202 protein-coding genes and 2 pseudogenes (1 of these 204 running past the window's edge) are annotated in these 225,538 nt (G+C 74.2%); 108 read left to right on the top strand and 96 right to left on the bottom strand.

All coding sequences use genetic code 11. The features are described from left to right. From ACIQGV_RS15140 to lanKC, 3 genes are all read right to left on the bottom strand, one after another. A protein-coding gene (locus ACIQGV_RS15140; protein ID WP_402494690.1) for an ABC transporter ATP-binding protein crosses the window boundary here: on the bottom strand, positions 1-222 show its 5' portion. The gene continues 1,455 nt to the left of window position 1, outside the view; only the first 222 of its 1,677 coding nucleotides appear in the window; its start codon is at positions 220-222; the stop codon falls past the left edge of the window. A gap of 91 nt (positions 223-313) precedes the next feature. Beyond that, on the bottom strand, positions 314-427 hold the full coding sequence (locus ACIQGV_RS15135) for a SapB/AmfS family lanthipeptide (RefSeq protein WP_402494689.1): 114 nt from the start codon (positions 425-427) through the stop codon (positions 314-316). A 77-nt stretch (positions 428-504) separates the two neighbouring features. Next, on the bottom strand, positions 505-3,078 hold the full coding sequence (gene lanKC / locus ACIQGV_RS15130) for a class III lanthionine synthetase LanKC (RefSeq protein WP_402494687.1): 2,574 nt from the start codon (positions 3,076-3,078) through the stop codon (positions 505-507). 217 nt (positions 3,079-3,295) lie between these two features. Here lanKC and ACIQGV_RS15125 point away from each other — a divergent pair, with 217 nt between their 5' ends. From ACIQGV_RS15125 to ACIQGV_RS15090, 8 genes are all read left to right on the top strand, one after another. Further along, entirely contained in the window at positions 3,296-5,782 is a 2,487-nt protein-coding gene (locus ACIQGV_RS15125; RefSeq protein ID WP_402494685.1) for a SpoIIE family protein phosphatase, read from the top strand. A 225-nt stretch (positions 5,783-6,007) separates the two neighbouring features. Continuing rightward, positions 6,008-6,382, top strand: coding sequence for a hypothetical protein (locus tag ACIQGV_RS15120; protein ID WP_402494683.1), 375 nt, complete (start codon positions 6,008-6,010; stop codon positions 6,380-6,382). Positions 6,383-6,665: 283 nt separating this feature from the next. Next, positions 6,666-10,484, top strand: a complete 3,819-nt coding sequence (locus ACIQGV_RS15115; RefSeq protein WP_402494682.1) for a helix-turn-helix domain-containing protein — start codon at positions 6,666-6,668, stop codon at positions 10,482-10,484. Between the two features lie 164 nt (positions 10,485-10,648). Beyond that, positions 10,649-11,536 carry an NlpC/P60 family protein gene (locus ACIQGV_RS15110; RefSeq protein ID WP_402494681.1) on the top strand — a complete coding sequence of 296 codons (888 nt, stop codon included), beginning with the start codon at positions 10,649-10,651 and terminating at the stop codon, positions 11,534-11,536. A 92-nt stretch (positions 11,537-11,628) separates the two neighbouring features. Further along, complete coding sequence (locus tag ACIQGV_RS15105; RefSeq protein WP_402494679.1) at positions 11,629-12,696, top strand: glucose-1-phosphate thymidylyltransferase; 1,068 nt, start codon at positions 11,629-11,631, stop codon at positions 12,694-12,696. Between the two features lie 42 nt (positions 12,697-12,738). Beyond that, positions 12,739-13,704 (top strand): dTDP-glucose 4,6-dehydratase, encoded by a 966-nt coding sequence (gene rfbB, locus ACIQGV_RS15100; protein ID WP_402494678.1) that lies wholly within the window; start codon positions 12,739-12,741, stop codon positions 13,702-13,704. Then, positions 13,701-14,576, top strand: coding sequence for a dTDP-4-dehydrorhamnose reductase (gene rfbD / locus ACIQGV_RS15095; protein WP_402494676.1), 876 nt, complete (start codon positions 13,701-13,703; stop codon positions 14,574-14,576). Before rfbB ends, rfbD begins: the two co-directional genes overlap by 4 nt. Further along, positions 14,573-15,379: a class I SAM-dependent methyltransferase gene (locus tag ACIQGV_RS15090; RefSeq protein WP_402494675.1), complete on the top strand. Its 807-nt coding sequence runs from the start codon at positions 14,573-14,575 to the stop codon at positions 15,377-15,379. The genes rfbD and ACIQGV_RS15090 overlap by 4 nt, the downstream gene beginning before the upstream one ends. A gap of 18 nt (positions 15,380-15,397) precedes the next feature. Here the strand turns inward: ACIQGV_RS15090 and rfbC are convergent, their stop codons facing one another. Then, entirely contained in the window at positions 15,398-16,012 is a 615-nt protein-coding gene (rfbC, locus tag ACIQGV_RS15085) for a dTDP-4-dehydrorhamnose 3,5-epimerase (RefSeq protein WP_402494674.1), read from the bottom strand. An 8-nt stretch (positions 16,013-16,020) separates the two neighbouring features. Then, entirely contained in the window at positions 16,021-17,958 is a 1,938-nt protein-coding gene (locus tag ACIQGV_RS15080; RefSeq protein ID WP_402494673.1) for a glycosyltransferase, read from the bottom strand. A 121-nt stretch (positions 17,959-18,079) separates the two neighbouring features. Here ACIQGV_RS15080 and ACIQGV_RS15075 point away from each other — a divergent pair, with 121 nt between their 5' ends. Next, positions 18,080-18,580, top strand: coding sequence for a metallophosphoesterase family protein (locus ACIQGV_RS15075; protein ID WP_402494671.1), 501 nt, complete (start codon positions 18,080-18,082; stop codon positions 18,578-18,580). A gap of 289 nt (positions 18,581-18,869) precedes the next feature. Here the strand turns inward: ACIQGV_RS15075 and ACIQGV_RS15070 are convergent, their stop codons facing one another. Together ACIQGV_RS15070 and ACIQGV_RS15065 are read right to left on the bottom strand one after the other, a co-directional pair. Beyond that, a complete protein-coding gene (locus tag ACIQGV_RS15070) occupies positions 18,870-19,973 on the bottom strand; it encodes an XdhC family protein (protein WP_402494670.1) in 1,104 nt (367 codons plus the stop codon). Between the two features lie 236 nt (positions 19,974-20,209). Further along, positions 20,210-21,457: a YncE family protein gene (locus ACIQGV_RS15065; protein WP_402494668.1), complete on the bottom strand. Its 1,248-nt coding sequence runs from the start codon at positions 21,455-21,457 to the stop codon at positions 20,210-20,212. Between the two features lie 145 nt (positions 21,458-21,602). On the opposite strand from ACIQGV_RS15065, the gene ACIQGV_RS15060 reads away from it, so the two are divergent. Beyond that, positions 21,603-22,238: a TetR/AcrR family transcriptional regulator gene (locus ACIQGV_RS15060; protein WP_402494666.1), complete on the top strand. Its 636-nt coding sequence runs from the start codon at positions 21,603-21,605 to the stop codon at positions 22,236-22,238. A gap of 2 nt (positions 22,239-22,240) precedes the next feature. On the opposite strand, the gene ACIQGV_RS15055 is transcribed toward ACIQGV_RS15060, so the two are convergent. From ACIQGV_RS15055 to ACIQGV_RS15045, 3 genes are all read right to left on the bottom strand, one after another. Then, a complete protein-coding gene (locus ACIQGV_RS15055; protein ID WP_402494664.1) occupies positions 22,241-23,557 on the bottom strand; it encodes a glycosyltransferase in 1,317 nt (438 codons plus the stop codon). Between the two features lie 118 nt (positions 23,558-23,675). Beyond that, entirely contained in the window at positions 23,676-23,930 is a 255-nt protein-coding gene (locus ACIQGV_RS15050; RefSeq protein WP_402494662.1) for a hypothetical protein, read from the bottom strand. Between the two features lie 8 nt (positions 23,931-23,938). Next, positions 23,939-24,304, bottom strand: a complete 366-nt coding sequence (locus ACIQGV_RS15045) for a nuclear transport factor 2 family protein (protein ID WP_402494661.1) — start codon at positions 24,302-24,304, stop codon at positions 23,939-23,941. Positions 24,305-24,464: 160 nt separating this feature from the next. Between ACIQGV_RS15045 and ACIQGV_RS15040 the strand changes: the two genes are divergently transcribed. The 6 genes from ACIQGV_RS15040 to ACIQGV_RS15015 all read left to right on the top strand — a co-directional run bounded on the left by ACIQGV_RS15040 (position 24,465) and on the right by ACIQGV_RS15015 (position 28,835). Then, positions 24,465-24,761 carry a hypothetical protein gene (locus ACIQGV_RS15040; RefSeq protein WP_402494659.1) on the top strand — a complete coding sequence of 99 codons (297 nt, stop codon included), beginning with the start codon at positions 24,465-24,467 and terminating at the stop codon, positions 24,759-24,761. Between the two features lie 146 nt (positions 24,762-24,907). Continuing rightward, positions 24,908-25,996, top strand: a complete 1,089-nt coding sequence (locus ACIQGV_RS15035; RefSeq protein ID WP_402494657.1) for an S-(hydroxymethyl)mycothiol dehydrogenase — start codon at positions 24,908-24,910, stop codon at positions 25,994-25,996. Beyond that, positions 25,996-26,625, top strand: coding sequence for an MBL fold metallo-hydrolase (locus ACIQGV_RS15030; protein ID WP_402494656.1), 630 nt, complete (start codon positions 25,996-25,998; stop codon positions 26,623-26,625). The genes ACIQGV_RS15035 and ACIQGV_RS15030 overlap by 1 nt, the downstream gene beginning before the upstream one ends. Before the next feature lie 99 nt (positions 26,626-26,724). After that, positions 26,725-27,639, top strand: a complete 915-nt coding sequence (locus tag ACIQGV_RS15025) for an SDR family oxidoreductase (RefSeq protein ID WP_402494654.1) — start codon at positions 26,725-26,727, stop codon at positions 27,637-27,639. A gap of 226 nt (positions 27,640-27,865) precedes the next feature. Beyond that, a complete protein-coding gene (locus tag ACIQGV_RS15020) occupies positions 27,866-28,561 on the top strand; it encodes a L,D-transpeptidase (RefSeq protein ID WP_402494652.1) in 696 nt (231 codons plus the stop codon). A gap of 85 nt (positions 28,562-28,646) precedes the next feature. After that, positions 28,647-28,835, top strand: coding sequence for a hypothetical protein (locus tag ACIQGV_RS15015; RefSeq protein WP_402494650.1), 189 nt, complete (start codon positions 28,647-28,649; stop codon positions 28,833-28,835). Positions 28,836-28,866: 31 nt separating this feature from the next. Here the strand turns inward: ACIQGV_RS15015 and ACIQGV_RS15010 are convergent, their stop codons facing one another. Next, complete coding sequence (locus ACIQGV_RS15010) at positions 28,867-30,234, bottom strand: S1 family peptidase (protein ID WP_402494648.1); 1,368 nt, start codon at positions 30,232-30,234, stop codon at positions 28,867-28,869. A gap of 103 nt (positions 30,235-30,337) precedes the next feature. Continuing rightward, positions 30,338-31,168 carry an SAM-dependent methyltransferase gene (locus ACIQGV_RS15005; protein WP_402494646.1) on the bottom strand — a complete coding sequence of 277 codons (831 nt, stop codon included), beginning with the start codon at positions 31,166-31,168 and terminating at the stop codon, positions 30,338-30,340. 182 nt (positions 31,169-31,350) lie between these two features. Here ACIQGV_RS15005 and ACIQGV_RS15000 point away from each other — a divergent pair, with 182 nt between their 5' ends. After that, positions 31,351-31,740: a PPOX class F420-dependent oxidoreductase gene (locus ACIQGV_RS15000; RefSeq protein ID WP_402494644.1), complete on the top strand. Its 390-nt coding sequence runs from the start codon at positions 31,351-31,353 to the stop codon at positions 31,738-31,740. 57 nt (positions 31,741-31,797) lie between these two features. Here the strand turns inward: ACIQGV_RS15000 and ACIQGV_RS14995 are convergent, their stop codons facing one another. Next, on the bottom strand, positions 31,798-32,229 hold the full coding sequence (locus tag ACIQGV_RS14995; protein WP_402494991.1) for a Zn-ribbon domain-containing OB-fold protein: 432 nt from the start codon (positions 32,227-32,229) through the stop codon (positions 31,798-31,800). Positions 32,230-32,432: 203 nt separating this feature from the next. Then, positions 32,433-33,182 carry a TetR family transcriptional regulator gene (locus tag ACIQGV_RS14990; RefSeq protein ID WP_402494642.1) on the bottom strand — a complete coding sequence of 250 codons (750 nt, stop codon included), beginning with the start codon at positions 33,180-33,182 and terminating at the stop codon, positions 32,433-32,435. A 180-nt stretch (positions 33,183-33,362) separates the two neighbouring features. Between ACIQGV_RS14990 and ACIQGV_RS14985 the strand changes: the two genes are divergently transcribed. Continuing rightward, positions 33,363-34,190, top strand: coding sequence for a hypothetical protein (locus ACIQGV_RS14985; protein ID WP_402494640.1), 828 nt, complete (start codon positions 33,363-33,365; stop codon positions 34,188-34,190). Here ACIQGV_RS14985 and ACIQGV_RS14980 read toward each other — a convergent pair. After that, complete coding sequence (locus ACIQGV_RS14980) at positions 34,187-34,861, bottom strand: ANTAR domain-containing protein (protein ID WP_402494638.1); 675 nt, start codon at positions 34,859-34,861, stop codon at positions 34,187-34,189. The genes ACIQGV_RS14985 and ACIQGV_RS14980 overlap by 4 nt on opposite strands. 152 nt (positions 34,862-35,013) lie before the next feature. Here ACIQGV_RS14980 and ACIQGV_RS14975 point away from each other — a divergent pair, with 152 nt between their 5' ends. Further along, positions 35,014-35,364 (top strand): helix-turn-helix transcriptional regulator, encoded by a 351-nt coding sequence (locus tag ACIQGV_RS14975; protein WP_402494637.1) that lies wholly within the window; start codon positions 35,014-35,016, stop codon positions 35,362-35,364. 8 nt (positions 35,365-35,372) lie between these two features. On the opposite strand, the gene ACIQGV_RS14970 is transcribed toward ACIQGV_RS14975, so the two are convergent. The 4 genes from ACIQGV_RS14970 to ACIQGV_RS14955 form a co-directional block, all read right to left on the bottom strand. Beyond that, positions 35,373-35,753 (bottom strand): hypothetical protein, encoded by a 381-nt coding sequence (locus ACIQGV_RS14970; protein ID WP_402494635.1) that lies wholly within the window; start codon positions 35,751-35,753, stop codon positions 35,373-35,375. A gap of 276 nt (positions 35,754-36,029) precedes the next feature. Further along, positions 36,030-36,947: a MurR/RpiR family transcriptional regulator gene (locus ACIQGV_RS14965; protein WP_402494633.1), complete on the bottom strand. Its 918-nt coding sequence runs from the start codon at positions 36,945-36,947 to the stop codon at positions 36,030-36,032. Between the two features lie 86 nt (positions 36,948-37,033). Then, positions 37,034-38,635, bottom strand: a complete 1,602-nt coding sequence (locus ACIQGV_RS14960) for a glycosyltransferase family 39 protein (RefSeq protein WP_402494631.1) — start codon at positions 38,633-38,635, stop codon at positions 37,034-37,036. A gap of 96 nt (positions 38,636-38,731) precedes the next feature. Then, positions 38,732-39,385: a nucleoside/nucleotide kinase family protein gene (locus tag ACIQGV_RS14955; protein WP_402494630.1), complete on the bottom strand. Its 654-nt coding sequence runs from the start codon at positions 39,383-39,385 to the stop codon at positions 38,732-38,734. Positions 39,386-39,500: 115 nt separating this feature from the next. Here ACIQGV_RS14955 and ACIQGV_RS14950 point away from each other — a divergent pair, with 115 nt between their 5' ends. From ACIQGV_RS14950 to ACIQGV_RS14935, 4 genes are all read left to right on the top strand, one after another. Then, a complete protein-coding gene (locus tag ACIQGV_RS14950) occupies positions 39,501-40,241 on the top strand; it encodes an HAD family hydrolase (protein ID WP_402494629.1) in 741 nt (246 codons plus the stop codon). Continuing rightward, positions 40,238-42,580 (top strand): glycoside hydrolase family 65 protein, encoded by a 2,343-nt coding sequence (locus ACIQGV_RS14945; protein WP_402494628.1) that lies wholly within the window; start codon positions 40,238-40,240, stop codon positions 42,578-42,580. Before ACIQGV_RS14950 ends, ACIQGV_RS14945 begins: the two co-directional genes overlap by 4 nt. A 199-nt stretch (positions 42,581-42,779) precedes the next feature. Next, positions 42,780-44,240, top strand: a complete 1,461-nt coding sequence (locus tag ACIQGV_RS14940; protein ID WP_402494626.1) for a hypothetical protein — start codon at positions 42,780-42,782, stop codon at positions 44,238-44,240. A 69-nt stretch (positions 44,241-44,309) separates the two neighbouring features. Beyond that, positions 44,310-45,257, top strand: coding sequence for a lysylphosphatidylglycerol synthase domain-containing protein (locus ACIQGV_RS14935; RefSeq protein ID WP_402494624.1), 948 nt, complete (start codon positions 44,310-44,312; stop codon positions 45,255-45,257). 70 nt (positions 45,258-45,327) lie between these two features. Here the strand turns inward: ACIQGV_RS14935 and sthA are convergent, their stop codons facing one another. The 4 genes from sthA to ACIQGV_RS14915 form a co-directional block, all read right to left on the bottom strand. Continuing rightward, positions 45,328-46,731, bottom strand: a complete 1,404-nt coding sequence (sthA, locus tag ACIQGV_RS14930) for a Si-specific NAD(P)(+) transhydrogenase (RefSeq protein ID WP_402494622.1) — start codon at positions 46,729-46,731, stop codon at positions 45,328-45,330. Between the two features lie 138 nt (positions 46,732-46,869). Continuing rightward, entirely contained in the window at positions 46,870-47,088 is a 219-nt protein-coding gene (locus tag ACIQGV_RS14925; RefSeq protein ID WP_402494620.1) for a hypothetical protein, read from the bottom strand. 425 nt (positions 47,089-47,513) lie between these two features. Next, on the bottom strand, positions 47,514-48,047 hold the full coding sequence (gene cpt, locus ACIQGV_RS14920) for a chloramphenicol phosphotransferase CPT (RefSeq protein WP_402494618.1): 534 nt from the start codon (positions 48,045-48,047) through the stop codon (positions 47,514-47,516). Positions 48,048-48,744: 697 nt separating this feature from the next. Further along, the gene (locus ACIQGV_RS14915; RefSeq protein ID WP_402494616.1) at positions 48,745-49,635 is read right to left on the bottom strand and encodes a Gfo/Idh/MocA family protein; all 891 of its coding nucleotides are present in this window, start codon (positions 49,633-49,635) and stop codon (positions 48,745-48,747) included. 221 nt (positions 49,636-49,856) lie between these two features. Between ACIQGV_RS14915 and ACIQGV_RS14910 the strand changes: the two genes are divergently transcribed. From ACIQGV_RS14910 to ACIQGV_RS14875, 8 genes are all read left to right on the top strand, one after another. Further along, positions 49,857-50,780 (top strand): dienelactone hydrolase family protein, encoded by a 924-nt coding sequence (locus ACIQGV_RS14910; protein WP_402494614.1) that lies wholly within the window; start codon positions 49,857-49,859, stop codon positions 50,778-50,780. A gap of 168 nt (positions 50,781-50,948) precedes the next feature. Beyond that, on the top strand, positions 50,949-54,050 hold the full coding sequence (locus ACIQGV_RS14905; RefSeq protein WP_402494613.1) for a LuxR C-terminal-related transcriptional regulator: 3,102 nt from the start codon (positions 50,949-50,951) through the stop codon (positions 54,048-54,050). Between the two features lie 102 nt (positions 54,051-54,152). Beyond that, positions 54,153-55,394 (top strand): PucR family transcriptional regulator, encoded by a 1,242-nt coding sequence (locus ACIQGV_RS14900; RefSeq protein ID WP_402494611.1) that lies wholly within the window; start codon positions 54,153-54,155, stop codon positions 55,392-55,394. Between the two features lie 509 nt (positions 55,395-55,903). Further along, entirely contained in the window at positions 55,904-56,740 is an 837-nt protein-coding gene (locus ACIQGV_RS14895) for an ABC transporter ATP-binding protein (protein WP_402494610.1), read from the top strand. Next, the gene (locus ACIQGV_RS14890; protein WP_402494608.1) at positions 56,737-57,537 is read left to right on the top strand and encodes an ABC transporter ATP-binding protein; all 801 of its coding nucleotides are present in this window, start codon (positions 56,737-56,739) and stop codon (positions 57,535-57,537) included. Before ACIQGV_RS14895 ends, ACIQGV_RS14890 begins: the two co-directional genes overlap by 4 nt. After that, positions 57,534-58,430, top strand: a complete 897-nt coding sequence (locus tag ACIQGV_RS14885; RefSeq protein ID WP_402494606.1) for a branched-chain amino acid ABC transporter permease — start codon at positions 57,534-57,536, stop codon at positions 58,428-58,430. The genes ACIQGV_RS14890 and ACIQGV_RS14885 overlap by 4 nt, the downstream gene beginning before the upstream one ends. Beyond that, positions 58,423-59,553 (top strand): branched-chain amino acid ABC transporter permease, encoded by a 1,131-nt coding sequence (locus ACIQGV_RS14880; protein ID WP_402494604.1) that lies wholly within the window; start codon positions 58,423-58,425, stop codon positions 59,551-59,553. Before ACIQGV_RS14885 ends, ACIQGV_RS14880 begins: the two co-directional genes overlap by 8 nt. Next, positions 59,550-60,827: an ABC transporter substrate-binding protein gene (locus ACIQGV_RS14875; RefSeq protein ID WP_402494602.1), complete on the top strand. Its 1,278-nt coding sequence runs from the start codon at positions 59,550-59,552 to the stop codon at positions 60,825-60,827. The genes ACIQGV_RS14880 and ACIQGV_RS14875 overlap by 4 nt, the downstream gene beginning before the upstream one ends. A 538-nt stretch (positions 60,828-61,365) precedes the next feature. On the opposite strand, the gene tgmB is transcribed toward ACIQGV_RS14875, so the two are convergent. The 5 genes from tgmB to ACIQGV_RS14850 all read right to left on the bottom strand — a co-directional run bounded on the left by tgmB (position 61,366) and on the right by ACIQGV_RS14850 (position 66,416). After that, positions 61,366-62,355, bottom strand: a complete 990-nt coding sequence (gene tgmB / locus ACIQGV_RS14870) for an ATP-grasp ribosomal peptide maturase (RefSeq protein ID WP_402494600.1) — start codon at positions 62,353-62,355, stop codon at positions 61,366-61,368. A gap of 13 nt (positions 62,356-62,368) precedes the next feature. Next, positions 62,369-62,560 (bottom strand): putative ATP-grasp-modified RiPP, encoded by a 192-nt coding sequence (gene tgmA, locus ACIQGV_RS14865; protein WP_402494599.1) that lies wholly within the window; start codon positions 62,558-62,560, stop codon positions 62,369-62,371. 272 nt (positions 62,561-62,832) lie between these two features. Further along, a complete protein-coding gene (locus tag ACIQGV_RS14860; protein ID WP_402494597.1) occupies positions 62,833-63,117 on the bottom strand; it encodes a DUF1232 domain-containing protein in 285 nt (94 codons plus the stop codon). A gap of 170 nt (positions 63,118-63,287) precedes the next feature. Beyond that, positions 63,288-64,412 (bottom strand): hypothetical protein, encoded by a 1,125-nt coding sequence (locus ACIQGV_RS14855; protein WP_402494595.1) that lies wholly within the window; start codon positions 64,410-64,412, stop codon positions 63,288-63,290. Between the two features lie 639 nt (positions 64,413-65,051). Continuing rightward, positions 65,052-66,416, bottom strand: a complete 1,365-nt coding sequence (locus ACIQGV_RS14850) for an FAD-dependent oxidoreductase (RefSeq protein WP_402494594.1) — start codon at positions 66,414-66,416, stop codon at positions 65,052-65,054. A gap of 837 nt (positions 66,417-67,253) precedes the next feature. Between ACIQGV_RS14850 and ACIQGV_RS14845 the strand changes: the two genes are divergently transcribed. Then, positions 67,254-67,847 carry a hypothetical protein gene (locus ACIQGV_RS14845; RefSeq protein WP_402494592.1) on the top strand — a complete coding sequence of 198 codons (594 nt, stop codon included), beginning with the start codon at positions 67,254-67,256 and terminating at the stop codon, positions 67,845-67,847. Between the two features lie 45 nt (positions 67,848-67,892). Continuing rightward, a complete protein-coding gene (locus tag ACIQGV_RS14840; RefSeq protein WP_402494590.1) occupies positions 67,893-68,654 on the top strand; it encodes a hypothetical protein in 762 nt (253 codons plus the stop codon). 35 nt (positions 68,655-68,689) lie between these two features. Here ACIQGV_RS14840 and ACIQGV_RS14835 read toward each other — a convergent pair whose 3' ends face one another. Both ACIQGV_RS14835 and ACIQGV_RS14830 read right to left on the bottom strand, forming a co-directional pair. Next, positions 68,690-69,469, bottom strand: a complete 780-nt coding sequence (locus tag ACIQGV_RS14835; protein ID WP_402494588.1) for an SDR family NAD(P)-dependent oxidoreductase — start codon at positions 69,467-69,469, stop codon at positions 68,690-68,692. Between the two features lie 52 nt (positions 69,470-69,521). Continuing rightward, a complete protein-coding gene (locus tag ACIQGV_RS14830) occupies positions 69,522-71,081 on the bottom strand; it encodes an APC family permease (protein WP_402494587.1) in 1,560 nt (519 codons plus the stop codon). A gap of 485 nt (positions 71,082-71,566) precedes the next feature. Here ACIQGV_RS14830 and ACIQGV_RS14825 point away from each other — a divergent pair, with 485 nt between their 5' ends. Together ACIQGV_RS14825 and ACIQGV_RS14820 are read left to right on the top strand one after the other, a co-directional pair. Further along, positions 71,567-72,304 carry a D-Ala-D-Ala carboxypeptidase family metallohydrolase gene (locus tag ACIQGV_RS14825; protein ID WP_402494585.1) on the top strand — a complete coding sequence of 246 codons (738 nt, stop codon included), beginning with the start codon at positions 71,567-71,569 and terminating at the stop codon, positions 72,302-72,304. Between the two features lie 96 nt (positions 72,305-72,400). Then, positions 72,401-73,135: a lipoprotein gene (locus ACIQGV_RS14820; protein WP_402494583.1), complete on the top strand. Its 735-nt coding sequence runs from the start codon at positions 72,401-72,403 to the stop codon at positions 73,133-73,135. A gap of 31 nt (positions 73,136-73,166) precedes the next feature. On the opposite strand, the gene ACIQGV_RS14815 is transcribed toward ACIQGV_RS14820, so the two are convergent. Next, a complete protein-coding gene (locus ACIQGV_RS14815; protein WP_402494581.1) occupies positions 73,167-74,093 on the bottom strand; it encodes a GNAT family N-acetyltransferase in 927 nt (308 codons plus the stop codon). 138 nt (positions 74,094-74,231) lie between these two features. On the opposite strand from ACIQGV_RS14815, the gene ACIQGV_RS14810 reads away from it, so the two are divergent. Next, positions 74,232-75,071, top strand: a complete 840-nt coding sequence (locus ACIQGV_RS14810) for an alpha/beta fold hydrolase (RefSeq protein WP_402494579.1) — start codon at positions 74,232-74,234, stop codon at positions 75,069-75,071. A gap of 18 nt (positions 75,072-75,089) precedes the next feature. Here ACIQGV_RS14810 and ACIQGV_RS14805 read toward each other — a convergent pair whose 3' ends face one another. From ACIQGV_RS14805 to ACIQGV_RS14795, 3 genes are all read right to left on the bottom strand, one after another. Then, the gene (locus ACIQGV_RS14805; protein ID WP_402494577.1) at positions 75,090-75,365 is read right to left on the bottom strand and encodes a hypothetical protein; all 276 of its coding nucleotides are present in this window, start codon (positions 75,363-75,365) and stop codon (positions 75,090-75,092) included. 298 nt (positions 75,366-75,663) lie between these two features. Continuing rightward, positions 75,664-76,227: a hemerythrin domain-containing protein gene (locus ACIQGV_RS14800; RefSeq protein WP_402494575.1), complete on the bottom strand. Its 564-nt coding sequence runs from the start codon at positions 76,225-76,227 to the stop codon at positions 75,664-75,666. Between the two features lie 168 nt (positions 76,228-76,395). Beyond that, on the bottom strand, positions 76,396-76,848 hold the full coding sequence (locus ACIQGV_RS14795) for a YbhB/YbcL family Raf kinase inhibitor-like protein (protein ID WP_402494573.1): 453 nt from the start codon (positions 76,846-76,848) through the stop codon (positions 76,396-76,398). A 202-nt stretch (positions 76,849-77,050) separates the two neighbouring features. Here ACIQGV_RS14795 and ACIQGV_RS14790 point away from each other — a divergent pair, with 202 nt between their 5' ends. Further along, on the top strand, positions 77,051-77,566 hold the full coding sequence (locus ACIQGV_RS14790) for a hypothetical protein (RefSeq protein WP_402494571.1): 516 nt from the start codon (positions 77,051-77,053) through the stop codon (positions 77,564-77,566). Positions 77,567-77,642: 76 nt separating this feature from the next. Next, complete coding sequence (locus ACIQGV_RS14785) at positions 77,643-78,212, top strand: PadR family transcriptional regulator (protein WP_402494569.1); 570 nt, start codon at positions 77,643-77,645, stop codon at positions 78,210-78,212. A gap of 7 nt (positions 78,213-78,219) precedes the next feature. Here ACIQGV_RS14785 and ACIQGV_RS14780 read toward each other — a convergent pair. Then, positions 78,220-78,609: pseudogene (locus tag ACIQGV_RS14780) on the bottom strand (SRPBCC domain-containing protein); the annotation flags it as partial. A 139-nt stretch (positions 78,610-78,748) separates the two neighbouring features. Here ACIQGV_RS14780 and ACIQGV_RS14775 point away from each other — a divergent pair. From ACIQGV_RS14775 to ACIQGV_RS14765, 3 genes are all read left to right on the top strand, one after another. After that, a complete protein-coding gene (locus ACIQGV_RS14775; RefSeq protein WP_402494567.1) occupies positions 78,749-80,431 on the top strand; it encodes a hypothetical protein in 1,683 nt (560 codons plus the stop codon). A 211-nt stretch (positions 80,432-80,642) separates the two neighbouring features. Beyond that, complete coding sequence (locus ACIQGV_RS14770; RefSeq protein WP_402494565.1) at positions 80,643-82,001, top strand: diacylglycerol/lipid kinase family protein; 1,359 nt, start codon at positions 80,643-80,645, stop codon at positions 81,999-82,001. Continuing rightward, on the top strand, positions 81,998-82,576 hold the full coding sequence (locus ACIQGV_RS14765) for a phosphatase PAP2 family protein (protein WP_402494563.1): 579 nt from the start codon (positions 81,998-82,000) through the stop codon (positions 82,574-82,576). Before ACIQGV_RS14770 ends, ACIQGV_RS14765 begins: the two co-directional genes overlap by 4 nt. A 17-nt stretch (positions 82,577-82,593) precedes the next feature. Here the strand turns inward: ACIQGV_RS14765 and ACIQGV_RS14760 are convergent, their stop codons facing one another. Continuing rightward, positions 82,594-83,211 carry a hypothetical protein gene (locus ACIQGV_RS14760; protein ID WP_402494561.1) on the bottom strand — a complete coding sequence of 206 codons (618 nt, stop codon included), beginning with the start codon at positions 83,209-83,211 and terminating at the stop codon, positions 82,594-82,596. A gap of 1,320 nt (positions 83,212-84,531) precedes the next feature. Here ACIQGV_RS14760 and ACIQGV_RS14755 point away from each other — a divergent pair. The 3 genes from ACIQGV_RS14755 (at position 84,532) to proC (ending at position 87,977) form a co-directional block, all read left to right on the top strand. Next, entirely contained in the window at positions 84,532-85,977 is a 1,446-nt protein-coding gene (locus tag ACIQGV_RS14755) for a glyceraldehyde-3-phosphate dehydrogenase (protein ID WP_402494559.1), read from the top strand. 85 nt (positions 85,978-86,062) lie between these two features. Beyond that, positions 86,063-86,953 (top strand): NAD(P)-dependent oxidoreductase, encoded by an 891-nt coding sequence (locus ACIQGV_RS14750; protein WP_402494557.1) that lies wholly within the window; start codon positions 86,063-86,065, stop codon positions 86,951-86,953. 220 nt (positions 86,954-87,173) lie between these two features. Next, on the top strand, positions 87,174-87,977 hold the full coding sequence (proC, locus tag ACIQGV_RS14745; protein ID WP_402494555.1) for a pyrroline-5-carboxylate reductase: 804 nt from the start codon (positions 87,174-87,176) through the stop codon (positions 87,975-87,977). A 60-nt stretch (positions 87,978-88,037) separates the two neighbouring features. Here proC and ACIQGV_RS14740 read toward each other — a convergent pair whose 3' ends face one another. Continuing rightward, on the bottom strand, positions 88,038-88,505 hold the full coding sequence (locus tag ACIQGV_RS14740; protein WP_402494553.1) for a winged helix-turn-helix transcriptional regulator: 468 nt from the start codon (positions 88,503-88,505) through the stop codon (positions 88,038-88,040). A gap of 97 nt (positions 88,506-88,602) precedes the next feature. Between ACIQGV_RS14740 and ACIQGV_RS14735 the strand changes: the two genes are divergently transcribed. Continuing rightward, positions 88,603-89,103, top strand: a complete 501-nt coding sequence (locus tag ACIQGV_RS14735; protein ID WP_402494551.1) for a PaaI family thioesterase — start codon at positions 88,603-88,605, stop codon at positions 89,101-89,103. Between the two features lie 47 nt (positions 89,104-89,150). Here the strand turns inward: ACIQGV_RS14735 and ACIQGV_RS14730 are convergent, their stop codons facing one another. Next, positions 89,151-89,762 (bottom strand): TetR/AcrR family transcriptional regulator, encoded by a 612-nt coding sequence (locus ACIQGV_RS14730; RefSeq protein ID WP_402494549.1) that lies wholly within the window; start codon positions 89,760-89,762, stop codon positions 89,151-89,153. 181 nt (positions 89,763-89,943) lie between these two features. Here ACIQGV_RS14730 and ACIQGV_RS14725 point away from each other — a divergent pair, with 181 nt between their 5' ends. Together ACIQGV_RS14725 and ACIQGV_RS14720 are read left to right on the top strand one after the other, a co-directional pair. Further along, a complete protein-coding gene (locus ACIQGV_RS14725) occupies positions 89,944-91,614 on the top strand; it encodes a cellulase family glycosylhydrolase (RefSeq protein WP_402494547.1) in 1,671 nt (556 codons plus the stop codon). A gap of 415 nt (positions 91,615-92,029) precedes the next feature. Next, positions 92,030-92,551 carry a GNAT family N-acetyltransferase gene (locus tag ACIQGV_RS14720; RefSeq protein WP_402494545.1) on the top strand — a complete coding sequence of 174 codons (522 nt, stop codon included), beginning with the start codon at positions 92,030-92,032 and terminating at the stop codon, positions 92,549-92,551. A gap of 37 nt (positions 92,552-92,588) precedes the next feature. Here ACIQGV_RS14720 and ACIQGV_RS14715 read toward each other — a convergent pair whose 3' ends face one another. The 5 genes from ACIQGV_RS14715 to ACIQGV_RS14695 form a co-directional block, all read right to left on the bottom strand. Beyond that, on the bottom strand, positions 92,589-94,490 hold the full coding sequence (locus ACIQGV_RS14715; protein WP_402494988.1) for a glycoside hydrolase family 5 protein: 1,902 nt from the start codon (positions 94,488-94,490) through the stop codon (positions 92,589-92,591). Between the two features lie 490 nt (positions 94,491-94,980). Next, the gene (locus ACIQGV_RS14710) at positions 94,981-96,261 is read right to left on the bottom strand and encodes a VWA-like domain-containing protein (RefSeq protein WP_402494543.1); all 1,281 of its coding nucleotides are present in this window, start codon (positions 96,259-96,261) and stop codon (positions 94,981-94,983) included. Beyond that, complete coding sequence (locus ACIQGV_RS14705; protein WP_402494541.1) at positions 96,258-97,547, bottom strand: AAA family ATPase; 1,290 nt, start codon at positions 97,545-97,547, stop codon at positions 96,258-96,260. The genes ACIQGV_RS14710 and ACIQGV_RS14705 overlap by 4 nt, the downstream gene beginning before the upstream one ends. A gap of 91 nt (positions 97,548-97,638) precedes the next feature. Continuing rightward, positions 97,639-99,039, bottom strand: a complete 1,401-nt coding sequence (locus ACIQGV_RS14700) for a hypothetical protein (protein WP_402494539.1) — start codon at positions 99,037-99,039, stop codon at positions 97,639-97,641. Between the two features lie 466 nt (positions 99,040-99,505). After that, positions 99,506-99,853: a DUF1330 domain-containing protein gene (locus tag ACIQGV_RS14695; RefSeq protein ID WP_402494537.1), complete on the bottom strand. Its 348-nt coding sequence runs from the start codon at positions 99,851-99,853 to the stop codon at positions 99,506-99,508. 166 nt (positions 99,854-100,019) lie between these two features. Between ACIQGV_RS14695 and ACIQGV_RS14690 the strand changes: the two genes are divergently transcribed. The 3 genes from ACIQGV_RS14690 to ACIQGV_RS14680 all read left to right on the top strand — a co-directional run bounded on the left by ACIQGV_RS14690 (position 100,020) and on the right by ACIQGV_RS14680 (position 102,421). After that, positions 100,020-100,919, top strand: a complete 900-nt coding sequence (locus tag ACIQGV_RS14690) for an aminoglycoside phosphotransferase family protein (protein WP_402494535.1) — start codon at positions 100,020-100,022, stop codon at positions 100,917-100,919. A gap of 118 nt (positions 100,920-101,037) precedes the next feature. Further along, the gene (locus tag ACIQGV_RS14685) at positions 101,038-101,964 is read left to right on the top strand and encodes a phosphotransferase family protein (RefSeq protein ID WP_402494533.1); all 927 of its coding nucleotides are present in this window, start codon (positions 101,038-101,040) and stop codon (positions 101,962-101,964) included. A gap of 49 nt (positions 101,965-102,013) precedes the next feature. Beyond that, on the top strand, positions 102,014-102,421 hold the full coding sequence (locus tag ACIQGV_RS14680) for a DUF4440 domain-containing protein (protein ID WP_402494531.1): 408 nt from the start codon (positions 102,014-102,016) through the stop codon (positions 102,419-102,421). 48 nt (positions 102,422-102,469) lie between these two features. Here the strand turns inward: ACIQGV_RS14680 and ACIQGV_RS14675 are convergent, their stop codons facing one another. Then, on the bottom strand, positions 102,470-103,084 hold the full coding sequence (locus ACIQGV_RS14675) for a hypothetical protein (protein WP_402494529.1): 615 nt from the start codon (positions 103,082-103,084) through the stop codon (positions 102,470-102,472). A 268-nt stretch (positions 103,085-103,352) separates the two neighbouring features. Between ACIQGV_RS14675 and ACIQGV_RS14670 the strand changes: the two genes are divergently transcribed. The 4 genes from ACIQGV_RS14670 (at position 103,353) to ACIQGV_RS14655 (ending at position 108,789) form a co-directional block, all read left to right on the top strand. Next, the gene (locus ACIQGV_RS14670) at positions 103,353-105,404 is read left to right on the top strand and encodes a discoidin domain-containing protein (RefSeq protein WP_402494527.1); all 2,052 of its coding nucleotides are present in this window, start codon (positions 103,353-103,355) and stop codon (positions 105,402-105,404) included. Between the two features lie 57 nt (positions 105,405-105,461). Next, entirely contained in the window at positions 105,462-105,749 is a 288-nt protein-coding gene (locus ACIQGV_RS14665; protein ID WP_402494525.1) for a hypothetical protein, read from the top strand. Positions 105,750-105,865: 116 nt separating this feature from the next. Next, positions 105,866-107,176 (top strand): hypothetical protein, encoded by a 1,311-nt coding sequence (locus ACIQGV_RS14660; RefSeq protein ID WP_402494523.1) that lies wholly within the window; start codon positions 105,866-105,868, stop codon positions 107,174-107,176. 332 nt (positions 107,177-107,508) lie between these two features. Next, the gene (locus tag ACIQGV_RS14655; RefSeq protein WP_402494521.1) at positions 107,509-108,789 is read left to right on the top strand and encodes an MFS transporter; all 1,281 of its coding nucleotides are present in this window, start codon (positions 107,509-107,511) and stop codon (positions 108,787-108,789) included. Between the two features lie 332 nt (positions 108,790-109,121). On the opposite strand, the gene ACIQGV_RS14650 is transcribed toward ACIQGV_RS14655, so the two are convergent. Then, complete coding sequence (locus tag ACIQGV_RS14650; protein WP_402494519.1) at positions 109,122-112,496, bottom strand: pyruvate carboxylase; 3,375 nt, start codon at positions 112,494-112,496, stop codon at positions 109,122-109,124. A 207-nt stretch (positions 112,497-112,703) separates the two neighbouring features. On the opposite strand from ACIQGV_RS14650, the gene ACIQGV_RS14645 reads away from it, so the two are divergent. The 3 genes and pseudogenes from ACIQGV_RS14645 to ACIQGV_RS14635 form a co-directional block, all read left to right on the top strand. Further along, on the top strand, positions 112,704-114,392 hold the full coding sequence (locus ACIQGV_RS14645; protein ID WP_402494517.1) for a serine/threonine-protein kinase: 1,689 nt from the start codon (positions 112,704-112,706) through the stop codon (positions 114,390-114,392). Beyond that, the gene (locus ACIQGV_RS14640; RefSeq protein ID WP_402494515.1) at positions 114,389-115,117 is read left to right on the top strand and encodes a hypothetical protein; all 729 of its coding nucleotides are present in this window, start codon (positions 114,389-114,391) and stop codon (positions 115,115-115,117) included. The genes ACIQGV_RS14645 and ACIQGV_RS14640 overlap by 4 nt, the downstream gene beginning before the upstream one ends. Before the next feature lie 8 nt (positions 115,118-115,125). Beyond that, a pseudogene (locus tag ACIQGV_RS14635) lies at positions 115,126-115,599 on the top strand (aldo/keto reductase); the annotation flags it as partial. Between the two features lie 35 nt (positions 115,600-115,634). Here ACIQGV_RS14635 and ACIQGV_RS14630 read toward each other — a convergent pair. Further along, positions 115,635-115,955 carry a DUF6191 domain-containing protein gene (locus ACIQGV_RS14630; RefSeq protein ID WP_402494513.1) on the bottom strand — a complete coding sequence of 107 codons (321 nt, stop codon included), beginning with the start codon at positions 115,953-115,955 and terminating at the stop codon, positions 115,635-115,637. Between the two features lie 17 nt (positions 115,956-115,972). After that, positions 115,973-116,257, bottom strand: coding sequence for a hypothetical protein (locus ACIQGV_RS14625; protein ID WP_402494511.1), 285 nt, complete (start codon positions 116,255-116,257; stop codon positions 115,973-115,975). A gap of 86 nt (positions 116,258-116,343) precedes the next feature. On the opposite strand from ACIQGV_RS14625, the gene argG reads away from it, so the two are divergent. Next, positions 116,344-117,789, top strand: coding sequence for an argininosuccinate synthase (argG, locus tag ACIQGV_RS14620; protein ID WP_402494509.1), 1,446 nt, complete (start codon positions 116,344-116,346; stop codon positions 117,787-117,789). An 88-nt stretch (positions 117,790-117,877) separates the two neighbouring features. Here argG and ACIQGV_RS14615 read toward each other — a convergent pair whose 3' ends face one another. The 6 genes from ACIQGV_RS14615 to ACIQGV_RS14590 all read right to left on the bottom strand — a co-directional run bounded on the left by ACIQGV_RS14615 (position 117,878) and on the right by ACIQGV_RS14590 (position 124,813). Beyond that, positions 117,878-119,212: a carbohydrate-binding protein gene (locus ACIQGV_RS14615; protein WP_402494507.1), complete on the bottom strand. Its 1,335-nt coding sequence runs from the start codon at positions 119,210-119,212 to the stop codon at positions 117,878-117,880. A gap of 70 nt (positions 119,213-119,282) precedes the next feature. Further along, entirely contained in the window at positions 119,283-120,269 is a 987-nt protein-coding gene (locus ACIQGV_RS14610; protein WP_402494505.1) for a LysR family transcriptional regulator, read from the bottom strand. A gap of 66 nt (positions 120,270-120,335) precedes the next feature. Then, the gene (locus ACIQGV_RS14605; RefSeq protein ID WP_402494503.1) at positions 120,336-123,005 is read right to left on the bottom strand and encodes an ATP-binding protein; all 2,670 of its coding nucleotides are present in this window, start codon (positions 123,003-123,005) and stop codon (positions 120,336-120,338) included. 10 nt (positions 123,006-123,015) lie between these two features. After that, positions 123,016-123,429: a hypothetical protein gene (locus tag ACIQGV_RS14600; RefSeq protein ID WP_402494501.1), complete on the bottom strand. Its 414-nt coding sequence runs from the start codon at positions 123,427-123,429 to the stop codon at positions 123,016-123,018. A gap of 68 nt (positions 123,430-123,497) precedes the next feature. Further along, positions 123,498-124,034: a GNAT family N-acetyltransferase gene (locus ACIQGV_RS14595; protein WP_402494499.1), complete on the bottom strand. Its 537-nt coding sequence runs from the start codon at positions 124,032-124,034 to the stop codon at positions 123,498-123,500. Then, complete coding sequence (locus ACIQGV_RS14590; protein ID WP_402494497.1) at positions 124,031-124,813, bottom strand: class I SAM-dependent methyltransferase; 783 nt, start codon at positions 124,811-124,813, stop codon at positions 124,031-124,033. Before ACIQGV_RS14590 ends, ACIQGV_RS14595 begins: the two co-directional genes overlap by 4 nt. A 154-nt stretch (positions 124,814-124,967) precedes the next feature. Between ACIQGV_RS14590 and ACIQGV_RS14585 the strand changes: the two genes are divergently transcribed. Then, positions 124,968-126,260 (top strand): flavin-containing monooxygenase, encoded by a 1,293-nt coding sequence (locus ACIQGV_RS14585; RefSeq protein WP_402494495.1) that lies wholly within the window; start codon positions 124,968-124,970, stop codon positions 126,258-126,260. A 66-nt stretch (positions 126,261-126,326) separates the two neighbouring features. Here ACIQGV_RS14585 and ACIQGV_RS14580 read toward each other — a convergent pair whose 3' ends face one another. From ACIQGV_RS14580 to ACIQGV_RS14545, 8 genes are all read right to left on the bottom strand, one after another. Then, a complete protein-coding gene (locus ACIQGV_RS14580) occupies positions 126,327-127,445 on the bottom strand; it encodes a tryptophan dimethylallyltransferase family protein (protein ID WP_402494493.1) in 1,119 nt (372 codons plus the stop codon). 369 nt (positions 127,446-127,814) lie between these two features. Beyond that, entirely contained in the window at positions 127,815-128,408 is a 594-nt protein-coding gene (locus ACIQGV_RS14575; protein WP_402494491.1) for a GTP-binding protein, read from the bottom strand. Continuing rightward, complete coding sequence (locus ACIQGV_RS14570) at positions 128,383-128,760, bottom strand: DUF742 domain-containing protein (protein WP_402494489.1); 378 nt, start codon at positions 128,758-128,760, stop codon at positions 128,383-128,385. The genes ACIQGV_RS14575 and ACIQGV_RS14570 overlap by 26 nt, the downstream gene beginning before the upstream one ends. After that, positions 128,757-129,158: a roadblock/LC7 domain-containing protein gene (locus ACIQGV_RS14565; protein WP_402494487.1), complete on the bottom strand. Its 402-nt coding sequence runs from the start codon at positions 129,156-129,158 to the stop codon at positions 128,757-128,759. The genes ACIQGV_RS14570 and ACIQGV_RS14565 overlap by 4 nt, the downstream gene beginning before the upstream one ends. Next, the gene (locus ACIQGV_RS14560; RefSeq protein WP_402494485.1) at positions 129,155-130,327 is read right to left on the bottom strand and encodes a sensor histidine kinase; all 1,173 of its coding nucleotides are present in this window, start codon (positions 130,325-130,327) and stop codon (positions 129,155-129,157) included. The genes ACIQGV_RS14565 and ACIQGV_RS14560 overlap by 4 nt, the downstream gene beginning before the upstream one ends. A 299-nt stretch (positions 130,328-130,626) precedes the next feature. Then, positions 130,627-131,625: a type I glyceraldehyde-3-phosphate dehydrogenase gene (gene gap / locus ACIQGV_RS14555; RefSeq protein ID WP_402494483.1), complete on the bottom strand. Its 999-nt coding sequence runs from the start codon at positions 131,623-131,625 to the stop codon at positions 130,627-130,629. A 165-nt stretch (positions 131,626-131,790) separates the two neighbouring features. Then, a complete protein-coding gene (locus ACIQGV_RS14550; protein ID WP_402494481.1) occupies positions 131,791-132,750 on the bottom strand; it encodes a GlxA family transcriptional regulator in 960 nt (319 codons plus the stop codon). 118 nt (positions 132,751-132,868) lie between these two features. Next, entirely contained in the window at positions 132,869-134,215 is a 1,347-nt protein-coding gene (locus ACIQGV_RS14545; RefSeq protein WP_402494479.1) for a 6-phospho-beta-glucosidase, read from the bottom strand. Between the two features lie 775 nt (positions 134,216-134,990). On the opposite strand from ACIQGV_RS14545, the gene ACIQGV_RS14540 reads away from it, so the two are divergent. Then, positions 134,991-137,369: an ATP-binding cassette domain-containing protein gene (locus tag ACIQGV_RS14540; RefSeq protein WP_402494477.1), complete on the top strand. Its 2,379-nt coding sequence runs from the start codon at positions 134,991-134,993 to the stop codon at positions 137,367-137,369. Between the two features lie 36 nt (positions 137,370-137,405). On the opposite strand, the gene ACIQGV_RS14535 is transcribed toward ACIQGV_RS14540, so the two are convergent. Beyond that, complete coding sequence (locus ACIQGV_RS14535) at positions 137,406-137,987, bottom strand: TetR/AcrR family transcriptional regulator (RefSeq protein ID WP_402494475.1); 582 nt, start codon at positions 137,985-137,987, stop codon at positions 137,406-137,408. A 5-nt stretch (positions 137,988-137,992) separates the two neighbouring features. Further along, entirely contained in the window at positions 137,993-138,574 is a 582-nt protein-coding gene (locus ACIQGV_RS14530) for a sugar O-acetyltransferase (RefSeq protein ID WP_402494473.1), read from the bottom strand. A gap of 249 nt (positions 138,575-138,823) precedes the next feature. On the opposite strand from ACIQGV_RS14530, the gene ACIQGV_RS14525 reads away from it, so the two are divergent. After that, positions 138,824-139,015 carry a hypothetical protein gene (locus ACIQGV_RS14525; protein ID WP_402494471.1) on the top strand — a complete coding sequence of 64 codons (192 nt, stop codon included), beginning with the start codon at positions 138,824-138,826 and terminating at the stop codon, positions 139,013-139,015. A 158-nt stretch (positions 139,016-139,173) separates the two neighbouring features. Here the strand turns inward: ACIQGV_RS14525 and ACIQGV_RS14520 are convergent, their stop codons facing one another. Beyond that, positions 139,174-139,653, bottom strand: coding sequence for an SRPBCC family protein (locus tag ACIQGV_RS14520; protein ID WP_402494469.1), 480 nt, complete (start codon positions 139,651-139,653; stop codon positions 139,174-139,176). A 246-nt stretch (positions 139,654-139,899) separates the two neighbouring features. Between ACIQGV_RS14520 and ACIQGV_RS14515 the strand changes: the two genes are divergently transcribed. The 3 genes from ACIQGV_RS14515 to ACIQGV_RS14505 all read left to right on the top strand — a co-directional run bounded on the left by ACIQGV_RS14515 (position 139,900) and on the right by ACIQGV_RS14505 (position 143,389). After that, on the top strand, positions 139,900-140,580 hold the full coding sequence (locus ACIQGV_RS14515; protein ID WP_402494467.1) for a methyltransferase domain-containing protein: 681 nt from the start codon (positions 139,900-139,902) through the stop codon (positions 140,578-140,580). A 257-nt stretch (positions 140,581-140,837) separates the two neighbouring features. Beyond that, on the top strand, positions 140,838-142,586 hold the full coding sequence (locus tag ACIQGV_RS14510) for a SpoIIE family protein phosphatase (protein WP_402494465.1): 1,749 nt from the start codon (positions 140,838-140,840) through the stop codon (positions 142,584-142,586). A 419-nt stretch (positions 142,587-143,005) separates the two neighbouring features. Then, positions 143,006-143,389, top strand: a complete 384-nt coding sequence (locus tag ACIQGV_RS14505; protein WP_402494463.1) for a DoxX family protein — start codon at positions 143,006-143,008, stop codon at positions 143,387-143,389. Between the two features lie 144 nt (positions 143,390-143,533). Here ACIQGV_RS14505 and ACIQGV_RS14500 read toward each other — a convergent pair whose 3' ends face one another. Then, positions 143,534-144,043, bottom strand: coding sequence for a DUF6174 domain-containing protein (locus tag ACIQGV_RS14500; RefSeq protein ID WP_402494461.1), 510 nt, complete (start codon positions 144,041-144,043; stop codon positions 143,534-143,536). Positions 144,044-144,120: 77 nt separating this feature from the next. After that, on the bottom strand, positions 144,121-146,280 hold the full coding sequence (helR, locus tag ACIQGV_RS14495; protein ID WP_402494459.1) for an RNA polymerase recycling motor ATPase HelR: 2,160 nt from the start codon (positions 146,278-146,280) through the stop codon (positions 144,121-144,123). A 364-nt stretch (positions 146,281-146,644) separates the two neighbouring features. Between helR and ACIQGV_RS14490 the strand changes: the two genes are divergently transcribed. Further along, complete coding sequence (locus tag ACIQGV_RS14490) at positions 146,645-148,768, top strand: SpoIIE family protein phosphatase (protein WP_402494457.1); 2,124 nt, start codon at positions 146,645-146,647, stop codon at positions 148,766-148,768. Positions 148,769-148,801: 33 nt separating this feature from the next. On the opposite strand, the gene ACIQGV_RS14485 is transcribed toward ACIQGV_RS14490, so the two are convergent. Then, positions 148,802-149,398: a TetR/AcrR family transcriptional regulator gene (locus ACIQGV_RS14485; protein ID WP_402494455.1), complete on the bottom strand. Its 597-nt coding sequence runs from the start codon at positions 149,396-149,398 to the stop codon at positions 148,802-148,804. 53 nt (positions 149,399-149,451) lie between these two features. Between ACIQGV_RS14485 and ACIQGV_RS14480 the strand changes: the two genes are divergently transcribed. Further along, entirely contained in the window at positions 149,452-150,444 is a 993-nt protein-coding gene (locus ACIQGV_RS14480) for a GNAT family N-acetyltransferase (protein WP_402494453.1), read from the top strand. A gap of 95 nt (positions 150,445-150,539) precedes the next feature. Here the strand turns inward: ACIQGV_RS14480 and ACIQGV_RS14475 are convergent, their stop codons facing one another. The 3 genes from ACIQGV_RS14475 to ACIQGV_RS14465 form a co-directional block, all read right to left on the bottom strand. After that, a complete protein-coding gene (locus tag ACIQGV_RS14475; protein ID WP_402494451.1) occupies positions 150,540-150,992 on the bottom strand; it encodes an iron chaperone in 453 nt (150 codons plus the stop codon). 157 nt (positions 150,993-151,149) lie between these two features. Further along, the gene (locus ACIQGV_RS14470) at positions 151,150-152,952 is read right to left on the bottom strand and encodes a hypothetical protein (RefSeq protein WP_402494450.1); all 1,803 of its coding nucleotides are present in this window, start codon (positions 152,950-152,952) and stop codon (positions 151,150-151,152) included. Between the two features lie 419 nt (positions 152,953-153,371). Beyond that, entirely contained in the window at positions 153,372-154,169 is a 798-nt protein-coding gene (locus tag ACIQGV_RS14465) for a VOC family protein (RefSeq protein ID WP_402494448.1), read from the bottom strand. Positions 154,170-154,320: 151 nt separating this feature from the next. Here ACIQGV_RS14465 and ACIQGV_RS14460 point away from each other — a divergent pair, with 151 nt between their 5' ends. The 3 genes from ACIQGV_RS14460 to ACIQGV_RS14450 all read left to right on the top strand — a co-directional run bounded on the left by ACIQGV_RS14460 (position 154,321) and on the right by ACIQGV_RS14450 (position 156,817). After that, a complete protein-coding gene (locus tag ACIQGV_RS14460) occupies positions 154,321-155,124 on the top strand; it encodes an inositol monophosphatase family protein (protein ID WP_402494446.1) in 804 nt (267 codons plus the stop codon). Positions 155,125-155,459: 335 nt separating this feature from the next. After that, positions 155,460-155,945 carry a DUF6083 domain-containing protein gene (locus tag ACIQGV_RS14455; protein ID WP_402494444.1) on the top strand — a complete coding sequence of 162 codons (486 nt, stop codon included), beginning with the start codon at positions 155,460-155,462 and terminating at the stop codon, positions 155,943-155,945. Between the two features lie 128 nt (positions 155,946-156,073). Beyond that, complete coding sequence (locus tag ACIQGV_RS14450) at positions 156,074-156,817, top strand: PP2C family protein-serine/threonine phosphatase (protein WP_402494442.1); 744 nt, start codon at positions 156,074-156,076, stop codon at positions 156,815-156,817. A 49-nt stretch (positions 156,818-156,866) separates the two neighbouring features. Here the strand turns inward: ACIQGV_RS14450 and ACIQGV_RS14445 are convergent, their stop codons facing one another. Then, positions 156,867-158,555: a hypothetical protein gene (locus ACIQGV_RS14445; RefSeq protein WP_402494440.1), complete on the bottom strand. Its 1,689-nt coding sequence runs from the start codon at positions 158,553-158,555 to the stop codon at positions 156,867-156,869. Positions 158,556-158,929: 374 nt separating this feature from the next. Continuing rightward, positions 158,930-159,646, bottom strand: a complete 717-nt coding sequence (locus ACIQGV_RS14440) for a peptidoglycan-binding protein (protein ID WP_402494438.1) — start codon at positions 159,644-159,646, stop codon at positions 158,930-158,932. A gap of 391 nt (positions 159,647-160,037) precedes the next feature. On the opposite strand from ACIQGV_RS14440, the gene ACIQGV_RS14435 reads away from it, so the two are divergent. Further along, positions 160,038-160,847, top strand: a complete 810-nt coding sequence (locus ACIQGV_RS14435; RefSeq protein WP_402494985.1) for a BTAD domain-containing putative transcriptional regulator — start codon at positions 160,038-160,040, stop codon at positions 160,845-160,847. A gap of 259 nt (positions 160,848-161,106) precedes the next feature. Here ACIQGV_RS14435 and ACIQGV_RS14430 read toward each other — a convergent pair whose 3' ends face one another. Continuing rightward, positions 161,107-162,318 (bottom strand): DUF2235 domain-containing protein, encoded by a 1,212-nt coding sequence (locus ACIQGV_RS14430; RefSeq protein WP_402494436.1) that lies wholly within the window; start codon positions 162,316-162,318, stop codon positions 161,107-161,109. A 315-nt stretch (positions 162,319-162,633) separates the two neighbouring features. On the opposite strand from ACIQGV_RS14430, the gene ACIQGV_RS14425 reads away from it, so the two are divergent. Beyond that, the gene (locus ACIQGV_RS14425; protein ID WP_402494434.1) at positions 162,634-163,065 is read left to right on the top strand and encodes an ATP-binding protein; all 432 of its coding nucleotides are present in this window, start codon (positions 162,634-162,636) and stop codon (positions 163,063-163,065) included. A 20-nt stretch (positions 163,066-163,085) separates the two neighbouring features. Here ACIQGV_RS14425 and ACIQGV_RS14420 read toward each other — a convergent pair whose 3' ends face one another. Together ACIQGV_RS14420 and ACIQGV_RS14415 are read right to left on the bottom strand one after the other, a co-directional pair. Then, complete coding sequence (locus ACIQGV_RS14420) at positions 163,086-163,526, bottom strand: ATP-binding protein (RefSeq protein ID WP_402494432.1); 441 nt, start codon at positions 163,524-163,526, stop codon at positions 163,086-163,088. Positions 163,527-163,675: 149 nt separating this feature from the next. Next, the gene (locus ACIQGV_RS14415) at positions 163,676-164,530 is read right to left on the bottom strand and encodes a SigB/SigF/SigG family RNA polymerase sigma factor (RefSeq protein ID WP_402494430.1); all 855 of its coding nucleotides are present in this window, start codon (positions 164,528-164,530) and stop codon (positions 163,676-163,678) included. 308 nt (positions 164,531-164,838) lie between these two features. Between ACIQGV_RS14415 and ACIQGV_RS14410 the strand changes: the two genes are divergently transcribed. From ACIQGV_RS14410 to ACIQGV_RS14380, 7 genes are all read left to right on the top strand, one after another. After that, entirely contained in the window at positions 164,839-165,309 is a 471-nt protein-coding gene (locus ACIQGV_RS14410) for a hypothetical protein (RefSeq protein WP_402494428.1), read from the top strand. A 153-nt stretch (positions 165,310-165,462) separates the two neighbouring features. Continuing rightward, on the top strand, positions 165,463-165,825 hold the full coding sequence (locus ACIQGV_RS14405; RefSeq protein WP_402494426.1) for an STAS domain-containing protein: 363 nt from the start codon (positions 165,463-165,465) through the stop codon (positions 165,823-165,825). A 177-nt stretch (positions 165,826-166,002) separates the two neighbouring features. After that, entirely contained in the window at positions 166,003-166,902 is a 900-nt protein-coding gene (locus tag ACIQGV_RS14400; RefSeq protein ID WP_402494424.1) for an STAS domain-containing protein, read from the top strand. Next, positions 166,899-167,321 (top strand): STAS domain-containing protein, encoded by a 423-nt coding sequence (locus ACIQGV_RS14395; protein ID WP_402494422.1) that lies wholly within the window; start codon positions 166,899-166,901, stop codon positions 167,319-167,321. The genes ACIQGV_RS14400 and ACIQGV_RS14395 overlap by 4 nt, the downstream gene beginning before the upstream one ends. After that, a complete protein-coding gene (locus tag ACIQGV_RS14390; protein ID WP_402494420.1) occupies positions 167,318-167,761 on the top strand; it encodes an anti-sigma regulatory factor in 444 nt (147 codons plus the stop codon). Before ACIQGV_RS14395 ends, ACIQGV_RS14390 begins: the two co-directional genes overlap by 4 nt. Next, positions 167,761-168,840, top strand: coding sequence for a SpoIIE family protein phosphatase (locus tag ACIQGV_RS14385; RefSeq protein WP_402494418.1), 1,080 nt, complete (start codon positions 167,761-167,763; stop codon positions 168,838-168,840). Before ACIQGV_RS14390 ends, ACIQGV_RS14385 begins: the two co-directional genes overlap by 1 nt. Then, a complete protein-coding gene (locus tag ACIQGV_RS14380; protein ID WP_402494416.1) occupies positions 168,840-170,582 on the top strand; it encodes a PP2C family protein-serine/threonine phosphatase in 1,743 nt (580 codons plus the stop codon). Before ACIQGV_RS14385 ends, ACIQGV_RS14380 begins: the two co-directional genes overlap by 1 nt. A gap of 42 nt (positions 170,583-170,624) precedes the next feature. Here the strand turns inward: ACIQGV_RS14380 and ACIQGV_RS14375 are convergent, their stop codons facing one another. Then, entirely contained in the window at positions 170,625-171,095 is a 471-nt protein-coding gene (locus ACIQGV_RS14375) for a MarR family winged helix-turn-helix transcriptional regulator (protein WP_402494414.1), read from the bottom strand. A gap of 215 nt (positions 171,096-171,310) precedes the next feature. Between ACIQGV_RS14375 and ACIQGV_RS14370 the strand changes: the two genes are divergently transcribed. After that, on the top strand, positions 171,311-171,673 hold the full coding sequence (locus ACIQGV_RS14370; RefSeq protein WP_402494412.1) for a MerR family transcriptional regulator: 363 nt from the start codon (positions 171,311-171,313) through the stop codon (positions 171,671-171,673). Between the two features lie 83 nt (positions 171,674-171,756). Further along, positions 171,757-172,515, top strand: coding sequence for a hypothetical protein (locus ACIQGV_RS14365; RefSeq protein WP_402494410.1), 759 nt, complete (start codon positions 171,757-171,759; stop codon positions 172,513-172,515). Between the two features lie 124 nt (positions 172,516-172,639). On the opposite strand, the gene ACIQGV_RS14360 is transcribed toward ACIQGV_RS14365, so the two are convergent. The 4 genes from ACIQGV_RS14360 to ACIQGV_RS14345 form a co-directional block, all read right to left on the bottom strand. Further along, positions 172,640-172,996 (bottom strand): DUF3618 domain-containing protein, encoded by a 357-nt coding sequence (locus ACIQGV_RS14360; RefSeq protein ID WP_402494408.1) that lies wholly within the window; start codon positions 172,994-172,996, stop codon positions 172,640-172,642. Further along, entirely contained in the window at positions 172,993-173,430 is a 438-nt protein-coding gene (locus ACIQGV_RS14355) for a phage holin family protein (protein ID WP_402494406.1), read from the bottom strand. Before ACIQGV_RS14355 ends, ACIQGV_RS14360 begins: the two co-directional genes overlap by 4 nt. A gap of 115 nt (positions 173,431-173,545) precedes the next feature. Then, the gene (locus tag ACIQGV_RS14350) at positions 173,546-174,427 is read right to left on the bottom strand and encodes a diacylglycerol/lipid kinase family protein (protein WP_402494404.1); all 882 of its coding nucleotides are present in this window, start codon (positions 174,425-174,427) and stop codon (positions 173,546-173,548) included. Positions 174,428-174,455: 28 nt separating this feature from the next. Next, positions 174,456-176,051 carry an FAD-binding oxidoreductase gene (locus tag ACIQGV_RS14345; RefSeq protein ID WP_402494402.1) on the bottom strand — a complete coding sequence of 532 codons (1,596 nt, stop codon included), beginning with the start codon at positions 176,049-176,051 and terminating at the stop codon, positions 174,456-174,458. Positions 176,052-176,147: 96 nt separating this feature from the next. On the opposite strand from ACIQGV_RS14345, the gene ACIQGV_RS14340 reads away from it, so the two are divergent. From ACIQGV_RS14340 to ACIQGV_RS14330, 3 genes are all read left to right on the top strand, one after another. Beyond that, entirely contained in the window at positions 176,148-176,747 is a 600-nt protein-coding gene (locus ACIQGV_RS14340; RefSeq protein ID WP_402494400.1) for a TetR/AcrR family transcriptional regulator, read from the top strand. Continuing rightward, positions 176,744-178,309 carry a glycerol-3-phosphate dehydrogenase/oxidase gene (locus ACIQGV_RS14335; protein WP_402494398.1) on the top strand — a complete coding sequence of 522 codons (1,566 nt, stop codon included), beginning with the start codon at positions 176,744-176,746 and terminating at the stop codon, positions 178,307-178,309. The genes ACIQGV_RS14340 and ACIQGV_RS14335 overlap by 4 nt, the downstream gene beginning before the upstream one ends. Positions 178,310-178,452: 143 nt before the next feature. After that, the gene (locus ACIQGV_RS14330) at positions 178,453-178,848 is read left to right on the top strand and encodes a VOC family protein (RefSeq protein ID WP_402494396.1); all 396 of its coding nucleotides are present in this window, start codon (positions 178,453-178,455) and stop codon (positions 178,846-178,848) included. Between the two features lie 322 nt (positions 178,849-179,170). Here the strand turns inward: ACIQGV_RS14330 and ACIQGV_RS14325 are convergent, their stop codons facing one another. Then, complete coding sequence (locus tag ACIQGV_RS14325) at positions 179,171-181,357, bottom strand: discoidin domain-containing protein (RefSeq protein WP_402494394.1); 2,187 nt, start codon at positions 181,355-181,357, stop codon at positions 179,171-179,173. 184 nt (positions 181,358-181,541) lie between these two features. On the opposite strand from ACIQGV_RS14325, the gene ACIQGV_RS14320 reads away from it, so the two are divergent. Next, positions 181,542-182,561 carry a LacI family DNA-binding transcriptional regulator gene (locus ACIQGV_RS14320; protein ID WP_402494392.1) on the top strand — a complete coding sequence of 340 codons (1,020 nt, stop codon included), beginning with the start codon at positions 181,542-181,544 and terminating at the stop codon, positions 182,559-182,561. Between the two features lie 390 nt (positions 182,562-182,951). Here the strand turns inward: ACIQGV_RS14320 and ACIQGV_RS14315 are convergent, their stop codons facing one another. Then, positions 182,952-183,878, bottom strand: coding sequence for a hypothetical protein (locus ACIQGV_RS14315; RefSeq protein ID WP_402494390.1), 927 nt, complete (start codon positions 183,876-183,878; stop codon positions 182,952-182,954). A gap of 10 nt (positions 183,879-183,888) precedes the next feature. Beyond that, the gene (locus ACIQGV_RS14310; RefSeq protein WP_402494388.1) at positions 183,889-184,284 is read right to left on the bottom strand and encodes a hypothetical protein; all 396 of its coding nucleotides are present in this window, start codon (positions 184,282-184,284) and stop codon (positions 183,889-183,891) included. Between the two features lie 81 nt (positions 184,285-184,365). On the opposite strand from ACIQGV_RS14310, the gene ACIQGV_RS14305 reads away from it, so the two are divergent. Together ACIQGV_RS14305 and ACIQGV_RS14300 are read left to right on the top strand one after the other, a co-directional pair. After that, on the top strand, positions 184,366-188,130 hold the full coding sequence (locus ACIQGV_RS14305; protein ID WP_402494386.1) for a CHAT domain-containing protein: 3,765 nt from the start codon (positions 184,366-184,368) through the stop codon (positions 188,128-188,130). Positions 188,131-188,584: 454 nt separating this feature from the next. After that, on the top strand, positions 188,585-189,100 hold the full coding sequence (locus tag ACIQGV_RS14300) for a hypothetical protein (protein ID WP_402494384.1): 516 nt from the start codon (positions 188,585-188,587) through the stop codon (positions 189,098-189,100). A 51-nt stretch (positions 189,101-189,151) separates the two neighbouring features. On the opposite strand, the gene ACIQGV_RS14295 is transcribed toward ACIQGV_RS14300, so the two are convergent. Next, complete coding sequence (locus tag ACIQGV_RS14295; RefSeq protein ID WP_402494382.1) at positions 189,152-190,048, bottom strand: squalene/phytoene synthase family protein; 897 nt, start codon at positions 190,046-190,048, stop codon at positions 189,152-189,154. 130 nt (positions 190,049-190,178) lie between these two features. Next, on the bottom strand, positions 190,179-190,814 hold the full coding sequence (locus tag ACIQGV_RS14290) for a TetR/AcrR family transcriptional regulator (protein WP_402494380.1): 636 nt from the start codon (positions 190,812-190,814) through the stop codon (positions 190,179-190,181). A 69-nt stretch (positions 190,815-190,883) separates the two neighbouring features. Here ACIQGV_RS14290 and ACIQGV_RS14285 point away from each other — a divergent pair, with 69 nt between their 5' ends. Further along, complete coding sequence (locus ACIQGV_RS14285) at positions 190,884-192,488, top strand: FAD-binding oxidoreductase (RefSeq protein ID WP_402494378.1); 1,605 nt, start codon at positions 190,884-190,886, stop codon at positions 192,486-192,488. Between the two features lie 267 nt (positions 192,489-192,755). Then, positions 192,756-194,984: a DUF1996 domain-containing protein gene (locus ACIQGV_RS14280; RefSeq protein ID WP_402494984.1), complete on the top strand. Its 2,229-nt coding sequence runs from the start codon at positions 192,756-192,758 to the stop codon at positions 194,982-194,984. Positions 194,985-195,076: 92 nt separating this feature from the next. Here the strand turns inward: ACIQGV_RS14280 and ACIQGV_RS14275 are convergent, their stop codons facing one another. From ACIQGV_RS14275 to ACIQGV_RS14260, 4 genes are read right to left on the bottom strand one after another with little or no spacing between them, the layout of a single operon-like run. After that, positions 195,077-195,676 carry a 2'-5' RNA ligase family protein gene (locus tag ACIQGV_RS14275; protein WP_402494376.1) on the bottom strand — a complete coding sequence of 200 codons (600 nt, stop codon included), beginning with the start codon at positions 195,674-195,676 and terminating at the stop codon, positions 195,077-195,079. A 24-nt stretch (positions 195,677-195,700) separates the two neighbouring features. Then, a complete protein-coding gene (locus ACIQGV_RS14270; protein ID WP_402494374.1) occupies positions 195,701-196,501 on the bottom strand; it encodes a metallophosphoesterase in 801 nt (266 codons plus the stop codon). Further along, the gene (locus ACIQGV_RS14265; RefSeq protein WP_402494372.1) at positions 196,498-196,743 is read right to left on the bottom strand and encodes a hypothetical protein; all 246 of its coding nucleotides are present in this window, start codon (positions 196,741-196,743) and stop codon (positions 196,498-196,500) included. Before ACIQGV_RS14265 ends, ACIQGV_RS14270 begins: the two co-directional genes overlap by 4 nt. Next, positions 196,740-197,423, bottom strand: a complete 684-nt coding sequence (locus ACIQGV_RS14260; RefSeq protein ID WP_402494370.1) for a hypothetical protein — start codon at positions 197,421-197,423, stop codon at positions 196,740-196,742. Before ACIQGV_RS14260 ends, ACIQGV_RS14265 begins: the two co-directional genes overlap by 4 nt. A 196-nt stretch (positions 197,424-197,619) precedes the next feature. Between ACIQGV_RS14260 and ACIQGV_RS14255 the strand changes: the two genes are divergently transcribed. From ACIQGV_RS14255 to ACIQGV_RS14230, 6 genes are all read left to right on the top strand, one after another. Continuing rightward, positions 197,620-198,954, top strand: a complete 1,335-nt coding sequence (locus tag ACIQGV_RS14255) for an acyltransferase (RefSeq protein ID WP_402494368.1) — start codon at positions 197,620-197,622, stop codon at positions 198,952-198,954. A 734-nt stretch (positions 198,955-199,688) separates the two neighbouring features. Beyond that, entirely contained in the window at positions 199,689-200,549 is an 861-nt protein-coding gene (locus ACIQGV_RS14250) for an ABC transporter ATP-binding protein (protein ID WP_402494366.1), read from the top strand. After that, positions 200,546-201,532 carry an iron-siderophore ABC transporter substrate-binding protein gene (locus ACIQGV_RS14245; protein ID WP_402494364.1) on the top strand — a complete coding sequence of 329 codons (987 nt, stop codon included), beginning with the start codon at positions 200,546-200,548 and terminating at the stop codon, positions 201,530-201,532. Before ACIQGV_RS14250 ends, ACIQGV_RS14245 begins: the two co-directional genes overlap by 4 nt. Positions 201,533-201,536: 4 nt before the next feature. After that, positions 201,537-203,603 carry an iron ABC transporter permease gene (locus ACIQGV_RS14240; RefSeq protein ID WP_402494362.1) on the top strand — a complete coding sequence of 689 codons (2,067 nt, stop codon included), beginning with the start codon at positions 201,537-201,539 and terminating at the stop codon, positions 203,601-203,603. A 71-nt stretch (positions 203,604-203,674) separates the two neighbouring features. Beyond that, positions 203,675-204,931 carry an SLC13 family permease gene (locus ACIQGV_RS14235; RefSeq protein ID WP_402494360.1) on the top strand — a complete coding sequence of 419 codons (1,257 nt, stop codon included), beginning with the start codon at positions 203,675-203,677 and terminating at the stop codon, positions 204,929-204,931. A gap of 72 nt (positions 204,932-205,003) precedes the next feature. After that, positions 205,004-206,125 carry a sulfite oxidase gene (locus tag ACIQGV_RS14230; protein ID WP_402494358.1) on the top strand — a complete coding sequence of 374 codons (1,122 nt, stop codon included), beginning with the start codon at positions 205,004-205,006 and terminating at the stop codon, positions 206,123-206,125. 185 nt (positions 206,126-206,310) lie between these two features. Here ACIQGV_RS14230 and ACIQGV_RS14225 read toward each other — a convergent pair whose 3' ends face one another. Continuing rightward, positions 206,311-206,964, bottom strand: a complete 654-nt coding sequence (locus ACIQGV_RS14225) for a beta-glucanase (protein ID WP_402494356.1) — start codon at positions 206,962-206,964, stop codon at positions 206,311-206,313. Between the two features lie 191 nt (positions 206,965-207,155). Between ACIQGV_RS14225 and ACIQGV_RS14220 the strand changes: the two genes are divergently transcribed. Both ACIQGV_RS14220 and ACIQGV_RS14215 read left to right on the top strand, forming a co-directional pair. Beyond that, positions 207,156-207,419, top strand: coding sequence for a GlsB/YeaQ/YmgE family stress response membrane protein (locus ACIQGV_RS14220; RefSeq protein WP_402494354.1), 264 nt, complete (start codon positions 207,156-207,158; stop codon positions 207,417-207,419). A 110-nt stretch (positions 207,420-207,529) separates the two neighbouring features. Next, positions 207,530-207,745, top strand: coding sequence for a hypothetical protein (locus ACIQGV_RS14215; RefSeq protein WP_402494352.1), 216 nt, complete (start codon positions 207,530-207,532; stop codon positions 207,743-207,745). Positions 207,746-208,302: 557 nt separating this feature from the next. On the opposite strand, the gene ACIQGV_RS14210 is transcribed toward ACIQGV_RS14215, so the two are convergent. Then, positions 208,303-208,542, bottom strand: coding sequence for a chaplin (locus ACIQGV_RS14210; protein ID WP_402494350.1), 240 nt, complete (start codon positions 208,540-208,542; stop codon positions 208,303-208,305). A gap of 262 nt (positions 208,543-208,804) precedes the next feature. Between ACIQGV_RS14210 and ACIQGV_RS14205 the strand changes: the two genes are divergently transcribed. Both ACIQGV_RS14205 and ACIQGV_RS14200 read left to right on the top strand, forming a co-directional pair. After that, positions 208,805-209,383, top strand: coding sequence for a tellurite resistance TerB family protein (locus ACIQGV_RS14205; protein WP_402494348.1), 579 nt, complete (start codon positions 208,805-208,807; stop codon positions 209,381-209,383). 130 nt (positions 209,384-209,513) lie between these two features. Then, positions 209,514-210,890, top strand: a complete 1,377-nt coding sequence (locus ACIQGV_RS14200) for an FAD-binding oxidoreductase (RefSeq protein ID WP_402494346.1) — start codon at positions 209,514-209,516, stop codon at positions 210,888-210,890. 110 nt (positions 210,891-211,000) lie between these two features. Here ACIQGV_RS14200 and ACIQGV_RS14195 read toward each other — a convergent pair whose 3' ends face one another. Beyond that, complete coding sequence (locus ACIQGV_RS14195; protein ID WP_402494344.1) at positions 211,001-211,834, bottom strand: class I SAM-dependent methyltransferase; 834 nt, start codon at positions 211,832-211,834, stop codon at positions 211,001-211,003. Between the two features lie 203 nt (positions 211,835-212,037). On the opposite strand from ACIQGV_RS14195, the gene ACIQGV_RS14190 reads away from it, so the two are divergent. After that, positions 212,038-212,868: a DUF1206 domain-containing protein gene (locus tag ACIQGV_RS14190; RefSeq protein WP_402494342.1), complete on the top strand. Its 831-nt coding sequence runs from the start codon at positions 212,038-212,040 to the stop codon at positions 212,866-212,868. Positions 212,869-212,903: 35 nt separating this feature from the next. On the opposite strand, the gene ACIQGV_RS14185 is transcribed toward ACIQGV_RS14190, so the two are convergent. Next, the gene (locus ACIQGV_RS14185) at positions 212,904-214,094 is read right to left on the bottom strand and encodes a serine/threonine-protein kinase (protein ID WP_402494340.1); all 1,191 of its coding nucleotides are present in this window, start codon (positions 214,092-214,094) and stop codon (positions 212,904-212,906) included. Positions 214,095-214,323: 229 nt separating this feature from the next. On the opposite strand from ACIQGV_RS14185, the gene ACIQGV_RS14180 reads away from it, so the two are divergent. Continuing rightward, positions 214,324-215,172: a dienelactone hydrolase family protein gene (locus ACIQGV_RS14180; protein ID WP_402494338.1), complete on the top strand. Its 849-nt coding sequence runs from the start codon at positions 214,324-214,326 to the stop codon at positions 215,170-215,172. 60 nt (positions 215,173-215,232) lie between these two features. Here the strand turns inward: ACIQGV_RS14180 and ACIQGV_RS14175 are convergent, their stop codons facing one another. Next, on the bottom strand, positions 215,233-216,456 hold the full coding sequence (locus tag ACIQGV_RS14175) for a saccharopine dehydrogenase family protein (RefSeq protein WP_402494336.1): 1,224 nt from the start codon (positions 216,454-216,456) through the stop codon (positions 215,233-215,235). A gap of 144 nt (positions 216,457-216,600) precedes the next feature. On the opposite strand from ACIQGV_RS14175, the gene ACIQGV_RS14170 reads away from it, so the two are divergent. Next, on the top strand, positions 216,601-217,317 hold the full coding sequence (locus ACIQGV_RS14170; RefSeq protein ID WP_402494334.1) for a TetR/AcrR family transcriptional regulator: 717 nt from the start codon (positions 216,601-216,603) through the stop codon (positions 217,315-217,317). Here ACIQGV_RS14170 and ACIQGV_RS14165 read toward each other — a convergent pair. Beyond that, on the bottom strand, positions 217,314-218,327 hold the full coding sequence (locus ACIQGV_RS14165) for a LacI family DNA-binding transcriptional regulator (protein ID WP_402494332.1): 1,014 nt from the start codon (positions 218,325-218,327) through the stop codon (positions 217,314-217,316). The genes ACIQGV_RS14170 and ACIQGV_RS14165 overlap by 4 nt on opposite strands. Positions 218,328-218,746: 419 nt before the next feature. Here ACIQGV_RS14165 and ACIQGV_RS14160 point away from each other — a divergent pair, with 419 nt between their 5' ends. Together ACIQGV_RS14160 and ACIQGV_RS14155 are read left to right on the top strand one after the other, a co-directional pair. Continuing rightward, positions 218,747-219,679 (top strand): DUF1996 domain-containing protein, encoded by a 933-nt coding sequence (locus tag ACIQGV_RS14160; protein WP_402494330.1) that lies wholly within the window; start codon positions 218,747-218,749, stop codon positions 219,677-219,679. 106 nt (positions 219,680-219,785) lie between these two features. Beyond that, a complete protein-coding gene (locus ACIQGV_RS14155; protein WP_402494328.1) occupies positions 219,786-220,418 on the top strand; it encodes a DUF305 domain-containing protein in 633 nt (210 codons plus the stop codon). Between the two features lie 42 nt (positions 220,419-220,460). Here ACIQGV_RS14155 and ACIQGV_RS14150 read toward each other — a convergent pair whose 3' ends face one another. Then, positions 220,461-221,180 carry a VOC family protein gene (locus tag ACIQGV_RS14150; protein WP_402494326.1) on the bottom strand — a complete coding sequence of 240 codons (720 nt, stop codon included), beginning with the start codon at positions 221,178-221,180 and terminating at the stop codon, positions 220,461-220,463. Positions 221,181-221,604: 424 nt separating this feature from the next. On the opposite strand from ACIQGV_RS14150, the gene ACIQGV_RS14145 reads away from it, so the two are divergent. The 5 genes from ACIQGV_RS14145 (at position 221,605) to ACIQGV_RS14125 (ending at position 225,429) form a co-directional block, all read left to right on the top strand. After that, positions 221,605-222,345 (top strand): hypothetical protein, encoded by a 741-nt coding sequence (locus ACIQGV_RS14145; RefSeq protein WP_402494324.1) that lies wholly within the window; start codon positions 221,605-221,607, stop codon positions 222,343-222,345. Between the two features lie 218 nt (positions 222,346-222,563). Beyond that, positions 222,564-223,376 (top strand): PP2C family protein-serine/threonine phosphatase, encoded by an 813-nt coding sequence (locus tag ACIQGV_RS14140; protein WP_402494322.1) that lies wholly within the window; start codon positions 222,564-222,566, stop codon positions 223,374-223,376. Positions 223,377-223,449: 73 nt separating this feature from the next. Continuing rightward, entirely contained in the window at positions 223,450-224,484 is a 1,035-nt protein-coding gene (locus ACIQGV_RS14135) for an MASE1 domain-containing protein (RefSeq protein ID WP_402494320.1), read from the top strand. Between the two features lie 133 nt (positions 224,485-224,617). Further along, complete coding sequence (locus tag ACIQGV_RS14130) at positions 224,618-225,085, top strand: DoxX family protein (RefSeq protein ID WP_402494318.1); 468 nt, start codon at positions 224,618-224,620, stop codon at positions 225,083-225,085. Next, entirely contained in the window at positions 225,082-225,429 is a 348-nt protein-coding gene (locus tag ACIQGV_RS14125; RefSeq protein WP_402494316.1) for an FG-GAP repeat protein, read from the top strand. Before ACIQGV_RS14130 ends, ACIQGV_RS14125 begins: the two co-directional genes overlap by 4 nt. The last annotated feature ends 109 nt before the right edge of the window (positions 225,430-225,538 follow it).

Genomic DNA, 225,538 nt, shown 5'->3' with positions numbered 1-225,538 from the left:
GCCGGTGAGCACGCCCCGGGCCGCGTCCAGCACGGCGAGCAGCAGCACCAGCGCCGCGCAGACCAGCACCCAGCGGGTCGCGGGAGCCCGGGCGAGGACGGCGTCCAGCGCCCGGCCGAGCGCCGCGGGCAGCAGCAGCCCGGTGCCGGTCGCGGCGAGGCTCACCAGGCACAGGACGACCACCCGGGTCCCGGGCGCCGTGGGCGTCTTCAGGGAGCTCATGGAACGCCTCGCCTTCGTGCGGCAGGCACAGGGCCCCGGCGGCCCCTCCCGCGAGGGAGGAGGCCGGCCGGGGCCGTGCGTGCGGTGTCGGTCAGAGACAGAGCAGGACGCTCGCCGCGCTGACGCAGGACAGCAGGCTGACCGTGCTCGTCTCGGAGGTGGTGTGTCCCTCGAACTCCATCGTCTGCAGGTCCAGAAGTGCCATGTCGGTCCTTCCCTTCATGTGGTGTCCCGTGGGGACGGGGTGGTGGTGTCACGGCTCCGTCGTCGCGGAGCCGCGTCTCAGGGGGTTCGCCGCAGGGGCGGCAGGAACGGCAGGTGGGCGTCGGGCAGCCCGCCGAGGGCCGCGCCGAGCGCGAGCAGGCACCCTGCCGTTCCGGTGGCCAGGTCCATGGACAGGCGCATCATCTGGTGCCCGGGGAAGGCCAGCTGGCCCTGGTAGGACATCGCCGACCAGCCGAGCCCCGAGACCTGCCCGGCGAGCATCTCCCCGGTCGCCTCGGGGGCGTCGGTGCGGGCGAGGTGCAGGATCATGCCGGCACGCCCCTGGAACAGGCCGGGCTGGGCGTAGAAGCGGCAGGTGGCCGCCGTGACGATCCCGGCGCGGGCCGGGCCCAGCTCCTCGGCGGCGTCCGGCGCATGGGCGAGATAGTCGTCCAGGACGAGCCCGACGCCCGCGCTGCCGTCGCCGACGTAGGGCATGGTGCGCCAGCCCTCGTCCACCTCCAGGGCGCCGTTCTCGCGCACGGTGCAGCACTCCAGGTCACGGCGCAGTGCGACTCCGGCGGCGGCCGGCAGCGCCGGGTCTCCGGTGCGCTCGTGCTGCCGCAGCAGGAACAGCGCCGGTCCGCTCGCCCCGCGCAGCAGCCCGGCCCGCGGGCGGGGTGTGTCCGGCCGGGGCTCCGCGAGCCGCCGCAGGAGGATCCCGGCCGCCTCGGCGGCGCGGTCGCGCAGCTCGCTCTCCCCGGTCGTCTCCGCCAGCCGGCCCAGCACCAGGCCGAGCCCGGCGAGACCGCCGTGCAGGTCGGAGGAGAGGTTCTGCCAGCGCTCCCGCAGAATGCCCTCGGCCAGGTCCAGCGCCCGCTGCCGGTGGCCCAGCAGGTCGAGGACCAGGGCGACCCCGGCCAGCCCGTCGTACAGGCCGAGCGGTGTGCCGGCGGGCGGCGGCGCGGTGTGCTCCAGGAGCCAGCGCTCGCCCTCCTCGTACCGTTCGGCGCCGACGCTCTCCAGTGCGTACAGCACTCCGGCCGCGCCGTGCGCGAGGCCGAGACCGCCGCCGTCGGAGAACTGGGCGATGTCGCCCGGGAAGAGCCGGTCGGAGCGCTCGGGGGTGGCCGAGGCGAGCAGCGCCTTGACCATCGAGTCCCGGCTGTGCGGCCAGTCGGCGGGGTCGACCAGCGGCACGGGTGCCCGTCCCGCGGCGTCCCGGGTGATCTCCGCGACGGCCTCGTCCAGGAACTCCGGCGGTGTCCCGGGGAACTGGTCGGCGATCATCCGCGCGAGATGGGCCGCCTTGCCCCGGTCGATCACGAACAGCGTGGTGACCGGCAGGAACAGCGCCAGCCGCAGACACGCCAGCGCGTAGCGGTCGACGTCGGCGCCCCGGCGGTCCGGCGGTGCGAAGAACCCCGGGTGGGCGACGACCTGCCGGCCGTGCTCGGCCACCGGGGCGGCCGCCTCGAAGTCGACGAGACACACCGACCGCTCGTCCGGAGCGACCAGGATGTTGAACACATGAAGGTCGTTGAAGACGATCCCGCGGGCGTGCACCTTCTCCACCGCGTCCTCCACCAGCGCGTGGATCCGCAGCGCCCACCGGGTGTAGGCGGCGACCGCCTCCGGGTCCGGGTCGGCGGTGAGCAGCGGATGCCGCTCGGCGAAGAAGGAGTTCAGCGGGCGCCCCTCCACGAAGTCCATGACCAGGAAGCGGTGCTCGCCGAGCGCGAAGAAGTCCCGCACCTCGGGCGCCGCGCCCGTCCCCGCCACCTGCTCCAGGGCCTGCCGCTCGCGCTCCAGCCGGGTGACGGCGTCCGCGCCGTCGGAGGCCAGCCCCGCGTGCGGCCGGGCCTCCTTCAGCACCACCCGCCGCCCGTCGCGGGTGTCGGTGCCCGTGTACACCCCGCCGCCGTTGGAGAAGTGCAGCGCCTTGTCGATGCGGTACGGCAGATCGCCCACGGTCGTGGTGTTGCGGGCCTCCAGATGCGGCCGCAGGAACTCCGGCAGCGTCACCCATTCGGGCACCCGGAACGACGGGGTGCGCACATCGGGCACCAGCCGGCCCGACCCGTCACGCACCGCCGGCACCAGCGCACCGCGCTCGTCCACGGTGAAGCTGCGCGCGAAGGCGCCGTAGCGGACGTACAGCGGGCCCTCGCCCCAGCGCAGGTCCGTGAGGATGTACGGACCTTCGGAGCCCTCCAGCAGCGCGCCCAGTTCCCGCAGCACGGTGTGCAGCTGCTCCTCGTCGGCCGGGTAGAGCGTGACGAACTTGCCGCTGCCGTCGCGGGGCGCGTACTTGGCGTTGCGCAGATGCAGCAGATGCGGGCCGGGCACGAACTTGAACGGGATCCGCCGGGGCACGCAGTAGTCCCACACGACCGCCGCCGTCCGCTCGGCGTTCCCCCGGGTGGCCGAAGCGTGGATCTTCCATCCCTGCGAGGGCCCCTCGGCGGGGCCGCCCGCGGGGGCCTGGGGGGTGATTGTCAGCCAGTCACCGATCCGCGCCGCCTCCCAGCCCTCCGGCACCGGACGGCGTGCCGCCTCGAACAGCGGTGCGGGCCCGTCCGCCGACAGCCGGTCGGGTGTGTCGTAGAAGTGGCTGTCCGCCAGTGCGTACACCTCGTACCGCTTGTCCATGAGCCCCCCTCGGTCGCCGCACTCAGACCTTCGCAGCCGGCGCCCGGCCCGGGACAGTCGCAGCTGTCACGAGACCGCCGTGAGGAACGCACGCGTAAAGAGACGTTCGGATCTTTTCGAGCGCCCCCGCGTTCCTTTCGGGCCTCCCCTCCGCGACGACCTCACCGAACGCGCACAGGGGCTGCGCGGCCGCCTGATCCGCGCTGTAATTACCGACGTGGTCAGTGCGGGCGCCGAGGGACGGGGAGTCAGGGTTCCGCGTGCCGAGATCGCGCTGAAAGCTCTCACCGCCGACCCGGACACGGCGGAACGGCTGCGCCGTGTCCTGGAACAGGTCCTCGTCTTCACCGGCGCCACCTTCGCCGGTGTCTACACCCGGGCGGACGAGCACGACCTGCTCCGTCTCGTGGAGGCGGCCGGCGTCCCGCGCACCCTGTACGGCCTGCGCGACGGCTACCCCCTCACCGGCCGGTCCGCGGCGGCCGACGCCCATCGCACCCGGCAGCCGGTGTGGCGCGGGCCCGAGGACCTCGCCGAGGACCCCGATGCACGCCGCACCCCCGCGGGCGGCTTCTGGCTGGCCGCGCTGCCCGCCGACCGTGACCGTGACGGCAGCTGCCTGGTGGCCGTCACCGAACGCCCCGGCGGCTTCGACACCGAGGACCGCGTCTGCCTGGAGCTGATCGCCGACGCCGTCTCCTGCCCCGTCCCGCCCGACCGCGTCGAGGGCGGCGAGCCGGGCCCCGGCGGGTTCGTCCTCGCCATGGACACCGGACACGTCGAGGTCGGCGACGACATCCTGGACCTGTTCGGCCTGGGCCCCGACGACTTCGACGGCAAGGTCGAGACCCTGCTGGGCTACACCGTCCCCGAGGACCTGCCCGCGCTGATGAGCGTCACCGAGGCCGACCACATGTCCATCGGCGAGCGCGAGCTGGAGTTCCGGGTCCTCCAGCCCACCGGACCGCCCCGCTGGCTGCGGCTGCGCGGCCGGCTCCAGCCCGGCGGCGAGGGACGTCCGGCCCGGCTCGTCGGCACCGTCGCCGACGCCTCCACCCTGCGCTCCGACGTCACCGACGTCGCCCGGGTGCAGCGGCTGGCCGCCGCCCTCGCCACGGCGGGCACCGTCCGGGACGTCAGCCAGGCCGTGGTCACCGCGCTGCGCGTGCCGCTGCGGGCCGACCGCATCGCCCTGGCCGAACTGGAGGGCGACCGGCTCGTCGTCACCGTCCTCGACCCGCCCGACCCCGAGTCCTGGCCCGAGCTGTGGCGGCTGGAGTGGCGCACCGAGTGGCCGGACGCGCCGGTGCGCGCCATGCCCAGCCTCGCCGCCGCCCTCGACGAGGGCCGCGCCCGCATCTGGCCCGCCGACGCCGACCTGGAACCCGCCCTCTCCGAGGTCGGCCCCGGCGGCCTCGCGGTGCTGCCGCTGCCCGCGGGCAACCGCATGGCCGGTGCCTGTCTGATCGGCTGGGACACCCCGCACGAATTCGGCCCCGACGAGCGCGCGCTGCTCACCGCCTCCGCCGGCCTCACCGGACAGGCCCTCATGAGGGCCCGCGCCTTCGACGCCGAGCACGAGCTCGTCGGCATGCTCCAGCGCCAGCTGCTGCCGCGCCGCCTGCCCAGACTGCCCGGCGCCGAGGCCGTCGCCCGCTATCTGCCCACCACCGCGGGCCTGGAGGTCGGTGGCGACTGGTACGACGTCATCCCGCTGCCGGACAACCATGTCGCCCTCGTCATCGGCGACGTCCAGGGCCACAGCGCGGCCGCCGCCACCCTGATGGGCCAGATGCGCACCGCCCTGCGCGCCTACGCCGCCGAGGGCCACCCGCCCGACGTCGTCGTCGCCCACGCCAACCGGCTCCTCGTCGACCTGGAGACCGACCTCTTCGTCACCTGCTGCTACGTCGACATCGACATGGAGGAAGGTTCCGCCTGGTACGTGCGCGCGGGACACCTGCCCCCGGTCCTGCGTCACCCTGACGGCCGAACGGAGATCGCCGAGGTGGAGGGCGGCCTGCCGCTCGGCGTGGAACGCCAGGCCGACTTCCCCATGAGCCCCCTGCGCCTCCAGCCCGGCACCGTGCTCGCCCTCACCACGGACGGCCTGGTGGAGTCCGTGGGGTCCGACATCGACACCGGCATGGCCCGCTTCGCCGCCGACCTCGCCGCGGGCGACCCCGCCCACCTCGGTCTCGTCGCCGACGCCCTGCTCGGCAGCGCCCAGCGCAGCGACGACGTCGCCCTGCTCCTGATGCGCTACGACGGCATGGCCGTACGCCCGCTGCGGGAGAGCTGGACCGTCTGGCGCGTCCCCGAGGCCGTCCGGCACGCCCGCCGCTTCACCCGGCGCACCCTGCGCGCCTGGGGCGGTGCCGACCAGGTCGACGCCGTCCTGCTGATCGTCTCCGAGCTGGTCACCAACGCCATGGTGCACACCGACGGCAGGGTCCGCCTCGACCTCACCCTGGTGGGCGACCGGCTGCGCATCGCCGTCGCCGACTCCTCGCCGCGTACGCCCGTCAAGCCGACCAGCATCGGCTGGGAGGCCACCGGCGGACGCGGGCTGCTCCTGGTCGAGGCGATGTCGGCGGTGTGGGGCACGCTGCCGGTCAGCGGCGGCAAGCAGGTCTGGAGCGAGATCGTCCTCGACCAGCTGACCCGCTCCTCCGGGGGGACTCCCGCTGAGGGAGACCGCTGACCCGTCCCCGTCGGCCGGGACCGCGGGCCCAGGTCGCCCGCCCGGCCCGCGGACCCGCCCGGGTGTTTCCTCCTGCGTGACGAAAGCCCAGGTCGACCCGGGTTTCCCGGGCCTGGCACGGAAGGGCGACGGGCAACCCGTCGACCCCGCCCCGCCGGCGGGACAGGCTGTTGCCGACCGACAAGCACGGCCTGCGACGACGCAGGAGACCCGCAAGGGGGAAACATGCGCAAGAAGATCCGCGGCGCCGCCGCACTCGCCACCGCCACGGCCGCCGTCCTCACCCTCGGCGGCGCCGCCGAGGCCCGGCCCGCCGACTGGGACCGCTGCCCCGACGGCGCGGTCTGCATCTACCCCGAGGGCAAGGACCCGGAGGCCGACCCCGCCGTCAACCCCACCGACGTCTACTGGAGCTACGGCGCCCACAACCTCCGCAACCAGACCGGCATGCACTGGGTCTACAACAACCAGACCGGCGGAGCCAGTGCCAATCTGTGCACCCAGTACAACGGCGGCGGCTGCGGCGACCCCATCGCCGCCGGCGTCGCGGTCTACGCCGACCTCACGCCGATCAACTCGGTGCGGCTGAACCGTCCCTGACCTCGTCCCACGAAGGGAGCGGGGCGTCCGGAACCGTTCGCGCGGCGGTTCCGGACGCCCCGCCGCGCTGCGCCCTCCGCCGCGCTGCGCCCTCCGCCGCGCTGCGCCCTCCGCCGCTCCGCGCCCTCCGCCGCTCCGCCGGTCCGTCTTCCGCCGGTCCGTCTTCCGGGCGGCCTGCTTTTCGCCGGTCCGGGTGAACGGTGTGCCGGACCGCCGGATCCCCGCAGTAGCCTGGTCGTCCGCCGTCTCACGACGTGGACGCACCATGCCATGGGGGGACGTTTTGGGGGACCAGCAGCAGGACCCGGCGGGCCCGGAGCACGGCGCACCCGTGTCCTCCGCGCAGACCGCCGCCTCCTTCCCCGCACAGCTCCGACGACTGCGACAGCAGCGCGGCCTGTCGCTCGCCGACCTCGCCCGCCGCACCCACTACAGCAAGGGCTACCTCAGCAAGATCGAGACCGGCGCCAAACGCGCCACCGCCGACGTCGCCCGGCGCTGCGACCGGATCCTGCACGCGGACGGGGAACTGCTGCGCCTCGTGGAACAGCCCCCTCGGGGCGACGATCCCGGCGAGCCCGTCCGCCCCTACCGCGGGCTGTCCGCGTTCACCCCGCGCGACACCACCTGGTTCTTCGGCCGCGAGCGGGCCACGGCCGCGCTCGTCGAACGGGCCTTCCAGCGCGCCGGCAAGGGGCCGGTGCTGCTCGTCGCCCCCTCCGGGGCGGGCAAGTCCTCCCTGCTCAACGCCGGGTTCGTGCCCGCACTCGGACGCCCCGGGGCCTTCCCCATGCCGGGCGCCGACCGATGGCCGGTCGTCACCCTCACCCCTACGGCCCACCCGGTCGAGGAACTGCTGGAGCGCACCGCGAAGACCCTCGGCGGCGACCTCGCCCTCGGAGCCGAGGAGGTGACCCGGCATCCCGGCCGGCTGCTCGCCGCCGTCCGCGCCACGACGCTCCCCGCGCCCCGCACCGGGCACCGGCCGCCGCCCGTGCGGCCGGTCCTGATCGTCGACCAGTTCGAGGAACTGTTCACCCTCTGCGCCGACCGGGGCGAACGGCGCTCCTTCGTCCGGCTGCTCACCGCCCTCGCCGCACCCCCCGACGACGGCGCCCTGGTGATCCTCGGCATGCGCGCCGACTTCTCCGGACACTGCCTCGAACTGCCCGAACTCGCCGAGGTGTTCACCGACGGCCTGTTCGTGCCGCCCCCGATGACCCCCGACGAGCTGCGCGAGTGCATCACCCGGCCGGCCGAACTGGCCGGCGTCGCCCTCGAACCCGGCCTCGTCCCCCTGCTGCTGCGCGACGCGGGCCTGTCCGCCCACCCCGGGGACGGCCGCCTCCCCGCCGCCCTGCCCCTGCTCTCGCACGCCCTGCTGGCCACCTGGGAGCAGCGTGAGGGCGCCGCCCTCACCGTCGCCGCGTACGAGCGCACCGGCGGCATCCAGGGCGCGGTCGCCCGCACCGCCGAGAGCGTCTTCGCCCGGCTCCACCCGGCCGAGCAGCGCACGGTACGGCGGCTGCTGTCCCGGCTCGTGCACGTCTCCGACGAGACCGGGCCCACCCGGCGCCGGGCCCGGCGCACCGACCTGACGGCCCGTCCGGCGGACCCGGACGACGCCGCGGACGCCCTGGACGCGTTCGTGCGGGCCCGTCTGATCACCGTCGGCCGGGACACCGTGGAGATCGCCCACGAGGCGCTGCTGCACGCCTGGCCCCGGCTGCGCGACTGGATCCACGCCGACCGCGCCGGGCTCCTGCTCCGCCAGCAGCTCGCCCGCGCGGCCGCCGACTGGGAGCGCGAGGGCCGCGACCCGTCGGCCCTGTACCGCGGCAGCCGGCTGGAGGCGGCCCGCGCCCGGGCCGACGACACCGGCGCACTCAGTCCGTCGGAGGAGGCGTTCCTCGCCGCGGCGATCGCCGAGGAGGAGGCGCGCGCCCGGCTGGCACGGCGCCAGACCGGACTGCGGCAGGCCCTGCTGGCCACCCTCGTGGTGCTGCTCGGTCTCGCCCTGACCGCGGGAGTCATCGCCCGGCAGCAGCGCTCGGCCGCCCTCGGCCATGAGCGCACCGCCCGCTCCCAGGCCCTCGCCGTACGCTCCACGTCCCTGGCCGGCGGCCGCCCCGAGGCGTCGATGCTGCTGGCCGAGGAGGCATACCGCACCGAGACCACCGCCGAGGCGCGCGGCGCCCTGCTCAGCACCCAGGCCCAGCCGTTCTCCGCCCGCCTCACCGGCCACCGCGGCCCCGTCAACACGGTCGCCCTCACCCCCGACGGCCGCCTCCTCGCCTCGGGCGGCTCCGACGGCACGGTCCGGCTGCACCGGACCGCCGACCGCGTCCCCGTCGCCACCCTGCGCCTGCCGGGCCGGGTCCGCGCGGTCGCCTTCGCCCCGGACGGCAGGACACTCGCGGCGACGTCCACGGCGGGTCCGGTACGGCTCTACGGGACGGCGGCGGACGGGACCGCCGGAGGTGCGCGTCCCTCCCGGCCGCTGCCCGGGGCCACCGCCGGCGCCCGGGCCCTCTCCTTCGACCCCCGGGGAGGCCGGCTCGCGGTGGCCGCCGACGACGGCACGGTCCAGGTGTGGCGGCTCGGGCGCACCCCCCGCCGCGAGGCCGTGCTCGAAGGGCACGCCGGGACCGTCGACGCGCTCGCCCACACCCCCGACGGACGGCGGCTGCTCTCCGTCGGCGCCGACGGCACCGTACGCCTGTGGGACCCGGACCGGGCCCGGCCGCTCGCCGTGCTGCGCGGGCACACCGGCGAGGTCCTCGGCCTCGCCGTGGCCCCCGACGGGCGGACGGCCGCCTCGGGCGGCACCGACCGCACCGTCCGGCTGTGGGACCTCGCCGGCCGGCGGACCACCGCGACGCTGACCGGGCACGGCGACGACGTCAACGCCGTCGCCTACACACCCGACGGCACCACCGTGGTCAGCGCGGGCGGTGACGGCACGACCCGGCTGTGGGACGTGCGCGCGGCCCGCCCGGTCGCCACTCTGGCCGGGCACACCGACTACGTGCTGTCCGTCGCCGTCGACCCGGCCGGCCGCCGGCTGGCCACCGCCGGGTTCGACCAGTCCGTGGTGCTGTGGGACCTGCGCGGCCGCGCCCTGACGGCCCGCCCGTTCACCGAGCTCTCCGGCGTGGACCACAGCCCCGACGGACGGCTCGTGGCCGCCGCGGGCACCGACCGCACCGTCCGGCTGTGGGACGTGGCGTCCCGGCGCCCGGTGGCGGCCCTGCGCGGCCACCGCCGGAGCGTGTTCGCGGTGGCCTTCGCCCCCGACGGCCGCACTCTCGCCTCGGCCGGGTCCGAGGGGACCGTCCGGCTGTGGGACGTGGCGTCCCGGCGCCCGGTGGCGGCCCTGCGCGGCCACCGCCGGAGCGTGTTCGCGGTGGCCTTCGCCCCCGACGGCCGCACCCTCGCCTCGGCCTCCGCGGACCGCACCGTCCGCCTCTGGGACCTCACAGGACACCGCCCGCCCGTCGTGCTCCACGGGCACACCGACTTCGTCAACGACGTCGCCTTCGCCCCCGACGGCCGCACTCTCGCCAGCGCGTCGGACGACCTGACCGTCCGGCTGTGGGACCTGCCCGCGCACCGGCACCGCGCCACCCTCACCGGCCACACCGGCGCCGTGCGCGGCATCGCCTTCGCCCCCGACGGGCACACGCTCGCCGGTGCCGGCAACGACGGCACCGTCCGCCTGTGGGACCTGCGGCGGCACCGTCCCGTCACCGTGCTCACCGGTCACGCGGGCTCGGTCCGCGGCATCGCCTTCTCGCCCGACGGCCGCAGCCTCGCCGGCAGCGGCGGCGACGGCACGGTGCGGCTGTGGGACGTGGCGTCCCGGCGGCCCCGGGCCACGCTGACCGGACACACGGGCGCGGTGTGGGGCGTCGGCTTCGCGCCGGACGGCCGGACGGTGGCCAGCGCCGGGAACGACGGCACCGTACGGCTGTGGGACCTCGACCCGGCGGACCGGCTCGACGCGATCTGCCGGCTGCGCCGCGGGCTCGGCGCCGCCGCCCGCGGACCGCTGCTCTCCGGCGTCCCGGCCGTGTCCGGCCCTGCGTGCCACGGAGCCTGACGCCCCGTCGGCCACCCTCGCGGGTGAGGGTTTCCCGGGCGTTTCCCGTTGCCCCTTCCGAGTGGTCCGCGCGTCGGCGGGGACCACCCCGGTCCCCGCCCGGCAGGCTGACAGCCGACCGCTCCGCCCGCCCGGGCCTGTCCGACGGAAACGGGGAACTCCGCATGATCCGCCGCAGCCTGATCCGCCGTACACCGATCCACCGCACACCGATCCGCCGCACCCTGATCGCAGGTGTGCTCGGCGCGCTGCTCGCCGTCCTGCCCGGGACGTCGCCGGCGCCCGCCCTCGCCGCCGCCGACGACTGCCGGCCGCTGGCCCCGGGCGCCTCCCCGGCCGCCGAACGGGCGATCGCCGCGGCCTGCGAGGAGGTCGCCGCGGGCACCTGGTACGCGTGGGGCGGCGGCCACGGCCCGGCTCCCGGACCCACCTACGGAAAGGTCGACCCCGAGGACCCGGCCAGTGAGCACGACCCCGAACGGCTCGGCTTCGACTGCTCCGGTCTGGTGCGCCACGCCTACGCCCGCGCCACCGGCGAGGACATCCTCGACGGTGTCGCGAGCACCCAGTACTACACGCACCGCACCGCCGAACGCTTCACCGCCGGCGAGGGCCTCGCCCCGCTGCTCCCCGGCGACCTGCTCGCCTGGGGCACCTCCGACCACCTCCGGCACATCGCGATCTACCTGGGCGCGGGCCGGATGGTGGAGGCCCGCCGGTCCGGCACCCGGCTGACGGTCAGTGACGTCCGGCTGACCGGCTCCTACTTCGGGGCGGTCCGGGTACAGACCGGCCCGGTCCCCGGCCCCGTGGTCTCCACCTGGGGAAACGGCGTGTGGACCAAGGCCGCACCCGCCCTCTCCGCCGCCCGCGTGTACGCCTTCCCCGGCCCGACCCCCGTCCGTGTCCGCTGCCAGAAACACGCCGAGCGCGTCACCGCCGAGGGCTACACCAACGACGTGTGGTCCTATCTCCCCGACTACCGTGCGTGGGTCACCAACATCTACCTCAAGGGCCCCGCACGGCTCGACGGGGTCCCCGCGTGCCCCTGACCCGGAAGGCGAACAAAAGGGTAGAGGTGGGAGTACACAAGAAGTAGCGCAGGCGACCACCCGCCCCCTTGATCCCCGCTAAGGTGAAGCAGATGAAGGCACTCGTGCTGTCCGGAGGCGCCGGGACACGGTTGCGGCCGATCACCCACACATCGGCCAAACAACTCGTTCCGGTAGCGAACAAACCCGTGCTGTTCTACGGCCTGGAGTCCATCGCCGCCGCGGGGATCACCGACGTCGGACTCGTCGTCGGCGACACCGCCGAGGAGATCCAGGAGGCGGTGGGCGACGGATCCAAGTTCGGCCTGGAGATCACCTACATCCCCCAGGAACGCCCGCTCGGCCTCGCCCACGCGGTACTGATCTCCCGCGACTTCCTCGGCGACGACGACTTCGTGATGTACCTCGGCGACAACTTCATCGTCGGCGGCATCACCGGCCTCGTCGAGGAGTTCCGCGGCAGCCGCCCCGACGCCCAGATCCTGCTCACCCGTGTCGCCGACCCGCGTGCCTTCGGCGTCGCCGAACTCGGCCCGGACGGCCAGGTCGTCGGCCTGGAGGAGAAGCCGGAACGCCCCAAGAGCGACCTCGCCCTGGTCGGCGTGTACCTGTTCACCCCGGCCGTCCACGACGCCGTGCGCGCCATCGGCCCCTCCTGGCGCGGCGAGCTGGAGATCACCCACGCCCTCCAGCACCTGCTCGACTCCGGGGCCCAGGTCCACTCCACCGTGATCCACGGCTACTGGAAGGACACCGGCAACGTCGTCGACATGCTGGAGGTCAACCGCACCGTCCTGGAGAGCCTCGAACGGCGCATCGACGGCGAGGTCGACGAAGCCTCCGAGACCATCGGCCGGGTCGTGATCGAGGAGGGCGCGCGGGTGCTCGGCTCCCGCATCGTCGGCCCCGTCGTGATCGCCTCCGGCACGGTCGTCACCGACTCCTACGTCGGCCCGTTCACCTCCGTCGCCGAGAACTGCCGCATCACGGACAGCGAACTGGAGTTCTCGATCGTGTTGCGCGACTCCTCCATCGACGGGGTGGGCCGCATCGAGAACTCCCTCATCGGCCGCCATGTCGAGGTCACCCCGGCACCCAGCGTGCCCAGTGCCCACCGCCTCGTCCTCGGCGACCACAGCAAGGTCCAGATCCATACCTGAGCACACCGCACATCCCGCTCCGAGCAAGGTGCAGATCCCTCCATGAACCTCCTCGTCACCGGCGCCGCCGGGTTCATCGGCTCCACCTACGTCCGCATGCTGCTCGCGGACGACGGGCCGGACGCCCCGTACATCACGGTGCTGGACAAGCTCACCTACGCCGGCACGCTCGACAACCTGCCGGCCGGCCATCCCCGGCTGCGGTTCGTGCAGGGCGACATCTGCGACGCCCCGCTCGTCGACAAACTCGTCGCCGAGAGCGACCAGATCGTGCACTTCGCGGCCGAGTCCCATGTCGACCGCTCCATCGAGGGCGCCGCCGACTTCGTCCGCACCAACGTGCTCGGCACCCAGACCCTGCTGGACGCGGCCCTGCGCCACGGCGCCGGCCCGTTCGTGCACATCTCCACCGACGAGGTCTACGGCTCCATCGAGTCCGGCTCCTGGCCCGAGAGCCACCCCCTGAGCCCCAATTCCCCGTACTCCGCCTCCAAGGCGTCCTCCGACCTGCTCGCCCTGGCCTACCACCGCACCCACGGCCTCGACGTACGCGTCACCCGGTGCTCCAACAACTACGGCCCGCACCAGTTCCCCGAGAAGGTCATCCCGCTGTTCGTCACCAACCTCCTCGACGGCAGGACGGTCCCGCTCTACGGCGAGGGACTCAACGTCCGCGACTGGCTGCACGTCGACGACCACTGCCACGGAGTGGAACTCGTGCGCGCCAAGGGCCGCCCCGGCGAGGTCTACAACATCGGCGGCGGCACCGAACTCACCAACAAGCAGCTCACCGGCCTGCTCCTGGAGGCATGCGGGGCCGGCTGGGAGATGGTCGAGCGGGTACCCGACCGCAAGGGCCACGACCTGCGCTACTCCGTCGACTGCACCAAGGCCCGCACGGAACTCGGCTACGAGCCCCGCCACGACTTCACCGACGGTCTGGCGGCGACGGTCGACTGGTACCGCGCCCACCGCGCCTGGTGGGAGCCGTTGAAGGAGCGCCGATGAAATGGCTGGTCACCGGCGCGGGAGGGATGCTCGGCCGGGACACCGTCGCCGCCCTCACCCGGCGCGGCGAGGACGTGACGGGCCTGGACCACGCCGCCCTGGACATCACCCGGCAGGAGCCGGTGGACGAGGCGTTCGCCGCCCACCGCCCCGACCTCGTGGTCAACTGCGCCGCCTACACCGCCGTCGACGACGCCGAGAGCGACGAGGAGCGGGCCCTGCTCGTCAACGCGGAGGGCCCCCGCCACATCGCCCGCGCCTGTGCCGCGACCGGCGCCCGGCTGCTGCACGTCTCCACCGACTACGTCTTCTCCGGCCGGGCCCGCACCGCCCCCTACCCGGAGGACCACCCCCCGGCCCCGCGCACCGCGTACGGCCGCACCAAACTCGCCGGCGAACAGGCCGTCCTCGCCGTGCTCCCCGAGACGTCCGCCGTCGTGCGCACCGCCTGGCTCTACGGCGTCCACGGCCGCAGCTTCGTCCGGACGATGCTCGACCTGGAGGCCCGCCGCGACACCGTCGACGTCGTCGACGACCAGCGCGGCCAGCCCACCTGGAGCGCCGACGTCGCCGAGCACCTCGCCGTCCTCGGCCCCCTGATCGGCCCCGGGCTGCACGGCGTCTTCCACGCCACCAGCTCGGGCGAGGCGACCTGGTACGAACTGGCCCGCGCGGTCTTCGACGGCGTCGGCGCCGACCCGGACCGGGTGCGCCCCACCAGCAGCGCGGCCTACCCCCGGCCCGCGCCGCGCCCCGCGTACAGCGTGCTCGCGCACCACCGGTGGCAGGAGGCCGGACTGCCCCGGCCGCGCGACTGGCGCGACGCCCTGCACGAGGCACTGCCCCTGATCCGCAAGGAGTCCTCTTCGTGAAACGCCATGAGTTCCTGCGCGACCTGCACAAGGTCACCGCCAACCGCAACTACCTGGAGATCGGCGTCAACGACGGCCGCAGCCTGCGGCTGTCGCGCGTGCCCAGCATCGCGATCGACCCCGCCTTCAAGGTCGTCACGGAGATCAAGTGTGACGTCCATCTGGTGAAGGCCACCAGCGACGACTTCTTCGCCCGCGACAACCCCCTCGCACACCTCAAGGGCGGCCGTCACCCACTGCGCAACCTCGCCCGCGGCCGCAGCCCGCTCGGCCACTGGAAGCGCACCACGCTCGACCTGTCGTTCATCGACGGCATGCACCTGTTCGAGTACGCCCTGCGCGACTTCATCAACATCGAGAAGCACTCCGACTGGGCGAGCGTCATCGTCTTCGACGACATGCTGCCCCGCAACATCGACGAGGCCGCCCGCGACCGCCACACCGGAGCCTGGACCGGGGACGTCTACAAGCTCGTCGAGATCCTCAACCGGCACCGGCCCGACCTGGTGACCGTCCTGGTCGACACCGAGCCGACCGGACAGCTGGTGGTCTTCGGCGCGGACCCGTCGAACACCGTCCTCAAGGACAAGTACGACGAGATCATCGCCGAGTTCGAGGTGCCCGACCCGCAGAAGGTGCCCGAGGCGATCCTGGAGCGGGTGCAGGCGGTGCGCCCCGAGACGCTGCTGTCCGCCGGGTTCTGGCGCCCGCTGGTGCGCGCCCGCAACATCGGGGCGGGACGTTCACGGGGCTGGCCGGCGCTGCGCCGCGCGCTGGAGGAGTACCACGCCGGCGGCCGCTGAGGCAGGGCCCGGTGGCCGTCAGCCCTCCAGCGGACGGCCACCGGCGCGCAGCCGCGCGTAGTGGGCCCGGCAGGTCTCGTAGTCGGGAAGGAGCGAGGCCCGTCGTGCCTCGGCCAGGGACGGCGCCTCGGCGTCCTTGGGCGACAGCAGCGGTTCGATGCCCCGCGGCCACTCGATGGCCAGATCGGGGTCGAGGGGATGCACCCCGTGCTCGCGCTCCGGGGCGTATCCGGTGGAGCACAGATAGACGACCGTCGCGTCGTCGCTGAGCGCCATAAAGGCGTGCCCGAGGCCCTCGGAGAGGAACACCGCGTGCCGGGTGTCGTCGTCCAGCCGGACGGCCTCCCAGCGGCCGAACGAGGGCGAGCCGACGCGCAGGTCGACGATCACGTCGAGGACCGCCCCGCTCACACACGTGATGTATTTGGCCTGGCCGGGCGGCGTGTCCGCGAAATGGACCCCGCGCAGCACCCCGCGCCGGGACACCGAGCAGTTGGCCTGCGCCAGCGTCAGTTCATGGCCGGTGGCCTCATGGAACTCGCTGCCGCGGTACCACTCGTGGAAGCTGCCCCGGTCGTCCGGGAACACCTTCGGCTCCAGCACCCAGGCGCCCTCGATGTCCAGCGCTCGCACGCGTCCTCCTACTTCCCGGTCCGTGGGGCCGCGCCCCCGAGCATCCGCCGGACCTTGCCGAGCACCCGCGGCACCACGCCCCGGCGCGCCGCGCGCACGATCTCGACGCGCCCGTCCCGGGCCCGCAGTTCGAGCGGCAGCGCGTATCTGCGCGGCGTCCGTGCCCCCGGCGCGAGGACCAGGGCCGCGCGCCAGATGCCGCCGGTCAGGCGCTTCGCGGGCAGGGCGGCCGTCAGCACCGAGCCGTCGCCGGAGGGGGCCGGGGCCAGAGTGCCGGTCACCTCCACGGGCGTGTCCGAGGCGGGGGAGGTCAGCCGCAGGGACACCTCGGTGTCCGCCGGCACGTACAGCGGCAGCGGCACGGTCAGCCGGTCGCCGGTGACACCGGCCCGGTCCCGGGGGATCCGGGCGAGCCCGAGCCGCTTGTCCGCCTTGCCGACGTCGAGGGAGAGATTGCGGTGCGGATCCGTCCAGTAGGGCAGCACCACCTGGCCGGCCACGACCCCGGCGGGCGGCAGGGCGCGTTCGCCGCGGGGCGCCGGGCCGACCCGGACCTCCTTGGTCCAGCCGCCGAGCTTCACCCGGGCGACGGCGTCCCACAGTCCGGCCTTCAGCGGGGTGTCGCCGGCCGCCCTGGCCGGGTCCACGCGGGCCGTCGCCCGCAGCACCAGCCGCACCCGGTCCTCACCGGCCGGGACGGCCTCGCGGGCGACCTCGACGGGCTGGAAGTGCGGGGCGGCGTTGGAACGCTCCTTGAACACCAGGTCCAGCGTGCCCCTGCCGAGCCGGGCGGCCGTGTCCGCGCCCAGCCAGTCGATCGCCTCCCGCACGTCCTCGGGCGGCTCGGCCCCCGGGGCGTCGGCGCCGGCCGGGAACGTCATGGGCTCGCCGTGCAGGGTGAACTCGGCGGCGAGGACGACCTCCAGGGAGCCGTCCTGCCACCGGACGCGCTCGGGGAGGGCCCTGACCTTGAGGGCCGCCTCCCACTCGGCGAAGGCGAGCGCGTCGGCGTAGCGGTCCTGCTCGGCCAGCTTCGCGACGAACCTCTGGGCGGGCGTGAGCCCGGCCGCCACCCCGGGGCCGAACCGCTCGACGACGACCTCGTGGATCTGCTGGAAGAGGTCCTTGCGGAACTCCTCCGACGCGTTCAGCAGCCGTGTGCCGCGCAGCCGTTCGACCATCTCGTTGCGCAGCCAGCGGCGGTACAGCCGGTCGCGCGCCGGGCCCGGCTCGGTGTACCGCTCGACGATGTCGAGGGCCTCGCGCAGGTTGCCGAAGTACCCGGCCGGGTCGAAGGGCTGGAAGCCCGCGTTGGAGGCGTCCTCACGGCGGACGTGGTAGTAGCAGACGTAGTCGCTGAGCACCGAGACGTTGTCCGCGCGCAGATACGCCTCGGTGACGAAGACGTGGTCCTCCAGACGCCGCCGGCCCTCGGGGAAGCGCAGGCCGATGCGGTCCAGGAACGCCCGGCGGAACATCTTGTGCGGGGTGAGGCTGTCGATGAGCGGGGCGTTTCCGACCGTGGCGCGCGGATGGTTGCGCCGGAACAGCTCCACCGGCACCCCACGGTTCTTGCCGGCCATCTTGCCGACGATCACGTCGGCCTCGTGGGCGACGCCGTAGTCGTACATCCGCTCCAGCGCCTCGTCGCCGAGATAGTCGTCGTTGTCGACGAACATGACGAACTCGCCCTTGGACGCCTCGATGCCGACGTTGCGGGGCTTGCCCGACCAGCCGGAGTTCTCCTGGTGGACGACCTGCACATGGGGGTGCTCGGCGGCGACGGCGTCCAGACGGGCGGGGGTGTCGTCGGTGGAGCCGTCGTCGACGAAGATCACTTCGTATGCGTCGTCGGGCAGCGACTGGCGCAGCAGGGACTCGACGCAGTCGTCGATGTAGCGGCCCGGGTTGTACACCGGAACGATGACGCTGACCTTCACCGGCATGGCCTCCTGGCCCCCTGGGGTCGTCTGCCGTTCGTGCTGAGGATTGTCGTGCGTTGCCCGATCTTATCCCGCGAGCCGTGTCCGCGATCGCCGTCGGGGGCCGCGCACTTAGCCTGTCGGCATGCGTCTGCTGCTGATGTCGGACACCCATGTGCCCCGCCGTGCGCGCGAGTTGCCCGCCGAACTGCTGGACAGGGTGGCGCAGGCCGACGCGGTGCTGCATGCGGGGGACTGGGTGGACACGGACACCCTGGACCTGCTGGAGGCCCGCAGCCGCAGGCTGATCGGGGTGTACGGCAACAACGACGGCCCCGCACTGCGGGCCAGGCTGCCCGAGGTCGCGTACGCCGAGCTGGGGGGCCTGCGGTTCGGCGTGGTGCACGACACGGGCGCGGCGCGGGGGCGGGAGGAGCGGTGCGCGGCGCGTTTCCCCGGGCTGGACGTGCTGGTCTTCGGGCACAGCCACATCCCCTGGGACAGCACCGCCGGCCCGGGCCTGCGCCTGCTCAACCCGGGTTCGCCGACCGACCGCCGCACCCAGCCGTACCGCACCTGCATGACCGCGACGGCCGACGGCGGCGGGCTCACGGACGTGGTGCTGCACCGGCTGCCGGGGCGCTGAAGGGGCCGGAGGAGCCGGCCGGGGCCGCCGTCCGGAATCAGCGGACGGGATTCACCCGAACCGGGGACGCGGGAACGCGGGGACACGGAGACCGGAGACCAGGGACCGGGGACGTGTAGGGCGGGCCGCTCCGGCCTTCCGGCGACGGCCCGCGCGCTGCGAGTCTGGGCTGTCTGTCACAGACCTCCTTCCCGACGGTGTACGTCGGGGACCCAATTGTCCCGCTTTGGGTCGCGTACCCTCCTTCTCTGGGGCCCACACGTCATGAGTCGAAGATTTTTTCTCGGGCTCATCGTCCGGCAGGGTGGATCGCCCCGTCCGTGCAGGTCAGCGGGGTCCCGCTGCCTCCCCAGCGCAGGGCCACGATCTCCGCGGCCACGGAGACCGCCACCTCCTCCGGGGTCCGGGCCCCCAGATCCAGCCCGACCGGCGAGCGCAGCCGCGCCAGCTCCCGCTCGCCGAGCCCGGCCTCCACCAGCCGCGCCCGCCGCTCGTCGTGGGTACGGCGGCTGCCCATCGCGCCGATGTACGCGGCCGGCCGCCGCAGCGCCTCCCGGAGCAGCGGCACGTCGAACTTGGGGTCATGGGTGAGGACGCAGATCACCGTGCGCTCGTCCGTGCCGGTGCCGCGCAGATAGCGGTGCGGCCAGTCCACGACGACCTCCGTCCCGGGCGGGAAGCGGCGGGGTGTGGCGAAGACGGGCCGGGCGTCGCAGACGGTGACCCGGTAGCCGAGGAAGTCACCGATGCGGGCGACCGCGGCCGCGTAGTCGATCGCGCCGAACACCAGCATCCGCGGCGGCGGCGCGAAGGAGTGCAGGAACACCGAGACGGCGTCCTCGCGCCGCTCCCCGTGCGGCCCGTAGTGCCGTACGCCGGTCGCGCCGAGGGCGAGCCCGCCGCGCGCGTCGGCGGTGACGGCGGCGTCCAGACCGGGCGTCCCCAGGGTGCCCCGCACCTCCTGCCGCCACACGGCGAGCGTGGCCCCGCGCGGCGCCGGGCCGTCCGTCACCGAGGCCACCGTCACCGGCCGGCCCTCCGCCACGGACGCGGCGACCGCGCCGAAGGACGGGTCCCGCCCGGGCGTCACCGCGCGGACCAGCACGGTGATCTCGCCGCCGCAGGTCAGGCCCACCGCGAAGGCGTCCTCGTCGCTGTAGCCGAAGACCTCCAGACGGGCCTCGCCGCTCGCCACGGCCTCCTGGGCCAGGCCGAGGACCGCGCCCTCCACACAGCCCCCGGACACGCTGCCCACGACCTCGTCGTCCGGGCCGACGGCCATGGCGGCGCCGGGGCCGCGCGGCGCGCTGCGGCTGACCGCCACCACCGTGGCCAGGCCGAACGGGATCCGCGCCTGCCACCAGCCGTCCAGCACCGGGAGAATCTCACGCACCGCGGGCTCCTTCACGCGTCGCCGCCGCCCGCCGGGCCTCTGCCGCACCGCTCACGGTCCGGCGTCCGGCCGAGGAGCGGCCCTGCGCACCCGTCATGCCCGCCCGGCGAGGAGGGCCTCCCTCCCCGCAGGACATGACGCCTCGCGCACACGTTCCATCCTGGCATCCTCGCCCGTGCCGACGCGGGCGAGGACGCCAGGACCGGGCGGACGGCTCCTGCGCCCGGCCGGGGTGCTCAACCGGCCGACGGGCCCGTCCAGCCGGCGGGCACACGGGCGAGCCGGACGCGCTGCGGATGATCGCCGACCGGGACCGAGACCGTCCTGCGGCCGGTCGCGAAGTCGATCGCGGTGACCTGGTCGGCGCCGCTCTCGGAGACCACGCAGGACCTGCCGTCGCCGCTGACCGTGGCCCAGTAGGGCTTCGAGGCGGGCACCAGCGGGCCCTCCTGGAAGGTGGCGCGGTCCACGACGGTGGCGTAGTCGTCCATGGTGCCGGCCACGCACAGCCTGGTCCCGTCCGGGCTCATCGAGATGCCGTGGTGGCGCGAGTCGTTGACCCAGGTCGTGCGGTCCTCGCTGGTCGCCGGGTTCTTCGGCAGGACCTTCGTGCGGGTGATCCGGTCGCTCGCCACGTCGTACTCGAAGAAGCCGTTGAAGAACGACACCTGGAAGTACAGCTTGGACTCGTCGGGGCTGAACGCCGCCGGCCGGACGGCGTCCGAGTACGCGCCGAGTCCGGCCGCGTCCAGCCGCTGCCGCATGTCGATCACCTTGATCTGCCGGAAGGTCTGCGCGTCGACGACGGTGATCTTCCGGTCGCCCTTCGTCCAGTCCAGCCAGGGCGCGTCCAGGGCGGTGTTCACGTCGCCGATCGACATGTTCCAGATCTGTCTGCCGTCCCGGCTGAAGACGTTCTCGTGCGGTTTGTCGCCGGTGCCGAAGGAGCCGAGCTGCCGGCCGGTGGCGATGTCCAGCACATGCACGGTGTTGGAGGTCGACGCGGAGACGGCGACCCGGGTGCCGTCGGGGGAGACCGCCATGTGGTCGGCCCGGTGGCCGGACACCGCGAAACGCCAGTTGACGGCTCCGGTGGCCAGGTCGAGGGAGACGACGTCGGCGAAGCTGGGCCGGGAGACCACCATCGAGCGGCCGTCCGGGGTGGCGTACATGTCGTCGACGAACTGGTCGTGGCCCTCGCCGACGCCGTCGCGGATGGCCATGAAGTAGATCCACTTGATCGGATCGGCGTTGATCTCGGCCATGCGCCGGTCCTTGTCCGGGACGACGTTCACCCGGCCGATCCTCGCGAAGTCGCCGGAGGACTCGATGACGTCGGCGGTGCCGTCCCAGTTGTTGCCGACGAACAGCACCTCGCGCAATGCGGCGGGGGAGCCGGCGGACGCGGTGGCCGCCGGGAGGGTGGCGGTCAGGGCGAGGACGGCGGCGACGGTGCACAGGTGCCGGGAGCGGAAGGCAGACACGGCTGCACTCTCCTCGGGGTGGGGGGCAGTCTGAATACAGCGCCGTTCAGAGTTGCTCACCGGAAAGTAGGGAAGGGGTGCCCTTCTCCACAAGACTGCGGACACGACAAAATCGACCTCCGGCGGACGGGCGACGGGAGGCACGGTGGCGGGCAGGCTCAAGGGGCCGACCGGCCGTTACGGCGGCAGGTCCGCCGAGGAACGCCAGGCCGAGCGGCGCGGGCGCTTCCTCGACGCGGCGCTCCGGCTCTTCGGCGGCACCCCGGGCTACCGCGGAACGACCGTCGCCGCCCTCAGTGAGGCCGCCGGGCTGTCGACCCGGCAGTTCTACGAGGAGTTCCGCACGCTCGAGGACGTCCTGGCCGAGCTGCACCTCCAGGTCAACGGCTGGGCGGAGGAGGCCGTGCTGGCGGCGGCCGCCGAGGCGCCGGAAGGTCCCCTGGCCGAGCGGGCCTCCGTGATCTTCCGGGCGTACGCGGGGAACGTCACCGCCGACCCGCGGCGCATCCGCATCACCTTCGTCGAGATCATCGGCGTCAGCGCGCGGCTGGAGGAGCAGCGTCTCGCGCGGCGCTCCCGCTGGGTCGACCTCATCTGCCACGAGGCCGCCGCCGCGGTCGCCCGGGGCGAGGCCGAACCCCGTGACCACCGGCTCGCCGCGACGGCGTTCATCGGCAGCGTCAACGGCCTGCTCCACGACTGGAGCGCGGGACGGGTGGACGCCACGCTCGACGAGGTGGTGGACGAACTCGTCCGTCAGCTCCTGGCCATTCTGCGCTGAGGTCAGCCGCCGAGCCGGTCCACCGCGGCCAGCACCGGGGCGACTCCGTCCTCCGCACGGATCCGGGCGCCGAGCGCCTGGGCACGGGCCCGGTGGGAAGGACGGCCGACCGCCCGGACGAGAGCCGCGCCGAGGGCGTCCTCCGTCACCCGGCGCAGGGGCAGCGCGCAGGGCGCCACGCCCAGCGCGACCAGGCGGGCCGCCCAGAACGCCTCGTCGAACTGGACGGGCAGCGGTACGGCCGGCACCCCGGCGCGCAGCCCCGCCGCGGTCGTGCCGGCGCCCGCGTGGTGGACCACGGCGGCCATGTGCGGGAACAGCGCCGAGTGGGCGGTCTCGCCGATCGTCAGCATGTCGTCCCCGTCGTGTCCGTCGTCCCTGCCGCCTCCGCCGCCTCCGCTCCTGTCGTCCTTGTCGTCCCTGTCGGTCCCGTCGGTCCCGTCGGTCCCGTCGGCCGTGAGGCCGCCCCAGCCGCGCTGGATCACCCCGCGCAGCCCGGCCCTGCGCAGCGCCCGCACGACCAGGCCGCTCAAGCCCCGCGCGTCCGGCACGGTCGCGCTGCCCAGCCCGACGAACACCGGCGGCGGCCCGGCGGCGAGGAAGTCGCGCACCGCCACGGGAAGCCGGGCCCCGGTGTCGTAGGGCCACCAGTACCCGCTGATGTCGAGGCCGGGACGCCAGTCGTGCGGCCGGGGCACCACCAGGGGGCTGAACCCGTGCTGCACCGGCCAGCCCCGCCGTTCCCGGTCGCGGCGTGCCGGCCCGGTCCGCGAGGCGGGCAGACCCAGCCGGGCCCGCAGCGCGGGGACGGCCGTCGCGAAGACCCGCTCCACCGCGAGGTTCACGCCGTGCCCGGCCAGCCGGTTGCCGGCTCCGCCCAGGGAGCGGTCGCCGAGCAGGGGCGGTCCGAACTCCCGGGTGGGCGCCATCGGCTGGAGGTAGACGCCGAGGCTCGGCAGTGCCAGCCCCTCGGCCATGGCCAGTCCCAGCGGGGCCACGGCCCCGGACAGCAGCAGCATGTCGCTGGTCCGGGCGGCCGCCAGCAGGTCCTCGGTCATCCGCCCGACCAGCGCCCGCGCCATGGACACCACCCGCAGCAGTTTCCCCGCGTCCGTCGCGCTGCGGTGCAGCCCGCGCCCGCGTGAGGACTCCAGTTCGGCCCGCGGGTCGACCGGCAGCGGGTGGAAGCGCATCCCCGACCCCGCCACGAGCGGCTCGAACCGCGCGTGGGTCACCAGGGTGACCTCGTGGCCGGCGCGCAGCAGACCGTGTCCCAGCCCGGTGTAGGGGGCCACGTCACCCCGGGATCCCGCTGTCATGATGGCGACCCGCACACGGGTCAGTATGCCCACCGCACGGGACCTCGTACGGGCTACGGCTCCGCCCCGGGCGGGCGGGCCGACGCGTCCACCGTCCGCCCCGGCGGCGTGGCGACGGTCATCCGGGGCGGGACCGGCCCCCGTGCCGGGCTCCGCGCGACAGGATCCGGGCTCCGCGCACCGGGACCCGGGTCCGGCGTGTCAGCCGGGGACGGGCCTCGCGCAGGAGGGAGCGCAGCGCGGCCACCGCGATCTGCTGTCGCACCACCGCCGTCGGGCCCGCCCGCCGGACCCGTCCCGCGCGGACCGGCATCAGTCCGGCCCGCGCCGAGAAGCTCCAGCTCATCCGGGTGCTGATCCGTACGAGCGGCATACGCCTCCCTACTCGTCCCATGCCTGGATCATCGTCTGCTCGACGATCTTGCCGTCCCGCAGTCTGATCATCGACTCGGAGGACACCTTGACCCCGTCCGCGTAGACACAGGTCTCGCTGTACGCGGCACGGTCGTCCTGGACGATGCAGTCCTCCATCTTGTGCGACATGTCACGGCTGTACACGTCCCTGAGCATGTCGCCTATCGCGTCGCGGCCGTGCATGACCATCGGGTTGCTGGGCTGGGTGTTGTGGTCGATCACGCGCAGCTCGGCGTCGTCGGCGTAGAGCTGCAGAAGGTCCTTCTCGGTCTTCGACTCCAGCCCCCGGCGCAGCGTGTCGGCGCTGAAGGCGGGGCTCGTGGTGGTGCCCATGATGACCTCCTCCGAGGCAGGCCGCCCCGCGGGGCGGCGGGGTCGTGCGGGCCTCACTACGAGCGTCCTCCGCCCCACAGGGGTCGGCAAGCGCTCCGCCTTGCGGGTGAGGGGAGCCCTGCGGCCGTGTCCACCGGGGCCCGCCGGCGTTGCTGAGGGCATGATCTCTCCTCGTCGTATCCTCGCCGCCGCATGTCTCGCCGCCGGGGTCACCGCCGTCGCCGCGCCCGCGGCGGGCGCGGCCGAGACGGGCGCCCGGGCCGACACGCTGAGCCCGATCGCCCTGCTGGACTCGCTCGCCGTCAGCGACATGCCGGCGCCGCACAAGGACGCCCTGCCGCGGCCGTCGGCCCAGCTGGCACAGCTCAACCGGGTCCCCGGCGACCTCGGTCAGCTGCACCAGGTCACCGACCTGGTCGCACCGGTCACCGGTCTGCTCCCCGGCATCCAGTACTGACCCCGCCTCCGGCTGTCCCGCCCGGCCGTGTCCGTGCCCCGGACGCGGCCGGGCGCGTCGTGCGCGCGGGCTGATGACGTAGATCGAATGCGCGTAGGGTCGGCGCAGAGGCACAACGCCGGCCGACGGAAAGGGACCCAAGAGCCATGGCGCAGGAAGTACGCGGCGTGATCGCACCCGGCAAGGACGAGCCGGTGCGGGTGGAGACGATCGTCGTGCCCGATCCCGGGCCGGGCGAGGCCGTGGTGCGGATCCAGGCGTGCGGGGTGTGTCACACCGACCTGCACTACAAACAGGGCGGCATCAGCGACGACTTCCCCTTCCTGCTCGGCCATGAGGCCGCGGGCGTGGTCGAGTCGGTGGGCGACGGGGTGACCGACGTGGCGCCGGGGGACTTCGTGGTCCTCAACTGGCGTGCGGTGTGCGGGCGTTGCCGGGCCTGTCTGCGCGGCCGTCCCTGGTACTGCTTCGACACCCACAACGCCCGGCAGCGGATGACCCTGGCCTCCACCGGCCAGGAGCTCTCCCCGGCCCTCGGCATCGGCGCGTTCGCCGAGAAGACGCTGGTGGCCGCGGGCCAGTGCACCAAGGTCGACCCGGACGTCTCCCCGGCCGTCGCGGGACTGCTCGGCTGCGGGGTGATGGCCGGCATCGGCGCCGCGATCAACACCGGTGACGTGGGCCGGGGCGACTCGGTCGCGGTGATCGGCTGCGGCGGCGTCGGCGACGCGGCGATCGCCGGCTCGCTCCTGGCCGGCGCGGCGAGGATCATCGCCGTGGACATCGACGAGCGCAAGCTGGAGAAGGCCCGCGCGATGGGCGCCACCCACACCGTGAACTCGCGGGAGACCGACCCGGTCGAGGCGATCCGCGAGCTGACCGGCGGCTTCGGCGCCGACGTGGTCATCGAGGCGGTCGGCCGCCCCGAGACGTACCGGCAGGCTTTCTACGCCCGTGATCTCGCCGGCACCGTCGTCCTGGTCGGCGTGCCCACCCCGGAGATGAAGCTCGAACTGCCCCTGCTGGACGTGTTCGGCCGCGGCGGCGCCCTGAAGTCCTCCTGGTACGGCGACTGTCTGCCCTCCCGCGACTTCCCGATGCTCATCGACCTGCACCGCCAGGGCCGCCTGGACCTGGGCGCGTTCGTGTCGGAGACGATCCGGCTGGACGAGGTGGAGAAGGCGTTCGAGCGGATGCACCAGGGCGACGTCCTGCGCTCGGTGGTGATGCTGTGATGGCTCCCCGCATCGAACGCCTGGTGACCTCGGGCCAGTTCGCCCTCGACGGCGGCTCCTGGGACGTGGAGAACAACGTCTGGCTGGTCGGCGACGACCACGAGGTCGTCGTGATCGACGCGGCGCACGACGCCGCGGCCATCGCCGGGGCGGTCGGCGACCGGCGCCTGACGGCGATCGTGTGCACCCACGCCCACAACGACCACATCGACGCGGCCCCCGCCCTCGCCGACCTCACCGGTGCCGTGATCTGGCTGCACCACGACGACCTGCCGCTGTGGAAGCAGACCCACCCGGACCGCGAGCCCGACGCCTGGCTGCTCGACGGCCAGGTCATCGAGGCCGCGGGCGCCGACCTCAGGGTGCTGCACACTCCCGGGCACGCGCCGGGCGCGGTCTGCCTGTACGACCCCGGGATGGGCGTGCTCTTCTCCGGCGACACCCTCTTCCAGGGCGGTCCCGGCGCCACGGGCCGGTCCTGGTCGCACTTCCCGACGATCATCGACTCCATCACCGGCCGGCTGCTCACCCTGCCGCCCGAGACGAAGGTGCTCACCGGCCACGGCGACACCACCACCATCGGCGCCGAGGCCCCGCACCTGCAGGAGTGGATCGACCGAGGCCACTGAGCCGGCCGGGTGATCCGGCCGTGAAAGGCGACAGGGGATGTCCGGATGGACGGGCAGGCTCGTGGGCGACGTGACAGACGCGAGCACGAGGGGCCGGACATGGACAAGCCGTTGCAGGGCAGGGTGGCGCTGGTCGCCGGGGCGACCCGCGGCGCGGGCCGCGGGATCGCCGTGGAACTGGGCGCGGCGGGCGCCACGGTGTACGTCACGGGACGCACCACGCGCGAGCGCCGCTCCGAGTACGACCGCCCGGAGACCATCGAGGACACCGCCGACCTGGTCTCCGCGGCGGGCGGCGAGGGCATCGCCGTGCCCGCCGACCATCTCGACCCCGCCCAGGTCCGGGCCCTCGTCGAGCGGATCGACGCCGAGCGGGGCCGCCTGGACGTGCTGGTGAACGACATCTGGGGCGGCGAGAACCTCTTCGAGTGGGAGTCGCCCGTCTGGGAGCACGACCTCGACAAGGGGCTGCGGCTCCTGCGGCTCGCCGTCGAGACCCACGCGATCACCAGTCACCACGCCCTGCCCCTGCTGCTGCGCCGGCCCGGCGGCCTGGTCGTGGAGATGACCGACGGGACGGCCGAGTACAACGGGGCGAACTACCGCAACTCGTTCTTCTACGACCTGGCCAAGACGTCCGTCCTGCGGATGGCCTTCGCCCTCGGCCATGAGCTGGGCCCGCGCGGGGCGACCGCGGTCGCGCTCACACCGGGCTGGATGCGCTCGGAGATCATGCTGGACGCCTTCGGTGTGACCGAGGACACCTGGCGCGACGCCCTGGAGAAGCAGCCGCACTTCGCCGTCTCCGAGACCCCGCGCTATGTCGGCCGGGCCGTCGCTGCCCTGGCCGCCGACCCGGAGGTGGCCCGCTTCAACGGCAGTTCCCTCTCCAGCGGCGGCCTCGCCCAGGTCTACGGCTTCACCGACCTCGACGGCAGCCGCCCCGACGCCTGGCGCTATCTGGTGGAGGTCGCCGACCCGGGCAGGCCCGCCGACGTCACCGGCTACCGCTGATCCGGGTCCGACGGCAGCGACCGGCGGGCCGGATGCCCGGCCGGCAGCGGTTCCGGCCCTGTTCAGACCCCGATCCCGAAGGGGGGAGGAGCCGGGGCCGGAGTGTAATGTCACCGTTTCGTCGCGAGGCCGCCGGGCATGCAACCCCTTCGGCCCGGTGCGGGTCTAGCAGGCAGAGTGGCACGGCAGTCGTGCACGGAACAGAACAACGGGAGGGCATGCCGCCATGGGGGACATACGCAGACGAGGAGCCGCCGTCGTGGGCACGGGCGCGCTCATGGTGCCGCTGGCGCTCGGCCTCGGTGCGGCGCCCGCGCAGGCCGCGAGCTGCACCACGCAGACCGGCCCCTACCAGAAGCAGGTCGAGAAGTTCCTCGGTCTGCCCGTCAACGGGGTGCAGTCGTCGGCCGACTGCCAGAAGATCAAGGCGTTCCAGGACAAGCACGGCATCAAGCCGAACGCCGGCTACGCCGGGCCCGTCACCTGGGGTGTGATGGACCTCATGCGCAAGCAGAAGGCCGTGGGGACCAATCCCAACCGGGACGGGAAGTGCCCCACCAACAAGGGCCGGATCGCCTGTGTGAACCTCACGCTCCAGCTCAGCTGGATCCAGGACGGAAGCCGTCTGGTGTACGGCCCCGTGCCGGTGCGCACCGGGCGCAACGGGTACGAGACGCGGACCGGCCTGAAGAAGATCTACTGGCGTGACATCGACCACGTGTCGAACATCTACAACGTGCCCATGCCCTACAGCCAGTTCTTCGACGGCGGCCAGGCGTTCCACTCGGTCAACCTCAGCATGTGGAACCCCCCGGGCTCCCACGGCTGCGTCAACATGACCACCGCCACCGCCAAGAAGTACTGGTCGCTGCTGAAGAACGGCGACGACGTCTTCGTCTACGGGCGCAAGCCGGGCACCTGACGGGGCTGTCGGACGTGATCAGAGCCACGTCCGAAATGCCCTTTTTATCAGGCATTACTCACGTGGCCTTCACGTGTGGGCCCGTATGCTTCACAGCATGTCCACCACTGTTGAAACCGTTTCCGAGAGATCGGCCGCGGAGGTCAACGAGGAGATCCGGGCGCTGTGGCGCCGGTCGGGCGGGACACTGACCGTCGAGCAGCGCGCGGAGTATCAGCGGCTCGTGATGGAGTGGGCCGCCGTGGCGGCCCCCCGACCGGCGCGGGCGGCCTGAGCGCCTCGTCCACCCTCGGCCTTCCAGGGGCTCAGCCCCAACTCGCCGAATAACGGCTGCGGTATGCCTTGCGGTCCTGCTCCGCGCGGATGAACCGCGTGGCTGCCAGGGCCACAAGGCTGCCGGCCACGATCAGCAGACCCGGTCCCGCGTTCCGGGGATCCGCCAGCCGCGACAGCATCGTCGATGCCTGGACCCCGCTGACCGGAGCCGACGAACCCGGCGAGGCCGCACCGGGCGCCACCGCGCCCTGCGGCACCGACGGCTCCGCGGTCGCCGTACCCGCGGCGCCCGCCGCACCCGCCGACGCCACCAGCCGCACGCCCAGCGCCTCCAGAGCCTTCGTCACCGGCTGGAAGAACGTCGTACCGCCCACGGCACAGTCCCCGCTGCCGCCCGAGGTGATGCCGAGCGCGATCCCCTCGGAGAACAACGGCCCCCCGCTGTCGCCGGGTTCGGCGCACACATCCGTCTCGACGAGGCCGCTCACGCTGCCCTCGGGGTAGTTGACCGTCACATCGACCGCGCGGACCACCCCGTCGTGCAGACCGCTCGTGCTGCCGCTGCGGAACACCCGCTGCCCGACCGACGGATCGCCCGCGCCCGTGATCCGCACACCGCGCCCGCCGCCGAGATCCACCACGTCGGCACCGTCGCCCGCCCGGCCGTTCGTGTAGCTCACCAGCGAGTAGTCGTCTCCCGGGAAGCTCCCGTTCACGGTCCGGCCGAGTTCCTCGCCGCCCCTGGAGTCGGCGAACCACACCGAGCCCGTCGGACCGCAGTGTCCCGCCGTCAGGATGAAGTCCGAGCGTCCGTCGGTGACGTTGAACCCCGCCGAGCAGCGTCCCGAGGTCGACAGGATCGGCTGCGCCCCGTTCAGCCGGGTCGTGAACGTGCCCTGGGTGCGCTCCATGCGCACCGGCGCGCCCAGACCGTCCGCCAGCTCGGTCAGCCGTGCCCAGTCCGCGGCGGAGACGGTGGTGTCGGCCCGCAGCACGACCTCGTTGGCGCGGTAGTCCACCGCCCACGCCGTGCCCGCCACCCGCGGCGCCGCACGCAGGACCGTGGTCGCCGACCGCAGCTCGCCCAGACTGTGCTCGACCACCTTCGGCGTGGCCCCCGCACGGCGCACCTCGGCGGCCGCTCCGTCGTCGGTGACCGCGACCACCGGACGGCCGTCCGCGCCGACCCAGCTGCCTCCGGTGCGCGAGGCGCCGAGCCGGGCCACCAGGTCCGCGCCCGCCGGAGCGGCCGCCCGTGTCGGGGTGCCCTGCGCGCCGGGGGGTCCGGGCGGCTCGCTCGCCACCGCCCGGCCGACCATGGTGCCTCCCAGCAGCAGGCCGCCGACCGCCGCCAGCCGTGTCACTCGCCGGACGATCCGTCGTCGTGCGTGCCCCATGTGCATGGCTCCCGAACCCCTCGTGGACGCGGCGGCGACACCGCGGAGCGCTCTGCTGCCGAACGCCCAACTGTCATACGCGCCGCGCCCCGTGGGCGTTCAGTCACGCCTTGCGGGCCACCCCGCCGAACATGGCGACCTCCTCGGGCTCCGTCCCGTCGCCGTGCTCGGGGCGCCAGCGCGAGCAGGACACCACGCCCGGCTCCAGCAGCTCCAGGCCGTCGAAGAAGCGGGTCACGGCCTCGGGCGTGCGCTGGGTGAGCTTGGGGGTGCCGTGCTCGTTCCAGAACTTCACGGCCTCGTCCACGTCCGGCATCGACGGGCTGGTGACGGTGTGCGAGAGCACCAGGTGACTGCCCGCGGGCAGGGCGTCCGTCAGCCGGCGCACCAGACCGTAGGGGTCCTCGTCGTCGCCGATGAAGATCACCACGCCGAGCAGGATCAGCCCCACGGGCCGGGTCAGGTCCAGCGTCTTCGCGGCGTGCCGGAGGATCGCGTCGGCATTGCGCAGATCCTCGTCGAGGTAGTCGGTGCGGCCCTCGTCGGTGCTGGTGAGCAGGGCGCGGGCGTGGGCCAGCACCAGCGGGTCGTTGTCCACGTACACGATCCGCGCGTCCGGGGCGAGCCGCTGGGCCACCTCGTGGGTGTTGTCCGCGGTGGGCAGCCCCGTGCCGATGTCGAGGAACTGGCGTATGCCCTCCTCGGCCACCAGATGCCGCACCGCCCGGCCCAGGAACAGCCGGTCGGCGCGGGCGTACTCGCCTATGCCCGGGTGGAGCCGGCGGATCTGGTCGCCCGCGGCGCGGTCGACCTCGTAGTTGTCCTTGCCGCCGAGCCAGTAGTTCCAGATCCGCGCGGTGTGCGGCTGGGCGGTGTTGATGCGGGCGCGCAGCGCCTCGGAGGTCGGTTCTGCGGCCGGCGGGTTCTCGGTCACGGGATCAGCTCCTGGGTTGCCGGGCGTACGGGATGGCAACGAGCAATCTAGACCGCCCAGTTGATCTCCGCTCGGCCTCCGCCGCACAGGACGGGATTTCCGTGTCCGGCCGTCGTCCGCCGCCGCCCGCCGGTGCCGCCCCGCCCGCCCGGCTGCCGCGCGGGGCGCCTAGAATCGGGGCCATGGACGCAACCGCCCTGGACCGGCTCGCCGCGGGCAAGTATGTGCTGATCACCAGCTACCGCAAGAACGGTACGCCGGTCGCCACGCCCGTCTGGGTCGTCCGGGACGGCGACGCGCTCGGGGTGTGGACGGCCGCCGACTCCTACAAGGTGAAGCGGATCCGCAACCGCGCGGACGTGCTGGTCGGCCCCTGCGACGTGCGCGGCAACCCCACCGGAGAGCAGGTGCCCGGCACGGCGGAGATCTGCGACGAGGCCGTGAGCGCCCGCTACCGCACGCTCGTCGCCCGCAAGTACGGCGTCCTCGGCCGTCTCACCCTCCTCGGCAGCCGGCTGCGGCGCGGCACGAAGGGCACGGTCGGGATCAAGGTGACACCCGCCGCCGTCTGACACCCGCCGCCGTCCGGCGCGGGGCGGACCGGACCGGGCCGGGGCGGTGACCTCGGATCAGGTCCAGGCGCGGTACGGCTCGTCGATCAGCTGGAAGACCGGCTCGCCGCGCACCGGGTCCTTGGCCGTGGACAGCCGTACCCGGTCACCGCTGTGGATGCCGATGGGCGGGCCCATCACCCGGCCCCGGATCACGAAGCCCTCCGCCATCTCGATCAGCGACACATTGCGCGCGGCGGGGGTGTTGCGGTGCACCACCGTGGAGTGGCGGACCGTGCCCACGCCCTCGCTGCGCTCGGTGCGCAGGTCGCTGCCCTGGCACACCGGACACAGCAGCCGGTGGTACATCGCGGTGCCGCACCAGGTGCAGCGCTGGAAGTGGACGGTCTCGGGGGCGGTGTCCCCGGCGCGGCCCGCGGGCCGGTGCTCCAGAACGCCCGCCGCGGTGCCGGCCACCTGCTGAACGGCGCTTGTTGAGGGGTGGTACACGCTGGTCAACTCCCTGCGCTCGGCCGGAAATCCCGCGCGCGGCGGATCGCGCACGTGGGTGCGCGGTCGGATCGGGTGCCACCGTGCACGGCGACAGCGTATGGCACTGAGTGTCATCGGTAAAGCACTGCGTACCCCGAAATTTCCGCCGGCCCGTCCGGCCGCGGTCCCGCAGGCTCCGGGCCGCCCGGTCCCGCCGCCGCTCAGTCCCGGGCCGGCGCCGTCTCGATCTCCTGCACGACCCGCCACAGCGGTGTGCCGCGCCGTGTGACGACGACCATCACGTCCTCGGCCCGGTCCTGTGCCGTCGCCCAGCCGGACGGCCTCGCGGCGGGCTCCGTGCCGAACGTCGACCGCACGGAGCCGAGGGCGTGGTCCACCGCGGCCTCCGGATCGATCCCGGCGCCCGAACGCAGCCAGGAGCGCAGCGCGTTGTTGTGGGCCGCGACCACGGCGGCCGCGATCACATCGGCGTGCAGTGTCCCGTCGCGCCGGTCGCGCAGCCGGCGGCGCAGATAGTCGGCGAGGGCCCGCTCGTAGCGCCACACCACCGACAGCTCGTAGGCGCGCAGCCCGGGCACCTGCTTGGTGAGCCGGTAGCGCTGCACCGAGAAGTCCGGGTTCTCGGCGTACATCAGCAGCACCAGCCGGGCCGCGTCGCACACCCGGCGGACCGGTTCCTCGGCGCCGTCGCCGGAGGAGAGGAACGCCGTCATGTCCGCCAGGCAGCGCTCGTGGTCGGGGAAGACCACGTCCTCCTTGGAGGGGAAGTAGCGGAAGAAGGACCGCCGTCCGACCCCGGCGAGGGCCACGATGTCGTCCACCGTGGTCTGCTCGTACCCCCGTTCCAGGAAGAGCCGGAAGGCCGCCGCGACCAGGGCGTCCCGCATGGGCGGCTTGGCGGCCGCGCCGGACTTCTCGCCGCGACGGGGCGCCGCGCTGCTGGAGCTCATGGACGGGAACGTAGCACCCGGACGAGGCGGATGGCACTCAGTGCGCTTGAAGAGGGAACTGAGTGCACTCGTATGCTCCTGGATCGGCCCTCACCTGCGCGAAGGCCGACGCGGACGCCCGAGTACCCTGACCGGGCCCGGCGCGACGGCCCCGGGCGCTGCACCGTCGAGGAGATCCGCATGCCCGAGGCCCGGCACCGTCTGCTGTACGTCACCGACCTGGCCTACCCGGCGCGCGGGCGGCGTTACTGCGACGAGGACATCCGGCTCACCGCCCGGCTGCGGGAGGACTTCGACCTGGCGCTGTGCCATCCGCGCGACGCGGCCGCCCTGATGGGCTCCTTCGACGCCGTCGTCGTCCGCAACAGCGGCCCCGTCCTCGGCCACCGGGCGGCCTACGACGACTTCCGTGCGCGCGCCCTGCGCGACGGCACACGGGTCTACAACCCGCTCACCGGCCGTGCCGACATGGCGGGCAAGCAGTATCTGCTGGACCTCACCGAGGCCGGCCGGGCGGTCATCCCCACGGTCGACGGCACGGCCGGACCGGACCGGCTGCCGCCGGCGGACCGGTACGTGGTCAAGCCCCGGCTCGGCGCCGACTCCATAGGGCTGCGGATCGTCTCCGCCGGAGAACTGGCGGACCTGTCCGACGGCGGTGTTCTGGTCCAGCCGCACATCGACTTCGCCTACGAGGTGTCGTTCTACTTCGTCGACCACGACTTCCAGTACGCCCTGTACGCTCCCGACCCGGCCCGGCGCTGGGACCTCCAGCCGTACGAGCCCACCGCCGAGGACCTGGAGTTCGCGCGCGGCTTCATCGCCTGGAACGGGCTGGAGCACGGCATCCAGCGGGTGGACGCCTGCCGGGCGCCCGGCGGTGAGCTGCTGCTGGTGGAACTGGAGGACCTCAACCCGTACCTCTCGCTGGACGCCCTGCCGTCCGAGCGCCAGGACGCGTTCGTGGCCGCGATGTCGGCGTCCCTGCACCGCTTCCTGGCGGTCTAGCCGTTCCCGTCGAGGCGCCGCGCGCCGTGCGAGAGGCGGGCCACCGCCGTGGCGACCTCCCGCTGGACGGGCTCGGAGGGCGGGCCGCCGTTGACGGCCTCCACCAGTTCCCCGGCCAGCCGGTGCAGCTTGGTGTTGGTGTGCTGCGAGACCTGCACCAGGACGTCCCACGCCTGGTCGGGGCTCAGCCCGAAGGAGGCCATCAGGACGCCTCGGGCCAGGTCGATGGTGGGCCGGGTGCGCATGGCCCGGCGGAGCTGGGCCACCTCGGTGCCCGGCCCGGGCCCGCCGCCCCGTTCGGTGTCCGCCGTGAACAGCGGCCCCGTCCCGGTCAGTTCCAGCAGCCGCTCGACCACCGGTCCGGTCGCCCGCACGGTGACGCTCTTGCCGTCGGCCAGGGCCTGTCTGCGTACCCGCAGCAGGGCGTTGAGCCCCGAGCAGTCGCAGAAGCCCACGCCGCTCAGATCCAGGTCCAGGCCCGAGACCGAGTCGTCCAGAGCCCGGAACAGGCCGTCCTGCAGTGCGCCGCCGGCGTCGAGGCACAGCTCTCCGCGCACCATGACGGTCAGACGGTCGCCTTCGGTCCGGGTCCTCACCGTCAGCCGTCCGGGCAGGTGTCCGGTCCGGCCCGTGTCGTTCGCCGAGGACGCCGAGTACGCGGATTCCTGCATCTCCGCCTCTCCCTCGAACTCGCGCTCCGACTGCGGACCACTGTCCGCCCCAAGCCCTTCCAGGCTGGCCCGGACCCGATCGCACGTCAAGAGATGCACGAAATTCATTTCGCGCTTTTGTATGCGGGAATGTCTGGTCGTATGCTGAGGTCATGGTTGGACTGCCCGAGCCGCATACAGGATGGACGTTCCTCACCAACCACGCCCGCGTGCTGGCCGCCATCGCCGACGATCACACCGCCCGTATCCGGGACATCGCGGCCCACTGCAGACTCACCGAACGTGCGGTGCAGAAGATCATCGCGGACCTGGAGCACGCGGGCTATCTGTCGCACACCCGCGCGGGCCGGACCAACACCTACCGCATCGAGCCCGGCACGGCCCTGAGGCATCCCGCGGAGGCCGGACTGACGGTGGCGGCGCTGCTGTCGCTGCTCGCCCACGACGAGGCCACGCGCGCCGGACGGCCCGCCGGGCCGGGCATGGCCCCGGCCGATCTCTGAGAAGGGCGTCAGCGCCCGGCCGTGCGGTCGGCCAGCGCCTCGCTGACCGCCCGTACGCTGCGCGCGATGTGCTGGAGCTGCATGACCTCGGCGGCGTACATCTTGATGGTGTGCTCGATGACCGACTCCGGCATGCCGAGCCGCGGCAGGTCCGCACGGGCGGTCTGCAGTGCGGTGCGGGCGACCCGGATCTCCTGCTGCACCTGTATCTGTGCGTGCCGGGCCAGCAGGACGGGGTGCCGCATCAGCGCCGGATAGCTGGCGTAGCGCGCCGGCACCAGTTCGCGCAGCCACCTCGAGGCCGAGCGCTCCCAGTCGTAGCTGCCGGGCGCCTTGACCTGGCAGGGCCAGTCCGGGCTCGTGCGCATCGTCGTCAAAGCCATGTTCATCGCTTCCGGGTCGTGCGGCGTCGTGGGGAATCGACGGGGTCGTGGGCGGTCCCGGCCTAGGGGATGACCGGGGCCGCCCACGGGGGCTCGCGCAGTGCGAGGCCCGACCGGACACCGCGGTGCCGACGCGGGTAGGAGACGGCGGTCCGGGTGTCCGGTGCAGTATTTATATATACCGCCGGGTATGCAATACGCATGAAAAAATTCATGCCGGGTTTGCGGTGAAGAGGCGCCGAAGGAGCGGTTCGCGGGTCCCGAATGCCCGAAAGGGCGTCCTCAGTCCTTGAGGAAGAATTGATGTTGCTCGGAGACCTGCTCGTACTCCTCCAGGCGTGCGTGCGTGCGCTCGGCGTCCGCGTCCGTCATGGCCTGGAGCAGCGCCGCCGCCATCACCCCCGGAGCGGCGTAGGAGTCGAACACCAGCCGTGAGCCGGTCCCGGTGGCGAAGGTGACGTCGGCCTCGTCGGCCAGCGGCCCCAGCGCCAGATCGGTGACCAGCGCCACCCGCAGGCCCGCCCCGCGCGCGACCCGCACCGCCGACAGGGTCTCCTGGGCGTGCCGGGGCATGGAGAACGCCAGCACCCAGGTGCCGCCCGCCTCGCGGGACTGCAGCAGGGCGTCGTAGGCGACGCTGCCGCCGAGGGTGACCAGCCGTACGTCGGGATGGATCCGGCGGGCGGCGTAGGCGAAGTACTCGGCGAGCGAGGCGGAGATGCGCAGGCCCAGGACCGTCAGCGGGGTCGACTCCGACAGCATGCGGCCGGTGTCGATCACCTGGGCGGGGTCGGCGAAGTCGCGGCGCAGGTTCTCCAGGTTCTCTATCTCCGCGTCGACCGCCGACTGCAGTTCGTTGCCGCTCTCCTCCGCGACCGCCGGGCCGCCGATGGTGCCGAGCGCGATCGCCTGGAGCTTCTCGCGCAGCGCCGGGTAGCCGCTGAAACCCACCGCCGCGGCGAACCGGGTGACCGACGGCTGGCTCACCCCCACCCGCTCCGCGAGGTCGGTGATCGACAGGAAGGCGGCCTCGGTGAGATGGTCGATCAGGTACTGGGCGATCCGGCGCTGACCGGGCGACAGCCGTGGCCTGTCGAACAGTGTCCTGAGCTGTGAGGCAGGGGCGGCCTCGGCCTCCGAGACCGCCTTCCCCGAGGTGATCGCGGACGCCTGTGCACGTGCCTGCTGCGGCGATGGCACCGGTGTGCCTCCTTTGTTGCCCACGGACGTTCAACATAGCTCACCGGCCGTGCTGACCAGGGCTCCTCGAACCCCGCGGGCAGAGGTCAACGCCTGTAGATCGTGATGGAGTGCCCCACGTCCTCCACCGGCCTGCTGTCCGCGAGCAGCTCGGCCAGCGGACCCCTCGCCTTGGCGGCGGCGGAGTCGGAGACCGCCAGCAGCCCGTGGACGCGGCTCTCGGGCACCCGGCGCGGATCGGCCGCCTCGATGCCGTAGTGGGCGGGCACCCCGCTGCCCTTGTACACCAGCCACACCCGCTGCCCCGGATAGCGCTCGCGCAGCCGCTCCGCCAGCCGCCCCAGGTCCTGCCCCCAGTCGACGTTGGAGTCGTGCAGCCGGAACCGGGTGTTCGCCGGGCCGCCGAACGCCTCGTTGGAGTACGGCAGATAGAACGGATACGTCCGCACCGAACTCACCGCCACGAGCAGCACCAGCCCCGCCACCGAGGCCGGCGCCCACCGCCGGCCGGCCGCGAGCACCCCGGCCGCCGCCACCGCGAGGAACATCGGCAGGAACACCACGTACCGCGTCCCGAAGTCCCGGTGGCCCTGCATCGCCGCCAGCAGCAGCACGGCGGCGGGCAGCAGCACGTACGGCGCGGCCGGCCGCAGCCGCGGCACGGCCGCCACGGCCACCGCGCCGGCCGCCCACAGCGCGAGCATGCCCAGCGGGGTCTTCACCAGCAGCGCCGCCGGCAGGTAGTACCACCGCGAGCCGTCGTACAGATGGCCGAAGAGGAAGCCCTGCCAGGGCCGGTTCTCCAGCGCGAACTGGAGCCGCATCCCGTCCCGGAACGGCTCCGGCAGCGGCAGCAGCCCCACCAGCACCCCGCGCAGCCCCCGCAGGTCGGGCATCTGCTGCGGCGCCCACCTGAGCCGGGGATCCACCACCAGATACGCCGCCCAGACGACGGCCAGCGCGGTCAGCACCACAACTCCCGCACCCGCGAACGCCTTTGCCCGGGCTCCCGGACGCGCGTGCCGCACCGACACCACCGCCAGCGCCATGAGCACCGGAACCGCCGCCAGCGCGCTCATCCGCGTGGCCACCGCCGCGCCCAGCGCCGCCCCCGCGAGCGGCAGGTACACCTCCGGGCGGCGACGCGCCCGCCACGCCAGCCACGCCGCCGTCAGCAGGAACCCGGCGGCGGGCACGTCCAGCGTGGCCAGCGAGCCGTGCGCGACGACGTCGGGGGAGAAGGCGTACAGCGCGAGCGCCGCCAACCCGCCTGCCACGCCCGCGAGTTCACGGGCGAAGGCGAAGACCACCAGCCCGAACAGCAGCGTCAGCGCGATCACCGGGAGCCGGGCGAACAGCATCACCCGCCAGGGGTCGTTGCCCGACTCGTACAGCAGCCGCCGGCCCAGCAGACCCTGGTCCGCGGGCAGCGGCGGCTCCAGACGCGGCTGCGCCGGACCCACGCCCGCGCCGATCAGCAGTTTGCCCAGCGGCGGGTGTTCGGGGTTGTAGCGCAGGGTGTGCTCACGCCACTGGACGACGGCCGTGCCCACGTACACCGGCTCGTCGATGGTCGGGGTCTGCCGCAGCGCCGTGGTCACCATGGCGAACGTCATCTGCGCCAACAGCAGCACCACGAGGAGGGCCGCCCCCCACCGTCCGTGTCCCCGGAGCCCTGACCACCGCATTTCCCCACCTTCGCACCGTCCGCCGCAACGGGACCGGAACCGTCGTACGCGTCGTCGCCGAAGGTGAGGTACGCGCCGCGACGCCCGCGCGTTCAGCTACGGCACCGGCATCGCCGTCCCCGGCACGACCAGGTCCGCCCGGTGCCGGGTCGCCGCGATCAGGTCGGCGTTGCGCTGGTCGGTGCCGAGCACCCAGGCGACCGCCTCCTCGTGGGTCTTGCCGAACTCCTCGTGCCGCGCGACCAGTCTGCCGATCCGCTCGGTCTCCGCCGCCGCGCAGAACCACACCTCGTCCAGCTCGGCGCGCACCCGCGCCCACGCGCCCGTCTCCAGCAGCAGATAGTTCCCCTCCGTCACCACCAGCCGCGCCGACGGCGGCACGGGCACCGCGCCCGCCAGCGGCTGCTCCAGCACCCGCTCGAACCCCGGCGCGTACACCGGGTCCGGACCGTCCGCCTCCGCCCGCAGTCTGCGCAGCAGCGCGGCGTACCCGGCCGCGTCGAACGTGTCCGGGGCGCCCTTGCGGCCGCGCCGGCCCAGCCGGTCCAGCTCCACGTCCGCCAGATGGAAGCCGTCCATCGGCACATGCGCCGCCCAGGGATCGCCGTCCCCGTTCAGCGCCCGCACCAGATGCTCGGCCAGCGTCGTCTTGCCCGCCCCCGGGGCACCCGCGATCCCCAGCAGGGCACGGCGGCCGCCCGCCGCCAGGGCGCGGGCACGGACGAGCAGATCGTCGAAGGTCACAGCCACAGAAGGGAGTGTGTCACCCGTCCGCGCACACGATCCCGCCGTGAAGTCTTGAAGTACACCCGCTGTGACGCGCGTCCCTCACTTGACGCCGCTCTCGCGGGGAACCATGGGCACCATGACGGATCTCGGTCTCCCCGAAGGAATCCAGGCATGCCTGTTCGACCTCGACGGGGTCGTCACCAAGACGGCCGCCGTGCACGCGGCCGCCTGGAAGGAGATGTTCGACGCGTATCTGCGTGAGCGAGAGGGCCCGGACTTCCGGCCGTTCGACGCCGTCGCCGAGTACGACGAGCACGTCGACGGCCGCCCCCGCGCGGACGGCGTACGGACCTTCCTGGCGGCGCGCGGCATCGAACTCCCCGAAGGCGGACCCGACGATCCACCGGACGCGGTCACCGTCCACGGCCTGGGCAACCGCAAGAACGTGCTGCTGCTGGAGAAGATCCGCACCGGCGGCGTCGAGGCGTACGACGGCACCCTGCGCTACATCGAGGCGGCACGCGCCGACGGGATGCGCACCGCGATCGTGTCCTCCAGCGCCAACTGCCAGGACGTGCTGCGCGCCGTCGGCGCCGAGCACCTTTTCGACGTCCGGGTCGACGGGGTCGTGGCCGCCGAGCGCGGACTGCCCGGCAAACCCCGCCCCGACACCTTCCTCGCCGCCGCGCACGACCTCGGCCTGGAGGCGAAGCAGGCGGCCGTGTTCGAGGACGCGCAGGCCGGCATGGACGCCGGCCGCTCCGGCGGCTTCGGCTACGTCGTCGGCATCGACCGCGTCGGCCAGACCGACGCCCTGTACGAGCACGGCGCGGACATCGTCGTGCAGGACCTCGCCGAACTGGGAGACAAGGCGTGATAACCAACCGCTCGTACACCGTCGAGCCCTGGACCGTCCGCGAGACGTCGCTCGGCCTCGACGTCCTCGCGCAGAGCGAGTCCGTGTTCGCCCTGTCCAACGGTCACGTCGGCTGGCGCGGCAACCTCGACGAGGGCGAGCCGCACGGGCTGCCGGGCTCCTACCTCAACGGCGTCCACGAGGTGCACCCGCTGCCCTACGCCGAGGCGGGCTACGGATATCCCGAGTCCGGGCAGACCGTCATCAACGTCACCAACGGCAAGGTGCTGCGGCTCCTCGTCGACGACGAGCCCTTCGATCTGCGCTACGGACGGCTCGTCTCCCACGAGCGCACCCTGGACCTGCGCCGCGGCGTCCTCACCCGGGTCTGCGAGTGGACCTCGCCGGCCGGCTCCACGATCCGGGTCCGCTCCACCCGGCTGGTCTCCCTCACCCAGCGGGCGATCGCCGCCGTCGCCTACGAGGTCGAGCCCGTCGACGCGCGGGCCCGGGTGGTGATCCAGTCCGAGCTGGTCGCCAACGAGTCCCTGCCCGCCGCGGGCGGCGACCCCCGGGCCGCCGTCACCCTGAAGTCGCCGCTGCAGCCGGAGGAGGACTTCGCCTCCGGCTCCCGGCTGCGGCTGGTGCACCGCACCCGCAACAGCGGCCTGAGGGTCGCCGTCGCCGCCGACCACGTCGTCACCGGCCCCGAGGGCATCACCAGCGGCAGCGAGAGCAACGAGGACGTGGCCCGGCTGACCGTCACCTCCGTGCTGGAGCCCGGACAGACCCTGCGCGTGGAGAAGTTCGTCGCCCACGGCTGGTCCGGCGCCCGCTCCCGCCCCGCCATGAGCGACCAGGTCGACGCGGCGCTCGCGGCCGCCCGGCACAGCGGCTGGGACGGCCTGCTCCAGGACCAGCAGGACTTCCTGGACGACTTCTGGGCCCGCGCCGACGTCGAGGTCGACGGCGACGAGGAGATCCAGCAGGCCGTGCGCTTCGCGCTCTTCCACGTCCTCCAGGCCGGCGCCCGCGCCGAGCAGCGCGCCATCCCCGCCAAGGGCCTCACCGGCTCCGGCTACGACGGCCACGCCTTCTGGGACACCGAGACGTTCGTCCTGCCGCTGCTCACCTACACCTCGCCCGACGCCGTCGCCGAGGCCCTGCGCTGGCGGCAGAACACCCTGCCCGCCGCCCGCGAGCGCGCCGCCCAGCTCGGACTGCGCGGCGCCGCGTTCCCCTGGCGGACCATCGAGGGCTCGGAGGGCTCGGCGTACTGGCCCGCCGGCACCGCCGCCTTCCACGTCAACGCCGACATCGCCGACGCCGTGCTGCGCTACGTCAACGCCACCGGCGACACCGACTTCGAACGCGAGACCGGCGTCGAACTGCTGGTGGAGACCGCCCGGCTGTGGCGCTCACTGGGCCACCACGACCCGCACGGCACCTTCCACATCGACGGCGTCACCGGCCCCGACGAGTACAGCGCCGTCGTCGACGACAACACGTACACCAACCTCATGGCCCGCGCGAACCTGCTCGCCGCCGCCGCGGTCGTCGAACGCCACCCGAAGCAGGCCGCGCTGCTCGGCGTGGACGACGAGGAGAGCGCCTCCTGGCGCGACGCCGCCGAGTCGGTGCACATCCCCTACAACCGCGAACTGCGCGTCCACGAGCAGCACGCCGGCTTCACCCGCCACCAGCGCTGGGACTTCGAGGGCACCACCCCCGACCAGTACCCGCTGCTGCTGAACTTCCCCTACTTCGACCTCTACCGCAAACAGGTCGTCAAGCAGGCCGACCTCGTCCTGGCGATGTACACCTGCCCCGACCGGTTCGACGACGAGCACATCGCCCGCAACTTCGCCTACTACGAGGCGCTGACCGTCCGCGACTCGTCCCTGTCGGCGTGCTGCCAGGCCGTGATCGCCGCCCAGGCCGGCCATCTGAAGCTCGCCTACGACTACACCGCCGAAGCGGCGCTGATGGATCTCCAGGACCTGGAGCACAACACCCGCGACGGGCTGCACATCGCCTCCCTCGCCGGCACCTGGATGGCGCTGGTCGCCGGATTCGGCGGCATGCGCGGGGACGCCGACGGGCTGCGCTTCGCCCCCCGGCTGCCGGAGAGGTTCAGCCGCCTCGCCTTCTCCCTCCAGCTCCTCGGCCGCCGGCTGCGCGTGGAGATCGGCCAGGACAAGGCGACGTACACCCTGCTCGAAGGGCAGCCCCTGCGCATCCGCCACCACGGCGAGGTCCTCACCGTCGGCACCGACGGACCCACCGTGCGCGCGGTGCCCGCCCCGGCCGTGCACCCGGCACCGGAGCAGCCCGCACACCGCCGCCCGAACGACCGCTGACCCGCCCGCCGGACCCGCCCCACGGCCCCGCGCACCCGCCCTCACGGGTCCGCGGGGCCCCGGCATGTCCGGATTCCGTCGGGCACTTGGCCGTACAGCGATCTGCACACCGGTCGGCACTGGGTTACTTTTTGCTTGTTTTCCCTGACATCCGTCCGTACGAGGCAAGCCGCGCGAGCCGTGGGGGAGAGGCAGGCCGATGGCCGACAGCGCGAGCGCCACCCGCGCCACAGCCCTGCGTCTCGCCCGGCCGAGCGCCGCCGCCCTGGTCGCCTGCGCGTTCACCCTGGTCCAGCTCGTCCTTCTGCCGCCGCCGACCGGTCTCGGCTGGGACGAGATCGTCTACGTCAGCCAGATCGGCGACCACGCCCCCGCGGCCTTCTTCAGCGCGCCCCGCGCCCGCGGTGTGACCCTGCTGGTCGCGCCGGTCGCCTCCTGGTCGTCGTCGCTGCCGCTGCTGCGCGTCTACCTCGCGGTCCTCGCCGCACTCGCCCTCTACCTGGGCCTGCGTGTCTGGCGGGGCCTGTTCCCCGAACGCGTCCTCGCCACCGCGGGCGCGCTGTTCGCCTCCCTGTGGGTGACCCTTTTCTACGGCCCGCAGGCCATGCCCAACTACTGGGTCGCCGTCGGCGCTCTCGTCTGTGCCGGCTGCGTGCTCCGGATCCGCGCGGGACACGCCGGCCGGGCCGCCCTGTGGGGCGTGGCGGGCAGCGCCGCGTTCATGGCGCTGATGCGGCCCACGGACGCGGTCTGGGCGACCCTGCCGCTGCTCGTCCTGGCCCTGGCCGTACGCCGCCCGCGGCTGCTCGCCGCGCTGCTCGCGGGCCTCGCGGCCGGGGCGGCCGAGTGGGTGATCGAGGCGTACGTCAGCTACGGCGGTCTCGCCGAACGCCTCGCGGAGGCGTCCCGCATCCAGGGCGGCCTCGGCCGCAATCTCGCCGTCGCGGACCAGCTGCGCGGGCTCGCCGGCCGCACCCTGTGCCGCCCCTGCACCGGAGACCTGCCCAACCCCCTGATCACCGCCTGGTGGTTCGCGCTGCCGCTGCTGGCCGCGTCCGGCGTCCTCGTCGCGGTCCGCGCCCGGCGTGCCGAACGCACCCTCGTCCCGCTGGCCTGCGCCCTCACGGCGGCGTTCCCGTACCTGTTCATGATCGGCTACGCGGCGCCCCGCTTCCTGCTGCCCGCCTACGCCCTGATCGCGATCCCCGTCGCCGACGCGCTGTGGCACCTCGTGCGCGGGGCCCGCGGCACCTGGCGTCCGGCCGTCGCGGTCCTGGTCGCGCTCGGGCTCGCCGGACACCTGGCCGTCCAGCTGGCCGTCGCCCGGCATGTGGCCGAGCGCACCGCCGACGACCGCCGGGACTGGGCCCGCACCGCGGACCGGCTGCACGCCCTCGGCGTCCGCCCACCCTGTCTGCTCACCGGCTTCGAGGCCATCCCGATCGCCTACTACACGGGCTGCGCCTCCGGCAACACCCGCGGCCACAACGCCAACACCACCGACGCGGCCGTCCTGGACACCGCCCGCCGCATCCCCGTCGCCGCCCTGAGCCCGCCCGGCGGCGATCCGCCCCGCCATGCCCGCACCTGGACACCCCACCGGCTGCCCGGCCTCGACCTGTACGTGGCCCCGGAAGTCCGGGAGGGCGGAGACGGATGAGGGGGAGAGCCGTATGAGAGGGCAGCCGTATGCCATCGCCGCCCTGGCGGTCCGGGAGGGCAGAGCCGTATGACGACACAGCAGATCACCACCGCGGTCCCCGCCCGGCGGCGTGCCCACTGGCGCACCGCCGGATCCCTGGCCGTCGTGCTGACGGCCGTGTTCCTCGCCCACCGGCACTGGCCGGTGCTGGAGAGCGGGGCGCTGCGGCTGGCGGTCGCCGACCAGGGGTGGCTCTGGGTGGGGGTGACCACGACCGTGCTGACCTGGGGGTGCGCGGCGCTCGCCCAGCAGGGCGCGGTGGCGCGGACGCTTCCCGTCGGCCGGCTGGTGGCGGCACAGTTCGCGGCCTCGGCCGCCAACCACGTCCTGCCCGCGGGCCTCGGGGCGAGCGCGGTGAACCTGCGCTTCCTGATGCGCTGCGGCCTGCCCGCCGCCCGCGCGGCGACCGCGCTGGGGGTCAAGGCCGCGGCGAGCGCCGTGGCGCGCGGCGTCCTGATCGCCGCGCTGGCCCTGGCCTGCCCGGGCGTCCTCCAGGTGCCGGGCGTCCCGCCGGCGGCACTGGCCGTGCTGCCGGTGGTCGCCGTGGGCGTCACGGTGCTGCTGCGGGGCCCGCTGGGACCACGCTGCGGGCGGGCGCTGGCGGCGGTCCGCGCGGACATCCGGGAGGTGCACGCGCGGCCCTCCCGTGCGGTGGCCCTGTGGGGCGGTTCGCTGGCCTTCGCGCTGCTGCACGCGGCGACGCTGATCGCGGTCACCCAGGCGGTCGCGCTGCCGCTGCCGCCGGCCCAGGTCGCGCTGCTCTATCTCGCCGCGAGCAGCGCCGCCGCCCTGCTGCCCACGCCCGGCGGGCTCGGCTCCCTGGACGCCGTGCTCGCGCTCGCCCTCACGGCGGCCGGGGCCCCGGCCGCCGCCGCGGCCTCCGCCGTGCTCGGCTACCGGCTGCTCACCGTCTGGCTGCCGCTGGTGCCGGGCCTGCTGGTGCTGGGCGTCCTGGTGCGGCGCCGGGCGCTGTGACCTCCGGCGGCCTTCCGGGACGCCCGCCACGGGCCCCGGCGGACCGCGGCGGGCGGCGGGCGGTGGGCGGTCAGTCGGTGAGCCGGTCGAGCTGGCGGAGTTTGTTGGTGGCGTCCAGGGCGGCCACCTTGTAGGACTCGGCCAGTGTGGGGTAGTTGAAGACGGCGTCGACGAGATAGTCCACCGTGCCCCCGCACCCCATCACCGACTGGCCTATGTGGATCAGCTCGGTCGCGCCCGTGCCGAAGCAGTGCACGCCCAGCAGGGTGCGGTCCTCGGGCGAGACCAGCAGTTTCAGCACACCGTGCGAGTCCCCGATGATCTGGCCGCGCGCCAGTTCCCGGTAGCGGGAGACACCCACCTCGAACGGCACGCTGTCCTCGGTCAGCTGATCCTCCGTCCGGCCCACGAAGCTGATCTCCGGGATGGTGTAGATGCCGATCGGCTGGAGGTCGTGCATCGGGCCCACCGGCTCCCCGCAGGCGTGGTGCGCGGCCGCCCGGCCCTGCTCCATCGACGTGGCGGCCAGCGCCGGGAAGCCGATGACGTCGCCGACTGCGTAGATGTGCGGCACCTGGGTGCGGTAGTGCTCGTCGACGGTGATCCGGCCGCGGGCGTCCGCGCTCAGCCCCGCCCGCTCCAGGTCGAGCCCGTCGGTCAGGCCCTGCCGCCCGGCCGAGTACATCACCGCCTCCGCCGGGATCTTCTTGCCGCTCTCCAGCACGGTCAGCGCCCCGTGCGGATGCCGCTCGACGGCCGCGACCGTCTCCCCGAACCGGAACGTCACCGCGAGATCGCGCAGGTGGTACTTCAAGGACTCCACGACCTCGACGTCGCACATGTCGAGCATCCCGGACCGCTTCTCCACCACGGTCACCTTGCTGCCGAGCGCGGCGAACATCGACGCGTACTCCATGCCGATCACGCCCGCCCCGACGATGACCAGGGAGCGCGGAACCCGTTCCAGGGAGAGGACGTTGTCGGAGTCCATGACGGTGCGGCCGTCGAACGCGACGCTGGACGGCCGGGCCGGGCGGGTCCCCGTGGCGATGACGATGTGCCCGGCGCTGATCCGCCGCTCGTGACCGCCGGCCTCGCGCAGGGCCACGGTGTGGGCGTCGACGAACCGCCCGGTCCCGGAGAAGAGCGCGACCTGGTTGCGGGCGAGCTGGCTGCGGACGACGTCGACCTCCCGGCTCACCACATGGTGGGTGCGGGTGATCAGGTCGGAGACGGTGATGTCCTCCTTCAGCCGGTAGCTCTGCCCGTACATGTCCCGCTGGCTGAGACCGGTCAGGTACAGGACGGCCTCGCGCAGTGTCTTGGAGGGGATGGTGCCGGTGTGGATGGAGACCCCGCCGACCATGTCGGGGCGGTCGACGACGGCGACCCGGCGGCCGAGCTTGGCCGCGGCGATGGCCGCCTTCTGGCCACCGGGTCCGGATCCGAGGACGAGCATGTCGAAGTCGGGCATCCACCGGAGTCTGGCAGGGCGGACGGCCGTTCGGGAAGGGTGAACGGGCAGGCGCACGGCGGCCGTTGGCTCCGGACCCGCCCGAGGAGCCCCGGGACGGCCCGGGAGAGCCCGCTGGCCCTCCCCGGCCCCGCCGCCTCAGGGCAGCAGCTTGTCGAGGGCCGCGGGACCCTCCTGCGCCAGCTTCCGCTTGGCCCACTCCATGGTCTTCGGGGTGAGGTCCTTGCCCGAGGCGAGGACGATGTCTTCCGGCGACACATCGGCGCCGGTGCGGGCGTGGAGGAGTTTGTCCGGAGTGGCGCGGTCCGGACCCCAGGCCGCCTCGGGCTGGGAAGCTTCGGGCTGTGAAGTAGACATGATCGGTGCTCCTCCGGTCAGGGAGTGTGCTGCGGCCCGCAGATGTCATCGGGTCCACTAACACCATTCAACGGCTCGGCCAGGTGTGCATCCGGAGGACGGGGAGAAGGGACGTCAGGCCGCATGATCGGGGGAGGCGCCGTGAGGTTCGGGGACGAGGTCCGGCGCGTGCCGAGCGACAGCGAGGCCCTCGGCGGGATCCGTGCCGAGAAGGCCGGTCTCTCCCGGCTGCCGGGCCGCTTCCCACCGGAACCGGCCTCGGCCGCCGGGGACGACGGCGTCGAGGCGGAGGCAGGGGAGACGGCCCACGACGGGATCCGGCGCCGGGTGACCCCGGCGCCCCCGGTCCCGGGTTCCTGCTGCACGCCGGGGAGGAGACGGCCCGGTTCCGGTGGAGCGACGAGCCCGGGCCGGCCCGGGCCCTGTCACCGCACCCGGGCGGCGATCGTTCTCGCGCAGTCCAGGGACTCGGTGCGGGCGGTGTCGATCTCGACGTCGTAGGCCACACCCCGGTGCACCTGCTCGGCCTGTGACACGGCCATCCCCACGGCACGGTCGCCGCGCGCCAGCTCACGGCCCGCGGCGATTTCGGGGGCGCAGCGCACGCCGACCCACAGCACCTCCAGACCGCCGAGCGCCTTCTGCCAGCGCTGCTGTGAGGCGGCGCCGCCGAGGAAGACGTCGTCGACCACGACCCGGGCGCCCGCGCGGACCGTCGCGGCCACTCCCTCCATCCAGGCCGCTTCCAGCGTCCTGAAGACGTCGCCGACGCTGACGCGGCCGTCCTCGGTGACCCCGAAGCCGGCGTCGGACTCCCGCAGCGCGGCGGGCAGCGCGTCGACGAAGGTGTCGATGCCCAGGGCGAGCCAGGGATCCGGCAGGACGGCCTGGAGACAGCGCACGATGCCGGACTTGCCGGAGCTGGAACCGCCGTTGAGGAAGATCACCTGGGTGGGCATCGCGCCACGATAGAGGCACGCGGCGGAGGCACCAAGCGCATTTCCCGGCGCCCGTACGTCCTCCGGTGCCGGGATCGGCTCGAAGCCTGTACGCCTCCGGCGCCTGTGCGTCCCTGGTGCCTGTACGCCTTCGGTGTCCGTACGTCCTCCGGTGCCGGGATCGGCTCGAAGCCCGTACGCCTCCGGCGCCTGTGCGTCCCTGGTGCCTGTACGCCTCCGGCGTCCGTACGCCTCCGGCGTCCGTACGCCCCCGGGCGCCCGTACGTCCTCCGGTGCCGGGATCGGCTCGAAGCCCGTACGCCTCCGGCGCCTGTGCGTCCCTGGTGCTTGTACGTCCCCGGGCGTCCGTACGTCCTCGGGCGTCCGTACGTCCTCGGGCGTCCGTACGTCCTCCGGTGCCGGGATCGGCTCGAAGCCTGTACGCCTCCAGCGACCGGATCTGCACCCACCGGATTTCCCCGCGGGCCGCAGGAGCCGGCGGACGCGGGTTCCGGCGGTCGCCGGTCCCCGCGGCCGGGGGCCGTCGAAGGCGCCGGCTCCGGTGGGCGAGGGCTCCCGCGGCCGCAGGGTCCGCCGGCTGCGGGCTCAGGCGGCCGGCGGAACCGGCGGCCGTCGTCTCCGGCGGGTCCGGGCACGGGCGGCCCGGGTTTCTGCCGCCGCGGCCCCCGGCCGGTCCTGTCCGGCCCTCTCGGTCCGCTCAGTCCTCGTCGGTGTTGAGCAGGGCTTCCGCCTCGGCGAGTATCTCGGTGACCCGCAGTCCGAACGCCGCGTCGCACGGATGCGGCCGGCCCGTGCGGACGGACGCCAGCAGCGCGTCCGCCGCGCAGGACAGCGCGGGCACCGGCCCGTCGCCCCCGTGGGGCAGCCGTGCCACCCCGGCCGCGCCGCGCAGCTCCACCTCGGTGCCGGCCGCCGCGGGCGGGGCGGTGAGGCTCAGGGTGAGCGAGCTGAACGCGCCGCCCTCGTGCTCGACGACGAGATGCGCCGTGTCGCCGGGGCCGTACGCGGCGGACGCCACCCGGACCGCGTCCCCGAGCACCGGCAGCAGCACGGACAGCGCGTGCGGACCGACGTCCCACAGCGCGCCCTTCTCCCGCCGCCACGGCGAGTGCGCGAACGGACTGCCCGCGTCGCTGAAGACCGAGCCGAGCCACTGCGCCCGCGCGGTGAACCAGCCCTCCTCGGCGGCCTGCTCGGAGATCCAGGCGGCCGCCTCGGGCCGGAACCGGGTCGTGAAGAAGACGACCGACGCCACCTGCGACTCCCGCACGGCCTCGGCCACGGCCCGCGCCTGCGGGACCGTCGCGGCCAGCGGTTTGTCGAGCAGCAGATGCCGGCCCGCGCGGGCCGCCCGTACCGCGAGCTCGGCCTGCACGCCCGGCGGCAGGGCCACCGCCACGGCGTCCACGTCGTCGAGGAGGGCGTCCACGTCGTCGTACACCCGTGCCCCGTGCCGGCCCGCCAGTTCCTTGGCCGCGTCCGGGCGGCGTCCCCACACGCCCGTGAAGTCGAGCTCCGGGTGAGCCTCCAGAGCGGGCGCGTGGGCCATCTGCGCCCAGGGTCCGGTGCCGAGCAGTCCGATGCGCATACCGCCGCCTTTCCACGGTGCCGAGCGACCGGCGGCCGGGCCACCGGTACGCAGGCGAGCGTGCCACACGGCCCCGCCGCAGGCCCAGCCCCTCGGTACGGGCGGCCGGGGGGCGCAAGGACGCACGACCGGTGATTTCGCCGGTGGCGCGGGCGGCCGGGGCCCCGACAGTGGCTGGCACGCAACCCCACCGAGATCCACGGCAGAGAGGACGACTCGTCGTGCAGCACCCCCACACCCCCGCTCCGTCCGACACCTCCCGCAAGCCCCGCAGAGGCCGCCGTCTCGCCGCGACCGTCGCCGCCCTGGCGGCCGTCGCCGGGTTCGGCACGCTGGCCGGGCCCGGGGCCCACGCCGCGGACAACCCCTACGAGCGCGGCCCCGCCCCGACCGTCGCGAGCATCGAGGCCCTGCGCGGCCCCTACGCGGTCTCCGAGACGTCGGTGTCCTCGCTGGTGGTGACCGGCTTCGGCGGCGGCACCGTCTACTACCCGACCAGCACCTCCGACGGCACCTTCGGCGCGATCGCCGTCTCGCCCGGCTACACCGGGACCCAGTCCTCCATCGCCTGGCTGGGCCCCCGGCTGGCGTCCCAGGGCTTCGTGGTGTTCACCATCGACACCCTCACCACCCTGGACCAGCCCGACTCGCGCGGGCGCCAGCTGCTGGCCGCGCTGGACTACCTCACCGAGCGCAGTTCCGTGCGCTCCCGCATCGACAGCAGCCGCCTCGGCGTGATGGGGCACTCCATGGGCGGAGGGGGCAGCCTGGAGGCCGCCAAGTCGCGCCCCTCCCTCCAGGCGGCGATCCCGATGACCCCGTGGAACCTCGACAAGACCTGGCCCGAGGTCTCCACCCCGACCCTGATCTTCGGAGCCGACGCCGACACGATCGCGCCGGTCGCCTCGCACGCCGAGCCGTTCTACGGCAGCCTGCCGTCCGGCACGGACCGCGCCTACCTGGAGCTCAACAACGCCACGCACTTCGCGCCGAACTCGTCGAACACGACGATCGCGAAGTACAGCGTTTCCTGGCTGAAGCGGTTCATCGACAACGACACCCGCTACGAGCAGTTCCTGTGCCCGCTGCCGTCACCGAGCCTCGCCATCGACGAGTACCGCGGCAACTGCCCGCACCGCTCCTGACGGCCCCCGCGCCTGTGCCGGCGCACGGCCGCCGGGCCCCCGCCCTGGGCGCCGGCACAGAGCGCGCGCGGGAGCCCGCCCGAAACGCCAGGTGAGGCGTGCGGGCGGGCACCGGCGGCACGGTCGTACGCCTTCCGGCCGCGGTTACCCGTACGTAGCCTCGCGGGAATGACCGGACCTGCGACGACCCTCGGCAGGGCCCCGCGCCTTCATGGGCGGGGCCCGCATCTGCGTGCTGTGGCCGCGCTGCTGGACGGGCTCCGCGAACGGCCCGGCGCGCTCGTCGTGACCGGCGGGCCCGGGACCGGGCGCACGGTCCTCCTCGACCACGCGGCCCGCGCCTTCACCTCCGGGCCGGTGATCCGGCTGGGCGCCGACCGCGCGCGCGAGCGGCGCCCGTACGACGGACTGCGCGCGGTCGCCCGCGCCGCGGCGGGTGCGCCGGACGGCTCGCTGCTGTCCGTGCTGCGCGCGGCCGCCGCCGGGGAGCCGCTGCTGCTCTGCGTGGACGACGCGCACCTGTGGGACGCCGCCTCGCGCGCGGAGCTGGCCGTCGCCGCGCGGCGGCTCGCCGAGCCGGACCGGATCGGGCTCCTGCTGTCCGTCGCCGCGCCCGCGCCGGACGAACTCGCCGCGCTGCCGGCCGCCCGCCTCGGCCCTCTCCCGCCCCCGGCCGCCGCCGCCCTGCTGGACGACCTGACCGGCCCGGCCGTCGATCCGGCCGTACGGGAGGAACTGCTGGAGGAGGCCGAGGGGAACCCGGCCCTGCTGCTGGCCCTGGCCGGCCGGCTCTCGCCCGCCGAGCTGAGCGGCCGCCTGCCCCTGCCCCGCCCCCTGACCGACACCGGCACCCTCACCGCCGTGGCCGGACACCACCTCGGCGGACTCCCCGCGCGCACCGACGACCTGCTGCTGGTCACGGCGGCGTCCCTGCGGGCCGCACCGGAGGAGTCGGAGGACGCGGCCGTGATCGCCCGCGCGCTGGAACGGCTGGCCACGGGAGAACCGGCCGGCACCGAAGGCCCTGTCCCACGCACCTCCCCGCACCGCGCGACCGCGCCGGACGGTCACCTCCCCGGCGCCGCGGGACCGCCCCGCGCGGGACTCGCCGGGCTGCCGTGCGGTGAGGCCGGGGCGGGCACGCCGCCGGTCGGAGAGCTGCTCGGGCCGGTGTCCGCCCGGACCGCGGGTGACCGTGCGGCCGGGCCGGACAGCCGTGCCGGTGCCGGGGAGCCGCCCCGCGCGGGACTCGCCGGGCTGCCGTGCGGAGCGGGAGCCGGGGTGTCCGGGCCGGCCGCGGGTGACCGTGCGGCCGCGCCCGTCGGCCGTGCCGGTGCCGGGGAGCAGTGCGCGGGGGTTCGCGGCGTGGGGGCGGGCTCGCCGGGAGAGCCGGCCGGGCCGGTGCCCGGGGTGCTGGTGCTCGCCGACGGGCGGCTCCGGTTCGGCGGCGGCGTTCTGCGCAGGGCCGTGTACGCCCGGGCGGCGCCCGGGCGACGGCGGCGCGCGCACCGGGCACTCGCCGAGGCGCTGGAGGAGACGGGCGACCGGTTGCGGGCCCTGCTGCACCGGGCCTGGGCGACGGCCGGGCCCGACCCCGCTCTCGCGGCCGAGCTGGCCGCGGCCGCGGCCGACCCCGGTTGCGCGGCCCCGCTGAGGACCCGCTCACTCGCCCACGCCCGCGCGGCCGAGCTGACCGCGGACGGGACGGCGGGGGCGCTGTGCCGTGTCGCCGCGGCCGAGACGGCACTCGGCGCCGGGCTGCCCCGGCACGCGCTGCGCCTGGCCGACGCCGCCGCGCGGCACGGCCTGCCCGACGCCGTCCGCGGCCGCGCGGAGCTCCTGCGCGGCACGGCCCGGCTGCTCGACGGCCCGGTGGCCGTGGCCCGGGAGTCCCTGCTGACGGCGGCGGCCCTCCTCGCCGACCCCGCTCTCTCCCGCGCCGCCGCCACCCGTGCGGCGGACGCGGCCTGGGGCGCCGGCGACCTGCTGGGCTGCCTGGAGGCGCTGGCCGACGACCGCCCCGCCCCGGCGGCCCCGGCCGTGTCCCGGCGGCAGCCCCTGGACGACTACCGGCGGGGGATCCGGGCCGTCCTGGAGGGGCACCGGGAAGGAGCCGTCGGGCCGCTGAGGAGGTTCGGGGAGACGGCCCTGGCGCGCGGGAAGCCCGAGGGGCTGCTGCGGGCGGCGGTGGCCGCGCTGGTGGTGGGGGACATGGCCGCCGCCGCGCGGGCCGCGGCGCGGGCGCTGGCCGTGGCCCGGGCCGACGGGGGGAGCGCCGCCGCGGGGCCGGCGCTGGAGTTCCTGGCCTACGCGCAGCTGCGCAGCGGACGGCACGCGCAGGCCCGTGCCCACGCCGAGGAGGGGCTGCGCGCGGCGCGGCACGCCGGACAGCGCAACATCGCGGCCGGACACCACGCCGTACTCGCCCTGGCCGCGTCGATCGAGGGGGAGACGGACGTGGTCGCCGCGCACGCGACGGCCGCGCTGGAGACGGCCCGGCGCCATGGGCTGGCGCAGACGGCCACCCTGGCGCAGTGGGCGCTGGGCCGGGCGGACCTCGGCCGCGGCCGCCCCCTGGAGGCCGCCGACCGGCTGGGCCCGCTGGTGCGGCCGGGCCCCCGGCGCGGCCACTTCGCGGTGTGGATGCTCGCCGTGCCCTGCTTCGTGGAGGCCGCCGCCCTCGCCGGCCGTCCCGCCGACGCCCGCCCCGCCCTCGACGACCTCGCCGCCTGGGCGGCCTTCGGGGCCGACCCGCAGGCCCCCGCCCAGCTGCTGCGCTGCCGTGCGCTGCTCGCCCCGCCGGACACCGCCGACGTCCTGTACGCGCGGGCGCTGGACCTGCACGAGGGCACGGTCGGCGACTTCGAGCGGGCCCGTACGGAGCTGCTGTACGGCAAATGGCTGCGGCGCCGCCGGCGGCTGCGCGAGGCCCGTGACCGGCTCGGGGCGGCCCTGGTCGGCTTCGAGAGCTGCGGCGCCCGGGTGTGGGCCGATCAGACCCGCGCCGAGCTGAGGGCGCACGGCACGGCGCCGGGCCCCGCAGCCGCCGGAGCGCTGGCCGGGCTGACGCCCCAGCAGTGCCGGATCGCCCGCCATGTCGCCGACGGCGCCACCAACCGGGAGGTCGCCCGCATCCTGTCGGTCAGCACCCGGACGGTCGACTACCACCTGCGCAACGTCTTCGCGGCCCTGGGCGTCCGCTCCCGCGTCGAGCTCGCCCGCCTGGTGGAGCAGTCCGGCGACCCCCGTGGTCACGCGGGGCCGCCGTAGGTCCCGCTTCGGTAAATCGCCTCCGAACCCTGGGGACCGACCGGACGGTATGTCATCCTTCCGGGAGGAGTGAGTCAGGTCGCACACCTGGGGAGGCCCGTGATGCACCGCGCCCTACGGCACCGTACGCCGAACCGCCCCGCACCGGCCGTCGTACCGCAGCCGCGGACGAGGCCCGTCCGGTCGCTGATCGACGCCGAGGCCATCGCCGTCCTGCACCGCGCCGCCCGCGTGCTGCACGGGGACCTGGCCGAACTGACCGACCGCCTGCTGGCCGTCGTGCAGGACCAGGAACCCGCCTACCGGGCGGCCGTGGTCGCCGACCCCGTCGGGATCTGGCAGGAGATCCACCGCTCGCTGCGGCACAGCGTCTCCTCGCTGCTCGACCCGCGCGGCTCCCGCGACGCCGCCCGCCGCTGCTCGTGGAAGATCGGCGCCACCCGCGCGGAGCAGGGCGTGCCGCTGGACGCCCTGCTGCACGCCTTCCGCCTCGGGGGCTCCCTGGTGTGGCAGCGGCTGGTGGAGGAGACCTCGCGCACCGCGCCGGAGGACGTACGCCTGCTCGTCCATGTCGCCTCCGACATCTGGAACTTCGTCGACGAGCACTGCACCCTCGTCGCCGACGCCTACCGCCAGGTCGAACGGCAGCTCGCCTGGCAGCGCGAGAACCGGGTCCGGGTGCTCGCCGCGGCCCTCCTCGACGGCACCAGCCGGATCGCCGACCTGCCCGAGACCGCGCAGGCGCTGGATCTGCCGGAGCACGGGCGGTACGCCGTCCTCGCGGTCGGCGGCGGCACCGGGCAGCGGACCGCCGGCCCGGTCCCGGGTGTGCGGGTGCACTGGCATCAGGGCGCCGAGGTGGACTACGGCATAGCGCTCGTCGGTGACGCGGACCTCCCGGCCGTCCCGGCCGGCGGCGGACTGCGGATCGGCGTGAGCGGCACCGTCTCGGGGCTGGCCGCCGTGGGGGACGCCCGCGCGCAGGCCGACCTGGCGCTCGGTCTGTGCCCGCCCGAGGGGGGCGCGGTACGGCTGGCCGAACATCTGCCGGCCGCCCTGGTCGTCTCCCGCCCGGATCTCGGCACGGCCCTCGCCGAGCAGGTGCTCGGAGCGCTGTCCGGACTCGATCCCGCCGACCGGGAGGTGCTGCTCGACACGCTCGCCGCCTGGCTGGCCTGCGACGGCTCCGCCCAGCGGGCCGGGGAGCGGCTGTACTGCCACCGCAACACCGTCCTGAACCGGCTGCGCCGGTTCGAGCAGCTGACCGGGCGGTCGCTGCAACGCCCGTCCGACGTGGTCGAGGTGAGTCTGGCCCTCACCGTGCGCAGGGTGCTGCCGCACTGAGGCGCCACCGCACCGGGGTCCTGCCGTACCGGGGTGGCACCGCACTGAGGTGGCACCGTACCGGGGTCCTGCCGTACCGGGGTGCCGCTGTACCGGGGTGGCACCGCGCGGAGGTGCCGCCGTACCGGAGTGGCACTGCACTGAGGTGTCACCGCACCGGGGTCCTGCCGTACCGGGGTGGCACCGCACTGAGGTGTCACCGCACCGGGGTCCTGCCGTACCGGGGTGCCGCTGTACCGGGGTGGCACCGCGCGGAGGTGCCGCCGCGCCGGGGCGCCATCGCATCGGGGTGTGCCCCCGTCCGTCTCGTTCCCGCCGTGGGCGGGTGCGGGCGTCCGTGCCCGGCCGCGCCCTCCCGGCAGCACCGGCCCGCACCCCGCAGGACGCCCCTGGGCGTCGGCACAACGGGGGGCCGCGCCCCCTGGTTACCCGCAGCCCTCCCGCTGATCAGCCTGTACCGCCCGCCCGCCGCCGTGCTGTCGTGAGCTCCCCGTTTCCGAGGAGCCGCGATGCCCGAAGCACCACCGGACGACGCGCCCGCGCTGCACGTCGAGAATCTCGACGTGGCCTACGGCCGGGCCCTGTCCGCACTGCGTTCCGTGTCCCTGACCGTGCCGCCCGGAGCCGTCGTGGCCCTGCTGGGCGCCAACGGCGCCGGGAAGACCACCCTGCTCAGGTCGGTCTCCGGCACCCTGCGCCTGCACCGCGGCGCGATCACGGCCGGCCGCGTACGGTACGGCGACACCGCACTGGACGGGCGCGACCCCGTCACCGCCGTGCGCGCCGGAGTCGTCCAGGTCCCCGAGGGCAGGCGGGTGTTCGCCGGGCTCACGGTCGACGAGAACCTGCGCACCGGCGGCCTCGGCCTGGGCCGGCGTGCCTCGCACCAGGTCCGCGAGGCCCGCGACCGGGTGTTCACGCTGTTCCCCCGGCTCGCCGAACGCACCCGGCAGTCCGCCGGGCTGCTCTCCGGCGGCGAGCAGCAGATGCTCGCCATCGGCCGGGCCCTGATGGCCGCACCCCGTCTGCTCCTGCTCGACGAGCCCTCGCTCGGCCTCGCCCCGCTCATGGTGCAGCGCATCGCCGAGGTGGTCCGCGAGATCAACGGGCAGGGCACGGCGGTGCTGCTCGTCGAGCAGAACGCCGGCATGGCCCTCTCGCTCGCCTCGCACGCCTACGTCCTGGAGACCGGCGAGGTCCGCCTGTCCGGCCCCGCCGGCGAACTGGCCCGCACGGACGCGGTGCGCCGCCTCTACCTCGGCGAGAGTGCCGAGGGCGACTCCGACGCCGCCACCGGCGACCGCGAAGCCCACCGCACGGACTCCGACGCCCGGGGGGCCGCGTGACCGAGCGCACCACCCCGCCGCCCGTCCTCGACGTGCACGACGTCACCGTCCGGTTCGCCGGGCTCACCGCCCTCGACGGGGTCTCCTTCACCGTCGCCCCGGGCAGCGTGCACGCCCTCATCGGACCCAACGGCGCGGGCAAGTCCACCTGCTTCAACGTCCTGTCGGGCCTGTACCGGCCGGCGTCCGGCACGGTCCGCCTCGGCGACACCGACCTGACCCGGCTCGCCCCGCACCGCATCGCCGCGCTCGGCGTGGCCCGCACCTTCCAGAACATCGTCACCACCGAGGGCACGGTCGCCGACAACCTGATGCTCGGCCGCCACGCCCTCACCCGCGCCGGGTTCGCCGCCAGCGCGCTGCGGCTGCCCGGTGCCCGCCGCGAACAGCGCGAGCACCTCGCACGCGCCCGGGAGATCGCCGAACTCACCGGACTCGGCGACCGGTTCGACGCCCCCGTCGCCGGACTGTCGTACGGCGACCGCAAGCGCGTGGAGTTCGCCCGCGCGCTGTGCCTGGAGCCGCGCGTGCTGCTGCTCGACGAACCCGTGGCCGGCATGAACGGCGCCGAACGGGCCCGCACCGCGGAGGTCGTACGGGACGTGCGCGAGCAGCTCGGTCTGTCCGTGCTGCTGGTGGAGCACGACATGGGCCTGGTCATGCGGCTGGCGGACGAGGTCACCGTCCTGGACTTCGGCCGTCGCATCGCCCACGGCACCCCCGAGGAGGTCCGGCGCGACCCCGAGGTGCTGCGCGCCTACCTCGGCGACGGCGACACGGGGGAGGAGGCGGCATGAGCGGCTTCCTCGACCACGTCCTGAACGGACTCGCCCTGGGCTCGGTGTACGCCCTCGTCGCGCTCGGTTTCGTCGTCATCTTCAAGGCGTCCGGGGTGCTCAGCTTCACCCACGGCTCCCTGCTGCTGCTCGGCGGCTACCTCACCGCCGTCCTCCACGACGACCTCGGCTTCGCCGGTGCCCTCGCGCTGGCCGTGCTGGTGACCGCGGCCGTGGCGGGCCTCCTGGACCGGCTGCTGATGCGCGCCGGTGGACAGGACCCGCACGCCGCCCATGTGCAGACGATCGTCACCATCGGCATCGACATCGTCCTGCTCACCGACCTGTCCCGGCGCATCGGCGGCGACCTGCTCGCCCTCGGCGACCCCTGGGGCGACTCCGTCACCCGTCTGGGGCCGCTGACCGTCGCCGACAGCCGCCTCGCCGCGATCGCCGTGTCCGCCGTCGTCATCGGCGCCGTGTTCGCCCTCTTCCGGTTCACCCCCTGGGGGCTGTCCCTGCGGGCGTCGGCCGAGGACCTGGAGGCCGCGGCGCTCATGGGAGTACGGCTGACCCGGGTACGGACCCTCGCCTGGTGCCTGGCGGGCGCGCTCGCCGCGCTGGCCGCGGTGTTCCTGGCCGCGTTCCCCGCCCCCGGCCTGGAGCGCACCACCGGCCAGATCGCCCTCAAGGCGTTCCCCGCCGCGATCCTCGGCGGCATGGCCTCCCCGCCCGGCGCCCTCGCGGGCAGTCTGCTGATCGGCCTCACCGAGTCGCTCGTCGCGGGCTACCAGTCCGAACTGCACGTCCTCGGCGAAGGGTTCGGCGACGTCGCCCCGTACGCCGTGATGGTGCTGGTGCTTCTGGTGCGGCCCACCGGGCTGTTCGGCGCGAAGGGAGCGGCCCGTGTCTGAACTCGCCCGCCGGGCACGGTTCCTCCTGCCCGCACTCGTCCTGTGTCTGCTGCCCTTCTACGTGGACGCGTTCTGGCTGCGCGTCGGCCTGTTCGCGATGGCCGCCGCGATCGGCGCCGTCGGTCTGGGTCTGCTGTCCGGCACCGCGGGCCAGCTCTCCCTCGGCCACGCCTTCTTCCTCGCCGTCGGTGCCTACGGCTACTCCTGGCTCGCCGGGGAACCGGGCCCGGGGCTGCCGCCCCTGCTCGCCCTCGTCCTCGCGGTGCTGCTGGCCGGAGCCGCGGGCGGGCTGTTCAGTCCGGTGGCGGGCCGGGTGCGCGGCGTCTACCTGGGCGTGGCCACCCTCGCCCTGGTCTTCCTCGGCCACCATGTGCTGCTCACCGCGGACTCCGTGACCGGCGGCTTCAACGGCCGTTCGGTGCCGCCGCTGACCGCGGGAGGCTTCGGCTTCACCGACACCGACCCCGAACTGGTCGTGCTGGGCGTGCCGTTCGGCGCCGAGGAACGCCTGTGGTACCTCGGTCTCGCGCTGCTCGCGCTGACCTGGTTCACCTCCCGGGGGATCCTCGCCGGACGTCCCGGCCGCGCGCTGGCCGCGCTGCGCGACAGCGAGACCGCGGCCGCCGTGATGGGCGTGCACGTGGCCCGTCACCGCTCCGCCGCCTTCGTCGTCTCCTCGATGTACGCGGGCCTGGCCGGGGCGCTGCTCGCCCTCGCCTTCCGCCGGATCGTGCCCGACTACTTCGGCCTCGCCCTGTCCGTCGACTATCTCGCCATGATCGTCATCGGCGGCCTGGGGTCCGTGGCCGGCGCCACCGCGGGCGCCGTCTTCGTCACCGCCCTGCCGCTGCTGATGACCCGTTACGCCGATCATCTGCCGCTGGTCGCCACACCGGGTGCGGGCGACGGAGCGGTCGGCCCGACCGAGGCGGCCCGCTATCTCTACGGCGCCGCGATCGTCGTGATCCTCCTGTACGCCCCCGACGGCCTGCACGGCCTGGCCCGCCGGCTGCGCGCCCGCCTCCGGCGCCGCCGGACGCCGTCCCCGGCCCCCGCCACCGCTTCCTCCTCCACCACCCTCCCTCCCGCCACCGCCGTACGAGCCAAGGAGCACACCCCGTGAACGTCACGCACCCCCGCCGGCCCGCCCGTCTCCTGCTCGCCTCGGCCCTGGCGGCACTGCTCCTCACCTCCACCGCGTGCAGCTCCAAGGCCGGCGGCGACAGCACCGGCGACGGCGCCGACGGCGTCAAGTCCGGCCCCGGCGTCACCGACAAGACCGTCAAGCTGGGCGCACTGACCGACCTGACCGGCCCGTACGCCACCCTCGGCAAGTCGATCGTGCAGGCGCAGAAGATGTGGGCCGACGAGACCAACGCCGCGGGCGGCATCTGCGGCCGCAAGGTCGAGATCGTCGTCGAGGACCACGGCTACGACGTGCAGAAGGCGGTGACCGCCTACGCCGACATCTCGCCCGACGTCGTCGCGCTGCCGCAGGTCATCGGCTCACCGGTGGTGGCCGCGCTGCTCGACGACATCGAGCGCGACAAGATGCTGACCTTCCCGCAGGCATGGGCCGCCTCCCTGCTCGGCAAGCAGTCGGTGCAGGTGCTCGGCACCACCTACGACCTCGACATGATCGCCGCCGTGGACTTCCTCACCCGCACCAAGGGCCTGAAGAAGGGCGACTCCGTCGGCCACGTCTACTTCGAGGGCGACTACGGCGCCAACGCGCTGGAGGGCTCCACCTGGGCGGCCGAGCGGGCCGGGCTGAAGGTGGTCGACCAGAAGATCAAGGCGACGGACACCGACCTGTCCGCCCAGGTCTCGGCGCTGCGCAAGGCCGGGGTCAAGGCCATTCTGATCAGCGCCGGGCCCGCCCAGACCGCCTCCCTCGCCGGCGTGGCCGCCTCCCGGGGGCTGCTGGTGCCGATCGTCAGCAACGCCCCCGGGTACGCCCCGCAGCTGCTGAAGACGCCCGCCGCGAAGGCGCTCCTCGGCCTGCTCAGCGTGGTCAGCGGCGCCCCGGCCGTCAGCACCGACCTGCCCGGGGTGCAGAAGATGGTGGCGGCGTACGGGAAGAAGTTCCCGGGCTCCCCGGTCGACTCCGGTGTGCTCTCCGGCTACAACGCCGCCCAGTTGATGGGCGCCGACCTGAAGAAGGCGTGCGCGGCGGGCAGTCTCGCGCGCGAGGACGTGATCAAGGCGCACCGGTCGCAGCAGAACGCCGACACCGGGCTCGGCTCCCCGCAGGACTTCTCGGACGTCGACCGGCCCGCCGGCCTGAAGACGTACGTGCTGAAGCCGGACGCGAAGGCCGTCGGCGGACTCGTCGGCGTGGAGGACGCCCACACCGCGCCGGGAGTGGAGGAGTACCTGAAGTCGCGTACGTCCTGAATCCGGGGGAAGGGTCCTCACCGGCCGGGCGCATGGGACGGCAGGCGCTTGCCGCACAGGTGGCACACCGGAGAGGACCCCGCCCGCACACTCGTCCATCTGTTCCGCCCCGACCGCCGGCGGCCCGCCGCCGCGGCCGGGGTCTTCACCGTCGGACACGGCCCGACACGGCTGCTCCCCCTGATCACGGCCACCGTCGTCGAGCACCGGCCGATCACCGGCCCGCGGATGGGCACCGGGTTCATCAGGGTCGTCCTGCCGGTCGACCACCCCTTGGACCCGCTCCACGTCCGTCTGCGGTACGGCCGCGTCCTGGAGACGGGCACCCACGGGCAACTCCTCGCCCGGGGCGGCGCGTACACGGGCCTGTGCAGCGGCCGGGCGGCCTCGTGGGGGCCTTGTGGCGGCGGAGGGCGGGTTCTCCGCGTCCTCGCGTCGCTCCCGGCCGGAGGGCGGGTGCCCCGGACCCGCCGGGGCCGCGGCTCGGACGCGCTGCCGGACAGGGGGACCGGCGGCGCGTCGGGGGCGGGGGGATCCGTCAGGGCACGGCCGCGTTCGTGCCGCCACGGCCCCGCTGGCGGGGAAGGGACGGGGGCTTGAGCGCCAGCCACTCGGCGATCGTGCGGGAGATCGGCTGGTTCGTCTCGACCTCGACGAAGCCGAACTGCCCCGACTGGTTGCACTCCAGGAACCACCAGGTGCCGTCGCCGTCCTCGACGAAGTCGAAGGCGCCGTAGGCGAGTTCCGCCTCGCGCAGATACGCGAGCACCGACTCGGCGATCCGCGGCGGCACGTCCACCGGCCGCCAGGGCTCACCCGATGTGACGAATCGCACATCCACTTCGTCCGGATCCGCGTCCTCGGCGGCGGCCTTGCGGGCGGCCAGCAGCCGCTCGCCCACCGCGGTCAGACGGATGTCCGCCCGCTTGGCGATCCGCCGCTGCAGCAGCGTCGGGCCGTACGCCACCGCCGAGAAGTCGGTGCCGGGCGCCACCCTGCTGGTCGGCACCGCCCGCGGCGGCTCCTGCGGATGCGCTCCGGACACCGGCTTGACCACCAGGTCCGGGAACCGCTCGGCGAACTCCCGCGCGGCCTGCGGGAACGTGGTGATCAGCGTGGCCGGCACCGGCAGCCCCGTGCGCTGGGCGAGCCGCAGCTGCCAGGGCTTGTACCGGGCCCGGGCGGCCGCGTCCGGATGGTTCATCCAGCGTGCGGCGCTGCCCCGCAGCATGCCGTAGAGCGCCTGCGAGGACTCCTCGCTCAGCCACTGCGACGGCTCGGCCACCCGGGCCGCCGGCACCCCCGGCCGGCGCACCCAGACGGACCGCAGCCCGTCGACACTCACCAGGCGTCCCGAGGACCACAGATGCCCGCGGAAGGCGCCGTGCACGTACTCGCCCGAGAGCGCGACCTGGCCGGTGAGATCGGCGGGATCCAGGCGCAGCACCGGCACCCCGGCGGCGTGCAGATGGACGACCACCATGTCCGCCGTCACATCCAGCTCCGAGGTCAGGATCAGAACGGTCATCGACGTTCCGTGTTCAGTCGTCGAAGTGCGTCTTGGAGCCCGCGGTGGACGTCGTCGTCCCCAACTCTCTCAGCAGGGCGAGATCGGTGGCGGCGATCCGTCCGTCGAGGAGCACGTTCAACTGCAGTCCGGAGTCATACGCGTACGCTGCGGTGACGTCCAACTCCACTGCAGGGCGTGCGTAGTTGAGCGCGAACGGTTGCATGGTCTCTCCCTCGTCGGTGCTGCTCCGGACAAGTCCCGTCGCAGGCCGCTGTCTTGCTTCGCCCCATCGATCTTGCAGGGGCTTCCATCACTTATACGAATCGAACGAGTGAATGGTTTCGTCACACTCCGTGTCCACGGGCGTGGCGGTCGCTCTGAACCTGAGACGGCCGGGGCCGTCCGGCGGTTGACTGAACGTGAGAGAACAGACGTGCGTGCCCGGGGCGCGGGCCGCCACCGGTCGGGACGGCGCCGCGCTGTGCGACGGTTCCGTCACACGGGGTCGTCCGAGTGCCTGAGGGGAGCGCGCAGGGCGCGCAGGGCCAGGAGCAGTGCGCCGATGTCGTCCAGGTACACGGGGTCGGGAAGCAGATCGGTGGGCAGGACGAAGTAGCAGACGGCCGCCCAGAAGACCCAGCGGGGCCCGGTCGGGAGGCCGGCGCGCCGCAGTCCGCGGCGGGTGCGCACCAGCCGGACCAGCAGCGCGAGGGCCGCGGCCAGGACGAGCGCCGCGAGCACCGCCGCGACGGCGGCGAGCGCGAGGGTGGTCGAATCCACGGTGCCCTCCTGTGTCCGGTGCGAACTGTGTGGCCGTTCGGCGCGTGCGGCGGCCGTGCGCCCCCGTCGCGCACGCGCAACTACAGGATTACCCCCTACGGCCGCTGTATTGCCGCGCCGGAGGAAGGTCACACTCCCCGGGGGTGGGGCGCGCGCCTGTACGCCTCTTCTCAGCCCGCCGCGGGGGCGTCCCCGTCGCCGGGGCCCTCGCCCGTGCGCCGGGCGCGGGAGGAGCCCCTGAAGCGCTCCAGGGTGCGGGTCAGCTGCTGCAGCGGGGAGGCGGTCGCGGACTGTGCGGCCGCCGGCCGGTCACCGGCCGCCTCCCGGTAGGCGGCCAGGGCCTCGTTCGCCTGTTCGGCGGCCTCCCGGTAGAGGTCCCGCGACCGGGTCATCGCCTCCAGCGCCTCGGCGTACATGGCGACGAGCCTGCGCTCACGGGCCAGCTCCTCCTCCAGGGTCAGCAGACGCCAGTCCTCGCGCAGCGCGGTGAGCGCCTCGTCGGCCTCGGCTGACAGCGGCCGGGGCAGGGCCGCGAAACGTGTCACCGCGGCGATCAGCTCGGCGGGCTCCGAACCGTCGAGGAAGACGCTGCGCAGGGAGAAGTCGTCGCCGTCGTACGCGGGCGGGGCGGGCTCGCCGGGCAGCACGAGGGCGCCGCCGCGCGGCACCCGCAGGCCGAGGTCCTTCAGGGCGTAGTTGACGGCCCGCAGCTGATGGGGCGCCGCGCGGTGCTCCACCACACGGTGGCGCAGCCCGGACGGCAGACGGCTCGCCAGCGGCACCCGCCCGCTCTCGTCCGGCGTCATCGCCTCGTGGACGACGACATGGACCGCCCAGCCGGACCGCGCGGCACCCTTGAGGGCACGTCGCAGGTCCTTCTCGTCCTCGGGCAGCGGGTTGAGCCCGGTCAGCGACAGCCCGGCGCCGGTCTCGGCGGCCCACTCGGACTCCGTGTCCTCGGGCCAGAACATGTCGGCGGGCGACGGCCACGCGAGGTCCCAGCCCCGCTCCGCCTCCGCGGCCAGCGTCCACACCCGCCCCGCCTGTGTGCCCGGCGCGAGCGTCAGACGCGCCCGCACGGTCACCTCGGCCACGGGCCGCCAGCGCGCCTCGAACATCCGATCGGGGGAGTTCTCGGCGGCGGGCACCTCCAGGTGGCCGTCGAGCGTACCGGCGTCCGCGAGCTGGCGCAGCCGCGCGCGTACGGCGCCTTCCGCGCCGGGTCCGACGTGGCGGCCGCGGGCCAGCCACACCGCAGGAGGGATCATCGGGCGGACGGTGGGGGAGGTCGGCATGGGTCCATGGGGGGAGGGGGCGTGGTCCGGCTGCCAGTATCCCCGCTGCCGGCCGCCGGCGATCACCCGGGGTGCCCGCCGCACCGGCTTTCCGGCGCGCACACGGGGTGTGCGGGGCGGACACGGGGTGCGGGGCGTGCGCCCCACACCACCCCGGTTCACCTCTGCCCCGGACCGCGGCACGGGGCCACAATCCCGGGAACGGACAGGACCCGTCCACCATCCGCCTCGGGGCGGGCCCTGCCCGTACGGCAGTTCACGTGTGGCCGCCGGCCGTCGTCGTGGCGGCCGGGCGTGCCGGTACGGGCCGCGCCGGTACGAGCCCGGCCGGGCGCCGCCGTGGCGGTGGCGCGCAGGTGCCGGCGTCGCCGGCAGGAGCGGGCCGCGCGCCGGCACGTGGCCCGCCGCAGGCCGTCTGCCGCACGCTCGCCGCAGGTCCTCGTGCGCGAGGTCCGGCGGCACGCACGGCGGGCCCCGCGCGGCCGTCGGCCGTCGTCATGACGGCCGCGCGCGGACGCCCGCCCTCGTGAGCGGCCGGGCGCCGACGTCGGCCAGGGAGGGGCTGCGCGTCGGCGCCCGGCTCGGGGAGGACCGCGCGCGTGCCCCCGGCCCGGTGGGGCCGAGGGCGCTCCGGTGGGGTTACGCGCCGCTCGCGCGGAGCATGTCCTCGCGTTCGACGATCTTCACCCGCTCGCGGCCCTGCGGTTCGCCCAGGGCCTTCTCGGCGGCGTCCAGGCGGTACCAGCCCTCCCAGGTGGTGACGCGCAGGCCGCGTTCGGCCAGGAACGCGTCCACGGCCTCCGGGGCGGGCGAGACGGGCGTCTGGAGGCGCCCGCCCGCGAAGTCGTCCAGCAGGTTCGCCACGGTCTCGTTGGCGTCGCCCTTGGTGTGGCCGATGAGACCCACCGGGCCACGCCGGATCCAGCCGGTGACGTACACGGACGGCAGGTGGGTGCCGCCCTCCTCGACGACCCGGCCGCCCTGGTCGGGGACGGTGCCCGAGTCGATGTCCCAGGGCAGCTTGGGGAGCTTGTCGGAGAGGTAGCCGACCGCGCGGTACACCGCGGAGACGTCCCAGTCGGTGAACTGGCCGGTGCCCTTGACGTTGCCGGTGCCGTCCAGCTCGGTGCGCTCGGTGCGCAGGCCCACGACCTTGCCGTCCTCGCCGAGGATCTCCGTCGGCGACTCGAAGAAGTGCAGGTAGAGCTTGTGCGGGCGGTCGCCGGTGTCGCGGATCGCCCAGTTCTCCAGGGTCTTGGCGACCATGTCGACCTGCTTGTTGCCGCGTCGCTCGGCGATCGAGCCGTCGTCGTAGTCGATGTCCTCGGGGTTGACGACGACCTCGATGTTCGGCGAGTGGTCCAGCTCGCGCAGCTCCATCGGGCTGAACTTCGCCTGCGCCGGGCCGCGGCGGCCGAAGACGTGGATCTCGACGGCCTTGTTCGCCTTCAGGCCCTCGTAGACGTTCGCGGGTATCTCGGTCGGCAGCAGCTCGTCGGCCGTCTTCGCCAGGATGCGGGAGATGTCGAGGGCCACGTTGCCGACGCCCAGGACGGCGACCTTCTCCGCCTCCAGCGGCCAGGTGCGCGGCACGTCCGGGTGGCCGTCGTACCAGGAGGCGAAGTCGGCGGCACCGTAGGAACCGTCGAGTTCGACGCCGGGGATGTTCAGCTCGCGGTCGGCCATGGCGCCGGTCGAGAAGATCACCCCGTCGTAGAAGGCGCGGAGGTCGTCGAGGTGGACGTCGGTGCCGTAGTTCACATTGCCGAACAGGCGGACCTGCGGCTTGTCGAGCACCTGGTGCAGGGCCGTGATGATGCCCTTGATGCGGGGGTGGTCGGGGGCGACGCCGTACCGGATGAGTCCGAACGGGGCCGGCATGCGCTCGAAGATGTCGATGGACACACCGGGCTCGGCGGCCACGTCGGACTTCAGCAGGGCGTCCGCGGCGTAGATACCGGCGGGGCCGGCACCGACGATGGCTACCCGCAGGGGGCGGGACATGTTCAGGTTCCCTTCGAGCGATGACAAGCGATCTTCGGGGGAATCCTAAACTAAGGCAAACCTAACCTGGTACGGGGGTCCGGTCTATGGGCTCATAAGCCTCGTTTATGGATCCTCAAACACCCCCTTGGGGTGCCGGAAGCCCGACGGGCAGCGGGTTCTCCTCGGCGGAACGGCGGATCTCCGAGGCGAGGGCCCTGGGGTGTCCAGCGGGACCAGGGTCCGGGCGTCCGGGATCTCGGCGTACCGGCAGTCGGGCGGCAGTTCGGCGGGGCGGCGGCCCGTGGCGGGTGGCACCATCCGGTCCTCGGCGCCCCGGGCGACCGGCGCGGGCCGGGTGAAGGAGGGCAGTCGCCCGGCCGCCCGCGGACAGCGGTCGGGATCGCCGCTCCGGCAGAACTCGGCGAAGTCCCGGCGGATCTCGCGATTCTTCAGCACCGGCCCGTACCGGCGCGCGATCAGCTCTTTCGGCTTCGCCGGCCCCTGCCCGATCGCGACCGTGGCGATGGAGCCGGCCGGTACGAGTGAGCGGCTCCGGCGGGATCCCCGGACCGGCCGCACGTGAGACGGTCACCTCGGTGATCGCGCTGCTGGAGGGCGCCTTCATGCGGGGCCGCGCCACCCGCAGCACCGGGCCGGTCGTCATGGCGGGCGGAGCGGCCGAGGCTGTCGTGCGCGCGGCGTCGGTCCGGGCCGTGCAGGGGCATCGGTCGCGTCGGCCTGCGGCGGTTCCGGGAGGGCGGGGCGCGGCGGGGGGCGGCCGTCCGGTGCCCGTGACTCCGCCCGAGGAAGATCGTTCTTTCAGCTCGATGGATCGTTGCGAAAGGGGAACGGCCCGTGAGCTGCTGGATCGCCGTCGGCCTCGGCACCGTCGCCGTGCTCGTCCCGCTGCCCGGGGCCGGCGTGCACGTGCAGGCGCGGGCCGGTGAGGCGGAGGCCGACGTACGGGCGGGGATCTGTGCCCCCGACGCGGAGCCCGAGCCCACGGAGGACGCCGGGGCACCGGTGGCGCAGCCGGCCGGGCCCGCGGCGCCCGGCGCGGAGGGCGTACCGCGGCCGTCGCCGGCCCCGGCGCGACCGGCCCCGCCGACGACCCGGGCCGACGGCCCGGCGCCGGTTCCGGTCTCCGGGCCCGCCCGCCTCGTACCCGCTCCTCCCGCCCCGTCCGCGGTCCCCGCCCCCGAAGCCCTCGCCCCCGAGGCGCCTCCCGTGCGTGCCCCGGACCCCGGGCCGGCCGCCGCTCCGCCGGCACCGCATCCGCCGGCACCCCTCCCCGACCCGTTCGGCGGGGTGCCCCTGCACCACAAGGCCGCCGCCGCGGAGCGCAGGACGGCGGGCGGACTCCCGCTGGTCACCACCAGCACGGTCGTGACCATCCCGGCCGTCCTGGCCGCCGCGGCCCTCCGTCCGGGCCGGCGCCGGCGCGCCTGACCCGCACACACCCCTCACCACCTCGCCCGCCCCTTGGAGTCCTCCGTGCCGGAATGGCTGATCTACACCGTGGCCGCCCTCATGGTCTGTGCGCTCGTCGTCGCCGCGACCGTCGTACGTCACCGCAGAGTCGACGCCGACGAGGACACGTCCGAGACGCCGGACGTGCTGGAGTACATGGTGATGATGGTCGGCGTGGTCTACGCGATCGTCCTCGGCCTCGCGATCGCCGGAGTGTGGGAGGCACGCGGGGCCGCCGAGGACACCGTGCGCCGCGAGGCGCTCGCGCTGCACGAGATCGACCAGCGGGTCGACGTCTACCCGGCCGCCTTCCGTGACCAGGTGCGCGGCCACATCGACGCCTACGCCCGCCACGCCGTGTCGGCGGAGTGGCCGGCCATGGAGCAGGACACCGAGCCCGGCCCCACCGGAGCCGAGCTGCTCGGCCGGATCCGCACCGACCTCGCCCACCGGACGCCCTCCGACGCCCTCCAGGCCCAGGCGTACCAGCCGCTCCTCGACGAGGTGGCCGCCGCCGACGTCGCCCGGCACGAGCGGCTGGACAGCGCGGGCACCACCCTGCCGGGTGTCGTCTGGTTCGGGCTGGTCGCCGGCGGGTTCGTCACGCTCGGTCTGCTCTTCGCCCTCCAGATCCGCCGCTCCGCCCGGGAGCTGATGCTGGCCACCGCCTTCAGCGCGCTCGTCGTCTTCCTGCTCTTCATGGTGTGGAGCTTCGACGCGCCCTTCGGCCACTCCGGCGCCGAGTCCGCGGAACCCCTGCGGGAGCTGTATCTGTCACGGGTGTGACGCCGGCCGCCGGGCGGACGGGAGGAAGCCGTCGCTCAGTGCACCGACAGTCCGCCGTCGACGAAGACCGACTGGCCCGTGACGTAGGCGGAGGCGCGGCTCGCCAGGAACACGGCCGCGCCGGCGAAGTCCTCGGGACGCCCGTTGCGGCCGACCATGGTGCGCGCGGCCAGCTCCGCCATCTTGTCCGGGTCGGCCTGGAGCCGCGCGTTCAGCGGGGTCGGCACGAACCCTGGCACGAGGGTGTTGCAGGTGACGCCGTGCGGGGACCACGCCTCCGCCTGGGAGCGGGCCAGCGACTCCAGGCCGCCCTTGGACACTCCGTAGGCGCCGCTCTGCACGAACGCCCGGTGCGCCTGCTGCGAGGTGATGTGGATGATCCGCCCGAAGCCGCGCTCGGCCATGCCCGGGCCGAAGCGCCGTCCGAGGAGGAAGGGGGCCTCCAGGTTCACCGCCATGGTGGTGTCCCAGACCTCGTCGGACAGCTCGCCGAGGGGCGGCCGCAGGTTGACGCCCGCGGAGTTGACGAGGATGTCGGGCTCGCCGTAGACCGCCGCGGCCTGTTCGGCGGCCGTCCGGACACCCTCGCGGGTGCCCAGATCGGCGCTCACCCAGGCCGCCCGGCATCCGTCCGCCGTCAGTTCGGCCACGGTCTCGGCCAGTTCGGCCTCGCGGCGGGCGATCACCACGACACTCGCCCCGGCGCGGGCCAGGGCGCCCGCGACGGCCCGTCCGATCCCGGAGCTGCCGCCGGTGACGAGCGCGACCCGCCCCTCCAGGGAGAACAGCTCGGACAGATACGCGTCATTGATCATGCCCACACCCTAGAGGGGCGGTCACCGCCGCGGCGTCGTGTCCGGATCCCGGTCAGTCCTCGGCGGCCAGGGCCGGAGTCGACCTGGTGAGCACCTCGCCGCGGAAGAAGGCCGGGCTGCGGCGCTGCATCACGAGCATGACGGCCACGCCGACGGCGAGCAGGCCGACGCCGATGACGAACACCGAGCCCACCCCGAGGACCGAGGAGCCGCTGCCGTAGGCCGGGTCCCACATGTCGATCAGCGTCTTGGCGAACACGGCCGTCAGCAGGGCGCCGCCGACCACCGGGAACAGGCCCTTGAAGAGCAGGTCGCGGCCGGACCTCAGCAGGTCCGCGCGGAAGTACCAGGCGCAGGCGAAGGCGGTGAGCGCGTAGTAGAAGCAGATCATCAGGCCGAGCGCGTAGATCGTGTCGACCAGGACGTGCTCGCTGACCAGCGTCATGACGGTGTAGAACACACCGGTGGCGATGCCGGAGGTGACCGTGGCCCGGCCGGGCGTCCTGAACCGCGGGTGCACCTCGGCGTAGGAGGCGGGCAGCGCGGCGTACGTCGACATCGCCAGCACCGTGCGGGCGACCGGGATGAACGTGGTCTGGAGGCTGGCCGCCGCCGACGCGAGGACGGCGACGAACAGCAGGACGCCCAGCGCCGGGCCCATCACCGGACCGGCCAGCGCCGCGAACACGTTGTCCGAGGTGTCCGGGTTTGCGAGGCCGAGGCCCCGGCCGCCGGAGCCGACGACCATCTGGGCGGCCACGCCGGTGGCGAGGTAGGAGCCGACCAGCACGACCATGGCGATCAGCGCGGCGCGGCCGGGGGTGCGGCTGCTGCCGCTGGTCTCCTCGTTGGCGGTCAGACAGGCGTCCCAGCCCCAGTACATGAAGATCGACAGGGACAGGCCCGCGGTGAACGCGGCGAACGATCCGACCGCGAACGGGTTGAGCCAGGACCAGGAGAAGCCGGCGCCGGTCGGGAAGTCGGCACTGCCCGCCTTGGAGAAGGCCATCGCCACGAACACGGCGAGCACCAGCAGCTGCAGTCCCACCAGCGTGTACTGCACGCCCTTGGTGGCGGTCATGCCGCGGTAGCTGATCACCGTGGCGGCCGCGATCAGCGCCAGGCAGGTGACGATGTGGACGGCCTTGTTCCCGTCGAGCGCGGCCACCGACCCGCTGCCGGTGATCTCGCCCGCGAGGAGCCAGAAGTACGAGGTCGCCACGCCGGCCAGGTTCGACAGCACGATGATCGTCGCGATCACCAGGCCCCACCCGCACATCCAGCCCACCCGTGGCCCGAACGCCTTCACGGTCCAGGTGAAGGAGGTGCCGCAGTCCGGCATCGCCTTGTTCAGCTCGCGGTAGGCGAAGGCCACGAGGAGCATCGGCAGGAAGCCGGCGAGGAACACGGCCGGCATCTGGAGGCCGACCTCGCCCGCGGTGGATCCCAGGGTGGAGGTGAGGCAGTACACCGGGGCGACGGTGGAGACGCCGATGACCGCGCTGCCCAGCAGGCCGACGGAGTTTCCGCTCAGGCCCTTGGTGCGCATGCCTTCGACGGAGCGCCCGCCGCCGTCGTCCGCGGCCGGGGGCCGTACGTCCAGCTGAGTCATGGACAGGACGTTAAGTTCTGCGGTTTCCGTGCCGGACGAATCGCACCGTGCGGGGCTCTCGCGGACACGCCTCGTTCATTCAATGGTGAATCACTTGACTTACCTTGGTTTCCAAGGATGAGCGGCGAAATGTTCTGCGTCCTCAGGATGTGGACCGCGGGTGTCCGGTATTCGGTAATCGCAGCGCGGTGCGGAACGCGCCGTCCGGAATTTTCCGTGTGACCCGCCTCACAGGGGTGGCGTCCCGGTGGAGGGCGGCGGCCAACGCCGTTGCGGGGGCGGCCGATCGCGGGTTCCGTGCGGGGGTGCCGCCGGTCCGGTGAGGGGCGGTCGGGTCCGGTCGCGGGGTGCGGGGGAGGGGCGTGCCGGACGTTCCGCGCGGATCCGTATCCCCTGGAGGGGGGTGGTTGACGCGCGTCACACGACCCGCCACCCTCTGTGGTGCCCGTGCCCCGTGGTCCATGCCCCTCCGGTTGGGAGAGCAGATGCTCAGACGTACGGCTCGTTTCCTTCTCTCGTTTGTCATGATCATGTCTGGCGTGTTCGCGGGAACCGCTCTGACCGCCGGCACCGCCCGTGCCGACGGCTGCTACACCTGGCCCCGCACCCTCTCCCAGGGTGCCTCCGGGGCCGATGTCACCCAGCTCCAGATCCGCCTCGGCGGCTACCCGGGGCAGGGCTCCGTCCTCGCCGTCGACGGCTCCTTCGGACCGGCCACCGCCGCCGCCCTCAAGCGCTTCCAGTCGGCGTACGGGCTGGCGGCGGACGGCGTCGCAGGCCCCGCCACCTACGGCAGGCTGTACGCCCTCCAGGACGACGACTGCACGCCGGTCCACTTCGCCTACGGCGAGCTCAACAACTGCAACAGCACCTGGTCGGGCGGCGCGGTCGCCGCCGCCACCGCCAAGTCCAACGCCCTGCGCACCATGTGGAAGCTGGAGGCCCTGCGGCACGCCCTCGGCGACCAGCCGATCCGGGTCACCAGCGGCTTCCGCTCCTACGCCTGCAACTCGGCCGCCGGCGGCGCGAGCGGCAGCCGCCATCTGTACGGCGACGCGGCCGACCTCGGCGCCGGTCCGCACTCCCTGTGCACCCTGGCCAGGCAGGCCCGCAATCACGGCTTCAGCGGCATCCTCGGCCCCGGCTACCCCGACCACGACGACCACACCCACGTCGACCACCGGTCCGGCCGGTTCTGGTCGGCCCCCTCCTGCGGCGTCTGACCGTGCACCCTGCCCGCATGCCCTTCCCGCCCCGATCGCTACAGTGTCCCGCCGGATTTCCGAGAGGCCGGTCGTACCGGCGAGGGGGGAACGCACGTGCGAGTCGGGGCGGGAAGAGCGGGGCGCGGCCTGATGTGGGCGGCGCTGCTGGCGGGGGCGTTGACGGCGTGCTCGGGGGGATCGGGGGAAGCGGGGCGGGACGCCGGGGCGTCCGAGAGCGCCCCGGCCGATCCGGCGAAGGGCGGCGCCGCGAAGGAGGGTTCCGCGAAGGCCGGGGCGGTGAAGAGCGGCGGCACCGTCGGCGCGGCCGGTTCGGCCTGCGAACTGCCCGTCACCTTCGACATCGCCGAGGACTGGGAGGCGGAGGCGATCGACGCCGCCGCGACCGAGGCGGAGGTGTCCGGCGCCGACGAGGAGGGCAGCCCCGAGGACGAACTCGCCGAGGCCGTCGCCTCGGTCCTCCGGCAGGGCCCGGTCTCCGCCGCCTGCGAGGTGGACGCCAAGCCGGCCGGCCACATCGGCTTCCTGCGCGTATGGACCGGTGAGCCCGGCGAGGACGACCCGCGGGCCGTCCTGAAGGCATTCGTGGCCGCCGAGGACGGCAACGGCCAGGAGCGCTACAGCACCTTCGAGGCGAACGGCGTGGCCGGCGCCGAGGTGCGGTACGTGCACACGAGCGAGCTGCTCGACGAGACGAAGAAGGAACGTGCCTTCGCCGTCGTCACCGGCAGCGGCCCGGTCGTCGTGCATCTCGGCGGCATGGACACCGAGGAGCACGAGAACATGCTCCCGGCCTACGAACTCGCCAGGAGCACCCTGCGCGCGGGCTGAGCCCGCGCCCGGCCGGTCCTCGGCCGGAGCCTCAGCCGAGGACCGTCTCCCAGGTGTCGACGGCGTAGTGCACCGTCATGCCCTGGCGGCGGTACAGCTCCGGCGCCCCGGTCGCGTTCGAGGTGTCGACGCCCAGGCCCACGGTGTCCCGGCCCAGCGCCGCGAACGCGGCGAAGGCGTGCCGCAGCAGAAGTCCGCCGAGCCCGCGGCCACGGGCGTCGGACAGCACACCGATGCTGCGGATCCAGCCCATGGCCTCGCGGTCGTTGCGGGACATCAGGAACGCGGCGTCGCCGAGGTCGTCGGTGGTGGCGAGCCACACCAGCGACCAGTCCAGGCCGTCGGCGTCGATGTCGCTCAGCCACGCCTCGTACGCCCGCGGCTGGAAGTCGAAGTGCTCGGCGAAGGACGTCTGGTACAGCCGGTGCACGAGCCGCCGGTCCGCCTCGGTCGTGCAGGGCCGGATCCGGACGCCCTCGGGCGGCGCGGGCGGCAGGTCCACGGCGCCGTCCAGCGGCCTGTGCAGCACGTGATAGCGGCGCACGTCCTTCCAGCCCCGCTCGCGCAGCCGGGCGGTGTCGGTGGTGGGACGTACGTTCAGATGGAGATGGACCACGGCGCGCTCGGCCCCGTTGGCCCGTGCCTTCTCCAGCGCCCTGGCCTCCATCGAGCCGAGGACGTCGAAGCCGGCCTGCTGGTGATCGGGCAGCACATAGTGGTCGACGTCTATGCGTTCGCCGCCGGACTCGTCCCACAGCAGTCCGTACGACACCAGCTCGCCGCCCTCGAAGGCCAGCCAGGAATCACGTTCCAGGTCGGCCTCCGGATGCTTCAAGTCGGCTTCGACGGTGTGCAGATCGGTCTCGGGCCGGCCGATCTCGATCAGGTCGACGGCGTTGAGGAGGTCGGTGACGGCGGGTGCGTCGGCGAGCGTGGCCGGACGGACGGTTGCGGGCATGAGGTTCAGCGTCGGACGCCGCGGCGCGCGCCGCAACGGATTTTCCGCTCCCCGGCGGCCGGTCCGGAACCGGTGTTCCGCGAGGTGACGGGCGAAACGCGGTTGCCGTGGACCCCTCCGGCTGCCAGGGTCGCGATCATGGCGACCTTCTCCGCGTTCGACGGCACCGTGCTCGCGTATCACGTCTCGGGCCAGGGAGAGCCGCTCCTGTGCCTGCCCGGCGGTCCCCTGCAGGCATCCGCCTACCTGGGCGACCTCGGGGGGCTCGGCGTCCACCGGCGGCTGGTCCTGCCCGACCTGCGCGGCACGGGCGACTCGGCGGAGCCGGAGGACCCCGCGAGCTACCGCTGCGACCGGCTCGTCGACGACGTGGAGGCCCTGCGCGCGCATCTCGGGCTGGAACGGACCGACGTGCTGGCCCACTCCGCGGGCGCCAACCTGGCGCTGCGGTACGCCGAACGCCACCCCGGCCGCGTCGGCCGGCTGGTGCTCGTCACCCCCAGCACGTTCGGCGTCGGCGTCACGGTGCCGGGGCGGACGCGCCGCGAGGCCGCGCTGCTGCGGCGGGACGAGCCGTGGTTCGCCCAGGCGTTCGCGGCGCTGGAGGAGATCGTCGCCGGCCGGGCGACCGCCGCCCACTGGGAGGACATCGCACCCTTCGCGTACGGGCGCTGGGACGACACCGCGCGGGCCCATCACGCCGCCGGGGTCGCGCAGCGCAACCGGGAGGCCGCCGCGGTCCATGTCTCCGAGGGGGCCTTCGACCCGGACGCCACCCGCGCCGCGCTGGCCGCGTTCCCGCGTCCGGTCCTGGTGCTCGCCGGGGAGCTCGACCTGAACTCCCCGCCCGGCCCCGTCGCCGAGGTCGCCGGTCTCTTCCCGGACGCCCGGCTCGTCGTGCAGCCCGGCGCCGCGCACTTTCCCTGGCTCGACGACGGACCCCGGTTCGTGACCGCCGTCGAGGGCTTCCTCGGCTGAGCCCGGCGCCGCCCGGAGTCAGACGGACGTGGGGGCGGCCGCCTGCGCGGCGTGCTCGGCCACGTCGGCGCGCTCGATCAGCTGACGGGCCAGCTCACGGGCCTCCGTCGCGGTCAGGGACGCCCAGACGCCGGGGCCGCCGTCACGGTGCCCGCCCACGTCCAGGGTGACGCGGCTGATCGGCTGCTCCTCGGGCAGCAGCCTGAAGCACTTCACCACGATCCGGCGGCCGCACCTGGTCACCAGTGGAGTGGCTCCGGCCGCACCCGCCGCGTCCCGTCCTGTCGACGTCATCCGTCTCACGCCCCTTCTTCCACAACGCCGTTGGAGGCCCCCGCCGGCCGCCTGTGAGGCTGCCGCACACCCGTCGGGGCTACGAGGGAGAGCGCGGGCCGGGCCCGGTTTGTTCCCACTTGTTCCCGCGCCGTGGCCTCGCGGTCCGCACAACGCCTCATGGGGCCGGGCCATTCCTCCCACGGAGATTCCTGCGAACCGTTCAGGCCACCGCGAGGACGCGCCGAGGGGCGCCGGCCGTCCGGCCGGCGCCCCTCGGGTTCCCGTCCTCGGTCCTCGGCGCACAAGGACCGGCAGGTCATTGCGCCTTGCCGCGCCCGGTGAGCGCGTCGCGCATCCGGTCGATCATGCCCATGCCGGGGGCCAGCAGCTTGTTGGCCGGGGGCTTGTCGGGCGCGGAGGGATGCGGCCGGGTCGGCGCGGTCTTCTTCGCCATGCGCACCTTCTCGCCGAGGTCGTCCAGCGCCTCGGGCGGACAGGCCGCGCGCAGGGTGGGGAAGAGATTCTGCTCCTCGTCCGCCACATGCATGCGGATCTCGGTCATCAGGTCGCCGATCAGACCGTCGAACTGCGGGTCGTCCGCCGCGCAGCCCTCCAGGTCCTTCATGATCCGCTCGGCCTTCGCGTGGTCCTCCAGCTCGCGGTCGGCCATGGTGCCGCCGTTCGCCAGATGCTCGCGCACGGCCGGGTAGAGATATGCCTCCTCGGCCACCGAGTGCCGCACCAGCTCCATGGTGGCCTGGTCGGCGTACAGCTTCCGCCTCTTGTCGCCCGACGGCAGCGCCTCGATCCGGACGAACAGATCCTCGACCTCCCGGTGATCGGTCACCAGCTCGTCGATGACGTTCCCACCGTGACCCATGTCCTTCACCTCCAGCGTGAACTCGACGGGCCGGACGGCGCCGCCGGCGCCCGAGTGCCCCGCGACCGGCGCGTTACACGGCCGCGGCCGACGGAACCGATCACGCCGCGCCCGGCCGGCGCGGGCTTCGGGCGCCCGGCCGTCCTGCCGGCCCCGTCCGTCCGGGCGTCACCGGTGGTACAGGCCCACCAGGGTGCCGCTGGCCACCTCGCGTTCCGCCACGGCCCGGTGCACCTGTTCCGCCGTCGGCTCGTCGGGCAGGACGCACGGCTCGTCGAGGGCGTAGAGGCGGAAGTGGTAGTGGTGCGCGTCGTCGCCCGGGGGCGGGTGGGGGCCGCCCCAGCCGCGCAGGCCGTAGCCGTTGACGAGGTCGGTGCCGCCGCGCGGGTGCTCACCGCTGCCGGCGCCGTCGCTGTGCGGGTCGATGCCCACGACGACCCAGTGCACGAAGGTCCCCGACGGAGCGTCCGGGTCCTCGCACACCAGGACCAGCTCGGCGGCGTCCTGCGGCACCCCGGACCAGGTCAGCGGGGGAGAGACGTTCTCGCCCTCCAGCGCGTACCGGCGCGGGATGGGGGAATGGTCCTGGAAAGCGCTGCTCTGCAGCTCGATGCCGGTCATGAACCCGGGGTACCCCTCCTCGGACGGCGGCGCAAGCGGTGCCCGGGGCGCCCGGGGGACGGGCTCCGGCCCGCCGCGGGGGCGGGTGCGCGATGTGGCGGACGCCACGGAGAACGGGCGGATCCGGGCATGTCCGGCAGCGGGACGGGCGGGCTACCGTGGTCGGGACCCCAGTGACCGAACCGATCCGGACGGCCCGGCAGTGCGCACAGATCTCTCCTCCCTCATCGCGGCGACGACCCGCTGGCTCACGGGCGCGTACCCGTCCGGCGGCGGCGCCCTGGCCGCCGCCCTGTGCGAGGCCCAGGCCCGTCAGGCGGTCACGGTCGCCGCGTGGCTGCGCTACCCGACGCCCATGGACGCCGCGCTGGTGACGCTGACCGGCCCCGGCGGCTCGGAGCGGCTGGACCGGGTCACCGGCGCCGGCCCCGACGCGGACGGCTCCGGCTGGCGCACCTGGGTCGACGAGGTCGTGGCGAGCTGGGCCGCGTGCCTGCTCACCGACCCCGCCCTGGCCGCCCGGGGCGTCGCCGCCGCGGCACGGGCCGAGCACGCGCCCGTGACCCCTCTGGATTTTCGCCGGCTGACCGATCCCGGCCCCCGCGACCACCGGGCCGCGGCCCTGCTCCGCCACCCCGATCTGCTGGCCTCGGTGGCCGCCCTGCACGGGCCGGGCCTGGCGGACCGGCTGGGATCGGAAGAGGCGCTGACCGCCTGAGGCCGGGCAGCCGTCCCCGGCCGCCCCGGACCTGGTCAGCGCGTTGACCGCTCAACCCCGGTGCTAGCTTGCTGCCATGGCACTGCGTAACGCGCTCATGGCCGCCCTGCTCCAGGGTGAGGCGTCCGGCTACGACCTGGCCAAGGAGTTCGACGCGTCCGTCGCCAACTTCTGGACCGCCTCCCCGCAGCAGCTCTACCGCGAACTGGAGCGCATGGAGGGCGACGGTCTGATCAGCGCCAGGGTGGTCGAGCAGGAACGCCGCCCCAACAAGCGGCTGTTCTCCCTCACCGAGGCCGGCCGTGAGGCCGTGCGTGCCTACGTGGCCGAGCCGCCCTCCAAGCCCACGGCCATCCGCGACGAGCTGATGGTGAAGGTGCAGTGCGCGGACGTCGGGGACATCGACGCGGTGCGCGCGGCCGTCGCCGGGAGCATGGAGTGGGCCCGCGCCAAGCTCGACCGCTACGAACGCCTGCGGCAGCGGCTGCTGGCCGGGCGCACCGAGGACGCGTACTTCGCCGAGGCCGAGCGCGTCGGTCCTTACCTCACCCTTGTGCGCGGTATGGCCTTCGAGCGGGAGAACCTCCAATGGGGTGAACTCGCCCTGCGCCGGCTGGAGCAGCGGGCGGCGTCCCGCCGGACCTGAGCGGCGCCCGGCCGAGGAGGCGGGCGATCTCGTCGACGACGCCCTTCCAGTGGACGCGCCGGCTCTCCCGCTCCTGTGCGCTGCGCAGACGTTCCTCGTGGAAGCGCAGGACGGTCCCGGTGCCGCCCGCCGCGGGGGAGACGGTGACCTGGACGGTCGTGGAGCCGCGGGTGACCCGGATGCGCTCCCCGTGGCGGTAGCCGCGCACCTCGCCCGTCACCCCGTCGGCCGTCCGGTACGAGGTCCCGCGCTCCGGCGTCAGCCGTGCGCCCGGACCGAGCCAGAGGGCGGGCCCGCCGGGGCCGCCGACCAGGTCCCACACCACCGGGGGCGGGTGGGGCAGGGTCCGCGAGACACCGATCTGCCAGCCGGCGTCGCGGGTGAGTCCTGTGGGCATGGTGCGTCCCTCCTGCCGAGACAAGTGTAACCAGTATAAGTAGTTACATGGGCGCGGGCCAGGCCCCCGCACCGCCGCTAGGCTCGCGGCACGCCCATGGTCCGCCCGGACCGGGCCGCCGGACAGCCAGGGGAAACTCATGGACTACTACGACCTCGGCACCCACACCCGCACCGTCACGACGTCCTCGCCCGTCGCCCAGATGTGGTTCGACCGCGGACTGGTGTGGACGTACGCCTTCCACCACGAGGAGGCCGTCTCCTGCTACGAGGCCGCCGCGGCGGCCGACCCCGAGTGCGCCATGGCCCACTGGGGCATCGCCTACGCCCTCGGCCCCAACTACAACAAGCCGTGGGAGTTCTTCGACGAGCGGGACCTGGCCCGGACCGTCGAGCGCACCCACGAGGCCGTCGAACGTGCCCACGAGCTGGCGTCCGGCGCGACCCCCGTCGAGCGGGCCCTGATCGAGGCGCTGCGGGCCCGCTACCCGCAGGACCGGCCCGTCGAGGACTGCTCGGTGTGGAACGCCCCGTACGCCGAGAGCATGCGGGCCGTGCACGAGCTCGCCCCCGACGACCTCGACGTCGCCACGCTGTACGCCGACGCCCTGATGAACCTCACGCCCTGGCAGCTGTGGGACCTGCGCACGGGGGAGCCCGCCGAGGGCGCCCGCACGCTGGAGGCCAAGGCCGTCCTGGACCGGGCGCTCACCGACGAGGCGGCCGTGCTCCACCCGGGCCTGCTGCACCTGTACATCCACCTGATGGAGATGTCCCCCACCCCCGAGGCGGCCCTGCCGGTCGCCGACCGGCTGCGCGGCCTGGTGCCCGACGCCGGGCACCTCCAGCACATGCCCTCGCACCTGGAGGTCCTGTGCGGCGACTACCGCAGCGTCGTCTCGGACAACACCGCCGCGATCGCCGTCGACGAGAAGTACCTCGCCCGCTCCGGCGCGATGAACTTCTACACCCTCTACCGGTCGCACAACTACCACTTCAAGATCTACGGCGCCCTGTTCCTCGGCCAGTCCCGGGTCGCCCTGGAGACCGCCGCCCAGCTGGAGGCGTCCGTCCCGGAGGAACTGCTGCGGGTGGAGAGCCCGCCCATGGCCGACTGGCTGGAGGCATTCCTCGCCATGCGGGTCCATGTGCTGATCCGCTTCGGCCGATGGGAGGACGTCCTGCGGCTCCCCCTGCCCGCCGACCCGTCGCTGTACTGCATGACCACCGCGATGCTCCACTACGCCCGCGGGGTCGCGCTCTCGGCCACCTCCCGGATCGCCGAGGCCGAGGCCGAGCGCGAGCTGTTCCGCGCCGCCGCCGGCCGGGTCCCCGGCTCGCGCATGCTGTTCAACAACACCTGCGCCGACATCCTCGCCATCGCCTCGGCGATGCTCGACGGTGAACTCGCCTACCGCAAGGGCGACTTCGACGAGGCTTTCGCCGCTCTGGAGCGGTCCGTGAACCTCGACGACGCCCTCCCCTACGACGAGCCCTGGGGCTGGATGCAGCCCACCCGCCACGCGCTCGGCGCCCTGCTGCTGGAGCAGGGACGGGTGGCCGAGGCCGAGGCCGTCTACCGTGCCGACCTGGGCCTGGACGACACTCTGCCGCGTGCCTGCCAGCACCCCGGGAACGTCTGGGCGCTGCACGGCTTCCACGAGTGCCTCGTCCGCCTCGGCAAGTCCGGCGAGGCGGAGATCGTCGCCCACCAGCTGAAGATCGCGACCGCCGTGGCGGACGTACCCGTCGAGGCGTCCTGCTTCTGCCGGCTCGACACCGCGGCCGCCGTTCCCGGTGAACCCGGCGGCTGCTGCGCCTGACCGCACGACCCCGAGGGCTGAACACTTCCCGCCGTCCATGTCCTCCCGCACGGAGGACCGCTGACGCGCCGGAGACGGTCTCCCGTTTCGTCCTGGCCGCCGACAGGCCATCATGAGATCGTCGACGGACCGCCGGGCGGTGCTCCGGCCGACCCGGACCGGAGCGTGCGCCGAGGCCGGGCACGTCGGCGCGGACCAGGCAGGGAGTGCGATGGCTACGGGGACAGGGAGCCGGCCCGACGGGGCCGGCCCGGACGACGGCCGGGCCCGCACCTGGGCACGGCTCGCGGTGGCCTGCGCCGCGGGCGCCGTGGCGGTCGTGGCCGCGGCGACCGGACTCGGCGGCTGGTTCATGCTCGTCAGCGGGCTCGTCGGCCTCGCCCTCACCGGGGCCGGAGCCTGGTGGGCCGTGGCCCATCGCGGCCCGGCCCGGCTGCTCGGCGCCCTGCTGGCCCTGGCCGCCCCGATCGCCGTGCTCGTCCTGTTCGCCGCGACGGGACTGTGGGTCGTGGCCGTCGGCGTGATCAGTCTGTGGGCCGCCGCGCTGGCCGCCGCCCGGGCGTGTCTGCGCCGGCTGCGCCAGCCGCACGGCATGAGCGCGCACGGCAGCCCTCCGGTCCACCGGCCGGTGATCATCATGAATCCGAGGTCGGGCGGCGGGAAGGTCGAACGCTTCGGCCTCGCCGAGCGCGCCGAACGGCTGGGCGCCCGGGTGGTGCTGCTCGAACCGGACGGCCCGGACGCCGAGGCACTGGCGCGGCAGGCCGTCGCCGAGGGCGCGGACCTGCTCGGCGCGGCGGGCGGTGACGGCACCCTCGCGATCGTCGCCGCCGTCGCGGTCGAGCACCGTCTGCCCTTCCTGGTGATCAGCGCCGGCACCCGCAACCACTTCGCCATGGACCTCGGCCTCGACCGCACCGACCCCTCGACCTGCCTCGACGCCCTCACCGACGGACTCGAACTGCGTGTCGACCTCGGTGACGTCGACGGCCGCCCCTTCGTCAACACCGTCTCCTTCGGGGCGTACGCGCAGATCGTGCAGAGCCCCGAGTACCGCGACTCCAAGACGGCCACCGCGCTCGAACACCTGCCGGACCTGCTCCAGGGCGGGGAGGGGCCGCGTTTGCACGCCGACGCGGGGGACACCCGTCTCTCCGACCCGCAGGCGCTGCTGGTCAGCAACAACCCCTATATGCGCGCCGATCCGCTCGGCGGCGGCCGCCGGGAGCGGCTGGACCTGGGCACCCTCGGTGTCATCTCGGTCCGGGTGGAGGGCGCGGCCCAGGCCGCCGAGCTGGCGCTGTTCGGTGAACGGGCCGGCAGCATCACGGTGCTGAACGCGCAGCGCGTCGTCGTCCGGGCCGACACCGAGGAGATCCCCGTGGCCGTGGACGGAGAGGCACTCACCCTGCCCGTTCCGGTGGTGTGCACGGTACGGCCGGGCGCCCTGCGGGTCCGGGTGCCCCGGCACCGCCCGGGCGCGGCCTACGCGACGCCGCCGGTGGACTGGCGGCGCATCCTCCGACTTGCCCTGACCCGACGCCACACCGTTCCAGGAGCCGATCGATGACCGACCGCGAGCCCTACGACCACCTGCCCCACCGTCGCCTGGCGCGCGACCTCGGTGCTCTCGACCAGGCTCTGTACGAGGCGGTGACCGTCACCGAGACGCCGGCGCTGGACGAGGCCCTGCGCCGGCTGTCCGCGGCCGCCGACCACTCCAAGATCTCCCTCACGGTGGCGGGGCTGCTCGCGCTGCTGCCCGGCCGGCCGCGCCGGGCGGCCCTGCTGGGCGTGGCCGCCGTCGGGGTCGCCTCGGCGAGCGCCAACCTGATCGGCAAGAAGCTGGTGCGCCGGCGCAGGCCCCACCGGGCCGAGGACTCGCCGTTCCCCGGGCGGCACGTGCCGATGCCGCAGTCGGCGTCCTTCCCCTCCGGACACACCGCCTCCGCCGTGGCGTTCGCCGCCGCGGTCGGCCCGGCGCTGCCGCTCTCGACGGTGCCGCTCGGCCTGCTCGCCGTCGCCGTCGGCTACTCCCGGGTGCACACCGGCGTCCACTATCCGGGCGACGTCATCGCCGGCGCGCTCCTCGGCACGGGTGCGGCGGCGGTGGTCCTGGCGACGGCGGGACGCGAGTCCCGCTGACCGGGGCGGGCCGCTGTTCAGCCGGCGGTCTCCGGGTCGGGGGCCGAGTAGAAGACGGACGTGCCCTGCTTGCTGCGCCGGGCTCCGTTCCTGGCCACCAGCCCTTCGAGGGTCGTACGGACCACGTTGGCCTTGATCCCGCGGCCGGGGTGCGCGGCACCGAGCGCCGTCGTGACCTCGGCGGCCGAGCGGGGTTCGTTCTGCGCGGCGAGGTGGGCGCGGACCAGCTCGACGAGGGTCGGCCGGGCCGGGGCCGTGCCGGTGGCCTCGCCCGCGGGGGCGGCCTCGGGTGCGGCGGTCGTCCTCCGCGCGGCGGGGGCCTTCCCGGCGCGCGCCGGAGCGGTCTTGCGGGTCCGGCGGGGCCGGACCGCGGCCTCCTCGCGCGGGGCCGGGACGGACGTGTCGGCGGCGGGCACGGCCGGCACGGCGGCACCGAGGGCCTGCCGCATGGCGACCAGCACCGTGTGATCCTGCCGCAGCCCGGCCAGCCGGGCCTCCAGCGCGGCGATCTCCGCCGTGAGACGGTCCTGTTCCTTGATGTTGCGTTCGAGGTCGTCGGTCACCTGGGCGATGTAGTGCGACGCCAGTCCGCTCGTGCCGGTCGTGTCGGACGTGTCGGACGTGCTGTCGGTCATGGATGCCTCCGGCGGGCTTGTCTGATTGCTGATGTGAACTTCCCTGCGAGAACAGATGGTAGGCGCGACAACAGCGAACCGTGCCCGTCGCACCCGCAACTCCCCCGCACAGATGACACCGTCACCCGCCTGCCCGGTGCAACCGCCCTTCCTTCGGGTCGGGTTCGGTGACGCGGTCCTCGCGGAGAAGATCTCGGGCGGCGTACGAGGAACCCGGGGCCGGACGGCTGCGGGGCTGGTGTGCGCGGCCGTTGTCCCGCCGTGAGCCGCTGACGGGCGCCGGAACGGGGGAGTTCTCCACGGGGAAGCCCGAACTCGCGCGGACCGAGAGGAAGTCGGACGGCCGCGCGGGCGGGCGGGGGCGGCACGAATGAGGAGCGGAGAGCCGAGCGGGACGGGCGGACGTACGGCTGCGCGTCTACGGCGTTCCGCCGGCCGTGGCGGATCCGGTGGTGTTTGTGCGGGCCGTCCTAGGAGGCGTCGGGCCGTGACGGGCCTGTCGACGCGTTGCGCGCGTACGTCTGCGTGGTAGGGCGGGTGGCTTCGCTGTCGGAGGGCTGCGCGTCTACGGCTACGGCGTTCCGTCGGCCGTGGCGGATCCGGTGGTGTTGTGCGGGGCGTCCTGGGGGCGTCGGGTGTGAGGCCGCGCGGGCGGGCGTTCGTGTCGCTCGACGCGGACGTGCGGCCGGAGGGGAGCGCCGCGGTCCGTCCGCGGGCCCGGGGCCGGACCGCGGCACGTCGTCGGCGGCGCGGGCGGGGTGAGGCGGCCGACCTGGGAGACGGGCCTCGTCCGGGCGGAGGCCCCCGAGGGGGCCGGGCGCCGTCGCGCTGGCGGTCCACTCCTCGCGGGCCGTCGCCGCGCCGAGGCCGGCTCCCGGGGCCCTGGCCGTGGTGTCGGTCGCACAGGCCGTGCTGCGGCTGTGGCGGCGACAGGGCGTGATGCCCGTCCGGAGCGCCGTGGGCGGCGCCGTGGTGGGCCCGCCGCTCCGGCGGCTGTCGCGGTGGTGGATCCCGGCGGCGGTCCTCGCCGCCACGGCCGGCGCGAGGCGCCTCGCGCCGGGGACGGGCGGTGGCCGTTCGGCCGCGAGGGCGGGCGGCGACGGCGGGAGCGTCCGGCCCGGCGGCAGCCGGAGCCCGCGTCGGCCCTCCGGCCGGGGCCGGACCGGCCGGCCGTACACGGTGGCCGAGCCGCCCGGCACCCTCCACCACCCCGACAGACAGGGCGGAAAAGGGGCGAATGCTCCTCGGGGGGCACCCCTTGAGGGGTGGGATTTCAGTCGGGTTAGCATATGAGCGCCGTCTAGCTCGAAAGTGAAGACTGTGACTGTCAACGACGACTCGTTCACCAACTGGAAGAACCGCGAGGAGATCGCGGAGTCGATGATCCCGATCATCGGGAAGCTGCACCGTGAGCGGGACGTGACCGTCCTGCTGCACAGCCGCTCCTTGGTGAACAAGTCGGTGGTCAGCATCCTCAAGACCCACCGCTTCGCACGTCAGATCGACGGCGAGGAGCTCTCCGTCACCGAGACGATGCCGTTCCTCCAGACCCTCACCACGCTGGACCTCGGCCCCTCCCAGATCGACATCGGCATGCTCGCCGCCGAGTACAAGGCCGACGACCGCGGCCTGTCGGTCGCCGAGTTCACCGCCGAGGCCGTCGCGGGCGCCACCGGCGCCAACAAGATCGAGCGCGGCGACGGCCGTGACGTCGTGCTGTACGGCTTCGGCCGCATCGGCCGCCTCGTCGCCCGCCTGCTGATCGAGAAGGCCGGCTCCGGCAACGGCCTGCGCCTGCGTGCCATCGTCGTCCGCGGGGGCGGCGAGGCCGACCTGGTCAAGCGCGCCTCGCTGCTGCGCCGCGACTCGATCCACGGCCAGTTCCAGGGCACGATCACCGTCGACGAGGCGAACAGCACGATCGTCGCCAACGGCAACGCGATCCGTGTGATCTACGCCAACGACCCCTCCGAGGTCGACTACACGGCGTACGGCATCAAGGACGCCATCCTCATCGACAACACCGGCAAGTGGCGCGACCGCGCGGGCCTCTCCCAGCACCTGCGCCCCGGTATCGACAAGGTCGTCCTGACCGCCCCCGGCAAGGGCGACGTCCCGAACATCGTCCACGGTGTCAACCACGACACCATCAAGCCGGACGAGCGCATCCTGTCCTGCGCCTCCTGCACCACCAACGCCATCGTCCCGCCGCTGAAGGCCATGGACGACGAGTACGGCGTGCTGCGCGGCCACGTGGAGACCGTCCACTCGTTCACCAACGACCAGAACCTGCTGGACAATTACCACAAGGCCGACCGCCGAGGCCGTTCCGCACCGCTCAACATGGTGATCACCGAGACCGGTGCCGCCTCGGCCGTGGCCAAGGCGCTGCCGGACCTCAAGGCCCCGATCACCGGCAGCTCGATCCGCGTCCCCGTCCCGGACGTCTCGATCGCCATCCTGAGCCTGCGCCTGGGCCGCGAGACCACTCGCGACGAGGTCCTGGAGTACCTGCGCGACGTCTCGCTGCACTCGCCGCTGAAGCGCCAGATCGACTTCACCACCGCCCCCGACGCCGTCTCGATGGACTTCGTGGGCTCCCGCCACGCGTCGATCGTCGACGCCGGCGCCACCAAGGTCGACGGCGACAACGCCATCCTCTACCTCTGGTACGACAACGAGTTCGGCTACTCCTGCCAGGTCGTCCGCGTCGTCCAGCAGGTGTCCGGGGTGGAGTACCCCACCTTCCCCGCGGCGCAGGTCTGACCGATCCGGCACCGCCCCGGGACCCGCACCGCGCCGGGTCCCGGGGCGCTTGCCGAGCGCGCCGCCGGTTCGCCAGGCTGGGAGCATGACCGACAAGCTCACCGTCACCGTCCTCGGCACCGGCATCATGGGCGCCGCCATGGCCCGCAACCTCGTACGCGCCGGGCACACCGTCCGGGTCTGGAACCGCAGCCGCGCCAAGGCGGAGCCGCTCGCCGCCGAGGGAGCGCAGGTCGCCGGCACGCCCGCGGAAGCGGTCACGGGCGCCGACGCGGTGCTCACCGTGCTGTACGACGGCCCGGCCACGCTGGACGTCATGCGCCGGGCCGCGGGGAGCCTGCGGCCCGGCACCCCCTGGGTGCAGTCCACCACGGCGGGACTGGACGGGACCACCGAGCTGGCGGCCTTCGCCCGCGAGCACGGCCTCCTCTTCTACGACGCCCCGGTCCTCGGCACCCGCGCACCCGCCGAGGCCGGCACCCTGCTGGTCCTCGCCGCGGGCCCGGCCGAGGGCCGGCCCCGGATCACGCCCGTCCTCGACGCGATCGGCGCCCGCACCGTGTGGACGGGCGACGACGGATCGGCCGCGACCGCGACACGGCTCAAGCTCGTCGCCAACAGCTGGGTGCTCGCCGCGACCAACGCCGCCGGCGAGGCCCTCGCCCTGGCCCAGGCCCTCGGCGTCGACCCCCGGGCCTTCCTCGACGCGGTCTCCGGCGGCCCGCTCGACATGGGCTATCTGCACGCCAAGTCGGCCCTCGTCCTCGACGACCGCCTCGACCCCGCCCAGTTCGCGGTGCGGACCGCGGCGAAGGACGCCCGTCTCGTCGTCGAGGCCGGCGAGCGCCACGGCCTGCGGCTCGACGTCGCCGCGGCCGGGGCGGACCGCTTCGCCCGGGCCGTCGAGCAGGGACACGGCGACGAGGACATGGCCGCGGCGTACTTCGCCAGCTTCGACGACGAGCCCCCGCGCTGACCCGCGCCGCCCGCGAACGGACCCGCCTCGCCGGACCTGCCGACCGGACCCGCCTCGCCGGACCTGCCGACCGGACCCGCCGCTGCCACGGCCCCGCGCCGGCCGCCGTACGGCAAGGCGGCACCTCCGGCTCCGGCAGGCACCGCCCAGGGCCGCGGGATAGGGTGCGGATGTCCCTGCACAGCGGGCGCGGAGCCCGTACGACGCACCGGGAGCCGTCATGATCTCGCTGTTCGGCGCCGGGGAGATGGGCGAGGCGCTCCTCGCGGGCCTCGTGCGCTCGGGCCGGGCCCCGGACGAGATCGTGGTCGTGGAGCCGCGCACGGAGCGCGCCGAGGAACTCAGGTGGAAGTACGGCGTCGCCGCCGTGCCGCCGCGGCAGGCCGCCGAGTCGGCCGACACCCTGCTGATCGTGGTCCGGCCGCAGCACGTGCCCGGCCTGCTCGACGAGATCGCCCCGCACCTCAAGCCCGGCTGCCTGGTCGTCTCCGCCGCGGCCGGCGTCCCCACACGGCTGATCGAAGGGCACCTCGGCGAGGACACGCCCGTCGTCCGTGTCATGCCGAACACCCCCGTGCTCGTCGAGACGGGCATGTCCGTGATCTCGCCGGGCCGGTACGCGGGTGAGGACCATCTGCGGCACGTCGCGGAACTGCTCGGACCGGTCGGCAAGGTGATCCGTCTCGACGAGGAGCGGCAGGACGCCGCCACCGCGCTGTCGGGCAGCGCGCCCGCGTACTTCTACTACGTCATCGAGAACATGATCAAGGCCGGAGCGGATCTCGGCGTCCCCCGTGAGGCCGTGCAGGAGATGGTGCTCCGGGCCGCCGAGGGCGCCGTGGCCATGATCCGTGCCACCGGCGAGGCGCCCGGCGCGCTGCGCGAGTCGGTGACGTCACCCGGCGGCACCACTCAGGCGGCCGTCGCCACCCTCGTCGAGGAGGGCGTCGGCCCCGCCTTCCGCGACGCGGTCGAAGCGGCGGCCCGCCGCAGCCGCGAACTGGGCGAGCAGTTCGGGACCTGACACGCGGGGCGCCCCTCGCGAGACGCCGGCGGGAAAGGGCCGCGGCAGCCCGTGACGCCCTCACCCCGCCCGGCGTGCCCCCGGTCCCGGCCGGGCGACGACCTCCCCCGGGGTCAGCGCCGTCCGCTCGGCGCAGCACTCCACGACCACCCGCACCGGAGCGCCGCAGGCGGAGTGGCGGATGTCCAGCACCGGCCCCTCGGGCTCACCGGCGTACGTCTCGCCCCACTGGCCCAGCGCCATGAGGACGGGCCACAAGTCCCAGCCCTTGCGGGTGAGCCGGTACTCGTGGCGCGCGCGGCTGCCGGGCTCCCGGTACGGCACCGTCCTGAGGATCTCGGCCGAGGTGAGCTTGCGCAGCCGGTCGCTCAGCACCGCCTCGGACAGCCCCATGTGCCGCCGGAAGTCCTCGAACCGGCGCACCCCGTTGGCGGCGTCGCGCAGGATCTGCAGCGTCCACTTCTCGCCCACCACTTCGAGCGTCCGCTGGACGGGGCAGTTCTCCGTGCTCGTCTCAAGCCACTCCATGCGGCCCATCGTAGGGCTCCTGGCTTCGTCATTGACAGTCAGCCGCACACACGGCTAGCTTCGGTCCACGAAGTCAGCGGAGGAGGGACGGAGCGGCATGGGACGCACGCGGACGTACGAGTGGCAGGACCCCGGCGTGACCGCCGCGGCCGTGGGCCGGGGGACCGGCCTCGACCTGCTGCGGGACATGCTGGCCGGGCTGCTGCCCCCGCCGCCCGTGACGGCGACGCTCGGTTTCGCGCTGGAGGAGGTCGACCACGGCCACGCCGTGTTCTCCCTGACGCCGGGGGAGGAGCACTACAACCCCATCGGCAGCGTCCACGGCGGCGTCTACGCCACCCTGCTCGACTCCGCGGCCGGCTGCGCCGTGCAGAGCGTGCTGCCCGCGGGCACGGGCTACACCTCGCTCGACCTCAGCGTGAAGTTCCTGCGCCGGATGACGGTGGACACCGGCCCCGTCCGGGCCGTCGGCAGGGTCGTCAGCAGCACCCGCCGGACCGCGCTCGCCGAGGCCACCCTCGTGGACGAGAAGGAGCGCCTGCTCGCCCACGCCACCAGCAGCTGCCTGCTGTTCCCGGTGCCCCCGGCCGGGGCCTGACCGCCGGGGCCGGTTCCGGGCCCCGACTGCCCGGCCCCGACCGCCGGTCAGCCGGATGCGGGTCCCGGCACCGGCCGGGGCTTCTCCGGCTCCGGCTCCGGCCAGTTGCGCAGCAGCGCGTCGAGCGCGTCGATGATCCGGGTCCACGTCTCCTGCGTGTCGGGGGCGCTGTGGCTGAAGCCGCCGCCCATCTCCAGCGTGACGTAGCCGTGGAAGACGCTGCCCAGCAGCCGGACGGCATGTGTCCGGTCGGTCTCGGCCAGGTCGTAGCCGCGCAGGACGGCCAGGGTCATCCGGGCGTGCCGCACCCCCGCGCTCGCGGCCGCCGTCGGCGGGTCCAGCCGCAACTGCGCGGCGGCGTACCGGCCGGGGTGCTCGCGGGCGTAGTCGCGGTAGACGTCGGCGAGCGCGCGCAGGGCGTCCTTGCCGGCCCGGCCCGCCAGGGCGTCGACCGCCCGGTCGGCGAGCTCCTCCAGGGCGAGCAGGGCGATCCGGGTCTTGAGGTCGTGCGAGCTCCTGACGTGCGAGTACAGGCTCGCGACCTGTACGTCGAACCGTCTGGCGACCGCGGACACGGTGACCTGCTCGAAGCCGACCTCGTCCGCGATCTCCGCCCCGGCGCGGGTCAGACGCTCCGCGGTGAGTCCTGCGCGTGCCATCGGCCGGTCTCCCTCCCTCTTCCTGAAGGGATTGTGGGTTTGCCTAAAGGGTGTAGGCAAACCATCAGGACCGATCATTCGCGCACACATCTTGACGTGTACTCGGCGGCAATGGGTTTATGGGAGCGCTCCCACGTCATGTCCCCCGCTTCCTGGAGTCGCAGTGAGCCCCTTGAGAACAGTGAGCCCAGCGAGAAGCACGTCCCCCGAGCGTCCCTTCGCCCGTTTACTGGCCGTGCTGTCGGCCCTCGTCACCGTGGCCGTCCTCGGCGCGCTCGCCCCCGCCGCGGCCCAGCCCGCGGTCCGGGCGGAGCAGCCCGCCGTGCAGGCCGCCGGGCTGCACATCAGCGGCGGCCGGCTGGTCGAGGGCAACGGCAACGACTTCGTCATGCGGGGCGTCAACCACGCCCACACCTGGTACACGGACCGGACGCAGTCCTGGGCCGACGTCAAGGCGCTCGGCGCCAACACCGTCCGCGTGGTCCTCTCCGACGGCCACCGCTGGACCCGCAACAGCGCCGCGGACGTGGCCGCCGTGATCGAACGCTGCAAGGCCAACCGCCTGATCTGCGTCCTGGAGGTGCACGACACCACCGGCTACGGCGAGGACACCGCGGCCGGCACCCTGGACCACGCGGCGGACTACTGGATCGGTCTCAAGGACGTGCTCGCCGGCCAGGAGGACTACGTCGTCGTCAACATCGGCAACGAGCCGTGGGGCAACACCGACCCGGCGGGCTGGACCGCCCCGACGGCCGCGGCCGTGAAGAAGCTGCGCGCCGCCGGTCTCCAGCACACGATCATGGTCGACGCCCCCAACTGGGGCCAGGACTGGCAGGGGGTCATGCGTGCCAATGCCCGGACGGTGTACGACGCCGACTCCACCGGGAACCTGGTCTTCTCGATCCACATGTACAGCGTGTTCGACACCGCGCAGGAGATCACCGACTATCTGAACGCCTTCGTGGCCGCGAAACTCCCCCTCGTCATCGGTGAGTTCGGCGGACCGGCCGACCAGTGGGGCGACCCCGACGAGGACACGATGATGGCCGAGGCGCAACGGCTCGGCCTCGGCTGGCTGGCCTGGTCCTGGAGCGGCAACACCGACCCGGTCCTCGACCTGTCCGTCGGCTTCGACCCGTCCCGGCTCAGCTCCTGGGGCGAGCGGATCTTCCACGGCGCCGACGGCATCGCCCGGACGTCGAAGGAGGCCACCGTCTTCGGGGGCACCCCCGGCGACACCCGGCCCCCGACCGCCCCCGGCACCCCGGTCGCCTCGGCCGTGACGGCCACGTCCGTCACCCTGACCTGGCCGGCCGCCACCGACGACGTCGGCGTGACCGGCTACGACGTGGTGCGCGTCGGCTCGGGAACCGACACCGTCGTGGCCGCGTCCACCACCGCCTCGGCGACCGTCACCGGCCTGACCGCCGGCACGGCCTACACCTTCGCCGTCCACGCCAGGGACGCCGCGGGCAACCGCTCGCCGCGTTCGGCCACGGTGAACGTCACCACCGGCACCGCCCCCGCCCGTTCCTGCGCGGTCGCCTACCGGGTCGTGGGCGAGTGGCCCGGCGGATTCCAGGGCGAGATCGTCCTGCGCAACACCGGCACCACCGCGCTGAACGGCTGGACGCTCGGCTTCTCCTTCGCCGACGGCCAGACGGTCTCGAACATGTGGGGAGGCACCCCCGCGCAGACCGGCGGCTCGGTCCGTGTCACCCCCGCCTCCTACACCGCCGCGATCCCCGCCGCGGGCTCGGTCACCCTCGGCTTCCTCGCCGCCAAGGGAGCCACGAACACCGCTCCGACGGCGTTCACGCTCGACGGGGCCGTCTGCGCCGCGGGCTGACAGCCCGTCGCCCGGCCGGCCGGGTGAGGAGACCTCGGCCCGCCGGGCGACGCCAGACGACGCAGCACCGGCCCGCCCGGCAGCCGCTCCCCGAGGGCGGCGACGCCCGGCGCGGAGGCCGTCGCCGGAGCGCCCGGCAGGAACAGCCGCCGCTCGCGCCGCGAGCAGGTGCGAGGCAGGGCGCGGGCGCCGTGGGAGGTGAACAGCGGTCCGCCGGGCGTCGGCCCGGCGCAGCCGACGGCCGCCGCCGGGGCACCGGCCGGGGCCGGGGACCGACCTCCGCCGGATTCCGTGCCCGTCAGGCGCAGGGGGCGGAAGGACGACGTGCCGGTGGGTGTTGACCCCGCGGTGCCGGCCCGGGCGGGAATCAGGGGGCGGCCCGCCGGGCTCCGGGCCCTCCGGGGATCATGGACGTATGGACGACGACCCGATGGAGCCGGTACGGCTCGCCGCCTACACCCGGACCGACCAGACGGAGATCCTCGGCGACGGGGCCGACCCCTTCGGCGTCGCCGGCACGGGACTGACCTTTCTGCCCAAGGACGACCACTTCGGCATCAGGCTGGCCGGGCGTCTCGTGGCCCACGCCGGTCTGCTGCGGCTGTCCCTGACCGCCGGGGACACGGCCACGGAGGCGATGGGTGTCGGCGGGGTCGCCGTCGCGCCGGACGTCCGGGGCCGCGGCCTGGCCCGGCGGGTCGTCGCGGCCGCCCTGGACCACGCCCGGACCCAGGGCCCGCCGTTCGCGCTCCTCTTCTGCCGCGCCCCGCTCGTGCCCTTCTACCGGCACCTCGGCTGGCACCCGGTCGAGTCCCCCGTCCACGTCGAACAGCACGACGGCCCGGTGCTCATGCCGCTTTGCACGATGTGGACCCCGCTCCACGGCGCCCCCGGCCTGCCGCAGGGCCCCGTACGCCTGCATTCGTTCCCGATGTGAGCCTCTGCGTCCCCTCCGCCGGCGCGTGCGCGTCGGTTCATCGGGGTGCGCGGCAGTAGAGGGCGTCCGGGGTCCGGGAGGAGCCGATGCGGCCGGTGCAGGCGATGCCCGCCGCGTACTCGCCGTCCGCGCACTGGCCCTTGTAGTGGCCCTGGGCGAAGTCGCCGCCCTTCGCGGCCGCGCCGCGGTTGTCGCCCCGGTCGAACCAGACCGTGCGGCCGGGGCCGCCGGGCAGGGTGCCGGGCGGGGCGGGGACGCAGAGGGCGGAGGAGACGGCCGCGCCCCGGACGGCGTAGCCGACGAGGAACTGGCCGTCGGCGCACTGGAGTTTGGTGTAGCCCGAGGCCCAGTCCGCGCCCGGCCTCACATGGCGTTCGTCCTTGACCACCTCGTGCGCGCGGGCCGGGTCCCACCGCAGGCTCACGGCCGTGTCCGTGCACAGGCCCCGGTTGCCGGTGTGGGCGAGCCCGATCAGGCGCCGGCCGTCGGGGCAGGCGGCCTTGCGGGCGCCGGGGTCCCAGTCGCCCGCGTCCCGCACGCGGCGGGACCGGACGAAGTCGCCGTGGTCGGGACTGAGCATCGACCAGCGGGACACCGGTGCGACCGGCCCCGTGCGGCTCGGGGCGGACATCAGCCGGGTCCAGGCCGCGGCCCGCCAGTCGTCACCGTCGTACAGGCCCATACGGTGCCCCTGCGCGTCCCAGTGCAGCAGCGCCCAGCCGTTGCCGGTGCGTCCCTCGTGCCATCCGACCAGCGGCCAGTACGCGAAGTCCGCGTCCGTGCGGATGAGCTGGTCGACGAAGTTCTCGAACCAGGCGCGTGCCTTCTGTCCGGTCTCCTCACGTCCGCCGACGCCGAACTCGCTGATCCACAGCGGGGCGGTGTAGTGCCGGTCGGGTTCGGTGACGAAGAACGCCTGGCGGTTCAGCACGGCGATCAGGTCGGACGGGCTCAGGTCGCGGTAGCGCGGGTCGCTGGTCTCGCCCAGGCCGGTCGCACCGCTGTGGTTCGGGCCCGTGTAGTCGTAGAAGTGCGCCGAGTACACCAGCTTGTCCGAGGCCAGCAGCGTGTGCGAGAGCGTGCGGACCGGCTCCAGCGTCGGACGGCCGTGCGGCAGGCCGTCGACGGGGACACCGGTCCAGTTGATGCCCTCGACGACGATCAGCAGGTCCGGGTTCGCCTCGGTGAGGATGCGGTCGGCCACCCGCTGGGAGGCCGCGAACCAGTCGTGGTCGTCCCCCAGGCCCCAGTTGGGGTCGTCCCACACGCTTCGCCGCACCTCGTTGTAGAGGTCCGCGCCGACGACCCGGTCGTTGTCGCGGTAGCGGCGGGCCATGAACACCCAGTCGTTCTCCCACTCGGCGGTCGACCGGCTCGCGTTCCAGCGTTCGTTGCCGTCGACCCCGCAGCACCAACGCGTCGTGTTCGTGTGGTTGTTGAGGATCACCGCGAGTCCCGCCTCCGTGAGCTCGCGGACCACGACGTCGTACACCTGGAGCGGAGTGCTGCCGCGCAGCCCGGGGTTGGCGGCGACCGAGTCGTCGGTGACGGGCCGGGTGTCGTGGACCATCTCGTTGGAGAACGGCAGCCGGACGCTGTTGATCCCGAGCTCCTCGAAGCCCGCGACGATCTCGGCGACGGGCGCCCGGTCCAGCCCGAGCGGCATCCGGCCGGAGTTCTCACCCGCGTGGTGGCCGGAGTCCGCCTCCGGGTCCCCCGAGCCGTTCCATGTGCCGCTGGCGCCGTGCCAGTTGCCCGATCTCAGCCGGAAGCGGTTGCCGTCGGCGTCCACGATCCACCGTCCGCGCGTGCTGAGCGGGCCGGTCCAGTCCGCGGCCCCGGCGGTCGCGCGGGCGGGTTCGGCCGAGGCTTCGGGGGTGACCGTCAGGGCGCACAGCAGCGCGGCGGTCAGGATGCGGAACACCGACTTTTTTGTCATGGTCGCGCCATGATGGCGTACCGGGGCGGTGAAGACCATACGCGGACCGGACAGGCCCACGGGTTCCGGCGGCCCCGCGGCTTCGGCCGTCGGGCGCCCTCCGCGAAGCGGACCTCGCAGCGGCCCTGTTCGGCCGGCGGACGCTCCGGCGGCCGCCGCCCGGTGACGTACGCGGCGGGGCCGGCCGGGTGACGTATGCGGCGGAGCCGGGTGGTGTACGCGGCGGGGCCGGCCGGCTCCCGGCCCGGCACCCGCTGCGTCCCGCCGCCGGGCGGCCGTGGCCGCCGGCCCGCCGGCCGACGTCCCGGCGACGGCCGCCGCGATCGGCCGCCGCGATCGCCCGCCGCGTCGGCCACGCGGACGCGTTCGGGCCCGGCACCGCCTTCGAACGCGTCCACGGCGCGGGCCCGGGCGACCACCGGAGGGCGACGGGCCGAGGCGCCATGGCCTCGGACCGGGCGAGGCGGCCGGCCGCCGGGGTGCCGCCGGGTCAGCCCGGACCGCCGCCGATGCGGACCACCCGCGCCCAGGCCGGCGGCACGTCGGGCACGTGATCCGGGTCGTCCTCGTCCCAGGACCGCGACCGCCGGCCGCGCGGGAACAGGCCGACCACCGTGCGGCACGGCGGACGGGAGGCCGGCCAGGGCGTCTGGCCGTCCGTCAGGGCGACGACGACGTCCGGGCGCGGCAGCGCGGCGAGCGCCCTCGCGAAGCCCGTACGCAGATCGGTGCCCCCGCCGCCGACCAGCGGGATGTCCTCGGCCCGGCACAGCGGATGCACGACCCGGGCCGCCGCGTCGCAGGACAGCACCCTGACCAGATCGCGCCGCCCCCCGACGGCGCGGGAGATGGCGGCGATCTCCAGGAGCGCGCTGCCCAGCTCGGCGTCGCTGACCGAACCGGAGGTGTCCACGACGACCGCGACCCGCGGCGGCGTCCTGCGCAGGCTCGGCAGGACCACACCGGGCAGCCCCGACGACCGCCGCGACGGCCGGCCCCAGCTGTAGTCCCCGCCGGCGCCGGGCCCGGAGGCCGCCGAGCGGACGGCCGCGCCCAGCAGCTCCCGCCACGGCTGCGGCGGATGGAACACCTCCTCCGCCCATCGCCGCCACCCTTTCGGGGTGTCGCCCGGGCGGCCGGTGATGCCCTGCGCGACCCGGAACCGGACGGCGTCCTGCTCCTGTTCGCCGAGTCCCCGGGCGCCGTCCGGGCCCAGGTCCCAGTCCCGGTCGAGGCCGTCCGCGCCGCTGCCGCAGTCCAGCCAGGCCAGGTACTGCGTCAGCGGTCCCAGCCGGATCTTCGGCAGGTACTCCTCCATCAGCAGTCCGCCCTCCAGCCCCAGCGACTCGGGCAGCACCGCCCCCTCGGGCCGCAGAAGACCGTCCCCGAACACGTCGTCGTTGATCTCGCAGTCCGCGGCGAGGTTCATCCGCAGCCGCTCGGCCGGCCCGGTCAGCCCCTGTGCGCGCGCGAGCCGTTCGCTGCGGTCGTGATGGCCGCGCAGCAGGTGCGACACCTCGTGCACCCACACCCCGGCCAGCTCCTCCACCGGCATCCGGTCCACGAAGCCGGGCGAGACGTAGCACCGCCAGTGCCGGTCGACGGCCATCGTCGGCACCCGGCGCGACTCCACGACGTGCAGCGCGAACAGCGCGGTCGCGAGATAGGGCCGGACCCGGGCGGCCTGGAGCCGGGCGGCGTAGAGCTTCCCGAGGTCGAGCGTCCCAGGGGCCCCTCCGCGGTCCACGGACGTGTCCGTCCCCGCGCTCATCGGGTGTTCCGGCCGGCGGCCGCGGCCCCGTCGGACAACCGCGTCGCGGCCCGGCCGGCCGCCTCGCTCGCCCTGCGCGACAACGACACGACCCCGGTGAGGCGTTCGACGGCCTCGGGCACGTCCCAGTCCTCACGGCGCAGCGCGGCGAGCGCGGTCGCCGGCGCGACGACCAGGTCCGGCGCCCCGGTCTCCGTCGCGCGCACCAGCAGCGCCCAGGCGGCGTCCCAACGGCTCCGCTCCGGACGGGCGTTGACCGCCGCGACCACCGCGTCGAGGCTGGCCTGGCGCAGGTCCCCGCGCTCGGGCAGCTCGGCCCGCGCCGGGTCCGCCAGAAGCACCTCGGGGTCGGGCAGGTCCATGCGGTCGATCGCGGCCAGCAGTTCGAGCCCGGGGCCGTCCCCGACGGTTCCCCGGACCAGCAGCGACAGCACCTCCCGGGAGGAGCCGGCGGCGGTCGCGAACGCGATCAGGGACAGCGTCATGTCCCAGCTGCGCGGCGAGGGCCACGCCCCGCCCCGGCGTGCCTCACCGCTCGGCAGCCGGTGGACGAGGGCGGGGCGTGCCCGGAGGAACCCGCAGACCGCGCGGCGCGCGAAGGCCACGGCCTCGGGCAGCCCGGCCGGGTCCAGGAGCGGCAGCGTCGCCCGGGGCCAGGTCCCGCCGAGTCCGCGTACGACGACCTCGTGGTCGTGGGTCCACCGGAGATGCACGAAGCGGTTGGCCAGGGGCGGGCTCAGCTCCCAGCCGTCGGCGGCCGAGGAACGCGGATTGGCCGCGGCCACGATCCGTACGCCGGGCGGCAGCCGCAGGGCGCCGATCCGCCGCTCCAGCACGAGCCTCAGCAGCGCGGCCTGCACCGCGGGCGGCGCGGTGGACAGCTCGTCCAGGAACAGCAGGCCCCGTCCGGCCCGCACCAGGCGCACGGCCCAGTCCGGCGGCGCCATCGGCACGCCCTGCTCGGCGGGGTCGTCGCCGACGACGGGCAGCCCGGAGAAGTCGGACGGTTCGTGCACGCTGGCGATCACCGTGGTCAGCGGCAGCTCCAGGGCCTCCGCCAGCTGGGTCAGGGCCGCGGTCTTGCCGATCCCGGGCTCGCCCCACAGCAGCACCGGCAGGTCCGCGGCCACGGCCAGCGTGAGCGCCTCCAGCTGGTTGTCGGGGCGCGGCTCGGTCGTGGAGTCGCGCAGCAGGGCCAGCAGGTCACCGGCGACATCGAGCCGGGACGGCGAAGGCCGGGACGGCGAAGGCCGGGACAGGGACGGCAGGGACAGGGAAGAAGGCATGCGTCATCACCTGGTGAAGTGGTCGAAGGGAGAAAGAAGAGAAGAGGGGGGAGAGGAGGGAGGGGGCCGGAGTCCCGGCCCGGCGCGGGGCTCAGCGTCCGGTCGTGTGGCGCGGATGCGACCGGTGTCCGCGGGGGCGGGGCGGGCCCGGGCGCAGGGGGCGCGGTCCCGGTCCGGACAGGCCGGCCCTGAACAGTCCGTAGGCGATGCGCCGGCCGGCCGCCGCCTCCAGTTCGTCCAGGAGCGGGCCGCCGCGCAGCACGGCCTCGGGCCCGAGGAGCCCTTCCACGACGGCCAGGGCACCCGCGATGTCGCCGTGGACGAGGCGTTCGCGCACGCCGGTGAGACAGTCGGGGCGGCGGTGTGCCTCGTCGATGGCCCGCAGACAGGGGAGCGGGGTGCCGGAGAGCGCGGCGAGCAGTTCCTCGCGGCGGACCTCGCCGGGGTCGTGGTCGAGCGCGGTCAGCACCCCGTCGACCAGGCCGATCCGGTGCCGTTCCCCCCGGCACTCCACCGGGCGCGGTTCCCCGGCCGCGGCGGCGGTCCGGGGCGGGCCCGGCGGGTGCCCCGGGGCCAGCGCGGCGGCGACCAGCGGATGCAGCAGACCGGGCTCGACGAGTCCGGCCCGCAGCAGTTCCAGGTCGGGCGGCACCCAGGTCGCCGCGTCGGGCAGGACGGGCAGCGCCGACACCCGGCCGTCGTCCGGGGCGGGCATGATGCGCACGGCCTCCGGCCCGGTGCCGTCGCCGACCGGACCGAGCAGCACCCGCTGCCGGGCGCCGAGTCGTACGGCCACGGTGCCGGCGGGCCGGCGGTCGACGCGCAGCAGGCGGGCGGCCTCCGCCGCCCACCGGTCGACGGCACGGTGCCCGGTGTCCGGTCCGGTGTCCGCCATGGCCTCGGGCAGTGGTGGAGCCGCGCCGTCGCCGGTGGCCGGCAGGTCGGCTCCGGACCGGGTCCGCAGTTCCGCGGACCTGCGGGCGTCCCACAGATGGCGGTGCAGATCGAGCCGGAAGCGTCTGCTGGGCCGGGCCCGTGGATGGCTGCCCGCGCCTGCGTCGGGATCGGCCGCGTCCCACAGGCCGAGGCTGATCCGCTGTCCGGCGTCGGACCGGGCCGGCGGGGTGCGGACCACGAGATGCAGCGGGCTCGCGCCGTCCCGCCCGGCGGCCTCGTACCGGGCGAGGGAGACGGTCAGGGCGGGGCGCAGCAGTCCGTCCGGCGCGATCCGCGGCAGATGCCATCGGAGCAGGTCGGGTGCCAGATGCCGGAGGTCCGCCCGGAGCCGGGCCGCGAGTTCACGGCCGTGGGCGCGTGCCACGTCACGCAGTCCGAGGTCGACGTCGACACGGGCGGCGGCACATGCCCCCGCCCAGTCACCGGCGCCGCGGCGGGCGGTCGCGGTCTCGATCATCGACGGGGGGACGGCGTACTCGCGCACGCGCAACCAGAAGGAAAGCCGGGGATCGCCGTTCGCGATGTGAGTACCCATCAGCACTCACCTTGCGCGGACGGTTCCCCCGATCTGTGAGGAGAGTGAGTCGTCATCGCGGCGATCGTAGCCCCGCCCGGGCGGGCTGTCAGGTGATTTGACCGCGGCCCGGCGGACGCCGCCGTCGGGTCGGCGGGGGCTGCTTCTGCCGTCGGCCCGGGGGACGCCGCTTCTGCTGTCGGCCGGCGTGGGCTGCTTCTGAAGTCGGTTCGGCGGCGGTGCTTTTGTTGTCGGCCGGCGTGGGCTGCTTCTGCCGTCGGGCCGGCGGCGCCGCTTCTGCCGTCGCCGGTGGGCGCTGCTTCCGCCGCCCCCGGTGGGCGTCGCCCCGGCGGACGCCGTATCGGGCCGGCGGACTCGTCCCTGCTCCCGCGGGTGCCGCTCCGGCGGGTGCCGCTCCCGTGGGTGCCGCTCCGGCCGGTGCCGCTCCCGCCCCGGCCGGTGCCCCGTCGCTCCCCGCAGGCGTCCGTCATCCGGTCGGCAGGGACTCCCGTACCGCGTCCGCCGTGACGCCCGGGTCGTACCCCTCCGGCACGCCGGGCACCAGGACGATGTCACCGGTGATGTGCCGGGTCCGCAGCGGGGCGATCTCCTGGTACGCGGGGGAGTCCCACCAGGCCCGGGCCCGGTCGGTGTCGGGGAAGCCGATCACCACGACCGCTCCGGGCCAGTCGCCCTCCAGCACCTCGTGCCCGGTGCCGTGCACCAGGAAGCGGCCGCCGTACGGCGTGAAGGTGGCGGTGATGCGGTCGATGTACTCGGCGACCTCCGCGTGCGGAGTGATCTCGCGCAGATGAGCTATGGCGTAGGCGGTCACGGCTGTTCCCTCCGTGTGGTCGGGCGGCGCCGCCCCGGTCGTCGGGCGGCGGGTACGCCGACGATCCTGGCGGTCCCGCCGGCGGGGCGCGATTACCCGAGAGGTAAGGGGCCGCCGGGCAAAAGGAATTGACCGTCCGAGGGGCTCGTGGATCGGATGGTGTCCCATGAGCTCAGGACAGACGCATCCCGGCCGGCCGCACGTCGACGACGATCTCGTCCGCAGGCTGGTGGCCGGGCGCTTTCCCCGGTGGGCCGGCCTGCCGGTCCGGCGGATCGGCTCCGGCGGCACGGTCAACGCCATGTACCGCCTCGGCGACGACATGGTCGTACGGCTCCCGCTGGTCGAGGGCGGGGTCCCCGACGTGGCGACGGAGCAGGAGTGGCTGCCGCGTCTGGCGCGGCGGCTGCCCGTGCCCGTGCCCGAGGTGCTCGGCGCCGGGCAGCCCGCCGAGGGCTACCCGTGGCCGTGGTCGGTGTACCGCTGGCTGGAGGGGGAGCACCCGGAGGCGGGCGCCCTGGCCGCACCCGCCGCTCTGGCGAAGGATCTGGCGGAGTTCGTCGTCGCGATGCGCGCCGTCGGCCTGCCCGGGGCGCCCCGGGCGTATCGCGGGGGGCCGCTCGCCCTCCAGGACGCGGATACCCGCTCCGCCGTCGCGCTCCTGCGCGGGATCCCGCAGGAGGGCATCGACTGCGACGCCGTGACCGCCGTGTGGGAGGAGGCCCTGAGCGCTCCCGGCCGGGAGGTGCGGCCGGTGTGGCTGCACGCCGACCTGATGCCGGGCAACCTGCTCGTCACCGGCGGCAGGCTCACCTCCGTGATCGACTTCGGCTGCGCGGGCGTCGGGGACCCGGCCTGCGATCTGTTCCCGGCCTGGAACCTGCTGCCGTCCGGCGCACGGCAGGTCTTCCGCGACGCGCTCGGCGTGGACGACGCCACCTGGCTGCGCGGCCGCGCCCGCACCCTGTCCCAGGCGCTGATCGCCCTGCCGTACCACCGCGGCACCAACCCGGCGATGGCGGGCAACGCCCGGCATGTGATCCGGGCGGTGCTGGAGGAGACGTGAACCCGGTGACATGAACCCGGTGACGTGAACCCGGTCCGGACCCGGCCGGCCCCCGCCCGGGCGCGTACCGCGCGAAAACCCTTTGCCCGCCGTCGGCCCGGGCCCTACGGTCGCGATCATGCTGCCTCTCGTCGAGACCGACGAACAGTGGGACGCGGTCGTCCCCGACGAAACGCTGATGCGGCCCGGGGCCGAGGACCTGTGCGCGCGCCTCGGCCTGGCCGGAGCACCGCTCACCCGCTTCGCCGCGGGGTCGCAGCCGGTGTACGCCGTGGGCGACGAGCTCGTCCTCAAGCTGTTCCCGGCGGCCGCGGCCGAGGACGGCCTCGCCGAGGCCAGGGTGCTCGGCCACCTCCAGGGCAGACTGCCGGTCCCGACGCCCAGGGTGCGCGACTTCGGCACGTACGAGAACGGCTGGCGGTACGTCCTGATGTCACGGCTGCACGGCGAGAACCCGGCCGGCGTCTGGCGGAAGCTTCCCCGGGACCGGCGCGAGCGCCTCGTCACCGAGGTGGGCGAGGCCCTCGCCGTGCTGCACTCCCTCGACCCGGCCCCGCTCGCGGACGTCCTCGGCCCCGGCGACTGGGGCGGCTTCGTGGACCGCCGGGCCGCCGAAGCGGTCGGGCAGCAGCGCGGCCACGAACTGCCCGAGGCGTGGCTGGAGCAGATCCCCGGCTTCCTCGCCTCGGTCCCGCTGCCGCGCGACCCGCGTCCCTCGCTGCTGCACACCGAGGTGATGTGGCAGCACTTCCTGGCCGACCTGTCGGACGAGCCGCGCCTGACCGGCTTCTTCGACTTCGAGCCGGCCATGATCGGCCATCGTGCCTACGACTTCGTCGGGGTCGGCCTGTTCGTCACCCGCGGCGACCCGGCCCTGCTGGCCCGGCTCGGCAGGGCGTACGGGCACAGCTTCGAGCCCGCCGTGCTGATGGCGTACACACTGCTGCACGTGTACAGCAATCTCCCCTGGTACATCAGGGAGTTGGGCGTCCCCGCCGAGGAGTCCCTCCCGGCGCTGGCGCAGGCGTGGTTCGGCACGGTGTGAGGACAGGACGGCGGGACGACGGGGCGGGGCTGTGACAGCCCTCGACCCCATGACGTCGACCCACACCGGCAGCGACACCGGAACCGACACCGGCAGCGACGACCCGCAGGTCGCCGAGGCGACGGCGGCCGAGTACGAGACGCTGTCGCCCGCGTGCCGTGCGGACGCCGACCGGCTCAGGAGCTTCCTCGCCCCCGACTTCCACGAGTTCGGGGCCTCCGGCGGGGAGATCTTCTTCGAGGGGACCGCGGAGCGCGTCGCCGCCTCCACGGATCCGGAGGGCGAACCCATCGGGGTGGAGCGCATGCGGGGCGTGCGGCTGGCCGACGGGCTGGTGATGCTCAAGTACACGGCCGACATCGAGGGCCGCCGGTCGCACCGCACGTCCCTGTGGCGCCGGGTGGCCCCGGGGCGCTGGCAGATGTTCCACAACCAGGGCACACCCGCCCGCGCCTGACGACGGGGCCGCTCCGGCCCCCGGCGGAGCCTGTCCGCCGGAGACCGTTCACCAGAGCTTGTTCACCGCCGTCCTGGTGGTGCGCTTGAAGTCCGCGACCTGGGCGTGCCGGAAGGTGCCCATCTGCGCCCACTTCACGAACGTCACCGTCCGCCCGTCCCGGCCGACCGAGAGCAGCGCGATGTCGGAGGCACCCCAGCCGGACGCGGTGTGCAGGCCGTAGACGTGGGCGCCTTCCTCGACGTCCAGCCTGCCGTAGTACCGGCCGGCCGCCGTCATGTCGGGGTCCTGCTTCTCCAGCGCGGCCGCACAGCCGCTGATCTTTTTGCGCAGCAGCGCGGCGAGGTCCTTGGCCCGCTGGACGTCGCGCGCCACGACGGTGACCTGGAGTGCGTTGGTGTCGTACTCGGTCCAGTACGCGCGGTGGGAGGAGACCGACGGCAGCGACTCGCCGACGCAGACCGGCAGCGGGTCCGGCTGCCCGGCGGTCACCCGGCCCGCGTACCAGGGCGAGGTGGGGTGCGGCGGCAGCTCGGCCGGCTTGAGGTACTTCGGTCCGCCGGTCGCGGCGGTCGCGGCGGGCGCGGTCAGGCCGACGGCGACAGCGGTGCCGGTCGCCGCCGCCGCGAGAGCCAGTCGGGCGGTTCGGGTACGGAGGGTCATGGTTTCCCCTGGGGTCGGACGGGTGCGGGGCTGGGTGCCACCGCACCGACTGTGCCCTGTACGACATGCCGCGGACGTCCACCGTTGCCCCGCGTCTCGACACAAAGCGGTCTCATTCGTCACGGAACGGCTACATCCGCACACTCCCCGTGCTCATGGCGGGTGCGGCACGGCCCTTGACTCCTTGAGCGCGCCTGGCGATCCTCGTCGGTAACTTTCGCCGGGCATGACAAATTCACGTGCCCGATCGACCGAGGGACGTGGGTAGATGGCCATGGCTCGACGCCCGTACTCCGTCGTCGTCACACTGCTGCTCCTCATGGCGGCCATGGCCCTCGGGCCGGCGCCGAGTTCCGCCGCCGGGGCCGACGACTGGTGGAACCCGACCGCCCGGCCCGCCCCCGACTCGCAGATCGGCGTCACCGGTGAGCCGTTCAAGGGCACCGACGCCCAGGGCAGGGTGCGCGGATTCGTCGACGCCCACGACCACATCTTCTCCAACGAGGCGTTCGGCGGACGTCTGCTGTGCGGCAAGCCGTTCTCCGAGGCCGGTGCCGCGGACGCCCTGAAGGACTGTCCCGAGCACTACCCCGACGGCACCCTGGCCGTCTTCGACTTCATCACCAAGGGCGGCGACGGCCGGCACGACCCCGTCGGCTGGCCGACCTTCGAGGACTGGCCCGCCCACGACTCGCTCACCCACCAGCAGAACTACTACGCCTGGATCGAGCGGGCCTGGCGCGGCGGCCAGCGCGTGCTCGTCAACGACCTCGTCACCAACGGCGTGATCTGCTCGGTCTACTTCTTCAAGGACCGCTCCTGCGACGAGATGACGTCGATCCGGCTCCAGGCGAAACTGACCTACGACCTCCAGGCGCACATCGACAAGATGTACGGAGGCACCGGAAAGGGCTGGTTCCGGGTCGTCACCGACAGCGCGCAGGCCCGCGAGGTGATCCGGCAGGGCAAACTCGCCGTCGTGCTCGGCGTGGAGACCTCCGAGCCGTTCGGCTGCAAGATGATCCTGGACATCGCGCAGTGCAGCAGGGAGGACATCGACAAGGGCCTGGACGAGCTGTACGCGCTGGGCGTGCGCAGCATGTTCCTGTGCCACAAGTTCGACAACGCGCTGTGCGGCGTCCGCTTCGACTCCGGCACCCTCGGAACGGCCATCAACGTCGGCCAGTTCCTGTCGACCGGCACCTTCTGGCGGACGGAGAAGTGCACCGGCCCCCAGCACGACAACCCCATCGGTTCGGCGTCCGCCGCCGGCGCCGAGAGCAGGCTCCCCGCGGGTGTCTCGGTGCCCTCCTACGCCGGCGACGCCCAGTGCAACGTCCGCGGCCTGACCGACCTCGGTGAGTACGCCGTCCGCGGCATGATGAAACGCAAGATGATGCTCGAGGTCGACCACATGAGCGTCAAGGCCACCGGCCGGGTGCTCGACCTCTTCGAGGCCGAGTCCTACCCGGGCGTGATCTCCTCGCACAGCTGGATGGACAGCGACTGGACCGAGCGGGTCTACGCCCTCGGCGGTTTCGTCGCCCAGTACATGCACGGCTCCGAGGGCTTCACCGCCGAGGCGCGGCGCACGGACGCGCTGCGTGACAAGTACGGCGTCGGCTACGGCTTCGGCACCGACATGAACGGCGTCGGCGGCTGGCCCGGCCCGCGCGGCGCCGGCACCTCCAACCCCGTCACGTACCCCTTCCGCAGCGTCGACGGCGGCTCGGTCCTCGACCGGCAGACCACCGGACAGCGCACCTGGGACCTCAACACCGACGGGGCCGCCCACTACGGCCTCGTCCCCGACTGGATCGAGGACATCCGGCGGGTCGGCGGACAGGACGTCGTCGACGACCTCTTCCGCGGCGCCGAGTCCTACCTCGGCACCTGGGGCGCCTCCGAGCGGCACCGGGCGGCGGTGAACCTCGCCGCGGGAGCCCCGGCCTCGGCCAGTTCCACCGAGTGGAACCCGTTCACCAGCTACGCGGCCGGCCGCGCCGTGGACGGCTCCCGCTCCACCCGCTGGGCGAGCGGCTGGAGTGACGGCCAGTGGCTGCGGATCGACCTCGGCTCGACCCACCGGGTAGGCCGCGTCACCCTCGACTGGGAGCGCGCGTACGGCCGTTCGTACCGGATCGAGCTCTCCGCCGACGGCACGGACTGGCGGACCGTCTGGTCCACCACCACCGGCGACGGCGGCCTCGACACGGCCGACTTCCCGGGCACACCCGCCCGCCACGTCCGCGTCCAGGGTCTCGGCAGGGGAACGGACTGGGGCTATTCGCTGTACGAGGTGACGGTCCACAGCGGCTGACGAGGCATCATCCGCACCGGGCGCGGCGGCCGTCGCCGCTCTGCGAGACCGACCGGCATGGACGTCCGGTCCGCCCGCCCGGTGCGGCAGCCGCCGGAACCCCTGCACGCGGTCATCTGCTTCGCGCCAAAGAGCCGTGAGGCCGGCCACGCGGTGGGCCTGCGGGGTTTCCGGACGGGCTGCTTCGCCCAGCGGCCGCCCCCGAGCGGGGCCGGCCCGGCCCGCCGTCCCCTTGCCGGCGCACCCCCGGTGCCGGTCCTGCCCGCCCGGCGCGAGGGCCCCGGGCACCCGGCCGTCCCGGACCTGTCCGCGCTCGTCCGGGAGGCCGTCGCGACCGGCGCGTGAGCCCCGTCGTGCGGGCCGTTCGCCTGTCCGGACCGCGATGGCGAAGGAGGCCCGACCGACGTAGCGTGAGAAACGGGGATCAGGGGGTTCTCGCCGCTCGGAAGGGGTGTCGCGAGATGCCTGAATCAGGCGTGTGCACCGTCCTGCGCAGCAGCCTCCAGGAGATGACGGAGGAACTGGACCACGTCATCGCCCAGTTGCTGGAGGACCCCTCCGACGTGGGTCTGAAGGAACGGGTGATGTCCCTCCGGAGCGGCATCGACGACACCAGGGCCCGGATGGACGAGGCCGGGTGCGACGGCGTGCAGCCGCCCCCGGCCCCGGGCCCTGCGCTGGCGGACTTCGGGCACGGAGGCATCGAGGTCCTGGGACGCAGGGCGCTGGGGCCGCGCCCGCTGGTCGTCGTCCAGTTGGAGTGGGACGAGGACGGCACGGACGGCTTCCCGAGCATCTCCTCCGTCCATCCGCTCGACTACTACGAGAAGTTGGCCTTCGGGCATCCTGCGCCGCCCTTCACCACCGACCCGGTCAACCCGGCCAGCCTCACCGAGTACGTCCAGGAATGCTCGGCCGGGCGGTTCTGGTTCACCCGCGCCGGTCTGCTGGGGCCCGCGCGGATGGGGCTGTTCGGCAACCCGAGCGAGGCGGAACACGTGGCCAAGGTGGCCGCCCGGATGGCCGGTCTCTTCCCCGCGCTGCTCCATTCCATGGACGTGGACGCGAGTTCGGTGGTCACGGCCGACGAACTCGTCGTCCTCGTCGTGGAGAACCACCGCAACCGCTTCCCCGCCAACCGCGGCACGCAGTCGGTTCCCGTCACCGTCGGGCAGGTCACCAAGACCATGGACCTGAGGCTCGCGTTCGCGGGGCCGTTCACGCCCTTCTACCAGATCGGGCACGAGGTGGCGCACTCCGTCGGTGCCCTCGACATGTACAACCCGGGCTCCATGAACTACCTGCTCACGCTGATGGGCGGCTATTCCTTCACCGGCAACGACCAGGGCACGGTCCATCTGGACGCCTGGCACAAGATGGCCTTCGGCTGGTGCGAGCCGCGCCGGGTGCAGCTCACGGAGCACGGCTCCGCGTCCGTCGTGGAGATCTCCGCCGAGCGTCCCGACGGCGCCGTGATCCTCTGGCATCCCGGCCGCGGCGCCACGGAGTACTTCCTCGTCGAACGCCGCAACAGGGCGGGCGGCCGCAAGTACGACGTCGACTTCCCCGGCGACGGTGTCCTGGTCTGGCACATCGACCCCTCCCGGCCGCCCATGAACCGGGGTGCCCCCGACCTCGTCCCGGGCTCCACCGGCATCTGGACGCCGGGCACGCGCACCCCGCCACTGACCTGGACGGACGGCACCCCCGCCCTGGAGGGCCTCGCCTTCACCGCAGGAACGGAACCCGGCGCGATCCGTCTCGACTGGTGAGGTCCCCCGCCCGCCCGCGGAGACGAGGCCGTTCCCCTTCCCGCGGGAGCCCGGGCCGCGGGAACCGCCCGATGACGGAGACGAACGCGGACGCGTGCCGGGTCCGGCACGCGCCGGAGACGGGCCTCCCGCCCCGGCCGGGACAAAGGTGACATGCACATCCCGGTGCTCGGCATGCCGCCCGGCACCACGGCCGGCGCCGGCGGCGGACCGGGCAGGCCCGGGCACCGTCCCCGTCGCCGCGCTTCCCGCCGGGTGCGGAATAACGAGTGGAGGCACGGCCGGGCGGACAGGTAGCGTCCGCGGGTGATCCGTACCGCCGCTTTCGCCTCATGAGCCTGTCCAGAGCCCTGCTGGACGTCCGTCCGCTGCGCACCTCGCCCGTCTTCCGGCGGCTGCTGATCGGGCGCACGGTGTCGACGCTCGGCGGCTTCATGACCATGGTCACCGTCATGTACCAGGTCTGGGACATGACCCACAGCACCGTGTGGAGCGGCGCCGTCGGACTCGCCCAGGCGCTGCCGATGGTCGGTCTCGGGCTGGTGGCGGGGACCTGGGCCGACCGGTCGGACCGGCGCCGGCTGTATCTGCTGGCCACCGTCGGACAGGCGGTGTGCTCGGCGCTGCTGGCCGTGCAGGCGTTCGCCGGGCAGGTGCCGGTGGCCGTCGTGCTGGCGCTGGTCGCGGTGCAGTCGTCGTTCGGCGCGGTCGCCGCCCCGGCGGCGGGTGTGTTCGTGCCGCGGCTGCTGCCCAAGGACCAGGTCGCCGCCGGGCTCGCCCTCAACCAGGCCACCGGCCAGGCGATGATGCTGCTCGGCCCGGCCGTCGCCGGTGTCGTGCTCGGCTGGTGGGGCATCGGCGTCTGCTATCTGCTGGACGCCCTCAGCTTCGCCCTGGCCCTCCACGGCGCGTTCGGACTGCCCCGTCTCCCGCCCGAGGGCGAGCAGTCCCGCCCCGGGCTGCACGGCGTCCTGGACGGCCTGCGCTTCCTGACCGGGCACCGGGTGGTGCGCGGGGCGCTGGTCACGGACCTGGCGGCCACCGTCCTGGCGATGCCGGTCAGCCTCTTCCCCCTCGTCAACGCGGAGCGCTTCGGCGGCGATCCACGGACCCTCGGGCTCTTCCTGACGGCCCTGGCCGTGGGCGGGGTCACCGCGACCGCGTTCTCCGGGCCGCTGACCCGGCTGGGCCGGCCCGGCCCGGTGATGCTGTGCGCCTCCGCGGGCTGGGGCGTCGGCCTGGCCCTGTTCGGCGTGGTCTCCAGTGCCTGGGCGGGCCTGGCGACGCTCGCCCTCGCGGGCGCGGCGGACGCCGTCGCCGTGCTGTCCCGCACGACCATCGTGCAGACCCACACCCCCGACGCCCTGCTGGGCCGGGTGACCGCCGCCGAACTCGTCGTCGGACAGGCCGGGCCCCACCTCGGCAACCTGCGCGGTGGCCTGGTCGCCGGACGGACCTCCGGCGCCACCGCCCTCGCCGCCGGAGGGCTGCTGTGTCTGGCCGCGGTGACGACGGTCGCGGCCACGACCCCTGAACTGCGCCGCCGGTCCGGTACGGGACCGGCACCCGAGGGGCTCGCCGCTCCCGCACCGGCGGGACCCGGGAGCGCCTGACGGACGCCGGCGGGCACACCGCCGGACGGCCGGGGCGGCGACGGCCGCGCCCTCCAGGGCTGCGCCGCCCGGCCGGTGCCGGACCGGCACCGGGAAGACACGCCGCTCCCGCACCGGCAAGACCCGGGAGCGCCTGACGGACGCCGGCGCGCACACCGCCGGACGGCCGCGGCGGCGACGGCCGCGCCCCCCAGGGCTGCGCCGCCCGGCCGGTGCCCGGAGGGGCTCGCCGCCCCGCCGCCGGCCGGACCCGGACGTCCGCACGCGCAGACACGAACGGCGCGGTCCCTGCGGCGGACACACCGCCGCAGGGACCGCGCCGTTCGCCGGCGTCAGGCGAGTTCCGCCAGAAGGTCGCCGCCCTCCACCTGCTGCACACGGTTGACGGCCAGCCTCGCCACCCGGCCCGACTTCGGCGCCGTGATCGACGCCTCCATCTTCATCGCCTCGATGGTGGCCAGCGTCGTGCCCGCCTCCACCTCGTCGCCCTCCGCGACCACCAGGGTCACCACGCCCGCGAACGGCGCCGGCACATGACCGGGGTTGCCCCGGTCGGCCTTCTCGGTCACCGGGACGTCCGTCGCGGCGCTGCGGTCACGGACCTGGATGGGCCGCAGCTGGCCGTTCAGCGAGGACATCACCGTGCGCATACCGCGCTCGTCGGCCTCACCGACGGCCTGCAGCTCGATCAGCAGCCGCACCCCCGGCTCCAGGTCGATGGAGTACTCCTGGCCGGGCCGCAGACCGTAGAAGAAGTCCTTGCTGTCCAGCACGCTGGTGTCGCCGAACGCCTGCCGGTGGGTGTCGAACTCCCGGGTCGGCGCAGGGAACAGCAGCCGGTTCAGCGTGGCCCTCGGCTCCTTCTCCAGACCGTCCCGGTCCTCCGCCGACAGCTGCGCCGCAGGCTTGGCCTCCGCCCGCCCCTGGAGCGCCCGGGTACGGAACGGCTCCGGCCAGCCGCCGGGCGGGGTGCCCAGCTCGCCGCGCAGGAAGCCGATCACCGAGTCCGGGATGTCGAACCGGGACGGCTCCGCCTCGAAGTCCTCCGGGGCCACCCCCGCGCCCACCAGATGCAGCGCCAGGTCACCGACGACCTTCGACGACGGGGTGACCTTCACCAGCCGGCCCAGCATCCGGTCGGCGGCCGCGTACATCGCCTCGATCTGCTCGAACCGGTCGCCCAGCCCGAGCGCCACCGCCTGGGTGCGCAGGTTCGACAGCTGCCCGCCGGGGATCTCGTGGTGGTAGACCCGCCCGGTCGGCGCCGACAGACCCGCCTCGAAGGGGGCGTACACCTTGCGCACGCTCTCCCAGTACGGCTCCAGGTCGCCCACCGCCGCGAGGCTCAGCCCGGTCTGCCGCTCCGAGTGGTCCGTCGCGGCGACGATCGACGACAGCGACGGCTGCGAGGTCGTACCGGCCATGGAGGCCACGGCCCCGTCCACCGCGTCCGCGCCCGCCTGGATCGCGGCGAGGTAGGTCGCCAGCTGGCCGCCCGCCGTGTCATGGGTGTGCAGATGCACCGGCAGGTCGAACTCCCGGCGCAGCGCCGTGACCAGCTTCGCCGCCGCGGGTGCCCGCAGCAGCCCCGCCATGTCCTTGACGGCCAGCACGTGCGCGCCCGCCTCGACGATCTTCTCGGCCAGCCGCAGGTAGTAGTCCAGCGTGTAGAGCTTCTCCGACGGGTCCGACAGGTCCGAGGTGTAGCACAGCGCCACCTCCGCGATCGCCGTGCCCGTCTCCCGCACCGCGTCGATCGCGGGCCGCATCTGGTCCACGTCGTTCAGCGCGTCGAACACCCGGAAGATGTCGATGCCGGTGGCCGCGGCCTCCCGCACGAACGCGTCGGTCACCTCCGTCGGATACGGGGTGTAGCCCACGGTGTTGCGGCCGCGCAGCAGCATCTGGAGACAGATGTTCGGCACCGCCTCCCGCAGTGCGGCCAGCCGCTCCCAGGGGTCCTCGGCGAGGAACCGCAGCGCCACGTCGTAGGTGGCCCCGCCCCAGCACTCCAGGGACAGCAGCTGCGGCAGCGTCCGCGCCACCACCGGCGCGACCGCCAGCATGTCCTTGGTGCGCACCCGGGTGGCCAGCAGCGACTGGTGGGCGTCACGGAAGGTGGTGTCCGTGACGCCGAGGTCCGGCGACTCGCGCAGCCGGCGCGCGAAGCCGTCGGGCCCCAGCTCGGCCAGCCGCTGCCGGGAGCCGGCCGGCGGCTCGCCCGAGGGCCGGTGCGGCAGCTTCGACGACGGGTCGACCAGCGCGGGCCGCTCCCCGTGCGGCTTGTTCACCGTCACATCGGCCAGGTACGTCAGCAGCTTGGTGCCGCGGTCCGCGGAGTGACGCGAGGTCAGCAGATGCGGCCGCTGCTCGATGAACGCGGTGGTGACCCGGCCCGCCTGGAAGTCGGGGTCGTCGAGCACCGCCTGGAGGAACGGGATGTTCGTGGCCACACCGCGGATCCGGAACTCGGCCACCGCCCGCCGCGCCCGGTTCACGGCCGTGGTGAAGTCCCGGCCCCGGCAGGACAGCTTGACCAGCATCGAGTCGAAGTGCGCGCTGATCTCCGAACCGGCGTGCGTCGTACCGCCGTCGAGCCGGATGCCGGAGCCGCCGGGGGAGCGGTAGGCGCTGATCCGCCCGGTGTCCGGGCGGAAGCCGTTGGCCGGGTCCTCGGTGGTGATCCGGCACTGGAGCGCCGCGCCCCGCAGGGTGATGTTCTCCTGCGACAGACCCAGGTCGGCGAGCGTCTCGCCCGCGGCGATCCGCAGCTGCGCCTGCACCAGGTCGACGTCGGTGACCTCCTCGGTCACCGTGTGCTCGACCTGGATGCGCGGGTTCATCTCGATGAAGACGTGGTTGCCGTCGCGGTCGACGAGGAACTCCACCGTGCCCGCGTTGCGGTAGCCGATCTGCCGGGCGAACCGCACGGCGTCCGCGCAGATCCGGTCGCGCAGCGCCGGGTCCAGGTCGGGCGCCGGCGCCAGCTCGATCACTTTCTGGTGCCGCCGCTGCACCGAGCAGTCCCGCTCGTACAGGTGGATGACGTTCCCCGCCCCGTCGGCGAGGATCTGCACCTCGATGTGGCGGGGCTCCACCACGGCCTTCTCCAGGAACACCGTCGCGTCACCGAACGCGGACGCCGCCTCCCGCGAGGCCGCCTCCACCGACTCGCGCAGCTGCCCCGGCTCCTCGACCCGCCGCATACCGCGCCCGCCGCCGCCGGCGACGGCCTTCACGAACACCGGGAAACCGATCTCCTCGGCCGCGCGCACCAGCTCGTCGACGTCCGTGGACGGGGCGGAGGACCCCAGCACCGGCACCCCGGCCGCCCGCGCCGCCGCCACCGCGGTCGCCTTGTTGCCCGTCAGCTCCAGGATCTCCGCGTCCGGGCCGACGAAGGTGATCCCCGCCTCCCGGCACGCCCGCGCCAGCTCGGGGTTCTCCGACAGGAAGCCGTAGCCCGGGTACACGGCGTCCGCGCCCGCCCGCCGCGCCGCGGCGACGATCTCGTCGACGGAGAGATACGCCCGCACCGGATGTCCCGGCTCGCCGATCTCGTAGGCCTCGTCGGCCTTCAGCCGATGCAGCGAGTTGCGGTCCTCGTGAGGGAAGACGGCCACGGTCCGCGCACCCAGCTCGTAGCCGGCGCGGAACGCGCGAATCGCGATCTCGCCACGGTTGGCGACCAGCACCTTGCGGAACATTCTTGATCCCTTCAGCCTGCCGGTGACGTGCCCATGGTGTCGGCGATACCCTCCCGACGCCATGTGAGCCGGGCCACTGGACCCGCTCCTGCACCTGTACGTACGAGAGACCGTCAGACCGCAACCGCCGTGGCCGGAAATGTGTCTCTCATCGCGTGCGTGAGCTCCGGAGCGGCTCCGGCGGCACCACGGCCAGGAGGGTCGGACATGAACGAGTGGGCAGTGCCCGGCTACACCGAGTCGCAGGAACTCGGTGCGGGCGCGAGCGGCCGGGTCGTGCTGGCCGTGCACCGGGAGACCGGGGTACCGGTCGCGGTGAAGTACCTCAGCGACTCCCTGCGCACCCGGCCCGGCTTCGTGCAGGACTTCCGCGCGGAGGCCCGGCTGCTCGGCGGACTGCACAGTCCCTACGTCGCCGGACTGTACGAGTACGTCGAGAGCCCCGACGGCGCCGCGATCGTGATGGAGCTGGTCGACGGCGTCTCGCTGCGCACCCTGCTGGTCCGGGAGGGCCCGCTGGAGCCGGAGGCCGCGCTGTGCGTGCTCAAGGGTTCGCTGCTGGGCCTCGGTGACGCGCACCGGCTGGGTGTCGTCCACCGGGACTACAAGCCGGAGAACGTCCTGGTGCTGCCGGACGGCACCTCCCGTCTCGTCGACTTCGGCATCGCGGTGGACTCCGGGATCAGCGCGGGCATCGCGGGAACGCCCGCCTACATGGCTCCGGAGCAGTGGACGGGCGAGCCCGCCTCGCCCGCGGCCGACGTGTACGCCGCGACGGCCACCTTCTTCGAGTGCCTGACCCGCCGCAAGCCGTACCACGGCGACAACCTCGCCGAACTGGCGCTGCAGCACGTCGACGCGCCCGTGCCCGCCGACGAGGTCCCCGCGCCGGTACGGGAGCTGGTGCGCCGCGGCCTCGCCAAGGACCCGGGGCAACGGCCCGTGCACGCCGACGCGTTCGTGGCCGAGCTGGAGGCGGCGGCCGGTGCGGCCTACGGGCCGGACTGGGAGGAGCGCGGCCGGGGCCGGCTCGCCGCGCTGGCCGCCCTGCTGCCGCTGCTGCTGCCCCCGGCCCGTACGACCCCGCGCGGCACGACGGACATCGCGCGTACGGTCCTCGCCCCGGCCCCGGTCCGGGGCGGGCTGCGCGCATGGCTGCCCGGCAGACCCGGGGTCCTCGTCTCCGCGGCCCTCGTCCTGCTGGGCGTCCTGCTGGCCCACACCGGTCCGCCTGTGCCCGGAGCGGCCCCGGGCGCGGCGGCGCAGGCCCTGGCCACCACCAGCGCGGGCACCGGCGGGGACCCGGCGGCCCCGGGCACGCCGTCCGCCTCCGCCACGGCGGCCTCGCCGTCCCCGGAGGGGAGCCCGTCCGCGTCCGTGTCCCCCTCCGCGTCCCCTTCGGAGTCCTCCTCTCCTCCCTCGGCCTCCCCTACGGATCCGCCGGACCCGACGGAGCCGGGGGCACCGGCCGGGACCTCGGAGCCCCCGGCTCCGCCCGGCGGTACGGCGGCCCCGCCCACCGTGACCGAGGCACCGCCGACCAGCGCCCCGCCCACCGTCGCCCCGCCGACGGGCGTCAAGGACGTGACGCTGTCGGCCTTCCAGCAGACGGGCGCGCTCACCGCGACCGCCACGTTCACGGTCACCACCGACGGCACCGGCCCGGTGGCCGTCACCGTCGGCTGGTTCCTGGGCAACACCCCGGGCGAGCCCGGCGCCCCGGACGGCGCGGCCCAGACCGTCGAACGCAGCGGCGCCACCAGCTACACCGTCACGGTCGACCACACCTTCCAGAGCCGGGCCTGCTACTGGACCGTGCAGGCGACCACCACTCCGGCGTCCTCCGACGGCGGAGCCTCGCAGCAGCTTCTGACCAGGCAGTGTGAGCTGAGATGACCGCGCACGACGACGACCGCACCCCCGCGAACGGCCCCGCCGACGACGAGTACAGCGCCACCGTGCTGGCCAGCCACTGGATCCAGCGCCCGGACCGGCAGGACACAGTCGAGGAGACGGTCCAGGACACGGACCGTCAGGACACACTCAAGGTCACGGACACGGCCACGGACACGGTCCGGGCCACGGACACCGTCGTCGATCCGCCCTCGCCGGACCGCGTCGAGGGGACGGTCCTGCGGTTCGGCCCGGGCGTCACCGCGGCCGTGGCGGAGCGCACCCTGCGGCAGCCGGCCCCCGCGGTGCCGTCCGCCGCGCCCCCGCGGCGACGCCTCCTGCGCCGGCACGCCCTGCCCGCCGTGGTCCTCCTGTGCGTCCTGGCGTTCCTCGCCTGGCAGCGGCTGGGGCCGTCCGTGCAGGTGCGCTCGGTGACGGTCGCGGCCGGCCCGGCGGTGCTGGGCTGCGACACGACCGCGGAGATCGTCGCCCGCCTGGTCACCGACGGCCGCCCGGGCACGATCACCTACCGCTGGATCCGCAGCGACGGCACCTCCTCCGGCGTCCTGCGCGAGCGGGTGGCGCGCGGGCAGCGGGAGGCGAGAGTGCGTCTGCGGTGGACGTTCGAGGGCGAGGGCCGTCTCGTGGGCCGGGCCGACCTGCGCATCCTCACCCCGGACCCGCGCACGGTCACCGCCCGTCTGACCTACGACTGCGCGGGTGTCTGACCGCGGGCGCGCTCCGGAGCGAGCGGTCGCTGTGGACCCGGGCCCCGGAGCCCGCCGTCGCCCAGGTCTGCCGTGAACCGGGCATCGGCATTGTGCCGTTCTCCCCGCTCGGCCGCGGCTTCCTGGCCGGCCGGGTCGCCTCGGTCGAGGGACTTGCCGACGACGGCGTACGCCGCAGCCGGCCGCGTTTCGCCGAGGGCGCCCTGGAGTGCGACCTCGCGATCGTCGCGAAGCCGGAGGAGCTCGCCGTGGCCGAGGGCGTGACGGCGGGGCAGCTTGCCCTGGCCTGGGTGCGGCACCGGGGCGACGACGTGGTGCCGGTTCCGGGCACCCGGTGGCGGGAGTACCTGGAGGAGAACCTCGCGGCGCCGGCCGTCGAGCTCACGCCGGACGGCCTCGCCGCCGTCGAGGCCGTCGCCCCGGCCGGGCGGTTCGCCGGCTCCCGCCACGACGCGACCGGCCCGGCCTTCGTCGACGGCTGACCGTGCCCGTGCCCGGGCCGTGTGACCGTGTGTGCTCAGGCGCCGGCGCCGGGCAGCCGCACCACCGCGGTGCCCCGGGTGAGGTCGACGGTGGTCCGGTGCGGGGGCGCGCCGTCCTCCTCGTCGTCGCGCAGCAGGAGGGACGACTGCCGTTCCTTGAGCTCGTGGTGCTTGCCGGGGGAGAGGGCCGCGTGCAGCTGCTCGAACCCGGTCGCGGAGACCTGACCGGTGCGCGCCCGGTTCCGCCAGGGCAGCAGGCCCGCCCGTCCGGCGTGCAGCAGCAGCTGGTCGGCGAAGGCCAGGGCGGTCAGGAGGATGACCAGACCGGGCAGGGTCAGGAAGACGACGAAGGCCATGGAGCGAGTATCCCGCGCTATCCCGCGGTCCCGGGCTCCGAGTGGCGTACGGCCTTCTTCACCTCCTCCTCGACCTGGTTGCGGGCGGTTCCCTGCTCCTTGGCGAACGCGGTGACCGCCTCCTGGACGTCACGGGCCAGCTCGCGCCAGGCACGCCAGGCGGTCTCGTACACCTCGCTCTGGTGTTCGGGCCACGGGCTGTGCGCGGGCGGCCCGTACTTGTCGCGAAGCGCCTCGACCCGGGCGTGCGCCTGGTCGGCCGCGCGCTGCTTCTCGATCAGCTCTTCATAGGTGTGAGCCACTGTCCGATCGTAAGAAGCGCGGGTCGTTCCCGCGCGGCGACACGGCCCGGCTTGCATGGTCATGCATAACGATGCATACTCTTCCTATGTCCAAGGTCCTCACTTCCCTTCCGGCCGGCGAGCGCGTCGGTATCGCCTTCTCCGGCGGCCTCGACACCTCCGTCGCCGTCGCGTGGATGCGCGACAAGGGTGCCGTCCCCTGCACCTACACCGCCGACATCGGCCAGTACGACGAACCCGACATCGCCTCGGTGCCGGGCCGTGCGAAGACCTACGGCGCCGAGATCGCGCGCCTCGTGGACTGCCGTGCGGCGCTCGTCGAGGAGGGCCTGGCCGCGCTGGCCTGCGGGGCGTTCCACATCCGCTCCGGCGGGCGTGCCTACTTCAACACCACGCCCCTCGGCCGTGCCGTCACCGGCACCCTGCTGGTGCGCGCGATGCTGGAGGACGACGTCCAGATCTGGGGCGACGGTTCGACCTACAAGGGCAACGACATCGAGCGGTTCTACCGCTACGGCCTGCTGGCCAACCCTTACCTGCGGATCTACAAGCCCTGGCTGGACTCGGACTTCGTGACCGAGCTCGGCGGCCGCAAGGAGATGTCGGAGTGGCTGCTCGCCCACGGCCTCCCCTACCGGGACAGCACCGAGAAGGCATATTCCACCGACGCCAACATCTGGGGCGCCACGCACGAGGCGAAGACCCTGGAGCACCTGGACACCGGCGTCGAGACCGTCGAGCCGATCATGGGTGTGCGGTTCTGGGACCCCTCGGTCGAGATCGCCGCCGAGGACGTGACGATCGGCTTCGAGCAGGGCCGCCCGGTGTCGATCAACGGCAAGGAGTTCGCCACCGCGGTCGACCTGGTCCTGGAGGCCAACGCCATCGGCGGCCGGCACGGCCTGGGCATGTCCGACCAGATCGAGAACCGGATCATCGAGGCCAAGAGCCGCGGCATCTACGAGGCGCCCGGCATGGCCCTGCTGCACGCGGCCTACGAGCGGCTGGTCAACGCGATCCACAACGAGGACACCCTCGCCCAGTACCACACCGAGGGCCGCCGCCTGGGCCGCCTGATGTACGAGGGCCGCTGGCTGGACCCGCAGGCGCTGATGATCCGCGAGTCGCTCCAGCGCTGGGTCGGCGCCGCCGTCACCGGCGAGGTGACCCTGCGGCTGCGGCGCGGCGAGGACTACTCGATCCTCGACACCAGGGGCCCGGCGTTCAGCTACCACCCCGACAAGCTGTCGATGGAGCGCACCGAGGACTCGGCCTTCGGCCCCTCGGACCGGATCGGCCAGCTCACCATGCGCAACCTCGACATCGCCGACTCCCGCGCCCGCCTGGAGCAGTACGCCGGCCTCGGCCTGATCGGCACCGCCGGTCCGGCGGTCGGTGCCGCGCAGGCCGCCGCGACCGGTCTGATCGGCTCCATGCCGGAGGGCGGCGCCGAGGCCATCGCCTCCCGCGGCGAGGTCTCCGAGGAGGACGAGGCCCTGGACCGCGCCGCCATCGAGTCCGGCACGGACTGACCTCGCCCCAGAGGGCCCGGCCCCGTACGCGAAGAGGCCCGGGTGCGCCATCCCCGCACCCGGGCCCCTCTGCCGTCCGGCGCCGGTGTCAGACGCGCTGCCACAGCGCCGGCACGTTCGGCGGCTCCCAGCCCGCCTGGGCCTGGTGGCCCTGGAGGCAGCGGTAGGTCCCGCCGCCGTACGTCACCGTGGCGCCCGCCTGGTAGACGGTGCCCGCCGACCAGGTGCCGCCCGGCTCACCCGGGTCGTCCGGGTCTCCGGGGTCGCCGCCGCCGGTCGTCCTCAGGGTGAGCCCGTACGACTGGAGGATCGGGTTGATCGGCTGGAAGAACGTCGTCCCGCCGGACGAGCAGTTGCCCGAGCCGCCCGAGGTGACGCCCTGCGCCTGGCTGCCGGAGATGTAGGAGCCGCCCGAGTCGCCCGGCTCGGCGCACACCGACGTACGGGTGACCCCGCTGACGGTGCCCTCCTGGTAGGTCACGCTCGTGTTGTGCTGCTGGACCGTGCCGCAGTGCCAGCCCGTCGTCGAACCGGAGCGGCACACCGACGCGCCCACGGGCGCCTGCGCGGAACCGGCGACCTGGACACCGGAGCCGTTGACGTTCGGCGTCGCCGTCCAGTTGGAGTTCACCGCCACCCACGCCATGTCGTTGCCCGGGAACACCGACGCCTGGAAGGTGCCCTGCGCCACCCGGTTGGAGCCGGAGGTGGTGGTGCCCGCGCGGCCGCAGTGGCCCGCCGTGGCGAAGCCGTGCTGGGTGCCGCGGGTCACCGGGAAGCCGATCGAGCAACGGCCGCCGCTGCCCATGTAGTACGCGTCGCCGCCGCGCAGGTCGTACAGCGGCCGGGGCCGCTCGGCCGTCACCTCCACCCGCGCGCCGACCCCGGCGGCCGCCAGCAGCGCACGCGCCGCCGAGGGCCGGACCGCCTCCACGACGAGGGAGTTGGTGCGCACGTCGACGTACCGGACCGGAGCGTCGGTGCCGCCGAGCCGCGCGACCGCACGGTCCAGACGGGCCATGGCCGCCTCCAGGGCGGCCAGGGAGCTGCGGACGACGACGGCGTCCGCGCCGCGCGCCTCGATCGCGGCCACGTCGGACGGGTCCGTCGTGGCCACCGTCAGCCCCTGCGACTCCGCGCCGCGCACCCAGGCGCCCGCGAAGTCCCGGCCGAGCGCGGCCCGCAGCCGGCCCGCGGCGGCACCGGCCTCGGCCTCGTTCACCAGACGGCGCTCGGCCTGGCGCCGGTCCAGGCCGAGATCGCGTTGCAGGGCCCGCAGCAGTGCCGGCGGGGCGTCGGCGGTCCGCAGGGCGGCCGCGGCGGAAGGAGGCTGCGCGCTCGCGTTGCCGCTGAGCCCGGACACGAGCAGGGCAGCCGTCGCCGCCGCGGCCGCGCACGCGGCTCTGGCACGGAGTGGGAGCATGGGGAGGTCTCCTCGGAATCGGTGGGCGGTGCCGAAACCGTAGGGACGGACGCACCGGCCGCGTAAGACATCAGACGGCCCCCTGCCCCGGTGTTATGGAACGCGTCCGCGCCCGGCCGCGCCGCGCGAGCCAGTCCGCGTAACTGCCGCTGCGCGCCGCCGCGACCGCGTGCGCACCCCGGGCCTGCGCCAGCACGGTCGCCGCGGTGTCCGGCTGCTGCGTCGTCGGGTGCCAGCCCAGCAGATGCCGCCACACCAGCGGCGTTTCCGCGAGCGGCCGCGTGGTGATGCCGGGCGTCGGCGGGAACGTGGCCCGGCACAGACCGACCGCCCGGCCCACCTGCACCAGATGCACACAGGACGCGGTGTCCGTCTCGTACATACGGCGCGGGGTGAATCCCGCCCGGGCGCACGCCGCGGTGAAGCAGTCCGCGAAGCAGCCGTCGCCGGGCACGCACGCCCACTCCTGGCCCGCCAGCGCGGCCAGTTCGAGCTCGCCCGAGCCGCGCGCCAGCGGATGCTCCTCACCCAGCATCACGAACACCGGGTCCACGGCGATCTCCTGCCACACCAGCTGCGGGGCGCCGGGCGGGGAGGCGGAGCCGCAGGTCCCCGCGAGGGCGAAGTCCAGCCGCCCCTCGGCCAGCAGCTCCGCCAGCTCCCGCTCGGACCAGGAGGCGCAGGTCGTCACCGTGGCGTCGGGCGCGGCGTCCGCGAGCCGGTCCACCAGCGCACCGAGCAGCGGTCCGTGGGTGCCGCCGAGCCGCAGCCGCTCCGCCGCCCTCCGGTCCCGGGCGAACCGGGTCGCCTCCCGCTGGAGTTCGCTCACCGCGGGCAGCACGATCCGGGTGCGCTCCAGCACCAGCTCGCCCAGCGCGGTCGCCCGTACGCCGTACCGCCCCCGCTCGAACAGCGCCCCGCCCAGCGTCCGTTCGATCCGCCTGAGCTGCGCGCTGAGCGCGGGCTGCGCCAGCCCGAGCACCGAGGCCGCCCTGGTGAGGCTGCCCGCCTCGGCGATCGTCCGGATGGTCCTCAGATGCCGCAACTCCAGCTCCATAGGGGGAGCTTGCGGGGTACGGGGGACCAGGGCAAGAGGCTGGTCCGGACCAGAGGCCGCCCGGCCCTACATCAGACCTTCGTCCTGGAGGCGGGCACGCGTGCCGTAGTACAGCTCCGGGTCCCGGGTCCGCTCGGCGACCTGCACGGCCCGCCGCGCCGCCCGCCGGGCGTCCTTGCCCTGCCCGGACTTCTCAAGGGCCAGGGCGAGGGCCGTGGCGGCGGACACCTGGCGTTCCGGGGCGTCCGCGTCCACGGCCGCGTGCTCCGCCTCGGTGGCCGCCACGACCGCGTCCCGCGCCCGGTCCAGGGCCAGCAGTCCGTGTGCGAGCAGGGACCCGGCCTGGGACGCCGCCGCCGGATCACGGTCGGCCGTGAACAGCCCGGCGGCCTCTCGCGCCGCCTCGACGGCAGACCCGTGGTCGCCGTGGGCCGAGCGTGCCGCGGACAGGTTGACCAGCGCACGGCCGCGCTCCCTGCGCCGCCCCAGCTCCTCGTAGGCTCCGACGGCCTCCTCGTAGAGCCGGATCGCCGCATAGAAGTCACCGGCGCTGTGGTGCAGTTCGGCGAAGTGGCTGAGGGTGGCCGCGACGTTCGCGTCGGAGCCGAGGCTCCGCCATGCCGCCAGGGACAGCCGGGAGGCGCGCTCCAGGTGCTCGCGGAGACTGCGCAGCCGCCCCCGGATCTCCACCGCGGCGTCCGCCGTGTCGTACGCGGTCGCCGCCAGCAGCCGGCAGACGTACTCCTGCCGTGAGGCATCGCCGTCCGTGCCGTCCGCCGCGGCGCGCAGCAGGGGTTCCAGGGCGGCGTCGAGACGGTCGAGGGCCGCCACGATGCGCTGCCGCAGAACCCAGTGACGGGCCTTCACCAGATGCGTGAGGGCCTCCAGGAGGTCGTCCCCGCCGCACCGGGCCAGGGTCAGCGCCAGCTCCAGGGGCTCGGCCACCAGGAAGTCTCCGAGGTCCGCCGCGGACGCGGTACGGGCGATCTCGTGCAGCAGCGGTACGGCGGCGGCCCTGTCGGACTCCGGCAACCGGCCCGCGGCACTGCGCGCGGTCCTCCACAGCGCCGTGACCTGGTCACGGGCCGCGTCGTGGTCTTCGCTCAGCGGCCGGTGCAGCGCCTCCGCGGAGAAGTCCAGCAGTTGTCGGGCCACCTCGGACGTACGGTGTGCGCTCAGCCGCGCCCCCAGCTCCCAGGCCCGGCCGCTCAGGGCCCACGGCATGCTGTGGACGTCGCCCGACGAGGACGCCACGTCCGCGATCCGGGCGGCGGTCTCCGCCAGCTCCGCCGACTGGCCGCGATGGCGGTGCATCCGTGCGACGGCCTCCAGGATGCGCAGCGCGGCATCGACGTCGTCGAAGGTCACCCCCATCCCGACCGCCGCCTGGAGGTTGGGCAGTTCCTGGTCGAACCACTCCAGCGCGTACCGGGTGCGGGCCTGCTCCGGAGGGTGCCCGTCGCGCAGCGCCCGCGCACTGGCCGTCGCTCTCACCGCGTAGTGGTTCAGCAGTCGTTCGGAAGGCTCCCGCTGGTCGTCCTGATGGCTTCCCATCAGCTCGATGGCGTAGTCGCGGATGAGGTCGTGCTGGCGCCAGGCGCCCGCGCCCACATGCTCGATCATGTGCGCCCGGGCCAGTTCGTGCAGCAGGAGCCGCGTCCGGTGCGTCTGGGACCCGATGAGTTCGGCGGCGCTCTCGATCCCGAAGTGCGGGCCGGGGTTGAGCGGCAGCAGCCGGAACAGCCGGGCCTGGTCGTCCGCGAGGCGGTGGTACGACAGCTCGAAGGCGGCCCGCACGGCCCGCTCCCCGTCGTCCAGCAGGTCGAGCCTGCTGTGCGCCCGGGCCAGTTCCTCCGCCAGCTCGGCGGGTGCGAGGCCGGGAGCACCGGCCAGGAGGGCCGTCGCGATGTGCAGCGCGAGGGGCAGATGCCCGCACAGGTCACACAGCCGCGCCAGGCCCTCGTGGTCGTCGTGGAGACGGGCGTCCCACGCGGACAGCTGCTCCAGCTGCCGTCTGACCAGGGTCAGCGAGTCCCGTCCCGCCAGGGTCCGCAGGTCCAGGGTGCGCGAGCCCCTGACGGTCAGCGTGTGCCGCGAGGTGACGATCACGCGGTGTCTGCGCGAGCGGGGGAGCAGGTCGGCGATCTGGGCGGTCGTGGAGGCGTTGTCCAGCACGAGCAGCACGCCCCGGCGCTCGGCCGCGAGGGAGTCCAGCAGCCGGTGGTACTGCACGGCCTGGTGCCGGGGCGCGACCCTGTCCGCGGCCCCCTCGTCGAGGGCGTGCAGCAGCGGGCCGTACATCTGGTGCGGCCGGACGCGCTGTTCGGGCTGGAGCGCGTAGCCGTTGAGGTCGACGAAGACCGCGCCGCCGGGGAACCAGCCCCGGGCCACCGCCTCCGCGGCGCTCACCCTGGCCAGGGCGGTCTTGCCGATCCCGGCGAGCCCCGCCACCGCCGACACCACCACCATGGCGGACGCCTCGTGCCGGGGGTCGAGCACCCCGAGCACGGACTCGACCTCGTGGTCGCGGCCGACGAAGACGTCCCGGACCGCCTCGGCGGTCGGCTGGACGTGCTCCACCAGCACGACCGCGTCCGTCACCGGCGCATGATGGTGCACCTCGGTGATCCGTACGTCGCGCGCGGCCTGGACGACGCTGCCGCCCGAGGACGCGTGGGCGGTCAGCCGGACCGCGCCGATGTGCTCATGGTTCTCGGCTCTGCCGGACGACGTCACCGCCGCCCCGTCACCGCTCGGTGATGTTCATGTCGCCGGCCGACTGGTAGACGCGCCCGCCGCCGGTCGCCCGGGCGTCCATCCGGACCGAGCCGACGCGGGGCGCCGGTGCCGGTGCGGGCAGACTTCGCGTCAGCCGGTCCAGCTCCCCGGCGAGTTCGTCGGTGCGCCGCAGGTCGGCGAGCAGCAGCTGCAGCAGTCTGCGCCGCCACAGCTCGGTCAGCTCGTCCGCGGTGACCTGGCCGCCGTCCGCGAGCAGGGCCGTCTGTGCCGCGGACAGCTCGTCGTCCACCGACTGCGCCTCCTCGGGGCGCACCCGGCGCCACAGCGCGACCACCCCGCCGCGCGCCTGCTGCCATGCGTCGGTGGCCATCGCGGCGACCACCGCGGACCCCGCCAGTTGTGCGACCGTACTCGGATCCATGTCCCTGCCCCCGTGCCGCTCGCGTCCCGGTATCAGCCGGTTCAGGTTATCGGCACGCGAGCCGGGTGTCAGTCGGTCGTGACCGGGGGTTCCCGGCGTACGAGTTCGTCGGCCAGGAGGTCCATCAGCAGGCCGTCGTGCCAGGTGCCGTCGGCGCCGCGCTCGTACCGGCGCATGACGCCGACGGGGCGGAAGCCGACCTTGGTGTAGCAGCGGATCGCCGCGGTGTTGTCGGCGGCGGGGTCGATGACCAGGCGGTGATGGCCGTGGTCGTCGACGAGGTGGACGGCCAGGGTGCGGACGGCGTCGGTGCCGAGGCCGCCGCCGTGCACAGCGGGGTCGAGGAAGAGGTCGATGCCGGCGTGCCGGTACTCGGGGTCCTCCTCGGCGTACCACTGGATCAGTCCGACGATCCGGCCGTCGCGCTCGACGGTGAACGGGTGGGTGCCGGGGTCGCCGAGGTCCTCGGCCACCTCCGACTCCAGGTCGTCGCCGCCGCGCCAGCGGGCACGCACCTCGGGGGTGGCCCGGATCGCGGCCAGGACGGGCACGTCCTCGGGGACGGAGGGGCGCAGGACGACGAGGGCGCCACGCAGCACGGTCATGGACGCGACCCTACCGGCGGCCCCGTGAGGGCCGGTCCGGGCGCGTCCGGCAGCCGGTAGACGGAGACGTGTGACCTGGACTCGGCGGTGAACTCCGCGCCGCCGAAGTCCGCGTGCCGGGACTCCAGCCGGAAGCCGGCGAGCCGGGCCATCAGGTCGAGTTCGGCGGGCCAGACGTAGCGGTGGGGGCTGCGGAACAGCCGGGCCCGGTCGGTTCCGTCGAAGTGGAAGTGGTGCGACACGACGTGCTGGTGCAGGACGTCGTAGGTGTCGAGGCCGATGTGGCCGGGCTCGGACTGCCACACGGTGGCCGTCCGTCCGGGCGGCAGGCTGCGCAGCTCCGGCACCCACAGCTCGATCACGAACCGGCCGCCGGGACCGAGATGGCGGGCGGCGTTGCGGAAACACTCGATCTGCTCGTCCTGGGTGAGCAGATTGGAGAGGGTGTTGTAGACGAGGTAGACGAGGCTGAACGTGCCGGGTGCCGTAGCGGTGGCCATGTCCCCGACGGTGACGGGGACCGTCGTCTCGTCGGCCTTGGTGCGCAGCCGGTCCACCATCGGCTGCGACAGCTCGATCCCGGCCACCGGGACTCCGCGTTCGGCCAGGGGGACGGCGACCCGGCCGGTCCCCACCGCGAACTCCAGCGCGGCGCCGCCGCCGGCGAGTCCGGCGAGCCGGTCCACCGCCGGCCCCAGGACCTCGGGCGCGAACATGCCCGTGCCGGGGGTGTCGTAGCGCCGGGCGGTGTCGGCGTCCCAGATGTCTTCCTGCTGCATGCGTCCACGCTCGCTCCCGGGCCCGGCGGTGTCCACCGGATAAACACCGCCGGGAGCAGGCCCGTCCGGCGGTGTCGCAGATCACCGTGTGAAGGACGAGCACGGAGGGCATGGATTTTCCCTGCGGATCCGTCGACATCTGTGGGAGCAGTCCTTGAGCGTGTGTGTGATCGGTGCCGGTCTGTCGGGGCTGGGGGTCATGCGTTCCCTGCGGTCACGGGGTATCGAGTACGTGTGCCTGGAGAAGGCCCCGGACGTGGGCGGGATCTGGCGTCAGCCGCAGGCGGGCGAACGCGGGCCGGGATATCTGGCACTGCATCTCAACTCGGCCAAGGAACTGACCGCCTACAGCGGGTTCCCGATGCCGGACGACCTGCCGCTGTACCCCCGGCACAGCGAGATGGCCGCGTATCTGCGGTCCTTCGCCGACTGGGCGGGGGTGTCCGGCCGGGTCGAGACGGGCACCGAGGTGCTGTCGGTGCGTCAGGAGGGCGACGGGAGCTGGAGCGTCGTCAGCCGAGGCGGCGAAGGCGCCGAGCGGACAAGGCGGTTCGAGCACGTCGTCGTCGCCACGGGCCACAACACCGAGCCGGCCCTGCCGAGTCCGCTGCCGCCCGGCGCCGACTCCTTCGGCGGCAAGATCCTGCACTCCCTCGACTACAACGACGGCCGGGACTTCGACGGCCAGCGCGTGGTCGTGGTGGGACTGGGCGCGTCGGCGGTGGACATCGCCGCCGATCTGTCCCGGCACGCCGGGCGCACGGTGCTGTCGGTGCGGCGGGGGCTGCACATCGTGCCGAAGCAGCTCTTCGGGCTGACCCTGGACCAGATCGCCAACGCCCCGTGGTGGACCCGGATGTCGCTGGAGGAGCAGCGCCGGTTCGTGGAGCAGGCGCTGCTCGTCGCCCGGGGCAGGCTGGCCGACTACGGGCTTCCTGAGCCCGACCATCCGGTCTTCGCCTCGGCCGTGACCATCTCCGACGAGATCCTCAGCCGCATACGGCACGGCGGAGTGATCCCCCGGCCCGCGATCGCGTCCCTGTCGGGCAATCTGGTCCGGTTCACGGACGGCAGCCACGAGGAGGCCGACGCGATCGTCTACTGCACGGGCTACCGCATGGCGTTCCCCTTCCTCCCGGACGGCTGGCCGGCCGGTCCGCGCGGATCGGTCGAGCTGTACAAGCGGGTCGTGGCGCCCGGCCGTCCCGGTCTGTACTTCGTCGGCCTGGTGCGGCCGGTGGGGACGATCACCCCGCTGGTGGAGGAACAGAGCGAGTGGGTCGCCCGGATCGTGGCGGGCGAGACGGGGCTGCCGCCCGAGGACGTCATGCGGGAGGAGATAGCCGCCCATCTCGGCGGCATCGCCGAGCGGTACGGGGAGAGCGAGGGCTCCTCCCTCCAGGTCGACGTCGTGCCCTATCTGCGGCAGCTGCGCGAGGCCGGGTGAGCCGGGGCCGGCGACACGGGTGCGGGCGACGCCGCCCGCACCCCCGGCCTTCCGGGCGCGGCCGGATCAGATCCTGCGGCGCGGCACGCGCAGAGGCGGCCGTACCGCGTACGCCTCCGACGAGATGTAGGCCGTCACACGGGGCGCGCTGCCGTGCTGGTGGACGAGCGCCAGGTAGGCGATGAGCCCGATGCCCTCCTCCGGCAGCCGTGAGGTGACGGCGGACAGCGACCCGAGCAGGGGGGCGGGGTCGAGGCCGTGGCGGGCGAGCACGGACAGGGCCCGTTCCAGGGACTCGCCGTCGTGGCGGACGTAGTCCCGGACGGGTATGTGCAGGGTGAAGCCGCTCGGCAGGCCGCTCGTCCCGTCGGTGAAGGCGTGACAGCTGAGCACGGGCCGGCCGGTGAGGGGGATGCCGTCGTCCGTGCCGGAGGGGTCGAGTCCGGCGACCGTGCGGAAGAACTCCCCGAGGGACTCGGGGGCGGGCCCGTCCGGCATCCGGGAGAGCCCCGCCGCCTCCGTCGCCGACAGGCCGTCGTGGCGGAGGTAGACCTTCACCCGGGGTTCCTCCCAGTCCCCCAGATCCAGGGCGAGGAACGGGAAGCCGTCCGCCGGGGGCAGCGCCGCGAACGCCTCGCCGTGGCCGAGCCGGCGCATCGCCTCGCGCACCGTCGCGAGGGAACGCTTCCGCCCCGAGGCGGCGGGGTTGAGATACACCTTCACCCCGGGCACGCCGCCGGCCCGCAGTTCCAGTGCGCACCACAGCGCCAGCGGGCCCTTGGGGCGGTCGGGGAAGAACAGGTCGGTCAGTTCGTCCAGCCGGTCCGTGGCGAAGCCCCAGGCCCGGGCCATCCCGTGGACGGCGTGCAGACCGGCGAGGCCGTTGCGTGCCATGGTGTCAGCGCCCCAGCCCGGTTCCAGCAGCACCCGCAGCACCGGTGCGGTGCCCTGCTGGAAGGAGAAGGAGTACTCGACCGGTGTGTGGTCGTCGGAGAGGAAACTCGGGTACGGCGGCGGCTCGTCCAGGGGCCGCACGGCCAGCGGGCCGAGGGCCATGGTGAGGATCTTCGCGTACGACACGGCGTCGGCGGGCGGCAGTTCGGCGACCTCGCACAGTCGCAGGAGCTGGCGGCGAGCGAAGTCGCCGAGTGCCGGTGCGGCCAGGGTGTCGAGACTGTGCGTCATCGGCGCCCCCGGCGTCCACCGGAGCAGGGTCTGTGCAGCAGGCTTCTTGCGCGGCTGCACGCCGACCGCCCCGACGGAGCGGGGCGGAGCGGCGCTGTGCCGACGGGTATTCGGTACACGAACCGTCCTTTGGGCCGAGAACCGGTGCGGAAACGCGTCGATGACTACCCGGGCACTTGAATCTTCATGCAGTCCGGCGCGAGCGAGGGATGTTGCGTGAATCACCTCGTCCGCTTGTGGCTTATTTCCCGATCATGTGGCTTGGAATGTCTGGTCCATGGCGGAGTGGCCGGTGACGGGAGCCGCCTCCACGCCGGGCGGCCGGGCGGCGGCACGGGCGTGGTGGAGGCGTCGTCCATGGCCTGGCTCCTAGGAGGCGCGGTTCAGCAGATAGCGGACCAGGGTGATCAGTGCCTGGGCCGACGACTGCTCGTCGCGCGCGTCGCAGGAGACGACGGGGGTGTCGTCGAGCAGGTCCAGCGCCTCGCGCAGGGCGCGCTCCTCCCGCGAGGGCGTGTGGTCGAACCGGTTGACGGCGATGGCGTAGTCGAGGCCGTAGCTCTCGATCAGGTCGATCACCGGGAAGGAGTCCGCGAGCCGCTCGGGGTCGACCAGGATCAGCGCGCCCAGCGCGCCGCGGGCCATGTCCTCCCACATCTGCACGAAGCGCTGCTGTCCCGGCGTGCCGAACAGGTACAGCACCACGCGGTCGCTGATGGTGAGGCGCCCGAAGTCCATGGCGACCGTGGTGGTGGTCTTGCCGGAGACTCCCTTGAGGTCGTCGACGGCCTCGGCCGCCCGGGTCATCGTCTCCTCGGTGGTGAGCGGGACGATCTCCGAGATCGAGCCGATGAACGTGGTCTTGCCCACCGCGAAATGCCCGACGACCAGGATCTTGACGGCCGTCTGCTGCTCTCCGCCGCGGACATAGGCCCGCTCATCCAAACTTGGCCCTGAGTCCATGCAGCACCTCCTCCAGGATCTGCACATCTGCGAGGGGGGCACGCTCCACCGGCGGGCGGGTGATGAGGTAGCCGCCTTCGACGAGTGAGGAAAGGACGATCTTCACCACGCCCAGCGGGAACCGGGTGTGCCCCGCGACCTCGGCCACCGAGAGATAGCCGGCGGAGCAGATGTCCAGCAGCTGCGCCTCCTCGGGCGACAGCCGGGTCGGCCGCTGCTGATGGTCCTCGGCGGCCGTGACCAGGGTGATCAGCGACAGCTGCTGCTCATCGGGTAAACCGCGGCCCCGAGTGATCACATACGGCCGTACGAGCTCGGCGGCCCCCCGCTCCCACGCGTCGGCCCCGGTCATGACGAGGCGCCCAGGTTCTCGCGGGGCGGTGTCATCAGCCTCTTGCCGAGCTGGCCGATGAGCTGCTGCATCCGGAAGGTGATGTCGGCCATGTCGACCTCGGGGGTGGCGGACACCCCGAGGTAGGCACCCTGGCCGGCGGAGATGAGGAAGACCCAGCCGCCGTCGAACTCGACCAGCGTCTGGCGCCACTGCTGGTTGTCACCCTCGCAGAAGAAGCCCAGCGCCCGGCTGAGCGACTGCACACCGCTCATCGCGGCGGCGACCCGGTCCGCGTTGTCCTTGTCGAAGTCCTTCGTCCGGGCCATCAGCAGACCGTCCGCGGAGATCAGGACCGCGTGCAGGGCCCCGGGAATCTCCAGGGCGCTGTCGAGCATCCATGCCAGATCGTCGTTCACGAGACCTCATGTCCTTCACTGCCTGCACCGGGTGTGCCGTTCGTCTGATCCGCGGGGCCCGCCTCCGGGCTCGTGGCGCGGCCGGACTGCGTGCCTCGCTGGAACGCGCCCATGATCGCCGCCGCCTCCGCGCTGGAGCGGACGGGTACGGGGGCGGCCGGCGTGCCGCCCGGCACGATGGCCATCGGCCGCTTGCGGCGCCGTTTCGGCAGGCCGTCGGCCGTGGAGACGGCGGGCGGCGCGGGCTCGGGACCTCCGCGGGCCGGACCGGCGGCGGCGGGCGCGTCGGCCGGGGCGGGGCGCTTGTCCGGCATGCTGGTGAGCAGCTCGTGCGGCAGGAGCAGGACCGCGCGGACACCGCCGTAGGGGGAGCTGGAGTCCACCGACACCTCGAAACCGAAGCGTTCGGCGAGGACACCGGCCACCGCGAAACCGAACTGCGGCGGATTGCCGAGCCCGGACACACCGGAGACGCGCTCGGTCGACAGAAGTCTGGTCGCCCTGGCGCGTTCCTCGTCGTTCATGCCGACACCGGCGTCGTCGACGACGATGCAGATGCCCTTGGGCACGGTGCGGATATTGATTTCGACGACGGTGTCCGGGCTGGAATAACTGGTGGCGTTGTCGAGGAGTTCCGCGAGGGCCAGCGCCACCGGTTCCACGGCACGGCTGGTGACGGCGAAGTCCACCTGCGACAGAATTTCCACCCGCCGGTAGTGGCGGACCCGGCCCTGCGCGCTGCGGACCACGTCGTAAACCGAGGCGACTTCGCGCTGCCGGCCGAGCCATCCGTCGCACAGCACCGCAATCGACTGGGCGCGGCGGCCGAACTGGGAATTGGTGTGGTCGATTTCCAGGAGGTCGTGCAGAATGGCCGACTCGCCGTACTTGCTCTGCAGTCCGGAGATGACGAGCTGCTGTTCGGCCGCGAGACCCTGAAGCGTCCGCATCGCGGACTTCAGAACCGTCCTCGTCGCTTCTTCGGCCTGTTCCTGAGCTGACTGGACGGATTTCGCGTAGTCGGTTTCCAGCTCGGAATAATGAGCCCTGAGCCCGTCGACGTCCTGTCGCAGGGACTTGGCCGCTCTGCGCTGGCGAACAAAGGCGGCGACCGCGACGAGGGTGGCGACGAGGAGAGCCCACACCAGTGGGTTCTGTATGTACGTCATAAGACTCTCTTCAGGCGACTGACGGTCAGATAGTTGAATCTCCGTCAATGCGGGGGTGAACCAGCGGTGCGCCTATAGGTCCGCACTCCGCAAGTGCGCGGTGATCGTATCACCACTGGAAGTGATGACGATCCGTCAATATGTGTGCACGGATGGAGGGTTGTCGACCAAGTTCGGGAAAAGTCGCGCTTCTGCGGTCCGTCGGGGAGAATCCGGGCGATCTCGCCCGGAACCGCCGGGCCGGAAAAGCCGAACTCCCCGCCCGGGCAGGCCCGGACGGGGAGTTCGGCGGCGTTCGGTCAGCCGGCGGCGAGCAGCTCCAGCGTGTCGATCACGCGGTTGGAGAAGCCCCACTCGTTGTCGTACCAGGCGACCACCTTGATGTGACGCCCGTCGACACGGGTGAGCGCGGAGTCGAAGATCGACGAGGCGGGGTTGCCGGTGATGTCCGCGGACACCAGCGGGTCCTCCGAGTACTCCAGGATCCCGGCGAGCGGCCCCTCGGCGGCCTTCTGGTACGCGGCCAGCACCTCGTCGCGCGTCACGTCGCGGGAGACGGTCGTGTTCAGCTCGACGATCGAGCCCACCGGCACCGGCACCCGGATCGAGTCACCGGACAGCTTCCCGTCCAGACCCGGCAGCACCAGACCGATCGCCTTGGCGGCGCCCGTCGTGGTCGGCACGATGTTCACCCCGGCGGCACGCGCGCGGCGCGGGTCGCGGTGCGGGCCGTCCTGGAGGTTCTGCTCCTGGGTGTAGGCGTGCACCGTCGTCATGAACCCGTGCTCGATGCCCGCGAGTTCGTCGAGCACCGCGGCCAGCGGCGCGAGCGCGTTCGTCGTGCAGGAGGCGTTCGAGACGACGGTGTGCAGCTCGGCGTCGTACGCGTCGGTGTTCACCCCGTACGCCAGGGTCACGTCGGCACCGTCCGACGGAGCGCCCACCAGCACCTTCCGGGCACCCGCGGTCAGGTGCGCGCGGGCGGCCTCCGCCGAGGTGAACCGGCCGGTCGCCTCCAGGACGAGATCCACGCCCAGCTCGGCCCAGGGCAGCTGCGCCGGCTCGCGCTCGGCCAGGACCTTGATGCGCCGGCCGTCGACCACGAGCGTGTCGCCGTCCACGGTCACCGGACGGCCGAGGCGGCCGGCGGTGGTGTCGAAGGCGAGCAGCCGCGCGAGCGTGGCGGGCTCGGTGAGGTCGTTGACGGCGACGATCTCCAGGCCGCTGTTCCGCTCCAGCAGAGCGCGCAGCACATTGCGTCCGATACGGCCGAATCCGTTGATGGCGATGCGGGTCATGAGTCGGTGTCCCTTCGTCCCCTCGTCCCGTTGTCCGCAACCAGCCTCGCTCGCCGCGCCCGGCCGTGGCCTGGGCGAGAGCGCCATGGTTCGCAAGGATCACGCCACCCCGGACCGGCAGGTGCGCCCCCCTCCGGACCGTCACCCCGCCACCCGTCGGAGCGGTCATTCGCCCCTGGTGAACGTGCGGCGGTACTCGCTCGGCGTCGTGCCGAGGACCCGCTGGAAGTGGAGCCGCAGATTCGCCCCGGTGCCCAGTCCGACGTCGCCCGCGATCTGCTCCACCCCGAGCTCCGAACGCTCCAGGAGCTCCCGGGCCCGGTCGATCCGGGCCCGCATCACCCACTGCATCGGCGTGTACCCCGTGTCCTCCACGAACCGCCGCGAGAACGTACGCGCCGAGACCGCCGCGTGCCGGGCCAGGGACTCCAGGGTGAGCGGCTCGTCCAGCCGGTGCAGCGCCCATTCACGGGTGGCGGCGAACCGCTCGCCCAGCGGCTCCGGCACGGTCCGCGGCACGTACTGCGCCTGTCCGCCGCTGCGGTAGGGCGCCGCGACCAGCCGCCGCGCGGCGTGGTTCGACGCGGCCACACCGAGGTCACCGCGCAGGACGTGCAGGCACAGGTCGATACCGGACGCGGCTCCCGCCGAGGTCAGGACGCTGCCCTCGTCCACGAACAGGACGTTCTCGTCGACCTTCACCAGCGGATGCTTCGCCGCGAGCGCCCGCGTGTAGTGCCAGTGGGTCGTGGCCCGCCGGCCGTCCAGCAGCCCTGTCGCGGCCAGCGCGAAGGCCCCGGTCGAGATGGCCGCGAGCCGGGCGCCCCGCTCGTGCGCGGCGATCAGCGCCTCCACGACGGACCGCGGCGGATCCTCCCGGTCCGGGAAGCGGTAGCCCGGCACGAACACCATGTCGGCCCACCGCAGCGCGTCCAGCCCGTGCGCCACGTGGTACGACAGCCCGTCGCCGCCGGTGACCAGCCCCGGCTCCGCGCCGCACACCCGCACCTCGTACGGCATGCTCGCGCGGGTCGTGAAGACCTGTGCCGGGATCCCGACGTCGAGGGGCTTGGCCCCTTCGAGCACGAGCACGGCGGTACGGCGCAGACGGGAGGACGACGACACGGGGACAGCGTACGAGCGCCGCGGGCCGGACCGGGACGGCGGCGGTCCCCGGGCGGCGGACGGCACGGCCCGCAGGGCCACCGCACGGAGGAGCGCCGCCCCGGCACGGCCGGTCAGGTCACGTGAGGTAGGCCAGCCCCGGGTGGGTCGCGCGGTACTCGTCGACCAGCCGCCGCGCCACCTCGACCGAGTCGACCAGCGGATGCAGGGCGAACGCCTTGACGGCGGCGGCACGGGACCCGGACGCCGCCGCGGCCAGCACCTCGCGCTCCACCGCCTTCACCGCGCACACCAGGCCCGTCGCATGGGCGGGCAGCGGCGAGACGGCCACCGGACGGGCGCCGCTGCCGTCGACCAGGCAGGGCACCTCGATCACGGCGTCCTCGTCCAGGACGGACAGGGTCGCCCGGTTGCGGACGTTGAGGATCAGCGTCGTGCGTTCGTCGCGCGCGATGGCCCGCATCAGCGCCAGGGCGACCTTCTCGTAGCCGCCGGACTCCGTCAGCGACGCCTCGTCGCGTTCCCCGGCGCCCGCCGCCTCACGGTTCTCCGCCATGTACGTCGCCTCGCGCTCGGCCCGGGTGGCGTCCCAGGTCCTCAGCGCGGGCGCGGCCGGATCGCTCATCCGGTCGTAGAAACGGGCCTGCTGCTCGCGCAGGAAGGCGCCGCGGGTCTGCCGGGCCTCGCGGTACGCCTTCACCGCCTCACGGTTGAAGTAGTAGTAGTGCAGATACTCGTTGGGCACCGAGCCCAGCGACTGGATCCACTCCGGGCCGAAGAGCTTGCCCTCCTCGAAGCTGTCCAGCAGCTCGCGGTCCGCGAGCAGCCGCGGCAGTTCGTCCCGGCCGTCGATCCGCAGCCCCCGCAGCCAGCCCAGGTGGTTCAGGCCGACGTAGTCGAGCTGCGCCTCCTGCGGCCGGCTCGCCCCCAGCACGCGGGCCACCCGGCGGCCGAGGCCGACGGGGGAGTCGCAGATGCCGATGACCCGGTCGCCCAGGCGCCGGGCCATGGCCTCGGTGACCAGACCGGCCGGGTTGGTGAAGTTGATGAACCAGGCGTCCGGTGCCACCGCGGCCACCCGCCGGGCGATGTGGTCCACGACCGGCACGGTGCGCAGCCCGTACGCGATCCCGCCCGCGCCGACCGTCTCCTGGCCCAGCACACCCTCGGCGAGCGCCACCCGCTCGTCCGCCGCCCGGCCCTCCAGACCGCCGACGCGGATCGCGGAGAACACGAAACCGGCGCCCCTGAGCGCCTCGTCGAGGTCGGTCGTGACCGACACCCCGGGCGGGTCGGCGTATCCCGCGGCCTGCTCCGCGAGCACCCGGGCGATGGCGGACAGCCGTCCGGCGTCGAGGTCGTACAGGGTGACATGGGTGACCCGGCCCTCGCCGCGGTCGTCGAGCAGGGCCCCGTACACCAGCGGCACCCGGAAACCGCCGCCGCCCAGAATGGTCAGTTTCACGCCGTGAACAGTACTGCGGCACCCCGGCCCGTGCCACGAGCCCGGCCCTCGGCGGCGGTCGGGCCCCGCTGTGCGGACAGGCCGCCCACCGGGAGGCGTACGGCCCCGCCCCGGCCGCCGGACAGGCCCCGCCCGCGGGGACCGCGGCCGTCGGCCGGAACCGGGCGGAGGTGAGGGCGGAGCGGTACGGCACGGGGGCGTGGCCGGGGAGGACGGCCGTGGAGGACGGCCGTGGAGCGGAACGCGCCGATGCAGGCCACGGCGGGCATCACCTCGACCGGCCCGGACCCGGTCGGGTCCGGGCCGCTCCACGGCGGGCCGGACCGGACGGACCGGAGTGCCGGGGAAGGCATGTGCGGCCATGCGCGGCTCGGAGAGCTCGGCCGGCCGGCCGTCCGGCCGTCCGGCCGGACGATGCGGCTCGGCGGCATGGCCACACCCCGGGGACGGGCGGCGCGGCGGCGAAAGCATGTTCCTGACCGGCGCGCGACGACGGCGCGAAGCGGACCTGTTGCGGGCGGAGTTCATGGCGAACCGGGACAAGGCCCTTTCCTGGAAGGCGCGTCGGGACATGCCGGAGGCCTGGTGGCCGCCTCTTGAGGACACGCCGTTCCCGGTGGTGGTCCCGCCCCGGACGGCACCCCGTTCGAGGCGGACGGCAGCTCCTGGCCCGCCGTCCCCGTCGTGCCGGCCCGGTCAGGAACGGAGAAGCATCCGCTCCCGCCCCCGTCTAGGGTGACTGGCGTACGCACGCGCGAGGGCGGATGGAGAGAACATGAGCAGGGCCGGGAAGACGGACACGGGATCCGCGTCGCATGTCGCCGACAGCCACGAGCTGATCCGGGTCATCGGCGCGCGCGAGAACAACCTCAAGGACGTCAGCGTCGAGATCCCCAAGCGCCGCCTGACCGTGTTCACCGGGGTCTCCGGATCGGGCAAGAGCTCCCTGGTGTTCGACACCATCGCCGCCGAGTCGCAGCGGCTGATCAACGAGACGTACAGCGCGTTCGTGCAGGGCTTCATGCCCTCCCTGTCGCGGCCCGAGGTCGACGTCCTCGACGGTCTGACCACCGCGATCATCGTCGACCAGAAGCGGATGGGCGCCGACCCCCGCTCCACCGTCGGCACCGCCACCGACGCCAACGCGATGCTGCGCATCCTCTTCAGCCGCCTGGGCACCCCCCACATCGGCCCGCCCAGCGCCTACGCCTTCAACGTGCCCTCGGTCCGCGGCAGCGGCGCGATCGCCGTCGGCGACAAGAAGGCCGTGAAGGCGACGTACAGCCGCACCGGCGGCATGTGCCCGCGCTGCGAGGGCCGCGGCACGGTCTCCGACATCGACCTCACCCAGCTCTACGACGACTCCAAGTCGCTGAACGAGGGCGCCCTCACCATCCCCGGCTACACCATGGACGGCTGGTACGGCCGCATCTTCCGCGGCTGCGGCTTCTTCGACCCGGACAGGCCGATCCGGGAGTTCACGAAGGAGGAACTGCACGACCTCCTCCACAAGGAGCCGACCAAGATCAAGGTCGAGGGCATCAACCTCACGTACGAGGGGCTGATCCCGAAGATCCAGAAGTCGATGCTGTCCAAGGACCTCGACGCCCTCCAGCCGCACATCCGGGCCTTCGTGGAGCGCGCGACGACCTTCACGACCTGCCCCGAGTGCGACGGCACCCGCCTCGCGGAGGGCGCCCGGGCCTCGAAGATCGAGGGCGTCAGCATCGCCGACGCGTGCGCGATGCAGATCAGCGACCTCGCCGAGTGGGTCGGCGGGCTGGAGGAGCCCTCGGTGGCGCCGCTGCTGGAGTCGCTGCGGCACACGCTGGAGTCGTTCACGGAGATCGGCCTCGGCTATCTCTCCCTCGACCGGCCCGCCGGCACCCTCTCGGGCGGCGAGGCGCAGCGCGTGAAGATGATCCGGCACCTCGGCTCGTCGCTCACCGACGTCACGTACGTCTTCGACGAGCCCACCACCGGTCTGCACCCGCACGACATCCAGCGCATGAACGACCTGCTGCTGCGGCTGCGCGACAAGGGCAACACCGTGCTCGTCGTGGAGCACAAGCCCCAGACGATCGCGATCGCCGACCACGTCGTCGACCTCGGTCCGGGGGCCGGCACCGGCGGCGGCACCGTCTGCTTCGAGGGCACGGTCGAGAAGCTGCGGTCCGGCGGCACGGTCACCGGGCGCCACCTCGACGACCGGGCCGCGCTGAAGGAGACCGTCCGTGAGCCCGTCGGCGCGCTGCAGATCCGGGGGGCGGACGCGCACAACCTCCAGGACGTCGACGTGGACATCCCGCTGGGCGTCCTGACCGTCGTCACGGGCGTCGCCGGCTCCGGCAAGAGCTCGCTGGTGCACGGCTCCATCCCCGCCGACGAGGGCGTCGTCTCCGTCGACCAGGGCGCGATCCGCGGCTCCCGGCGCAGCAACCCGGCCACCTACACCGGACTGCTGGAGCCGATCCGCAAGGCGTTCGCCAAGGCCAACGGCGTCAAGCCCGCCCTGTTCAGTGCCAACTCCGAGGGCGCCTGCCCCACCTGCAACGGCGCCGGGGTGATCTACACCGACCTGGCGATGATGGCCGACGTGTCGACGGTCTGCGAGGACTGCGAGGGCCGGCGGTACGACGCCTCGGTCCTTGAGTACCGCCTAGGCGGCCGCGACATCAGCGAGGTGCTGGCGATGCCGGTGGCGGAGGCCGAGGAGTTCTTCGGCGCGGGCGAGGCACGCATCCCGGCCGCCCACAGGATCCTGGAGCGGCTCGCGGACGTCGGCCTCGGCTATCTCACCCTCGGCCAGCCCCTCACCACGCTGTCGGGCGGCGAGCGGCAGCGGCTGAAGCTCGCCTCGCACATGGCCGACAAGGGCGGCGTCTACGTCCTCGACGAGCCGACCACCGGTCTGCATCTGGCCGATGTCGCCCAGCTGCTGGGCCTGCTCGACCGGCTGGTCGACTCCGGCAAGTCGGTCGTCGTCATCGAGCACCACCCCGCGGTCATGGCCCACGCCGACTGGATCGTCGACCTCGGTCCCGGTGCCGGTCACGACGGCGGCCGGGTCGTCTTCGAGGGCACCCCCGCCGACCTGGTCGCCGCGCGCTCCACCCTGACCGGCGAGCACCTCGCGGACTACGTGGGCGCCTGACGGCGCCACGGGCCCCGGACCCGTGCGGCACGCAGGTCAGGTACGTGCCGCACGGGCGGCCCGGTCGTCCCCCCGGCCCGTGGCCGTGATCCGGTACACGGCCTCCAGGGTCAGGGACCGGGGGTGCGGATCCGTCGCCAGGGCCCGATGCAGCGTCAGGCCCTCGATCAGGGCGTCGAGCTGACGGGCCGTACCGGGATCGAAGTGCTTCTCCAGATGGATCCGGCTGCGGCCCATCCACTCCTGCGTCAGCTCCCGGTACTCGGGCCTGCGGGCGGCCAGCGTGTACAGCTCCTGGGTGAGCACCAGGTCGCGCGGGGTTCCCTCGGACAGCGTGTGCACGAGGTCCGCCACCGCCTCCCGGGCCTCCTCGGGCGTGGCCGGGGCGGACAGACAGGCGTCGAACACCTCGACGATGTGGTCGGCGAACCGGCGGAACGCCTCCCGCAGCAGGTCGTCGATCCCGCCGAAGTGGTACGTCATCGACCCCAGCGGCACGCCCGCGCGGGTGGCGATCTTGCGGTGGGAGACGCCCGCGACGCCCTCCTCGGCGACCAGGTCGAGCGTCGCGGACAGGATGCGCTCGCGGCGCTGCGGATCGGTGTGCCCGGTCGCCACCGGACTCAGAGCTCCCGCACCGGGCGGGCCGGGTTGCCGACGGCGACGACGTTCGCGGGCACGTCCTTGGTGACCACCGACCCGGCGCCGACGACGGAGTTGTCCCCGATGGTCACCCCGGGCAGCACGATGACGCCGCCGCCGAGCCAGACGTTGTCGCCGATGGTGATCGGCTGCGCCGCCTCCAGCTTGTCGCGGCGCGGCCCCGGCTCCAGCGGATGGGTCGGGGTGAGCAGCTGGACGCCCGGCCCGATCTGGCAGTCCTCGCCGATCGTGATCGCGGCGACGTCCAGCGCGGTCAGGTTGTAGTTCACGAAGGTGCGCGCGCCGATGCTGATGTTGCTGCCGTAGTCGACGTGCAGCGGGGGCCGCACCTGCGCCTCCTCGCCCAGAAAGCCCAGGAGTCCGGCGAGCACCGGCCGTGCGGCGTCGGCGTCCTCTGCGTAAGCCGCCTGGTAGCGCGCGGCCAGGCGGACGGCGTCCTGCTGCCTGCGGGCGATCTCGGGGTCGTCGGCGATGTAGAGATCGCCCGCGAGCATCCGCTCCAGGTTCGTGCGCGGGTCGCCCGCGAAGTAGTCCTCCACCATGCGTACGATCGTACACCTCGTGAGCGTACGATCGTACGCTCGGCCGGAGTGCCGGGAACGCCCCTTGCGTGGGGGCGCGTTCGCTTTGCGTCGCGCGTTCGCGAGCGCTGCGCGTGCGCCGGTTCGTCTCCGGGGCGGAGGGTGTGGAGCGGTCGGGGCGGGCAGGCATGAATGCCGTGGGGTAAATCGATTCTGCAGTGGTGGGCGGCGTCTGGGCGCCGGGACGCGGGAGGGGCGTGACGGTCGGGGATGACGTCGTCGGAAGCCGGCCACCCGGACGAGGGGTCCGCGCCCGGGCGTCCGCACGGGGACGCGGGCGCCCCGATCTACGACGAGCTCGTCAGGGCGTGGCGTGCCGCGGGGCGCGAGGTGCCCCGTCCGCCGCAGGACCTGGCGGGCGGCGAACCGCCCGAACCGCAGGACCGCTTCGGCCGCGGATGACGGGGCCGGGCGGGCCGGGCGGTCCGGGCGCGAGGCCGCCGCTCGTGCCCGGCACGGGGCCTGCGGCCTGCGGCCGAAGCGGAAACCGGTCGCTCATGACGGCGGAGTCCGGCACCGGCCGGCCGGGGGCGCGCCCCCGGCCGGGAGTGTTCGCGGTGTCAGAGCGGGGTGGTGCCGGTGTCGCCGGGGCGCAGGCGGCCGCGCCAGGCGCCGCTCTCGCCGCCGCGCTCCTCGATGAACTCCTTGAACCGCTTCATGTCCCCCTTGACCCGCCGGTCGATCGTCCCGAGCAGGTCCCCCGCCTTCTCCGCGGCCCCGCTGGGTTCCATGTCCATCACCAGCTCCACGCGCGTGTGGGTGTCGTCCACGCGTTCGAAGCGGACGGAGCCCCTCTGGCTGGTGTCGCCGGAGGTCGTGCGCCAGGTGATGCGCTCGTCGGCCAGCTGGTCCACGATCTCGGTGTCGAACTCCCGCCGGACCCCGCCGATCTTGGTGGTCCAGTGATTGCGGCGCGCGTCCAGCTGCCGGACCTCCTCGACCCCCTCCATGAAGTGCGGGAACTGCTCGAACTGCGTCCACTGGTTGTACGCGGTGTGCAGGGGGACGTCGACCTCCACCGTCTCCTTGACCGTGCTCATGCGCTCTACCTCCGGTTTCCGTCGGTCGACCGGTGGCGGCCCGTCTGCCGCCACCCGGGTCGGGGTTCGCCGCCCCGGGTACCCGCGACAGCCCGTCCCACCCCGGCCGTGTCCTCACGCACCGGGGAACCGGGGGAGAGGCCGCGCCCGCGAGCGGTGCGGCGGCCCCTTTCCCCGCGAAGCCCGCGCGACGGAAGTGCCTTCTGTGCAAGGATGATTCAAGCCTTAGCCCAAGGGAGACGCAGAGTGAGCGGTGCCGGTGAGGGACTCGACTACGACAGCCTGAAGCTCGACCGGACAGGCCAGGCGGAGGCGTTCGACTCCATCGGCGACCGTTACGACGAGGCGTTCCCGCACAAGGAGGGACAGGTCGGGTCCGCCGACTGGCTCCTGGAGCGCCTGTCGCCCGGCGCGAGGGTGCTGGACCTCGGATGCGGCACCGGACTGCCGACCGCGCGGCAGCTCGCCGACGGCGGTTGTGCCGTCGTGGGCGTCGACCTCTCCGCGGCCATGGTGGCCCTGGCCCGGCACAATGTCCCCGAGGGCGAGTTCCACCGGGCGGACATCGCCGACCTGCGGCCCGGCGGCCCCCTCGACCTGGGCGGGTTCGACGCCGTCGCGGCCTTCTTCTCGCTGCTGATGCTGCCGCGCGCCGAGATCCCCCTCGCGCTGACCATGATCCACGGCCTGCTGCGGCCCGGCGGCGTGCTCGCGCTGTCGATGGTGGAGGCCGACGTCGACGACTTCGCCATCCCCTTCCTCGGCAGCACCATCCGCGTCACCGGCTACCTCCGCGACGGCCTGCGCGAGGTCGTCGAGGCGGCGGGCTTCACCATCGAGGGCGAGTCCTCCTACACCTATGCGCCGGAGAGCTCCGACGTCCCGCCGGAGGAGCAGATCTTCCTGCGCTGTACGAGACTCGACTAGAGGCTTCGCCGTCGGGACCGGGCCGGCCCGTGGGGCCGCCGGGTCGAGTGGATCGGGGCGCGGGAGAACACGACACCCATGTCAGCACAGGCGGCCGCAGCCGAGCGCGGCACCGGCCCGGGAGAGGTGTCCGCATGGGCGCGGGACCGTTCCCGCGCCCGCGCCCGCGGTACGGCGGACGCGGACGGCACCGGACCGGCCCGTCGGCTGCCTCGTCCCGCGGGGGCACAGTGATCAGGGCGTCGGAGGGTGAACCCGTGACCGGGGTGCGAGACGGCGAGCCGGCCGTCGGGATGTCCGGCGGCGAGCCGGTGTCCGGCGCGGCGCGCGGCGGCTTCCGGCACGGCCGCCGCACCCGCGGCGGCCGGCCCGCCCGCGCCGCCGGGACCGGGCGGCTGCGCTACCTCGACACCGCGACCCGGCGGATCGCCCGCGGCATGAGCCTCGACGAGACCCTGGCCGAGCTGTGCCGGGCGGCCGTCCCCCTCTTCGCCGACCTGGCGGTCGTCCATCTGTACGACCCGCTGCCGACCGCGGACACCGCCCCCGCCGGTCCGGCCCGGCTCGCACTGCACAGCGTGTACCGGACAGCGGCACCGGTGCCCGAAGCCCCGCCGCACGCGGGCACGGGCCGGCTGACGAAGCTGCTGCAGTCCGGGCGGCCCGTCTTCGGCAGCGGCCCCGGGGCCGCCGCGGCCGCGGAGCTCCTCGCCGCGGCCGGCCTCCCCGAGGACGTGCCCTCCGGCCGCCGGGTGATCGTCGCCCCGCTGCGCGGCCGCCACCACGTCCTGGGCGGTGTCACCCTCGTCCGCGGCCACGGGCGCCGCACCTTCACCGACGACGACCTCCTCGTCGCCTCCCAGCTCGCCACGCACGCCGCGCTCGGCGTCGACAAGGCGCTCGCCCACGGCCACGAGGCGTCCGTGGCCGACACCCTCCAGCGCACCATGCTGCCGCCGTCCCTGCCCGCCCTGGTCGGCGTCCGGCTGGCCAGCCGCTATCTGCCCGCCTCACGGACCGCCGAGGTGGGCGGCGACTGGTACGACGCGATACCGCTGCCCGGCAACCGGGTGGCGCTCGTCATCGGCGACGTGATGGGCCACTCCCTGACCTCGGCCGCGATCATGGGCCAGCTCCGCACCGTCGTCCACACCCTGGCCGGCCTCGACCTCCCGCCGCACGAGGTCCTCCACCACCTCGACGAGCAGGCCGGCCGCCTGGGCAGCCAGCACCTCGCGACCTGCCTCTACGCCGTCTACGACCCGGTCTCGCGCCGTCTGCTGATGGCCAACGCGGGCCACCCGCCCCCGCTCCTGCTGCACCCCCGAGGCGTGGCCGAGGCGCTCGACCTGCCGTCGGGCATACCGATAGGAGTCGGCGGCGGCTCCTTCGAGACCACCGAGACGGCCGCGCCGACCGGGGCCACCCTGCTGCTCTACACCGACGGCCTGGTGGAGTCCCGCGGCTCCGACATCCAGACCGGCATGACACGGCTGCGCCACCGGCTGCGGGCGCTCGCCGCCGACGGACCGCCCCCGCTGGAGCCGCTCTGCGAGGCGGCGCTCGGCACGCTGGACGAGGTCGGCCGCGAGGACGACGTCGCGCTGCTCGCGGCCCGCTTCGAGGGACTCCTGCCGGAGACCGCCGCCAACTGGTACCTCACCCCGCACCCGCGCACCGCCGGCCAGGCCCGCAGGCTGGTCCGCAGAACCCTGCACCGCTGGGGCCTGGACGCGCTCGCGGACACCACCGAGCTCCTCGTCGGCGAGGTCGTGGCGAACGCGGTACGGGTCACCACCCGGCCACTCACCCTGCGGCTGCTGCGCACGGACGTCCTGCGCGTCGAGGTGCGCGACGACTCCGTCCAGCTGCCCCGGCTCGGCCACGCCGAGCCGGACGACGAGAGCGGCCGCGGCCTGTTCCTCGTCGACCACCTCGCCGTGGGCTGGGGAGCCACCCGCGTGAGCGGCGGCAAGATCGTCTGGTTCGAGCAACGACTGCCCTGACGCCCCGGGCCGCGCCGGGGTACGGCCCCTCCTGCACCCCGCGGGCCCGTCAGCCGGACGGCAGCGACGACGCGGGCGCCCCGTGCCGGGCGCGACGCGGTACGGCATCCACCACGCCACCGGGCCGGACCGGCCTCCGATCGTCCGGCCCGGGCCGCTGACGCCCGCGCGGTGTCCCGGAGCGGTGCAGAGCGCGGGCCCGGCTTCTCGGGCAAGGCCATGACGGACGCCCCCACGGGCGGAGCAGCCGGACGTGCGTCACCCGCGGAAGGCCGCGGCGCCCGCACTCTGTGCCCGACCCGCCGACCCGCCGACCCGCCGATCCGTCCACGGAACGACGTCCGGGCTCCGGGATGTCACAGCGGGCGGCACCGTCTCGTCATAGGGGATGCAGACCGTTCCCGATCAAGGAGCAGACGATGAACCTCGCGCTGTGGATCGCCGCCGGAGTGCTTGCCGCGGTGGCTCTGACCGGCGGGCTCACCAAGGCGTTCGTACCGAAGGAGAAGCTGGCCGCGGTCCAGGGCGGCGGCTGGACCGGGACCGCGAGCCCGGGCTTCCTGAAGTTGCTCGGTGTGGTGGAGATGCTCGCCGCGGTGGGCCTGGTCCTGCCCGCCGTCCTCGGCACGGCGCCGGTCGTGGTGCCGGTCACCGCCGTCTGCTGGGTGCTGCTGATGGTGGGCGCGATGATCACCCACGGCAGGCGCGGCGAGGCGAAGTTCGTGGCGGTGAACGTGGTGTACCTGGCGATCGCGGTGTTCATCGCCTGGGGACGCCTCGGCCCCGAGACCTTCACCGGCTGAGCGCCGGTACCGGGCGGGGCCGGGGCGGCGGGTGCCCGTGTCCGGGGAGCCGTTCACCGGCGGCCCCGGAGGGGGGCTCGGCACGCACGACGTACCGGGCCCGGGCCGGCCGTGCGGACGGCGGCGGCCGCCTGTTCTCCCGGCTCACCGCCCCCGGTCCGCGGCCGGGGTGAAGCCGCTGATGACGTACTCGGCCTCGTCGTCGATCGCGGACCGGTCCTGGTCGATGGTGATCCGCCGCGGCCGGCCGTCCGGCGCGAAGTCGCCCTCCGCGACGTCCGCGCCGTCGCGCCGCGCCTTCTCCATCTCCGCGAGCAGCCCGCCGACGGTGGGCACCATGTCGGGGAACCGCCGCACCACGAACCGCCCGCTCTCGTCGAGGCCCCGGGCCCGGATCACCCGGTGATCCCGCACGGTGATCCGGAAGGCCCCGATCAGAGGCCGCTCGCCCCCGTCGGACCGCAGGGTGTAGGTGTACGCGGCGGGTTCCTCCCAGGGCGTGCCCGTGCCCTCGGCGGACGGGGCGGTGCCCCCGGCCTGCGACGACGAGGCCGAGGCCCGGGTGTCCGTGTCGCAGGCGGCGGTCGCCCCGAGCGTCCCTGCGATCAGAGCGGCCGCGGCTGCGGCACGGGCACGGCGGTGTACGACGGTCATGGTGACGTCCCTTCGATCACGACTGACCCTGTGACGCCGAAGTGCCGGGAAACGTTCGGCAGTTCACCGCGAACGCCTCAGCGGCCGGTGAGGACCACCAGCTGCCGGGTCGCCCGGGTCATCGCGACATAGCGGTCGACCGCCCCTTCGGCCCCCTCGCCGAACCCGTCCGGGTCGACCAGGACGACCAGGTCGAACTCGAGTCCCTTCGACAGCCCGGGAGTCAGCGACCGCACCCGGGGGGTGTCCGCGAACGTCTCCCGGAAGGCGTCGTCGCCGATCACACAGGCGACGCCCTCCGCGTGCGAGGCCAGCCAGTCGCCGAGGACCGACTCCAGCTCAGGGACGGTCCCGTGGACGACGGGGAGACCGCTGCTGCGGACGGAGACCGGCACGTTGGCGTCCGGGAGCACCGCCCTGACGACGGGCTCCGCCTCCGCCATGACCTCTTTCGGCGTACGGTAGTTGACGCTCAGGGAGGCCACCTCGACGCGGTCCAGGCCGACGCGTCCGAGCCGCTCCCGCCACGACTCGGTGAACCCGCGCCGGGCCTGCGCACGGTCCCCGACCACCGTGAAGCTCCGGGAAGGGCAGCGCACCAGCAGCATCTGCCACTCCGCGTCGGTCAGTTCCTGCGCCTCGTCCACGACGATGTGCGCGAACGGTCCGGCGAGCCGGTCCGGCTCGGCCCCGGCCGGTCCGGCCCCGTCGACGAGGCTGTCGCGCAGGTCGCTGCCGTGCAGCATCGTGACCGCGCCCTCACCGTCGTCGTCCGCGGCCAGCACGTCGTCGATGACGGTGGCCATGCGCTCGCGCTGTGCGGCGAGGGCGGCCTCGTGCCGGCGCCTGCGCCGTGACGCCCCGGGGTCCCCCAGCCGCTGCCGCGCCGCGTCCAGGAGCGGCAGGTCCGACACCGTCCACGCCTGCGGGGCCGCCTTGCGCCCGAGCCTGCGCACGTCGTCGGGACCCAGCCAGGGAGCGCACAGCCGCAGATAGGCGGGCACCGACCACAGGTCCCCGACGAGGTCGGCCGCCTCGATCGACGGCCACGCCCGGTCGAGCGCGCCCACCAGCTCCTCGTCGTGCAGCAGCGCCCTGCGGAACAGCTCCTCCGGCACCTCGGCGCCCGCCTTGTCCAGCAGGATCGTGACCAGTTCCTCCCAGACCTGGTCGCGTGCCTCGTTGTGCGGGGTGCCGGGGCCCGGCGCGCGGAACGCCTCGGCCCAGTCGTCGGCGCTCAGCCACGCGTCGGACCAGGGGGTCGTGACCCTCAGGCCCTCGGCGGGCGGCTCCTCGTAGAACCGTACGGCCGTCTCGACCGCCTTCACCATGTCCGCGGACGCCTTCAGACGCGCGACCTCCGGGTCGGTCTCCTCCACCGCCCCGGCTCCCTCGTCGACGAGGTCCCGCAGGGTGCAGGTCCGCACGCCCTCCTCGCCGAGGCCGGGCAGGACGTCGGCGACGTAGTCCAGATAGGGCTGGTGCGGGCCGACGAACAGCACGCCGCCCCGGCGGTGCCCGAGGCGCGGGTCCGCGTGGAGGAGATAGGCGGCCCGGTGCAGCGCGACGACGGTCTTGCCCGTGCCCGGTCCGCCGTCGACGACGAGCGTGCCGCGGGACCCGGCCCGTACGACGGCGTCCTGGTCGGCCTGAAGGGTGGCGAGCACGTCCCGCATCCGGGACGACCGGCCGGCGCCCAGGCTCGCGACGAAGGCGGACTGGTCGTCGAGCGCGGCATGCCCCCGCAGTCCGTCGGCGGTGAACACCTCGTCCCAGTAGTCGCTGATCCGTCCGTCCGTCCAGCGGTACCTGCGGCGGCTGGACAGTCCCATCGGGTGGGCGTGGGTCGCCGCGAAGAACGGTTCGGCGGCGGGGGAGCGCCAGTCGACCAGCAGACGGCGCCCCGCGCTGTCGGTGAGGCCGAGCCGCCCGACGTGGACGGGACCGGCGCCGTCCGTGCCGACCATGCGGCCGAGGCACAGGTCCAGGCCGAACCGGCGCAGGGCGCGCAGCCGCCCGGACAGCCGGTGGACCTCCGCGTCGCGGTCCATCGCCGCCCGCCCGGCGCCGCCGGGCGCTCTGAGCCGGGCGGCGAGCTGATCGGACACCTCGGCGATCGTCTGCCGGAGGGCCTCGGCGATCGCCGCGAAGTGCTGCTCGTCGTCGGCGATCAGCGCCGGGTCGGCCTTGGGGGCGAGACGGTCGGGCAGATCGAATGCGCTGGTGGTCGCATGCACTTCGAGAAGCTCTCATTTCCGCAGGTGGTGGGGGTGAGGGAGTGATTCTGCGGGACACGGGGGGCCTTGCCGCAAGGCCCCCCGTGCGCTATACGTTGAGAGTGGCAAGGAGCGGATTCCCTCCTTGCCTTTCTTGTGTCCGCCCGCCTTTCCCGGGTCCGCCGCCCGCCTTCCGTCCGGCCCGGCCGGGCCGCCGTACGGGGTCCGGGGCCCCGCGGTGGCGCACCGCGGGGCCCGTGGCCGTGCCGTCGGGCGGGGAGGGCGCCGGGGATCCTGCCGAGGACCGGGGCGCCCGCCGGGCGCGCAGGCGTGCCGACCGCCGGGTAGGGGCGTAGCGTCCCGGTAGGGCGGCTGGAGGTGCTCCATGACCGGAGTGGGCGACGCGGCGACGCACACGGACACGCTCGACGCCGTCTTCGTGGAGACCGTGCGCGGGACCGGGGCGTCGATCGGCGCGCTGTACCTCCTGGATCCGGACGGGCGGCAGCTGGTCCTGGACGTCCTGTGCGGGGCGCCGGCCGGCATCGCGGCACCCTGGGCGCGGGTCCCGCTGGCCGCTCCGGTGCCGGTGGCAGAGGCGGTGCGGGACGACCGCGTGGTGTGGGTGGGCAACCAGGAGGAGATGGCGCGTGCCTACCCGCGCACCGCGATGGCCCTGCCGTACCCGCTGGCGCTGGCCGCCGCACCCGTCACGGGCGCTCGCCGCTGGGGCTCCCTGCTGCTGATGTGGCCCGCCGGCCGGCCGCCCCACATGACCCGGCGCGAGCGCGGGAACATCGCCGCCGGCTGCGGACGCCTCGCCCGGGTGCTGGAGGAGGCCGTGGAACGCGGCGGGCGGCCCTCGCCCGGTGAGCGTCCCCGGGTGGTCACCGCCGGCGCGGTGCGCCCGGCGGTGGACTCCGTGCAGGCGGCCGCGGACTTCGCCGAGCGGCTCCCCGGCGGCTCCTGCGCCCTGGACCTGGAAGGGCGCTTCACCTATCTGAGCTCCGCCGCGTGCGACCTGCTGGGCGGCGAGGCGGACCTGCTGCTGGGCACACGGCCGTGGCAGTCCCTGCGCTGGCTCGACGATCCCGCGTACGAGGACCGTTACCGCGCCGCGGTGATCTCCCGCGAACCCGTCGCCTTCACGGCGTACCGCCCCCCGGACCACCGGCTGGACTTCCACCTCTACCCCGACGCCAGCGGCATCAGCGTGCGCATCGTCCCCGCGGACGGCCGGCCCCCGCCCGTGCCCGCCTCCCGGGACGTGACGGGCACGGTGACACCCACCAGCGCGGGCCGGCTCTACCAGCTCACGCATCTGGCCGCCGCGCTCACCGAGGTCGTCGGTGTCCAGGACGTCATCGACCTCGTCGCCGACCAGATCATGCCCGCCTTCGACGCGCAGGGCCTGGTGCTGTCCACCGCCGACGCCGGCCGGCTGCGCATCACCGGCCACCGCGGCTACCCGCCCGGCGTCATCGAGCGGCTCGACGGCCTGCCCCTGGACACCTCCTTCACCCCGGCCGGGCAGGTGCTCGCCGGCGGTGTGCCCGCGTTCTTCGCCGACCCGGAGGAGATGCGCCGCACCTATCCCGAGGCTCCGCAGGCCAGCGGGAAGCAGGCGTGGGCGTTCCTGCCGCTCGTGGTCTCCGGGCGTCCCGTCGGCTGCTGCATCCTCTCCTACGACCGGCCCCACCGGTTCCCGGCCGAGGAGCGCGCCGTCCTCACCTCCCTCGCCGGCCTGGTCGCCCAGGCCCTCGACCGGGCCCGCCTCTACGACGCCAAGCGCGATCTGGCCCACAGCCTCCAGCAGGCGCTGCTGCCGCGCACCCTGCCCGAGGTCGCCGGACTGCGGGTCGCCGCCCGCTATCTGCCCGCCGGCCGGGGCATGGACGTCGGCGGGGACTTCTACGACCTCGTCCCGCTCGGCGGCGGCACCGTCGCGGCCGTCATCGGCGACGTCCAGGGCCATGACGCCTCCGCCGCCGCCCTGATGGGCCAGGTCCGCACGGCCGTCCACGCCCACTCCGCCCTCGGAACCTCTCCGGACCGGGTGCTGTCCGGCGTCAACCGGCTCCTCACCGATGTCGGCGCCGAACTGTTCAGCAGCTGTCTCTACGCCCACGTCGACCTCGCCGGCCGGCGGGTGTCCCTGGCCACCGCCGGCCATCCGCCGCCGATCATGCGGCTGCCCGGCCCGCAGGCCCGGCCCGTGGACCTGTCGCCCGGCCCGCTGCTGGGCATCGACCCCGACGCCGACTTCCCCGTGACCGAGCTGCCGCTCACCCCCGGGCTCATGCTCGCCTTCTACACGGACGGCCTCGTCGAGAAACCCGGCGTGGACCTCGACGACTCCCTCGCCGGCCTCGCCCGCCGTCTCGCCCGGGCCGACGACCGGGACCTGGACCGCCTCATCGACACCCTCGTGGGCATGGCGGGCAGCCGCTGGCAGCGCACGGACGACATCGCCCTGCTCGTCCTGCACCACCCGGCACCGGACCGGTGACCCGGGGGGCCGCCCGCCCGCCGTGCGCGGCCGTCACCCGGGCGGGGCGAGGGAGGCGAGGAAGTCGTCCAGCAGAGCGGTCTGCACGTCCTCGGGGAAGTGGGCGGGGTCGAAGAGGGCCTGGACGACGAGGCCGTGGGTGAACGCGACGGCCGCGGCGGCCAGCCGGCCGGGATCGGCGGCCGCGGGAAGCTCGCCGAGGTCGCGGGCGGTCTCCAGATGGGGGCGGATCGTCGCACGCAACCGGCGGTAGCGGCCGGCCTGTTCGGCGGCCAGCCCCTCGTCGGCGAGGGACAGGTCCCAGGAGCTGACCCAGATGCGGTTGCGGGCGGTGTCGCCCGGCGTCAGCGGCAGGATGTCCAGCAGCATCACGCGCACGGTGGCGAGGCCCGGAGCGGGCCGCGCACGGCGGGGCCGCTGCGCCGTTTCCTTCTCCAGCAGGTCCAGGGCGTGCGTGAGCAGAGCCCGCTTGGTCGGGAAGTAGTGCATGAGCATTCCGGTCGAGACGCCCATCGCGGTCGCCACGGCGCGCAGTGTCAGCCCGCCGAACCCCTTGTCGGCGAGGACCTGCCACACCGCCTCGGATACGTCCTTGCGGCGGGCTTCACGGTCTCCGGGTGCGGGCGGCATGCTGCTAGCTTACGTACCGAACGCTTGTTACGCATCCAGGGAGCGAGAAGCCCATGTTCACTCTGCCGCTCGACGACCGCGCCCTGCTCCGCCCTCTGGAGCCCTGGCAGGCCGAGGAGTTCCTCGCCCACATCGACCGGGCCCGTGACCTGGTCGACCCGTGGATCCCCTGGGCGGCCCTGAGCACCGACCTCGCCTCCGCCGCGGCCACGCTCCAACGCTACGCCGACCGCCAGGCCACGGACACCGGCCGGATCCACGGCATCTGGCTGGACGGCACCCTCGTCGGCGGTGTCATGTTCACCCGCTTCGACAGCGTGTCCGGGGTCTGCGAGATCGGCTGCTGGCTGGAGCGGGCGGGGGAGGGGCGGGGCCTGGTGACCCTGGCCTGCCGGGCGCTGATCGACTGGGCCTTCACCGGGCGCGGCATGAACCGGGTCGAATGGTGGGTCGCCTCCGGCAACGCCCGCAGCATCGCGGTCGCGCGCCGGCTGGGCATGTCCCGCGAGGGAGTGCTGCGGCAGCGTTACCCGCACCGGGGCGAGCGGCTCGACAGCGAGGTCTGGTCCGTCCTCGCGCAGGAATGGCCCCCGGCCGACGGGGTGTCCGCCGCCGGGGAGGGGTCCCGGTCCGCCGTCCAGGCCGAACTGGACCGGCTCATGGGCGTGTTCACCGGTGCCTTCACCAACACGGGCGGCCGCCGGCCGGACCTCGGCGTCCTCCGCGAGGTGTTCGTCCCGCAGGGAAGGATCATCGCCAATGTCGGTGCCGAGCCGGTGATCTACGACCTCGACTCGTTCATCGAGCCCCGGCAGAGGATGCTCACCGACGGCACCCTGACCGAGTTCTCCGAGCACGAGGTCGCCGAGCGCACCGAGATCCACGGCTCCGTCGCCCACCGGTTCAGCCGGTACCGCAAGTCCGGCTGCCACCACGGCGAGTGGTTCGAGGGCACCGGCCACAAGACCGTCCAGTTCCTGCGCACCCCGGCCGGGTGGCGGATGTCCTCCCTGGCCTGGGACGACGAACCCCCCACCGCGAAGTGAGCCGCCGCCCGCACGCGGTACGGGGCGGCGTGTCCCCCTCTGCGGCCGTCGGCGGCGGCCGCCCCCGGTGAGCGGCCTCCCCGCGTCCGGTCCCCTCAGCCGACGGCCCGCTTCACGAGTCCGGCGATCCGCTCCTCCACCTCGGGCGTGACCTCGGCCAGCGCGAAGCCGGCCGCCCACATGGCGCCCTCGTCCAGCTGCGCCGAGTCGCTGAAGCCGAGGGTGGCGTAGCGGGCCTTGAACTTGTCCGCGCTCTGGAAGAAACAGACGATCTTGCCGTCCAGGGCGTAGGCGGGCATGCCGTACCACAGCTTCGGGGCGAGAACGGGGGCGTTGGCCGTGACGACGGCGTGGACGCGCTCCGCCATGATCCGGTCCGTCTCCGGCATCTCGGCTATCTTCGCGAGGACGTCCCTCTCGGCCTCCGCCGCCTTGTCCGCGGCCGACTGGCGGCGCGCCGCCTTCTTCATCTCCCGCGCGTGCTCCTTCATCGCGGCCTTCTCGTCGGCCGTGAAACCCTCGTACGAGCCGGTGTCGGTGGCGGTCATCGTCACTCCTGTCGTTGTGGCTCAAGGCTGTTGTGCCGTGGGCCGTTCGCTGTGTTCCAAGCATCTGCGGACCGGGCCGGGGGCGCATCCGTGGTCACCACGGAGAGCGTCACGGAGCTCTCCGTGGTGACCACGCGCCGGACGCGCACCCTCCCGGTCACGCGGCGGGGCCCTTCCCGTCGCGGACCGACCGCCAGGCCCGGGCGAACAGTTCGGGAAGGGTGTCCGGGAGCAGGCCGACGGACGTCACCTCGCTTCTGGCGGCGTCGAGCCGCGCGGCCAGCAGGGGCGCCTTCCAGGTCTCCATCGGCGGCAGCGGCTTCTTGGCGCGGGCCCACGGGCCGGGCAGGAAGAGGGTGCGTCCGGCGCGGGCCCTGCGGTCCTCGACCACCAGGCCGCTCTCCGTCAGACGGGCGGCGGCCGCCCTGTGCCGGGCCGGTGTCCAGGCGTTCCAGCGCCGTACGTTGCGGTCCGACGGCACGGGCAGCGCCAGGAGCTGGAGGTACAGGGCGGCGGCGTCCTCCGGCAGGCCGAGCGCCGCGGCGACCTCGTCGACCAGGCCGGGGACGCAGGCCCGCGGATCGGACTCGTAGCACCCGGCGGGCAGACCGCCGGCGGTGACACGGGCCAGGAGGCGGTCGCAGGGGCCGTCCGTGAGCCAGTCCAGGCGTCGGCCGTCCCGGTGGTGGCCGCGGGACAGGCCGGCGTAGAGGACGCGGGCCGGTGAGTCGCGGCCGTCCAGCACCGTGCGCAGCTGCCGGACGACCTCCGGCGCCCCCTCGCGCACCGGATCCCCGGCGGGCAGGTCCGCGTACGCCCAGACCAGACCGGCGAAGACCGACTCCGCGACGGTCTCGGCGTCGTAGGGGCCCATGACGTCCCACATGGTGCGCAGGCCGCGGTGCTCCGGCGGGCAGGGCCGGACCCGCAGGGAGAACCCCGGCGGCAGGGGCGCGTTCGGCGGGTCCAGGAACAGCTGGCACAGATGCGCGGCCGGTATCCGGGTCTCCAGTGCGATCGCCGCCCGCCAGGTCTCCCACGGTGCGGACGGACGGGTGCCGTGCTGCTCGGCCCAGGCCGCGGCGGTGCGTTCCCCGACCCGGGCCATGCCGCCCGGGGCCCACAGGTCGGCGGGGTCCGCGGGCAGGACGTCGGCGAGCAGGTCGAGCCGGTCCTCGTCGCGCAGCATCGCCAGCTCGGCGTGGGCCGCCGTCAGTTCGCCCGCCTTGAAGCCGAACACGGAACGCTCGTGCTCGACGAGGGGCGGCGGGCGGTGGCCGCCCGGCCCGGGGTTGCCGGCCAGCACGAGGGCCGCCGCGGGACGGCTGAGGCCGGTCGCCCCGCTCAGCGCGAGCGCCGCGTCACCGTCCCAGGCGACCGGGCCGTGTTCCTCGGCGAGCGCGACCAGGCGCATCAGCTGGGCGGGGGTGCCCCAGCCGCGGGGGCAGTCGGCGGCGTACAGCGGTTCCTCGGGGCGCGGGGCGGCCTCGCCGCCGGGCCGCACCGCCTCGAACCAGAGCGTGCGGCGCGCGGCCGCGAGATGCAGCCCGAAGGACGCGCCCCGCTCGTCACGGACACTGAACGAGGTCGTCCCGGAGAGCCGGCCCAGCCGGAACCGGTAGGCAGGGTCCGCGAACGGCGTCCGCGCCCACATCCGCAGGAAATCCAGCAGCACCTCACGGCGCTCCGGCAGGGTCGCGGGGGAGACGGCGCGCAGGGCGAGGGCCCCGATCCGCCCTGTCAGCTCCGTCCAGCTGCCCGCCGCGGCCGGGCGGATCTCCCGCTCGCCCGGCTCCGGTGTCCAACTGCCCTCGACGTAGCGGCCGATCCGGGCGATGCCGGCGAACGAGTCCTCGTTCCAGCAGCCGCCCGCGCCGACGAGCCCCTGGAGTGCGCCGGCCACGGCGAACCTGTCCCGTGTGCGGACGGGCGGGGCCGCAGGCGTGTGGGTCTCACTCATGCCCCGATCATGACGGACGGCACCGACAACGCGTCGTGCCCGCCCGTACCCTCCTCGCCCACGGCCCTCGGCGGCCGGCTCGCGCGCACGGCACGGACCGGGGCCGGCGGGACGGCACCGTCCCGCCGGCCCCGGTACGGTGAACATATGAACGGGGGGTTCATGGGAACAGTGCCGTGCGACTGGTGCGGGAAGCCGGTGCCGCAGTCACGGCGCTGGTTCGCCCGGCGCCGGTGCACCACGGCACACCGCCGCGGGAAGCGGGTCATGACGGCCGTGGGGAACCTCCTGGCCGCCGTCACCTCGTAGCGGATCCTGCCCGGCGAGGAGAGGCGAGGAGAGGCGAGGAGAGGCGAGGACAGGCGAGGACAGGCGAGGACAGGCGAAGGCCGGTGCCGCCGCCTGCCCGTGACGCCGTGTCAGCTCTCTGAGGGCGTGAGGACCACGAAGTCCGCCTTCGACGGGTCGAGACAGACGGCGAGCCGGCCCACGCCCTCCGCGTCCTCCGGGCCCATCTGCACGGTGCCGCCGTTCTCGACGACCTTCGCGACGGCGGCGTCGCAGTCCTCGACGTCGAAGACGGGGTGCCAGTACGGCCGCCCGCCGGTCAGGGAGAGATCCGCCTCGGTCATGCCCATGATGCCGCCCTGCATCCGTTCCTCGGGCAGCCCCGCCGGGGTGATCAGGGAGTACGTGCCACCGCCGCCGGGCAGCTGCATGTCGCTGTACGTCCAGCCGAAGACCCCGCGGTAGAAGTCCTTCGCGCCCGCGGCGTCGCTGGTGTACAGCTCGGTCCAGGACAGCGAACCCGGCGCGTCGACCAGCTCGACCCCCTTGCTCGTGCCCGGCTGCCAGACCGCGAACTGCCCGCCGAGCGGGTCGCTGTACTGCGCCATGCGGCCCCACTCGTCGAGGTCCATGGGGGCCACCCGGACGGTGCCGCCGCCCTTCTCGACGGCCTGGGTGACGGCGTCGGCGTCGGCGACGCTGTAGTAGATCATCCAGGCCGAGCGGGCGCCCTCCTCGGTGAGCCTGCCGAGCCCGGCGACGATCTTGCCGTCCTTGCGGAACATGCCGCCTTCCATGTCCTCGCTCTCGCCCATGGACTCGTAGTCCCAGCCGAGCACCGCGCGGTAGAAGGCCGCGGTGGCGGGGACGTCGGGAGTGCCGAGATCGAGGAAACAGGGGGAGCCGGGGTCGAAGTCGGTGGTGATCATGAGGTTGTCCCTTTCGGAGGTCCTTGCCGCGCCCGCCCGCGGACGACACCTGGTCCATCGGCGCGCGCGGCACCGGGCTTGAACGGTTGGACTCCCCGCGTCCCCGAAACTCATCGGTGCTCCCCGGCGCCGTCCCGTTATGCTCCCCGGCATGATCGACTCCTCTGTGGACCTCGACGACCGTGAGGTCGCCGCCGCGGCGGCACGGGCCGGGGCGGAGGTGGTGCGCGGTCTGTACGGGCGGCGCCTCGCCCGGACGGACAAGGGCGGCGGGGACTTCGCCACCGAGGCCGACATCGCGGCGGAGCGGGCGATCCTCGACGTCATCCGGGCCGCGCGGCCCGGCGACGGGATCCTCGGGGAGGAGGGCGGGCACCAGGGTGCGCCGGAGGCGGCCCGGCAGTGGCTGGTCGACCCCCTGTGCGGCACGCTCAACTACGCCGTCGGCACCATGCTGGTGGCCGTGAACGTGGCTCTGCGCGAGGGCGCGGCGGCCGTGGCCGACCCGTTCGGCGGCGAGGTCTTCCTCACCGACGGCGAGACCGCCCGGCTGCGCGCCGACGGGGCCGACAGCCTCCTCGTACCGACGTCCGCCACCGGACTCGTCGACGTCAACCTGGACCCGCCGTTCCCGGGCGCGCCCGGGTTCCGCGCCGTGGACCTGCTGGCCCGTCCCGGCTTCGTGGAACGCTTCCGCCCCCGGGTCGCCTCCAGCACGATCGCGCTGGCCTGGGTCGCCGCGGGCCGGCGTGCCGCGTACGTCACCGACGGCGGCGACCTGTCCGCGAGCGTGCACTTCGCCGCCGGGATCGCCCTGTGCCGCGCCGCCGGCTGCGTGGTCACCGGCATCGACGGAGGCCCGCTCGGCCCCACGGGACGCGGCCTGCTGGCGGCGGCGGACGAGGAGACCCATGCGGCGCTGCTGGCGCTGGCACGGGGGGACGACCGCAGCTGACCGGGGAGGAGCCACGGCCGGATCCGCGCGAGGAGAGACCGCCGTGTCGTCGACCCCGGGCTGACCACGCTCACCTGGAAGGACGAGGACGCCTGGCGCCCGTGCCCAGGTGCTCGCCCTGCCGGAGAAGCCCTCCGGGCCCTTCACGGACACAGGGCGGACGTCGTGGCGGTGGGGTGCGCGGTGGCCCGTGCCGTGTCCGCCGTCGCGCGGATCCGATGCCGGGGCCGAGGGGGCCGACGGGGTGTGACCGGGGCGTCGCGGACCGGCGTGTGCTCTGTTGCGCCCCCGGTCGCGCCCTGTTCCGGTGCGGGCGGCGGCCTCATGCTCGGCGTATGGGGGAGTACGAGGACGGCATCATCCCGTTACCCGGTCCCGACAGCGCCCGGCAGGCGCCTGCCGGGGTACCGCGGCCGTGGGAGACGACGGACCGCAGGCAGGCCGCGACCGACGGGGCGAGCGGGCCGGAGCCGCCCGGGCCGCCGCTGTGCCCGCACTGCGGGCTCACGGGAGACCGGCGGGTCACCTACACCGGGCAGCACGTCCTGCTCGAACCGAGGCTCACCGTGCCGGCGCATCTCGTGCCCGGCGGACACCGCTGGCACATCGACAGCAACGGCACGGCGTGGAACGGCGGCCTGGACGAACCCCCGCCCGGCGCGACCTGCCGTGTCCCGCACCAGCTGGCCTGCCCCGGCCTCACCCTCGACGAGATCCGGCCCTGGCGGTGGCTGACGGCGGTGCGGGAGCACAACGCGGCGGCGGCACGCATCCGTGCGGACGAGCGCGCACTGCCCGCACGGCTGCCGGACGCGGGATGACACCGGGCGGTCCGCGCCGCCGTCCGCGGCTCACCCGGCCGGATCCGGAGCCGTCGTCAGGGCGCCGGGCCCGCCAGGACGGGCCCCGTCCGGAGGCGGACAATGGTGCGTGGAGAGGCGATCAGCGCGTGCCGTACACAGCCGTGACCGCACTGAGTCACGCAGGACTGATCCGCGACCACAACGAGGACAGCCTCGTTGTCGGGCCGTGGACCCTGTGCGGCACCGTGACCGACAGCCCGCAGACACTCGTCTTCCCCCGGGTCCGCCCGTTTCTGACCGCGGTCGCCGACGGCCTCGGCGGGCACCCCGGCGGAGAGGTGGCCAGCGGCCTCGTCGTCAACCGGCTGGCGGCGCTCGGCCACGGTCTCACCGACGCCGAGAGCCTCGGGCGGGCCCTGGACGCGTGCAACCGCGAACTGCACGAGGCGGGCGAGAGCCACCCCGAGCTGGCCACGATGGGCACCACGATCGCGGGCCTTCTCGTCCTCCCGGACGGCCTGATCGTCTTCAACGTCGGCGACAGCAAGGTCTATCTCCAGGACCGGGACGGCCTGCGCCAGATCAGCGTCGACGACAGCCCGCCCCCGGCCCCCGGCGAACGCACCACCTCCGCGGTGACCCAGACCCTCGGCGGCACTCTCGCCCTCACCACCGTCACCCCGCACATCGGACCCGCCCCGCTCGGCCCCGGCGACCGCTACCTCGTGTGCAGCGACGGCCTGACCGACCCCGTCCCCGACGACGAGATCGACCGCCTGCTGGAGGAACCCGAGGACGGCCCCGCCGCCTTCGCCCTCTGGCAGGCCGCCATCGAGGCGGGCGGCCCGGACAACATCACCCTGGCCCTGGTCCGCGTCCACGGCCCCTGACCCGCCGCGAGGAGGACCCCGGCCGGCCGCCGCGGTCCGTGCCCCGGCCTCAGGACCGGTCCAGCCCGTCCTCCCGTACCCGCCGCGCCAGGTCGGTCTTCGTGTACGCGGGCCGCCCGGCCAGCCGGTACTTGGCCTTGACCCGGTTGAGATAGTCCTTCGCGGTGTTCGGGGTGATCCCGGCCCGGCGCGCGGCCGACTTCAGGGTCATCCCGGAGGCGTAGTCCAGCAGGACCCCCAGCTCCTTGGGCGCCAGCCGGGGGCCCGACGGCAGGTGCGGACCGTCGGCGAGGCGGCCGAGCCAGCGCGGGAGCCGGTCGGGGGTGAAGTCGTTGCTGGAGACCTCCGGGGGACGGCCGCAGCGGTAGATGTCGTCCCTGATCCCGCCGTGGACGGTGAAGCCGAGACCCCGCACGAGGCTCTGGTAGTCGGGGTTGGCCGTGGAGACGATGAGACGGCCGTTGCGGACGGCGTGCCGCAGGATGTGGCGCAGCACATGGGCGCGTACGGCCGGGGCGGGGCAGTGGGCGGCCCCCAGGAAGAGCCCGCCGCCCCGCAGCGCCTCGGTGTGCTGCTGGAGCAGGGGTTCGAGGCCGTCCACCGTCCGGGCGTCCGCCGTCATCAGGTTGGCGAGGCCCACGACCCTGCCCTCGGGGTCGACGGCGATACGGAAGGCGCCGATGTCGTCCCCGGCCCAGCGGTCCGTGAGCCGGTCGCAGCGGCGGCGGTCGAAACCGCTGTGCACGGCCCACTCGCGCATCAGCCGCCCGATGTCGCCGGCGTCGGCGTCGTTCGCCGCGCGGACGTGGACACGGCAGTCGCGTGCCGGGAACAGCTCCTTGCGCAGGAGCGGGTCGCCGCTGAGGAACAGCCCCTGCTCGGCGAGGTCGGCGCGGGGAGCGGGCTCGTGCGCGGCGGCGAGGCCGGCCAGACGGTAGCCGCGGGCCCGGACCCGGGTGCCGCGGTGGACACGGGGCTTGCGCCACTGGAGGGCCAGCTCGAACAGGGCCCGGTAGGGCTCGGCCAGCAGCAGCCCGAGCGGGCCCCGCCGCACGATGCTGAGGGAGGCCAGCGACGCGAAGTGGTCGGGTCCGCCGCGCAGCAGATGCTCGTCCCCGGCCCCCACCGTGGCGAGCTGCCGTAAGGAGTGCTGCCACTGCCGGCCGGGCAGTTCCCGCGCCAGCCGCTCCAGCACCTCGCCCGCGACCAGGTCGGCCACCGCCCCGGGATCCGCCGCGCACGCCCCGGACTCCAGCGCCCGGCAGGCCGCGTCGGCCAGCAGCGGGATGCCGCCCGCGAGCCGGACCACCAGCGAACGCGCCTCCGGGTCGAGCGCGGCGGCCCGCAGACCGGTACGGCCGTCGCAGGCCGGGCGCAGGGCGACCGTGGCGGCGCCGGAGTCGGCCCACCGCTGGTCGGCGCGCAGCGGTGTACGGCTGAGCACGACGACCGCCGGGCGCCGCGACGGGCCCAGCGTCTCGTGGAGCGCGTCCCTGCGCCGCCGTCCGTCCGCGCCGTCCACCACCAGCAGACCCACGGCGGGGTCGCTCAGCGCCCGCGTCAGCTCCCCGTACGCGCCGGGCCGGTCCAGGTCCGCCCACACGGCGTCCCGCAGCCCCCGCGCCAGCCTGCTCTTCCCGATCCCGAGCGGTCCCGTCAGATTCACCAGCCGGTGCCCGGCCAGCGCTGCCCGCAGCTCCCTCGCCCCCGGTGGCAAGGGTGTGCCAGTGACGCCCACGAACTCCCCCTCACATCCGGGTGGTCGAAGCCCGGCGCGCAGGACTGTACCCAGGCCGCTCCACGGTGCCCAGACCTGCGCGGACATTGGTTCCCCGCGGGAGGACACACGAGGAGCGCGCCGCGGCGGGTTCGCCAGCGGCGGCGGACGAACCCGGGCCGGGGCAGGGCAGGTTGGGGATCGGCGGTCACCGGCTCCCGGCCGCCCGGAACGCCGCGCCGGGCCGGGATCCCGGATGCGCGGGGCGGACGGTTCAGATGCGGCACGGAAGGTGGGGGCATTCCGGACAGGGAACGCGGACCCGTCGATTCCGCGGACGAGCGCCGGCCGGTACGCACCGAACGCCGCTCCCACGGAGATCCGTCAGAAGGGTCCTAGTAGGGGTGCGGATCCCGGTGCGGATCGGCCTGCTGGACGCGCGCGGCGAAGTTCGAGCCGGACCGGTTCACGTGGTAGCGGTCGCGTACGTAGTTGACGGTCGCGCACATGCAGGCGACCACGTCGTACGGCGTGGTGGCGGTGCCCTTCTGGTGGTACGCGGCGAAGGTGGTGGGAATGCACTGGGTGGCGCCCCGGGAGCAGTTCAGCGGGTGGCCGTCGGCCGCGGTCCGGCCGTGCGCGTTGACGTCGCGCGTGTTGATCCGGAACCTCGGGTGGTTGCTGGCGGACTCGCGCTTGGCGATCGTGGCGAGTGCGGGCACGCCGAACGCCGGGTCCATGCCGGTCAGTTCGCACGCCTTGCCCGCGTAGTGCCGCATCGCGGTCTCCCCCGACCGGTCGCCCGGATCGCGGAACGTGACCTGGGCGAGGGCGAGTTTCCCTCCGGCGCCGGCCGGTGTCCGTGCGCAGTCGACCCGGAATCCGGCGAGGCTGCCGAGAGTGGTGAGGGAGGTGCAGCCGGGGACCCCGTCGGCGTCGGAGCCCCGGAAGCCCTGGGCGAACTGTTCGGCGCGATAGGCGTTCCTGGTCTGCTCCCCGAAGAATCCGGTGGCTCCGCCGGGGATGTCGTGGCCCCGGCCGATCAGGGCCTTCTGCACGGTGCGCACGTCCTCGTTGCGCTTGCCGAAACGGACGTTGGACAGAACGACCATGGCGGCCGGCCTTCCGGGTGTGGGTCGGTGAGTCGATGAACCGGTGAGTCGACGAACCGGTGGGCCGATGGGCCAGGGGATCGGTGAGCCGACGGGTGGACACGCCGGTCCGGAAGGGTGGTGCCGGTCCCGTCGCCGTGCGCCGTCCACCGTCCACGACGGTACAAAAGGGGTGTCAACCCGACGTCAATCCCGCGTCAACGGCGGTCGCGCGGGCGACCCGGCCGAGTTGCACCGGGTCTGCGGCGGACCGAAAATGGTGGCGGCACGCCTTGGAGGATGTGGCACCGGACGGGCGCCGCACCGGGAGTCGCGAGCGCGGTTCAGCGCCGTCGACGGGGCCGACAGAGCCCGTGGAGGCGCGACCAGCCGGAACACTGTGCGTGAGGCGATCAAGGTGGTGTCTGCCCCTCCCCGGCTGCGGCTGCTCGGCCAGTTCCGTCTGGAACTGGGTGCCGAGCCCGTCGACCTGTGCCGCAACACCCAGCGGCTCGTGGCGTTCATGGCCCTCCGCGGGAGGGTCTCCCGCACGGTCCTCGCCGGCACCCTGTGGCCCGAGGTCACCGAGGGACATGCCCGGGGCAGCCTGCGCACCACCCTGTGGAAGCTGCCGAGGGGCGAGCCGTCCCTGATCGACTGCCGCGGCGACGTCCTGGTGGTCACCCCCGACCTGCGCGTGGACGCCCACGCCCTCGCCCGGACGGCACTCGGCGTCGTACAGGGCGGCGGGCCCGCGCTGCGGGGACTGCCGCGGCTGGAGCTCCTGACCGGGGAGGATCTGCTGCCGGGCTGGGACGAGGACTGGGTGCTGCTGGAGCGCGAACGTCTGCGCCAGCTGCGGCTGCATGCCCTCGACGCACTGGCCGAGGCCCTGATACGGCAGGGCAGGCCCGCCCTGGCGATGGAGGCGGCCTGGGCCGGCGTACGGGCGGAGCCGCTGCGGGAGAGCGCGCACCGGGCGGTCGTGGCGGCGCATCTCGCGGAGGGCAACATCGGCGAGGCGATGGCCCACTACGAGGCGTTCCGCCGGATGCTGGACGAGGAACTCGGTGTCGAGCCCTCGGCGCGGTTCTCCCGGATGCTTCCCGGGCGTCCGGGCGACGCACGAGGGAAGGCGGCACCCTTCACGAGCACGTTCGCGGTCAGCGGGTCGTCTCCGGCGGCCCGGTGGACGGCGAAGGGGACGTCGGCACCGGGATGACGGACGAGGGGATGACGGACGAGGGCGGGAACAGCCGCCGGCCGGCACCGGCGGGGACGGCCGGGAGAACCGGGACGGGCGGCGGGGCGCGGGCCACAGGACCCGGGTCACGGGCCACAGGACCCGGGTCACGGGCCACAGGACCCGGGTCACGGGACCCGGGTCACGGGCCGCAGGACCCGGGTCACGGGGCGCGGGTCACGGGGCGTGGGGCGCGGGTCACGGGTCACGGGGCGCGGGTCACGGGGCGCGGCGCAGGTCACGGGGCGCGGCGCAGGTCCGGGTCGGACGCCGCGGGTGCCTCGGGCACCTCGGACGCCCCCGGAGGCATGGGCGGCAGACCGGCGGCGATGCCCGGCAGCAGGACGGGCTCCAGCCGGACCCGCTCCTGGGCGCCGAGATACCGCTCCAGCTCGGGCGGCCGGTAGCGGTCGTCGCGGTCGTAGCGCTCCTTGGCGGGCACCGCCAGGAACTCGTTGCCGTCGGGCTCGCCCCGGTCGTTCACCGCCCCGCCCAGGGGCCGGTGCAGGGGCCTGGCGAGCCGGTACATGCCCTTGCGTGAATCGTGCAGCCGGCCCGAGGCGTCCGGTTGCACCCGGAAGTCGGTGCTCTGCTGCGGCCTCATCACCGTGGGCCCGGCCTCGCTGAGCGCCTCGGCGTCGAACTCCAGCCCGTGCCGACGGGCCTGGTCGATCATCCACAGCAGGGTGATGTCCGACAGCCCCGTCTCCTTGTAGCTGCCGCCGATGTCGCAGTGCACCCCCGCGAACCACACCTGCTGCAGCTCCTGGCCCTGCCGGTCGGCACCGGGCCGCTGGTGCCACAGGGCCGGCCGGAACGCCGAGCGCCGCTCGTCGATGGCGAGCGCGTGGAAGGCCGCCACGACCCCGCGGCTCAGCTCGGTGTCGTGGAACGCCCAGCGGCGGTTGAAGCGGTTCACGGCCGGTTTGAGCCAGGCGGCGTCCGGGACGGGGATGCCCAGCGAACCGACCGTGTCCCACACACCGATGAAGCGGATCTGCGACTCACGCCCGTACGAGCGGCGGAACAACGTCGCGGCCGCGCCGTTCGGTTGCTCGACCCGGTCGCGGTACAGGGACCATGCCTGCGGGATCCGGTCCATGTGCTCCCGGCGCAGGATGCCGCTGTTGCGCACCAGCCCCGACAGGCTGCGGGCGGTGAACGCGCCCCGGCTGAAGCCGAAGAGGAACAGCTCGTCGCCGGGCTCGTACGTCTCGACGAGGAAGCGGTAGGCGTCGATGACGTTCCGGGACAGACCCACACCGAACGCGCCGCCCCGCAGACGCTCCCACCGCCGGGTGCCCACGCCGCTGTGGTAGTAGACGCGCTGTTCCTTCCCGTCGGCGGACCCGGGAAGCACGGACAGGGCGACTTTCGCGACGTTGGACTTGCTGGGCTGGTCGGCGAAGTTCCAGGTGCCGTCGCAGCAGATCACCAGACGCTTGGCCATGACGTCGTCCCTCCTCGTGAGAGTGCGGAACGGCGGACGGGAACGCCCCCGGACAGGCCCTGGGAGCTCTTGGCACCACTTCCCATGCTCGCACCACCCGGCGGGCGCTGCCATGCGGCCGCCACGGGGCCGGACACCGGTCGCGGCGCCGCCCGGGCGCACCCCTGCGTGTCGGCGCCGGTACAGCCGGTGCACCCGGTGCGTCCGCGGCGATTTCGTGCGCGTAGCGGCCCCTGGTCGGGGAACCAGCAGCGGAGAGAAGATGGAACGAGACCAGCCACAGTCCGCGCGCAGTGGAGCGGCCGGGAAGGTGCGATGTCGACCGAACCGCGTTGGGGCGACAAGCCGTCGCCCGACGGGACCCAGGTGTACGAGGCCACGTTCGACGGGCGGCTGGAGGACGTGACGGACGCCCGGCTGACGGCGGAGACCTTTCTGGTCCGGCTCGCCCGGACCGTGCCCCCCTCGGCCTGCGAGCACTGGGACGACATCCTGCTGGTGGTCGCGGAACTCGCCGCGAACGCGGTGCAGTACGCACCGGGGCCCTTCCGGCTGAGTCTGCGCAGGACCTTCGACGGTGTGCACGTGACCCTGGGCGACACCAGCACCGAACCGCCCGCGCCGCGCTCCTTCCGCCCCGGCAAGGGCGGAGGCATCGGCTGGTACCTGATCCAGACGCTGGGCGAGCAGGTCAGTGTGGTGGTCCGCGAGGACGGCAAGGACGTCCATGTGTTCCTGCCCTGGTGAGCCGCCCGTGGTGAGCCCGCTCAGCGCAGCGGCACCAGGACGTCGATCGCCTTGCCGCCCGCACGGCGGCGCTCGACCCGGATCTCCTCGGCCAGCCGGATGATCAGCGGCCATCCGTAGCCGCCGCCCTCGCCGGGGCGGGGCAGCGTGCCGTCCCCGAACGCCGCCGCCGGCACGATGTCGCTGTAGTCGTGCACGCCCAGCCGTACGCCCTCGGGCACGAGCGCCACCTCGAAACGGGCGAGACCGCCGCCGTGCCGCAGGGCGTTGCCGACGAGCTCCGACACGACCAGCAGGAGATCGACGACGGCCTCCTCGCAGGCGGGCCCCGCCGGCCCGCGCCACCGTTCCCGGACGAGCGCGCCCACGTACCCCCGGGCGGCCGCGGCGCTGGTCACCGCGGTCGTCCGGGCCGCTTCCCGCCCGCCGGTCCAGGCGGGCGGGCGCTCGGCGGGCCTCATCGCTCCCCGGGTGCGGTCCGCAGGACGGATCGCGGACGAACGCCTCCGGCGTACCCGCGTGGATCCACCGCTTCCGTCACCTCGACCGTCCCTCGCACCCCGTCGCCTCCTCAAGTCGCTCGTGCCCCATGGGCGTCCTCGCGGCTCGTCTACCCGCTCGTGCCGGAACCATGGGGGCCCGGGCCCTGCGCCAGCGCCTCCCGCCGGATCCGCTCGCAGGAGCGGCTGATCAGCCGGGAGACATGCATCTGGGAGATGCCCAGCCGGTCGGCGATCCGGGACTGCGTCATGTCCTCGAAGAAGCGCATGTAGAGGATCGCGCGCTCGCGTTCGGGCAGCCGCCGCAGCCCCTCCTTGGCGGCCTCGCGGTCGACGACGACGTCGTACGCCTCCTCGCGCACGCCGAGCGTGTCGGCGAGGCTGAATCCCTCGTCCTCCCCGGACACCTCGGCGTCCAGCGACAGCGTGCTGTAGCTGTCCAGCGCCTCCGCGCCGGTCGCCACCTCCTCCTCGGTGAGCCCCGCGCGGGCGGCGATCTCGGGGACCGAGGGTTCCGCGCCGCCCGAGGTCTGGAGGAGGTCGCGGCGGGCGATGCGTACCTTGTTGCGCAGGTCCTGCACGCGACGGGGGACCCGCAGGGCCCACATCCGGTCCCGGAAGTGCCGCTTGATCTCGCCGGTGACGGTCGGCACGGCGTAGCTCTCGAAGGCGCCGCGTCCGGGTTCGTAGCGGTCGATGGCCTTGACCAGACCCAGCGCCGCGACCTGGCGCAGATCCTCCAGCGACTCCCCGCGGTTGCGGAAGCGGCCGGCTATGCGGTGGGCCATGGGCAGCCACGCCTCGGCCAGTATGTCGCGCAGGGCGTCGCGCTCGGGCCCGTCGGGCAGCGCCGCGAGCCGTGCGAAGTCGGAGCCGGTGTCGGGGGCGTCGTCGTGGGTGTGCCTGCGGGACGGAGCCGGGCGGGTGTCGGAACCGGAACCGTGTGCGGATGTCTCGACCAGCATGCGAAAGATCTCCTGAACGCGGGGGGTGTCAGGGAGTTGCCGTGGAAAACCGGCGGGGCCGCGGACGGCCCGGTACGGACACGGGCCCTGCCGCTGTGCCTCTGGTCCGAAGCACGAGAATCCGCCTGCCCCCCGGCCCGGCACGCAAACAGGGCGATGCCGATCCGGCGGTGACACGCCCCTTCGGAAGGGCGGATGCGCGCCGGACACCGGCCGGCCGGTGTCTGCCGTGGTGGCGGGGGGAGTGAAGTCCGGGAAGCCGGGCAGTCGGGGGAATGACATACGGTTCCGGCACTGGGGAGGGCGGCATGGCAGCCGTGACGGTGGCGCAGGCAACGGCCACGGCAGAGGCGACGGCCACCACGGACGGGGCGGCGCCGCCGCCGCCCGTCGAGGGCCCGGCCCGGATACGCCCGCAGGACGCGCGGGAGCTGTCGCGTCCGTTCCCGGGCCGGCCCGCCGCGCCGGAGGAGGACACACCGGAGCGCCCCCGCGTACGCGGCACCCTCGCCGGGACGGACCTGTCCCCGGCGCGGTGCGCCGCCCTCGCCGCGGGCCTCGCCGCGCCCCTCGCCGCGGGGGAGACCGAGCGCTTCCTCCACGGCACGAGCCGGGCGGTCCCTGCGCGGCCCGGTCCCCAGGAGGCGCGGGCGGAACCGGCGGAGGTCACCGGCGCACCGCGCTCCCGGCGCGGCGCCTCCCCGCCGCAGGTGTCACGGCCCGTCAGCCGCGTCGCCGGGCGGCCGCGCGCCCGACGGCCGGAACCGGGAGCGGGCTGAGAGCCGCCGCCTGTGCCGTGAGCCGTCCCGGCCGCCCGTGTCCCGGGCGGACACGGTGTCACGAAGAGCCGGTCCAGGGCGCATGAGCGCCCTGCCGCATGAAATCCGTCCGATCGGGCACCCGTCCCGATCGCCAGCGCCCAGGGAGGTCCCGTGTCCGTCGCCCACAATCCCCTGTCCGTCGATGTCGAAGTGCTCCGCGAGGACGCCGTGCTGCTCAGGGTGGAAGGAGACCTGGACTCCGCCACCGCGACCGAGCTGCAGCACCACCTCGCCAACCAGCTCCACCACGGCCGCCGCCACTTCCTGCTCGACATCGCCGGAGTGCCGTTCATGGACTCGTCGGGGATGAACATCATCCTGCGCGTGTACCAGGAGGTCCGCGACGGAGGAGGCGGCGTCTACGTCATCTCCCCGACCCGGGCCGTCCGGCGCATCCTGGACCTGACCGGCGTGAGCCTCACCGTGCCGATGGTCGCCGACGCCGACGAGGCGCTCGCGCTGGCGGCCGGCTGAACGGCCGCGGACCGGGGCGCTCGCGCGTCCCCGAAGGTTGCTGTTCGGCAAGCACCGGGCCGACCGGTACCGGACCGTCACGAACCACCCGGGAGATCGGTTTCACCTGTGGAGGTGCGGGTGAGGGTCCGGAGAAACCCGCAACGAGTGCGACAAGACGATCGAGGAGAGAAGTACGTGCCGGAGCGAACGACGGCAGCGGAGCAGACACCGCCCACGGAGGAGATCGCCGCGTTCCTGCGGCGGCGTCGGGAACAGATCGCCCAGCGCTGGGCCGAGGCGGCGCTGTTCCGCACCGTTTTCACGGTGTCGCGGGACGAGGCGGTCGAGGCGGGCCGCGCGGTCGTGGAGGCCGTCGCCGCGGTGGCCTCCGAGGGACGGGTGGAGGACCCCGAGGCGAGCGGATTCACCGTCGTGCGCGACCAGCTGGCGCGCACCGCGGCCGCCAGGGCACGGGCCGGCGCCGGCCCCGCCCAGATCTCGGCCGAGGTGGACGCGCTGCGCCACCCGGCCACCGAACTCCTCCTCACGGAACTCTCCACGGCCTCCGCCGAGCACGTGCGGGACTGCACCACCACGCTCACCGTCCTGATGGGCACGCTCCGGCTCGTCGTGCAGGACACGGTGATCAGCGCCGGGGAGGAGCTCATCGGCCGTCAGCGGCTCCAGCTCCTCGAAGTCGCCACGCCCGTCATCAAGCTGTGGGACGGCATCGTCGCCGTACCGCTGATCGGCACCCTCGACAGCGCCCGCAGCCAGGTGGTGATGGAGACCCTGCTGGACGCCGTCGTCGACCAGCACGCGCGGTTCGCGATCCTCGACATCACCGGAGTGCCCACCGTCGACTCGCTGGTGGCGCAGCATCTGATGAAGACCGTGGCCGCGGCCCGTCTGATGGGCGCGGAGTGCATCGTCTCCGGCATCCGGCCCGCCATCGCGCAGACCATCGTCCACCTGGGCATCGACCTGAGTTCCGTGCTCACCCGCGCCAGCCTCGCCGACGCGCTGGCCTACGCACTGCGCGAGCAGGGCGCCGACATCGTGCCGCACGCCGGTCTCGGCGCGGAAGCGCGGTGACCCGGGTGTTCCCGTCACCCCACGAGGGGCGCGTGCCCGTGCTCAGGCTCGGCGGCGTCCTGCTGGTGACGCTCCAGGGCGACCTGCACGACGGCACGGCGGAACAACTCCAGGAGGACATCGGCGAGACCGTCGTCGACAGCGGCGTCGCCGGAGTCGTCATCGACCTGTCCGGAGTGGAGATCATCGACTCGTTCATGGGCCGGGTGCTCAGCGACATCGCCGCCAAGACACGGCTGCTGGCCGCGGAGACCGTGGTCGCCGGGATGCGCCCGCCGGTGGCCATCACCCTGGTCGAACTGGGCCTGACCCTGCCGGGGCTGCGCACGGCGCTGAGCACGGAGGACGCGCTGCGCATGCTCGGGGTCGAGATCGCGGCCCGTCCCCGCGACGGACGAGAACGCCGGGAGAGTCCGTGACGCACACCGCCGGCGACGTCTCCGCCCGCCTGCCGATCCGCTCGGACCTCGATCTCGTGTGGGTACGGCAGCAGGTGCGGCAGCTGGCCGCGAGCCTCGGGTTCGGGCTCGTGGACCAGACGAAACTGGTCACCGCCGCGAGCGAACTGGCGCGCAACGCGCTCGTGTACGGCGGGGGAGGACAGGTGGAATGCGCCCGGGTGAACCGGGCCGGGACACCGGGACTGCGGCTCACCTTCACCGACGAGGGACCGGGCATCGCGGACGTGGAGCAGGCCCTGTCCGACGGCTACACGTCCGGCGAGGGACTGGGCCTCGGGCTGGGCGGCTCCCGCAGGCTCGTCCACGACTTCGAGATCGACACCCGCCCCGGCGGCGGTACCACCGTGACCGTGACCTCCTGGGTGTCCCCGCCGCCCCGGCAACGCGAGGCACGCTGATGCCGCGGGTGTGGGAGGTGCCGGTGCACGACTCGACCCGGGTACGGGACGTGCGGGTGGCGGCCGAGGAGGCCGCCCGCCGGGCCGGACTCGACGACGACCGCACCGCGGGAGCGGCCCTGGTGGCCACCGAACTCGCCACCAACCTGCTCAAGCACGCCGGCGGCGGCCGCGTCCTGCTGGAGGCCGTCGCCCCGCCGGCGCCGCTCCCCGCCGGCGAACGGGCCGGTGCGACGCGGACACCCGGCGACGAACAGGGCCGGGTGATGCAGATACTGGCCGTCGACCACGGCCCCGGCATGGCCGACGTGACCGCGGCCCTGCGCGACGGCTACTCCACGAAGGACTCCCTCGGCGCCGGGCTCGGCACCTGTCTGCGCACCGCCGACGACTTCCGGCTGCACAGCACCCCCGGCCGGGGCACGGTCGCGCTCGCCAGGATCGGCGCCGCGGCCGCCGCGGCCACCGCCCCCGCACGGGCCGGCGGCATCAACATCCCCTTCGCGGGCGCCGAGTTCTCCGGCGACGCCTGGACCTGGGTCCGCTCGGGCGACCGGCTCACCCTGATGCTCGCCGACGGCCTCGGCCACGGCGAGCAGGCCGCCCACGCCTCCTCCACGGCGGTGACGGAGGTACGGCGCTGCGCGCATCTGCCCCCGGCCGAACTGCTGCGCCGGCTGGACGAGGCGCTGCGCCGCACCCGGGGCGCGGCCGTCGCGGTGGCCCAGCTCGACACCGCCGCCGGCCGGCTGGCCTTCGCCGGCGTCGGCAACATCGGGGCCCGGCTGCTGCGCGACGGCGCCTGGCGGCCCCTGCTCTCGCACCCCGGCATCGTCGGCTCGCACCTCCCCGCCCGGCTGCCCGTGCAGGAGGAGGAGTGGAACGGCGACAGCGCGCTCGTCCTGCACAGCGACGGCCTGCCCGGCCGCTGGAGCCCCGACCCCGCCCTGCCCGCCGCCTCGCTCGACCCCGCCGTCGTGGCCGCCGTGATCGTGCGGGACGCCAGCAGCCCCGCCCGCCCGGTACGCGACGACACCGCCGTCGTCGTACTGAACCCCTCCCCACCGGACCGCGCCTGATGAACCGCACCTGGTACGTCCAGACCGTCACCGACGCCGCTCGGGCCCGTATCGCCACCGCCCGGCTGGCCGCCGCCTGCGGCGTCGGCCCCGTGGAACGCACCCGCCTGATCGCCGCGCTCACCGCCCAGCTGCGGCAGTGCCTCACCAAGGGCGGTGTCTGGGTGGTCGGAGCACGGGTGCTCGTGCCGCCGCGGGGCGACGGCCTCACCGTCGAGGTGCGCGCGGCCGATCCGTGGGCGGCCGGCGAGCGCCCGCCCTGGCGTGCCACGGCCGTCTGCTCCGAGGACGCCGGCGCCGTCGCCGCCGGGCCTGTCGCCGAGGATCCCGCCACCCTGGCCGAGGCGCTGTTCTCCGCCGACGAGGACGCCGCGCTGCTGCTGGACAAGCTCGACGAGCAGGAGGCCCTCGTCGCGTTCCACCGCGAGGAACTCCACCAGACCAACCAGGGCGTCGTCGCCCTGCACGCCGAACTCGACACCGCCGGGCAGCGCCAGCGCGAACTGTTCGCCGCCGAACAGAAGGCCCGCCGGGAGGCGGAGAGCGCCCGCGGCAGACTCACCTTCCTCGCCGACGCCAGCGCCGCCCTGACGGCCTCCCTGGACCCCGACGCCATCGTCCGGCTGCTCCCGGCCCTGCTCGTACCGCGCTACGCCCGCACCGTCGACGTCTGGCTGTTCGACCCCGCCGACGAAGCCCGCCGCAGGGTCCCGCACCCGGCCGCCGCCGTCGTCGCCGCCCGCCGGGGCCGGCCGCAGTACGCCGCCGCCCACCCCGGCGGGCTGCCCGGGGTGGACGACCAGCCGCCGTCGGCCCTCGCCCCCGGACGGCCCCTGCTGTGCATCCCGCTGCTCACCCACAGGGCGCCGCAGGGCGTGCTCACCCTCACGCCCCCGGGCGAGCGCTGGGACCCCGACGACGCCGTCATGCTCGTCGAACTGACCCGGCGGGCGGGCATCGCGCTGGAGAACGCCCGGCGCTACGAGCACAACCGCGACATCGCCGAGACCCTCCAGCGCGCCCTGCTCACCGATCTGCCCGCCACCCGGGGCATGACGCTGGCCGCCCGCTATCTGCCCGCCACCCGGGGCATGAACATCGGCGGCGACTGGTACGACGCGTTCACCCAGCCCGACGGCAGCGTCATCACCGTGGTCGGCGACGTCACCGGACACGGCCTGCACGCCGCCGTGATGATGAGCCAGCTGCGCACGGCCCTGCGCGCCTACGCCGTCGACGGGGCCGGGCCCGGGGCGCTGCTCACCCAGCTGCACCAGTTCCTGCACCAGCTGCGGCTCGATCTCTACGCGACCGCGGTCATCGCGCGGTTCCGGCCGGGAACCGGCGAACTCACCTGGGCCGCCGCGGGACACCCCCCGCCCGTCCTGCGTACCCCGGACGGGCGGGTACGCACCCTGGACGCCAAGCCGGGCGCGATGCTCGGCATCCCCCTCCAGCAGGAGATCCCCGACCACACCGAGCCGCTCCCGCCCGGCTCCACACTGGCCCTGTACACCGACGGGCTCGTCGAACGCAGGGCCCAGGGCATAGACCCGGGGATCCTGCGTCTCGCGCACGCCCTGTCCGACGCCCGCCCCGCCGACCTCGCCGACGACCTGGAGGGCTCCGCCGACCGGCTCCTGCGGCCCCTGCTGGACGACTCCGAGCACGACGACGACGTCTGCCTGCTGCTCTGCCATGTGCAGGAGGAACCGGAACTCCGCGCGGCGCCGTACGCCTGACCGGCGGCCGTCCGGGGGCGGGCCCCCGTGCCCGGACGGGTGTCAGGGGGCTCGCCGGGTGTCAGGGGGCTCCTGGAAGGACCGCAGCATCTCCTCCAGCAGCAGCCGCCGCTCCGGCGGCAGACCGTCGAGCACACCGCCCAGCCGCGCCGAGAGCCGCTCGCCGAGGTCGGCGAGGAACCGGCGTCCCCGGTCCGTCATCACCAGATGCACCTCACGCCGGTCGCCGGGCCGCGCGCACCGCTCCAGCAGCCCGGCCGCCTCCAGCCGGTCGCACAGCCGGCTGGCCGTGGGCAGTCCCACGTCCAGCTGCTCGGCCAGCGCCGTCACATTGAGGGCGGGCCGGCGGCGCACGGCCTGCAGCGCCCTTATCCCGCGCGGCGGCACCCGCGGACTGACCTCGTCGACGGCCGTGAACCACAGCGCCACCAGCTGGTCCACCGCGTCGACGATCTGCCGGGCCAGCGCCCCGGACGGCTCGTCGGGACAGGACGCGGCGCCCACGCCCCTCATGTCCCCCGGGCGACGGCCCGATCCACCCACACGTGTCTTCCACTCCACTTCGCCGCGGCCTGCGTCGGTGCGGGGCGGCTACCCTGCGCACGCGGGCTCACACAGGGCCCGCCGCAACCTCTTCGCGGCCGCCACGCCACCGTCACGACTCGCTCACGGCGGGGTAGGAAGTGACAGCAGTGTCGGGTTCAAGGCGTCGTCCCACGAGGTGAGGCATGCGGATCGGTGAGCTGGCCCGGCGCAGCGGGGTGAGCGAGCGCTCTCTGCGCTACTACGAGACACAAGGACTGCTGCGCTCGGAGCGCACCCCCGGTGGCCACCGGGAGTTCGGCGACTGGGCGGTCGACCGCGTCGTCCGCATCCAGACGCTCTACGCCGCCGGGCTGAACAGCCGGACGATCGGCCGGCTGCTGCCCTGCATGAGGGACGCGGACGGCCGCCCGGGCGAGATCGCCACCCCGGAACTCGTCCACCGGCTCGCCGCGGAACGCGAGCGCATCAACCGCCTCATCACCGACCTCCTGCGCTCCCGCGACGTCCTCGACGAGGTCATCGACACGGCGACCGATCCCCTGTAGCCGCAGGGCGATTCGGCCGTCGTGCCCCGGGGGTATCCCTTCTCCTGGACCGTGGGGACGTGTCCGGAGAGGGGGGACCGGCAATGGAACAAGGCATGCTGTCCCGGGTGCTGGCCCCGTACACCTGGCGGGCGCGGATCCGCCCGGTGCTGATCGCGGCGCTGCCGCTCGCGCTGCCGCCGGCCCTGCTGGTCCCCGACTGGACGGCGGCCCGCGGCGTGTGGGTGCTCGTGCTGGTCTGCGGACTGCCGCTGCTGCTGGGGCAGTTCAGCCGGAGCCGGGGCCGACGGCTGGAGCCGGGGCTGTTCGAGAGCTGGGGCGGGAAGCCGTCGGTGCAGCTGCTGCGCCGGCGGGGCCCGATCGAGCCGGCCCGGCTCGCGTACCTGCACACGCGGATAGAGCAGATCGCCGGCCCGGCCCTGCGGATGCCCTCGGCGCAGGAGGAACTGTCCGACCCGGGGCACGCCGACGCGGTGTACGAGGCGGCGGGCACGGTGCTGCGGGTCAGGGCCCGGGCGCTGCCGGGTGCCGAGCTGGTGGCGGAGGAGAACGGCGAGTACGGCTTCCGCCGCAACAGCCTTGGCCTGCGGCCCGTCGCGCTCGCCGCCTGCGCGGCCGGGCTGCTCGCCGTGCTGCTGCGCGTGACGCTGGGGTGGCCTCCGGCGGACACCGCGGACGCGGTGGTGTCGGCGGTGCTCGTCCTCACCGAGCTGGCCCTGCCGGTCTTCTGGATCCGCACGGTCCGGGCCGCCTGGGTGGAGGAGGCAGCCTGGACGTACGCCCACCGGCTGATCGAGACGGCCGTCCTCCCGGACCCCGACGCCGCCCGGGAGGGCTCCTAGGGGCCCTGCGGGCGGTGGGTCACAGGTGGTGGGCCTGCCGGGCCCCTGCCCGGACGGTCCCGCGGGTGACCGTACCGGGCGCGGGACCGGTCACCGCGCCGGAGGTCCGGGCGTGCTCCCGCGCTCACTTCCTCCGGGAGCGGTACGCCGCCCACACCAGCGCGGCGCCCGCGCCCGCGGCGACCAGCAGGGCGCGGTGGTCCCGCGCCGCGCGCGTTCCCCGGGCCGCCGTGTCCTTCGCCGGCTCGGGCACCTTGTCCTGCACCTGGTGCGCGAGACCGGCCGCCCGTGTCCTCAGCTGTCCTGCCGTGGCGGAGGCATGCTGCCTGACGTCGGCCGCCTTCCGCTGCGCCCTGGCCTTCACGTCGCTCCTGGCCGCCAGCGCCCCGACGGTCTCGCCGAGCTCGTGACGGATCTCCTCGACCTGTTCGCGCAGCCGCTCGGGGGACGCGGTCCGGTCGTCGTCGGATGAGCGGGTCATCGCTGTGCACTCTCCTTGATCTCGGCCATGTCGGCCTTGACGCTGTCGATCGTCCGCTCGGGAGCGGCCGGCGCGCCCTCCTTGAACTGCTTCCTGCCGCTCGCGGCCATGACCGCGGTGATCAGGCCCAGTACGGCGGTGACGATCAGCGCCGCGGCCCACACCGGCAGCGGCACCGCGAGGGCCGCCACGGCGGTGGCCACGAGGGCCTGGAGGGTGAGGAAGCCGACGACGCCGGCGCCGCCGAACAGCCCGCCGCCCTTGCCGTACCGCCTGCCCTTCTCCTTCATCTCCGCCTGCGCCAGTCTCATCTCGCCGCGCACCAGTTCCGTCAGCTGCCGTGAGGCCCGCTGCACCAGTTCGCCGACCGGTTCGTCCTCCGGCCGGCGAGTCCGCTCGTCGGCCGGGGCGTAGGGCGGTCGTGCGCTCGACACGACGCTCACCTCCCGTCTTGTCGTCCGTGCCGGGCGGGGCCCGTCGGGGCCCCGCCATCCGGTGAGGGCGCGAGTACCCCGAACGGGCCGGATCAGTGGGGCCGGGGAGCGGACGTCACGCGAGGACGTCCAGCGCGCCGGGCAGGACCCGGACGGTGACCGGCACCTGTGCGTCGACCTCGCCGTCGGCGCCGTAGGGCAGGGCGCGGTCGGCCTCGATGCGGATCTCCTTGCCGCGCAGGATCTCGACCTGAGGGCGGTTCACATGGGCGCCGGTCCTGAGCTCGTTCATCGTGGCGAAGAACAGCCGCTTGGGCGCGTGTCCGACGATCACGACGTCCAGCAGGCCGTCGTCGACGAGGGCGCCGGGGGCGATGTTCCGGCCGAAGCCGTAGAAGCCGGAGTTCGCGGCGACGACGGTGTAGCCGCTGCGTTCGTACGGCACACCGTCGACGGTGACGCGGTACGCCGCCGGGCTCCAGCCGAGCACCGCCCGCAGGCCGCCCGCGTAGTACGAGGCGGCGCCGCGCAGCACCCGGGAGGCGTTGGCGTGGCGGTTGGCGACCGCGTCGACGCCCGCGTACACGCTGCCGAGGACCCGGACCCCGGCGTGGACGGCGGACTCCACCTCGATGGTGTCCACGGCCCGGGGTGTGCCCTCCAGCAGCACCCGGGCGAGACCGGCGGCGTCGGAGGGCAGTCCGAGGGCACGGGCGAAGTCGTTGCCGCGGCCGGCGGGGACCAGACCGAACACCGTGCCCGTGCCGCTCAGCGCGCCGCCGACACGGCCGGCCATGCCGTCCCCGCCGACCGCGAGGACGACGTGCCCCTCGGCGCCCGCCCGCAGGGCGAGTTCCTGCGCGTGCTCCAGGCTTCTGCTGTACACGGTGTCGAGCCGGGCGCCCGCCTCCCGCAGCAGCCGGGCCAGCGGGAGCAGGCCCGCCGCGCCGCTGGAGCCGCCCGCGGCGGGGTTGACCACGGCGGTGAACTGTCGCATGGATCGGCCTCCGTACGGCACGTGGGGGTCAGCGGACGGGGATGAGGACGCCGGGGCTGAGCACACCGGCCGGGTCGACCTCGGCCTTGACGGCCTGGAGCACGCGGACTCCCAGCGGGCCGATCTCCCGGGCGTACCAGTCGCGGTGGTCGGTGCCCACGCCGTGGTGGTGGCTGATGGTGCCGCCCGCGGCGAGGACGGCGTCGTTCGCGGCCCGCTTCACCGGCTCCCAGTGCGCGACCGGGTCCTCGCCCTGGGCGGAGACGACGGTGAAGTACAGCGAGGCGCCGTTCTCGTAGGTGTGCGAGATGTGGCACATCACCAGGGGCGGGGTGCCGGCCGCGGTCAGGGCGCCGGTGAGCGCCTCGCGCACCGACCTGTACAGCTCGGGCAGCGTGGACCAGAAGCCGGCCGTCTCCAGCGTCTCGGCGAACGCCCCGGCGTCCAGCAGCGCGTCGCGCAGGTACGGGGCGTCGTAGCGGCCGTGCTCCCAGCGGTCGCCGGGTTCCTCGCCGAGGTACTCGCCGCCGCAGGCGAGGAGGACCTCCCGGGCGGCGGCGCGGCGGGCCGCGGTCTCCTCCTCGGTGCCCTCGTAACCGGTGACGGCCGTGCAGCCGGGGTCCTGCGGCATGCCGGCGGAGCCGATGGCGTCGGGCTGGGCCAGTCCGACGAAGGTCTCGGTCTCGTCGGACAGCCGCAGCACGGTCGGGCGGGGCCCGTCCTGCGCGAGGCGGCGCAGCGCGGCGGCGCCCTCCTCGAAGGAGGCGAAACGCCAGCCCTCGTAGACCCGTGTGCGCGGCAGGGGGCGTATCCGCACGGTCACGGAGGTGATCACGCCGAGGGCGCCCTCCGAGCCGAGCACCAGCTGGCGCAGGTCGGGGCCGGCGGCGGAGCGCGGGGCGCGGCCGGTCTCCAGGGTGCCCTCGGGGGTGGCGACGGTGAGGGCGAGGACCATCTCGTCGAAGCGGCCGTAGCCGGCGGACGCCTGGCCGCTGGAGCGGGCCGCGGCGAAGCCGCCGACGGACGCCCACTCGAAGGACTGGGGGAAGTGCCCGAGCGTCCAGCCCTGGGCGTTGAGCAGTTCCTCGCACTGCGGTCCGCGCAGTCCGGGCTGGAGGGTCGCCGTGCGGGACACCTCGTCGACGGCGAGGAGCCGGTCGAGGCGGCGCAGGTCGAGCGCGACGAACGGCCGCTTCGTCTCGGGCCTCAGGCCGCCGACGACGGAGGTGCCGCCGCCGAAGGGCACCGCGGCCAGGCCGTGGGCGGCGCAGGCGCGCAGCACGGCGAGCACCTCGTCGTGACCGGCGGGCAGCAGGACCGCCGCCGGGACGTCCTCGACCTCGCCGGCGCGGATGCGCAGCAGATCGGGGGTGGACTTGCCGCGGGTGTGCCGGATCCGGCTCTCGGCGTCCTCGCGCAGTCCGTCCCCGGCGGCGACGGCCGCCCGCAGCGCCGCGCGGGCCTCGTCGGTCAGCGGCGGCGCGGGGACCTCGATGTCACCGAGCCCTGCCGGGCCGCTCTCGCGCGGGGTGACGCCGAGCAGGTCCCGCAGCAGGCCGGTCACCGCGTCGGGCAGGGGGGCCGCCTTGGCCGGGTCGCCCCAGCCGCTCCACAACATGTCCACTTCGCAAGGTCCTCACGGTGCTGTTCACGGGCTGTTCAGGGTCTCTCCGACGGACGGCGCTGCCGCTCGGGCCGTACGGGCATTACACTGTGACAGATGACGCCCATTCGTCACAACCACTCGGACGCAGATGCCGTGCTCGACGCCGCACGCGACTGCGTGCTCGCCGTCGGCGTACGCCGCACGACCCTGACCGACGTCGCCCGGCGCGCGGGCGTCTCCCGGATGACCCTCTACCGGCGCTGGCCCGACGTGCGCACGCTCGTCGGCGACCTGATGACCCGTGAGTGGGTCGCGGTCGCCGCCGGCGCCATGCCGCCCGCCGACGACCCCCGCCCCCTCCGCGCCCGGATCGTCGACGGCCTCGTCGCGGGCGCCGCCGCGTTCCGCGCCCATCCGCTCTTCCACAAGATCCTCGACGTGGACCCCGAGCTGCTGCTGCCGTACGTCCTCGACCGGCGCGGCGCCAGCCAGGAGGCACTCCTGGAACTCCTCGGCACGGCCCTGGACGAGGGTCACGAGGACGGATCCGTACGGCGGGTCCGCACCGACCTCCAGGCCCGTTCCCTGCTCCTCGTCGTGCAGTCCTTCACGCTCTCGCTGCGGACCATGACCGACGAGACCGACCCCGACCTGAGCGAAGCCGCCTTCCTCGGCGAACTGCGCACGCTGCTGGAGAGGACCCTCACGCCATGAACCCCACGCCCCGCAGCGGCCCCGCCCTGCCCGCCTCCTCGCTGAACGCCGGGCGCCGCGCCCGCGAACTCGCCGAACTCGCCGCCGGGACCGAGGTCGACGTGCTGGTCGTCGGCCTCGGCGCGACCGGGGCCGGAGCGGCCCTCGACGCGGCCGCCCGCGGGCTCTCCGTCGCCGCGATCGACGCCCACGACCTCGCGTTCGGCACCTCCCGCTGGAGCTCCAAGCTCATCCACGGCGGACTGCGCTACCTCGCCTCCGGACAGCTCGACGTCGCCCACGAGAGCGCCGTCGAGCGCGGCATCCTCATGGAGCGCACCGCCCCCCACCTGGTCCGCGCCCAGCCCTTCGTGCTGCCTCTCACCCCGCTGGTCGGCCGGAGCCAGGCCGCCCTCGCCCGCGCGGGCTTCCTCGCCGGCGACATGCTGCGCGCCGCCGCCCGCACCTCACGTGCCACCCTGCCCGCGCCGCGCACCCTGTCCGCCGTCGAGACCCGCCATCTCGCCCCCGCCCTGCGCTCCGCGGGACTGCGCGGCGGACTGCTCTCCTGGGACGGACAACTCGCCGACGACGCACGCCTGGTGACCGCGATCGCCCGCACCGCGGCCGCCCACGGCGCCCGCGTCCTCACCCGCATCCGCGCCCTGGAGATCACCGGCGACGGCGCGCGGGCGCGGGACGAGACGACCGGCGAGGAACTGCGGATCCGCGCCCGCGCGGTCGTCAACGCGGCCGGGGTGTGGGCGGGCGGACTCGTCCCCGACGTGACGCTGCGGCCCTCCCGGGGCACCCACCTCGTCCTGCGCTCGGAGGCGCTCGGCCGGCTCTCCGCCGGACTGCACATCCCGATCCCCGGCGAGACCAACCGTTTCGTCCTCGTCCTGCCGCAGGGCGACGGCCGGGTGTACGTCGGTCTCACCGACGAACCCGTCGACGGCGACGTCCCCGACGTGCCGGACGTGCCGGAGACCGACATCGGCTTCCTGCTCGACGTCCTCGGCTCCGCGCTCGACGTCACCCTCCGCCGCGACGACCTCGTCGGGGCCTTCGCGGGACTGCGGCCCCTCCTCGACACCCGGGACGCGGGCGGCCGCACCGCCGACATCTCCCGCAGGCACGCCGTCCTGACGTCGCCCGAGGGGGTCGTGACGGTCGTCGGCGGCAAGCTCACCACCTACCGCCGGATGGCCCAGGACGCCGTCGACCGGGCCGTCGCCGTCCGCGGCCTCGCCGCCGGCCCCTGCCGCACCGCTTCCGTCGCCCTCGTCGGCGCCGCCCGGCCGGACGCCCTGGCCCGGCTCGACGTCCCGGCCCGGCTGGTGCACCGCTACGGCTCCGAGGCCGTGGCGGTGCACGCGCTCGGCGTCCGGGACCCCGGCCTCGCCCGGCCCGTCGTGCCCGGCCACCCCGTCACCGGCGCGGAGCTGCTCTGGGCCGTCCGCCACGAAGGCGCCCTGGACGAGAGCGACATCCTCGACCGGCGCACACGCATCGGTCTCGTCCCCGCGGACCGCGACACGGCGGGGCAGGCCGCCCGCGACGCGCTCGCCCGCGCCGTGTGACGCGGCACGGCGCGGGCCTCGCTCTGGGAGGGTGAAGGGCGCAGGACCATCCGGGCGCGTCGGCGTGGCGCGGATCCCCGCCGCGCCGGGCGTGGTGTGCCCTGGGACCGCAGGAGAGTCCGCCCGTGAAGGAGGCAACCCCCATGTTCGGAGACAGCCAGGCGTTCAGCGGCTTCTCGGTCGACGACCTCGACGCGGCCCGCCGGTTCTACGGCGAGACGCTCGGCCTCCACGTGGAGGAGACCGGCCAGGGGGACATGCGGATGCTGACGCTCGGGCTCGGCAGCGGCGCACGGGTCCTCGTCTACCCCAAGGAGTCGCACACCCCCGCGTCGTTCACGGTCCTCAACTTCCCCGTGGACGACATCGACCGTGCCGTCGGGGCCCTGGAGCGGGCCGGTGTGGCCCTGGAGCGGTACTCCGGTTTCGACCAGGACGACAAGGGCGTCCTCCGGGGCGGCGGGGGCGAGGGCCCGGCGGCGATCGCATGGTTCACCGACCCCGCCGGGAACGTCCTCTCCGTCATCCAGGAGAGCTGACGGGCGGCTTCCTGGCCCCGGCCCGGACGGCACCACCCGTACGCCGGGCACGGCGTACGGGTGGGGTGGGACGGTGGAGAGAAGCGGTGGGGCCGGGCCCCGGTCCCCTGGTCCGGGGGCCCGGCCCCACCGGGTCAGGGCGGCCGGTGGTCGGCGTCCAGCACGGCGCCCCGTTCCGGGAGGCGTGGCGGAGTCCATGGCGACTCCCGAGGGCGACGCCCGTGGGGGCTTCCCTTCCGGGCGGCGCAGCGGGGACCGGGCCGCCGCCCGGAAGGGAGCGGGGGTCAGCTCACGCCAGTGGGGGGCGTGACCTGCGGTGCCGTCAGGGGAAGTTGACGACGGTCGACGGGACGGTCGCGGTGCCCTCGGTCGGGGCGCCCGTGTCGTTGATGACGTGGTTGAACTGGCCGTTGCCGCCCAGCGAGACGGTCAGCAGGCTGTGGAACTTCACGCCGGGCTTCACCGGTGCCTTGAAGCCGTGGTCCTGACGGATCGCCGGGTCGACGTTGTAGTAGCAGTAGCTGCCCAGGCCCCAGCCCTCGTGGGTGTTGACCGAGTCGTCGACCCGGTAGGCCGCGTAGCCCTTGGTGGAGCCGTTCTGGATCGCGGCCTGGTTCGGGGCGTCGTACGCCTTCTCGTTCTGGAAGAAGATCGTGCGGCCGCGCTCGCCGTACCACTCGACGTCGTACTTGTTGAAGTGCTCCACGAACAGGCCGGTGGCCAGCACGTCGTCACCGTTGACCCGGACGCCGTAGTCGGCCCGGTTGGTCTCCCAGCCGACGCCCTCGCCGTGGTCGGCACGCCAGACCCAGGTGTGGTCGACGATCGTGTCGTCGTTGTTGATCACCATGCTGGTGGTGGCCTTGCCCGCGCCCGCTCCGCCGATGCGGATGTAGACGTCCTGGACGGTGGTGGGGTTGGCGGCGTGGTCGGCGCTCGCGTTCTGCGGGCCGACCTCCAGCAGGGTCGTGGAGTTGACCGGTCCGGCGTCGATCAGGAAGCCGGCCAGCCGGACGCCGTCGACGTCGGCGACGCGCATCGCGGTGACGCCGTTGTCGGGGATGATCGTGGCGAGACCCAGGCCGAGCACGACGGTGTTGGCGCGGTTGATCTGGATCGTCTGGTCGACGTGGTAGACGCCGGGCGTGAACAGCAGGTGCAGGCCCTGCGCCACCGCCTGGTTGATGGTCGCCGCCGAGGTGCCCGGCTTGACCACGTAGAAGCTGCTCAGCGGGAGCGACTGGCCCTGCGGGGTGCCCGACTCCCAGGTCGTGCCGCGGGCGTTGGTGCGCAGCGCGGGGGCGAAGACCTTGTACTCGTTGCCGTCCAGGTACAGGAACGGCTTCTCACGCGAGACGGGGGTGTTGTTCAGCGTGGTGTAGCGCGGCTCGGGGAAGCCGGTCGCGGGGGCGCCCACGGTGCCGGAGAAGACCTGGTTCCACACCGAGTTGGACCAGCCGCCGATGGAGCTGTCCCGGGTGTACCACTGCTGCTGCGAGTAGTTGCCGACCTGTCCGTCGATCTTGGAGTCGGCGATGTAGCCGCCGCTGGCCCAGCCGTAGCCGTCCGGGGCGAGGTTCAGACCGCCCTTGACGTGCATCCGGCGGAACGAGGACGCCTGGGAGACCGCCCAGCGGTCGGTGCCGTTGACCGGGTTGACCGCGAGGTTCTCCGCCGAACGCCAGAAGTTCTGCGTGGCGTTGCCGTTGAACCAGCCCGCGTCGACGGTGATGTCGCCGTTGATCGTGGTGTCGTCGGGCTTGAGGCCGAGACCGGCGATCTGGGTGTAGAAGCCGATCTGCGCGTTGAGGTTGTTGTACGTGCCCGGCTTGAACAGGAAGGCGTGCCGCCCGCTGCCGAACTGGGCCGACTCCTGCTGCTTGAACACCGTGTCCAGCTGCCCCTGGATGTTCGGCGTGGACGGGTCGATCACGTGGACATTGGGACCGAGGTCGCCGCCGCCGGGGAGCTGGGGGGTGCTGCCCCCGCCGCCGTAGACCTGGAACTCCCAGAGGGAGTAGCCGTATCCGGTGGCGCGGGTGACGCCCTGGAGGCGGACGTAGCGTCCGGTGCCGGTGAGGGTGAGGTCGTCGGTGCCCCCGTCCCCGGCGGTGACGGACCTGACGGTGCGCCAGGTGGTGCCGTTGTCGGAGAGCTGGATGTCGTACGCCTTGCCGTAGGCGGCTTCCCAGGTGAGGACGACGCGGCTGATGTCGGCGCTCTGCCCGAGGTCGACCTGGAGCCACTGGTTGTCGTTCCACTGGCTGGCCCAGCGGGTGCCGGTGAGGTTGCCGTCGACGGCGGCGGAGGCGGAGAAGGCCGCGCCCTCGGTGGAGGAGGCGGTGGCGGTGCGGCCCTGGGAGAGCAGGGTCTCGGCGGCACCGGCCGGGGCGGCCGGGCTCAGGGCGAGGAAGGTGCCGATCAAGGACGAGACCAGGGCGCCCGCGGTGGCGCGTCTGGCTGCCGGGGTGAGGCGCCGGTGGTCCGGCGGGGTCCCGACTGAAGGCATGGGGGTGCTCCTCTTTTTTATTTACACAGCAGAAACCGGGAGAGCGCTCTCCCGGAACCTTGCCTGTTCTGTCGGTGAGCGGTCAAGCATCGGGACACGCTTTTCTTTTGACTTGCATTAAGTCTTCATGGATCTGGGGGCGGCTGCGCGTACCCGTTCGGCGACAGCGCGTTAGGGTTCCTGGGTGACGAAGAGGGGACCGACTCTTGAGGACGTCGCGCGTGAGGCCGGGGTGTCGCGCGCGACCGTGTCACGCGTGGTGAACGGCGTGCGCAATGTCGACCCGGACATCCAGGAGGCGGTGCGCCGGGCCATCGACCGCACCGGCTACACCCCCAACCAGGCCGCGCGGTCGCTGGTGACCCGCCGCTCGGGCGTGGTGGCGCTGGTGTTCTCCGCGGCCGGCGACGCCTTCGCCGCACGGGTCTTCGCCGACCCGTTCTTCGGGCGGATCGTGGACGGGGCGCTGGGCTTCCTGCGCGCACGGGACGTGCAGCCGGTCATGCTCGTGGCCGAGTCGGAGCAGGCGCGGGGCCAGGTGGTGGAGTACCTCCGGCAGGGCGCCGCCGACGGGGCCATGGTGGTCTCGCTGGAGGCGTACGACCCGCTGCCGGGCCTGCTGGTCGCCGCGGGGGTCCCGACGGTGCTGTTCGGCCGCCCGCGGCGGGGTCTGCGCACCGGCTTCGTCGACCTCGACAACGCGGAGGGCGCCCGGCTCGCGGCCGGGCATCTGCTGGCCGTCGGCCGCCGCCGCCTCGCCACCATCGGCGCGCCCGACTCCGCCCCGGCCGCCCGGCAGCGCCTCGACGGCTTCCGCGCGGCGCTTGCCGCGGCGGGGGTGACCGAGGTGCCGGTGGCCAAGGGGCTGTTCACCGAGGAGAGCGGCCGGCGGGCGATGGCCCGTCTGCTGCGGGAGCACCCCCGGCTGGACGGGGTGTTCGCCGCGAACGACCTGATGGCCCGGGGAGCGTGCCGGTACCTGCGGGAGCAGGGGGTGTCCGTGCCCGCGGACATCGCCGTGGTGGGCTTCGACGACTCCGGCCTCGCGAGCGAGCCGGGTCCCTCCCTGACGACCGTACGGCAGCCGGTGGAGGAGATGGCCGCGGCGATGGCGCGGCTGCTGCTGGAGCGGCTGCGGGGCACCCCGGGGGAGGGGGCGTCGGTGATGTTCGACCCGGTGCTGGTGGTGAGGGAGTCGGCCTGAGAGGGCCGGGCGGGGCGTGGCTGCCCGGGCTCCCTGCGGTCCTGGCGGGCACGCGTCCCGCGGTCCTGGTGGGCATGCTGCCCGGGCTCCCTGCGGTCCTGGCGGGCACGCGTCCCGCGGTCCTGGTGGGCATGCTTGCCCAGGCTCTTTGCGGGCACGCGCCCTGAGGTGCTGGCGGGCATGCTGTCCGGGCTCCTGGTGGTCCTGGCGGGCACGCGTCCCGCGGTCCTGGTGGGCATGCTTGCCCAGGCTCTTTGCGGGCACGCGCCCTGAGGTGCTGGCGGGCATGCTGCCCGGGCTCCCTGCGGTCCTGGCGGGCACGCGTCCCGCGGTCCTCGGGGGCGCCCTCCCGCGCGCCCGGCCGGCCGGGGGCCGATGGACCGGAGGGGTTCACTCCGCCTTTCTGAACAGCTCCGACATCCCGTCGCCCGTGTCGGGGGTCAGCCGGCCCGGGGTCTCCGGGGGGAGCAGGCCGATCCTGGTGGCCAGTTCACGGCCGTGGACGTCGACGGCGGCCTCGACCAGCCCCGCGAGCGCGTCGAGGGAGGCGCGGGCCCGGGAGCGGGCCACGGCCGCGCAGCCGAGCGCGGCCGGGGCGGCGGGCCACCACCAGCAGGCGAGCAGGGCATAGCCGACGGCCCAGGCGGCGAGGCGGGCGGCCGCGCCGAAGGAGTCGTGGGCCCACTGGATCTGCCGTACGCCGGTCTCGGGGAGGACCAGCCACAGCCGGGGCCAGAGCGCGGCGAGGTCGACCCCGTAGGCCGCCTCCACCCGGTCGGCCGCCGCCTGCATCCGGTCGCCGTACCAGGTGGGGCGGACCGGCTCGCGCGGCGCGACCCGGTCGCGGGCCTCGGTGAGGGCCTGGATCCGCGCCGGCAGGTCCCCGGGGACGGTCACCGGCCCGGAAGGCCCGGCGGCAGCGGCGTGCGCCCGGCCCAGTGTGTCGTCCAGCCTCGCGTCCCGCTCCCGCCACCTGCGCGCGCGGCGGGCGGCGAGGCCGCGCGACAGCGCGTCCCGGCCGGGACGCAGCCACCACCGCTCGATCGCGCCGCCGAGGAACTGCGCCGCGAGCGAGGCCGCCGTGGCCGCGAGCAGCACGAAGGCGACCAGGAGCGCGGCGGTGCCGGGATGGTCGAGCGCCGGACGGGAGGCCAGTTCGTCCAGCCGGTCACGCAGCCGGCCGGCGTCGTGCCAGTGGCGATGGCCCAGCGTGGCGCCGGCGGCCGCGGCGGCGAGGAAGAGCGCGCCGGGCAGGACCAGCAGGTTGAGCCAGCGCTCGGTGAGCTTGCCGCCCAGGGTGGCGAGGAGGGAGTTCACGGCCGCGGCGTCACCGCGCGGGACCCAGCCGGCTCTTGAGCATCTGGGTGTCGTTGACCGCGCAGGGCGGGGCCGGCAGCAGATCGCGGGCGCGCTCCACCCGCGTGCACCGCGTCGGCCCCGGGCACACGGCCACCTTGATGTGCTGCGCGACACCGGGAACCGTGGCTCCCCGGGACCTGCCGTCCAGCCCGCGCGCGTCCCCGCCGCGGCGCAGCGCCGTGTCCAGCGCGCGGTAACCGGCCGCGAGTTCGTCGCCGCCCGCCCCCGACCGCAGCAGTTCCCGTGCCCGTTCGGCCGCCTGACGCACCTCGGGCTGCCGCAGGTCCTGAGGCGAGCCGAGCAGCGCGCACAGCGCTGCCGCCGCTCTGTCGTCGTACGGAGGGGTGCCGGAAGACGCCGTCATGGTCCAAGTGTGCCGCAGATCGGGCAGAGTTGAGGGTGGGTCGACATGTCACCGGAGCCGGCAGCGGCGGGGGAGCGACGGGTGAGGTACGACAGGGACCGGTTCGTGCGGGCGGTGCGGGAGCGCCTGGCGCGGGCCGCGGCGGACGACGGCCGGGTGGACGCCCGCGTGGTGTACGGGCCCGGGGCGGACGCGGAACTGCGCGGTCTGCTGCGGGCCGCCGACACGAGGACCGACATGGAGGCCCGGCACGCGGCGGGCTGGCTCTGCGTCGCCCGCGCGGCGGCCGACCCGGGCCGGCGCGGCAGCGTGCACGGCTGCATGGCGGGGACGCTGCTCTTCCCCGTGTGGGCCGCCGAACCGGGCTCCGTACCGCCGGAGCTGGCGGCCGGGTACGAGGCCACCGATCCCGCCGTGCGTCCCGACCCGGCCGACGCGGACGGCCCCGCCGAGTGGTCCGCCGAGAGCGCCGCGTCCGTGATCGCGGCGGAGGGCCGGGAGCACGACGTGCCGCCCGACGCCCCCGAGGACGTGCGCGGGCTCCACCGGCTGGCGGTCCTGCTGGCCTCCCTGACACCCTCGCGCGAGGCCCGCCTCGCCACCGCGGTCGGCTGCGGCAGCCTCGCCGTACTGGCCACACCGGAGTACGACCCCCGGTACGAGGACCGGCGGGCGGCACTGACCCGTGCCCTGGCGCTCGCCGGGGTGCCCTGGCCGTACGAGGACATGTCCGAGGAGTCCGCGGCCGGCGACCCGGTCCTGCTCGCCCACCGCGCCCTCAAGGCCGTCCCCGCCGGCTCCCCCGAACGGCTGCGCGCCCTCTCCGGCCTGGGCGGCCTGCTCCTGGACCGGTACCTGGAGTCGTACGACGCCGAGGACCTCTACGAGGCCGTGGGCATCGCGCGGGACGTGCTGGCCCAGCTGCCGCCCGGCAGCCCGAGTACGCCGCACCGTCTCAGCGCGCTCGGCCGCGCCCTGGTGCTGCTGCGGCAGCGCGAGGGCGCCACGCCGCAGCAGTGCGACGAGGTGGTGGACGTGTGCCGGCGGGCCCTGTCCGGCCACCCCGAACCCGCGCGGGCCGGGCACGACCTCGGGACGGCCCTCGTCCTGAGGGCGCAGTACACCGGCCGGACCGAGGACCTCGACGAGGCGGTCGACGTGTTCACCCGGGCGCTCGCGGCGGCCGGCGGCCCCGGTGAGAGGGCGGCCCTGGACAACGCCCTGGGCAACGCCCTGCGCGCCCGCTCCGCCGCGACCGGCGCGTCCGCCGACCTGGACGCGGCGCTCGCCCTCACCGGCCCGGCCGCCGCACCCCGGCCGGGACCGCATCTGCCCCTCCTCGCCCCCGCGATGGCCCTGTACGCCCGCTACGAGCGCGATCCGCAGGCCCACGGCGCCGACCTGGACGAGGCGCTGCGCCTGCTGCGGCAGGCCGAGGCGCTGATGCCGCCGGGGCATCCCGACCGCCCCACCGCGCTCGGCGACCTGGGCCTGGTGCTGACGGCCTCGTACCGGCGCGGCGGAGAACCCGGGGAGCTGAACGAGGCGGTGCGCTTCCACCGGGAGGCGGTGGACCTCACCCCCGACGGGCACGAGCTGCTCGGTGTGCGGCTGCTCAACCTCGGCACCGCCCTGGGGCTGCGCCACCAGCTCACCGAGGACGGCGAGGACCTGCGGCAGGCCCAGGACTGCCGTCGCCGGGCCGCCGCCCTGCCGGGCCTGGGCCGGGCCCACCGGGCGGGGCTGCTGAGTTCCACGGCGATCAGCCTCGTCATGGGCGTCGACCGCGCCGCCGACCCGGTGGCCCTGCTCGACGAGGCGGTGGACCTGTTCCGGCAGGCGATCGAGGCCACACCCGAAGGCGATCCCCGGCTGTACCGGCGGCGCCACGGCCTCGCGGTGGCCCTGCTGCTGCGCTTCTCCCGTGCCGTGCGCGTCGCCGACGTCCGGGAGGCACGCGAGGTGGCCGACGCGGTCGTCGCGGAGCTCGACGCGCACGCGCCCGACCTGCCGAGTGCCCTCATGGTGGCGGCGGCCGCCCGGTTCGCGAACCCCCTCGCCCTGCTGTCCTCGGCGCCCCGGGAGGAGGCGGTCGCGCTGATGCGCCGCGCGGTCGACGCCACCCCGCCCGGCGACCCCCGGCGCACCACGCGGCTCACGAGCCTCGGCAACGCCCTGCGCGGCCGCGGGCCCGGCCGCCGACGCCGTACGGCGGATCTGGCCCGGGCCGCGGACGTGTTCGAGACGGCGGCCCGGGAGGAGAGCGGCGTGCCCTCCCAGCGTCTGGAGGCGGCCCGCGCCTGGGGCGACACGCGGGCGGAACTGGGCGACTGGCAGGGCGCCCTGGACGGCTACGTCGTGGCCGTCGATCTGCTGCCGGCCGTGGCGCCCCGCCATCTGGTCCGCGACGACCAGGAGTTCCTGCTGGGCCGGACCGTCGGCCTCGGGGCCGCGGCGGCCGCCTGCGCGGTGCGCTGCGGCCGGCCCGGTCTCGCCGTCGGCCTGCTCGAACGGGCCAGGGGGGTGATCCTCTCCCACGCCTTCGACGCCGACAGCGATCTGACCCTGCTGAGGGAGGCCGCGCCGGACCTCGCCGCCCGCTTCGAGGAACTCCGCGACGCCCTCGACGCCGCCACCGACACCCGGGAGTTCCTCCAGGACGAGGCGGCGGCCGGCCCCCGCGCCGATCTGCGGCAGCGGCTGGCGGCCGGATGGCGGGAGGTCACCGACCGGATCCGCGCCGAGCACCCCGGGCTGGGACTGCTGCGTCCGGTGCGGGACCGGGAGGAGAGCGAACTGCGGGCCGCCGCCGCCGACGGCCCGGTGGTCCTGGTGGACGTCTCGCCCCACGGCAGCCACGCCCTCGTCGTCACCGAGACCTCCGTCGACGCCGTGCCGCTGCCCGGGCTCGACCCGGAGGCCACGGCGGCACGCCGGCGGACCTTCGAGGACGCGCTGGTCCGCCTCCGCACGCCCGGCATCTCCCGCAGACAGTCGCAGCGCGCCCAGCAGGACGTCCGGCAGACCCTCGGCTGGCTGTGGCAGGCGGTCACCGGCCCGGTCCTCGACCGGCTGCCCGCCGCCACGCGGGTGTGGTGGTCGCCCGGCGGCCTCCTGGGCACGCTGCCCCTGCACGCGGCGGGCCCCGACGGCGCTCCCGGCGCCCTGGACCGGGTCGTCTCCTCCTACACGCCGACGCTGCGGGCCCTGCACCACGCCCGCCGGCGGCTGTCCCGGCCCGCGGGCCGCGGCACCCTCGTGGTGAGCGTCGCGCAGGCCGCCGGGCAGGCCCCGCTGCCGGGCGCCCGCCGTGAGGCCGACCGGCTGACCCGCGTCCTGCCCGGCGCCTCGCTGCTGGCCGACTCCTCCGCCACGCACTCCGCGGTCGTCGCGGCCCTGCACCGCAACGCCCACGTCCACTTCGCCTGCCACGCCCTCGGCGACCTGGAGCGCCCCTCCGGCAGCCGGCTCGTCCTGCACGACCATCTCGAACGCCCGCTGACCGTACGCGACCTGGCCCGGCTGCGGCTGCCGTCGGTCCGCCTCGCCTACCTCTCCGCCTGCGACACCCTGCGCACCAGCCCCGAGCTGGCCGACGAGGCCGTCCACATCGTCAGCGCCTTCCAGATGGCGGGTTTCCCCCATGTGATCGGCTCGCTGTGGCACGTCGACGACGTCATCGGCGCCGAGGTCGCCCACGGCGTCTACGCGGCCCTGGACACCGGCGACGGCACCCTCGACGTCACCCGCACCGCCGAGGCCCTCCACCACGCCGTACGCGCCTTGCGCGACACCTACCCCCGGACCCCGAGCCTCTGGGCGTGCCAGGTGCACGCCGGGCCCTGAGGACCCCCGGGGCCGAAAGCCGCGAGGCCGGGCCCCGGGCCCCGGCGCCGGGGCGTGCGCCGCTGCGGCATGCCGCCCGGGGCCGGTGACGGCCGCCGGCCGTCACCGGCTTCCTCAGGCGCTCCTCGTCGCCGGGGCCGGCCCGGCACATCCGTGCCGTCTCCCCGGCCCGGCCGAACCGTTCCGGTGGCAGCCCCGGGCGGCCGGTCCGTACGCCCTGCGCGGCTCCCCCTCCGCGGTCGCGCCGCGCATCTCACCACGCCCAGGCGGAAGCAGGCGTCCGGGTGCCGCGGGCGCGACCGGATTCCGTGCCCGCAGGGCGGTCCGGCGCAGGCGATGCCGGCAATCCGTTTTGTCCTCTGGCCGACGCGCGTAGACCCCGGGCATCATCGGTCCGCACCACCTGCACAGCCGTCCCCCCAGGAATCGTGGCCCACCGCAGGAAGGTCCCCGCATGAAAGCCGTCAAGGCACCCAGGCTCCGCTCGGTCCTCACCTCTCTCGCCCTGGTCGTCGCCCCCGGTGCCGCCGTCGTCGGCACCGCCGGAGAGGCGTTCGCCGTCACCAAGATCAGTCACGCCACCGCGACCTCGATGTTCAGCCAGGTCGGCATCACCTGGTCGTCGTCCGGCGGCTGCTCCAACCGCAACAACTCCACCTGCACGTCGTTCGACCAGCTCAACCTGGCCACCGCCCAGGGCGCCCAGACCCTCAAGCGTGCCAGCGGCTGCGCCCTGAACATCACCGGCGGCACCGAGACCGGCCACGCCTCCGGCACGTACTCGCACTGGAACGGCTACAAGCTCGACTTCGGCAAGTACACCTGCGTCGGGAACTACATCAAGAACACCTTCACCTACATCGGCCTGCGCGGCGACGGCGCCCCGCAGTGGCGCTCCGGCTCCGGCAACGTCTACGCCGACGAGGGCAACCACTGGGACGTCACGTACTACAACTGCGGCGGCTGCTGAGCCCGTCCGCGGCCCGTCCGGCTCCGGGTGTCTGCGGGGGCCTGCCGGGGGTCACGCCCTGCGGCGGGCCCTCAGCAGCGCCCGCAGCGTGCCCGTCAGGGGCGGTGACGCCGGGCCGCCCAGCAGCCGGGTGCCGCGGGCGAGGACCGCGTCCGCGGTGAGCAGCTCGATGTCGACCAGAGCTTCGAACAGCGGCCGGCCGGAGGGCGCCGCCAGGCCGGCCACCTCCCTGGCCGAGTCCAGCGCCGCGCGCGCCGTCCGCACCTGCTCGGTCACCAACCGGCCCAGCGCGGACGGTTCATGACCTGACCTCAGGTCCGCCACGCTCACCGAGAAGCGCCGCAGCGCGTCCTCCGGGATGCCCAGCCGCCCCTCCCGGAGGTCCTCGGCGAGGTCGTTGACGAAGTCCAGCCGCTGGCTGCCCTCGATGAGCCCGCGGCAGGCCGAGCGGTACCGCTCCCGGCCCGTCTCCGGCGCGAGCAGCGTGCCGACCAGCATGAAGGCGGGCAGCGAGTACGCGTCCAGATATGCCTGGTAGTCGGCCTCACCGGCGAACCCGGCGAAGTCCAGCTCGGCCCCGGCCGTGTCCAGGTACTCCTCCACGGCCCCCCGCAGCCGCGGGCACCGGTCGACCGTGCCGAGCAGCGTGCGGATCAGCGGGTCGTCGCCGTGCCCGGTCTCCAGAGCCTTGCGCACCCGCTGTTCCCAGTCCGCCCACGCCATGACCCGCTGCGCCTTCGGTCCCGTGTCCAGGAGGCTGTCCCCGTGGTCCATGAACGCGGTGGCCGCCAGCGCGTGAGGCTGCAGCGCGGGCGGCAGCAGCACGCGCGCGGCGATGTACGAGGAGCGGCGGTGGCTCCGTACCGCCGCTCTCTGGGCCCCGTAGGCGCTGCGCAGTTCCGGCTCACGGATCCCTGCGGCGTCCAGACACCGATTCCATGCCGTCATGGGCCGATCGTAGGGGGCGGCTCCCCGCGGGCGTCGATCTCCGGCCACGCGGCGAGGACGCCCGCCGGCGGTCCGCGCCGGGCGCGGGACCGGCGGGCCGGTGACGTGCGGGTCCCCCGGGCCGGCCGGCTCAGACGCCGTCGTCGGCGGCGAGGACCGTGCGGCCGACGGCGAACAGCCGCGCGCAGCGCCGCGCCATGGCGTCGGGCGACTCCTCGGGGTGGTTGATCCACCAGCGGACCAGGGCGGTGGCGAGGCCGCGCCAGGCGTGCTTGAGGGCGTCCGCGTCGAGCGGGTCGGCGGAACCGGCCGCGCGCAGCAGGTCGGCGGTGCCGGACGCCGCGAGGCCGTCGACGGCGCCGCGATAGTACGCCGCGCGCCCGGCGGCGTCGCTGCCGGGCGGCAGTGAGCCGTCGTAGAGCACGAACCACGCCTCGCGCTGCCCGTCCAGGGCGGTGAACAGACCGTGCAGCACCCGCAGCGGCGTGGGCGGCGCGTCGGTGCCGCCCTGCGCCATCGCGGTGCGGACGGCATCCAGCAGCCGCTCGCCGACCGGGTCCAGGCACGCCAGGAAGAGGTCCTGCTTGCTGCCGAAGTACTGGTGCAGCAGGGCCTTGGTGACGTCCACGCGCGCGGCGATGCCGGCCATGGTCGCGCCCTCGTAGCCGCGGCGGCCGAACTCCTCGACGGCCGCGGCCAGGATCTGCTGTTCACGTGCGGCCCTCGGCACGCCCTTGGTGCCGGCCCTGGGACGAGGCGTTGTCATGCCATTGAATTTACCCTACGGTAATTTACCGTCCGGTCAGTTACCTGGATCCCGCTGGGAGCGACCCCCGTGCACGAGACCACGACCGACCCCCGCACCCCCCGCCTCCGCTCCTGGTGGGGCTGGGGCTACGCCGACGCCCACCCCGACGACACCGAGTGCGTCGCCATGGGCGCCCTGCTCCCGGGCACCCTGGCCCGCCCGCTGCCGGTACCCCGGGTGGCCGGCCTGTCCGTCGGGCGCCCGGCCGTCACGCCCCCGCCCGCCCTCGCGCACCTGGTCACCGCCGACCCCGGGGCGCGGGCCGCCCACGCCATGGGCAAGGCGTACCGCGACGTCGCCCGGGCCCTGCGCGGCCGGCCCGGACGGATTCCCGACCTGGTCGCCCGACCGGCCGGCGACCAGGACGTGGCCGACCTGCTCGACTGGGCGGGCGGGCACGACGTGGCCGTGATCCCCTTCGGCGGAGGCTCCTCGGTGGTGGGCGGCGTGGAGTACCGCGGCGACGACCGCCGTGCCGTGCTGTCGCTGGACCTGACCGCGATGGACCGGGTCCTGGAGATCGACACCGGCAGCCGCTCCGCGCGGATCCAGGCCGGTGCCCTCGGCCCTGTGCTGGAGGACCAGCTGCGGCCCCACGGCCTGACCCTGCGCCACTTCCCGCAGAGCTTCGAGTTCTCCACCCTCGGCGGCTGGCTGGCCACCCGGGCGGGCGGCCACTACGCCACCGGGCACACCCACATCGACGACTTCGTCCAGTCCCTGCGCGTGGTCACGCCCGCCGGCACGAGCGCGTCCTGGCGGCTGCCCGCGTCCGGCGCGGGTCCGTCGCCCGACCGGCTCTTCCTCGGCTCCGAGGGCACGCTCGGCGTCATCACCGAGGCATGGATGCGCCTGCGGGAACGCCCCCGGCACAAGGCATCGGCGTCCGTGGCCTTCACCGGCTTCCGCCGGGCCCTCGACGCGGTCCGGGCGGTCGCGCAGTCCGACCTGGCCCCGGCCAACTGCCGGCTGCTCGACCCCGGCGAGGCCGCGCTGTCCGGCGCCTCCCACGACGGCTCCGCCGTGCTCGTCCTCGGCTTCGAGTCCGCCACGGCCCCCGTCGACTCCCGGCTGGCGAGCGCGGTCGAACTGGCCCGTGCCCACGGAGGCCGCGCCGAAGCGCCCTCGGCGGACCGCGACGCCCCGGCCGACGCGGCCGTGACCGCCTGGCGCTCCGCGTTCCTGCGCATGCCGTACCTGAGGGACGGACTGGCCCGTATGGGCGCCGTCGTCGAGACCTTCGAGACGGCCGCCACCTGGGACGCGCTGCCCGCGCTCGTCGACGCCGTCCGCACCGAGGTGGGTGCCGCGGCGCGGAAGGCCACGGGACACGACGCCCTGGTCAACTGCCGCCTCACGCACGTCTACCCGGACGGCGCCGCCCCCTACTTCACCGTGCTCGTGGCCGGCCGCCCCGGCGACGAGGTGGCGGTCTGGGACGACATCAAGGCCGTCGCGAGCGACGTACTGCACCGTCACCGCGCCACGATCACCCACCATCACGCCGTCGGCCGCGACCACCGCCCCGCCTACGACCTCCAGCGCCCGGAACCCTTCGCGCTGGCTCTGCGCGCCGTGAAGAACGCGCTGGACCCGCACGGCATCCTCAACCCCGGTGTCCTGATCGGCTGAGGGGCTGAGGGGCTGAGGGGCTGAGGGGCTGAGGGGCTGAGGGGCTGAGGGCGGTGGCCCCGCACGCCTGCTCTCCCTCCTTCCTCCGGAAGGGAGTTCGGGAAAATACCGGGCCGGCTGAACACGCGGGCGCCGCGCTCCGTATAGGGACCCCAAGGGGGGAACCGATGCCCGGCTCGACCAACGCGTAGGAGTACGACCGTGAGACGCAGCACGCGCAGACGCCCGACCGGCGCAAGGCGCGCGACCCTTGCAGCTGTCGCCCTGATGCTGGGCGGCGGCGGACTTGTGGCGGTGAACGTGTACGCCTCGGCCACCGACGGCGGCGCGGACGGCGGATCGGCGTGGGGCGCGGCCACGATCGACTGCCCGGACGTGGGCGAGCAGCTCACGTCGGTGCCGGACCAGGCCCGGGAGGAGGTCGACAAGGAACTCGCCCAGCTGGACCAGCAGATCGCCGACGCGTACAAGCAGCTGCAGGACCAGACCGCGCAGGGCGCCTCCGGCTCGCCCGAGGAACTGATCGTGCAGCCGCTGAACGACCAGCGCGCCGGGACCATCGACCGTATCGGCTCGGCTCTGGACAACGCGGGCGACCGGCCGGAGGGACTGGACTCCCTGGCCGCGTGCACGCTGCGGCAGACCGAGGGCACGCAGGAAGGCGAGGGTGACGGCCAGCAGAACGACGGCGGCCAGGACGGCGGTCAGAACGACGGCGGCCAGCAGGACGGCGGCGGTCAGGACGACGGCGGTCAGCAGGGCAACGGCGGCCAGGCCGGCAACGGACCCGTGGCCGCGGACTACCAGGACATCACGTCCGTCCAGCCCAACGCCGGCGGCCTTCCCCAGGGCGACGGTGCCTCCACGGGCACCTTCACCTCCAGCTGCGGCGTGAACGCCGAGGGCCTGTTCAACTCGGACAACGTGATCGTCGCGCCCGGTGTCACCAACGGCGCCCACCACTTCCACGACTACATCGGCAACCAGGCCAACGACGCCTTCGCGAGCGACGACGACCTGGCGGCCGCCGGCACCAGCTGTGTGGACCAGGGCGACAAGTCCTCGTACTACTGGCCCGTGGTGCGGCTCCAGAACGGCACGCAGGAGCAGGACGCCCAGTCGCCCGGCGGCGGCATCGAGGGCAACGCCGGTGAGATCGTCACGCCGAAGGAGGTCACGCTGACGTTCGTGGGCAGCCAGTCCGGCGAGGTCACCGCGATGCCCCGGCTCATGCGGATCATCACCGGGGACGCCAAGGCGTTCGTCAACGGACCCGGCAACGCGAACGCCTCCTGGAGCTGCACCGGCTTCGAGGACCGGCAGCTGAAGGACAAGTACCCGCTCTGCCCGTCCGGCAGCGACGTCGTGCGCACCTTCAAGTTCCAGAGCTGCTGGGACGGCCGCAACATCGACAGTGCCAACCACCGTACCCACGTGGCCTTCGCCGACGGATCCGGCAACTGCCCCGGCGGTTTCCAGGCGATCCCGCAGCTGGTGCAGCGCATCGTCTACGACGTGGACGCGCCCAGCCTCGACGACGGCGGCCGTACGACTCCCCTGTTCGCGGTCGACTCCTTCCCCGAGCAGCTGCACAAGCCGGTGACCGACCACGGCGACTTCATCAACGTCTTCGACGAGGGCCTGATGGGGGAGATGGTCGACTGCATCAACAGCGGCCGGCAGTGCGGCGCGGGCGGCGGCGACAACGGCGGTGACACCGGTGGTGGTGACAACGGCGGTGACAACACTGGCGGTGGTGACAACGGCGGTAACACCGGTGGTGGTGACAACGCTGGTGACACCGGTGGTGGTGACAACGGCGGTGACAACACTGGCGGTGGTGACAACGGCGGTAACACCGGTGGTGGTGACAACGCTGGTAACACCGGCGGTGGTGACAACGGCGGTAACACCGGTGGTGGTGACAACGCTGGTGACACCGGCGGTGGCGACAACGGCGGTGACAACACTGGCGGTGGTGACAACGGCGGCAACACCGGTGGTGGCGACAACGGCGGTGACAACACCGGCGGCAACACCGGCGGCGGCAACGGCGGTGAGCAGCCGAGCGAGCCGAACCAGCCGGGTGACGGTGCCGGCCAGCCGGCCGAGCCCGCCGAGCCCGGCGACGGTTCGGGCGGAGCCGGTGAGCCGTCCGAGGCCCCTCGTGGTGAGGATCCGGCCGCGCCTGCGGTGAACGACCCGAACCCCGTACAGCCGAAGTCGGCCAACACGGCCAACACGACCGAAACGGCCACCACGTCGGGCGGGACCGGGACCGGGACCGGCGCCGGTGACACCTCCGGTGCGGTCGACACGTCCGGCAACGACGGCGCGGGCGCGTCGGACGCCCAGCAGGCGGCCGCCCCGCAGGGCGGGAGCGGACCCCTCGCCGAGACCGGCGCGAACCTGTGGCCGGCGGCAGCCGGATCGGCTCTTCTGATCGCGGGAGGCTTCCTCCTCATGCGGACCAGGAGGCGCGCGGCGGGCCGCTGACACATCCCGTCGTCCCCGGCACACCCTGCCCCCGGCCCGCTCGTCTCCCCGACGGCGCCGGGGGCAGGGTGCGTCACGGGACGTGCGGTCCCTCAAAACTCCTCCGGCCGGCGGATCTCGCCCGTGCCGAGGACGATCACGGCCCGGCTCCGCATCGGCTCCTCGCCGCGCCGGGAGAGCAGCGTCACCTCCCCGACCGGCGCCGACAGCACGCCGAGCCGGACGGCGCACTCGGCGGCCAGCCGCTCCGGCGCCGTGGTGCGGCCGAGCGACAGGTGCGGGGTGAACCGGCCGCCGTGCCCCTGACAGAGCGGGAACCGCCGCGTCAGCTCCCGCCGCAGCCGGACCCACGGCGCCGGGTCCGCGGCGGCCGGGTCCAGCCACACCGTGGCGTAGCGCCGGTGCCGGAAGTACCGCACACCCGCCAGACGGGCCGTGAACGCCGGACACCGCTCCGCGGCGGCGGACAGCAGCGGCAGGGCCCGCTCGAAGTCGTCCTCCGGCACGAACCCGAACAGCAGGTTCACATGCGGTGGCCAGCGCCGTATCTGCGGATCGTGCTCCCAGCGGATGTCCTGGATCACCGGCCGGATCTCCCGCGGCGGCAGCCAGGCCACCGCCGTCCGGGGCGTCGGGGCCGCTTCGAGCGCATCGGCCGGCTCGGCCCCGCCGAAGGGTGCCGTCCCGTCCACGGGGCCATGGTGCCAAAGAACTCCTCAGCCCGCGTCGCCCGGCGCCGGGACCCTCACGCCGCCGGGCTCACCGGCCGCGACGCCGCCGCCGGGGTCCTGAGCGGCCGGGTGCAGGTGGTACACGTGGAAGGCCCGGCCGATGACCGGCTGGGCCACGTTGCGCACGCGCACACCGCCGCTGGTCATCCCGTGCTCCGTGCCGATGTGGGCGTGCCCGTGCACCGCCAGGTCGGCGCCGGCCGTGTCGATCGCCTCGGCCAGCAGATAGCTGCCGAGGAACGGATAGATCTCCGGCGGCTCGCCCACCAGCGTGTCCGGCACGGGGGAGAAGTGGGTCAGCGCGATCCGCACGGCGCAGTCCTGGCCGCCGAGCCGGTCCAGTGCCGCGCCCAGGCTGTCGGCGCTCCTGCGGGTGCAGCGGACGAACTCCTTCATCAGCGGCTCGCCGAACTCCCCGGCGCTGCGGCCGGCGAACCCGCCGCCGAACCCCTTGGTCCCGGCGACGCCGATACGGCCGTGCGCGCTGTCCACCACCGTCTCCTGCCCTTCGAGCACCCGTGCGCCACCGTCCCGGAGGATCGCGGTGACCTCCTCGGGCCGTTCGTCGTGGTGGTCGTGGTTGCCCAGGACGGCCACGACCGGCACGCCCAGGTCCTTGATCTCCCGCGCCACCACCCCGGCCTCCTCGGGCGTGCCGTGCCGGGTCAGATCACCGGCCAGGAGCAGGACGTCGGCGCAGTCGCGCAGGGTCTCGAACGCGGGGCGCAGCACGCCCTGGCTGTCGGGCCCCATGTGGATGTCCCCGACGGCTGCGACGCGGATCATGTCAGCTCCTCGGCCCGGCCGGGGGACGACGTCTCGGCGACCACCAGGTCGCAGTGGACGACGAGCCCGGTCAGCGCCTCGCCGGCGACCCGCCGGATCTCGTCGCGGCAGTGCGCGGACGGCACGGTCCCGGTCACCAGCACCGAGTCGCCGTGCACCGCGACCTGCACCCCCAGTTCGGCCGTCGGCCCCTGCGCCAGGCGTTCCCGCAGGTGGGCGACACGGTAGTCGAGGTTCGTCATGGCTGCTCCCTCCGCGGCGAGACGACGTCCAGACGTTCCAGCAGGAAGAGGAAGGCGGCGGGCATCGGCTGCTCACCGCACTCGTGCCGTACCTGGTCCCAGTCGATCTTCTCCCGCAGTGCCCGGGCGACGGGCAGCACCGAGCCGAAGTCGCAGTAGTGCTCGGTGAACGCCGAGAGCAGGCTCGACATGAGGTCCGTGGCCGACAGCACCGGCATCCGTACCGACTCCACCGGCATCTCCACGGCGCGGTCGAGCATCTGCGTGGTGACCGGGCGGTGCGCCAGCCGGAAGATGATGTCGACCTCCTGCCCGAGACACCGGCTCTTCAGCAGCCAGTCCTCGGGCGGCGTCCGCACGTCCAGCCCGCCCTCACGCAGGGTGACGGCGACCGCCTCGGCGTCCTCGGCCCGCACGCAGAAGTCGACGTCGTGCTGGAGCCCGGTGCTCGTGCCATGGGCGTACGCGGCGACGCTGCCGGCCAGTGCGAACCGGTGCTTCTGCCGCTTGAGCAGGGTCGCCACCTGCTTGGTCGCCTCCAGGATCGCCTGTGTCCGGTCCCTCGGCAGGTCCTCGCGCGCGGGCACCTCGTCGAGCGCGGGGGCGCGCGCCGCGGCCAGCCGGAGCTCGGCCGCGCCCGCGCGCCGGGCAGAAGCCGGGTCCTCACCCTGCTGCGTCATGACCACTCCCTTCGCCGCCCACGGCCCTGTCGCACGGCACCTGGGCAGCCCGTTCCACGACCCGTCCCAAGTACCCGGCGCCCTCCCTTCGACACGGCCCGTGCACGAGCCCGCCGGAAGCACCCGGAAGTACTCAGGCGCGGACTGAGTATCCGAGCGCTGACGCCCGCCCCCCGCCGCACGGCACCGTGCCCGTATGGGAATCACCGGAAGCCCCGCGGGCCGCGGGGCCGGCGTGCGGGGACTGGCCGCGGCCACCCCCGCGTCACGGGACCGCTATGTCGACCTGCTGCGCGTCGCCTCGCTGGCGGTCGTCGTCCTCGGCCACTGGCTGATGGCCGCCGTGACCGCCGACGGCGAGGTCGGCAACCTCCTCGCCGTCGTGCCCGGCCTCCAGATCCTCACCTGGGCCCTCCAGGTCATGCCGGTCTTCTTCTTCGTCGGCGGCTTCTCGCACGCCCTCGCCCACCGTTCATGCCCCCGGTACGCGGCCTTCCTGCGGGCCCGGCTCCAGCGGCTGCTGCGGCCCACGGCGGTGTTCATCGGCATGTGGGGCGTGCTCGCCCTCGCCGTTCAACTGCTCGGCGCGGACGGCGGTCTGACCGGGGTCGCCCTCAGGCTGGTCGCCCAGCCGCTGTGGTTCATCGGCATCTACCTCGCGATGGTCGCCCTCACCCCGCCGCTGCTGCGGCTGCACGGCGACCGGGGATGGGGTGCCTTCGCCGTCCTGGTCACGGGCGCGGTCCTGGTGGACGTGCTGCGGTTCGCGGCCGGAGTGCCGTACGTGGAGTTCCTGAACTTCGCCTTCGTCTGGCTGGCGATCCATCAGCTCGGTTTCCTGCGCGCCGACGGAATGATCCGCCGCCCCGCGTTCCTCGCCGCCGCCGGCCTCGTGGGCGCCGCACTGCTCGTCGCCCTCGGACCGTATCCGCTGTCGATGGTCGGCATGCCCGGCGAGAAGGTGTCCAACATGGCCCCGCCGACCCTCGCCCTGCTCTGCCACGGCCTGTGGCTGGTCGGCGCGGTCGAGCTGCTGAGGGGCCCCGGTGCCCGGTTCGCCGCACGGGCGCGGGTCTGGCGGGCGGTCGTCGCCGCGAACGGCATCGCGATGACCGCGTTCCTGTGGCATCTGACCGCGATGCTCGGCGTGTACGGGGCGCTGCTCGCCCTCGGCGTACGTCTGCCCGGGCCGGCCACGGCCGCCTGGTGGGCCCACGTTCCGCTGCGGCTCGCGGCCGCGGCCGCCCTCACCGCGCTGCTGGTGACGCTCTTCCGCCGCTTCGAGCGGCCGTCCCCGGCCGCGCCCTCGACCGGTGCGGGCGGCCCGCTCGCCGCTCTCGGCATCACGCTCGCGCTGTTCGGTGTCCTCGGCCTGTCGATGACCGGCTTCGGCGGCCTCCTGGAGGGCCGCAGCGCCACCCTGGTCGCCGTACGCGTGACCGCTCCCGCGGCCGTCGCGATGACCCTCGCGGGCTGGTTCCTGGTGGAACGCGCGGGCCGGGCCGTGCTCCGGCCGCCGGCCGGCGACTGAGCTCCGCCACCGGGACGCCGCCCGAAACGGTGGCGCCACCGGGACGCCGCCGGAAACCGTGGCGCCACCGGGACGCCGCCGGAAACCGTGGCGCCACCGGGACGCCGCCCGAAACGGTGCCGCCCCCGGTGTGCCGGAAGCTGTGCCGCTGCCGGTGTGCCGAAGCATCCGTCGTCGTCGGTATGCCGAAACCCCCGTCGTCGTCGGTGTGCCGGAAGCCGTGCCGCCCCCGGTGTGCCGGAAGCCGTGCCGCCGCCGGTGTGCCGAAACCCCCGTCGTCGTCGGTGTGCCGGAAGCCGTGCCGCCGCCGGTGTGCCGAAACCCCCGTCGTCGTCGGTGTGCCGGAAGCCGTGCCGCCGCCGGTGTGCCGAAGCACCCGTCGTCTCCGGTGTGTCGGAGCACGCGGTGCCGCCGGTGTGTCCGAAGACGCGGTGCCGTCGGTCCGTTCACCCGTGAGCCGGCCGTGTGCGGGGCCCACGCCGGCAGGCGTGCCCGCGCACGATCCGCCGCCCCCGCACGGTCGCCGAAGGCGCCGACGTGCCCGTCTCCTCGCCGGGGGAGGCCCGGGCCGTCGGCACGGTCGTCCTCGACGGAGGCCGCGGGGCAGGCGAGTTCCTGGTCCACGGCGTCGTCGCCCGGGACCTCCGGGCCGCGAGCCGGCCTTCGCGCGTTGGCCGGATTCCGTCTTGCGGACTGGCTTTGCGGATCACTTAGGTTAGGCTAACCTCATCCGCGTGCAAGCTGGTGAACAGACCGCCGCGGCCGGACGCCCCCGTGGTCATGAACTCTCGGCCACGGGTGTCACCGTGGCGTACGACGGCGTCGACGTCGTCCACGACGCCTCGATGACCCTGCGGCCGGGCGAGGTGACCGTCCTGGTCGGCCCCAACGGCAGCGGGAAGTCCACGCTGCTGCGCACCCTCGCGCGGCTTCAGCGGCCCCGGACCGCGACGCTCGTCGTCGACGGCGACACGGACGGACTGGCCCTGAGCCCCCGTGAGTTCTCGCGCCGGGTCGCCCTGCTGACCCAGGGCCGGCCCACCCCCGGCGGACTGACCGTACGCGACCTCGTCGAGTTCGGGCGCTACCCCTACCGGGGGCGCTGGGGCCGGGCCGACCCGGACGGCCGGGCCGCCGTCGACCGCGCGCTGGCCCTCACCGGAGTCGCGGAGCTCGCCGAGCGCGGGGCCGAGCACCTCTCCGGAGGCCAGCTCCAGCGGGTGTGGCTCGCGAGCTGCCTCGCCCAGGAGACCGGCGTGCTCCTCCTCGACGAACCCACCACCTACCTCGACCTGCGCTACCAGGTCGAACTCCTCGACCTCGTCCGCGACCTGGCCGACGACCACGGGATCGCCGTGGGCGCCGTCCTGCACGACCTCGACCAGGCCGCGGCCGTCGCCGACCGGACCGTGCTGCTGCACGCGGGCCGGATCGTCGCCGACGGCCCGCCCGAGGACGTCCTGACCGCCGAGCGGCTGACCGGCACCTACGGCATCCGCATCGAGGTCGGCACCGACCCCCTCACGGGCCGGCTGCGCACCCGCGCGATCGGCCGGCACCACAAGCGAAGCGAAAGGCTCGGCACCTTCTCATGAGACGCCTCCTCCTCACCGCGGCGGCCGCCACCGCCGCGGCCCTCACCCTGACCGCCTGCGGGACCACCGAGCCCGCCGCCGACGCCAAGGCCGAGCCCCCCGCCTCCCGGGCCGTCACCCTCACCGACGCCTCCGGCGCGAAGGTCGAACTCCCCGGCCCGGCCAAGAAGGTCGTCGGCACCGAGTGGCACGAGGTCGAGCTGCTGGTCTCGCTGGGCGTCGACCCGGTCGGCGTCGCCGACGTCAAGGGCTACACCACCTGGGACCAGGCCGTTCCGCTCAAGAACGAGCCCAAGGACATCGGCACCCGCGGCGAGCCCAGCATGGACACGATCGCCTCCCTCGCCCCGGACCTCATCGTCGCCAGCACCGACCTCCCGCCGGCCGCCGTCAAGCAACTGCGCGCCGTCGCCCCGGTCGTGGAGGTGCGCTCCGCCGACGCCGCCGACCCGCTCGGGCAGATGACGGAGAACCTCGACCTGCTCGCGAAGGCCACCGGCACCACCGAGCGGGCCGAGAAGATCAAGAAGGACTTCGACACGAAGCTCGCCGAGGGCAGGAAGGCCCTCGCGGACGCCGGCCTCGCCGGCGCGAAGTACGCCTTCGCCGACGGCTACGACGTCTCCAACCAGGTGTCCATCAGGCCCTACACCAGTGGCTCGCTCATCGGCGCGGTCAACGAGAAGCTCGGCCTGAAGAACGACTGGAAGGTCAAGGGCGACGAGGCGTACGGCCTCGGCACCACCGACGTCGAGGGCCTCACCCGGCTCGGCGACGACGTCCGCTTCGCCTACATAGGCAACGACGGCGACAAGGGCAGCACCCCCTTCACCGGCGCCCTCGCCAAGGACAAGGTGTGGACCTCGCTGCCGTTCGTGAAGAAGGGCAACGTCCACCGGCTTCCCGACGGCATCTGGATGTTCGGCGGCCCCGAGTCGATGAGCCGCTACATCGACTCCGTCGTCTCGGAGCTGACGAAGTAACAGCATGGCCGTCACCGCCACCACCCCCGCCACCCGTCCGCCGGCGGCCCCGACCCGGACGGGCGCGGCCGCGGTGACGGCCGCGCTCGTCCTGCTGGTCGCCGTCCTCGCGGTCGCCGACATCACCCAGGGCACGGCCGCCGTCGGCCCGGACGAGGTCCTCAAGGCCCTCACCGGCCGCGCCGACGCGGCCGACGCCTCCGTCGTCGTCGCCTCCCGGCTCCCGCGCATGACTGCGGGCCTCCTCGTCGGTGCCATGCTCGGCGCGGCGGGCGCCGCCCTCCAGGCCGTCAGCCGCAACGTGCTCGCCGCGCCCGACACCCTCGCCGTCAACGCCGGCTCCTACCTGGCCCTCGGCCTGGTCGCCGTCACCGGGGTCTCGCTGCCCCTCCTCGCCTCCTCCGGCGTCGCGCTCCTCGGCAGCCTCGCCGCCGCGGCCGTCGTGCTGGGCCTGTCCGGCCTCGGCGCGGGCACCGTACGCCTCGTGCTCGCCGGCACCGCCCTCGCGCTCGGCCTCACCGCCGTCACCGAGGGACTGCTGCTGCTCTTTCCCGAGGAGACCCACGGCCTCTACCGGTGGAACCAGGGCAGCATCGCCCAGAGCGGGTTCGACGGCGTGCTCCGGATGGCGCCCCTCGGTCTCGTCGGCCTGCTCGGTCTGCTGCTGGCCGCCCGCAGGGTGGACGCGCTCGCCCTCGGCGACGACGCCGCCCGCGGTCTCGGCGTGCCGGTCCGCGCCACCCGGATCACGGCGGTCGTCCTCGCGGCGCTGCTGTCCTCGGCGGCGGTCACCCTCGCCGGACCGATCGGCTTCGTCGGCCTGTGCGCCCCGGCCCTGGTGCGCCCCCTCAGCCGCAGGTTCCATGCCTTCGCCCGGTCCCGGGCCCGCCTGCCGGCCGCGGCCCTCACCGGCGCCGCGCTGGTGCTCGGCTCGGACGTCCTGCTGCGGGCCGCCGTCCCGGCCGACCTGGCCGTCGCCGTGCCGACCGGTGTCGTCACCAGCCTCGTCGGCGCCGTGTTCATGGTCGTCATGGCCGTCCGGCTCAAGGACACCGCGTCCGCCGCCGCACCCGACCGGATCCGCATCCGCAGCCGCGCCGTCTTCCTGACCACCACGGCCGTCCTGGTGGCGGTGGTCGTCGGTGTGACGCTCGCCGCGGTGCTGCTGGGCGACACCAAGCTGCTGCTGGGCGACGTCGTGAACTGGGCGCAGGGCCGGGCGGGCCGGACCGTGTCCTTCGTGCTCGACACCCGGGTGCCCCGGGTCCTCGCGGCGCTGTCCGCGGGCGCGGCACTCGCCCTGGCCGGCACGCTCATCCAGGCCGTGACCCGCAACCCGCTCGCCGAGCCCGCCGTCCTCGGCGTGTCCGGCGGCGCCGCCCTCGGTGCCGTCCTCATGGTGACGACCGTGCCCCTGGCCGGGGCGTGGAGCCTCGCGGGCGCGGCGTTCGCGGGCGCCGCGATCAGTTCCGTCGTCGTCTTCGGACTGGCCGCGCGGGGCGGGTTCCAGCAGAACCGGCTCGTCCTCGTCGGCATCGGGGTCGCCACCGCCACGACCGCCCTGATCAGCCTGCTGATCGTCCTCACCGACCCGTTCAACGCGGTCAAGGCCCTCACCTGGCTGTCCGGCTCCACCTACGGGCGGACCCTGCCGGACGTCGCCCCGCTCGCGGGCGTCCTCGCCGTGGGCACGGCCGTCGCGATGCTGCGGCGCACCGAGCTGGACCTGGTGTCGCTCGACGAGGACACGCCGAGGCTGCTGGGACTGGACCTGGCGCGGGGACGCCTCGGCTTCCTCGCCCTGGGCGTGCTGCTGAGCGCCACCGCCGTCGCGGCCGCCGGCACCATCGGCTTCGTGGGACTGGTCGCCCCGCACGCCGCGCGGGCCCTCGTCGGCCGCCGCCACGCCCGGGTGGTCCCCGTCGCCCTGCTGCTCGGTGCCGCGCTGGTGTGCGCCGCGGACCTGCTGGGCCGTACCGTGATCGCGCCCGCCCAGCTCGGCGCCGGCATGACGACCGCCGTGATCGGCACGCCGTACTTCCTCCATCTGCTGGTCCGCAGCCGCCGCTGAGACGTCCGCGGCGGCCCCCGGAGCGGTCCTGCGAGGGGGGCGGTGATCCGGGCCGGGCCGGGGCCCGGATCATGGAGGACGTGCTGCTCGAGTCCGTTTCCGTCGCCGCGCTGGTCGTGGTGCTGGTGTGTGCCGTCGTCCGCCCCTTCGGCCGGCCGGAGGCCGCCTTCGCGGTGCCCGCCGCCGCCCTCGTGATCCTCACGGGGGCGATCCCGCTGGAGGACGTCCGGGAGGAGGCCGCCCGGCTCGGCCCGGTGATCGGCTTCCTCGCGGCGATCCTGGTCCTCGCCAAGCTCTGCGACGACGAGGGACTCTTCCACGCCTGCGGAACCTGGATGGCCCGCTGGGCGCACCGGCGGCCGCGCCGGCTGCTCGGCGCGGTCTTCGCCCTGGCCTCCGCGATCACGGCCGCGCTGAGCCTGGACGCCACGGTGGTCCTGCTGACCCCGGTGGTCTTCGCCACCGCCGCCCGCATGGGCACCCGGCCCAAGCCGCACGTCTACGCGAGCGCCCATCTGTCGAACACGGCCTCCCTGCTGCTGCCCGTGTCGAACCTGACGAACCTGCTCGCGTTCACCGCCACCGGGCTCACCTTCACCCGCTTCGCGGCGCTGATGCTGCTGCCGTGGCTGGCCGCGATCGCTGTCGAGTACGCCGTCCTGCGCCGCTTCTTCGCGGCCGACCTGGACGCCCCGACCGAACCCGCCCAGCCGGAGGAGCCTCCGGAGCTGCCGCTGTTCGCCCTGGTGACGGTGGCGGCGACGCTGGCGGGGTTCGCGGTGGCCTCGGCGCTCGGCGTCGACCCGGCCTGGGCCGCGGCGGCGGGCGCGGCCGTCATGGCCGTACGGGCCCTGCTGCGCCGCCACACCACCCCGGCTGCGATCCTCCGCTCGGCGTCCGTGCCGTTCCTCGCCTTCGTCCTCGCCCTCGGCATCGTCGTACGGGCCGTGATCGACAACGGCCTCGGGGACGCCCTCGGCCGTGTCGTGCCGGACGGGGCCTCGCTGCCCGCGCTGCTCGGCACCGCCGCCCTCGCCGCGCTCCTCGCGAACCTGATCAACAACCTGCCCGCCGTCCTCGCCCTCGTCCCCCTGGCCGCGCCGTCCGGACCCGGCGCGGTCCTGGCGGTCCTCCTGGGCGTGAACATCGGCCCCAACCTCACCTACGCGGGCTCGCTGGCCACCCTGCTGTGGCGGCGCATCGCCCACCACCACGACCACGACGTCGAGCTGAGGGAGTTCACCCTCCTCGGCCTGCTCACCGTCCCCGCCGCCCTGCTCGCCTCGACCCTCGCCCTGTGGGTCTCGCTGGAGGTCGTGGGGCCCTGACCCGGCCGGTCGCCGGTCGCCGGGCGCCGGTCGCCGCAGGCGCAGGCGGGGAACGCGGGCGACAATCGTGGCATGGGACGGCGGATCGCCGAGGTGAGCACGCCCGCCCGGCTCGCCGGGCCGGACGAGGGGCTGGGCCGGGACGAGCTGGGCCTGGCCGCACGCAATCACGGCCTGCCGCTGGAGGCCCTGCGCCACGACCTCACCCCGCCCGGGCTGCACTACGTCCTGACGCACTACGACATCCCCTACGTGCCGGACGAGACCGCCTGGCGCCTCATGGTCGGCGGACGCGTGCACCGCTCCCTGAGCCTGTCTCCGGCGCGGCTGCGCGGCTACCCGGCGGTCACCGCACGGGTCACCCTGGAGTGCGCCGGCAACGGCAGGGCCCTGCTGACCCCACGGCCGGTGAGCCAGCCCTGGCTGGTCGAGGCCGCGGGCACGGCCGACTGGACGGGAGTGCCGCTGCGTGTGCTCCTCGACGAGGCCGGGGTGCGGTCCGACGCCGTCGACGTCGTGTTCACCGGCGCGGACCACGGCGTCGAGCGGGGCAAGGAGCAGGACTACCGGCGAAGCCTTCCGCTCGGCGTCGCCACCGGTGACGACCCCGAGGTGCTGGTGGCCTACGCGATGAACGGCATGCCGCTGCCTCCCCAGCACGGCAGTCCGCTGCGTCTCGTGGTACCCGGCTGGTACGGCATGGCGCACGTGAAGTGGCTGCGCGAGATCACCGTCGCCGACACGCCCTTCACCGGCTTCCAGCAGTCCGTGGCCTACCGGATCAGGCAGGAGCCCGGGGACGAGGGCGAACCGGTCACCCGTATCGCTCCCCGCGCGCTGATGGTCCCGCCCGGCTTCCCGGACTTCATGTCCCGGACCCGGTTCGTCGCGCCCGGCACGGTCACGCTCGAAGGGCGGGCGTGGTCGGGACGCGCCCCCGTGACGGGGGTGGAGGTGAGCACGGACGACGGCGCGACCTGGCAGCCGGCCGGGCTCGAACCGGAGCACGGACACCGCTGGGCCTGGCGCCGCTGGTCGCACACCTGGACGGCCGTGCCCGGCGAGCACGTCCTGTGCGCCCGCGCCCGTGATGCGGCGGGCAACGTCCAGCCCGTCGAACAGGCATGGAACCGGGGCGGGTTCGCGAACAACGCCGTCCAGCGGGTCCCGGTGCTGTGCACCGGCTCTCCCTGACGGCCGTCCCCGCCACCGGCCTCGGCCGCCGCCGGGCGGCCGTCACCCGGCGAACGCCTCCCCGGACGCACCGGGTTCCTGGCCGACGCCGCTCCGCGAACCCCCGCACCTGCGCGGCGTCGTCGCTCGTCGCCCGCTTCATGAGCCCCCGGGAAGGCCGCGCGGCCCGTGATCGCGAACCTGCTTCACCACCCCCTGCGCACGACAAGGCTCCGCACCTCGTACGACAGCTCCTTCGCGGCGGCGTCGGGCCGGGGGTGGTAACGGCCCGCGCACACCGACAGGTTGACGATGAGGTAGGCCCGCCAGTCCGCCCCGACGCCGAGACGGTCGGCGAAGATCTCACGGCCGTTCAGCCTCCAGACCACGCTGCGTCTGCCGAACTGGGCACTCAGGTCGACGACGGCGCCGGGCCGGACGGCGGCGTCCCGGATGTAACGCCCCGACCGGCGGACATGGTTGGTGAGCTCCAGCAGATCGGGGTTGTCCGGGTGGTACTCGAACACATCGACCTCGTTGCCCCCGTCCCGCCAGGTCCAGACGGCAGGCCAGGCGCCGACCCCGACGGGCAGGCGCACCCGGGCCTCGAGCGTGTCGCCGGTGCGCACCATGAAGCCCTGGGCGCTGCCTTCGGTGGTGAGCAGCCCCGCGTCCCAGAAGCCGTCGGTCCGGCGGGTGGCACGGAAGGTTCCGGTACGGGAGTAGGCCGGGTCCGCGGTCAGGTGGTCGAGTTTGTCGTCCCGGGGATTGGTGGGGCCGCCGTTCGGATAGGCCCAGGACCGCCCGGCCACCCACTGGTGGGCCGAGGTGAAGTCGGCGACGAAAACGACATCGTTCATGTTCCGTTCCCTTCGTCGCGCGCACGGAGAGCGCCGAAGGAGACCTCCCCCGGGCCGCCGGGCCCATGCGACGACCCGGACCCCCGGGCCCGCCTTTCACGCGAACGAGTGAGAACAGGTCCACTCCCGACTGAATGTCGCTCGAACGGGCACTCGTACGTCCCCGACGAGTGAGGAGCGGTGGAGCAGTCATGGAGATATCAGGCTTGATCAGCGCCATCGTCATCGGCGTCGTGATCGGTGTCCTCGGCAGGCTCGTCGTCCCCGGGCGCCAGCGGATCGGCGTCCTGTGGACCATCGCGATCGGCATCGTCGCCGCGCTCATCGGCACGGCCGTCGCCTCCGGTCTCGGCGTGGCCGACACCGACGGTGTCGACTGGGTCGAGTGGCTCATCCAGATCGCACTCGCCGGGCTCGGCGTGGCGGCGGTCAGCAAGGTCAAGGTGCGGCACTGAGCCGCCCCGTACGGATGCCGCCCGGACGGCACCACGGTGCACGTGTCGGGCGTGTCCGCGGACGAGGCCCGGGTGCTTCCGGTGAGGCTGCCGGGCGACGAGGGGCCGCAGTGACCGCTGTGGTCAACGGCCTCCAGGGGCTGCCGGATCCCCGGAACCCGCGGGCGTCGTTCATCGGCTCCGGCACGGTCGAGCGGTCCGGACGCGAGGACCTGCCCGACGTCGGCGAGGGGGTCCCCACCGTGGCCCGGCTGCTCGCGGCGTCGGGTGCGTGGACACCGCGGGGTCCTGTTCCGGGCGATGGCGCTGTCGTCTCCTCCCCCTGACCCACGGTCAGAAGTCCGGAGACGAAACGCAGGGAGCCGTCGGCCGCGGAGGGCGACGGGCTGTGAAGCCGTGTGCCGGACGACGGGGCACCGCCGGAGCGTTCCCGCGGGCGAAGAAGTGCGGACCGTGTGCGTTCCCGCGGCGGAGAAGCACAGCGGGGAACCGCGGGGAGCACTCACTGCTCCTGGAGGGTGACCGCGACGCCGGGGTGCGCCGGTCCGTCGCCGTCGGCGGGCGGACCGTGGCGAAGGGGACGCTGCCGGGCGGTCACCGGGAGCACGCGCTCACCGAGGACCTGTCGGCCGGGGCATCGACGCCCACCGCGACGGCCGAGCGCACGGACCCCCCGCACGTGCGCGGCCGGCTTCGGCCGGTACGGCGTCCACCGGCCCTGACGGGCAGGCGGGCCGGGGGCAGGAGGGCCGGGAGGGAAGGGGGGCCGGGAGGGAAGGGGGGTCGCCCCGCCCGGCTCACAGGCGGGCCGGGGCGACACGCACGTCCGAGTGCGTCACTGCCGACCGGGGGTGCAGCGTCGCTGCTCCCGCACGGACGTCGGTCAGTCGTTGGCGTTCACGCAGACGTTGCCGGCGGTCGGGTTGAGCAGGCCGACGAGGTTGATGCTGTTGCCGCAGGCGTTGAGCAGGACGTCGATCGGAATCTGGACGACGTTGCCGCTCAGGATGCCCGGGGAGTTGGCGGCCGCCCCGACCGTCTCGGGATCGTCGGCGGCCAGTGCCGAACCGGCTCCGCCGAACACGACGGTGGCGGCCAGGACGGCTGAAGCGATGATGCGCATGGGTATCTCCTGGTGAGAAGGGAACTGCTCTCACCGCTCAGCCTCACCCGGCGGCCGGGGGTCGGCAACGCGCGTGGGCCGGATGGTGAGGGGCCCGCTCCCGGGGCGGACGGCCGGGCCCCGGGCCCCGGGCCCCGGCCGTGAGGACCGGTGCGGTGCGGGGCGCCGGCGGGTGACGGGGATCCGGCGGGGAACTTCACGGTGCGGGCGGCCGTTCCCACGATGACGGCGGAACGAGACGGCAGAGGCCGAGGTGGCTGGTATGGCGATGTGGGACCGGATCAAGGACCAGGCCAAGAGCCTGCAGCAGCAGGCCCAGGGCGCACGGGGCGCCGGCCCCCAGGGCGGCCACGGCGGACAGGGTGGTCACGGCGCCATGGGTTCCGGTTCCGGCAGAGGCTCCAGAGCCCAGTTGGTGAGCACGCTCAAGTCGCAGCTCACCTCCCTGAAGGCGGAGCTGAAGAGCGGTGCCTTCCGCGACGCCAGCATGGCCGTGTGCGCCCTGGTCGCGGCGGCCGACGGACATGTCGACCCGACCGAGCGGCAGCACGTGGAGTCGCTGATCCTGAACAACGACGTCCTGGCCAACTTCCCGCCGGACCAGCTGCGTCAGCGCTTCAACCAGCATGTCGACCAGCTGTCCTTCGACTTCCCGCAGGGCAAGAGAGCGGCCCTCCAGGAGATCGCCAAGGCGGCGAAGAAGCCGACGGAGGCGCGCGCGGTCGTGCAGACGGGCTTCGTCGTCGCGGGCGCCGACGGCTATGTGGCACCGGCCGAGGAGCAGGTCCTGCGTGAGGCGTGTGCCGCACTCGGGCTGTCGCCGCAGGAGTTCGGCCTCTGAGACGGCCTCACCCCCCAAAGTCTCGCCCGGTTCGGCCTCCCCGGCTTCTCGCAGCTCAGCGGAGTTCCTACGCTGCGGCTACAAGGACGCTGCGGGCGGGTCCGGCGGCGAGATTCTCCGAGGGGTGGCCATGACTGCTAGGAGCCAGAGCGATCAACTCGCCGATCATCTGCGGCAGGTGACGGCCCCCGGGCGGGTCGTGACGTCCGGGCCGCAGTACGAGGCGTCCCGCGCCCTGTGGAACGGCGCGGTGGAGAGCCGGCCGGGGGCCGTCCTGCACTGCGCCGACGTGAGCGACGTCCAGGCGGGTGTCACGGCCGCGCGTGAGTTCGGGGTACCCCTGTCGGTGCGGGGCGGCGGTCACGGATGGACGGGGGCCGCGATAGCCGACGGCGGTCTGGTGCTCGACCTGAGCGCCATGCGGCGGGTCACCGTCGACGAGGACGCCGGGGTGGCCGACGTCCAGGGCGGCGCCAGGGCCATGGACGTGGCACGGGCGGCCGAGGCGGCGGGCCGGATCGCGGTGACCGGCACCTCCGGCTCCGTCGGGATCGTCGGCTTCACCCTCGCCGGTGGATACGGGCCGCTGGGCGGCCGGTTCGGCCTCGGCATCGACAACGTGGTGGCCGTCGACCTCGTCCTCGCCGACGGGAGCGCGGTCACGGCCGACGCCGAGCACGAGCCCGAGCTGCTGTGGGCCCTGCGCGGCGGCGGCGGGAACTTCGGCGTGGTGACCTCGGTACGGGTGCGCGTGCATCCGCTGTCCGGCGGGGTCGCCGACCCGACCGTGCTTGCCGGAACGATTCTCTACCCCTGGGAGCAGGCCAGTCCGGTCCTGAAGGCGCTCGGTGAGCAACTGCCGGAGGTACCGGACGAGTTGACGGTGACCTGCGGGGTCTTCACCGGGCCGGCCGGTACGCCGCTCGTGTACGTCGCGCCGACCTGGTGCGGTGACGCCGACACCGGTCGCGCGGCCGTCGACCCCTTCACCCGGCTGGGCGATCCCGTCATGGCGCAGGTGGGGCCGACGCGGATGACCGAGACGCTCGCCGGCACGGACACCATGGCCCCGGCGGGCCGCCATGTCGAGGTCCGCCCCCGCAGCGTCCCGGGCCTCACGGACGGAGTGGTCGACGCCCTCGTCGCCGGCGGGGACTCGCTGACCTCGCCCATGTCCGCGATCTACACGCACGTCCTGCACGGTGCCGCCGCGCGGGTGCCCGTCGGTGACACCGCCTTCGCGATGCGCACGCCGCACATGCTCGTCGAGAACGTCGCCGCCTGGCAGCCGGGCGACGACGCCGCACTGCACCGCGGCTGGGCCCGCGCCCGGTCCGACGCCCTGGCCTCCGAGGCGCTGACCGGCGGATACGTCAACCTCCTCGCGGCGGACGAACAGGACCAGATCTCCCACGCCTACGGCCCCAACCGGGACCGCCTGCTGGCCGCGAAGCGCGCCTACGACCCCGAGGGTCTCTTCCGTGCGACGCCGCTGCCCCGCGTCTGACGCGTGACGCGCCCGGGTCGCACCGGCCGCGACGCCGGTGCGGCCCGGGGGGCAGGGGCCCGCCGAGGGCCCCTGCCCCCGGCGGGCCGCCACGGACGGCGGGCCGCCCGCTACGCGTCGCTCCTGCGGGCGGTGACCAGCAGGTACTCCCACTCCATCACCCCGTCGGCCAGATGCTTGGCGGCCAGTTCCGCGAGGGCCGTGTCCAGCGCACCGACCTTGTCCGGGTCGTCGGCGATGAACCGGTACACGGCGATCGTGGGCCCGTAGCAGGTCTTGAAGTACTCACGGAAGTCCTCGGGAGCGGCGAACCGGTCGACGCGGACCGTCTGCCGCCGTGCGTCCAGGTCCGTGACGCGGTCGCCGAGCAGCTCGGACACATGCTCGGGGTCGCCCCACAGCGGCGGCGGCTGGGCGCCGGGCGGCGGCGGGGGAGCGTAGGGGCGCATGGCGGAGAACATCTGCCCGATGAACCCCTCCGGCGTCCAGTTGATCAGCCCGACGACACCACCGGGGCGGCAGACGCGGACCAGTTCGTCGGCGGTGCGCTGGTGGTGCGGGGCGAACATGACCCCGACGCACGACATCACGGTGTCGAACTCGCCGTCCGCGAAGGGCAGTGCCTCCGCGTCCGCCTCGCGCCATTCGAGTCGGGCACCGCGCTCCTCGGCGAGCCGGCGTCCGGCCTCCAGCAGTTCGGGGGTGAGGTCGCCGGCCACCACGTCGGCCCCGAGGAGCGCGGCGGGAACGGCCGCGTTCCCGGAGCCGGCCGCGATGTCGAGCACCCGGTCGCCCGGGCGGATGCCGGTCTGCCGTACCAGTTCGCCGCCCAGCTCCGCGACGACCTGCTCGGCCACGCGGGGATAGTCGCCCAGCGCCCACATCGCGCGGTGTTTGGCCTTGAGCGCCTGGTCGGCCCGGTCCGCTTCGTTCGCCTCGGACATACCGCATCCTCTCCCAGCCGCAGAGCGTTGCCCGGAGCCTGCGGGCCCCCCGGCTCCGGCACCTCATCCGACTCTCTCACGGCAGCGGGACGCGTGCTCGCGCGTACGGCGGGCACATGTTCAGCCCTGGGGGACCGAGCGGGGGATCCGGCCGACGAGAGCGGAGAGACCCGGCCGGCCGGACTGGAGAGGGGTGACGGCACATGACCACGACCGGGGCGTCCACGGCGGTGGCGGGACGGGCGGCGAAGGGCGACGCCGTGCGGGCGGGTGCCCGCGCGGGGTTCGTGGCGCGCGGCGTGCTGTATCTGCTCGTCGGAGCGCTGGCCGTACGGGTCGGCCTGACGGGCACGAAGGAGCAGGCCGACCGGGGCGGAGCGCTGGCGGACGTCGCCTCGACGCCGTTCGGAGGCGCGCTGCTGTGGGCCCTGGGCGCGGGGCTGGCCGGGATGGCGCTGTGGCGGCTGTCGGAGGCCCTCTTCGGCGCCGCGGGACCGAAGGGCCACAAGCCCGCGAAGCGCCTGACGGCAGGAGCCCGGTCCGTCTTCTACGGTGTGAGCTCCTTCCTCGTGCTGTCCTTCGCGACGGGCGACCGGGGCAGCGGCGCGGGCTCGACCGACCGGCAGAGCCAGGACGTCACCGGCCGGCTGCTCGGGCTTCCCGGCGGACCGTGGTGGGTCGGGGCGCTGGCCGCCGGTGTCCTCGGCGCGGGTGTGTGGATGGCGAGCCGGGCCGTCCTGCGCAAGTACCGCGAGCATCTGACCTGGGCGCGCATGTCACGGCACCAGCGCCGCCTCATGGACGTCACCGGCGTCGCGGGCGGCGTCGGCCGGGGGCTCGTCATCGCCGCGGTCGGCTTCTTCGGGCTGAAGGCGGCCGTCGCGTTCGACCCGGCCGAGGCCAAGGGCATGGACGACGTGATCCGGTCCTTCGCCCACACCCCGGCCGGACCCTGGCTGCTGCTCGCCGTGGCGCTCTCGCTCGTGCTCTTCGGCGTGTTCTCCCTCGGCCAGGCCAGGTGGCGCCGCGTCTGAGCCAGGTGGCGCCGCGTCCGACCGGCGCGCGCCGGTCAGACGAAGCACTCCAGGATCAGGGGCAGATCCTCCAGCCATTCCTGCAGAAGGGACCGTCTGCGGGCGCCGACCAGGCAGGGGTGGAAGGTGCCGTCACGGAGGTGGACGGCGACCCTGAGCTGCTTGGAGCCCTCGGCCGCGTACTCGACCCGGGTGATGTCCTGCCAGACGAGGTGCACATATCCCGACTCCGTGCCGAGCGCGACGCCCGCGGAGTCGATCAGGAGCGAGTTCCCGGCGTCGGCCGCGACGAAGGAGACGTCGGTGTCGGGCGACGGACGGCCCGGGAGGGCAGGAGCCGTCGGGGCCTGGTGCAGGGGCACGGAGAGGGACGGCCGGTAGGCCGGCGGCGGAGGGATCGCCACCGTGGGGGAGTACTCCGCCGAGCGTGGCGCGAACAGGTCCAGCAGATGCTCGGGCGTCGGCCGTTCACCCGGATCCTTGGCCAGGCAGGACTCCACCACCGGCCGCAGACCCTCCGGCACCGCCGACAGATCCGGCGGCTCGTGCACCGAGCGGTACATCAGGCCGATCGGCGTGCCCCCGCCGAACGCGCTGCCGCCCGCCGCCGCCACGAGCACGGCGCCCAGCGCGAACACGTCGGCCGCACCGGCGACCTCCTGCCCGAGCGCCTGTTCCGGAGCCAGGAACCCCGGCGTCCCGAAGGCCGTTCCGGTGGCCGTCATCCGGCTGGACTCCAGGGCCCGCGCGATCCCGAAGTCCAGGACCCGGGGACCGTCCGCGGCCATGACGATGTTCCCGGGCTTGAGGTCCCGGTGCACCAGGCCGCAGCCGTGGATCGCCGCCAGTGCCTCGGCGAGCGCCGCGCCCAGCTGCCGCAGCCGCGCCTCGGGCATCGGCCCCTCGTCCTCCAGCAGCGCCGCCAGGGTCGGTCCCGCCACGTACGCCGTGGCCAGCCAGGGCGACGACGCCTCGGGGTCGGCGTCCACCACGGGGGCCGTGTGGAAGCCGCCGACGCGGCGCGCGGCCTCCACCTCGGCGCGGAACCGCTCCCGGAAGTGCGGGTCGGCGGCGAGGTCCGGGCGTGCCACCTTCACGGCCACCGCGCGTCCGCCGCGCGAGCGTGCCAGATAGACGGTGCCCATGCCCCCGGCGCCCAGCTCCCGCTCGACGGCGTACCCGCCGATGTGCACGGGGAGACCCGCACCGACCGACCACTGCTCCATGCGCTGAACGTCCCCCTAGATCTACGGCGCCTCAGTATGACCCAGCCCTCCGACACTCCGTTCCGCGGCCGTCCGGCGGTCCTGGCGAAACCGGCTCCCCCGGTAGTTACCTGACAGTAGGATCTGCTCCGCGGTCCGGACGCAGGACCGGACCGCGGACAGGGAAAGAACCAGGACCAGGACAGGAACGGGCCCGCACGACCGGGGCCCGCCGGAGCCAGGAGGACCCGTGGCCGACGACGCACTCGCGGACTTCACCAGGGAGCGGTTCACCCACGGCGGCCGCGCGCACACGGTGCTGCGGTCCGGGCGGGGCCCGGCCGTGATCGTCATGGCCGAGATCCCCGGCATCACCCCGAAGGTCGCCCGGTTCGCGCGCCGGGTCCGCGACATCGGCTGCACGGTGGTCCTGCCCGACCTGTTCGGCGTCGCGGGACGCGATCCCGACCCCGCGGCACACGGATGGGCCGGCACCGCCGTGACGGGTCTGCGCGCCGGCGCCCGCATCTGTGTCAGCAGGGAGTTCACCGTCCTCGCGGCGGGCCGGACCTCTCCCGTCGTCACCTGGCTGCGCGCCCTCGCGGTCCATGAGCACGAGCGGTGCGGCGGCCCGGGCGTCGGCGCCGTCGGCATGTGCTTCACCGGCGGTTACGCCCTCGCCATGGCCACCGACGAACGGCTCCTCGCCCCCGTGCTCTGCCAGCCGTCCCTGCCGCTGGCCGTCTCCGCGCGCAACCGCCGCTCCCTGGACATCTCCCCGGCCGACCTGCGCACCGTCCAGCAGCGCTGCGAGGCCGGACTGACCGTCCTCGGCCTGCGCTTCCGCGGCGACCGGCTCGTCCCCGGCGAACGCTTCGCGCTGCTGCGGGAGAAGCTCGGCGAGGCGTTCGTCGGGATCGAGCTCGACGACAGCACGGCGAACCCGGACGCGTTCACCGCACCGCACTCCACGGTCACCGAGCACCTCGTCGACGAACCCGGCCACCCCACGCGCCAGGCACTGGAGCAGGTCCTGGACCATCTGCGCACCCGGTTGCTGACCCCGCTGCCGGACCACCCCGCGGGGAGCCCCGCGTAAGGGAGCCCGACGACCCGGCCGCGGGGCGCCCGGGGACGGCCGGTCGGGCCCGGACGCCGGTCAGCCCTGTTCGCGCAGGCCCCAGGGAGACCCGTACTCCGTCAGCAGATCGAGGAAGGGGCGGGGCGGGAACGCCTCGGGGCCGAGGACGCCGCGGCCGCTCCACGCTCCCGTGGCGAGGAGTTCGAGGGCGACGACGGGGTTGACCGCGGTCTGCCACACGACGGCCTGGGAGCCGTACTCGCGCATCGACCACTCGTTGTCGACCACGTGGTACAGGTACACCTCACGGGCCTCCCCGTCCCGTGTGCCCTTCACCCAGGTGCCCGCACAGGTCTTGCCGGTCATCCGGTCGCCGAGAGTAGCCGGGTCGGGCAGACAGGCCGCGACCACGTCGCGCGGCGAGACGGCGACCGGCCCGTCCTCGCCGGGGACGGTGACCCTGGCCGTGGAGTCCAGGCCCAGCTCGTGCAGCGCCTTCAGCCGGGCGATGAACGCGTCGCCCAGCCCGTACTTGAACGTCACCCGGCGCGCGTCCACCCAGCGGGGGATCAGCAGCACCTCCTCGTGCTCGACGTTCACGCACTCCACCGGACCGATCCCCTCGGGGAAGTCGAAGACCTCCGGCTCGCTGAACGGCGCCGTGGTGAACCAGCCGCGGTCCCGCTCGTAGACCACGGGCGGGTTGAGGCACTCCTCGATCGTCGTCCAGATGCTGAAGGAGGGCGCGAAGTCGTACCCCGCCACGCTCAGATCGGCTCCGTCACGGACACCGATCTCCTCGATCTCGTCGAACAGCTCGTCCGCCGCGTAGCGGGCGAACACGTCCGACAGCCCCGGCTCCACCCCCATGCCGACCAGCGCCACCCGCCCCGACTCCGCCCAGCGGTCGCCCAGCTGGAACTGCTCGTCACCGAGCTTCACACCGCACTCCTCGTACGGCCGCAGGGCGTGCGGAACGGACAGCGACATCGCCATGTCGAGGTAGTGGACACCGCTCGCCAGCGCCGCCTCGAACAACGGCATCACGAAACGCGGGTCGGTCGCGTTGAGCAGGACGTCGCACTCGTGCTCCAGGAGCATCCGGCGCACCCCCTCCCGGTCGGAGGCGTCCACCTGCCGGGCGACGAACCGGCCGCCCCGGTCGTCCAGGGCGGCCACGGCGGCCTCGGCCCGGGAGAGGTCGTAGTCGGCCACCACCATCCGGGCCAGAAAGTCCCTGCGGGCCGCGATCCGGGTGACGGCGGTTCCGACGCCCCCCGCACCCACGAGAAGTACGCGCATGCCGGACACCTTTCCTGATCGTGGGAGACGGCGCCTCCCGGGTGCTCCGATGCAACGGGACGGCGGCAGGTAGAGTCAACGGTGTTGGCATAAGGAGCGGCCGCGGTGCCGGCCGCTTCGCGGTGACGGCCGGGGAGGACGGGAATGCCGAAACAGGTGGTGCCGGAGGGAGCGCGCCGCAGGCGCCGCCCGACACGGCAGGGCACCGTGCTCTCCGAGGAGCTGATCGTGCGGACCGCGCTGCGCCTGCTGCGCGAGCACGGCGGCGCCGGACTCACCGCACGGCGCCTCGGCCTCGCGCTGGGCGCGGACGCCAGCACCCTGTACCGCTACTTCACGGGCATGGACGACCTGACGCGGGCGATCGGCGACGAGCTGATGGGCCGCGCCCTGGACGGCTGGACGGCCACCGGTGAATGGAGGGCGGACCTGCGTGCCCTCGGACTCGCCGTCCACTCCTCCTACCTCGCCCACCCGCAGGCCGCCGTGCTCACCGCCAGCCGGGTGACCGGGCGGCCGCGCGAGATCGCGGTGGACGAGACGATCCTCGGCATCCTGCGCGGCACGGGGCTGCCGGACGGCACCGCGGTCCTGATCTACCACGCGTTCATCGACCAGAGCCTGGCCTTCGCGGCCCTCGACGCCGGAGCGCTGGCGCTGACGGACGAGGCCCGCACCGGGGACGAGGGAGTGTGGGCCACCACGTACGCCCGGCTCCCGGCGGCGTCCCACCCCCACATCGCGGCCACCGCCCGGCTGCTGACCGACCGCATGCCGCACAGCGCCTACCCGGCCGTCCTGGAGATGCTGCTGGAGCACACGGCGGCACAGGTCGCGGGCCTGAACAGGTCACAGCACTAGGCACACCCCTGATCGCCGGCCGTCGACCGGCGGACCACGACCGTCGTCTCCAGCACGGCGTGCGGGTCGCCGGACCGTTCACCGGCCAGCCGCGCCAGCAGCATGCGGGCCGCCGTCTCGCCCATCTGCCGCATGGGCTGGCGGACCGTCGTGAGCGACGGCTGGGTCAGCCGGGCCATCGGGATGTCGTCGAAGCCGACGACGGCGACGTCCTCGGGCACCCGCAGGCCCGCCGCGCGCAGGGCGGCCATCGCGCCCACGGCCGCGAGGTCGTTGTGGGCGAAGACGGCGTCGAAGGCCCGCCCCTCGCCGAGCAGTCGGTGCACGGCGGCCCCGGCGTCGCCCTCGGTGAAGTCGCTCTCGACGACCAGCGCCGGATCGAGGGGGTGCCCGTGCTCGGCGTAGACCGTGCGGAACCCGTCGAGGCGGTCGCGTACGCAGCCGAAACGCAGGGGGCCGGCGAGGACGAGAGGTCTGTGCCGGCCCACGGCCAGCAGATGGCGCGCGGCGGAGGCGCCGCCCTCGTGGTTCGCGGCGGTCACGTACGGGAACTCCGGGTGGCGTCCGCGGTCGTCGATCAGCACGACGGGGAGCCCGCGGCGGTGGAGCGCCGTCAGCATGTCCAGCGTGTTCTCCGGCTCCACGACGAGGAGTCCGTCGAAGGCGCCCGCGGAGACCTGGCTGGTGAACCGTTCGACCGAGTCGACGCCCCGGTTGCAGGTGAACAGCAGCAGCCCGTACCCGGCCGCCTCGACCGTGTCGACGACTCCCTGGACGACCTCGCCCATCCACGGCCAGGTCAGTGACGGCACCAGCATGCCGACCGTGCGGCTCTGCCCCCGGGCCAGGCCCACGGCACCCGAGCTCGGCACGTAGCCGAGCCGGTCGATGACCTCCCGTACGCGCGCGGCGGTCGAACGGTCCACCTCGGCGCCGGTGTTGAGCACCCGCGACACGGTCGTCTTGCTCACACCGGCCATGCGGGCCACGTCCGCGATGGTGACACGCATTGCATTCCTCCGCTGAACGGGACCGCCGGTCCACGGTGCCGGACGTCGCCACCGGTCAGGAGCCTTTCCGGTGCGACGCCCGAGTGAAACAGTGCTGTCCGAGTGCCGTCAACTCCTGACGGTCCGGGCGCCGTTGGAGCCACGGGTCGCCTCCGTGGTCACGGTGTCCGCGGACGCCGGCCCGGTGCGGGCCGAAGCCGGGCCGCGCCGTGAAGAGTTGAAGGCGGACGGCCGTCCGAACGTACCGATCCGTACGAGAACTATTGACGGCTGCATGACATCCCGGTTCACTCCCGCCAAGGCCGGAACCGGTTCCGGACCGTGCCGGTACCGGTTCCGGCACTCCTGTCAGGAACCCGTACCCCTGTCCGGAACCCGTTCCGGGAAGCACCCCCACCACTTCCTCAAGGAGGAGTGCCGTGCTCGGAAGTTCCCCCCGCCCGTCCTCGGACCGCCCCCGGCGGCGCCGCGCCTGGTCGACCGCCCTGGCCGCACTGGGCCTGCTGCTCGCCACCGTGTACACCGGTCAGACCTCGGGCGGCGCACCGGCGACCACCGACATCAAGGCCGCGCCCCAGGGCGCACAGGTGGTCCGCGTCGCCGAGTTCCTCGCCGAGTGCCCCTACAGCCACAGACTGCCGGACGACCCGATCGTCCTCCCCGGCCTGCCCGGGGCCTCCCACATGCACAGCTTCTTCGGCAGCAGGGCGACCAACGCGCACACCAAGGTCACCGATCTGCTGGGATCGTCCTCCACCTGCAGCCCGGCCATCGACACCTCGTCGTACTGGGTGCCCACGATGTACCGCAACGACCAGCCGGTCGAGCCCACCGGCACCACCTTCTACTACCTCGGCGAGGGCGTGCGGGACGACGTCATCCAGCGCATCCGCCCCTTCCCGCAGGGCCTGCGCGTCGTCGCGGGCAACGCCAAGGCGACCGGCGTCGGCGACCCCACCTCCGTGGCCCGCTGGTCGTGTCTGCACCACGGCGAGGTCAATCCCTCGAAGGACTTCGTCACCTGCCCGGCCGGCTCCATGCTGGAGTCCTACCTCGACTTCCCGCAGTGCTGGAACGGCCGGGACCTGGACTCCGCCGACCACAAGAGCCACATGTCCTACCCGGTGAACGGCGGCTGCCCGGCCAGCCACCCCGTACCGGTCCCGAAGCTCCGCCAGGTCCTGCGCTACCCCGTCTCGGGCAGCACCCAGGGGCTGCGCCTGGCCTCCGGACCCGGCTACACGATGCACGGCGACTTCTTCAACGCCTGGCCCGAGAACGAACTCGCCCGCAGGGTCACCAACTGCATCAACGTCATCGTGAAGTGCGGTGCGGACGGCACCCCGTCCTGATCCCCGGCCCACTGACCCCCGACCCCTGACCCCCGACCCCTGATCCCCGGCCCCTGATCCACCCGGCCGGTACGCCCCGACACGGTGAGAGAGCGAAGGAGCGGAGATGGCGGACACCGTTGCCGACCGGACGAGGACGCTCGTCCTGGTCACGGCCCTGCTCTGCGCACTGACCGTGTCGGGGTGCGCCGGCTCCCCGCAGCCGGGGGACCCCGCCCCCGGAGCGACGGCCGGCGCCTCGCGGGCCGTCGCCCGGGGAACGAGCGGGGCCGGGGACGGCACCGCGACCGCGCGGGGCGGCCCCGACGCCACCGAGATCGGCTGGATCCAGCTGATGATCGCCCTGGACGGCCAGGCCCGCCACATCCTGCGTCTCGCACCCGGACGGGCCGCCGACCGGAACCTCACGGTCTGGGCGGCCGGTGTCGCCGAGCACCACCGCCGCGAACTCGTCACCCTGCGCGCCCTCCTGGCCGACGCGGGAGTGCCGGACGACAACCCTCACGAGGGCCACGACATGCCGGGCATGGCCGACGCCGCCGAGCTGCGGGCCCTGACCGGCGCGCGCGGCACCCGCTTCGACCGCCTCCTGCGGTCCGCGCTGCGCGAACACCTCGTCCAGGCAAGGAAACTGGCGACGGCGGTGCGGTCGGCGCGGACGGGCCCGGCGGTCCGGGACCTCGCGCGGACGACCGCGGGCTTCGCCGCCGACGCGCTGCGCCGCATGCCGGCCGGCTGAGCCGGGCCCGGCGGCGGACCTTTCGCCGAGAGGTGTCCCCGCTCAGGGCAGCACGCGGAACTCGTTGCCGTCGGGGTCCGTCATCCGCACACCGCCGTGCTCGTCCCGGCCGGTGCCGACGCGCGCCGCCCCGAGCGAGAGCAGCCGCTCGACAGCCTCCTCCTGCCCGGCACCGTCCGCCGCGACGACGTCGAAGCGCAGCCGGTCCCTGCTGCCGCCCCTCGGCATCAGCGGCGGCCCGCCCCAGGTGATCTTCGTGCCGCCGTCCGGGGACTGGATCGCGGTCTCCTCGTCCTGGTCCCACACCAGCGGCCAGCCGAGCGCCTCGCTCCAGAAGTACCCGACCTTCTGGGAGCCGTCGCAGGCCAGCGCCCCGATGAACCCGCAGCCGGCGAGGAACTTGTTGCCCGCCTCGATGACACAGAACTCGTCGCCCTCGGGGTCCGCCAGCACCACGTGCCCCTCCTCCGGGCGCTGGCCGACGTCGATGTGGCGTCCGCCCAGTTCCAGGGCCCGCTCCACCGTGCGCCGCTGGTCCTCCGCGGACGCGCTGGTCAGATCGAAGTGCATCCGGTTCTGGACGGTCTTGGGCTCCTGCGTGGGCAGGAAACGGAGCCGGAAACCGGTGTCGTCACCGGGCAGGAGCACGATGCCGTGGACGGGGTCCTCGGTCAGCTCCCGGCCCAGCAGACCGGACCAGAACTGTGCCAGGCGCAGAGGTTCGTGCGCGTCGAAGCCGAGCGCGAAGAGGTCGCACGTCATTCCCCGTTACTCCTTAGGTCCCCCGCCCGCCCGCCGCGGCACGGCGCCGCACAGCCTAGGCACGGGCGGACGGTGATCGCAGCCGAGTATCCGCGCCCCGCCCCGCCCCGCCTGCGCCGTCCGCCTGCCCCGCGCCGCCTGCTCGCCCGTGTCGCCCCGCGCCGCCCGCCTGCCCCGCGCCGCCCGTGTCGCCCCGCGCCGCCCGCCTGCCCCGCGCCGCCCGTGTCGCCCCGCGCCGCCCGCCTGCCCCGCGCCGCCTGCTCGTCCGCGCCTGCGCCGCCTGCGCCGCCCGTCCGCGCCGCCCTGCCTGTCCGTCCGTTCGCGTCGTTCGCGCTCCGGGCGGCGTGGTGGGTTCGCCCGGCGGGTGACTCCGGTCGGGTCCCAGCGGTTGAGGGGGGCGGTGCTCGCATAGGACAGTGAAGACATGAGCCGGCACCGACGACAGCCCCGGCGGGTTCCATGGATCGCGGGAGCCGTGACGGTGCTCGCGCTGAGCGGGGCCGGGACCTGGGCGCTGGTCGCCCAGAACGACGACTCGCCCCGGCCGGCTCCTTCGGAGTCGGCCGAGCTGTCGCTGCCCACACTGGACCCCCTGCCGACCTTCACCCCCGAGCCCGCCACGCCGACCACGCCGACCACGCCGACCACGTCCGAGCCGGAGGGTTCGGCGTCGCACGCACCGGCCTCGCCCACGGCGTCCGAGTCCGGGGCGCCGACCACGGCCCGGCCGCCGGCCACGCGGACACCCGCACCGGCGCAGACCGGTGCCCGGCCGTCCGCGCCGCCGGGCGACCGGCCCGCGTCCCGCCCGCCGGCGGCGGAGCGGCCGGCCACGCGGACACCGCGGGCGACCCCGACCCGTGTCCCCGGCCACGAACCGCCGGAGTCACCCGCGCGCACACCGGTGGCGCCCACGGCGACGCAACCCTCCTCTCCCGCGCCCACCCCCTCGGCACCGGCGACCGACGGGGGCGCGGCGGGTACGACGACCTGGTACACGTCCCCGGCCGCGGTGGCCGCGGCCCAGCGGATGGCCGCCGCCGGGACGGTCGGCGACCCGGCCTGTTCGCTGTCGGCCGTGGGCCGGCCGGACCCGGCCCTGGTCCCGCAGGTCAGCCGTATCGGCATCGGCAGTCACGGTGCCTACTGGTGCCTGATCTGGTAGCCCGGCCCCGCGGGCCCGTCCGTCCTCGCTCGCCGGGCGTCCTGCGGACGGCGGCACTACGATCTGCTGTGGGGTCTGCGCCGCGGCCGGTTCCGCAACGGGCGGGTCCCCGACCGGCGACGGACCACGAGCTCCCGGCCCGGAAGAGAGCCGGTCCTCCGCCGGTCGTGTGGTCCTCGCGTGGTGGCTCACGGCCGGCGTGCCTCGAAAGGGCCCACATGTCCCGGCACCACTTCCGTCGCCCGGTGAACGCCGACGCCCTGCTGGCCAGGCTCGACCGGCTCACCGCGCAGGCGCTGGAGCGCACGGAACTGCACCGGGCCCGGATCGAGCTCGCCGAAGCCCTCCAGCGCGGGATGCTGCCCGACTCCCTCCCCGAACTGCCCGGGCTCAGAGCCGGTGCCCGGTACGCGCCCGCCCGGTCCGGTCTGGACATCGGCGGCGACTGGTACGACGGTTTCCGGCTGCCGGACGGATCGCTGGGGTTCTCGGTCGGCGACGTCCAGGGCCACGACGTGGAGGCCGCGGCCTTCATGGGCCAGGTGCGTATCGGGCTGCGCGCGGTCGCCGCCTTCACCACCGACCCCGGCGAGGTGCTCAGCCGCACCAACGACCTGCTCGTCTCGATCGACTGCGGCCTCTTCGCCACCTGCAGCTTCCTGCGCTACGACCCGGCCACCAGGGAACTCCTCGTCGCCCGGGCCGGGCATGTCCCCACCGTGTGGGCGACGACCGGGGGCCGGGGCGGCATCCTGGAGGACGAGGGAGGCGTCCCCCTGGGCGTCGTACCGGACGCCGGATTCCCGGTCACCCGCCACCGGCTGCCCGCGAACGGAGTGATCGTCCTGGTCACCGACGGCGTGCTGGAGGGGCCGGCCTTCCCGATCGAGGCCGGTCTGGAGCAGGTGCTGGACATCGTCCGGGCCGGGGCGGGCGGCGACCCGGACCGGCTCGCGGCGCGGGTCATCGCGGTGGCCGATCTGACGGGGCACACCGACGACGCGGCGGTGCTCGTGCTGGGCGGAGCGTGATGAGGGTGACAACCGGCGTACGCCCGGCGTGTCCGGTCCGGCTTCGAGCCCCGGCCGTCGTCCGATGACGGGCGTGGTGCGTTTCGAGGGCCTGCGGCGCCGGGCCGGGACGGTCGCGACGATCCTCGCGGTCGCGCTGGCGTACGCCGTCACCGGCAGACTCGGCCTGCTGGCGCAGGTCGTCGTGGAGGGAGCCCGGATCACCCCGCTGTGGCCGCCGACCGGTGTGGCCCTGGCCTGTCTGCTGCTCGCCGGCGTCCGCGTCTGGCCGGGCATCGCCGTCGGGTTGCTGCTGGTCATGGCGAGCCTCGGGACGCTCACCCCCGCCGCCCTCGTGGTCGCCGCCGGCGCCACGGCGGGCCCGCTGTGCTCCTGGCTGCTGCTGCGCCGTCTCGGCTTCCGCAACGAGCTCGACCGGCTCAGGGACGGACTTGCGCTGGTCTTCGGCGGCGCCTTCGCGGGGATGCTGGTCAGCTCCGGGGTGGGGAGCGTGACGCTGCTGGTCACCGGCCGGCTCTCCGGGGGCGACTTCTGGTCGGTGTGGTCCGCCTGGTGGACGGGCGACGCGATGGGCGTTCTGGTGGTCACCCCGCTGCTGCTGGGCCTGCGCGCGGCGCCGTCGCTGCGCAGGAGCGACCTTCGCGAGTGGATCGAGCCGTCGGTGCTGGTGGCGGCCACGGCGGCCATCACGGCCGCCGTCACCCGGAGCCCGCTGCACATGCTGTTCCTGCTCTTCCCGCTGCTCGTCTGGGCGGCCCTGCGCACCAGGCTCGTCGGTGCCGCGCCGTGCGTGCTGGTGCTGTCCGTGCTCACCGTGGTCGCGGCCACGCATCGGCAGGGGCCGTTCGCGGACCGCAGCCTCGTCGAGAACATGGTCGTCCTCCAGGCACTGAACGGTGCCGCCGCGCTGACCGCCCTGCTGATGGTGGCCGTCGTCTCCGAGCGGGAGAACACCTACCGCAAGATCGAGGAGGTCTGCGCCGTCCTCACCGAGGTGGTGGCGGGCCTGGCGCCGTCCGACGGGTCCGGCCGGACGCGCGACCGGATCGGCCCGCCGCCGGATCGTGCCGACGGGCGGGCGGCGCCGGACGCGGAGGAGGCCGGGTGACCCCCGGCGCACGACACCGCCGTTGAACGGATCGGTCCGCGGGCACGTTGAGTGAGAGAGACGGGCTCTCGTCCGTCGGCTCAGCCCTGCCCTGTTCCGCCGAGGACGCGGACCGAACCGGGAGTACCCGCCGATGAATCCTTCGAGCCTGAGCGACCGGCTGTCCCAGCGGCAGCCCCTCGTCCTCGGTCTGTTCCGTGTCGTCCTCGGTCTGCTGTTCGCCAGCGAGGGCGCTGCCACGGTCTTCGGGATCCTGGACCGCGACAGCAGCCCGGTGGGGGATTGGCCCTACTGGTACGCCGGTGTGATCGAACTGGTCTGCGGCACCCTCGTCCTGCTGGGCGTGGCGACCCGCAGCGCGGCCTTCCTCAGCTCGGGCATCATGGCGTTCGCCTATTTCACCGAGCACCAGAAGGACGGTCTCTTCCCCCTCCAGAACGGCGGCCTCGCCCCGGCCCTCTTCTGCTGGGGCTTCCTCCTCCTGGTCTTCTCAGGGCCGGGCGCGCTCGCCCTCCCGGCCCTGACCCGCTCCACCGCCCGGGGCACGCGCGATCCGCAGGACGCCCGATCCGGCACCTCCTGGGGGACGCAGACGCCGTGACCGCGCGGTCCGCTGCAACCTTTCGACCGTGTCGCACGTCACCTCTCCATCAGGCGGGCCGGCGCGCCGGTGAGACCCGTGGTGTCCCCGGCCGGTCCGAGCCCCGCGACTGCTTCGGCAGCACGGTGTCCGCCGGGGACGTGACCAGGGACGGCAGGCCGGAGCTGTTCGTCGGCGCCGTCTGCGAGAAGCGCAACAACGGCGCCGTCTTCGTCCTGCCCGGCGGCCGCTCACGTCCGACCGGGACCGGCAGCCGCGTCTTCACCCCGGACCAGTTCGGCTTCCACCAGGAGTACGGCACCTACCTGGGCGGCCACGGGCTGCTGTGGATCATCGGAAGCTGAGCACGGCCGCACGGCACGGCCGCACGGCACGGCCGCACGGCACGGCCGCACGGCACGGCCGCACGGCACGGCCGCACGGCACGGCCGCACGGCACGGCCGCACGGCACG

The sequence above is a fragment of the Streptomyces sp. NPDC093094 genome, from assembly GCF_044754345.1.
In the GTDB taxonomy this organism is placed as follows: Bacteria; Actinomycetota; Actinomycetes; order Streptomycetales; family Streptomycetaceae; genus Streptomyces.
This window is presented reverse-complemented; position numbering and strand designations above follow the sequence as displayed.

Bases quoted from the DNA above. Each gene is read 5' to 3' on its own strand.
- ACIQGV_RS14615 (WP_402494507.1), bottom strand. From the start codon at position 119,212: ATGCTCCCACTCCGTGCCAGAGCCGCGTGCGCGGCCGCGGCGGCGACG.
- ACIQGV_RS14795 (WP_402494573.1), bottom strand. From the start codon at position 76,848: ATGACCGGCATCGAGCTGCAGAGCAGCGCTTTCCAGGACCATTCCCCC.
- ACIQGV_RS14660 (WP_402494523.1), top strand. From the start codon at position 105,866: ATGCCTGAATCAGGCGTGTGCACCGTCCTGCGCAGCAGCCTCCAGGAG.
- ACIQGV_RS14280 (WP_402494984.1), top strand. From the start codon at position 192,756: ATGCTGGGCGGCGGCGGACTTGTGGCGGTGAACGTGTACGCCTCGGCC.
- ACIQGV_RS14700 (WP_402494539.1), bottom strand. From the start codon at position 99,039: ATGGGTACTCACATCGCGAACGGCGATCCCCGGCTTTCCTTCTGGTTG.
- ACIQGV_RS14420 (WP_402494432.1), bottom strand. From the start codon at position 163,526: ATGAGGCCCGCCGAGCGCCCGCCCGCCTGGACCGGCGGGCGGGAAGCG.
- ACIQGV_RS14720 (WP_402494545.1), top strand. From the start codon at position 92,030: ATGGACGACGACCCGATGGAGCCGGTACGGCTCGCCGCCTACACCCGG.
- ACIQGV_RS14235 (WP_402494360.1), top strand. From the start codon at position 203,675: ATGGAGGACGTGCTGCTCGAGTCCGTTTCCGTCGCCGCGCTGGTCGTG.
- ACIQGV_RS14895 (WP_402494610.1), top strand. From the start codon at position 55,904: ATGCCCGAAGCACCACCGGACGACGCGCCCGCGCTGCACGTCGAGAAT.
- ACIQGV_RS14975 (WP_402494637.1), top strand. From the start codon at position 35,014: ATGGTTGGACTGCCCGAGCCGCATACAGGATGGACGTTCCTCACCAAC.
- ACIQGV_RS14475 (WP_402494451.1), bottom strand. From the start codon at position 150,992: ATGACCGCCACCGACACCGGCTCGTACGAGGGTTTCACGGCCGACGAG.
- ACIQGV_RS14155 (WP_402494328.1), top strand. From the start codon at position 219,786: ATGGCGGACACCGTTGCCGACCGGACGAGGACGCTCGTCCTGGTCACG.
- ACIQGV_RS14230 (WP_402494358.1), top strand. From the start codon at position 205,004: ATGGGACGGCGGATCGCCGAGGTGAGCACGCCCGCCCGGCTCGCCGGG.
- cpt (WP_402494618.1), bottom strand. From the start codon at position 48,047: ATGCCCACCCAGGTGATCTTCCTCAACGGCGGTTCCAGCTCCGGCAAG.
- ACIQGV_RS14690 (WP_402494535.1), top strand. From the start codon at position 100,020: ATGAGCTCAGGACAGACGCATCCCGGCCGGCCGCACGTCGACGACGAT.
- ACIQGV_RS14675 (WP_402494529.1), bottom strand. From the start codon at position 103,084: ATGACCCTCCGTACCCGAACCGCCCGACTGGCTCTCGCGGCGGCGGCG.
- ACIQGV_RS15020 (WP_402494652.1), top strand. From the start codon at position 27,866: ATGGGGGACATACGCAGACGAGGAGCCGCCGTCGTGGGCACGGGCGCG.
- ACIQGV_RS14915 (WP_402494616.1), bottom strand. From the start codon at position 49,635: ATGCGCATCGGACTGCTCGGCACCGGACCCTGGGCGCAGATGGCCCAC.
- ACIQGV_RS14925 (WP_402494620.1), bottom strand. From the start codon at position 47,088: ATGTCTACTTCACAGCCCGAAGCTTCCCAGCCCGAGGCGGCCTGGGGT.
- argG (WP_402494509.1), top strand. From the start codon at position 116,344: ATGTCCAAGGTCCTCACTTCCCTTCCGGCCGGCGAGCGCGTCGGTATC.
- ACIQGV_RS14270 (WP_402494374.1), bottom strand. From the start codon at position 196,501: ATGATCCGCGTCGCAGCCGTCGGGGACATCCACATGGGGCCCGACAGC.
- ACIQGV_RS14595 (WP_402494499.1), bottom strand. From the start codon at position 124,034: ATGACCGTGCTGCGTGGCGCCCTCGTCGTCCTGCGCCCCTCCGTCCCC.
- ACIQGV_RS14520 (WP_402494469.1), bottom strand. From the start codon at position 139,653: ATGAGCACGGTCAAGGAGACGGTGGAGGTCGACGTCCCCCTGCACACC.
- ACIQGV_RS14455 (WP_402494444.1), top strand. From the start codon at position 155,460: ATGGGGGAGTACGAGGACGGCATCATCCCGTTACCCGGTCCCGACAGC.
- ACIQGV_RS14210 (WP_402494350.1), bottom strand. From the start codon at position 208,542: ATGCGCATCATCGCTTCAGCCGTCCTGGCCGCCACCGTCGTGTTCGGC.
- ACIQGV_RS14415 (WP_402494430.1), bottom strand. From the start codon at position 164,530: ATGCTGGTCGAGACATCCGCACACGGTTCCGGTTCCGACACCCGCCCG.
- ACIQGV_RS14130 (WP_402494318.1), top strand. From the start codon at position 224,618: ATGAATCCTTCGAGCCTGAGCGACCGGCTGTCCCAGCGGCAGCCCCTC.
- ACIQGV_RS14300 (WP_402494384.1), top strand. From the start codon at position 188,585: ATGAAAGCCGTCAAGGCACCCAGGCTCCGCTCGGTCCTCACCTCTCTC.
- ACIQGV_RS14335 (WP_402494398.1), top strand. From the start codon at position 176,744: ATGAACCCCACGCCCCGCAGCGGCCCCGCCCTGCCCGCCTCCTCGCTG.
- ACIQGV_RS14630 (WP_402494513.1), bottom strand. From the start codon at position 115,955: ATGGCCTTCGTCGTCTTCCTGACCCTGCCCGGTCTGGTCATCCTCCTG.
- ACIQGV_RS14145 (WP_402494324.1), top strand. From the start codon at position 221,605: ATGAGCCGGCACCGACGACAGCCCCGGCGGGTTCCATGGATCGCGGGA.
- ACIQGV_RS14940 (WP_402494626.1), top strand. From the start codon at position 42,780: ATGGCCGACAGCGCGAGCGCCACCCGCGCCACAGCCCTGCGTCTCGCC.
- ACIQGV_RS14525 (WP_402494471.1), top strand. From the start codon at position 138,824: ATGACGTCGTCGGAAGCCGGCCACCCGGACGAGGGGTCCGCGCCCGGG.
- ACIQGV_RS14670 (WP_402494527.1), top strand. From the start codon at position 103,353: ATGGCCATGGCTCGACGCCCGTACTCCGTCGTCGTCACACTGCTGCTC.
- ACIQGV_RS14970 (WP_402494635.1), bottom strand. From the start codon at position 35,753: ATGAACATGGCTTTGACGACGATGCGCACGAGCCCGGACTGGCCCTGC.
- ACIQGV_RS15120 (WP_402494683.1), top strand. From the start codon at position 6,008: ATGCGCAAGAAGATCCGCGGCGCCGCCGCACTCGCCACCGCCACGGCC.
- ACIQGV_RS14960 (WP_402494631.1), bottom strand. From the start codon at position 38,635: ATGCGGTGGTCAGGGCTCCGGGGACACGGACGGTGGGGGGCGGCCCTC.
- ACIQGV_RS14885 (WP_402494606.1), top strand. From the start codon at position 57,534: ATGAGCGGCTTCCTCGACCACGTCCTGAACGGACTCGCCCTGGGCTCG.
- ACIQGV_RS14245 (WP_402494364.1), top strand. From the start codon at position 200,546: ATGAGACGCCTCCTCCTCACCGCGGCGGCCGCCACCGCCGCGGCCCTC.
- proC (WP_402494555.1), top strand. From the start codon at position 87,174: ATGATCTCGCTGTTCGGCGCCGGGGAGATGGGCGAGGCGCTCCTCGCG.
- ACIQGV_RS14730 (WP_402494549.1), bottom strand. From the start codon at position 89,762: ATGGCACGCGCAGGACTCACCGCGGAGCGTCTGACCCGCGCCGGGGCG.
- ACIQGV_RS14325 (WP_402494394.1), bottom strand. From the start codon at position 181,357: ATGCCTTCAGTCGGGACCCCGCCGGACCACCGGCGCCTCACCCCGGCA.
- ACIQGV_RS14380 (WP_402494416.1), top strand. From the start codon at position 168,840: ATGAACCGCACCTGGTACGTCCAGACCGTCACCGACGCCGCTCGGGCC.
- ACIQGV_RS14680 (WP_402494531.1), top strand. From the start codon at position 102,014: ATGACGTCGACCCACACCGGCAGCGACACCGGAACCGACACCGGCAGC.
- ACIQGV_RS14205 (WP_402494348.1), top strand. From the start codon at position 208,805: ATGGCGATGTGGGACCGGATCAAGGACCAGGCCAAGAGCCTGCAGCAG.
- ACIQGV_RS14370 (WP_402494412.1), top strand. From the start codon at position 171,311: ATGCGGATCGGTGAGCTGGCCCGGCGCAGCGGGGTGAGCGAGCGCTCT.
- ACIQGV_RS14410 (WP_402494428.1), top strand. From the start codon at position 164,839: ATGGCAGCCGTGACGGTGGCGCAGGCAACGGCCACGGCAGAGGCGACG.
- ACIQGV_RS14770 (WP_402494565.1), top strand. From the start codon at position 80,643: ATGGCTACGGGGACAGGGAGCCGGCCCGACGGGGCCGGCCCGGACGAC.
- ACIQGV_RS14710 (WP_402494543.1), bottom strand. From the start codon at position 96,261: ATGAGCGCGGGGACGGACACGTCCGTGGACCGCGGAGGGGCCCCTGGG.
- ACIQGV_RS14980 (WP_402494638.1), bottom strand. From the start codon at position 34,861: ATGCAGGAATCCGCGTACTCGGCGTCCTCGGCGAACGACACGGGCCGG.
- ACIQGV_RS14665 (WP_402494525.1), top strand. From the start codon at position 105,462: ATGGACGTCCGGTCCGCCCGCCCGGTGCGGCAGCCGCCGGAACCCCTG.
- lanKC (WP_402494687.1), bottom strand. From the start codon at position 3,078: ATGGACAAGCGGTACGAGGTGTACGCACTGGCGGACAGCCACTTCTAC.
- ACIQGV_RS14185 (WP_402494340.1), bottom strand. From the start codon at position 214,094: ATGGAGCAGTGGTCGGTCGGTGCGGGTCTCCCCGTGCACATCGGCGGG.
- gap (WP_402494483.1), bottom strand. From the start codon at position 131,625: ATGACCCGCATCGCCATCAACGGATTCGGCCGTATCGGACGCAATGTG.
- ACIQGV_RS14990 (WP_402494642.1), bottom strand. From the start codon at position 33,182: ATGAGCTCCAGCAGCGCGGCGCCCCGTCGCGGCGAGAAGTCCGGCGCG.
- ACIQGV_RS14195 (WP_402494344.1), bottom strand. From the start codon at position 211,834: ATGTCCGAGGCGAACGAAGCGGACCGGGCCGACCAGGCGCTCAAGGCC.
- ACIQGV_RS15105 (WP_402494679.1), top strand. From the start codon at position 11,629: ATGAAGGCACTCGTGCTGTCCGGAGGCGCCGGGACACGGTTGCGGCCG.
- ACIQGV_RS14255 (WP_402494368.1), top strand. From the start codon at position 197,620: ATGGGAATCACCGGAAGCCCCGCGGGCCGCGGGGCCGGCGTGCGGGGA.
- ACIQGV_RS14805 (WP_402494577.1), bottom strand. From the start codon at position 75,365: ATGACGTCGACAGGACGGGACGCGGCGGGTGCGGCCGGAGCCACTCCA.
- ACIQGV_RS14350 (WP_402494404.1), bottom strand. From the start codon at position 174,427: ATGCGACAGTTCACCGCCGTGGTCAACCCCGCCGCGGGCGGCTCCAGC.
- ACIQGV_RS14175 (WP_402494336.1), bottom strand. From the start codon at position 216,456: ATGCGCGTACTTCTCGTGGGTGCGGGGGGCGTCGGAACCGCCGTCACC.
- ACIQGV_RS14855 (WP_402494595.1), bottom strand. From the start codon at position 64,412: ATGCCGACCTCCCCCACCGTCCGCCCGATGATCCCTCCTGCGGTGTGG.
- ACIQGV_RS14295 (WP_402494382.1), bottom strand. From the start codon at position 190,048: ATGACGGCATGGAATCGGTGTCTGGACGCCGCAGGGATCCGTGAGCCG.
- ACIQGV_RS14385 (WP_402494418.1), top strand. From the start codon at position 167,761: ATGCCGCGGGTGTGGGAGGTGCCGGTGCACGACTCGACCCGGGTACGG.
- ACIQGV_RS15010 (WP_402494648.1), bottom strand. From the start codon at position 30,234: ATGGGGCACGCACGACGACGGATCGTCCGGCGAGTGACACGGCTGGCG.
- ACIQGV_RS14470 (WP_402494450.1), bottom strand. From the start codon at position 152,952: ATGAGTGAGACCCACACGCCTGCGGCCCCGCCCGTCCGCACACGGGAC.
- ACIQGV_RS14330 (WP_402494396.1), top strand. From the start codon at position 178,453: ATGTTCGGAGACAGCCAGGCGTTCAGCGGCTTCTCGGTCGACGACCTC.
- ACIQGV_RS14425 (WP_402494434.1), top strand. From the start codon at position 162,634: ATGTCGACCGAACCGCGTTGGGGCGACAAGCCGTCGCCCGACGGGACC.
- ACIQGV_RS14685 (WP_402494533.1), top strand. From the start codon at position 101,038: ATGCTGCCTCTCGTCGAGACCGACGAACAGTGGGACGCGGTCGTCCCC.
- ACIQGV_RS14260 (WP_402494370.1), bottom strand. From the start codon at position 197,423: ATGACGCAGCAGGGTGAGGACCCGGCTTCTGCCCGGCGCGCGGGCGCG.
- ACIQGV_RS14190 (WP_402494342.1), top strand. From the start codon at position 212,038: ATGACCACGACCGGGGCGTCCACGGCGGTGGCGGGACGGGCGGCGAAG.
- ACIQGV_RS14150 (WP_402494326.1), bottom strand. From the start codon at position 221,180: ATGACGTGCGACCTCTTCGCGCTCGGCTTCGACGCGCACGAACCTCTG.
- ACIQGV_RS14505 (WP_402494463.1), top strand. From the start codon at position 143,006: ATGAACCTCGCGCTGTGGATCGCCGCCGGAGTGCTTGCCGCGGTGGCT.
- ACIQGV_RS14850 (WP_402494594.1), bottom strand. From the start codon at position 66,416: ATGTCCCGCCCCCTGCGGGTAGCCATCGTCGGTGCCGGCCCCGCCGGT.
- ACIQGV_RS14775 (WP_402494567.1), top strand. From the start codon at position 78,749: ATGGACTACTACGACCTCGGCACCCACACCCGCACCGTCACGACGTCC.
- ACIQGV_RS14765 (WP_402494563.1), top strand. From the start codon at position 81,998: ATGACCGACCGCGAGCCCTACGACCACCTGCCCCACCGTCGCCTGGCG.
- ACIQGV_RS14900 (WP_402494611.1), top strand. From the start codon at position 54,153: ATGCACCGCGCCCTACGGCACCGTACGCCGAACCGCCCCGCACCGGCC.
- ACIQGV_RS14785 (WP_402494569.1), top strand. From the start codon at position 77,643: ATGGCACTGCGTAACGCGCTCATGGCCGCCCTGCTCCAGGGTGAGGCG.
- ACIQGV_RS14460 (WP_402494446.1), top strand. From the start codon at position 154,321: ATGATCGACTCCTCTGTGGACCTCGACGACCGTGAGGTCGCCGCCGCG.
- ACIQGV_RS15045 (WP_402494661.1), bottom strand. From the start codon at position 24,304: ATGGGCACCACCACGAGCCCCGCCTTCAGCGCCGACACGCTGCGCCGG.
- ACIQGV_RS14340 (WP_402494400.1), top strand. From the start codon at position 176,148: ATGACGCCCATTCGTCACAACCACTCGGACGCAGATGCCGTGCTCGAC.
- ACIQGV_RS14540 (WP_402494477.1), top strand. From the start codon at position 134,991: ATGAGCAGGGCCGGGAAGACGGACACGGGATCCGCGTCGCATGTCGCC.
- ACIQGV_RS14440 (WP_402494438.1), bottom strand. From the start codon at position 159,646: ATGGTCGTTCTGTCCAACGTCCGTTTCGGCAAGCGCAACGAGGACGTG.
- ACIQGV_RS15035 (WP_402494657.1), top strand. From the start codon at position 24,908: ATGGCGCAGGAAGTACGCGGCGTGATCGCACCCGGCAAGGACGAGCCG.
- ACIQGV_RS14760 (WP_402494561.1), bottom strand. From the start codon at position 83,211: ATGACCGACAGCACGTCCGACACGTCCGACACGACCGGCACGAGCGGA.
- ACIQGV_RS14800 (WP_402494575.1), bottom strand. From the start codon at position 76,227: ATGGGTCACGGTGGGAACGTCATCGACGAGCTGGTGACCGATCACCGG.
- sthA (WP_402494622.1), bottom strand. From the start codon at position 46,731: ATGCCCGACTTCGACATGCTCGTCCTCGGATCCGGACCCGGTGGCCAG.
- ACIQGV_RS14290 (WP_402494380.1), bottom strand. From the start codon at position 190,814: ATGACAACGCCTCGTCCCAGGGCCGGCACCAAGGGCGTGCCGAGGGCC.
- ACIQGV_RS14655 (WP_402494521.1), top strand. From the start codon at position 107,509: ATGAGCCTGTCCAGAGCCCTGCTGGACGTCCGTCCGCTGCGCACCTCG.
- ACIQGV_RS14610 (WP_402494505.1), bottom strand. From the start codon at position 120,269: ATGGAGCTGGAGTTGCGGCATCTGAGGACCATCCGGACGATCGCCGAG.
- ACIQGV_RS14985 (WP_402494640.1), top strand. From the start codon at position 33,363: ATGCCCGAGGCCCGGCACCGTCTGCTGTACGTCACCGACCTGGCCTAC.
- ACIQGV_RS14560 (WP_402494485.1), bottom strand. From the start codon at position 130,327: ATGACGTACATACAGAACCCACTGGTGTGGGCTCTCCTCGTCGCCACC.
- ACIQGV_RS14650 (WP_402494519.1), bottom strand. From the start codon at position 112,496: ATGTTCCGCAAGGTGCTGGTCGCCAACCGTGGCGAGATCGCGATTCGC.
- ACIQGV_RS14310 (WP_402494388.1), bottom strand. From the start codon at position 184,284: ATGACGGCGTCTTCCGGCACCCCTCCGTACGACGACAGAGCGGCGGCA.
- ACIQGV_RS15110 (WP_402494681.1), top strand. From the start codon at position 10,649: ATGATCCGCCGCAGCCTGATCCGCCGTACACCGATCCACCGCACACCG.
- ACIQGV_RS14570 (WP_402494489.1), bottom strand. From the start codon at position 128,760: ATGACCGGGGCCGACGCGTGGGAGCGGGGGGCCGCCGAGCTCGTACGG.
- ACIQGV_RS15080 (WP_402494673.1), bottom strand. From the start codon at position 17,958: ATGCCGGTGAAGGTCAGCGTCATCGTTCCGGTGTACAACCCGGGCCGC.
- ACIQGV_RS14240 (WP_402494362.1), top strand. From the start codon at position 201,537: ATGGCCGTCACCGCCACCACCCCCGCCACCCGTCCGCCGGCGGCCCCG.
- ACIQGV_RS14705 (WP_402494541.1), bottom strand. From the start codon at position 97,547: ATGCCTTCTTCCCTGTCCCTGCCGTCCCTGTCCCGGCCTTCGCCGTCC.
- ACIQGV_RS14640 (WP_402494515.1), top strand. From the start codon at position 114,389: ATGACCGCGCACGACGACGACCGCACCCCCGCGAACGGCCCCGCCGAC.
- rfbB (WP_402494678.1), top strand. From the start codon at position 12,739: ATGAACCTCCTCGTCACCGGCGCCGCCGGGTTCATCGGCTCCACCTAC.
- ACIQGV_RS15135 (WP_402494689.1), bottom strand. From the start codon at position 427: ATGGCACTTCTGGACCTGCAGACGATGGAGTTCGAGGGACACACCACC.
- ACIQGV_RS14360 (WP_402494408.1), bottom strand. From the start codon at position 172,996: ATGACCCGCTCATCCGACGACGACCGGACCGCGTCCCCCGAGCGGCTG.
- ACIQGV_RS15040 (WP_402494659.1), top strand. From the start codon at position 24,465: ATGATCTCTCCTCGTCGTATCCTCGCCGCCGCATGTCTCGCCGCCGGG.
- ACIQGV_RS14140 (WP_402494322.1), top strand. From the start codon at position 222,564: ATGTCCCGGCACCACTTCCGTCGCCCGGTGAACGCCGACGCCCTGCTG.
- ACIQGV_RS14220 (WP_402494354.1), top strand. From the start codon at position 207,156: ATGGAGATATCAGGCTTGATCAGCGCCATCGTCATCGGCGTCGTGATC.
- ACIQGV_RS14225 (WP_402494356.1), bottom strand. From the start codon at position 206,964: ATGAACGATGTCGTTTTCGTCGCCGACTTCACCTCGGCCCACCAGTGG.
- ACIQGV_RS14830 (WP_402494587.1), bottom strand. From the start codon at position 71,081: ATGACTCAGCTGGACGTACGGCCCCCGGCCGCGGACGACGGCGGCGGG.
- ACIQGV_RS14740 (WP_402494553.1), bottom strand. From the start codon at position 88,505: ATGGAGTGGCTTGAGACGAGCACGGAGAACTGCCCCGTCCAGCGGACG.
- ACIQGV_RS14465 (WP_402494448.1), bottom strand. From the start codon at position 154,169: ATGATCACCACCGACTTCGACCCCGGCTCCCCCTGTTTCCTCGATCTC.
- ACIQGV_RS14490 (WP_402494457.1), top strand. From the start codon at position 146,645: ATGACCGGAGTGGGCGACGCGGCGACGCACACGGACACGCTCGACGCC.
- ACIQGV_RS14835 (WP_402494588.1), bottom strand. From the start codon at position 69,469: ATGATCAATGACGCGTATCTGTCCGAGCTGTTCTCCCTGGAGGGGCGG.
- ACIQGV_RS14750 (WP_402494557.1), top strand. From the start codon at position 86,063: ATGACCGACAAGCTCACCGTCACCGTCCTCGGCACCGGCATCATGGGC.
- rfbD (WP_402494676.1), top strand. From the start codon at position 13,701: ATGAAATGGCTGGTCACCGGCGCGGGAGGGATGCTCGGCCGGGACACC.
- ACIQGV_RS14600 (WP_402494501.1), bottom strand. From the start codon at position 123,429: ATGGATCCGAGTACGGTCGCACAACTGGCGGGGTCCGCGGTGGTCGCC.
- ACIQGV_RS14905 (WP_402494613.1), top strand. From the start codon at position 50,949: ATGACCGGACCTGCGACGACCCTCGGCAGGGCCCCGCGCCTTCATGGG.
- ACIQGV_RS14950 (WP_402494629.1), top strand. From the start codon at position 39,501: ATGACGGATCTCGGTCTCCCCGAAGGAATCCAGGCATGCCTGTTCGAC.
- ACIQGV_RS15015 (WP_402494650.1), top strand. From the start codon at position 28,647: ATGCTTCACAGCATGTCCACCACTGTTGAAACCGTTTCCGAGAGATCG.
- ACIQGV_RS14575 (WP_402494491.1), bottom strand. From the start codon at position 128,408: ATGGACTCAGGGCCAAGTTTGGATGAGCGGGCCTATGTCCGCGGCGGA.
- ACIQGV_RS14200 (WP_402494346.1), top strand. From the start codon at position 209,514: ATGACTGCTAGGAGCCAGAGCGATCAACTCGCCGATCATCTGCGGCAG.
- ACIQGV_RS14485 (WP_402494455.1), bottom strand. From the start codon at position 149,398: ATGCCGCCCGCACCCGGAGACCGTGAAGCCCGCCGCAAGGACGTATCC.
- ACIQGV_RS14365 (WP_402494410.1), top strand. From the start codon at position 171,757: ATGGAACAAGGCATGCTGTCCCGGGTGCTGGCCCCGTACACCTGGCGG.
- ACIQGV_RS15055 (WP_402494664.1), bottom strand. From the start codon at position 23,557: ATGACAGCGGGATCCCGGGGTGACGTGGCCCCCTACACCGGGCTGGGA.
- ACIQGV_RS14500 (WP_402494461.1), bottom strand. From the start codon at position 144,043: ATGACCGTCGTACACCGCCGTGCCCGTGCCGCAGCCGCGGCCGCTCTG.
- ACIQGV_RS14170 (WP_402494334.1), top strand. From the start codon at position 216,601: ATGCCGAAACAGGTGGTGCCGGAGGGAGCGCGCCGCAGGCGCCGCCCG.
- ACIQGV_RS14530 (WP_402494473.1), bottom strand. From the start codon at position 138,574: ATGGTGGAGGACTACTTCGCGGGCGACCCGCGCACGAACCTGGAGCGG.
- ACIQGV_RS14580 (WP_402494493.1), bottom strand. From the start codon at position 127,445: ATGACGCACAGTCTCGACACCCTGGCCGCACCGGCACTCGGCGACTTC.
- tgmB (WP_402494600.1), bottom strand. From the start codon at position 62,355: ATGACCGTTCTGATCCTGACCTCGGAGCTGGATGTGACGGCGGACATG.
- ACIQGV_RS14375 (WP_402494414.1), bottom strand. From the start codon at position 171,095: ATGAGGGGCGTGGGCGCCGCGTCCTGTCCCGACGAGCCGTCCGGGGCG.
- ACIQGV_RS14815 (WP_402494581.1), bottom strand. From the start codon at position 74,093: ATGCCCGCAACCGTCCGTCCGGCCACGCTCGCCGACGCACCCGCCGTC.
- ACIQGV_RS14825 (WP_402494585.1), top strand. From the start codon at position 71,567: ATGCTCAGACGTACGGCTCGTTTCCTTCTCTCGTTTGTCATGATCATG.
- ACIQGV_RS14935 (WP_402494624.1), top strand. From the start codon at position 44,310: ATGACGACACAGCAGATCACCACCGCGGTCCCCGCCCGGCGGCGTGCC.
- ACIQGV_RS14430 (WP_402494436.1), bottom strand. From the start codon at position 162,318: ATGGCCAAGCGTCTGGTGATCTGCTGCGACGGCACCTGGAACTTCGCC.
- ACIQGV_RS14735 (WP_402494551.1), top strand. From the start codon at position 88,603: ATGGGACGCACGCGGACGTACGAGTGGCAGGACCCCGGCGTGACCGCC.
- tgmA (WP_402494599.1), bottom strand. From the start codon at position 62,560: ATGCAACCGTTCGCGCTCAACTACGCACGCCCTGCAGTGGAGTTGGAC.
- ACIQGV_RS15030 (WP_402494656.1), top strand. From the start codon at position 25,996: ATGGCTCCCCGCATCGAACGCCTGGTGACCTCGGGCCAGTTCGCCCTC.
- ACIQGV_RS14810 (WP_402494579.1), top strand. From the start codon at position 74,232: ATGGCGACCTTCTCCGCGTTCGACGGCACCGTGCTCGCGTATCACGTC.
- ACIQGV_RS14165 (WP_402494332.1), bottom strand. From the start codon at position 218,327: ATGCGTGTCACCATCGCGGACGTGGCCCGCATGGCCGGTGTGAGCAAG.
- ACIQGV_RS14645 (WP_402494517.1), top strand. From the start codon at position 112,704: ATGAACGAGTGGGCAGTGCCCGGCTACACCGAGTCGCAGGAACTCGGT.
- ACIQGV_RS15025 (WP_402494654.1), top strand. From the start codon at position 26,725: ATGGACAAGCCGTTGCAGGGCAGGGTGGCGCTGGTCGCCGGGGCGACC.
- ACIQGV_RS15000 (WP_402494644.1), top strand. From the start codon at position 31,351: ATGGACGCAACCGCCCTGGACCGGCTCGCCGCGGGCAAGTATGTGCTG.
- ACIQGV_RS14480 (WP_402494453.1), top strand. From the start codon at position 149,452: ATGTTCACTCTGCCGCTCGACGACCGCGCCCTGCTCCGCCCTCTGGAG.
- ACIQGV_RS14590 (WP_402494497.1), bottom strand. From the start codon at position 124,813: ATGCAGCAGGAAGACATCTGGGACGCCGACACCGCCCGGCGCTACGAC.
- ACIQGV_RS15075 (WP_402494671.1), top strand. From the start codon at position 18,080: ATGCGTCTGCTGCTGATGTCGGACACCCATGTGCCCCGCCGTGCGCGC.
- ACIQGV_RS15050 (WP_402494662.1), bottom strand. From the start codon at position 23,930: ATGCCGCTCGTACGGATCAGCACCCGGATGAGCTGGAGCTTCTCGGCG.
- ACIQGV_RS14715 (WP_402494988.1), bottom strand. From the start codon at position 94,490: ATGACAAAAAAGTCGGTGTTCCGCATCCTGACCGCCGCGCTGCTGTGC.
- ACIQGV_RS14265 (WP_402494372.1), bottom strand. From the start codon at position 196,743: ATGACGAACCTCGACTACCGTGTCGCCCACCTGCGGGAACGCCTGGCG.